The sequence below is a fragment of the Psychrobacter celer genome (genome assembly GCF_016107555.1).
Classification (GTDB): Bacteria; Pseudomonadota; Gammaproteobacteria; order Pseudomonadales; family Moraxellaceae; genus Psychrobacter; species Psychrobacter celer.
Genome location: NZ_JABASU010000002.1, coordinates 57,672 through 229,082, shown reverse-complemented (window position 1 = coordinate 229,082; position 171,411 = coordinate 57,672). Strand labels below are relative to the sequence as shown.

139 protein-coding genes, 7 pseudogenes and 2 riboswitches (1 of these 148 cut by a window edge) are annotated in these 171,411 nt (G+C 45.7%); of the genes and pseudogenes, 65 read left to right on the top strand and 81 right to left on the bottom strand.

Going from position 1 to position 171,411, the window contains the following annotated elements; all coding sequences use genetic code 11:
- Positions 1 to 36: 36 nt before the first annotated feature.
- From mcrC to JFC05_RS02455, 4 genes are read right to left on the bottom strand one after another with little or no spacing between them, the layout of a single operon-like run.
- Positions 37 to 1,173 carry a 5-methylcytosine-specific restriction endonuclease system specificity protein McrC gene (gene mcrC / locus JFC05_RS02470; RefSeq protein WP_198335624.1) on the bottom strand — a complete coding sequence of 379 codons (1,137 nt, stop codon included), beginning with the start codon at positions 1,171 to 1,173 and terminating at the stop codon, positions 37 to 39.
- A gap of 4 nt (positions 1,174 to 1,177) precedes the next feature.
- Positions 1,178 to 2,545 (bottom strand): AAA family ATPase, encoded by a 1,368-nt coding sequence (locus JFC05_RS12835; protein ID WP_198335623.1) that lies wholly within the window; start codon positions 2,543 to 2,545, stop codon positions 1,178 to 1,180.
- A gap of 21 nt (positions 2,546 to 2,566) precedes the next feature.
- Positions 2,567 to 3,550 (bottom strand): WG repeat-containing protein, encoded by a 984-nt coding sequence (locus tag JFC05_RS02460; RefSeq protein ID WP_198335622.1) that lies wholly within the window; start codon positions 3,548 to 3,550, stop codon positions 2,567 to 2,569.
- Between the two features lie 32 nt (positions 3,551 to 3,582).
- Positions 3,583 to 4,005 carry a hypothetical protein gene (locus tag JFC05_RS02455; RefSeq protein ID WP_198335621.1) on the bottom strand — a complete coding sequence of 141 codons (423 nt, stop codon included), beginning with the start codon at positions 4,003 to 4,005 and terminating at the stop codon, positions 3,583 to 3,585.
- Between the two features lie 408 nt (positions 4,006 to 4,413).
- Between JFC05_RS02455 and JFC05_RS02450 the strand changes: the two genes are divergently transcribed.
- Together JFC05_RS02450 and JFC05_RS02445 are read left to right on the top strand one after the other, a co-directional pair.
- A complete protein-coding gene (locus JFC05_RS02450; protein ID WP_198335620.1) occupies positions 4,414 to 5,007 on the top strand; it encodes a hypothetical protein in 594 nt (197 codons plus the stop codon).
- A gap of 68 nt (positions 5,008 to 5,075) precedes the next feature.
- Positions 5,076 to 5,342, top strand: coding sequence for a hypothetical protein (locus JFC05_RS02445; RefSeq protein ID WP_198335619.1), 267 nt, complete (start codon positions 5,076 to 5,078; stop codon positions 5,340 to 5,342).
- A 200-nt stretch (positions 5,343 to 5,542) separates the two neighbouring features.
- Here the strand turns inward: JFC05_RS02445 and JFC05_RS02440 are convergent, their stop codons facing one another.
- From JFC05_RS02440 to JFC05_RS02415, 6 genes are all read right to left on the bottom strand, one after another.
- Complete coding sequence (locus JFC05_RS02440) at positions 5,543 to 8,728, bottom strand: type I restriction endonuclease subunit R (protein WP_198335618.1); 3,186 nt, start codon at positions 8,726 to 8,728, stop codon at positions 5,543 to 5,545.
- A gap of 186 nt (positions 8,729 to 8,914) precedes the next feature.
- The gene (locus tag JFC05_RS02435) at positions 8,915 to 9,466 is read right to left on the bottom strand and encodes a HEPN family nuclease (protein ID WP_198335617.1); all 552 of its coding nucleotides are present in this window, start codon (positions 9,464 to 9,466) and stop codon (positions 8,915 to 8,917) included.
- A gap of 53 nt (positions 9,467 to 9,519) precedes the next feature.
- On the bottom strand, positions 9,520 to 10,893 hold the full coding sequence (locus tag JFC05_RS02430; protein ID WP_198335616.1) for a restriction endonuclease subunit S: 1,374 nt from the start codon (positions 10,891 to 10,893) through the stop codon (positions 9,520 to 9,522).
- Positions 10,883 to 12,469, bottom strand: a complete 1,587-nt coding sequence (locus tag JFC05_RS02425; RefSeq protein WP_198335615.1) for a class I SAM-dependent DNA methyltransferase — start codon at positions 12,467 to 12,469, stop codon at positions 10,883 to 10,885. The genes JFC05_RS02430 and JFC05_RS02425 overlap by 11 nt, the downstream gene beginning before the upstream one ends.
- Positions 12,470 to 12,663: 194 nt before the next feature.
- Complete coding sequence (locus JFC05_RS02420) at positions 12,664 to 13,089, bottom strand: LexA family protein (protein WP_198335614.1); 426 nt, start codon at positions 13,087 to 13,089, stop codon at positions 12,664 to 12,666.
- 16 nt (positions 13,090 to 13,105) lie between these two features.
- Entirely contained in the window at positions 13,106 to 14,416 is a 1,311-nt protein-coding gene (locus JFC05_RS02415; protein WP_198335613.1) for a Y-family DNA polymerase, read from the bottom strand.
- Between the two features lie 427 nt (positions 14,417 to 14,843).
- Between JFC05_RS02415 and JFC05_RS02410 the strand changes: the two genes are divergently transcribed.
- Together JFC05_RS02410 and JFC05_RS02405 are read left to right on the top strand one after the other, a co-directional pair.
- A complete protein-coding gene (locus JFC05_RS02410; RefSeq protein WP_198335612.1) occupies positions 14,844 to 15,527 on the top strand; it encodes a hypothetical protein in 684 nt (227 codons plus the stop codon).
- Between the two features lie 231 nt (positions 15,528 to 15,758).
- A pseudogene (locus JFC05_RS02405) lies at positions 15,759 to 16,474 on the top strand (IS5 family transposase).
- Between the two features lie 18 nt (positions 16,475 to 16,492).
- Here JFC05_RS02405 and JFC05_RS02400 read toward each other — a convergent pair.
- From JFC05_RS02400 to JFC05_RS02385, 4 genes are all read right to left on the bottom strand, one after another.
- The gene (locus JFC05_RS02400) at positions 16,493 to 17,731 is read right to left on the bottom strand and encodes a PDDEXK-like family protein (protein ID WP_198335611.1); all 1,239 of its coding nucleotides are present in this window, start codon (positions 17,729 to 17,731) and stop codon (positions 16,493 to 16,495) included.
- A gap of 42 nt (positions 17,732 to 17,773) precedes the next feature.
- A complete protein-coding gene (locus JFC05_RS02395; protein WP_198335610.1) occupies positions 17,774 to 18,211 on the bottom strand; it encodes a DUF1810 domain-containing protein in 438 nt (145 codons plus the stop codon).
- Positions 18,212 to 18,275: 64 nt separating this feature from the next.
- Entirely contained in the window at positions 18,276 to 19,370 is a 1,095-nt protein-coding gene (locus JFC05_RS02390; RefSeq protein ID WP_198335609.1) for a helix-turn-helix transcriptional regulator, read from the bottom strand.
- A 54-nt stretch (positions 19,371 to 19,424) separates the two neighbouring features.
- Positions 19,425 to 20,282, bottom strand: coding sequence for a PP2C family protein-serine/threonine phosphatase (locus JFC05_RS02385; protein WP_198335608.1), 858 nt, complete (start codon positions 20,280 to 20,282; stop codon positions 19,425 to 19,427).
- A gap of 182 nt (positions 20,283 to 20,464) precedes the next feature.
- Between JFC05_RS02385 and JFC05_RS02380 the strand changes: the two genes are divergently transcribed.
- From JFC05_RS02380 to JFC05_RS02345, 8 genes and pseudogenes are all read left to right on the top strand, one after another.
- Positions 20,465 to 21,115, top strand: a complete 651-nt coding sequence (locus JFC05_RS02380) for a hypothetical protein (RefSeq protein WP_198335607.1) — start codon at positions 20,465 to 20,467, stop codon at positions 21,113 to 21,115.
- Between the two features lie 141 nt (positions 21,116 to 21,256).
- Positions 21,257 to 22,327: a WG repeat-containing protein gene (locus JFC05_RS02375; RefSeq protein ID WP_198335606.1), complete on the top strand. Its 1,071-nt coding sequence runs from the start codon at positions 21,257 to 21,259 to the stop codon at positions 22,325 to 22,327.
- A 216-nt stretch (positions 22,328 to 22,543) separates the two neighbouring features.
- Positions 22,544 to 23,497 carry a WG repeat-containing protein gene (locus JFC05_RS02370; protein WP_198335605.1) on the top strand — a complete coding sequence of 318 codons (954 nt, stop codon included), beginning with the start codon at positions 22,544 to 22,546 and terminating at the stop codon, positions 23,495 to 23,497.
- Positions 23,498 to 23,588: 91 nt separating this feature from the next.
- A complete protein-coding gene (locus JFC05_RS02365) occupies positions 23,589 to 24,365 on the top strand; it encodes a hypothetical protein (RefSeq protein ID WP_198335604.1) in 777 nt (258 codons plus the stop codon).
- A gap of 33 nt (positions 24,366 to 24,398) precedes the next feature.
- Positions 24,399 to 25,124, top strand: coding sequence for a hypothetical protein (locus tag JFC05_RS02360; RefSeq protein WP_198335603.1), 726 nt, complete (start codon positions 24,399 to 24,401; stop codon positions 25,122 to 25,124).
- A 41-nt stretch (positions 25,125 to 25,165) separates the two neighbouring features.
- Positions 25,166 to 26,431, top strand: a complete 1,266-nt coding sequence (locus tag JFC05_RS02355) for a CAP domain-containing protein (RefSeq protein ID WP_198335602.1) — start codon at positions 25,166 to 25,168, stop codon at positions 26,429 to 26,431.
- 69 nt (positions 26,432 to 26,500) lie between these two features.
- A pseudogene (locus JFC05_RS02350) lies at positions 26,501 to 26,854 on the top strand (IS66 family transposase); the annotation flags it as partial.
- Positions 26,855 to 26,871: 17 nt separating this feature from the next.
- The gene (locus tag JFC05_RS02345; protein ID WP_198335601.1) at positions 26,872 to 27,045 is read left to right on the top strand and encodes a hypothetical protein; all 174 of its coding nucleotides are present in this window, start codon (positions 26,872 to 26,874) and stop codon (positions 27,043 to 27,045) included.
- A 33-nt stretch (positions 27,046 to 27,078) separates the two neighbouring features.
- On the opposite strand, the gene JFC05_RS02340 is transcribed toward JFC05_RS02345, so the two are convergent.
- The gene (locus JFC05_RS02340; protein WP_198335600.1) at positions 27,079 to 27,765 is read right to left on the bottom strand and encodes a HEPN domain-containing protein; all 687 of its coding nucleotides are present in this window, start codon (positions 27,763 to 27,765) and stop codon (positions 27,079 to 27,081) included.
- 215 nt (positions 27,766 to 27,980) lie between these two features.
- Between JFC05_RS02340 and JFC05_RS02335 the strand changes: the two genes are divergently transcribed.
- From JFC05_RS02335 to JFC05_RS02305, 7 genes are all read left to right on the top strand, one after another.
- Positions 27,981 to 28,556 carry a hypothetical protein gene (locus tag JFC05_RS02335; protein ID WP_198335599.1) on the top strand — a complete coding sequence of 192 codons (576 nt, stop codon included), beginning with the start codon at positions 27,981 to 27,983 and terminating at the stop codon, positions 28,554 to 28,556.
- 362 nt (positions 28,557 to 28,918) lie between these two features.
- Complete coding sequence (locus JFC05_RS02330) at positions 28,919 to 32,020, top strand: ATP-binding protein (protein WP_198335598.1); 3,102 nt, start codon at positions 28,919 to 28,921, stop codon at positions 32,018 to 32,020.
- Positions 32,021 to 32,050: 30 nt separating this feature from the next.
- A complete protein-coding gene (locus JFC05_RS02325) occupies positions 32,051 to 32,263 on the top strand; it encodes a hypothetical protein (RefSeq protein WP_198335597.1) in 213 nt (70 codons plus the stop codon).
- 2 nt (positions 32,264 to 32,265) lie between these two features.
- Positions 32,266 to 32,943, top strand: coding sequence for a hypothetical protein (locus JFC05_RS02320; RefSeq protein WP_198335596.1), 678 nt, complete (start codon positions 32,266 to 32,268; stop codon positions 32,941 to 32,943).
- A 114-nt stretch (positions 32,944 to 33,057) separates the two neighbouring features.
- Entirely contained in the window at positions 33,058 to 33,927 is an 870-nt protein-coding gene (locus JFC05_RS02315; protein ID WP_198335595.1) for a hypothetical protein, read from the top strand.
- Positions 33,928 to 33,982: 55 nt separating this feature from the next.
- Entirely contained in the window at positions 33,983 to 34,810 is an 828-nt protein-coding gene (locus JFC05_RS02310; protein ID WP_198335594.1) for a hypothetical protein, read from the top strand.
- 63 nt (positions 34,811 to 34,873) lie between these two features.
- Positions 34,874 to 37,573, top strand: a complete 2,700-nt coding sequence (locus JFC05_RS02305; RefSeq protein ID WP_198335593.1) for an acetate and sugar kinases/Hsc70/actin family protein — start codon at positions 34,874 to 34,876, stop codon at positions 37,571 to 37,573.
- Between the two features lie 269 nt (positions 37,574 to 37,842).
- On the opposite strand, the gene JFC05_RS02300 is transcribed toward JFC05_RS02305, so the two are convergent.
- On the bottom strand, positions 37,843 to 40,974 hold the full coding sequence (locus JFC05_RS02300) for a site-specific integrase (protein WP_198335592.1): 3,132 nt from the start codon (positions 40,972 to 40,974) through the stop codon (positions 37,843 to 37,845).
- The gene (locus JFC05_RS02295; RefSeq protein ID WP_198335591.1) at positions 40,971 to 41,348 is read right to left on the bottom strand and encodes a hypothetical protein; all 378 of its coding nucleotides are present in this window, start codon (positions 41,346 to 41,348) and stop codon (positions 40,971 to 40,973) included. The genes JFC05_RS02300 and JFC05_RS02295 overlap by 4 nt, the downstream gene beginning before the upstream one ends.
- 40 nt (positions 41,349 to 41,388) lie before the next feature.
- On the opposite strand from JFC05_RS02295, the pseudogene JFC05_RS02290 reads away from it, so the two are divergent.
- Together JFC05_RS02290 and JFC05_RS02285 are read left to right on the top strand one after the other, a co-directional pair.
- Positions 41,389 to 41,614: pseudogene (locus tag JFC05_RS02290) on the top strand (transposase); the annotation flags it as partial.
- Between the two features lie 221 nt (positions 41,615 to 41,835).
- A pseudogene (locus JFC05_RS02285) lies at positions 41,836 to 42,114 on the top strand (integrase core domain-containing protein); the annotation flags it as partial.
- A 195-nt stretch (positions 42,115 to 42,309) separates the two neighbouring features.
- On the opposite strand, the gene JFC05_RS02280 reads toward JFC05_RS02285, so the two are convergent.
- Positions 42,310 to 42,624 carry a putative quinol monooxygenase gene (locus JFC05_RS02280; RefSeq protein ID WP_198335588.1) on the bottom strand — a complete coding sequence of 105 codons (315 nt, stop codon included), beginning with the start codon at positions 42,622 to 42,624 and terminating at the stop codon, positions 42,310 to 42,312.
- Between the two features lie 143 nt (positions 42,625 to 42,767).
- Positions 42,768 to 42,890, bottom strand: a pseudogene (locus JFC05_RS02275) (metal-sensing transcriptional repressor); the annotation flags it as partial.
- 250 nt (positions 42,891 to 43,140) lie between these two features.
- Between JFC05_RS02275 and JFC05_RS02270 the strand changes: the two are divergent.
- From JFC05_RS02270 to JFC05_RS02260, 3 genes are all read left to right on the top strand, one after another.
- Complete coding sequence (locus JFC05_RS02270) at positions 43,141 to 44,952, top strand: monovalent cation:proton antiporter-2 (CPA2) family protein (protein WP_198335587.1); 1,812 nt, start codon at positions 43,141 to 43,143, stop codon at positions 44,950 to 44,952.
- Between the two features lie 203 nt (positions 44,953 to 45,155).
- Positions 45,156 to 46,151, top strand: a complete 996-nt coding sequence (locus tag JFC05_RS02265; protein ID WP_198335586.1) for a zinc-dependent alcohol dehydrogenase family protein — start codon at positions 45,156 to 45,158, stop codon at positions 46,149 to 46,151.
- Complete coding sequence (locus JFC05_RS02260) at positions 46,141 to 47,157, top strand: zinc-dependent alcohol dehydrogenase family protein (protein WP_198335585.1); 1,017 nt, start codon at positions 46,141 to 46,143, stop codon at positions 47,155 to 47,157. The genes JFC05_RS02265 and JFC05_RS02260 overlap by 11 nt, the downstream gene beginning before the upstream one ends.
- 98 nt (positions 47,158 to 47,255) lie before the next feature.
- Here JFC05_RS02260 and JFC05_RS02255 read toward each other — a convergent pair whose 3' ends face one another.
- Positions 47,256 to 48,155: a LysR family transcriptional regulator gene (locus JFC05_RS02255; RefSeq protein WP_102094240.1), complete on the bottom strand. Its 900-nt coding sequence runs from the start codon at positions 48,153 to 48,155 to the stop codon at positions 47,256 to 47,258.
- Positions 48,156 to 48,289: 134 nt separating this feature from the next.
- Between JFC05_RS02255 and JFC05_RS02250 the strand changes: the two genes are divergently transcribed.
- From JFC05_RS02250 to JFC05_RS12830, 3 genes and pseudogenes are all read left to right on the top strand, one after another.
- Positions 48,290 to 49,030, top strand: a complete 741-nt coding sequence (locus JFC05_RS02250) for an SDR family oxidoreductase (RefSeq protein WP_198335584.1) — start codon at positions 48,290 to 48,292, stop codon at positions 49,028 to 49,030.
- Positions 49,031 to 49,103: 73 nt separating this feature from the next.
- Positions 49,104 to 50,102 (top strand): zinc-binding alcohol dehydrogenase family protein, encoded by a 999-nt coding sequence (locus JFC05_RS02245; RefSeq protein WP_198335583.1) that lies wholly within the window; start codon positions 49,104 to 49,106, stop codon positions 50,100 to 50,102.
- A pseudogene (locus JFC05_RS12830) lies at positions 50,103 to 50,264 on the top strand (IS1595 family transposase); the annotation flags it as partial.
- Between the two features lie 94 nt (positions 50,265 to 50,358).
- Here JFC05_RS12830 and JFC05_RS02235 read toward each other — a convergent pair.
- From JFC05_RS02235 to JFC05_RS02210, 6 genes are all read right to left on the bottom strand, one after another.
- A complete protein-coding gene (locus JFC05_RS02235; RefSeq protein WP_198335582.1) occupies positions 50,359 to 51,387 on the bottom strand; it encodes an ornithine cyclodeaminase family protein in 1,029 nt (342 codons plus the stop codon).
- 149 nt (positions 51,388 to 51,536) lie between these two features.
- Positions 51,537 to 52,823 (bottom strand): L-pipecolate oxidase, encoded by a 1,287-nt coding sequence (gene amaA, locus JFC05_RS02230; protein WP_198335581.1) that lies wholly within the window; start codon positions 52,821 to 52,823, stop codon positions 51,537 to 51,539.
- A 12-nt stretch (positions 52,824 to 52,835) separates the two neighbouring features.
- On the bottom strand, positions 52,836 to 54,296 hold the full coding sequence (gene nhaC / locus JFC05_RS02225) for a Na+/H+ antiporter NhaC (protein WP_198335580.1): 1,461 nt from the start codon (positions 54,294 to 54,296) through the stop codon (positions 52,836 to 52,838).
- A 151-nt stretch (positions 54,297 to 54,447) separates the two neighbouring features.
- On the bottom strand, positions 54,448 to 55,938 hold the full coding sequence (gene amaB / locus JFC05_RS02220; RefSeq protein WP_198335579.1) for an L-piperidine-6-carboxylate dehydrogenase: 1,491 nt from the start codon (positions 55,936 to 55,938) through the stop codon (positions 54,448 to 54,450).
- A 142-nt stretch (positions 55,939 to 56,080) separates the two neighbouring features.
- Positions 56,081 to 57,517 carry a 2-oxoadipate dioxygenase/decarboxylase HglS gene (hglS, locus tag JFC05_RS02215; RefSeq protein WP_227697375.1) on the bottom strand — a complete coding sequence of 479 codons (1,437 nt, stop codon included), beginning with the start codon at positions 57,515 to 57,517 and terminating at the stop codon, positions 56,081 to 56,083.
- Positions 57,518 to 57,862: 345 nt separating this feature from the next.
- Positions 57,863 to 58,810 (bottom strand): LysR substrate-binding domain-containing protein, encoded by a 948-nt coding sequence (locus tag JFC05_RS02210; RefSeq protein WP_198335577.1) that lies wholly within the window; start codon positions 58,808 to 58,810, stop codon positions 57,863 to 57,865.
- A gap of 253 nt (positions 58,811 to 59,063) precedes the next feature.
- Between JFC05_RS02210 and JFC05_RS02205 the strand changes: the two genes are divergently transcribed.
- The gene (locus JFC05_RS02205) at positions 59,064 to 60,287 is read left to right on the top strand and encodes an SIP domain-containing protein (RefSeq protein WP_198335576.1); all 1,224 of its coding nucleotides are present in this window, start codon (positions 59,064 to 59,066) and stop codon (positions 60,285 to 60,287) included.
- Positions 60,288 to 60,327: 40 nt separating this feature from the next.
- Here JFC05_RS02205 and JFC05_RS02200 read toward each other — a convergent pair whose 3' ends face one another.
- From JFC05_RS02200 to JFC05_RS02165, 9 genes are all read right to left on the bottom strand, one after another.
- Positions 60,328 to 60,978: a glutathione S-transferase gene (locus tag JFC05_RS02200; RefSeq protein ID WP_244658162.1), complete on the bottom strand. Its 651-nt coding sequence runs from the start codon at positions 60,976 to 60,978 to the stop codon at positions 60,328 to 60,330.
- 291 nt (positions 60,979 to 61,269) lie between these two features.
- Positions 61,270 to 62,589 (bottom strand): short-chain fatty acid transporter, encoded by a 1,320-nt coding sequence (locus JFC05_RS02195; RefSeq protein WP_192992867.1) that lies wholly within the window; start codon positions 62,587 to 62,589, stop codon positions 61,270 to 61,272.
- Between the two features lie 97 nt (positions 62,590 to 62,686).
- Positions 62,687 to 63,802 carry a CaiB/BaiF CoA transferase family protein gene (locus JFC05_RS02190; RefSeq protein ID WP_198335630.1) on the bottom strand — a complete coding sequence of 372 codons (1,116 nt, stop codon included), beginning with the start codon at positions 63,800 to 63,802 and terminating at the stop codon, positions 62,687 to 62,689.
- 129 nt (positions 63,803 to 63,931) lie between these two features.
- A complete protein-coding gene (locus JFC05_RS12735; protein WP_227697372.1) occupies positions 63,932 to 64,075 on the bottom strand; it encodes a hypothetical protein in 144 nt (47 codons plus the stop codon).
- Positions 64,075 to 64,263 carry a 3-hydroxyacyl-CoA dehydrogenase NAD-binding domain-containing protein gene (locus JFC05_RS12920; protein WP_420850546.1) on the bottom strand — a complete coding sequence of 63 codons (189 nt, stop codon included), beginning with the start codon at positions 64,261 to 64,263 and terminating at the stop codon, positions 64,075 to 64,077. The genes JFC05_RS12735 and JFC05_RS12920 overlap by 1 nt, the downstream gene beginning before the upstream one ends.
- Before the next feature lie 122 nt (positions 64,264 to 64,385).
- A complete protein-coding gene (locus JFC05_RS02180) occupies positions 64,386 to 65,021 on the bottom strand; it encodes a hypothetical protein (protein ID WP_198335575.1) in 636 nt (211 codons plus the stop codon).
- 340 nt (positions 65,022 to 65,361) lie between these two features.
- Positions 65,362 to 65,946, bottom strand: a complete 585-nt coding sequence (locus JFC05_RS02175; protein WP_192992865.1) for an alpha/beta hydrolase — start codon at positions 65,944 to 65,946, stop codon at positions 65,362 to 65,364.
- A gap of 65 nt (positions 65,947 to 66,011) precedes the next feature.
- Positions 66,012 to 66,926: a hypothetical protein gene (locus JFC05_RS02170; RefSeq protein ID WP_198335574.1), complete on the bottom strand. Its 915-nt coding sequence runs from the start codon at positions 66,924 to 66,926 to the stop codon at positions 66,012 to 66,014.
- A 719-nt stretch (positions 66,927 to 67,645) separates the two neighbouring features.
- Positions 67,646 to 68,350 (bottom strand): hypothetical protein, encoded by a 705-nt coding sequence (locus JFC05_RS02165; RefSeq protein ID WP_198335573.1) that lies wholly within the window; start codon positions 68,348 to 68,350, stop codon positions 67,646 to 67,648.
- A gap of 353 nt (positions 68,351 to 68,703) precedes the next feature.
- Between JFC05_RS02165 and JFC05_RS02160 the strand changes: the two genes are divergently transcribed.
- From JFC05_RS02160 to JFC05_RS02145, 4 genes are all read left to right on the top strand, one after another.
- Positions 68,704 to 69,903, top strand: a complete 1,200-nt coding sequence (locus JFC05_RS02160) for a sugar transporter (RefSeq protein WP_192992862.1) — start codon at positions 68,704 to 68,706, stop codon at positions 69,901 to 69,903.
- Between the two features lie 330 nt (positions 69,904 to 70,233).
- Entirely contained in the window at positions 70,234 to 70,899 is a 666-nt protein-coding gene (locus JFC05_RS02155) for a YbfB/YjiJ family MFS transporter (protein ID WP_198335572.1), read from the top strand.
- Positions 70,900 to 71,051: 152 nt separating this feature from the next.
- The gene (locus JFC05_RS02150) at positions 71,052 to 71,639 is read left to right on the top strand and encodes an MFS transporter (protein ID WP_198335571.1); all 588 of its coding nucleotides are present in this window, start codon (positions 71,052 to 71,054) and stop codon (positions 71,637 to 71,639) included.
- Positions 71,640 to 71,793: 154 nt separating this feature from the next.
- On the top strand, positions 71,794 to 72,378 hold the full coding sequence (locus JFC05_RS02145) for a TetR/AcrR family transcriptional regulator (RefSeq protein ID WP_198335570.1): 585 nt from the start codon (positions 71,794 to 71,796) through the stop codon (positions 72,376 to 72,378).
- 87 nt (positions 72,379 to 72,465) lie between these two features.
- Here the strand turns inward: JFC05_RS02145 and JFC05_RS02140 are convergent, their stop codons facing one another.
- Positions 72,466 to 73,320: an HpcH/HpaI aldolase/citrate lyase family protein gene (locus tag JFC05_RS02140; RefSeq protein ID WP_198335569.1), complete on the bottom strand. Its 855-nt coding sequence runs from the start codon at positions 73,318 to 73,320 to the stop codon at positions 72,466 to 72,468.
- Between the two features lie 125 nt (positions 73,321 to 73,445).
- Between JFC05_RS02140 and JFC05_RS02135 the strand changes: the two genes are divergently transcribed.
- Positions 73,446 to 74,642: an amino acid aminotransferase gene (locus JFC05_RS02135; protein WP_198335568.1), complete on the top strand. Its 1,197-nt coding sequence runs from the start codon at positions 73,446 to 73,448 to the stop codon at positions 74,640 to 74,642.
- Positions 74,643 to 74,834: 192 nt separating this feature from the next.
- On the opposite strand, the gene JFC05_RS02130 is transcribed toward JFC05_RS02135, so the two are convergent.
- The 4 genes from JFC05_RS02130 to JFC05_RS02115 form a co-directional block, all read right to left on the bottom strand.
- Complete coding sequence (locus tag JFC05_RS02130) at positions 74,835 to 75,599, bottom strand: SDR family oxidoreductase (protein ID WP_244658161.1); 765 nt, start codon at positions 75,597 to 75,599, stop codon at positions 74,835 to 74,837.
- A gap of 162 nt (positions 75,600 to 75,761) precedes the next feature.
- Positions 75,762 to 76,544: an SDR family NAD(P)-dependent oxidoreductase gene (locus JFC05_RS02125; RefSeq protein WP_198335566.1), complete on the bottom strand. Its 783-nt coding sequence runs from the start codon at positions 76,542 to 76,544 to the stop codon at positions 75,762 to 75,764.
- 3 nt (positions 76,545 to 76,547) lie between these two features.
- Complete coding sequence (locus JFC05_RS02120) at positions 76,548 to 77,555, bottom strand: NADP-dependent oxidoreductase (protein WP_198335565.1); 1,008 nt, start codon at positions 77,553 to 77,555, stop codon at positions 76,548 to 76,550.
- 22 nt (positions 77,556 to 77,577) lie between these two features.
- Positions 77,578 to 79,383, bottom strand: coding sequence for an acyl-CoA dehydrogenase (locus JFC05_RS02115; RefSeq protein WP_198335564.1), 1,806 nt, complete (start codon positions 79,381 to 79,383; stop codon positions 77,578 to 77,580).
- A gap of 182 nt (positions 79,384 to 79,565) precedes the next feature.
- On the opposite strand from JFC05_RS02115, the gene JFC05_RS02110 reads away from it, so the two are divergent.
- The gene (locus JFC05_RS02110; RefSeq protein WP_198335563.1) at positions 79,566 to 80,612 is read left to right on the top strand and encodes a GlxA family transcriptional regulator; all 1,047 of its coding nucleotides are present in this window, start codon (positions 79,566 to 79,568) and stop codon (positions 80,610 to 80,612) included.
- Between the two features lie 26 nt (positions 80,613 to 80,638).
- Here the strand turns inward: JFC05_RS02110 and JFC05_RS02105 are convergent, their stop codons facing one another.
- Positions 80,639 to 81,868 carry an LD-carboxypeptidase gene (locus tag JFC05_RS02105; protein ID WP_198335562.1) on the bottom strand — a complete coding sequence of 410 codons (1,230 nt, stop codon included), beginning with the start codon at positions 81,866 to 81,868 and terminating at the stop codon, positions 80,639 to 80,641.
- A 354-nt stretch (positions 81,869 to 82,222) separates the two neighbouring features.
- Here JFC05_RS02105 and JFC05_RS02100 point away from each other — a divergent pair, with 354 nt between their 5' ends.
- The gene (locus JFC05_RS02100) at positions 82,223 to 82,687 is read left to right on the top strand and encodes a YkvA family protein (protein WP_105245183.1); all 465 of its coding nucleotides are present in this window, start codon (positions 82,223 to 82,225) and stop codon (positions 82,685 to 82,687) included.
- A gap of 294 nt (positions 82,688 to 82,981) precedes the next feature.
- Here the strand turns inward: JFC05_RS02100 and JFC05_RS02095 are convergent, their stop codons facing one another.
- Complete coding sequence (locus tag JFC05_RS02095) at positions 82,982 to 83,287, bottom strand: hypothetical protein (protein WP_075101153.1); 306 nt, start codon at positions 83,285 to 83,287, stop codon at positions 82,982 to 82,984.
- 156 nt (positions 83,288 to 83,443) lie between these two features.
- Positions 83,444 to 83,995: a hypothetical protein gene (locus JFC05_RS02090; RefSeq protein WP_198335561.1), complete on the bottom strand. Its 552-nt coding sequence runs from the start codon at positions 83,993 to 83,995 to the stop codon at positions 83,444 to 83,446.
- Between the two features lie 477 nt (positions 83,996 to 84,472).
- On the opposite strand from JFC05_RS02090, the gene dnaQ reads away from it, so the two are divergent.
- The 3 genes from dnaQ (at position 84,473) to nudC (ending at position 89,023) form a co-directional block, all read left to right on the top strand.
- Positions 84,473 to 86,062, top strand: coding sequence for a DNA polymerase III subunit epsilon (gene dnaQ / locus JFC05_RS02085; RefSeq protein WP_198335560.1), 1,590 nt, complete (start codon positions 84,473 to 84,475; stop codon positions 86,060 to 86,062).
- 162 nt (positions 86,063 to 86,224) lie between these two features.
- Positions 86,225 to 87,907, top strand: coding sequence for a hypothetical protein (locus JFC05_RS02080; protein WP_198335559.1), 1,683 nt, complete (start codon positions 86,225 to 86,227; stop codon positions 87,905 to 87,907).
- A 165-nt stretch (positions 87,908 to 88,072) separates the two neighbouring features.
- On the top strand, positions 88,073 to 89,023 hold the full coding sequence (gene nudC, locus JFC05_RS02075; protein ID WP_198335558.1) for an NAD(+) diphosphatase: 951 nt from the start codon (positions 88,073 to 88,075) through the stop codon (positions 89,021 to 89,023).
- 47 nt (positions 89,024 to 89,070) lie between these two features.
- On the opposite strand, the gene JFC05_RS02070 is transcribed toward nudC, so the two are convergent.
- Positions 89,071 to 89,289 (bottom strand): hypothetical protein, encoded by a 219-nt coding sequence (locus JFC05_RS02070; RefSeq protein ID WP_198335557.1) that lies wholly within the window; start codon positions 89,287 to 89,289, stop codon positions 89,071 to 89,073.
- 102 nt (positions 89,290 to 89,391) lie between these two features.
- Between JFC05_RS02070 and JFC05_RS02065 the strand changes: the two genes are divergently transcribed.
- The 5 genes from JFC05_RS02065 to JFC05_RS02045 all read left to right on the top strand — a co-directional run bounded on the left by JFC05_RS02065 (position 89,392) and on the right by JFC05_RS02045 (position 93,624).
- The gene (locus JFC05_RS02065; RefSeq protein ID WP_192993887.1) at positions 89,392 to 90,234 is read left to right on the top strand and encodes an RnfABCDGE type electron transport complex subunit B; all 843 of its coding nucleotides are present in this window, start codon (positions 89,392 to 89,394) and stop codon (positions 90,232 to 90,234) included.
- Between the two features lie 52 nt (positions 90,235 to 90,286).
- On the top strand, positions 90,287 to 90,982 hold the full coding sequence (nth, locus tag JFC05_RS02060; RefSeq protein ID WP_192993885.1) for an endonuclease III: 696 nt from the start codon (positions 90,287 to 90,289) through the stop codon (positions 90,980 to 90,982).
- A 476-nt stretch (positions 90,983 to 91,458) separates the two neighbouring features.
- Positions 91,459 to 92,625, top strand: coding sequence for a methionine adenosyltransferase (gene metK, locus JFC05_RS02055; RefSeq protein ID WP_198335556.1), 1,167 nt, complete (start codon positions 91,459 to 91,461; stop codon positions 92,623 to 92,625).
- A gap of 144 nt (positions 92,626 to 92,769) precedes the next feature.
- The gene (locus JFC05_RS02050; RefSeq protein WP_075101243.1) at positions 92,770 to 93,066 is read left to right on the top strand and encodes a DUF3144 domain-containing protein; all 297 of its coding nucleotides are present in this window, start codon (positions 92,770 to 92,772) and stop codon (positions 93,064 to 93,066) included.
- A 204-nt stretch (positions 93,067 to 93,270) separates the two neighbouring features.
- Positions 93,271 to 93,624, top strand: coding sequence for a hypothetical protein (locus JFC05_RS02045; protein ID WP_227697371.1), 354 nt, complete (start codon positions 93,271 to 93,273; stop codon positions 93,622 to 93,624).
- A gap of 177 nt (positions 93,625 to 93,801) precedes the next feature.
- Here JFC05_RS02045 and JFC05_RS02040 read toward each other — a convergent pair whose 3' ends face one another.
- From JFC05_RS02040 to JFC05_RS01985, 12 genes are all read right to left on the bottom strand, one after another.
- Positions 93,802 to 95,454, bottom strand: a complete 1,653-nt coding sequence (locus tag JFC05_RS02040; RefSeq protein ID WP_198335555.1) for a BCCT family transporter — start codon at positions 95,452 to 95,454, stop codon at positions 93,802 to 93,804.
- Between the two features lie 383 nt (positions 95,455 to 95,837).
- On the bottom strand, positions 95,838 to 97,466 hold the full coding sequence (locus tag JFC05_RS02035) for a BCCT family transporter (protein WP_198335554.1): 1,629 nt from the start codon (positions 97,464 to 97,466) through the stop codon (positions 95,838 to 95,840).
- A gap of 197 nt (positions 97,467 to 97,663) precedes the next feature.
- Positions 97,664 to 99,313, bottom strand: coding sequence for a BCCT family transporter (locus JFC05_RS02030; RefSeq protein ID WP_198335553.1), 1,650 nt, complete (start codon positions 99,311 to 99,313; stop codon positions 97,664 to 97,666).
- 131 nt (positions 99,314 to 99,444) lie between these two features.
- Positions 99,445 to 100,713, bottom strand: coding sequence for a PQQ-dependent sugar dehydrogenase (locus JFC05_RS02025; RefSeq protein ID WP_198335552.1), 1,269 nt, complete (start codon positions 100,711 to 100,713; stop codon positions 99,445 to 99,447).
- A gap of 202 nt (positions 100,714 to 100,915) precedes the next feature.
- Positions 100,916 to 103,513, bottom strand: coding sequence for an ATP-dependent chaperone ClpB (gene clpB / locus JFC05_RS02020; RefSeq protein ID WP_198335551.1), 2,598 nt, complete (start codon positions 103,511 to 103,513; stop codon positions 100,916 to 100,918).
- Between the two features lie 314 nt (positions 103,514 to 103,827).
- Positions 103,828 to 104,397 (bottom strand): L,D-transpeptidase family protein, encoded by a 570-nt coding sequence (locus JFC05_RS02015; protein ID WP_198335550.1) that lies wholly within the window; start codon positions 104,395 to 104,397, stop codon positions 103,828 to 103,830.
- Positions 104,398 to 104,493: 96 nt separating this feature from the next.
- On the bottom strand, positions 104,494 to 105,270 hold the full coding sequence (locus JFC05_RS02010) for an SDR family NAD(P)-dependent oxidoreductase (protein ID WP_198335549.1): 777 nt from the start codon (positions 105,268 to 105,270) through the stop codon (positions 104,494 to 104,496).
- Between the two features lie 179 nt (positions 105,271 to 105,449).
- A complete protein-coding gene (locus JFC05_RS02005) occupies positions 105,450 to 107,147 on the bottom strand; it encodes an AMP-binding protein (protein WP_198335548.1) in 1,698 nt (565 codons plus the stop codon).
- Between the two features lie 355 nt (positions 107,148 to 107,502).
- Positions 107,503 to 108,663, bottom strand: a complete 1,161-nt coding sequence (locus JFC05_RS02000; protein ID WP_198335547.1) for a DNA topoisomerase IB — start codon at positions 108,661 to 108,663, stop codon at positions 107,503 to 107,505.
- A gap of 192 nt (positions 108,664 to 108,855) precedes the next feature.
- On the bottom strand, positions 108,856 to 109,140 hold the full coding sequence (gene ppnP / locus JFC05_RS01995) for a pyrimidine/purine nucleoside phosphorylase (protein ID WP_192993871.1): 285 nt from the start codon (positions 109,138 to 109,140) through the stop codon (positions 108,856 to 108,858).
- Between the two features lie 43 nt (positions 109,141 to 109,183).
- Positions 109,184 to 110,279 (bottom strand): peptide chain release factor 2 gene (gene prfB / locus JFC05_RS01990; RefSeq protein ID WP_198335546.1). Its coding sequence is split into 2 segments (ribosomal slippage): positions 109,184 to 110,206 and positions 110,208 to 110,279, totalling 1,095 coding nucleotides; the frame shifts between segments, so codons are not numbered across the junction.
- Positions 110,280 to 110,384: 105 nt separating this feature from the next.
- Positions 110,385 to 111,092, bottom strand: coding sequence for an HAD family hydrolase (locus JFC05_RS01985; RefSeq protein ID WP_075101135.1), 708 nt, complete (start codon positions 111,090 to 111,092; stop codon positions 110,385 to 110,387).
- Between the two features lie 164 nt (positions 111,093 to 111,256).
- Between JFC05_RS01985 and JFC05_RS01980 the strand changes: the two genes are divergently transcribed.
- Positions 111,257 to 111,703, top strand: coding sequence for a hypothetical protein (locus JFC05_RS01980; protein WP_198335545.1), 447 nt, complete (start codon positions 111,257 to 111,259; stop codon positions 111,701 to 111,703).
- Positions 111,704 to 111,801: 98 nt separating this feature from the next.
- On the opposite strand, the gene JFC05_RS01975 is transcribed toward JFC05_RS01980, so the two are convergent.
- Entirely contained in the window at positions 111,802 to 112,338 is a 537-nt protein-coding gene (locus tag JFC05_RS01975; protein ID WP_198335544.1) for a gamma carbonic anhydrase family protein, read from the bottom strand.
- Positions 112,339 to 112,786: 448 nt separating this feature from the next.
- On the opposite strand from JFC05_RS01975, the gene carA reads away from it, so the two are divergent.
- The 7 genes from carA (at position 112,787) to JFC05_RS01940 (ending at position 123,574) form a co-directional block, all read left to right on the top strand.
- Positions 112,787 to 114,019, top strand: coding sequence for a glutamine-hydrolyzing carbamoyl-phosphate synthase small subunit (gene carA, locus JFC05_RS01970; RefSeq protein WP_198335543.1), 1,233 nt, complete (start codon positions 112,787 to 112,789; stop codon positions 114,017 to 114,019).
- 167 nt (positions 114,020 to 114,186) lie between these two features.
- A complete protein-coding gene (gene carB / locus JFC05_RS01965) occupies positions 114,187 to 117,450 on the top strand; it encodes a carbamoyl-phosphate synthase large subunit (RefSeq protein ID WP_198335542.1) in 3,264 nt (1,087 codons plus the stop codon).
- Between the two features lie 409 nt (positions 117,451 to 117,859).
- Complete coding sequence (greA, locus tag JFC05_RS01960) at positions 117,860 to 118,339, top strand: transcription elongation factor GreA (RefSeq protein WP_105245143.1); 480 nt, start codon at positions 117,860 to 117,862, stop codon at positions 118,337 to 118,339.
- Between the two features lie 411 nt (positions 118,340 to 118,750).
- Positions 118,751 to 119,617 carry a hypothetical protein gene (locus JFC05_RS01955; protein ID WP_227697370.1) on the top strand — a complete coding sequence of 289 codons (867 nt, stop codon included), beginning with the start codon at positions 118,751 to 118,753 and terminating at the stop codon, positions 119,615 to 119,617.
- Between the two features lie 206 nt (positions 119,618 to 119,823).
- Positions 119,824 to 121,092: a putative DNA modification/repair radical SAM protein gene (locus JFC05_RS01950; RefSeq protein ID WP_198335541.1), complete on the top strand. Its 1,269-nt coding sequence runs from the start codon at positions 119,824 to 119,826 to the stop codon at positions 121,090 to 121,092.
- 12 nt (positions 121,093 to 121,104) lie between these two features.
- Positions 121,105 to 121,977: a TIGR03915 family putative DNA repair protein gene (locus tag JFC05_RS01945; protein WP_198335540.1), complete on the top strand. Its 873-nt coding sequence runs from the start codon at positions 121,105 to 121,107 to the stop codon at positions 121,975 to 121,977.
- Positions 121,978 to 122,017: 40 nt separating this feature from the next.
- Positions 122,018 to 123,574, top strand: coding sequence for a glycosyltransferase (locus tag JFC05_RS01940; protein ID WP_227697369.1), 1,557 nt, complete (start codon positions 122,018 to 122,020; stop codon positions 123,572 to 123,574).
- A 13-nt stretch (positions 123,575 to 123,587) separates the two neighbouring features.
- Here JFC05_RS01940 and JFC05_RS01935 read toward each other — a convergent pair whose 3' ends face one another.
- On the bottom strand, positions 123,588 to 124,379 hold the full coding sequence (locus JFC05_RS01935) for a cupin domain-containing protein (RefSeq protein ID WP_227697368.1): 792 nt from the start codon (positions 124,377 to 124,379) through the stop codon (positions 123,588 to 123,590).
- A pseudogene (locus JFC05_RS01930) lies at positions 124,354 to 124,671 on the bottom strand (gamma-glutamyl-gamma-aminobutyrate hydrolase family protein); the annotation flags it as partial. The gene JFC05_RS01935 and the pseudogene JFC05_RS01930, both read right to left, overlap by 26 nt.
- A 59-nt stretch (positions 124,672 to 124,730) precedes the next feature.
- Here JFC05_RS01930 and JFC05_RS01925 point away from each other — a divergent pair.
- Positions 124,731 to 125,375: an aldehyde dehydrogenase family protein gene (locus JFC05_RS01925; protein ID WP_338104507.1), complete on the top strand. Its 645-nt coding sequence runs from the start codon at positions 124,731 to 124,733 to the stop codon at positions 125,373 to 125,375.
- Between the two features lie 128 nt (positions 125,376 to 125,503).
- Here JFC05_RS01925 and JFC05_RS01920 read toward each other — a convergent pair whose 3' ends face one another.
- The 3 genes from JFC05_RS01920 to JFC05_RS01910 form a co-directional block, all read right to left on the bottom strand.
- Positions 125,504 to 126,946 (bottom strand): APC family permease, encoded by a 1,443-nt coding sequence (locus JFC05_RS01920; protein ID WP_198335539.1) that lies wholly within the window; start codon positions 126,944 to 126,946, stop codon positions 125,504 to 125,506.
- A 344-nt stretch (positions 126,947 to 127,290) separates the two neighbouring features.
- The gene (gene gabT, locus JFC05_RS01915) at positions 127,291 to 128,553 is read right to left on the bottom strand and encodes a 4-aminobutyrate--2-oxoglutarate transaminase (protein WP_192992973.1); all 1,263 of its coding nucleotides are present in this window, start codon (positions 128,551 to 128,553) and stop codon (positions 127,291 to 127,293) included.
- A gap of 179 nt (positions 128,554 to 128,732) precedes the next feature.
- Positions 128,733 to 130,208 (bottom strand): NAD-dependent succinate-semialdehyde dehydrogenase, encoded by a 1,476-nt coding sequence (locus tag JFC05_RS01910; protein WP_198335538.1) that lies wholly within the window; start codon positions 130,206 to 130,208, stop codon positions 128,733 to 128,735.
- 284 nt (positions 130,209 to 130,492) lie between these two features.
- Here JFC05_RS01910 and JFC05_RS01905 point away from each other — a divergent pair, with 284 nt between their 5' ends.
- Positions 130,493 to 131,263, top strand: a complete 771-nt coding sequence (locus JFC05_RS01905) for an IclR family transcriptional regulator (protein WP_198335537.1) — start codon at positions 130,493 to 130,495, stop codon at positions 131,261 to 131,263.
- 61 nt (positions 131,264 to 131,324) lie between these two features.
- Here JFC05_RS01905 and JFC05_RS01900 read toward each other — a convergent pair whose 3' ends face one another.
- Positions 131,325 to 132,524, bottom strand: a complete 1,200-nt coding sequence (locus tag JFC05_RS01900; protein WP_420850545.1) for a CaiB/BaiF CoA transferase family protein — start codon at positions 132,522 to 132,524, stop codon at positions 131,325 to 131,327.
- Between the two features lie 180 nt (positions 132,525 to 132,704).
- A complete protein-coding gene (locus tag JFC05_RS01895) occupies positions 132,705 to 133,889 on the bottom strand; it encodes an acyl-CoA dehydrogenase (RefSeq protein WP_075101114.1) in 1,185 nt (394 codons plus the stop codon).
- 188 nt (positions 133,890 to 134,077) lie between these two features.
- On the opposite strand from JFC05_RS01895, the gene JFC05_RS01890 reads away from it, so the two are divergent.
- The 3 genes from JFC05_RS01890 (at position 134,078) to JFC05_RS01880 (ending at position 137,861) form a co-directional block, all read left to right on the top strand.
- Entirely contained in the window at positions 134,078 to 134,905 is an 828-nt protein-coding gene (locus tag JFC05_RS01890; protein ID WP_198335535.1) for an IclR family transcriptional regulator, read from the top strand.
- 254 nt (positions 134,906 to 135,159) lie between these two features.
- On the top strand, positions 135,160 to 136,962 hold the full coding sequence (locus JFC05_RS01885) for an FMN-binding glutamate synthase family protein (RefSeq protein ID WP_198335534.1): 1,803 nt from the start codon (positions 135,160 to 135,162) through the stop codon (positions 136,960 to 136,962).
- A gap of 56 nt (positions 136,963 to 137,018) precedes the next feature.
- The gene (locus tag JFC05_RS01880; RefSeq protein ID WP_198335533.1) at positions 137,019 to 137,861 is read left to right on the top strand and encodes a phosphodiester glycosidase family protein; all 843 of its coding nucleotides are present in this window, start codon (positions 137,019 to 137,021) and stop codon (positions 137,859 to 137,861) included.
- Between the two features lie 95 nt (positions 137,862 to 137,956).
- Here the strand turns inward: JFC05_RS01880 and JFC05_RS01875 are convergent, their stop codons facing one another.
- From JFC05_RS01875 to JFC05_RS01850, 6 genes are all read right to left on the bottom strand, one after another.
- Positions 137,957 to 139,714, bottom strand: a complete 1,758-nt coding sequence (locus JFC05_RS01875; RefSeq protein WP_198335532.1) for an FAD-dependent oxidoreductase — start codon at positions 139,712 to 139,714, stop codon at positions 137,957 to 137,959.
- Between the two features lie 179 nt (positions 139,715 to 139,893).
- A complete protein-coding gene (locus JFC05_RS01870; protein WP_198335531.1) occupies positions 139,894 to 141,111 on the bottom strand; it encodes a globin domain-containing protein in 1,218 nt (405 codons plus the stop codon).
- Between the two features lie 344 nt (positions 141,112 to 141,455).
- Positions 141,456 to 142,679: a vWA domain-containing protein gene (locus JFC05_RS01865; protein WP_198335530.1), complete on the bottom strand. Its 1,224-nt coding sequence runs from the start codon at positions 142,677 to 142,679 to the stop codon at positions 141,456 to 141,458.
- Positions 142,680 to 142,771: 92 nt separating this feature from the next.
- Positions 142,772 to 143,626: an AAA family ATPase gene (locus JFC05_RS01860; RefSeq protein ID WP_198335628.1), complete on the bottom strand. Its 855-nt coding sequence runs from the start codon at positions 143,624 to 143,626 to the stop codon at positions 142,772 to 142,774.
- Between the two features lie 287 nt (positions 143,627 to 143,913).
- Positions 143,914 to 144,564: a hypothetical protein gene (locus JFC05_RS01855; RefSeq protein WP_226940863.1), complete on the bottom strand. Its 651-nt coding sequence runs from the start codon at positions 144,562 to 144,564 to the stop codon at positions 143,914 to 143,916.
- A 243-nt stretch (positions 144,565 to 144,807) separates the two neighbouring features.
- Positions 144,808 to 145,128, bottom strand: coding sequence for a YcgL domain-containing protein (locus tag JFC05_RS01850; RefSeq protein ID WP_192992981.1), 321 nt, complete (start codon positions 145,126 to 145,128; stop codon positions 144,808 to 144,810).
- 248 nt (positions 145,129 to 145,376) lie between these two features.
- Positions 145,377 to 145,555, top strand: a riboswitch (glycine riboswitch).
- A 50-nt stretch (positions 145,556 to 145,605) separates the two neighbouring features.
- Positions 145,606 to 145,763, top strand: a riboswitch (glycine riboswitch).
- Between the two features lie 178 nt (positions 145,764 to 145,941).
- Here JFC05_RS01850 and gcvT point away from each other — a divergent pair.
- The 5 genes from gcvT (at position 145,942) to JFC05_RS01825 (ending at position 152,585) form a co-directional block, all read left to right on the top strand.
- Positions 145,942 to 147,126, top strand: coding sequence for a glycine cleavage system aminomethyltransferase GcvT (gcvT, locus tag JFC05_RS01845; RefSeq protein WP_198335529.1), 1,185 nt, complete (start codon positions 145,942 to 145,944; stop codon positions 147,124 to 147,126).
- 67 nt (positions 147,127 to 147,193) lie between these two features.
- Entirely contained in the window at positions 147,194 to 147,574 is a 381-nt protein-coding gene (gene gcvH, locus JFC05_RS01840; protein ID WP_075101105.1) for a glycine cleavage system protein GcvH, read from the top strand.
- A 439-nt stretch (positions 147,575 to 148,013) separates the two neighbouring features.
- Positions 148,014 to 148,769: a nitroreductase family protein gene (locus JFC05_RS01835; protein ID WP_198335528.1), complete on the top strand. Its 756-nt coding sequence runs from the start codon at positions 148,014 to 148,016 to the stop codon at positions 148,767 to 148,769.
- A 70-nt stretch (positions 148,770 to 148,839) separates the two neighbouring features.
- On the top strand, positions 148,840 to 151,737 hold the full coding sequence (gene gcvP / locus JFC05_RS01830; RefSeq protein ID WP_198335527.1) for an aminomethyl-transferring glycine dehydrogenase: 2,898 nt from the start codon (positions 148,840 to 148,842) through the stop codon (positions 151,735 to 151,737).
- A gap of 173 nt (positions 151,738 to 151,910) precedes the next feature.
- Entirely contained in the window at positions 151,911 to 152,585 is a 675-nt protein-coding gene (locus JFC05_RS01825) for an esterase/lipase family protein (protein WP_198335526.1), read from the top strand.
- A 55-nt stretch (positions 152,586 to 152,640) separates the two neighbouring features.
- On the opposite strand, the gene JFC05_RS01820 is transcribed toward JFC05_RS01825, so the two are convergent.
- From JFC05_RS01820 to JFC05_RS01805, 4 genes are all read right to left on the bottom strand, one after another.
- Positions 152,641 to 153,954 carry a ribonuclease D gene (locus JFC05_RS01820; RefSeq protein WP_198335525.1) on the bottom strand — a complete coding sequence of 438 codons (1,314 nt, stop codon included), beginning with the start codon at positions 153,952 to 153,954 and terminating at the stop codon, positions 152,641 to 152,643.
- 148 nt (positions 153,955 to 154,102) lie between these two features.
- Positions 154,103 to 154,696 (bottom strand): recombination mediator RecR, encoded by a 594-nt coding sequence (gene recR / locus JFC05_RS01815; protein ID WP_075101236.1) that lies wholly within the window; start codon positions 154,694 to 154,696, stop codon positions 154,103 to 154,105.
- Positions 154,697 to 154,878: 182 nt separating this feature from the next.
- Entirely contained in the window at positions 154,879 to 155,208 is a 330-nt protein-coding gene (locus tag JFC05_RS01810; RefSeq protein WP_075101100.1) for a YbaB/EbfC family nucleoid-associated protein, read from the bottom strand.
- 94 nt (positions 155,209 to 155,302) lie between these two features.
- Positions 155,303 to 156,592 carry an O-succinylhomoserine sulfhydrylase gene (locus JFC05_RS01805; RefSeq protein WP_198335524.1) on the bottom strand — a complete coding sequence of 430 codons (1,290 nt, stop codon included), beginning with the start codon at positions 156,590 to 156,592 and terminating at the stop codon, positions 155,303 to 155,305.
- 530 nt (positions 156,593 to 157,122) lie between these two features.
- Here JFC05_RS01805 and JFC05_RS01800 point away from each other — a divergent pair.
- From JFC05_RS01800 to dusA, 3 genes are all read left to right on the top strand, one after another.
- The gene (locus JFC05_RS01800) at positions 157,123 to 158,742 is read left to right on the top strand and encodes a phospholipase D family protein (RefSeq protein WP_198335523.1); all 1,620 of its coding nucleotides are present in this window, start codon (positions 157,123 to 157,125) and stop codon (positions 158,740 to 158,742) included.
- Between the two features lie 516 nt (positions 158,743 to 159,258).
- Positions 159,259 to 160,512: an MFS transporter gene (locus tag JFC05_RS01795; RefSeq protein WP_227697367.1), complete on the top strand. Its 1,254-nt coding sequence runs from the start codon at positions 159,259 to 159,261 to the stop codon at positions 160,510 to 160,512.
- Between the two features lie 183 nt (positions 160,513 to 160,695).
- Positions 160,696 to 161,667: a tRNA dihydrouridine(20/20a) synthase DusA gene (gene dusA / locus JFC05_RS01790; RefSeq protein ID WP_198335521.1), complete on the top strand. Its 972-nt coding sequence runs from the start codon at positions 160,696 to 160,698 to the stop codon at positions 161,665 to 161,667.
- An 89-nt stretch (positions 161,668 to 161,756) separates the two neighbouring features.
- Here dusA and JFC05_RS01785 read toward each other — a convergent pair whose 3' ends face one another.
- The 4 genes from JFC05_RS01785 to JFC05_RS01770 form a co-directional block, all read right to left on the bottom strand.
- Positions 161,757 to 162,551 carry a CPBP family intramembrane glutamic endopeptidase gene (locus JFC05_RS01785; RefSeq protein ID WP_198335520.1) on the bottom strand — a complete coding sequence of 265 codons (795 nt, stop codon included), beginning with the start codon at positions 162,549 to 162,551 and terminating at the stop codon, positions 161,757 to 161,759.
- 217 nt (positions 162,552 to 162,768) lie between these two features.
- On the bottom strand, positions 162,769 to 163,674 hold the full coding sequence (locus JFC05_RS01780) for an alpha/beta fold hydrolase (RefSeq protein ID WP_198335519.1): 906 nt from the start codon (positions 163,672 to 163,674) through the stop codon (positions 162,769 to 162,771).
- A 181-nt stretch (positions 163,675 to 163,855) separates the two neighbouring features.
- A complete protein-coding gene (sppA, locus tag JFC05_RS01775; protein ID WP_105245118.1) occupies positions 163,856 to 164,911 on the bottom strand; it encodes a signal peptide peptidase SppA in 1,056 nt (351 codons plus the stop codon).
- A gap of 241 nt (positions 164,912 to 165,152) precedes the next feature.
- Positions 165,153 to 168,143 carry a ComEC/Rec2 family competence protein gene (locus tag JFC05_RS01770; RefSeq protein WP_244658159.1) on the bottom strand — a complete coding sequence of 997 codons (2,991 nt, stop codon included), beginning with the start codon at positions 168,141 to 168,143 and terminating at the stop codon, positions 165,153 to 165,155.
- 236 nt (positions 168,144 to 168,379) lie between these two features.
- On the opposite strand from JFC05_RS01770, the gene JFC05_RS01765 reads away from it, so the two are divergent.
- Positions 168,380 to 168,961, top strand: a complete 582-nt coding sequence (locus JFC05_RS01765; protein WP_241900650.1) for a DUF2062 domain-containing protein — start codon at positions 168,380 to 168,382, stop codon at positions 168,959 to 168,961.
- A 73-nt stretch (positions 168,962 to 169,034) separates the two neighbouring features.
- On the opposite strand, the gene JFC05_RS01760 is transcribed toward JFC05_RS01765, so the two are convergent.
- The 3 genes from JFC05_RS01760 to JFC05_RS01750 form a co-directional block, all read right to left on the bottom strand.
- Complete coding sequence (locus tag JFC05_RS01760; RefSeq protein ID WP_227697365.1) at positions 169,035 to 169,355, bottom strand: hypothetical protein; 321 nt, start codon at positions 169,353 to 169,355, stop codon at positions 169,035 to 169,037.
- A gap of 108 nt (positions 169,356 to 169,463) precedes the next feature.
- The gene (lolD, locus tag JFC05_RS01755) at positions 169,464 to 170,144 is read right to left on the bottom strand and encodes a lipoprotein-releasing ABC transporter ATP-binding protein LolD (RefSeq protein WP_105245115.1); all 681 of its coding nucleotides are present in this window, start codon (positions 170,142 to 170,144) and stop codon (positions 169,464 to 169,466) included.
- Between the two features lie 64 nt (positions 170,145 to 170,208).
- Positions 170,209 to 171,411, bottom strand: partial view of a lipoprotein-releasing ABC transporter permease subunit gene (locus JFC05_RS01750; RefSeq protein ID WP_198335518.1) — the 3' portion only. Its footprint extends 33 nt past the window's final position; the window shows 1,203 of its 1,236 coding nt (coding positions 34-1,236); its start codon lies beyond the right edge, outside the window; the stop codon is at positions 170,209 to 170,211.

The following is a 171,411-nucleotide window of genomic DNA, read 5'->3' as shown; positions in this document are numbered from 1 at the left end:
TATCTTTCTCTTTATTTTAAAAGCATTGTATCTTATTTATAAAAGACTGACTATATCAGCGCTTTTAATGATTTTCAACAACTGCTCTCGAATATCTATAGCAGGTGCTGCCAGATTTATAGTAGAAAATTGAATTTTATGGTTATCAATGACAACATACTCATTCACATCTTCCCCTATCGAAGGATGAATAAATAGACCACAAGCATTCTCATTAAGAGGATCATTACTGTCCTCTTGAGATCTTAGGTAGGAATACATCTGATACAGGTATCCGCTTCTTAATGTTTCATCTCGATACCATCCATCTGTTGTTATAGAGTTGAACTTAGTATCGATAACGATGCGATGTGCTGAGTCAATATTATCAATGATGATGTCCGTCTTCATATTAGGAAGGATATTATCCATACCTAAGCTTTTATCACTTATTTTCCACTTAAACACTTTTCCCGAGCTTACTCTATAACATTGATTTGACAGAACCGTAGCATAAAATCCAGCTACCCCTTTTTCAAAGAGTTTGCGCAGCCATGGTAGATTGTCTCTCTGTGCTGAAGACAACTGCCTTGTACCTTTAGATTCTGTTGGTAAGGCCAGATTAAACGCCAGATGTGCAGCCGTTACCATTGGCTTATCTTCAGCATCATGTCTCCCAAACCTATCCACTGATACCTCACTACGACTGGGGCGTGTTTGACTGACACCCATTTGTCTTAGACGTATATCTAGCGATCGACACCAATGAGCTAGATCTTTACGTTTAACGACTTTAGAGATAGCCTCAAGAGCCGCTCGGACATATCTATTACGCGGCGTATCAATGGTTAACTCATCAAAACGGCAAGCGATCTTGCCCCGCTCAAGCAACCTACCTCTTTCAGTACCTATAAGGTCTATTCTGCCACGTACACGACTGAGCACAGCATCACGAGACTGATAGCTATAACTTAGATTACGTTGAATGCGATGTTCGACCCGTCGACAAAGCATTTCGGCGATTAAGTCTGGAATATCATCAGGGTTCTCTTCGACTTCAATATTCGCAGCATCAAGCTCTCTATAGATATCGGACGCATAGAGCATAAGAAGCCAAAGATTACGAACAGGTATCTTGCCTATATAGTTAACGTCATCAGAGGACTCTATAGCTAGATCTTCTTTAACTGGCATATACTTACAAGCCTTCAGTCAAGCGCTTTTGGGCTTTTCGAGATTTCTCAAGATCATCGAACCAATACTCATCCAGCAAAGGACCTATCTCTGTTTCTACCACTTCAACGAACCACTCTTTAGCATCTGTGATATTCATACCAACGGCTGGCGTGACATAACTATGACCTATTTGAAATTGAGCGCCAAGACTAGGATCTTTAGTAATCTCATCATTCAAAGCACTAATACGCTGATCAATGTTATCTAAGAATTCTGAGTCAATACCATTCTTATCTCTTACCCAATCACGCCAGGCTTTCCCAAGTGTAGGTTCAAGATCGATAAAGGCAAAACGGCGACGCAAGGCCAGATCAACCAATGCAAGCGAGCGGTCAGCAATATTCATTGTGCCGATAATATATAAATTACTAGGTATATAAACACGTTCACCAGTAGACTTTCTATAAGATAGTTCTAACGCTTCATCTGGCGATCTTTTATCGGCCTCAAGTAACGTGAGCATCTCACCAAATACTTGAGCCGGATTGCCTCGGTTGATCTCTTCGATGACGATGACATATTTTGACTCAGGATCATCTATGGCAGTTTTAATCATTTCCATAAAAAGACCATCCACCAATGTCAGCTTACCTTCACCTGATGGACGCCAACCTCGAATAAAATCTTCATAAGATAGGTTTGGATGAAATTGTACGGCTCTTATCTTACTGTCGTCACGTTGGCCAATTAGCGCAAAGGCCAGTCTTTTTGCAATCCAAGTCTTACCAGTGCCGGGAGGGCCCTGTAGAATGATGTTTTTCTTAGCTTGAAGACGCTTAAGTACCATCTCAATCTTAGATCGAGGTAAAAAACATCCGTCTTTGATAATACTGTCTACATTATAAGGATCTCTATTCTTTTCAGTAGTCAAAACATCATGAGATGTCTGAACATCAAGTCCTTGTACTGATCTTTCATCCAATAATCGATATGAATCTCTACTTAACTGCTCTAGTTGATTTTTTTTCCTCATCACCCCTAAACAATGTACAACAGTTCCCTCTATATCTTTCCTACCAGGCCATCTTTTGTCGAGATCGTTCTCAAATCTGTCTAAAAACTCTTGTTTTGTAAACTCAGATGAGCTTTTATCGCAGCATAGCTGATAAACTTGACAAGCTATCATCTCTTGCCAAGTATTGTATTTTTCAGTGCATTTTATACGGGTAACGGATGTTTCTTGTACGTCGCTAAGATTTACTTTATCAGTAAGATTAATATCCTCTTCAACCTGCCAAGTGCTTTTTTGAATCAACTGACCTATATCGTTTAGTGTAGTACGAGTCATCCAAGAGGGCTGCATAGCGACTGATTGAACATAATTCTTCATAGCGTATTCCTTAATATACTTTTACCAACTTTGGAATTCATATTTTTTGATAACAGCATCCCAATTAGCATAGAACGTTTCACTAATGACATTACCTTGATTGTCAAGCGTATATCTTGTAATACTGCTTTCGTGTGGTTTACTAGCATCAGTGTATTGATACATATTTATTTTACCTTCTTTGTAGTAGCAATCATCGTAGTATGCGTCGCTCCAAGTTTGAATATTGGGCGCATCGTACTTAGGTTCCACGATAAAATTACCAGATTTATCGATAACACCCCATTTACCAGTCTCATAGTCACCCACTCGAACGGCTGCTAAACCCTCTGAAAAATTACAAGCACGATCCCATTTTGCTTTAATTGAGATATTGCCATTGGTATCAACAAAACCATATTGACTGCCATTATTCCAGTGATTACTTTCAGTATACTGAGCCAGTCCATCTGAATAAGAGTGAAGAAAGTTAAATTTAAAAGGAACAATAGTTTTTCCTGATTGATCAATAGCTCCATATTTCTCTTTCAAGCTTACGACTGCCAACCCGTCTTGAAATGCTTCTGCTGACTGATACTGATAGGGAATGATAAGTTCTCGTTGCTTATTCATATATCCATACTTACCATTACGATAAACAGCCACTAGCCCTTCACTAAAGCTCTTATAGTCAGTATCCATACCTGTATCATTAGCTTCATGCTCAACAGGAATAACCAATCGACCCTTGTTATCAATAAAGCCCTGAAGATTTTTATAGCTTAGATTGCCTTCTTCATCGTAGCCCTTTTTTATTTTTCCAACATAAGCTAAACCATCAGAAAACTCTCCACAAGCCTCAAACAGACCAGTAGGAACCACCACTTCACCCAAACTATTTTTGTAGCCACAATCCCAGCTGTCTGTTGACTCTTCATAAAAACGCTGCAAATCTGCATTTGCAACTGAGCAGTACATCAAACTTAATAGACTAGCACTCACTGTTTTTAAAAAACTTTTATTCATTGATATTCCTACGTTTTTTATTGTTAAGGCTATTATTTTGTCCATCCATTTTTATCTTCTATATATAGCAATACTGCCAACCCCCCTTCATAGTGGTCAGGAATATACCCTCTATTATCAGTATAGTACTCTGCACCTTCTATAAAACGATTTGATCTATCTGCAGACCAACCAAAACCCATAGAAAGCCCTCTATTTCGTCCTTGATCATCATAAGTCCAGCCTCTTTTGGCGTAGTACTTAATGTCATGGTCACCCTCATAACGATAAGAGTCAGGAATATCTTTCCATTGTTTAGATAAGGCTATAAATCCGTTGCAATAACTATCACCCCTACATTCGGGTACATTCGGTGCAGTGTTTGGATTATTATAAATATTCATCATCTCAGGCAGTCCTGCGTAACTACAAGTACTGCTGATTGCCAAAATTAATGTCAGACATATTTTTTTCATATAACACCCCTTAATGGATAGTTGTTTGGTATTACTATCGTCTAAATCTATTTCTATTGCAATGACTCGAGAGTCCTGTGCGACATTAAATGACGCATCAGTAGCATTTAACTAAAAAATTCTTAAATTGACAAATAAAATGTAATTTCAAAGAGCAGATAAAAAGAGGTTTTCAGCTGGAATAGCTCAGTCTTTTGCACAGATGGGTATCAACATGAATGAATATGAAAGAAAATGCAGCGAGCTGTATAACCTATCAAAGTCTCTTAAATAGTAAAATTATATCGGACACGACGTATAATGTCGTAAAGAAGATCTACATACTATACATTAGAAAATTATTTTGGTAATCTCAATAAAAGGTAAAAAACAAACGTATGTGTACACTATTTAATTGAGGAGATAGTAATGATTATTAGAATGGAAGGTTACGGTACATTTATTTACGCTGGTACAGTAGCAAAGAATACTTATGAGTATTTCGAAGATGAAGACATTGACTTACAGGAATATGCTGAATATTTAGACGATCCTGAATCAAGTAATTTAAAAATACCTAAAGAGCACGATTTTGTTGATGGTGGTTGTCTGTATGATGTGGATAATTTGTGGTGTATATCTGGCGCAGAATTAACTAGTGATTGTATTTTGAGTGTAGATTTAGAGAATGGAGATGATGATTGGGAATGTTCCCTTGATTTAGGTACCTTAGAAAAACTCGGAATTAAGACAAAATGTATTAGTTCATCTACTAGGGTGATAATGGATTTACCTTCAGATACTGCTATATTTATGGCTAAGGAAATCACTAAAGGGCTACAGTTCGAGGAAAATCAGATTATATCTAGTAGTGATTTTGACCCAACAAAGTTAGAAATTTATTATCATGAGTATATAGATACGCACATAATCAAACATATAAAGTACGATGGAAGAGAGTATTTTGGTAGTAACTCTGAATGGGATGCAAAAGATAAAGAATTTAAATGGCTCTTGTGGTGATTAACAATTAGAGAGATTTCACACAGTGGCTTTCATTAAAAACTCATAAAATTAGGTTATAGATAAATATGTTAACTAAGAAAACCACTACTCGTGGAGATAACTATAATGAACTACTCAGTTTGGCTAAGTCTAAAAATCTGACACTTAGACGTGCTAATAAATCAGGTGAAATTCCTATGAGGTTCGAGGTTGTTCGTAGAGGCGCTTCAAAAAATGAGCAACCTTTTATTGATAATTTAACACCTGAGCAAGTCAATAATAATAGTCCATTAAGTGAGGGCTTCACCTTAAAACAGTTCATTAGTCAATTTAAAACAGTATGTCCCAGCTGAACTACTTAAAAAGGCTCATTAATCTACTTATAGTGGATTAATGAGTAGTAATCAGTTTAGGTGCCTTTAGCCACATCAGCAATCAAAGAGCCTTTCCCAAACTTTGTGTAACTGCTTATAATCCATAGCAAAGGAGGATAAGCATGACCCTTGATGATAACGGGTGGTATATTCAATATTGCAGCTGACTCCATTATGTACTAACCACAAGTCCTACCCTTCTTAAACTGCTCAGCCTGATCGAATATCTCTGTATATACCTCATCACGGTCAATAGGCGGATAACCCCACTCATCAAGCAGCACAATAAGATCAAACTCTAGCTCAGCTTTGATGTCATTACGCTTATTCCAATCGGTATACTGCGTTTTATCATCAACCAGGTCTTTCACCGCTTTAGACAGCTTAATAAGATTATCTTCTGGGTAGTTGAAGTCGTATTTATTTGCCAGTGTGAGCAAGATGTCGTAAAAGGCTTTTTGCTCAAAGTCGATACCCATATCCTGATATGAGTTCACCTCATCACGCATCTGATAAATGATATCGATAATTTGGTCAGTAAAGTCTTTCATCACTGTAGAGTGCATGGTGTTACTTTCATCACGCTCATTGTACTTTTGCACGATAGCGTTCATCTTCTTGCTAAAGTCGATACTCTTAACCTTGTTGGTCTTTTTAAACTCGCCAATGGCTTTTTTAAGCAGTTGCTGTAACAGCTCCATCTTTGTATTGGGCTGTTTAATCTTATTAATCTTATCTAGATAGTCATCGTCAAAGATACTAATCTCGTGCCCATGCTCAGCGCCCATCTTAAAGATCTCTTCTACGCCATCGCTTTGCAGAGCATCTTTGACCAGTTCACGTACCTTTTCATTCATTTGCTCAACATCAGGTGTATTGCCTGAGGTGATTTTGAATATGATGGTGCGGACTGCTAAGTAATAATGAATCTTGTCCTTGTGCGCTTGGGTCAAGTCACTACTGCCGACGCAGATGTCGTAAGCAGACTTGAGACGCTTTACCACATCCATAAAGAAGTGCTTAGACTTTTCAGTCGTCAATACAAAGTTTGCCGACTCATTAAGGCAGTCTAGCTGCTCAATAGGCTTACCCGAGAAATAACCTGAGTTATCAAAGTTATGGAACATGGCATCAAGCAGACTGAGCTGGTCTTTAACGATAACCACAGACTGAGCAATCTCTTCTAGGTTCTGCTCGTTGCCTGCTGTGTACTGCGCCAGCGCTAGGTTCATGTGCTTTTTAATGCCGATATAGTCCACTACCAGCCCGCGCTCTTTACCCTCAAACTTACGGTTGACCCGTGAGATGGTTTGAATCAGGTTGTGCTTTTGCAGTGGCTTATCAATATAGATGGTATCTAAGAAAGGAACGTCAAAGCCTGTGAGCCACATATCAACCACGATAGCTATCTTAAAGTTGGATTTGCCATTTTTAAATTGACGATCCAGCTCTTTACGATACTCTTTAGTGCCAAGTCTATCCCAAAGCTCTTGAGAGTCATCTTTGTTACGAGTCATAATCATCTTGACTCGCTCCATGGGCTTAATGGTCTTTTTCTCGTTCTCAGTCAGGGTGCTGCCCTCTTCACAGGCCATCACTTCCGCCCACTGAGGTCGCAAGTCGATAATGTCCTGATACAGTTTAAAGGCATTCTCACGCGAGCTACAGACAAACATGGCTTTACCTTTTTGAGTCGTGCCCTCGCTCACTCGCGTCTCGTAATGTTCAACAAAGTCTTCGGCAATGGCGCGAATACGGTCCGGGTCGCCCAACACCGTGGACATAGTCGCCATGGTTTGCTTGCTTTTTTCTATCTGATATTCGTTAGCCCCTGTTTCTTCGGCTTGTTTATAGTATTTTTCTACCTCTTCTAGCTGGCGAGAGTCTAGCAATACCTTAGCCGCACGCCCTTCATAGACGATAGGTACGGTAATCTCATCATGCACAGATTCCGTCATGGTGTAGCTGTCAACAATGGGCCCAAACACATCGAGCGTGGCATCGACTGGTGTCCCTGTAAAGCCAACGTAGGTCGCATTGGGCAGAGAATCATGCAGGTATTTAGCAAAACCGTAAGTCTTCTTCACACCGTCTTCGGTCACGGTAATCTTTTGCTCAAGGTTGAGCTGGCTGCGGTGTGCTTCATCAGATAAGACAATGACGTTGGTACGCTCTGTGAGCAGTTCTGTGTCTTCGGTGAATTTGTGAATGGTAGTCAAATAAACGCCGCCACTCTTGATGCCTGACAGGCGCTCTCTTAGCTCTGCTCGGCTCTCAACACTAATGATGTTCTCATCGCCAATATAAGTCTTGGCATTGGTAAATTGACCGGATAACTGATCGTCTAGGTCAGTACGGTCGGTAATCAGAATGATCGTTGGACTGCCCAAGTCAACATCACGCATCAGCAAGCGAGTCAAAAACAGCATGGTAAAGCTCTTACCACAGCCTGTTGCCCCAAAGTACGTACCGCCTTTACCGTCACCAGCGACAAGCTTGCCAGCCGAGTCAAACTGCTTGATGTGCTTTTTAACGTTATGAAATAGCTTGGTTGCCGCATAGTACTGCGGATAGCGGCAAATGATTTTCTCTTTTTTGGTCGAGGTATCAGGGATATAGATAAAGTTACGCAGGACATCAAACAGGCGCTGTTGATTAAACAGTCCGCTTATCATGGTCTTAAGCGCACTGATGCCGTCTGTTTCTAATGCCTCCTCACCAGTGACTTTACGCCAAGAGTAGAAGAATTCATACGGGGCAAACTGTGAGCCCATTTTGGTATTTGCGCCATCGCTAATTACGCAGATGGCATTGTATTTGAGTAGCTCTGGTATATCACGAGTATAGCGAGTCGTGAGTTGCACATAGGCATCGTATAGCGGAGCTTCCTCACGTATGGCACTCTTAAATTCAAACACCACCAGTGGCAAGCCGTTGATGTATAAGATGGCATCAGGAATACGTAACTCATAGCCTTGAATATTTAGCTGAGTGACGACTCGAATCGTGTTGTTACTTAGGTCATCATAATCAATCAACTGGATAAACAGGTCTTTTTTGGTATGGTCTTCACGCTTGAGTAAAAAGCCATTAGAGACATCTTTCATAATGGCTTTGTTGCTGTCGTATAGGTCGGAGGCTGGCAGGGTCTTAATGCGATGAATGATTAAGCCAATCTCATAATCAGTAATGTGTTGATCTTGATAGCGGCTGGCAAGAAATTCACGTAAGTCAGACTCGATTAATACCTCTTCTACGTCACGCCCAAGCTGAGTATCGACCACCTCACCTGGCGTGTGCGGGTAGCCTTCAATGGCGAGTAATTCAACAATAGCTTGCTCAAGTTTGGCTTCGGTGAATTTCATTGTAACCCTTACTTTAAATACACTAAAGATATGATAATTAAATAATAAGTTTTAAACTCAATGTGATAGTCATAAGAATTATATTGATAGATATCATCTCACTCTTATTCAAAAGTGAACTTACTAATACCTAGACAAAAGAAAAAGTTAATAACAATAGGGAGTTTATTAAAAAAACTAACATTATTAATTATTTTTCCCAGTTTTTATATCTTGCTTCATACTCTCCACATGTTTAAAAAATATTTTTCTAATCTCTGTAAGAAGTGTTCCTATTTTTTCTAAGCTGATAGTAATAGTGCAAGTTTGATTATTGTAGTCATCTTTAAATACCACTTCGTTGGTTGGGGTGAACTCTACTTTAGCATGAGAAACTGAATTTCTAATATGACGAACATAATTTATATTAGGGTTACCTTGCTCATCTTTATCTCTTTTGTAGGTTGACTCTGCATTAAGAGTAATCGATTGAATAAAATCATTTAAATTCTTAAAATCATTAGTATATTTCTCCTCAATTAACTCTTTAGGAATAACTAGCATTGTATACAGGGCTATTAAGAGTGTGCCTTGATTATCAATGCCTATATTGGGTAGAGTTTTCTGTAAAAACTTGTCGTCGAAATCAGAGTTTTTATAATAAGCACTATCAAGAAAATTTAGCCTTTTAAGCTCAAATAAAAATCCTATCGTCATATAGCTTTGAATGAGTAGGTTATCTTCTTGAGAATAGTTCATTTATATGTATACCCTTAGCTAGACTTTAAATACCATTTTAATTAAAAAAATCTCTAAATACCTTCCGCCACCAGCTTCTCAGCATCAGCAATACGTAGCTCGCCTGACATAAGCTTGGGGAGTAGCGTGTCACGGAGTTTGGCTAGACTGTCTGAATTTAGCTGTATCGAATGCATTTTTTTATGCATCGGAGTAATTAAAGCATCAAAGTAGTCTAAGATGTCTACACTTGGAATGACCGTAGTGTGATTTTTTAAAATGTCTGTTTTTAGGTTTGTAAACACACTGCCGTTTCCTTGCATTAGTAGCTCTTTTCTAATGACGAGGAAAAGCTGATATAAGTAGAAGTCAGTCAATGTTTCTTTTTTTGGAAAATGTAGCCAGCCGTCATGTATACAAGCATCAATGTCTAAAAACTTAGGCAGCCCTGGAGTAGCACTATTAGACAAAATCAAAGCCCCTCTCTTTAGCAAGGTTGTCTTTTTTAGACCCTCGGGCTTTATAAACTGTTTAGTAGATACTATAAATCTAGAGTTACTAGCTGTTGCATCGCTGATTTTTACCCAATGTAAACCCTCAGGAGCTAAATAGTCTTGTATAGGTCTAGGAGACCCACCTCTTTTCACATCTACATACTCGCCTAAATCTCCAGCACGCCATGCCCTAGGAATCCAGCCCAATTCTTCAGTAAATTCAAACTCACTCGGGAATAAGCTGTTAATCTCAGAGTGGGTCTTGGCTTTACCACTGTCTAACTGCGCCTGACGCAGTTCTACGCGCTGTTTTAGAGGTTCAGGGATAGCTTTACCTTTCAGCAATGCATTATCAATCACCGGATCAAAGTCAACAAACCAGCTTTTAAACAAAGCTTGTGCCATAGCCTCTACGGTTTCGTTCATTTGACGGTTAAATTCGATTTTATTGTCTAAAGAGCCAAGGATATGAGCAATGGCTTTTTGTTCTGCGATTGGGGGAGTTGGAATTTGAAATGCTTTAATATTTGGTATTCGAATATTACTAACAGTAGTTCCTGTACCTTCATTCCAACTAATTTGATACTGCAAATAAGGGCTTTGCAATGTGTATAGCAAATACTTTGAGTCTATTATTTCCTCTTTTACTCTTATAAGTACCATTCTTTGCCCAAGACAACACTTTAGCCCTTCAGGTATTTGACAGACCTCACCCATTGGAGCTTCACGAGTTAATACTAAATCTCCTGCTTGAGGTACTGCTCGTTTGACTCTTTTCTCATAACCATCTTGGTCAGTATAGCTAGGAGACGATACATCCAATCTGCCATTTTTAATATTATTACTTCTCAGGACAACTATTCCTTCATCTGTCCATTTAGGTGTAGAGTGTGGGCAGTCAACAATCAACTCTGTCACTTCATCAAGACGCAACTCTTTCCATTTACTCACCATAACCCAACACCTCCAAGTTATGACGAATAGTGGCATCTAACTTCTCAGATTCAGCCATTTGCTGATACAAAGTTTGGCTTAGCTCACTCATTTTGGTTTCAAATGGAATACCATCATCTTCAATAGCAGCCATACCCACATAACGCCCCGGGGTTAACACATAATCATTGGCTTTAATCTCATCTAGTGTGGCTGATTTATAAAAGCCTGCTTCATCTTGATACGCCTCATAGCCACCAGCGTGCTGCTCACCACGCCATGCATGATAGGTATCGGTTATCTTCTTCACATCTTCGTCAGATAAACCTTTATGCGTACGGTCGAGCATATAGCCTAGATTGCGCGCATCAATAAATAGCGTCTCACCAGAGCGATTGCGTAAGCCACGCTCTTTGCTATCGGCAGACTCCGCCTTTTTATCTTTACTGATAAACCATAAGCACACTGGAATCTGTGTGGTATAAAACAGCTGACCCGGCAGAGCGACCATACAATCCACCAAATCATTTTCTAAGATTTGTTGACGGATTTCACCCTCACCACTGGTACTACTAGACATCGAGCCATTGGCCAATACGAAGCCTGCTGTACCGTGCTCAGACAGCTTAGATATCATGTGCAATATCCAAGCGTAGTTGGCATTGCCGGTTGGCGGTGTGGGATACCCTGCCCAGCGTGGGTCATCGACCAGCTCATCATCAGCGCGCCACTGCGACTGATTAAAGGGCGGGTTGGCCATGATAAAGTCTGCTTTGAGCTGTGGGTGCTGGTCTTTGAAGAAAGTATCGGCCGCCACTTCGCCCAAGTTACTAGAGATACCACGAATGGCTAAGTTCATCTTCGCCAGCTTATAGGTCGTCGTGGTGTACTCTTGACCATAGATAGACACATCCTTGGTGTCGCCTTGATGGTTCTCAATAAACTTAATCGACTGCACAAACATACCGCCCGAGCCGCAGCACGGATCGTATATCTTGCCCTTATACGGCTCAATCATCTCAGTAATCAAGTTCACCACCGACTTAGGCGTGTAGAACTCACCGCCGCCCTTGCCTTCACTATCAGCAAACTTACCTAAGAAATACTCATAGACACGGCCGACCACATCTTTATGCTCATTATCAATGGTGTCAATGTTATTAATGACATCAATCAATGCCGCTAATTTGCTCGGTGTTAAGCCAAGACGTGAAAAGTAATTGTCAGGCAATGCGCCTTTTAATGATTTGTTGGTCTTCTCAATGGTGCTAAGCGCCGTATCAATCTTCAGCGCAATGTCTTCTTGCTTGGCGTTTTGTTGAATAAAATTCCAACGTGATTCTTCTGGCAAATAAAACACGTTCTCTTTGGTATACGCCTGCACCAAATCAACATACTTCTCTTGGCCGGCGTCTATCAGCGCTTGCTTACGCTGCTCAAAGGTATCACTGATGAACTTTAAGAAGATAAGGCTGAGCACGATGTGCTTATACTCTGAGGACTCTACGCTACCGCGCAGCTTATTGGCCGCATCCCATAGCGCCTCTTCAAAGCGCACTTCTTTTTTATCACTCTTTTTGGTGGTTGTTTTTGCCATATTTTAGGGTCTCTATATTTTGATACGTAATTATGCAACGAACGAATAAATAATTAGCTGTACAAGAGATGAATTTACTTAGTGGTAACAATTCTAGCGAGATTATGCGTTTAAGCAAGCTTATCTACCAACTAATTTTCGGGGTACTGCGTTGTTTGGGATGGGTTATGAAAACTTTCTTATACCTATTACCCTCACCTCTTAAACCGCCTAACACTACTCACCACCACCCCAAACAGCTCAAGTGATCCTTTCACCACGATATCTGCATAGTTCTCATTATGAGCTCGCAAGATAATATGCTCACCGAGTATCAGCTGCTTGGCGGTAAAGCCGTCATCGACTAGTGCAATCACGATATCTTTATTTTTAGCGCTTAATGAGCGATCCACAATCAAGATATCATTAGGATAGATACCCATATCGATCATGCTGTCGCCTTCGACTTCTACCAAGTAGGTTGTCGTTGGACTGTGAATAAGCAGTGTGTTTAGATCAATGCGGTTTTGCACATAGTCCGTCGCTGGGCTTGGAAAGCCTGCTTTAACTCTATCGCTATAAAGCGAGAGCAATACCGTCTCACCTTCATCGGTGAGCCTTCCTAGTATCTTAACTGTCATTGAGTCCACCTCTGGTTTAATTTACTTTGGGTAATTGGTTAATATTTGTGGTATAGCAAGGCGATAGCATATCCCGGCTCATCTGCCATTTTTGCTTATTCTTAATTCCTTCGCTTGCGATAAACACAGCAGACTGCTGATTACTGTTTTGACCATATCTTTTATTAAGCTGATCCATAATGGCAATAACCTCTGCGCTCTTTGAGGTACTTTGTTGGTTGGTTTGATTGTCGCTACTATCGTCTGCAAACAAGTCAGGCTGTACCTCATCATGCGGGCAGATATCAAAGAGCATGACGCCAGCTTTGGCGTAGCGAACATCTTTTTTAAAGATCTGAGTCAGTATCTGCCGAGCAGCGGCTACCATCACTCTAGTATCAGCGGTCGGGGTTATAAACTGACATTGTCCGGATATGGAGGTATAACTCTCTGTCTGACTAAACGGGCTATTCTTAGCAAAGACGCTTAAGTAATGACAGACGCTGTCTTGTTTACGTAGTTTGCTTGCCGCTTTTGCCGCATGACTACAGACTGCTTGACTCAGCTCATCAGGGCAACTAATGCGAGTGGAGAAAGAGCGAGAAGAGATAATCTGCTTCTTAGCCTCTACCGCCTCAATACCAAGACAGCTTTGACCGTTAAGCTCTAAGCAGGTGCGCTCGAGTACCACCCCAAAGTGTTGTCTTATTTTCGCAGGCTCACAGACGGCGAGCTGATAAACCGTATGAATACCCATCTTATTGAGTCTGACCTTGTAACGACGACCCACGCCCCATACCTCACCGACATCGGTGATCTGCATGATACGTCTGATCCATCGAAGATTATCTAGCACGCAGACGCCTTTAGTAGCGGGGTGCTTTTTAGCAGCATAATTGGCAAGCTTCGCCATGGTCTTAGTACTGCCTATACCCACACAAACTGGAATGCCGGTGTACTGCTCAACGATGCTTTTGAGCTTACGTCCATAGCTATCAAGATCAGTCATCGCAGTAGGATAGTCGGCTAAGTATAAAAAGGCTTCATCTATAGAATAGACTTCAACGGTAGGACACAGTTTCTCGAGGGTGCTCATGACTCTGTGAGACATATCAGCATATAAAGTGTAGTTTGAACTAAAGACGGTAACGTCGTTCTTCTCGCAGAACTCTTTAACCTGAAAGTACGGCACACCCATCTTGATACCGAGCTGTTTTGCCTCGCTTGATCGAGAAACGACGCAGCCGTCATTGTTAGACAGTACGACCACTGCCTTATCTCTTAGATCAGGACGAAAGAGCTTCTCACAGTTGGCATAGAAGCTATTGCAATCAACAAGCGCATACATGGCTGTCTCAGTAGGTGGATGGCATAAAAAAAAGCATAACCAATCACTAGTATTTACGTGATCAGAGATGCCTTTGATTGTAGAGATAGCGTGCTTGAAAATTCAAGAGCGAATAAAGGGTAGACGACGATGGTTGTCGTGAGGGTTTGGGTGACACTATGAATTTATAAATTTCTAACTATTGATTATACTCAACATTGAATAAGATCTATATTCACAAACATCGTACTCTTTTTTATTAATTGACAATGTCTGTTTGATCATGGTCGTAGAAATAAAATTTTGTAAAGATACAGTTATCTACTGTTCATAAGTTGACCTAATTATTATTCATTAAAAGATCCAAAAAACTGACAACTGTTTAACAATTTATAGTATCCTTTAATCAATATCAATCCAGAGCTCAACATATTTAACAGGTATTTTTATGAGTATCCATTCTTCACTGCTAGTTACTTCTCTTTTTAGTGCAACTTTTATTTTGGTCGGTTGCGCTCAAACTAATGCGGTCACGCAATCTGTCAGTAATGCTGCTACTGAAACTGTTGGTGGCTTTAAAACTGCTTTTGAAGATTACGCTAAATCTAACAAATCAAAAAAAAGAAAAGAGCTAGCAAACGCCTATCACATGTTTGGTTGGATGGAAGACGGCTGTATTGGAGATAGCTCTGCTGACTATCAGAAAATTGGCCTTCTAAATCAACAGATGGTTGATAATATTAAAGCAGTGCGAGATCTGCCAGTCGCGGATGCTGTTACAGGTAACACCTATGAGTTTTATGTTACACCTAGGTCACAATGGCATCCTGGCTTTGATCGTCTTCTTGACAGTGTCAACATAGACACAAATTACGAATATACTGAGTATCACTTTAAGTTTAGAGACAATGTTTTCTACCGTGGTCAACCTTTGGCAGAATATCATTATAAATTCAGACCTGAGTCTGAAGGTGGTCAGGAAGTTCTAAAGTTTGCAGGAAATGCTGATATAGATAGTATTTGGCCTAACTTCAAAGGTCGTCAAGTTGAAGATTGGATGGATGGTAGCCTATATGAATCTAAGGCTGAATACAACAGACAGAACAAGACAATCACTTGTTATTTTGATTAGGGCCTGTTGAACATCGGGAATAAAATGATGGCAAAAAAATAATGAAGCAGTAATCTTTAAGTTCTCACACAAAAAAGATTACCACTTATGAGTTAAAAAATGCTACTGAGTTTGGGCAATCTTTATTAAGAGTTCAGTACTTTCAAGGATACGAATGGATTCACTTAAAGCTATATTTCAAAGATACTAGGTTGCGTTGACATATAGAGAATAATTGATAATCAGAGTGTTATGACTAGATTAACCCTAAGTGATGCCCAGTGGGCAAAGATAGCACCGTATTGTGCAGGTAAAGAGACCGATGTTGGTAGAACAGCCATAAATAATCGACTATTTATCGAAGCTGTTCTATGGATTGTCCGTACAGGTAGACCGTGGCGAGACTTACCCCCTGAATTTGGTAACTGGAACAGTGTTTATAAGCGCTACCGTCGATGGGTAAAAAGCGATAGATTCAGCAAGCTATTTGATGCTCTGAATGACTCAGATTTAGAGTATGCCATGATTGATGGCACTATTGTTAAGGTACATCGTCATGGACAAGGCGCAAAAGGGGGGCTTGTCATCAGGCAATTGGCAAATCAAGAGGCGGTATGACCACTAAAATCATGGCAATGGTTGATGCATTAGGCAACCTTGTTGATTTTACTTTATTGAAAGGACAACAGCATGACATGGCTGGCGTTAACCCTTTAATTAAAGACAAAGAGTTTGGTGCATTGCTTGCTGAACTTAGAAAAGCGTGGTAGCAAAGCGGTCATACCCCTTAAACGCTCTCGTTTAAAGCAACGAGATTTCGATAAAGAAATGTACGAGTGGCGTCATTTAATCGAGAACTTCTTCTGTAAGCTGAAAGATTTCAAAAAAATTGCCATGCGTGCTGAAAAAAGGATGAGCCGTTTGCTGCTAATATCTATTTAGCAGCGACGATTATTCATTTACGGTAATTGTCAACACACCCTAGCTTAATCACTAAAACAACCGTTTTCATTTAACATTCGAAAGACTTTATCCATTTCTTCCAAGATTTTATCTGCCATTGTGCCTTCATTTATCATTAACCATGCCTCACTCGAACCTTTCCAATCTTGGGGATCAAAATAGTAGTAAGCGGGCCATTGAGCAGAAGAGCTCACTTTTTTATCAGTCAGCATCGTATTCAGTACCGTTTTCATAGTTTCTGTACGCGGACACGCTTTCGCGGCTTCTACAGAAGTGAACTTAATTCCTAGAATTGGACGATCAAACCCTGCATTATCAAACTCGAAGCAAACCCATGCATTGTCATAGCCAGGAATTATGAATCTAATCTGTTCGTATCTTCTACCCTCGCCGATATAACTAATATCTAATTCGTAATCAGTTTTTTTATATTTTGCTAACAAATCTATTTTTAACTTAGCTATCAGCTCTTTCTTCATTCGATCTAAAGTGTTAGATACCTTGATACTGGCATCAATAGTAGCTGCATTCTGTTTAATGATATCTAAAATTGCGTTGTCTTCATTCATATCTTCTATCCCCATAAACTGTTTCTGAACAAACTTAGTTAGCTGTGCTATAAACTCACTGACACTATGATTCTGGCATTCTACTTGACACGCTTTGAGCCAACCAATCAGACCGCTAAATCTAAGATGACTATATTGATTGCTGGTTATCCAACCTTCTAAGGTTTTAGTATCAACGCTATCTTCACTTGGTACGTCATTATCTTCGTTTAGATAAACAAGATGCCAAGGCTTGTGTTTCCTATTTTCAAGTTCAATAGCATAATCTTTCATTTGGTCAAGCTGATCTGCTGCATAAGGTTTGTTTTCAATACAAATACCATAGCTGTGATCACCTACCTGACATCTTAAGTAAATATCCATACGACGCTGGGTATTACTTTTTCCCGTTACTTCTTCAAGAAAAACCTCTGTTTTCTCAAGATTATTAAGGAAAATCTGCCAGTTATCGTCTTCATATATAACAGGCAGACAATACTCAACGAATAACCTTAAAAAGCTTTCTTGCTGAGCATGACTTTCTTGAGGGTCAAGCAGAGCTGCCAAAATACGACTCAGCCCTAATTCATCGGTATTGATATAATCAAAAGTACTGAAGTCTGGAGACAATTGACGGCTATAGAGTGCTTGCGCAGTCTCTAAAGCATTAATTTTTTGGCTCACATCGTTTATCAAACTTTGCACGGTACTCATACTCATATTTCCTTTTAAAACCTCGTTCGGTTATGTTTAGCGCTATTGCGGGTCATTGATTTGCCTTAGCATATTAATAGTGCTTATATCGTAACTGCCAGCGAAGAATTGGTATAAAAGCTGCTCAAATACACACTTGTTACCAGCGGCAAAGGCAAATAACGTTAGCGAAGATTGCAGCTTCAGATTGTCCGGTGAACCAAAAATATCTAAAGCGCTTTTATTAGGGTGTAACAGCAGTAATTCAGCGCACTCTATTAACCGTGCCCCAAGTACCTCATGCTGCAAATACGCTTTCGCTTGCTCTAGACTCTCTATTGCAAATCGTCGAGACGTTTTACTGTGCCCTAACCCTTTCACTTGTGGAAAGATAAACCACATCCAATGTGTACGCTTCTGCCCGTCGGTTAACTCTTTAATAACCGATGGATAAACAGTATTTTGAGCTTGGATAAAATTTTTGAACAAAGAATCATTCATAGTGCTACTCCTATGTATCCTTTCAGAAGTTTAAACCTCTAAATTACTTTGAATTTATGAATAACTAAGCCTGATTTTTATAAAGCTCTAACGCACTGTTTAAACGTTCAAGAATAACTTTCTTCAGCCCCAATGGTTCAATGACAACGGACAATTGCGACATACTAACCAACCAATCTTGCAGACGAGTAGTATTAGCAACCGTAGCGCTGACTTGACGCCAAGTGTCATCGATAATAGTAATTTGCTGATCTATCGATAATGGGCGTTCATAAAGATGCTGACAGGCATATTTCTGTACTTTTAAAACCAAATTGATTTCAATATTTTTACCAAACTCTAGCTTGCCCAGCTTCTGTAAGCTCTCTAATGTAAAAATGTCACGCCCTACCCAGTCAGGTATTGGCTTATCTATGACTACTGCCTCGATAATACGATTGACCGCAAAGTTGCGATGCTCCTCTAGCAGTTTATTATCATCGATATGATCATCTGCTGGATTAAAGCCTGTGAGATAGATCATATTGTCAATAAAGATCATTCCTTTAGGATACACCACTCTTTGAGTTGGTTTTTCTTCCCATTTATTTTGATAGCTTATTCGTAATTGACGATTCTGTAGCAGAGCCTGATGAATAATTCCAATCACCTCACTATCAAGCTTTGGCGCTTGCACAATACTAGGCAAGGTGATGAGATGATCTTTCCATTGTCCTAGCGGACTTTGATGGAATTTGTCTTTATCTTGACGACGTAGTTGAGTAAGCTTATCTGTAATCCCTTGTTTAAAAGAAAATGGTAGATAGTTTGCAGTATATTTATCCAGCATCTCCCAAAAAAACACGGTTTGCTCGTTAATAGCATCGATGCTAAAGCTCGGTTCAATATAAAACCGTGCTGTCTTGCCACTGATATTCTTGCCCCATGCTGGCACTCGGTTTAAGGCGTCACTATAGAAGATATCGTTAAAGATTTGATTTAAGCCAATCAGATCGTTCTCTAGGTTTTTACGCTCATTTGTATAATTATCAGCATTATCACCGTAGTTTTGCATAAGCTCTGTCAGTGACATAGCATCCGCTTCACTCCGAGGCAAGCATTGATATAAAGCAAATAGACGTGCTGACTTTGTGTAGTTGGCGATAGGATGTGTAGGCATAGTAGCTTCTCTATTAGACTGATGAAGTGACAAACTCATTATTAAAATACAGGCTCAATCAAAACGAACCAAAATCGCGGTGCCATTATCATAAGCATTACCCTCAGAGTTATAGACCTGATCTTTAAGCGTGCTCAACCAAGCTTGTAAATCGGTTTCAGCACTGACAAGTTGCCAATGACGACTCGGCACCAAATCATGAATACCATCCGTACAAACCAAGAGACAGTCGCCGCTATTAATATTAACCATACAAGAGCTGCCTTCTGGCGCTTCACTGCTTAGATAACTGTCATCAGCCGTCAATGCAAAGCACTCTGTAATGCTATATAGACTACCCGCCATACCTTCTCGGTTATAGTCAGCCAACTCTGCTTGGCGACCTTGCTCTTGTGCTTTCTGGTCAATGAGTTCGTTCAATAGATTATGGTCGCGAGTCAGGCACTGCCACTGTGATGCACCTTTCGATAACTGATAAACACGACTGTCTCCCACATGCGTTATCGTTGCCTTTATGGTTCCATCACCAATTAACTCTCCAATAACCATCGCGAGGGTTGCTGCCGCGCCATGACGCCTAGATGAATGCTTGGTTTGATTAATCAGCTGATGAATATTATCTGAAGTAATACTCTTCTGATCGTTCCATAACCGTCTGATTGCCTTTACCACTGCTTTTGAGCAGTGCTGCGAGTGATTAGAGCTTGCCACGCCATCAGACACTGCTAGACAGAATGGCGCCGCAACTGGTGTCACTGCCATCACACCTAGATCTTCCTGATACCAATTATCTAAAAAGAAAAAAGCGTCTTGCTGCAGGTTGTTACTAGCATTCCCTAGAAAGGTAATTGCACAGGCTTGGGCGATAGATGAAGTTTCTGTTGAAGGAAAATAATTTGAAGAAGCAATCATGATGGTAGGCCTATATGTTTGTCATAGAGGCTAGTATATCTGACTACCTGTAAACCTATTTTCTAGGTTACATTTACTGTGATTTTCGTTCAAATGAATTTTATTTTTAGATTGAACTAATGTTTGTATAAATAATAGATTGTTGCTAATATGCAACCCTTTTATTTTATCGGATATATGTTATGTATCAGAACAAATTTCTCCTGTTGAGTACCAGCTTAATAGCATTGGCAAATCTATCAGGCTGTACTGAAGTAGGTACATTAACGAAGGATTTTAGTACATCTATTGGTCAAGGTGTCTCTACCATAGTCAAAGATATTAACGCCAGCATAAATACACCTACTTCATTAAAGTCTCAAAATCAGAATGCTGCTTCAATTCCTCCGACAGATATGGTTTTTTTAATGGGTTGGATGGAAGATGGTTGTCAAGGTAGCATCGCACCATATAACAAAATTTCAGATCGTTATTATGCTTTTAAAGATACGGTTATTGATATGGATAACTCACGTGCCAAGCCTTATTCACAATGGTCACCAGAATATCGTGATCAGATTCAAAATGTTATAAAAAGTACAGATGGATCCTATGTAACTTTCTCACTGCCATTGAAGAATGCCTATTATAGAAAACAACCTTTAAAAGCTATAGAAATTGGCTACCGTGAGGAAACTGAAGGCGCTCATGCGAAATTAGTTTTTACTCAATCTGCGAACGTTACCGCAGTTGTCTCAAACTTTAAAACTCGCAAAGTCGAAGGTATGGGAGGTATGTACAATAGTGGAGCTACCTATAACGCTGAAGAAAAAAGTCTAAACTGTGAACTTTAGGCCAGTACTCATTAAAACATATAACGAGAAATTCTAATTTCTGACGCATCTTCATTAAAAATTTGTTTATTAAAACATATATTCCTACATCATTATTGTGTTTTGAACAAACAATATTAGAAAGTAAAAAGGACCACTAGGATGTTACGAAAAAAGGTGATTACCTTAACAGTTATAACAAGTCTCTTATTTATTGGTTGTAGTAAAAGCGAGTCTGTTCCAAGTACTAGAAATGCTAACGAAGATATCAGTATCAAATCAACCAACGTAGAAAATGCGTCAAATATAGAGCCAAATATAGAAGTAGCATCAGGAACGGAAGAGACATCAACCACAGACCCTGTTTCTAAACTGGTTCAATACGTAGTCCCCAATGGTGAGTACTCAGAACAATGCGGGTTCAAAAACAACGAAGGTAAAATCGTTGTAAAAGCAGAATATGATTTCTGCGGTACGTTCCATGAGGGCATGGCCTATCTACTCAAAAAGAATCTAAAGTCTGACTCTGACGGAGGCTATTACCTTGGATACACTAATAGCTCAGGTGAGCTTGTGATTCCAGTGAATATTGAAGCAGATTATGGGTGGATGTTAGATGCTAGAAACTTTAGCGAAGGCTTGGTCGCTATTTTAAATAAAGACCAATGGGGATATATGGATAAAGAAGGCAAAACTGTAATCCCCTTTGACTTTGACAGCGCTAGTGACTTTGCTAATGGCATTGCCACAGTATCCAAAGACTATAAATATGGTGCGATTGATCGTTCTGGTAAAGCGGTACTTGAGTTTAAATACAGCCACCTTGGTGATTTTAAAGAAGGCCTAGCATCCTTTAATCCAATGAATTCAGATAAGCAAGGTTTCATCAATACGAAAGGTAAAGAAGTCGTTGCCCCAATTTGGGATCAAACAATGTATTTCTCTGAAGGACGAGCTGCTGTTGCTAAAGGCGACTATGAAAATGCCAAGTGGGGATTTGTTGATACCTTAGGCAAAGTCATCATTGAACCTCAATATGATGGCGTCTTTGTAGATCCAGGTGGGGACTCTCCCGATGTCATCGGTGGCTACTTTGAGAATGGTACTATAGATGTTTATCAAGAGGGCGAAAATGGACAGATAACGGCTATTACTATTGATAAAAATGGCACAGAGCTGAAACGTAAAGACTATGCCAGCACCTTAGATGTACTAGATTCAATGTATAACTAGACTACAAGAAAACCTCTAAAGTATTTAATTGTTTAGAGCTCTATTCTCATTAAATAGGAATAGTCCTCTAAACCTTTTCTGATTTAAGCCCTTATTTGCTAAGGCTTTACCAGAAACTACCGTTCGTCGGATCGATATTTAGATGCCAAATTAGTCGATATAATTCCAAATACAAATCGAGACCAACAGAAACTTTAATTACAAGGAATGCAACTCATGACTTTATCCCCTACCCGTTTGCTACCTCTAGCCGCTGTACTAACCTTTGCTATATGTATCCTTCCTGCCCAGGCTTACGTAGATAACTGTAAGCCGCCTAAGACAAATTATGCTGAAACTGCTTGTACCGCAGATAGCAAATACTTTATCGGGTACAACTCTGATTATAGTGTTAGAACCTTATTAGATGAGCAAGGCAGAGCGCTAGTAAGCTCAAAAGGCTATGACGATGTAGACTACTACGGTATTAGCAATGGCGTCTTTGCAGTAATGAAAAATAACAAAGTCGGCTATATGAATACCCGAGGTAAGCTTGTGGTACCAGCTATCTACGATACTATGCGAGACCCTAATGATAAATACGATGAGTCATGGTCTGAGCCCGTATCTGACGGTCGTATATTAGTCTCTAAAAACGGCAAACTGGGTCTTATCGATACATCAAACAAAATTGTCATGCCCTTCACGAATAAATATTCTTCTATAGAGTCATTTAGTGAAGGTATGGCACCAGTAATGTCAAGGTCTTATAAATGGGGCTTTATTGATAAAGATGGTAAGGAAGTTATTAGGCCTCAGTATGACGGTATAAATGGTAATTTTGGCGGCGTCTACGGTTTTTCTCAAGGCTTAGTTGGCATGAAAAAAGGTAAGAAATGGGGCTATATTACTAAAACTGGTAAAGTCGCTGTACCTTTCGTATACGATGAAATACGTCCGTTTAGTGAAGGTCTCGCCGGGGTATTAAAAGATGGTAAATGGGGGTTTATTAATGGTGCAAATAAAACTGTGATTCCTTTTAAATACTCTGATAGTAATGTCGAACGATATAGTTCTAACTTTATGGGGGCCACTTATTTTATTTTTAATGAGGGTACAGCCCAAGTTGCGACCATCAATCAGAAACAAATATGCATCAATAAATCGGATAAAAAGATAGCCTGTCAATAGATTGATACTGCTTTAGCAGCTCAAACCACTTCTATCAATCTGTGTCTTTAGTATCACTATTTAATATCTTTTTAATTTTAAGGAACTTTTTATGCAGGCCAATCATATTTTATCTATATTCGCAATAAGTAGCTTAATGGCTATATCGGGATGTTCTCAAACCCCTTCGATGGAGGAAAAGACAGACATCACTACTCCTGAAGAATCAGCTCCTACAGCAGTAGTCGCTATTGACTCAACGGCTATTACTGAACCTGTAGCAGAGACTGAAGAAGTAGAAACTGTCGAAGTTATTGACGAAAACCCTCCTAGATTTGCTAACGTTACTGACTATTTAGCATTGAAATCTAATACAGATTGGAGTTGGGATTTGCTAGCAGATACTCCTGACATTAAGGAATGGTATAGCAAAACGCCTACCAAGAACGAATATTCACCCGAGGATCCTAGTTATTCTATTAGAGGAGGTCTTGACGATTATGGTGGCATGGTAGTTTATGGTACCAAAAAGCAGCCAGAGATAATAACTATTGGTTCAGGTCAAGCGGTTATGGAAGATGAGACTGGAAGCGCTGTATATAAACTCGAAGACATATTTAGAGCCAGCGAGCTTACCCGAGTGAAATCGAACTGCGACACAGGCGAAAACGAGCTATTTTCACAACAATTTTATAAATGGCAAAAGCCAGGGTATCAACCGCTTTATATCTACTCAATCATAGATCATGCCAATGCAGGTACCTCAAGTGATGTTGGTATTGCCAAAAGCTTGGATAAGTTCTTTGAGTCTGATTATAGTAGCGCCCTTATGGACTTAAGAGCTTTAGATGCTGACTATAACGATATTATTTGCACCTTTGATCTTTAATATCTTTTTAATTTTAAACTAACGGAATGAATTATGAAATCGAAAAATACGTTATCTGTGATGGTTATTAGCAGCTTTATAGCATTATCTGGCTGTGCTGAAAGCAAAACGATAGGTAGTACCGTGGGGAAAGGAGCCTTAAGTCTTGTTGATAGTTTTGCGACAGGTGTACAAAAAGGTATCGATGAATCTTTCTTAGGTAATAAAAATAAAGCAGTAAGCTCTGCCAACAATGCCAAAACGTCTACCACCATCGCCCCAAAAGCATCAAACACTATTACAAGTAAGGATATGGTTTATTTATTCGGCGGAATGGAAGACGCTTGCTCAGGTGAAAACCCAGCTTACAACGGTGTAAGGAAAAACTTGTCTGAGTTTACCGCAAGCTTTCATGGTAAAAAAGGGTATGATAATTTTGTCAAACCTAGATCTGAATGGTTACCAGAATATCGTGACATGATCAAAGAGATTACATATAGAGATTTTTACGATAATGAACTGTCCGGTGATTTCGGTGAGTACAAAGTGATATTCGAGGACGGTGTAAAATATCGTGGTCAGCCTTTAGAGCAGTATACTTACAAATATAGAAGGGAGTCGCACGGCGGCGTTGAAAGCCTTAAATTCTCATCTAGCGCCAATGTAATGACCATCTGGCCAAATTTCAAAACCCGTACTGTGGATAACTGGGGAGACATGATAAACATGGGCGCAGTCTATACACCACAAACGATGACTGTCGCCTGCTACTTTGAATGAATTGTAATTTGAAAAACACTGTTTCTATTGAGGATAGTATAATGAAAAAAGTTTTAGCAAGCAAAGGTGTAAGCAGTGTTGCATTCCTAAGTTTATTCCTTGCGGCTTGTGGCGGAGGCGGTGGTTCTGATGGTGATTCTGATAAAAACAAGACAACGCCGCCGCTAGTAGTAGAAACACCAACTGACCCAGCGCCGTCCGATCCAATACCAACTGATCCCTTACCTACGGATGCAGTTGACCCAGAACCTACTGACTCAATTGATCCAGTTGAAACGGATTATACGCAGGTGACTATTAGCTCTTTAGGCAACCAAGAGCAGTTGGGTGCTAGTTTATTAGCCTCTAATATGATTAGCCTTAACCGTCAATCGTGTGGTCTTGGAGGTGTTTCTCATGATGAAGAATTAGCAGCCATCTCTCGCAAACATGCGATGTATTTACAATACTTGTATTCAAATGGCAAAGTAAATTACAACCCACATTACGAGCACAAACTGGTAGGATTTGAATCAATATCAGGTGACGCTAACCCTTACTTTACAGGCGGTACACTTACTGAGCGCATCAAAACCGCTGGTTACACAGCGCCAGGTCTTGTAATCGCTGAAAATATCACTCAAAAAGAGTCGTTTAACTCCAATGGCATGGTTAACACGCCAAATCGAGAAGCTAAGGACTTTATCAAAGCTTTGTTTGCTGCACCTTATCATTTGCAATCGCTTGTTAACCCAAGTTTTGATAAGACAGGCACAAGTGTTATTACTTACACACCATTTGGCAAAAGCGAAACTTTATCTAATGGATTTGTGTTGGTTAATAGTTCGTCTGGAACAACAACCAATACAAACTACCCTGAAAACGGGTTAATAACATATCCTTGTGAAGGTGTTATAGACACCTCTACAGCGTTATGGAATGAATCCCCAAGTCCGGTAGCGGGTACAGGTCGAAACTTGCGTACAGATCCTATTGGGCACCCAGTTTATATATTTGCACCAAAAGCAGATAAAATCAAAGTTAGTAATATTAAGTTTTATGACACCGTTCGCAAGACTGATGTGCCTATTGATTTGATTGACAATGAAAATGATCCTCAAAAAGGCACGGTATACGATCTTCCAGAGAACAAAGTGTTCATTCTACCAATTACCGATAGCTTGAATAGTTGTGGCGTTACCTCTTCTAAAACAAACTGTGGCCTTTATGCTAATACTAAGTACACAGTAAGCTTTGATTTGTTGGTTGATGATAAGACTTTGCAGAAGAAGTCATTCAGCTTCACAACAGGCGATACAAATTACTAAGACTTAACCGCCCCGAATTGTCGGCGGCTCAACTTTCTGAGAGTATATGACAAGACCGGGGCGGTTCAGCACCAATGGTTACAAGAAAAAAGACAGTTAACCACTAAGAATGCCAGTATTACTAAGGCGATTGATTATTGCCTAAAACGTTGGCAAGCGCTGACTTGTTATTTGGATGATGGGAGGTTGCCGATTGATAATAATTGGGCGGAGAATCAGATGCGCCCATGGGCACTTGGGCGTAAAAACTGGTTGTTTGCCGATTCGCTACGAAGTGGGCAGCGTGCTGCAAATATTATGTCAATCATTCAATCAGCTCGCTTAAACGGCTTGGATGTGTCTGCCTATTTGACAGACGTGCTAAGACGCCTGCCTACTCAAGAGGATCTAGATGAGTTGTTACCTCATCTCTGGATGCCATAGCAATAGGGGATTGTCGGATGCTTACCAACCAGCCACACAAAATCACTGAGCAAATAGAAGGCGTACCTGTCTCTTCACTTCTAGAACCTCTACAGCCTGTCTGTCAGCTATTGATTGATCATAATTTAGCACTAATGCAAGAGCATTTATTGCAGGATGCTATGGTAGAGTGGAGAGAGCTTAAGTTGTAGGGTTATGTTTAGCGCAAATGATGAACGCTTGGGCTATTCAAAAGATGCTTCATCGACAGGTGGATAAAACGGCTTGCCCCAATCCTGCTCAGGATGATTCATCATAATGTCCGTTATCAAAGGCAAGAAATCGCCTAAAATATTGACAGCATCTTTAACCTGCTTACGATTGACCGAGCTTGCATAAGTGGCGCCGCCATGCACGATTTGGTTGCGTATGGTATAGAGGCGATCAAATACAATAGTCAGCAAGCGATCGGTATTATTTTTATTACTTAAATACTTCAACGCTTGTTTTTTATCTTTATCAAAATCCTCTTCCCAAGCCTTTTGACTAAAGCTGCCGTTTTGATATTGCCAAAATGGCGTGAAGGCATACTGATTATTCAATAGCGTACGAATAGATTGCGGATACCGGTTCCAAATTAAGTCGTAAAGTCTTTCATGTGTATCGTATTTGCCGATTTTCCTAATGAAATCCTTAAAGGAGGATTTATCAGATATGCCGCGGCTTTGACTGAGTGGTAACTCATCAGCGTACAGAGCGTTAAAGCCGATCCATAGGGTGACAAACGCCAAATCACTTTCTTCACTTTGTGCCAACTCATTGGCTTTAGCCAGCCAGCTTATCGCTCTATAGGTACGAAGTGAAAAACCATCATCTACCTTGTCTTTATTATCTACATGCTTTTGTTTAAGATCGTTGATAGTGACATCCATAAGTCATCCTTAGTATTAAAGTCAAACATAGTTAAACTAACTTCTCATTTCACTTAAGTGTATCAGAGATATCGTCCCATATATAAAAAACAGATAATGGTTAGGTCATACTACGTCACTATAAGACGCTTTAAGCCTACGTTGTATTTCTTATCCTAATTTATTCTGCTAGCCTTGTGTTTTCATTACAGCTTTTACTAACAAGGTTAAATAGCGTGAATAACAACTCCTCCGATATCATCAAGCGTCAGTTGCTGATCATTCAGCTATTACTAGAAGGCAATTACGTCTCCACCCGGCAAATACAAGAGCATTTAGCCACACATAGTATAAAGACGAAGCTGAGATCTATTCAAAGAGATCTTCTGACACTCGAAGATATTCTACCGATCGAATGTCGTAAAGACGATAAGCCCTATAGTTGGCGCTGGCAAAAGCTGAGCAATACTAGACATAACCAATTAAGCCTTTCACAAGCTATTGCTTTAAGACTTGTTGAGACTGAGCTTAAAGGAGTGATACCGACTGACTTATATGACAGACTTGAGCCTTTATTTATTAAATCACATTTCGTCACTGGCTTGTCACAGATAGAGAATATAGATAAGCTGACTTCAACCAATATGCTAGATCTAGAAAAAGATACTAACCTAGAAAACAAGAAAAGCTTACGTGCATCTCCAAAATCTTCTATCATCCCTGTCTCGCCTCTTATAAATCTTATTATGAACTTACGTGTGAAACTTGAACAACGTAAGAATATAAAAAAAATAGTTCAGAACTTAAAGTGAGTAACTCTGAAGAATTGGATGATTTACTTGAAGATGAGGAGAAACAGCTTATAGAACGCCTTACTGCAAACTTGCAAGAGAATAACTTAAACTCCGTGGCTAAATTACTAACAGAGTAGCAAGTTTTTAAAGCTATTTAAATCTCTTTTAATAAGGTATTGATAATTAAATAAATAATAAAAACTATAGGTAGTTAATGTCGACACTATACTCTAAGTGCAATGTTAAATTTAAAAAACCACCCCAAATTGCTCTGTATCTTTAAGACTGAGTCAACTATAGTATGTTCTATAGATATCACATAACAACTAAAGACCTTTTAAAATACGCAAGCTGCTCCTAATATCTTATCAAGGAATATGATGAATAATACGATAAATGCAAAAGCTGAAGCCTTACCCCTATCTATAAAAGAGCTGTTTGATATTCCCATCATAGATGGTAAGCCTTTAGACTTTGCAAAGATGCCTTTTAATCACTTAAAAAAAGCGAATAATATAAACTATCGCTTTTATAGAATCTCAGAGATTGCCGAGAGTGGTGCTTTCCAATACCGCGCAGCTATGGCAAATGTCATCTCCTGCTTAAGTGCTAGTAATACCTCTTTAATCTATATGCTATCTGGTAAACCATCTGGCATTGATCTTTACATTGGTGTTGCTGATAGCAATAGCATCGTACAAGATAGTCGATTGCTAAAAGATGCCTTCAAAGGTAACTTTTTAGGAGCTAAATTAAACCTCGTCAAAAGTGATGATCAAGAGCTACTTTCAATATTCGAGAATAGCCAACACTTAGGACTTGTGACTGGTGTACCCGCCTTTAATGAGCATGAACAGAACTCGGACGGGGAAGACTTTCAAGGTATTGAGCGATTAGTAAACAGCTTGAGCGACTCTACTTGGCAGATGGTTATTGTCGCTCATTCTGGTGATGAACAAACCATACGTATGACTCTATCTCAGATTTATGAGCTATCCACTCAACTATCAGCCCATACCAAGCATTCTATTCAACAATCTGAAGGATCAGGGTGGAATAAAAGCAATACGATAGGTACATCAGAAAGTACCACTTCAGGTACCTCAGACAGTCAAGCTAAAGGTAAAAATAAAGGCGTCAGTCAAAGTAAAGGCTCTAGTGATGGAGAAAGTGGTAGCAGCTGGAGTAAAAGTAATAATAAAGGACAGTCTACTTCAGATGGCACTTCAACAACCAATACATACGGCAAGTCATCATCTAAGACAAAAGGCGGCAGTGAATCTATTGCTAGTGGTGACTCTGGAAGCACAGGTGTAGCACTGACTCGAGAACGTGTAGATAAGCGTATTGAGCAAATCCAAGGGCATTTAAATGACACGCAAATCGATCGCTTTCGTCAAGGCTTGAGTAAGGGCATGTTTCGCACGGCCATATATTTAGCCGCAGATGACAGCTCAACCTATAAGCGACTATCGCGTAGCGTATTATCCATATTTCAAGGTAACCAACCGGCCTTTACTCCCCTAACGGTGACAAAATTATCGGATAAAACGATATCTTTGACGGATGTACTACAAATTAGACAAATCAATGCTACTAGCTTTATTAAAGATCAGCTAAACACAGCGATTGTGCATAGTATCCCTCAACAAAATGCGCAACACCTCTACGCAGCGACTTGGCTCAATACTAAAGAGTTATCGTTACTAGCAGGTATGCCTACTCTTGAACTGCCTGGTCTCAAAATCCGTAAAAGTGTGTCTTTTGCCGTAAACACTAGCAATGAGAACAAAGGTAGAACCATAAAACTAGGTAACATCATCCAAAATGGGCGTACCTTGGATCATAAGCCTGTTGATATTGCCTTAAAGACGTTAAACAAACATGTCTTCATCACTGGCGTTACTGGTGCGGGTAAAACGACTACTTGTATGAAGCTACTACTTGAGTCTCAATTGCCTTTTATGGTAATTGAGCCGGCCAAAACTGAATACCGCGCTTTGTACACACAAGATCAAGATATTGAATACTATAGCCTAGCCCGTGAAGACCTATCCACATTTAGACTCAATCCTTTTGAACTTTTATCTGAGCGTCAAAACCTCATGGGCCATATCAGCATGCTCAAATCCACCATGACAGCTGTGTTTCCTATGGAAGCGTCCATGCCTTTTATCGTAGAGAATGCCATCATCGCCGCTTATCAAGAAAAAGGCTGGGATGTCGCGACCAACAGCAACTATCTGGTAGATGATCCTTGGACCACTAATGAGAATATTTACCCTACCTTTAGTGATGTCATTGATAAGCTTGAAATGGTTATTAAAACCGCTGGTATGGGTAAGGAGTTTGAAGAGAAGTACCTTGGGTCGCTAGTGTCACGCTTAACGTCTTTGACCACTGGGATCAAAGGCACCATGATAGATACACCACGCTCTATCAATTTTGATAAATTACTAGATAAAAAAGTCGTCATTGAGCTAGAAGAGCTCAAAGATGAAGAAGACAAAGCATTTTTTATGGGACTGATCCTAGGCAGACTGGCTGAATGCGTCAAGCAGCGTCATCGTCGGCAGCCAGACTTCCAGCATATGACTTTAGTAGAAGAAGCACATCGTCTTTTAACCCGTCCTGAGCCTGGCGCTGATGGCTCTAAGAAGCTTGGGGTAGAGATGTTTGCTAATATGCTTGCAGAAGTACGTAAATATGGCGAGAGCTTAATCATCGCCGACCAAATACCTAATAAATTAGTCAGTGACGTCATAAAAAACACCAATGTAAAAATCATTCATCAGCTATTTGCTGCTGATGATCGCAATATCATCGGTGATGCTATGGGTCTAAATGACGAACAAAAAGACTTTCTACCTATGCTCCAGCCTGGAGAGACTATTATATATTGTGGCGGTTGGCATGCTCCTGTTAGAGCACAAATCGAGCAGATGACCAATACCAACGCTGCTGAAATAGATGAAGAGCAACTCAGACTAAAAGGCAAGATACAGCTGTGGTCGCAGCGCCTAGTACTCTACCCGCTCCTGAGTAAACACTCACAGCTTCATAATTCAACTCAACTTTCACGGTTTATTAATCAAGGTCGCAAAACAGTCAATATGCTCATTGGTTTTAGCCGCTCTCTACCTGAAGGTATCAAAAAAACTGATGATCTAAAGACTATGAATAAGCGTATCGCCACTCAACTTTCTGCTAGTATAGAAAAGATGATGGCAAATTTCGATATAACCAGTGAGGTATTGGCCGATATGCTCATGGATCTCATGCTAGATAGTTGTGCCTTGGACATTACTGAAAGCACACAAGAACTTCTGAAACACAGCTTACCGCTTATCACAAAATCTCTATCAGAAAATGAAGCCAAATTCTTAGCTTTAGTATGCTCAGATAAGTTAGAAAATATGAAAACCAAGCAACTCTTTGAAAAGAATGAAGGTCAGAACCTAAATACCTTAAATACGATTTAATGAAATATTCATCGAGAATAAGGAACAGATATGGGATTTTTCAGTTCAATAGGTAATATACCCACAAGTGCTTTTAGCTCTGCTATATCTGAAATAGAAGTAGTAAAAGATAAAACGGAAGACAGCCTTGAAGAAAAAGAACTAACAACAAAAATTGCTTTAGCAAGAAAAGAGATTGAAGAGTTCTCTTTAGAGCCTGATGATGATTTTTTTAATGACACAATTAATGACAATAAGGATTAGTTATGGTTTTTTTTAGTTCAATAGGCAGTGCGATTAGCAGTGGTTTTAGCGCAGCGGTTTCAGTAGTATCTACTACATTGAGTAGTATTGGTAAATTTGCTGTAGAGATTGCGCCAAAGATCGCAGGACAACTGGGAACAGTAGGGCTCGTCATTCAAGCCATCGCCACAATCGTCGGGCTCTTTAACGCGGATGAAAAAGTAGAAGAGATGGGTGATAGAGCGATGCAAGCATCAGAATCAGGGATTCGTCCTGAGAATTTTGATAGCTTCGATGAATATATGGACTCTATCCGCGACTTCGATCTTGACCCTGAGAAGTCAAAGTCTTACTCCTCTGAAGCCAAAAAAATAGCAGGTATTGGTATCGCTTGTAAAGGCATCGAAGACAAGTTTCAGTTACAGTCTGGCGCTATGGGTGCCATGACTGTCTTAGTAGCGAGCAATCCAGATTACTTTAATAGCGAACGCGTCTCTAACTGGCTACAGACTGGCGTCGATATCGCCAACGTCGTAGGCTACTTCGACAAAAAACTCAGTGCAGGTGAGAATGTCGATATTATTGATGATATGGTCAAAGCTGAGCAAAATATCAGCGATAACTCTGATCAAGAGACTTATACAGAGATTTTGAATACTAAGGACGAGCTATATCAAAGTATTGAGAAAGACAATAATTAGTGGCTTTGCTAGTCTTATTTAAAAGTCTATAGTTATCGATTTAGATGTCGGTGTTAAATGTTTAGCATCGATATCTAGATAATTTACTAATGTAGTATCTAAAGGAAAAGTTGCATGCATCAAGACAATACAGATCAAATAAAAAGTCGATACGCTCTAATACTATTGGACTCAGCTATTTTATTTGAGTATTTAGATGATAGCTGGCAGGTTTGTCCAATCAATGGTGAAAAATCCAACTCACTTCGCCATGATACCGCTGCTGCCAGTATCGCCGAAGAGTTAGATATACATGTTAATGCTACAGCGAGGCTACGAGATATAGAGCTGACTGTTATTTATGATAAGAACGCTAGCTCGCAAATTCCTCATTTATCAGCATCTCTGTTTAAACTACAATCAGAAAATTGGCAATTGCTTGCTTGGCAGTTCATTAACCGATCGCTGATCAATTCAGGTTCGATAAGCCATCAAGATAATACCAAATACGATATAGAGTATTTATCGCAAGATATATTACCCTTTATAGATAGTATGGCTTTTGGTCAAGCTCAGTATAATAAGGTACCAGTAGAATATAACGAAAAAGATATAGAAAATCCAGACGCTGTAGCGATTAAGCATGAAAAGCTAGATGCCGCTGTCGCATCCAATCGAGAGCTACAAGATGAGGTCATACGCTTACAGCATCAGACCAACGCTTTGCAAGGTATAAGTATGCAAAAGATCCTCACCTTTATGCCAGCTATATATCAAAATTTTTGGCATATCGTGAAGCCTTCTGATATTGGTTTATTAATAGGCAGTTATGATATTCCAGCCATACCGTCGCCGTTCCCAGAGCCAACGATAGATACTATACATATCATGAAAAAACAATTCCTAGCGTTACCTAAGCAAGATCAGCGCCAAATCATCGAATTCTGCCAGCAGCTTACGTATCCGCTAACTATACGTCAAGAGTTTAAAAATTTAGTCGTTTAAGCGGTCACCAAAGCTCAAGCTACTCAGACTATCGAACATCAATGGAATAAGTACCATGGCAAAAAAACACGTTGAACCTAGCGATTCCTCTAGTAATGATGCTAGCAACCATTCAAGTAGTCACCCAAATAATAATGACTCAATGAACGCATCTTCATTAAACACCTTTCCCCAAACAGACAATCAAGAGAGCAATGATTTGTTAAGAGCCATCTTAGGTACAATGCAAAGTATTGATAAAAACGTTAAGAAATTAAAGAAAATAAAAAATAAATCAAGCATCAAGCCATCTGTAGGACATAAAAGTCATGATAACGACCCTCTCAAAGAGGATCTGACAGCTACTTCCGAGCAGAACACGACTGATTTTCAAGGCTCTGATCGACAAGACCGTAAGCAATACACTGCTGAATATCAGCTTGGTGGGAGCTTGAGGGCTTACGTGGAATTACTATCTTTGATCGAAGAAGATAATGAATTATGTCAACTCGTGCTATTTAGAACAGAAGATACGTCGTCTGAAGATGCGCAAACACAAGCAGATAACGAGCAAGCGATCAAATTAGTTACTATGATAGCTAGCCTTGCTCAGTGGGATAAAGTCACAGCTATTTGGGATCTGCTAGCCGAACGTTGCAAGGCACGTCAAAGACCCGCAAATGTTGATGAGCTATATATACTAACTTCAGCCATAAATATTCATAACCTCACTTGGCGAGACAAAAAAGCCAAATTACAGTCTGTCGACTGCCCTACTCCTTTCAATTATAAATCCCATCATAGAGGCAATATTAAAGGCGAAACAATAACCGAAGAATGGTTACCTGCGCTTGTTAATCCTGGCGCTACATCGACTCTCAATGCTATCGTTTATACCGAATAACTCGTTTTTACGCTTAAGTCGCTACTAAACATATCTGTATTCAACACCAAACAAGGAACTGCCATGTCTGTAGGAAGCAAAGAAATAGTAACCGATAGTACATCAAATACGCCGACAGACTGTAATCAAGCCAATCAGTTATTTGCTGAACTATACGATACGATATATATGCAGCCGATATTAGAAATTGTAGATAGGTTGAAGTCAGAGAGTTTCTGGTGGCTTGGTGATAGCCAAGAAGTATTACTACATGTTGATTCAGGTAATTTATGGTGCGTGGATAATAAGACTGGCACTACTCTATACTCTACAACTAGCGAAGAAGTTCAAAAGCTTTCTACTTATAATAAATATGATATAACGGATTGGAAGCTGCCAACTGAAACTGCCTTAAACTCCTTCGCACAATTAGCGGGTAACCCGCTTCAAACATATGAAAAGTATGAGATAAAGAATCAAAACAATTGGTTAGCAACTGAAGATAGTCGTATAATCCATGTCTATCTGGGTGAAGGATATGCTTATGAAGGTTCTGGAGCTATCATACTGCTGAATGAAGAGTTCAAAAATAAACTTATTGAATTAGTTCGACTATTAGCAAAGCAAAATATAAAAATAATTAACGCTTTAGACCCTAATGATAGTGATGTTATTGAGTTAAGCAAACTACATAAGTTAAACTTGAAAGAGCTCTATCGTAATCTAGATTATGATCGTTGCCGTTTGCCCAAGCTTGAAGATAGACGCTTTACCGATCCCAATTTAGGGCTATGGGAAGTGGTAGGTACGACGAGTGAAGTGTTGAAAGCTACTAATATACGCGAACGAGACCCTGCGTTAGATATCAACTCTGGCAACATCGCTATCGACTTTGGCACCAGTAGCACCGTTATTGCTTTTGAAGATCAAAATGGTCGCGCTAAGCTATTGCGTATAGGCACTGATGACTACTATGCCGAGATTCAGCCTGAACATTATGAAAATCCTACTGTCTTAGAGTTCCTCGACTTCCCCGCTTTTATAAAGGCTTGGCAAAGCCTAGCCCAGCAGCCATTGGTACAATGGGACTGGGTGCGCTGCTCACATGAAGCTCTGCATACCTTCCGTAATAATGGTACTAATCCAAAGATAATTGGCAGCATGCTAACCAAGATAAAGCAGTGGGCATTGCGCGAGTCTAAGGACTTTCATGTTCGGCTTATTGACCAAGTCAATGGCTTCGAGCATGAGCTACAGCACCTGACAATGCGTAATCCTGTAAAAGGTCAGATGCTAACTGTGAATGACAGCGACCCTTTTGATCCTGTAGAGCTCTATGCGTGGTACTTAGGACTAAATATTAACTGGCGCAATCGTGGTATATTTTTAAAGTATTATATGACCTTCCCTGTTGCCTATCCCAAAGCAGTCAAAGACAAAATGTTAGCTTCTTTTAGACGTGGACTGCTCAGAAGCCTACCCGCCAGCTTGTTTGAGCATTCAGATATGATCGATAAGTTTGAGGTAGTAGAACGTGGCTCTGAGCCCATTGCCTATGCCATTTCTGCGTTATCGAAATACGATATACGTCCGGAAGATGATGATTCTATAGCATATGCCGTATTTGACTTCGGCGGTGGCACTACAGACTTCGATTATGGCTATTATCGCTATGCTAATGACGAAGAAGATGCCCAAGGCTACGAAGAAGTGTTTGAGCACTATGAGGCTGCTGGAGATAACTTCTTAGGCGGTGAAAACTTACTTGAGAATATGGCGTATCAGGTGTTTAAACATAATATAGACAGCTGTCGCACACACAAAATCATGTTTACTAAACCTTTAGACGCTGATGGTTTTGCCGGGTCTGAGATGTTTATTGATAAAACGCACGCTGCTCATACTAACACTCTTATTTTGACCAATTTACTACGGCCTTTTTGGGAAAAAAACGACAAGCAGTCTAGCGGCGTTTTCACTGCCGAGCTGATAAACCGTGATGGTGACAAACAGAAAGTTGAGCTCTCTATTCCTTACGATGATCTCACCAACTATCTAGAAGAGCGTATATTGATGGGGATCAGAAGTTTTTTAATCGCTATGTGCAAGGCTTTTGCGCCGAATATGCCATCTGAAGTAAATATATTATTGGCCGGAAACTCCAGTCGCTCTGATATTGTCGCAGACTTTTTATACCTTGATACAGAGCAGCCTACCGATATCCAGCAGTCGCGACGCATGGCTATCGAAGCTTTGATAAGTGAAGTATTTGTTGATTATGAATATCAACCTTCACTTACAACACATGCACCCTTAGAAGTTGATGATGAGGATGAATCAAGCCCTACTGCCAAAACAGGCGTCGCTCTTGGTCTATTGAGGCTATGTCCAGGTACGAGTGTCAAGTTTGTATCAAAAAGCATGCAGCTAGATGAAGCACCTTTTGCCCATTACGTAGGCCGATCCAAACGCGGCAAGTTTTTTGTAGCAATTGAGCGCAGTGCCGAATATGACGAATGGTATGAGCTTGGTGTTCCAAGAGAACGCGTATTTAATATATATCATACACAGTCCAATTTAGCTTTTGGTAATGAGATGCCAATTGGCCATAACGAACTTTATAAGATCAGAATCGATTTTGCTGGAGATTGTGCTGATCAAAAGGTTTTTGCTAAAGCGATAGCGCCCGATACTATCGAAGTTTGTACTGCCAGAAGCATAGAGGCTATACATGCAGGTAATGCATTTAATCACCAAGAGCTTTTATTAACGATCAGTTCTTAAATAAACAGGTATTATTAACGGTCTATATTCGCTTTAATACATTGAAATTATGGGTATGAATTACGCAGCCTAATGTTAGTGTTTAGGCTGCAACCTAATCTTCCTAACCTATCAATAGAATCAAAATATGATTTACGAACTTCAAAACCACCATGGATTTACAAGTATTTTGATTGTTCGGTTTATCTTCAACGATAACGAGAACTTTCATGTCAAGGCATATACAATTAGCTATGCCGTAAAATCCGTACAACTAAACTTACGAGGTATCAATCACTCAAACCATCAACAATAAGCAAAAAATGCAACACATAACTCATCAAAGCCGAAGACAGCTTTGCCTTGCCCTTTTGCTTAAGTGGGCTAATGACCATTAGTGCATAACCGTTATAGGTGCCTGTGCTTGTAACCTCGCCTTCAAAACTAGGGACTTTTTTTCTAAATTCTTCTATACGCTTGAGCTGAGTAGCTTTATTAACAACAGGACGATACGCTTTTTTATTCTTCTCATTAGTATAAGGCTCAGAATCCATACAGCTGATATTTACCCGCCAATGCTTACTGGGTAGAATTTGACACATGGTTTTTAGATAGCTGTAAAACAGCTTTTTTTGCTTAAAGGTAAAACGAATGTCACTCTTTGATGTATTGGTTTTCTCATAAAATATCTCAAGCGCCTGCTTTATTTCGCCTCTGCTTGTTTTAGATGTATAAAGCGCCTCAAGGTTATCAAAGCATTGATACACCAGCGCTTGCTCTTCATGATGATGCAGGGGCGTTGGTGCGATTACAATATGATCGGAGCGTTGTTTACGTCTTTTAGAGATGAGCTTATGATTAAGCGTTCCATCATCATTTTTTACCAAGCTCAATGCGCGCTCATAAATCATCAACGCATCATCATACCTAAAGTTCAAACTGCTAGCTTCCCCTAGCGTTTGCCCATCCTCTATGTCGTATAACAGCTTTTCTATCACCTCACGGCTATAGCTAAAAAATACGGCTGAAGGCTGTTTTTTGATAGTGTTGCTATTATGGCTAGTTGGATAAGGCGCTTTTACCTTATGAGTAAATGCTAATTTTTTACACTCAATTTTACGATTCACGTATGGTCTGATTTGATTGAGATGGACCTTATCATCTCTACTCTCTAAAGCAAGTGGATTATGCTGCTTTAGGTCCATACGACTGCTACCAATCAACTTGTTAACCACACTTAAAGGTAGAGTCAATTTAGCCTGCTGTAATTGGTGGCTTGCAACAAGATCAGCAACATGTATATAAGAGCTAAAAGTAGTATTGAGATCAGCATGACCTGCAAACTCCATCAGTGCATCCCAGTGATTGGCCGAGACACGACGCTTTTTACCTAAAAAATGTGTTTTAACCTTCTCGATTTGTGTTTCATCATAATCTGTAAACTGCTGAGCAAACGTAGGATTACATCTGAGTATAAGTGCCATATTAGATATCGCATTATGACGAAAGCTCTGCAGAGTTAGATCATGATAAGCCGTATGTTCTAATATGCGTTTAAGTGGCTGCTCAATACTATAACGAGACAACGGGGTGGACTGATACTCTAAAGTAAATAAATAGCGAGACGACTGACTCTCTTTTAGATGAAAGAGGCTTTTAAAGTCTTCTAGCTCTTCTGGTAAAAGCAGTACTGATAAATGAATTCGCCGGGTACCGTCATCTGACTTCAAATCACGATGTGCGTTAGAGCGCACAATAACGTTATACTCCTTAAATCCTTGATTGTCGTACTCGATGTCTTTAACCTGTAATCCTAAAATCTCGCTGATGCGCATGCCAGTACGGTATAGCAATATTATGATGATACGAAGGACTTGTTTGTAGTATTCACTCAGCGTCTCTTGCTCAGCAATACAGTTAAGAATCACGTGGTAAAGTGGATTAGGTATAAGGTAACTGGATACAATTTGCGGATCGCCGCCGCCTCTGATATCAATATTAGGCGCTTGGTAATGTTTCTTTAAAGAGTAATGCAGTGAGCAAATGACTGTCTTGGTAAACCCTAATTTATTTGGGTTCTTCTCGACAATGATTTCGTTGTATAGATAGTGGTAGTCATGTTTAGATAAGTGTGAAAAATCAGCGGTACGAGTTCCTGCGATAAAGCTATTACCAATCTCAGATAAATACCGCTTCAAGGTATTGGTTTTATTACCACTAGTGAGTAAGTCTATCATCCATCTCACCAGTCGTTCTTGATTGGGATATAGGTTTTGGATCAATAGACTTTCTAATTGTGACTCAGCTTGCCTTTTATCATTATTGAGTTTGCTGCGTATTTCTTTCACCGCATCGGACCTAAATCTTTCACCCTTTACACCAACAAGTGGAGCCTTAGTGCTATTACTAGATTCAATCACTAATTTACTGACGTGTTCATCTGACAGCACTGCATTGGGTGTTTTAATACTCTGAAAATATCTCAGCCACTGCGCTATTGGTAGCGAGGTTTGCTTTTGCTGACCTGTTAATACTTGTACCAGTTGAATATCTAGATGCACGTCTGGCATAGTTTGCCAATAGATGGCAATATGCCGTAAGTAGTTAGACTTCTGGATAGATCTAACCGAGAAGTCCTCTCCAATATACTCTCCTAGCCTTCTTATCACTTGATGGTATTTAGGAAACTCGTTTTGCGCTTGATACTGGCGCTGTAGTTTGAGGAGCCATAAACGGCTGATGTCATCTACGCTAATAAGGCGTGTGAGATATACCTCATCTAAATCGTTTTCTGTCAGCACTACCTCATTGCCATACTCAGGTGATAATAGTCTAACCGGCATGATAAGCAGGTCATCAGCCATCTGGTAAATAGGCTTTTTTTGTTCTAAATGGTCGTAAACCTCTTTGAGTATCTTTTCATCGTTATAGCCTGCAAAACTAATAAGTGAGAATAAAAACCAGCTGACGCTATCAAGCAACGAAAAGGTGTTCCTTTGCTGCCATCTATCAAAGGCTTGTGCAACAATGCTCTGAGCTTCGGCTAAATATAGAAACGTCTCAAAATCATTGATGTTTTTTGGGCGCTGAGGACGTACAGCAATGATCGGTTTTGGCAGTAACGGCAGGTGTCTTTTTTTACGCGTATCATTTATTCTATCGAAGAAGCGCTTGCGCTCGAATAATGCAAAGGGGATTAAATGTGCTGAAACGCTCTTTTCAATCTCGTCATAAAGCGCTTCATATAAATCATATATCTGCTCGTCTGTTATCAGCTCTGATGACTGATGTTCTTCAATAAAATCATCCCAAGCGTTTTGACAAAGCTCTTTTGTATGTTGCAGTGCTTGTTTGCGTCGATCTTGCGCTTGTTCTGAGCGTCTTAAGTGTCCATATTGACTATCCGGCTGTATCCTTGTCATAGGTTTACCTGCTCTAATTCTAGCTCTACTGCCAATTGCTGGTAAGATTTTTTAGCGTCTATTATATGCCCTATAGACAGTGTTGAGCTTTTTCGCCACGCTTCTTGACCCATCATTTCATGACCAAAAATCGCCAGTATGACTGCTTCATCTACTCTCTGCTCATGTAAAAACCGTTGTCCCACATGGCGGGGCCAATATGGCTTAAAACGGAAATTGTCACCTAACTCTTGAATAGTGATAGCTGGTCTGAGCGCGTGGAATTTACCTTTCTTATCTATAAAGTTGAGTAGCGGCTTTTGGTAATCAAAGATCTTATTCACTTCGATACCGATGTTAGTATTGTAACTATCCCCTAAAATAGCACAGCTCAAACGTAGAATCTCTTATAAAATACCCATAAGGAGTTTTGATATGAGCAAACGAATGACTGAGACGCAAATAGTATCCATATTAAAAGAAGCAGAAGCTGGGATATCTGCTAAAGAGCTGTGCCGTAAATACGGGATTGCTAGCTCGACTTTCTATAAATGGCGATCCAAGTATGGAGGCATGGAAGCGTCTGACGTCAAACGCTTAAAAGAGCTTGAAGAAGAAAACCGTAGGCTTAAACAGATGTATGCTGATTTAAGCCTCAAAGCGCAGATGCAGGAAGAGATCATAAAAAAGCTATAGCGCCTGCCCTCGAGCGCAAAGTCTGGGCGCAAGAGTTACAGGCGCAGTATGGTGTTAGTATTGCATTGAGCTGTCAGGTGGTCTGTATGAGCCGAACTGCTTACTACTATAAGCCTAAGCTATCTGATGATAGTGAGATTATTGATGTCTTAAACAAGCTTACTGACAAGCACAATCGTTGGGGTTTCTAGGATGACGGACTCTGGCGTGATTGCCTCTGTTGGTACAACAGGCGACTCTTATGACAACGCATTGGCTGAAATGGTCAATGGGCTTTATAAGTCTGAGGTGATTCATTATTTAAAGCAAAACTGGACTGGTGTGAACGATGTTGAACTGGCAACCCTTGAGTGGGTAGATTGGTTCAATAAAACCCGTTTGCATAGCACGATTGGATAGGTGTCACCTTTTGAGTTTGAAAAGCGGTATTACGATAATTCAACCCTGTCAGGCATCGCTGCCTGACTCAAGTAAACCAGACTCCGACATAGTCGGGGCGGTTCATTCGTTTATTTACCCTGTTTTGGATATTGACCCATGTAAATGATGAGATTAAGCCATTAAATAAAGTAGCCCAACTTGAATAAAAAGCCTCTGACAAACCTCACAGGGTTGAAGTGCTGCCTTTCATTCAAAATTTCAGGCAGCACCCTCATACATTTAAGCGTCGGTATTACCTGGTAGTTTACTAGCCAAAACATCTACTTTTTCAATAGACGGTGGCTCTGAAAATAGCTCATCGGCCTTATCCATCAAAGCAGCTGCAACCTTGCCAGATAAATGTGCTTGGCGACCCGCCTCATCAGGAAATGCATCAAAAATACCAAACGTTGTAGGTCCAAGACGTAGGCCAAACCACGCAACTGTCGCAGGTTCTTCCATTACAATAGGTAAACCGCCTTTAAGGAAAGCTTCCACTTCGTCTTCTTTACCCGGTTTAGCTTCAAGACGGACATATAAAGCTGTTTTAAGCATGACTAAAACTCCATAATTATTAGAATGAAAACTGATTCTGACATTTCTAATGTATGCATGTCAGACAGTTTTGTCGTATAAAAGTTAAAAAAAATTTCCCATAGCTGAGCCAAAATCTGGGTTTTTATTTCGACATAATGCTATTGTTGCAGAATTGCACCACATTCCACATTGTCTTCTAACGCTTTTTCAATTGCTTGCGTCTGACCTTTGATCTTTTTGACACGTAGCAGAATCTTTTTTTTGTCTTCAACCTGATTAGGCATCAGACCTCCTTATTCGCTAGCATTAATACTATAGTACCCCATAGTATAAAAAAGCAATATTTCTTATAAACCTTAAAATTTTAGGTAGTGTTTCAAATGCAGTGATAAAATCATCCCATTGATTGCTTGAAATTCGAGTATAGTAAATACTTAACTGTTTCAACTAACTACAAACCTGTTGCACTTGTGTTTTGAATCTACTTTCTATATTTGAAGTGTCAACAAACTCTATACAAAATCCGAGAAATATATGAGTGCAGAAGCCACATCTATCAACCTTTTATCCCCTGTCATACTGCTCACAGCGGCAGTGATTTCAGTCCCCTTAATCAAGCGTCTAGGATTAAGCTCGGTATTGGGATATTTAATTGCAGGATTAATTATTGGTCCATTTGGACTAGCGTTTTTCTACGATTCTGCGTCTATTCTGCATGTTGCTGAGCTTGGTATTGTGATGTATCTGTTTGTGATTGGACTAGAAATGCGTCCATCGTATTTATGGAGTTTAAGAAAAGAAATTTTTGGATTAGGCACATTACAGATTAGTGCCTGTTCATTAGGGTTAATGGCGGTAGGCTTGGCCTATGGCTATTCTTGGCAAGTGAGTTTTGTATGTGCTGCAGGCTTTGTACTCACCTCGACTGCAATTGTGATGCAACTTTTGGGAGATCGTGGAGACATTGCTCAACCACGAGGACAAAAAATTGTCTCGATCCTGCTGTTTGAAGATTTATTGATTGTCCCTTTATTGGCAATTGTCGCTTTTATCGCACCGAATCAAGTTGTTGAAAGTACTTCTGCGCGTTTGCAGAGCATTGGGATTGGTTTAATATCAATTGCAGGTTTAATCGCTGCAGGCTATTGGTTGCTTAACCCTTTATTTCGTTTATTAGCCGCAGCCAAAGCCCGTGAAGTCATGACTGCAGCAGCACTTTTAGTGGTACTCGGCGCAGCATTACTGATGCAAGTTAGTGGCTTATCGATGGCAATGGGGGCATTCCTTGCAGGGGTATTACTCTCCGAATCCACTTTTCGCCATGAGATTGAAGCAGATATTGAACCGTTTCGTGGCATATTGCTCGGATTATTTTTTCTGGGCGTCGGCATGTCATTAGACCTTAACGTCATAAAAAATAACTGGGCGTTAATTTTAAGTGCTGTACTTGTGCTGATGTTTGTCAAAGCATCCATCATTTATCTGACTGCACGCCTGGCCGAAAGTTCACACTCTGAAGCACTCGATCGCGCATTACTAATGGCTCAAGGGGGGGAGTTTGCTTTTGTACTCTTTGCTGCCGCCTTGAGTGCTCAAATCATTAGTGCTGAGGAAAGCTCAAACCTGACTGCGATTGTAATCTTGTCGATGATTTTGACCCCGATTGTTGGCATTCTATTTAAACGTTTTACCCAAACTACAGAACAAACTTCTTTAGAGAATATCCGTGTTGCTGAAGGACTTTCTGGAAAAGTCCTGATGATTGGTTTCGGTCGTTTTGGACAAGTCTCCAGTCAATTATTGCTTGCTCGAGGCATTGATGTGTCCATCATTGATAATGATATCGACATGATTCAAAACGCTGAAAGATTTGGATTTAAAATTTATTATGGCGATGGTTCTCGTTTAGATATTTTACATGCCTCTGGAGCAGATACGGCTGAAGCCATTGTTGTTTGCGTAGACCACAAAGAAACGACGAATAAGATCGTAGAGTTGGTGCAACATGAATTTCCTATGGCCAAGTTACTGGTTCGCTCTTATGACCGTGAGCATGCGCTGCATTTAGTAAAACAAAATGTGGATTACATGATTCGCGAAACCTTCGAGTCGGCAATGCTATTTGGCGGTGCAATTTTAGAAGAACTGGGTGTTGACCAGAGTGATGTTGAAGACATTAGCCAAGAAATCCGAGAACTAGACAAAGAACGTTTTGGAACTGAAACAGCAGCAGATGATGTCTATGCTGGTATCGGCTTGCAATATACAGGACCGCGTCCGACTGCACCTTTAATTAAACCAAAGCACACAGGGCAAATTCTGAATGAAGATGACACTCAGCAATAATTTCACGTATTAAACCCAAATAAAAAAGAGGTCTGTGTAGATCTCTTTTTTGGTAAGCATCTGCTGAACCCCACTTCTTTAGTGAGCGGATGATATTTATTATTCATTATTTAGGAATTATTAAATCCTATAAATATCATTTATTGGATTAATTTACTTTGGTATTGTGCATATCATCCTCCAGTTAAGAATAAGGAACAACTATGAATAAGATGATGAATGCGCTTATCCTAGAAAATTTTGGTGATCATAAATTTAAACGTGTAGAACTCCCTATACCTCAACCAGAGGCTGGGCAAGTTCTAGTACGTATTCATGCCAGTGGTGTAAACCCTATTGATTATAAAATTCGTCTTGGTGAAGCAACATATGCTACGCCAGAGCTTCCTGCCGTGTTGGGAACGGATATGGCTGGGGTGGTAACTGCTGTGGGTGAAGGTGTCACCCACTTCAACGTCGGAGATGAAGTTTACGGTCTGATTGGTGGCGTTCGTGGTCTTCAAGGATCTTTAGCAGAATATGTTGTAGCAGATGCTGATCTGATCGCATTAAAGCCACGGAATATTTCTATGCGCGAGGCAGCAGTACTACCATTGACGTTCCTCACCGCTTGGGAAGGTTTAGTGGATAATGCGAAGGTCCAACCAGGGCAAACTGTACTGGTTCAAGGTGGTGCTGGTGGCGTTGGTTATATGGTGGTTCAGCTTGCAAAAGCACTTGATGCAAATGTTTGGGCGACTGCTCGTACCGCTGATCAATCACTGATTTCAGAACTCGGTGCAACACCTCTCGATTACACAACAGCATCTTCCGATGACATTATTGCTGCAAGCCCTGAGGGTCAAGGTTTTAACATTGTTTATGACACTGTGGGTGGTCCAGTACTCGAAGCTTCACTTTCCATGACGACTCACTATGGCCACATCACCAGCTGTGCTGCATTTGGCAATCATAATTTAGCGAATTCATCTCTACGGTGTGCCACAGTGTCTGGCGTATTCGTCCTAATGCCGACGTTAACAGGCAATCGCCGTTCTCATCATGGTGATATCCTTAAGACCGCGACTCGTCTCGTTGAGGAAGGTAAACTGCGTGCTATTGTTGATCCTCGTCATTTTACTCTAGACCAAGCGATTGAGGCTCATGATGCTGTTCAAAATCGCTCTGCCAATATTAAGGTAGTTATCGATGTCATTTAACGCACTTCAGGCCAAGACTTGGCGCTTCAATTGTATTGGAGATACAGATGTTCTGACATTAGAAACACTTCCTGTTGCTTTACCAGCCGCAGGAGAAGTTCTAATACAGATGAAAACAATCGGACTCAACCGGGCTGATGTAATGTTTCGGCGTGGTACTTATATTCAAAAGGCAGTATTCCCCTCTCGTCTGGGATATGAGGGAGCAGGCATAGTTCTTGCGGTAGGTGAAGGTGTACGCCAATTTTCTCCAGGAGATGCCGTATCAATTCTTCCGACTGACAATCTAGCCAAATATGGGACATATGCGGACAAGCTTCTGATTCCAGAAAATTTTTTAGTTCACAAACCCGATAGTTTAAGCTGGGAAGAAGCTTCTTCAATCTGGATGCAGTATTTGACGGCTTGGGGTGGTGTAATCCATGCTGGTGGATTATCGAAAGGAAAAACGATCTTGATCACAGCAGCTTCAAGTAGCGTAGGACTAGCTGCGATACAGATAGCTGAAGCAGCGGGTGCTAAGGTCATTGCAAGTACACAGACGATAGAGAAAAAGCAACGTTTACTGGATCTCGGTGTTAAAGATGTTATAGCCAGTGAAGATGAACCAGATTTGTATGAGGCGCTTGTTTTACGTTTAGGTGGAGAACATCTTGATGTCGCCTTTGATGCTGTAGGAGGGCCACATATTGAACAGATTGCAAAAGCGATGTCTGTGGGAGGAACTATGGTTATGCATGGTGCACTTAGCCCGGAGAACACACCATTTCCCCTTAAAATTGCATTACGCAAGAGCTTAACCATGCGAGGTTTTTTGTTCCTTGAGGTTCTCCATGACCCTGTTCTAAGGGAGCAAGCCAGACGATTTATTCTGAGCAGTATAGGTGCAGGTTATCTTCGTCCAGTGATCGACCGTTGCTTTAACTTTGAGGACATGCATGACGCTCAGCGCTATCTTGAATCAAATCAGCAAATAGGAAAAATTGTAGTTACTCTAGATACATGATGGTCTTATCTGATTTCTACTTTCTAGAAAAAAGGTTAGGCGTGTCCCTAATTCAAGCGTTTATGACTAAATGGGGACACGGCCTAGTTCCATCTGATTCAGGTTTCTATACGGCCCAGCACTTCCACTAAATAATCAAACAATGCTCGGATTCGCAAAGGTGTCGGGCCCCGCTGTGGACGATATAAATACAGGCGCCAAACGGGAGAGGCTTCCTCATGAAGTATATGAATGAGCTTACCACTCCTAAGCCACGGCAAAACTAGAAATCCAGGCATGTGTCCGAATCCAACTCCAGCGAGAATAGCTTGAAATTCAGCTTCTAGATCATCTGTAATAAAACGAGGCTTTGATGGCGTAAAGCTTCGACTTTCGGTGAATGTCCATGGCCAGTAACGCCCTGTTTTATGATCGAATAGTGCGGTTAGAGGGTATTTATCAAGGTCAATAATTTTTTTGGGCATTCCAACCTTATCAATTAACTCTGGCGTACCCACAGAATAAAATTTCACTTTAGCCAATTCCCTTGCCACATATCGATTGTCCGGCAAAAATCCAAATCTGATCCCGATATCTATCCGCTCATCGATCACATCCGAGTGTGAATCTGTTAGCACACAATCCACGACAATATCTGGATAACGTGTGGCAAATTCTGCTAGTGCAGGTACTACCACTTTACGCCCTAACACAGACGACACAGTAAGACGGACAGTCCCACGCATTTCATCTCGTTTTTCCTTGGTGTCTTTTACAAGCAAAGCATCGATCGATTCCACCGCAAGACGTGCTTGCTTTGCCAGACGCTCACCATCAGCGGTAATTTTAATTTGTCGAGTACTCCTGTAAAACAGAATCTCTCCGCGCTGCTCTTCTAGCTCTTTTATTGCCCGTGTCACTACCTGTGGGGAAATACCCAGCTGAGTTGCTGCCTCTTTAAAATTTCGAGACTCTGCTGCGACACAAAAGATACGCATCATTTCCAATTTGTTCTGCATGTCCAATCCTGTGTTATACTAATTATTCCGCAAATAGGAATTCTGAAAGATAATATTATTCATTTATTATACCTAACAAGGCTGTAATACTTAACACTCCAATATGATTGACAAATAGGTTGAAGGTTACTTGTATGAATAATATAGAAAATAAAGTTGTTGTTATCACTGGTGCAAGTAGTGGTTTAGGTGAAGCTACTGCTCGCTTACTTGCTAAAAAAGGTGCAAAGGTTGTCATTGGTGCTAGACGTACTGAAAAATTAGAGGCTATTGTTCACGACATTCGTGCTGAAGGTGGTCAAGCTGAATTTATTGGTGTGGATGTAACCAAACCACATGAAGTGCAAGCACTTATTGAAAAGGCATTAAGCGCATTTGGTCAAATCGATGTCTTGGTAAACAATGCTGGATTAATGTCTATTGCACCATTAAGTGAGCTAAAAGTTGATGAATGGGATCGTATGATCGACATTAATATTAAAGGTGTTCTTTATGGAATAGCAGCTACCCTACCTGTTTTCCAAAAACAAAACTTTGGACACTTTATTAATCTCTCATCTGTTGCAGGGGTAAAAGTATTTAGTCCAGGAGGTACGGTTTATAGCGGTACTAAGTTTGCTGTAAGAGCCATCTCTGAAGGCCTTCGTCATGAAGTTGGGGAAACAATTAGAACGACTACTATTGAGCCTGGTGCAATTGAGTCAGAACTAAAATTCGGTTCTTCTCATAAAGAAAGTTCAGAGTTTGTTACTGATTTCTACAAACAAGCCATACCAGCTGACTCAGTCGCTCGAGCAATTGCTTATGCAATTGAACAGCCTGCGGATGTAGATATTAATGAAATTGTTTTGCGCCCAACGAGCCAAGAGTTTTAATGATTGAATAACATAAAATGGGAGCACTTCGCTCCCATTTTTACTCTATTTTTTTAAAGTTGAGGACAAATCTATGAAAGCCGTATCGTATGTTATCCATAACCATGATGATTTTAAAAATTCATTGGTAGATATTGAAAAAGCAAAGCCTACGCTTAAGGAGCGTGATGTACTGGTAAAAGTTCAGACAATCTCTGTGAATCCAGTTGATACCAAAGTGAGAAAAAATTCGTCTGAAGCAAACAATCGTATTTTAGGTTGGGATGCCGTTGGGGAAATTATTGAAGTTGGCTCAAAAGTTACCTCGTTTAAAGTAGGAGACGCTGTTTGGTATGCTGGCGATTTAACCCGAGATGGTAGTAATGCTGAGTATCAAGCAGTCGATGAACGAATTATCAGTCTTAAACCAACTACAGTATCTAATGCAGAAGCAGCAGCATTGCCATTAACTGCAATAACGGCATGGGAAATGCTGTTTGATCGGCTTCAAATTTCAGAAACAGAAGTTGGTAGTATTTTAATTATTGGTGGTGCAGGTGGTGTAGGATCAATCGCTATCCAACTCCTAAAAGCAAAAACAAATCTGACCGTTATAGCAACAGCTTCACGTGAAGAAACGAAATCTTGGGTGGAATCACTTGGTGCCGACCATGTCATTGATCATAGCAAAGATTTAAATGCACAAATCGAGACACTAGGCATTGCAAAACCAAAATACGTCTTCTCTACCAATCATACAGACACCTATATCGAGCAAATAGTTTCTCTGATTGCACCACAAGGCAAGCTTGGATTGATCGATGATCCCCAAACATTTGATATTATGCCGTTTAAGACTAAATCTATTTCTATCCATTGGGAGTTGATGTTCACCCGTTCAATGTATAAAACCGATGATATTGAAAAGCAGGGTGAATTGCTGCAACAGGTTGCCCAATTAGTTGACCAGCAAAAAATTAGAAGTACCCTCAACCAAAATCTAGGCAAAATTAACGCTGCAAACTTGGAGAAGGCGCATAAGTTGCTTGAATCAGGCAAGTCAAAAGGCAAAATTGTACTAGAAAACTTCTAAAATAAGGGAGCCCAAGCTAAACGGCATCTACGCAAGTTTAACGGGGTTCCAAAAGAGCATTTTCACCTCTATTTAAAGGAATGTGAGTGGCGTTTTAATCACAGTGACCCAAAGTCGCAATTACTACAATTAAAACAATGGGTTAAACAGGGTTTGAACTAGTTATCTAGGACAGCCCCTATTTTAAGCTACGGACATGACATAAGGTGGGTCAGTGTTACGTTGGATTGACTCTATAAGGATAAATACTCAGCCCTTATAGCGCGACACATTGACCCAAGTTTTTTGCTTTGGCTTTTTTTGCTACCTGTAAAGCGACGGCTGCATCAAAGCTGGCTGCGCCCACTGATTTAAACAGCGTCATACCTTTATCCTCCTTCACATCGAGGCTGATTTTTTTATTGATCAAGTCCCCTAATGTGCCAGTGAGCCTATCCCATGTCCAAGCACTATCACTGTCCTCATGCGCTTGTATCAAGTCCCCTGCTTCATGTAAGCCGCCTTCAGCATCGTCAATGATCACGGAGTCGCAGGCCTCTATCACTGAGTTACTGACTTCCTTCATCGTGGCCTGATAAGCGCCCACCGCATTGATGTGAGCATTTGCCTTTATCTGCGCCGCCTCAAACAGTCCTGCCGTCGAGCGTGTGGCCAGATTGATAATATCTGCGTCTCTGATTGCCTCTTCAATATGCTCACAAACCTGAACATCAACTTGCCATTGTGGATACTCTTGTATAAACCTGTCTCGAAACTGATGCGCCGTCTGCGCCGTTCTATTCCATAGTTTTACGTGCGTGATATCTGGACGTACTGTGAGAATAGCATTTAGCTGCTCATATGCCATCCCACCTGTACCGACCACTGCTACCACTCGACTGTGTGGATTCGCCAGATACTTAGTCGCTATCCCCGACAGCGCGGCGGTACGCACTTGGGTGATATATATTCCGTCCAAAAAAGCCAGCATATCGCCTGTCTCATTATTTGAGACAGTGATGGCGGCCATGGTGGTTGGTTTATCGCGCTGAGGATTGTCGGGACAGATGGTGACCAGCTTGACGACTGCATACTCGTTTTCACCATCAAAAACCACTGACGGCATCGACAAATGCGAGCCTGAGGTGTGTGCATCACTCTCCTGAAAAGTAGGAATGACTAGGCGCTCAGGTGTTTTAGTCCAGCTCGGATGCTCGCCTTGTCTCTTCAGCAGCTCCTCGATAGCACTGATGGCCATTGGCATGGTTAGCTGTTTTTTTACGGTATGAATGTCTAAAATCTGCATAATTATCCTTAATCTGTTTTGTTATTTCATTATGAACAATCCTTAAATGTGACATTAAAAAACCTAATAAGCAACCCGCCATTTTTAGAGCTTTTATCACGGTTTATCATTTTAACTAAGTCAATAACCTCACTATGCAAATAACCAAACTATCTAATGATCTTGAGACATTGACCAGCGTGATACAGTGTGAGGCCAAGCTCTGTAAACCCAGACTTGATACCGCCAAAAGCAAGCTTTGCTTCCTCTAAAGTCTTGAAAGGTAGCGGAATGCTGTCTCTTTTGCCGGTCACGATATAGTCTGCAAAGCATTTACCCATAAGCGTGCCAGTGGTAATGCCTCGACCATTATAAGCCGTCGCCGTCAGCAAGCCTTCGTCTGGCTCCATCACGCGAAAGATATGATCTTGGGTAAAGCCAAAGCTACCGCACCATTCATACTGCCAGTCAAACGCGGGCAAATCTGGATAGTAGCTTTTTTGCACCGCATTGGCCCATGACTGATAAAAGGATTTTGGTTTCATCTGCGTCCCACCAACCGTGCCCAATAATAAGCGATTGTCATTATCACGGCGAAAGCTAGATAGCGCCAGACGTGTGTCCCAGGCACCTGTTTTGTAGGGCAATATGCGCTCTGCCGCTGCACCACTCAGCGGTTCGGATGCAATCTGATAGTAATAAACCAGATAAAAAGTCTTGGCGATATCTGTCCATTCGCCTTCGGTATAAGCGTTGGTTGCGATAATCACACGCTCAGATTTGACACATGCTTTGGCCGTTCTGGCGTACCAATGACCGCCTACTTTTTCTAGTGCTTCAACAGCAGAGTGCTCATAGATCGTCACGTCAAGATTTGCAGCGACTTTGGCAAGTCCTCGGACATAAGCCAGTGGATTGATAGTACCCGCACGGTAGTCTAATAAGGCTTTATTGATACTGGTGGTACCGCAGTACTCGTGGCACTTACTGCCTGTCAATACCTCCACATTAGCGCCGCGGCGACTGAGCTGCTCGTATCTTATATCGACATCGATCTCACCTTTGGCATTGTGCGCCATATGAATATTGCCTGCTTGGGTCGCTTGCGCGTCGATATCATAGCGTTTGATTAAGTCAAACACCAAACGCGGCGCTTGACCAAGCGCTTCGGTCAAGCGCTCACCATCTGCCTCGCCTAGGCTAATGCCCAAATCATCAGGGCGCGCCCACGTACCAGCATTGACCAGACCCACGCTTTTCCCTGAGCCGCCACTACCGACACTTTGACTCTCAAGTAAGACAACCTTGACGCCCTTTTCAGCCAGATGAATTGCTGCAGACAGTCCAGTATAGCCGCCGCCAATGATGCACACCGCCGCTTGTGTATCGCTACTCATTTGACTATATGCGTCAATATTAGGCGCCGTCATGTTCCACAAACATTGCTCTTGCAACATATCAGACTCCCTTTAGCATACTTCACTTAGTGAAGTATTGGTATCGAGCTTTGCTATTGCAGGCTTTTCACGCGGTATGAACTTATCAAGGAACGCCCAAAGCAGGCCAAATAAAGGCGACAACCAGCAGGCAAAGGCAAAAGGCGCATAGGTCAAGGTGGCGATACCGAGTGTCGCTGCCACAAAGCTACCACCCATGTTCCATGGGATAAGGGGCGACAAAAGTGTCCCCGCGTCTTCGATAGAGCGCGTCAACGTCGTACGTTTATAGCCCCTCTCTTTATATTTGTCTTGCAACAAACGGCCTGGCAAAACACAAGTGGTATAAACATCACCGATGAGTGTCCCGACACTGAGCACACTGCCGTACGTGGTAAACACCAGACCCAGACGCGATTTCACAAAGTTATTAATCTTTGCCATGATGGCCCTAAGCGTGCCGTAGTGCTCAAGCGCACCGATAAAACCCAAGGCAAAAATGGTCAAACTGATGACCCACGTCATCGACATGACACCACCTTTTGACAGCAGCTGATCCACTACCTCAAAGCCCGTCTCACTGACAAATCCGTTTTGTAACACATCAAACACCTCACTCACCGCCACGCCCTGCATAAACACAGCAATCACAGAGCCTACCAGCACCCCGCTTAACACCGTCGGTATCGCTGGCATTTTCATCACAGCGGCGACAATGACCACCACTGCCGGTAGCAAAGTGACGATGCTTAAATTGTAATTGGCCGCTAGGTTGTCTTGTAGCGCGCGGATAGACGACAGGTCAATACTGTCATCACCATACCCCATGCCTATCCACGCATAGATAGCCAAAGCGGTAATCATGGCGGGAACGGTCGTCGGCAACATACCCTTGATGTGATCCCAAAGATCGACGCCAGCAGCAGCAGGCGTTAAGTTAGTGGTGTCTGATAGCGGCGACATTTTGTCACCAAAAAAAGCCCCCGAGACGATCGCACCGCCCGTTAGGTATGCTGGGATACCAAGCCCCAAACCGATACCCATCATCGCAAGACCCACGGTACCCACAGTCCCCCACGAGGTGCCCGTAGCGACAGAGATAATGGCGCAAATGATACAAACAGAAAATAAAAACGAGGAAGGGGAAAAGATACTAAAGCCGTAATACAAAATGGTCGGCACGGTGCCGGCGATAATCCATGCACCAATGAGCATGCCCACACCCATCAAGATAATCATCGCAGGTAAACCAATTTTGATGACCTTTAAAAAACGCTCTTCCATACCTTGCCAATGACGGCCACGCAGCTTCATAAATAAGCCGGTGATTAATATGCCGCAAGCAAGAGGAATGTGAGGGGTAAAATCTTTAAATACAAAGAACTGTATCATCAGAATGATAGCAGTCAGTAACAGAGGGGCAATATCCAGTAAAAAGCTAGAAGATGGGCCATAGCCATCTACATCGGGGTCGTGCGATTTATCATCGATCATGATAGTTCTACCTTCCTTAGTAGTCGTCGATGGGAGTGGCAACCAATCCTTGATTGCTTATTATTTTTGGCCTGCCAAGCCTCTATAAATGAGGATTGGCAGTTTGTAGATAAATAAATCAAATCAACAAAAATTTGTACTCACCTTTTTATCAACCAAAGCTAATGCCTTGCGCTAGTGGCAACTCTTTTGAGTAGTTGATGGTATTGGTCTGGCGGCGCATATAGACTTTCCACGCATCAGAGCCAGATTCACGGCCACCGCCGGTTTCTTTTTCACCGCCAAACGCCCCGCCGATCTCAGCGCCACTGGTACCGATATTGACATTGGCAATACCGCAATCACTACCGCGGTCACTGAGGAAAGTCTCCGCCTCACGCAAATCATTGGTAAAGACGCATGACGATAGACCTTGTGGCACATCGTTTTGCATCTCGATCGCTTCATCAAAGTCTTGGTAAGTCATAACATACAGAATCGGCGCAAACGTTTCACTTTTGGCGACATCGTTTTGCTCGTCAAACTCGACAATGGCAGGTGTCACGTAATAGGCGTTAGGATATTTGTCTGCAAGGACGCGCTCGCCGCCCGTGACAGTGCCGCCAGCTTCTCGCGCCTTTTCCAACGCTGCTTGCATATTATTAAAGCTGTCTTCATCGATCAGCGGACCGACCAGATTGCCCTCTAGTGGATGACCGATGCTGACGGTTTCATAAGCAGACTTGATGCGCGGTAAGATATCGTCTTTGATAGATTCGTGGACAAATAGGCGGCGTAGCGTTGTACAACGCTGCCCTGCCGTGCCAACGGCTGAGAATAAAATACCACGTAACGCAAGGTCTAAATCAGCACTTGGCGCCAAAATCATGGCGTTATTACCACCAAGCTCAAGTAAGCATTTACCAAAACGGTTGGCAACTTTTGGCCCGACTTCTCGGCCCATACGCGTACTACCGGTGGCGCTCACTAAAGCCACATCTTTGTGCTCTACCAAGGCATTACCGACATCTGTCTTGCCGAGTAAGACTTGTGATAGATGCTCTGGCGCATCGCCAAATTTGGTCAAGGCTTTTTCAAACAGTGCCTGACAGGCCAAAGCGACAAGCGGGGTTTTTTCTGAGGGCTTCCAAATCACCGGATTTCCGCAGACGATGGCCAGCGCGGTATTCCACGACCACACAGCAACGGGAAAGTTAAAGGCGGAGATGACACCAATCACCCCGAGCGGATGCCATGTCTCACGCATGTGATGGCCTGGGCGCTCTGACGCAATCGTCAAACCATAAAGCTGACGCGACACCCCAACGGCAAAGTCGCAAATATCAATCATTTCTTGCACTTCGCCTAGGCCTTCTTCTTTAATCTTGCCGGCTTCAAATGACACCAGCATGCCTAAGTCTTCTTTATGCTCGCGCAGCACTTCACCGAGCAGGCGCACCAGCTCGCCACGTCTTGGCGCAGGCACCACGCGCCACTCTTTGAAAGCTTTTGTGGCATTGGCAATCTTGGTATCGACCTCATCAACGCTGTCCAAGGTTATGCTGCCGATCACCGAGCCATCAATCGGGCTGGTTACCTCAAAGTCACCATTTTGATATTGCGCTTCTTTGACACCCATCGCGGCCATATACTGCTTAATCATATTCCATCCCTTTTATTAATTTATGCTTCCTTGAGAGACTTATTAACTTAACTTGCGTCTAGGCAAGTTGCAAAATAATTAATTTCTTACTGTCATTCCTTTTTGGAATGCTCATTAACAGTTCCAATTATCTATCACGGTTTTAGATAACGCGTTTTAAAACCTTACTATTTAGTTGTCCCAAACACGCTTTGAGACTCTCTGCTTGTAGCGTTTGATAAAGCTCAAGCTCATCGTAGACTTGAGCGCCCAAAGCATTCTCAAACGCTTCTTTATTAGAATTAATGCCACCACCGCTTTGCTTGCCGCTGTGTTCGTCGGTTTTATTGTCTTTTTCATTGTCGTTTGTGCTGTCGTCATGCAGATTGGACTGAAAAATTCCCGCCGCACTGACAGGTAAAAAATCCTCATAAACAATAGGTTCTAGGCGAATCATTCCTTGCTCAAGCAAATCAGTAATCACTTGCTTTGATAAAGGGTCATTTACGTTTTCTACGTCTATAGAATCTAGCGTTGGCTCGTTATCTGTATCGCTATCGACCGCTTGATAGTAAAAATACGCCAACCCCTCGTCATGTAATGCTCGATAATCATCAGGGAACGCTGCAAATGCACTTTCTAAAACTTGATAATACTCTGAGGCGTTATTGGCATTTGGCGTCACTCCTAACTGGCGGCGAGCTTGGCTAAGCAATTGGTCATACAGCGCTCGGCCTTTGGGCGTTAAAGCCACGCCGCGCTGCTCAATCTCGCCAAAGCGCGCAGTATGATGCCCCGTTTGATAGCCGCCGTTAGGATTTTTAAAGCTAACCGCTTCTTCTAATGCCTTAAAACTGGTCTGACGCAATAAAATAGGACATCGCCGTCTCGGTGGCCCTTCTATAATGGCTTTTGGCGGGATACCTTTTGCCTGCATACCTGCTTGTACCGCATCGATATCTAAGGTTCGAGGGGTCAAATGATTGATATGCGGACCTTTAAAACCGACGACGTCAGCAATAAGTCCATGCTGGCTTAATAGCTGCTGATAAAGCGCTTTTGACACGGGCGTTTTGTCATGCCAGCGAAAGGTTTCTAACGCTTCTTTGACAAATTGCTTAGCGTCTATCGCCGTCAGCCCGCCCTCCTCCTCAAAGCGCTCAATCAAGCTAATAACATCATCTGTAAATATTTTGCGTTTATCTAGCGACGCCATCGCCTCTTGCTGTAAGGCCTCATCATCAATCAGATCAAGACGCAACAGAGAAGTAAAAACGCGAAACGGACTGTTATTTAATGACTGCGTGTCAAGCGCTCGAAAAGCCGTAGAATGCACAGGCACGCCAGCGGGCGCCAAATCATAATAGCCAACAGGATGCATACCCATCACCGCAAACAGCCTACACATCATGCTTAGCTCGTCCGCGGTGCCCAGTCTAATCGCGCCATGGCGCTCCATACCTAACCTATCAATCTCTCCGGTGTGCTCAAGCTGTTGCCTGATATCAGGCTGTTTATTTAATACGTCAGTATTTACTTCAGTCACCAAATCGATGAGGTCACCATATAACGGCACTTCTTTTTGGTACATCTCTGACATGGCGATAGAAAAATTGTGGCGAATAGCATCGCTATTGATAAAGGTAGGGTTCACAAGTATGTATCCTTTTTCTCAGGTGTTTTTGCTGCTCCATGGCTGTCTCTTATCTTCCTTGACTAGATAGATAATAATTTGAGCAAACCCGCCTATCATCAGCAAACGAAGAATAGTTATGGCGTCATTCCTTTTTGTCATTGGCATAAAAAACCGGCCATAAGTCGGCCGGTGGTCAGGCAGGTAGCAAGCTGGTAGCAGCACCTGCTTAGCCCATCGATTATTAAACCTCATCAACAAAGCATTGACAATGAGCAGCTGACACCCAAAAGCATGCATTGATTTTTTAGCTTACCGTACACACTCTATGTCTTGCTTAGGGTCGTTTGAGTGTTGCAGGTAAGTTGAGATCCACTCTACAATAACTTTGACTTTGTGCGAATTACCCAAAGACAATGGATAAGCTATATAGTAAGCACCCCGGCCCTTTGCTGCATAACTCCACGCACGTACCAAGGACCCTGACTGCAGCTCTGGCGCCACTAGGCGCAGTGGCACCAAGGCGATACCATAGCCGAGTAATGCCGCCGATATACTCGTATGAAAAGTGTCAAAACGTGGGCCGACAAAGGTGCCCTCGATACGAATACCCTGCTGTCTAAAATACTCATACCAAGCGCTGGGGCGAGAGCTGAGCTGTAGCAAGGTGCACTGAGCGATGTTGCTCGTACAAGGCGCTTTGCCAGCCAAATAATCCGGATGACAAACCGCTACATTATACTCATCAAACAGCTTGATAGACTCCATCCCTCCCCAAATCCCGTCACCATACAAAAACGCCACATCGACATTTTGATCTTCAGAAAAAAACGGCCCCGCCAGCTCTTTAATATTTAGATTAATCAACGGATGAGCCCTGCCAAAGCCATTGAGCGCAGGCATCAGCCAACGCGAGCAAAAGGTCGGATGCGAGACGATTTTCAGCACTTCTGAATTATCGCTGTTTGACATCAGGCTGGTAGTCGCCGCCTCGATATGTTTGAGAATCTCTAACACTTCTAAATAGTAAGTCTTGCCAGCGGGCGTCAAGGAGATGCGGTGCGGCGTCCGATAAAACAGCGACAGGTTCAGCATCTCCTCTAATTGCGCGACTTGCTTACTGATAGCGCTTTGCGTCATGTGCATCTCTTGCGCGGCGTTGGTAAAGCTCAAATGCCGAGCTGCCGTCTCAAAACACTGCAAAGCGGTCGTCGATGGGTATTTTCTAAAAGCCAAAGGGGTCTTAACATCAGTGCTCATAACTTATGGGTTCTCATTCGACATATCAGTAAAAGAGGTTTCTAAAATAAACATAGCCATGTATCTGATTTATTTAGATTTGACTATAACCACATTATCCCAGTTATAAGAGACGATATAAATCGTTTTACCTGCCAGTCTGTCTACTTTTTAGAAATTTAATAAATTTCAACTCGTAAATGATAACAAAAACAATTATCATTACCTTTAATATAAATAATTTTTTGAATATCTGTTGTTTGTGAGTATAGCTATGACCCTCGCCTCCTCTTTTGTAACCACCCCCGACTTAGACGATCAAGCCCAGCTCTATACCGATCTAAACGACCCTGAGATAGCGGGCATCATCGCTCACATCAATGAAGAACACATCGATGAGCTGCTTGAGTTTTTGCGGGCATTTAGCCCATTATCGGCAGCTGAACTTGAGCATACAGAGGTGCAATTAACTGCGATTTATGCAGAAGGTATCTGCCTGCAAGCCAAATCCTTGGCGACGCGGCCTATCGACTCCAAAGGCAGCCACCGGCAACCACAGTCTTTCTTTATTGGTTTTGCCGCCCCCCTCACGCAAGTCAATGAGCTACAAGAGCAGTATATTTTGCTTCGGCAGCGAGCAGATAAAAAACTGGGCAAAAAAACCATCAAGCTGACTCGGCAGGTCTTTGTCGTAGAGCGCAGCTATAAAGTCAGTGAAAACATGCTGCGTCTTGAGCTTAGTATGGACTCACAAGGCTATCGTCATGACAGCTCTAGCCCAGATACCGTGCCTACAAACGAGGCAGGCTACGCGTATTTGTTCGATTTGGCGCATAACGCGATGACAGCCAGCAGCAGCCAGTCTAGCAAAAACACCGCGCCGCCCGCCCGAGCGCAGGTCTACTACACCTTAAGAAAGGCATGGCGGAGCGCTGATGGCGTGCGAGCATGGGTCGATGTTTTTTTGCATGGCGATACCTCAGGCGGCAATTGGGCCATGGCACTGCAGGCAGGTGATACTGTGGTTACCAAACGAGAATTTCCTGAAAAAGTGGCGCATTTACACACAGGACAGACACTACTGATCGTCGATGAGACCTCCATGCCCACAGCAGCACGTTTATTAGAGCTATGGGACAACCCAATGCCGCCGCTGATCATTTGTGTCACCCAAGATGCCGCTGACCAAGAGTATTTTGATGACATCACACTGAGCATCGATGCCAAAGACAGCAGCAAAAACAGTGCCCAATATCATATCGACCGTCATTTTACCGTACTGCCTATGATAATGGATCCTGCCTCGGTAGGGCAAAACATCGCGCCGCAGATCGACAGACAACTGGCGGACTATTTAGCCAAGCAGCCATTGCAAATCGACAAAGTATGGGGCGCGCTAGAGGCAAAAACCGCAAAGGCGCTCCGCCCTTTATTACAAAAAAGACTGGAGCTTGAGCGTAGCGATGTGGTGGTCAAGGTATATTGGCGACATGACTAAATCTCAGACTAGGACTGGGCTTGGACAAAGCTAAGATGAGCTAGGATGGAAAAATCACCACCTCGTCTCCTTCTTGCCATGGCTGATACTTCGTCATCACTTGCAAAAACAGCGGATGCGCCAGCCAACGCTTCAGCCAGCGCTGCAGGTGTGGATACGGCAAGTGGTAAAATACTTCGCGATTCACATGGGCGAACTGACGGACAAAGGGCATGATACCAATATCAGCAACGCTGATGCCATCTCCGAGTAGATAAGTGCTATTGGTCAGCTGCGTCTCCAATATCTGCAAAAACGCCTCGCCGCGCTGGCGATACTCTTCTTGGCTCATCTCAGGATGACGATCCGCATACTTATAGCGATCCAGCCAATGCTTAAACTCATTATCATTTTTATCGATTAGGGCATTGGCCTGAGACAAAGTCTGAGCATCAAGCAAGCGGTTTGGATCATGCTGGCCTAGCGCCCACATCATGATATCAAAGCTCTCTTCAATCACAGTACCATCAGCAAGCTGTAGCACAGGCACCGTGCCTTTTGGGCTAATCGCTAGCATCTGCGGCGGCTTGTCTTTTAGGACAATCTCGCGCAGCACCACTTGCTGCTCTGCAAACACAAGGCCAAGCCTAGCACGCATGGCATAAGGACAGCGGCGAAAAGAATATAAGAGCGGCAAGGAAGGTCTCATCATATTTCTCACAATAAAATCAAAATCACTGGGCATGTCATCATTTAGATCGCAAGGCTTAGCCGTTTTTTTCAAGCGACTATACGTGCTAATCGATGACACGCCCTAGACTAACATAAAAAAGACCTCACCCCTAAAGCAGGCAAGGTCTGGCTTTATTTATACAAACAACGTTTATGCAGAAAACGTCTATACAAATGACATGGTGGATTCTCAATAAAACAGATACATTATATGTCAACGTGAAACTGTATCGTTTTTATACGGAACTCACTATATTTATAAAAGCAGCATTTATAAAAACAATAGACCCAGCCCAATCACCACACCACTGACTATCAGCACGATGACACAAAAACCCATGATGTCTTTGGCTTTGAGTCCTGCAATGGCTAAAGCCGGCAGTGCCCAAAACGGCTGAATCATATTGGTCCACGCATCGCCCCATGCCACCGCCATCGCCACTCGTGACGGATCACTGCCCAGCATGTCGGCCGCCTCTAACATAATGGGCGCTTGCACTGCCCATTGCCCGCCCCCTGATGGGACAAAAAAGTTGACCAGTCCTGCACTTAAAAAAGCAAAAAGTGGTAGCGTCTGCGCCGTTGACACACTGACAAAGGCCTCTGACATCACCCCTGCCAGCCCAGAGGCGGTCATCATCCCCATGATACCGGCATAAAACGGGAACTGAACGATGATACCGCCTGCACCTTTGACCGCCTCCTGAATAGAAATCAAGTAGTTTCGAGGCGTTCCGTGAAATATGATGCCGAGAAATAAGAACATAAAGTTCACCAAATCTAGCGTTAGGGCAAACCCATTTTGGACAAAATAATAAACAATAAAAGCAATGCCTAACACACCGATCACCATCGATAAAACCCAGCTATTCTCCAAACGATCAGCTGGTGTCATCTCTGATTTAGCTGGTAGCGTCTCACTGACAGGATCCACCAGCAGCTTTGGATCGACTGTGATGGTGTCCCCTTTTTTTGGCATCATCATGCGGTTTAGTAGAGGCACGATAATCACCAATGCCGCGACGATAATTAAATTGTAGCCCGCAAAGATGGTGGCACTCGTTGGAATAACACCAATGGTATCAACAAACGGATGCCCTTCTGTGGCAATAGACAACGGAATCGATCCTGAAAACCCAGCGTGCCAGATGATAAAGCCTGAGTAAGCGCTGGCAATCAATAAACGATAATCGACATCATGAACCCGTTTGGCCAGCTCTTTGGCAAATAGCGCGCCAATCACCAAACCAAAACCCCAGTTGATCCAGCTTGCTGCTAAAGACACGAGGGTGACCAATATAATCGCACTACTGGGTGAATGCGCAAAACCGGCAATGTAACCCAAGCCTTTTTTAAATATCGGACTACTTGCCAGCACAAATCCTGTGACCAGCACCAGCACCATCTGCATCGAAAAGGCGAGCAGCGCCCAAAACCCATCGCCCCAATACGTGACCATCTCTATAGGAGATGACTCAGTGAGCCCTAAGCCCATCACAAAAATTACTAAGGTTAATATCAGCACAAACAAGAATGGATCAGGTAAGTATTTTTCCATCAAGCTATTGGAAAAACGGGTAATTGCTTTCATAGGTAAACTCCTTTTTATTTAAAGACGTCCTTGGTCACTGTTATTTTTATCTAGCCTATCGTCTATCTTCCCCAACCGCTACACATTGCATACAGTCTTACTCGACCAGCTGCCACCCAGGCGTCGAGTAGTACTTGTCTTGATGGGCAAATAACGGATGCGCTTTGGCTTCTTGTAAGCTAAGCACTGGGGTAACGCAAACATCAATGGGTGCGAAATGCCGCTGCCAATGGGCGAGTGTCTGACTGGCAAAGGCATCACTCACAGCCTTCGCTGCTGCTTGGCTCTCAGGGGAGTTTGGCATAACGTCAAGCTGCCAATGGCTGGCTTTTAGTGCTGGCAGTGCCAACGCCTCGCACAGCCCTTGCCAAAATTTCAGCTCCAATGAGCCAACCGCCATATAGCGATTATCAAGGGTTCTGTACAATCGATAGCAAGGCAATAGCCCGCCCAAAAAATCAAAATGCGGCGCAGGCATGTTTCCTGAAAAGCTTTTGACCAGCGCGCCCGTTTCCTTGGGCATGACCAGATGCTGGTATAAGCTGTGGGTCATACTGACCGCGATATGACGACCCTTGCCGGTACGCTGCGCGGCAAATACTGCAGCGAGCAGCACAATGACAGCAGTATCACTGCCACCTGCCAAGTCTGCAAATTGTACATTGGGCATGGCCTGCTCACCACTTGCGGTTTTTAATTGGTCAAGAACACCACTCATCGCCATAAAGTTGATATCGTGGCCAGCTTTATGCGCCCAATCATGACTGGCTCGTGGGTGATTGATCGCACTCGCATCTATCGCAGCGCTCTCATTGGACTCTTTAGCCGTCACGCCGTAGCCAGTGATTGATACCATCACAAGCTTTGGATTAAGCGTATGCAGCGTTTTGGCATCCAATCCCATGCCTGCTAACACACCAGGGCGAAAGCTATCGAGCATGACATCGGCATCTTTGATATGCGCTTTGATAGCCGCAATGCCTTTGGGGTGCCGAAAGTCATGTCTTTCGGTAGTTTTGCCATGGTTTAATGCGGCAAACAGCTCACCGAAGGCTCTAGCAGGGTCGCCATTTTTGGGTTCGATCTTGATGATCGTTGCACCCAAATCGGCCAGCAGGCGCGTGGCAAATGGCCCTGGCAGGTTACGCGTCAAATCAACCACTCGCAGCCCTTGTAAGCAGTCTGCCATGGAGTTTATGATTGAATCAGTCATCAAGTCATTCGTTACATTAGTCATCAGAGAACACCTCACCTTTAGCCGCCATATCGAGCACTATTTACGCTGGCTGAAACCGCTCGCCGTATTGCTCAGCAAGCTCACGACTGCGCGTGATAAACGCCTCTAGCCCCATGGCATTGATAAATTGGAGCGTGCCACCGTGATGCGGCGCAAAACCCCAACGATAGCACCGATATTGGCATCCGCGACAGAGCGCACGATATTTTCTTGATAGCATTTAGCCGACTCATTGGCTTGAATAAACATCAAGCGATCGAATTAGCTCTTGTTGTGATGGTTGCTGTGCGCGTGGTGGATATAAATTCAGCCCGATAAACTGCTTGGGGTGCGTACTGGCCTGAGCCAATCCAGTGATCGGTATCGAGCAGTACCACCTCGATGCCCGCTTTGGCGGTGACATAAGCAATGCCCGCGCCCATCATGCCCGCACCCAAAATACCAACTTTTTTGGTGATCGTGCGCTCAAAGCCATCAGGACGTGATTGACCTTTTTTGATACTGTTTAGCTGCGTCCAAAGGGGTATTGATCGACATTTAAAGATTATTGAGTAAATTCTTACACACTGCTAGAGGTCGGCAGTCCATAGGCTACTTTTTCGATGACCTCATCTTGCTGCAGCACCATCAGCTCATAGCCCTGAATCACCCCGTTGTAAGGCAAATAACCATCAAACTGCTGATAATGCTCACGAATACTCTGCTTGATCGCCGCCTTGCGCTCGCGCTCATCTAATGTCGCAAACCCACTTGGTAAATGCACCTCAGTTGCCAACGCCGACCCCCATCGAGACAGCCAATTGGCCCCGTCAATAAATGCAAAATCGACCTGCGCTCGCAGGCGGTAGTGAGGAGAAGAGTCAGAGCGTTGCGCCACTTGAGCTTTAATCTGGGCGATATCTTCTGCATATGCCTGATAAGGCAGCTCAAGTATCTCAAACAACGTGGCCAAAAACGCATCAGCACTAAAGTATCTGTCCATATAACTGCCATCAAGCCCAAGATGACGATGACACAAGACATGGCGCAAGCGCTCACAAGCAGGTATGGTATGGCCTAACGGATAGCCCATGGCTCTAATGATATCTGGCGCACGCATCTCTAAGGTTTTGATTTGATTAACAATATACTGAGAAAGCGGGTGCTGCGGGCGATAGTGACGAGTGTATTTAGAAAGATGAGATGAGTGGCTCATGATGGTGGACACCTTAGATTCCTATAACTCCGACGAAAAATAATAAAATCAGGCACAAATGAGGATGTCGGAGTACAGGCTCATGCGCTTTACCAGAGTTGTTTTATATCGTGCTGGAAGTTGCAAGGGTTGCACACCATCATTCAACTGACATCATCGTCGTCAGTAGCGATTGGCAATACAAAACTGTTAAACCCACGATAAATCGTTTTATGATGATAGCACATCAGATAAGCGTAAATAAATACGGAACCGTGTGTCTGTTTGTGAATAATTATTTTACCCTCAAATAACTGCTTTTTTTAGATGAAGTCCATCCTTTAACCTTCACCCCCACTCTTTAGTCCTCTCCATAGTAGGTTGCATCATCCATCCAAACGATGGGATCTTCGCATAGGTGAACCAAATGATACCAGATATCACTACTGCGGGCGATACGGTGATGACCGCCGTCGAAGTAATCGACTTCCCAGCTCTCAGGCAGATTGACCAAGGTTCGTCTGGCCACCGCCACATCCAAGCTTTCATCGTCGACCTCTACCATGACCCGCATCATCTCGGTGTTTGATGTCGGAAAAGACAGCTTCCTATCAGAGATGTTTGGAATACGATCGGCCAACACCTCACTCGGATAGATACAAGGCGCAATCAATAACGCTCGCAAGTTGTATTGATGAGCGAAATGATTGGCAAACCAGCCACCCAGTGAATGCCCTGCCAATACCACGCGCGGATACTGTGTTATTTTTTCACGAATCAAGGCATCATAAATCTCAAATACTTCTGCAAAGTTGTCTCGGTAATTGACCGTTTGGCAATACTTTGGCTCACGGGTGATACAGGTATATTTGCTGGTCTCATTGCTTGAGTCGAGACCATGAAAAAACAACAAAAACGTGTCATTGTTTTCGATAGGAAACATCATAGCGTTCTCCTTTTTTAATAATTATTTAATTTTTTCAACAGCTTGGTTTATAGATTTAAATTAGATTAAACTGATTTTTGGCTAGCGACTTGCGCTTGGTATAAAGCCAAAATCTCCTCACAAGCCTGTATTGAGATATTTTTTGCAAAACCCTCATTAAACCAAAAGTCATAAACAGCTTGGATAATACCTTTTACCGCTTGCGCATCCTTCGGCTTCTGTTTTTTTAGCTTAAGAGCAATGTCTTGCGCCTGTATATCCGACTCGCTATAAGGCGCACTCCAGCCCACGCAGTAACGATACAGCACATCGTTAATCGCTAAGACAAATATGGCATTGGCCACCCCAAAGGCGTCAATCAGCCGCTCAAACAGCGCACAGCGTTCCTCATAAACACTGGCCTCTATCGGCATTTCGGACTTTTCAAACAGACAATCAGCACTGACTATGTGCGAGGGCTTACTAAAATCCTCCCACAGTAGTGGATAAGACCCACCAATACCGCCTTTCTCCACCACGTTAAAGCGCCAAATGGTGTAATGCGTCTTAGCCCCCTTAAAGGGGAGGTGTATCAGCCACTGCATCAGCGCATCACTGTCATAAATGATATGACTGCTACCGATACGCACGCCTTGCATGGGCAGTACATCGGTATATACACTCGCCATGTCATCACTATAAAGCTTTACTTTATTTAGATTTTCCTCACTGATATCACCGAGCTTGGCCCCTGCCTCTATTATATTTCGATAGGGCATAAATGGCGCTACCCAACTGAGCGTCTCATCGCTATTATTCACAAAGTAAATGTCATCTACATAATTGTCTACCGACACACTTTCGAGATAAAACAAGGGTTTTTTTTGTACTCGCCCTTGCTCATCACTGACCAATGCCGTTAACCCAGACAGTTTTGAGTGACCTGCCCACTGCATATTGTCTACGCGTTTTTGCTCAAATTCATACGTTAACTTTGTCATTGTCATATCCTTATTATCTTAGTTTTGTATTGCTTGTTGCATAGTTTGTCGAATTGCTCGTTTTATTGTTTGACAGCACCTGGCGATATCCTTGTTTTCGGCAAGCCGAGTCTGGTCGCCATTTTATTAAATGACGTCGCTTATCTATCAGTTAGTATTTATAAAGGGAAGTAGATTAATCGCTTTGGTAAAGCAGTTGTTTTATGAAGCGGGTTTTTTGACGCAGTTCGCTATTATCGTATCGTCAACATGTTTGTCAGACTCACGAGCGTTTTTTTAGTTTTATGTGTGTTAATAACTAAGTTTTTTGGATTTTTGCAGGCAAAGGAAGATAAGATAAAACGAAAATAGCATCATTAAAGACAACTCAGTTAAAAAGTGAGGCATTGCGCCCCGAGGGTTCACTGTTTGTCCAGTTGTTGTTTATAGTCAGTTCTAAATAAAATCGATACGCTCATATGGATGGGCAACTGGTATAATTTTTCCTTGCTTGCTGTGTCTACGCTGACAGATGCTGCGCAAAATTCATACCAGCTGCATTGTATCGTTTTTAAAGTGAACCAACCATATCCGGTTATGGTTTTAGAATTATTGCTGCCTGACTCAATAACTATAATATAAATATTGATAAAAATACAGTGTATTTATATCATCTGCGACAACGACTGTCGCGTATTCACACTTACGGTGAGTCATGAGTCACACTCATAAGACAAGACCTACTCAGCGGCATCTATCAGAGTATTTAGCGTGTCTGCCATGTCGTCATCGAGCAGATGATCTTCTATATAATTGAGCAACTGATGGATGGTGTTTAGATCCATCGCTCTGATGCCTAAGCTGGCCAGCGCCTCGTTAATAGATGCTAAAGAGGTTGCTGTATCGTCTAAATCGCCTGCAGACTCACCATGGACCAGCCAGTATATTTTTTCTAGCACGGTGTTTTTTTCGGTCAAGGTAGAATAACCGTCGCCTTGGATAAATAGATTAAAGTGGTACGGTATTTCGATATCATTGATAAAAAACGTACGCATACAGTCTATGGTATAGGCTTGATTATCTGAGCTATCATTTGAGTTTGAGCCTTCAGTACTGCCTTCGGCTTGCTCGTACTCCAGCTGCTCTGTTACCAAGCTGCCTAATATCTGATAACCGCCTGCTTTTACCTTGTGATTATAGATAATCGCTGCATCCGCTATGGCATCAAAGATGACCGCAGCGATGTCCAACGTATTATCATCGATATCATAAAATTGCTTTAGTGCGGGCAAAAACTCGCTTAGCTGATCTTCAGGTACGTGCGTGAGAAACTGCTGCTCGTATATTTTTATCATGTCTTCAGGAGCGTAGGTGTTTACGTTGTCGGTCTCGTTTCTGCCAGTGGGTTGTAACGGCAAAAAGTGATAAGGGTTTTCTTTGGTCATGCAGGACGGCCTTGTTGTATGAATTGATGGTTTTATAGCGGCTATTATCTCTTATTTAGAGGTTTTTAGATATACGGTCTAGATGAGCGCGACCGACGCGATATCGCCCGTTCGATATCAAATTAACAATCCTTAGCAAAAAAGCCCTTTAACTAATGCCGCGGGCTTGGTATCTTGCCTCGCCATTCTTATATTGCCAAAGGTGTTTACCACCCAGCATTTTTACCCCTTTATTGGCTAATCTTCTTATCGTATTAGAGCGTGTCCTTATTGTTCTTACTTAATTATTGTTGCTTAATTATTCTTACTCATCGAGCGAGGACGCGCCCTAGCATTTTCTTGTATTGGATCTTATGAAACACAACATTGAGGCGAGCTTAGATGCTCGCCGGACTCAGTATTTTCAAGTGTTTTTGATGGGCATCAGTGCCTTTATCATGAATACCACAGAATTCGTCCCCGTCGCCCTACTCAGTGACATTGCCCAAGATTTTTCTATCACCACTGCCGAGACTGGCTGGATGCTGACGCTGTATGCGTGGATCGTTGCGGTCATGTCATTGCCGCTGATGCTACTGACCAGTCGCTTTGAGCGCAAAAGCTTACTGCTAGGGTTATTTGCAGTATTTATTGCCAGTCATGTACTGTCCGTATTTGCTTGGAGCTTTGATGTGCTGCTGATCAGCCGCGTAGGTATCGCGCTATCACATGCGATATTTTGGTCCATCACCGCGGCGATTGCCATACGAGTAGCACCAGAAGGCAAAAAAGCACTAGCACTAAGCGTGCTTGCAACGGGTACCTCATTGGCGATGGTGCTAGGGGTGCCGTTGGGTCGTTTGGTTGGTCAATGGTTTGGCTGGCGCGCGACGTTTGGCGGGATTGGGATGATTGCTTTTGTGGTGTTTGTTCTACAAGCCAAGCTATTACCGACCCTGCCCAGTATGTTTCAAGGCTCTTTTAGAAAAATACCAGAACTACTAAAAAACCCACTATTGGTCTGCCTGTACTTGCTTATCCTACTGGTCTTTACCGCTCACTATAGCGCCTACTCTTATATTGAGCCGTTTATGCGGCAGGTCGGCTCAGTGAGCGAAAACTCAGCGACGGTCATTTTATTGTTATTCGGTGTCGCAGGTATTGCCGGCAGTGTCATATTTAGCCGTTGGGGTGATCGATTTAACACGCGGATTATGCTGGTCTCGACCATACTGATGCTTTTATCTATGCTAGTACTGCTGTACGTGGTGACCTCGATCTGGGCGCTCAGTCTAATTGCCTTGTTATGGGGCGCGGCGCTGATGCTACTGATCATCTCCATGCAGGCCAAAGTCATCATGGTCGATGTCAATGCCCAAGACATGCTGATGTCGATGTTTTCGGGTATTATCAACTTAGGAATCGGTACGGGTGCGCTCTTTGGTGGATACGCGGTGACGCATCTGTCGCTATCAAGCGTGGGCTATGTCGGGGCGGCCATTGCTAGTGCGGCGCTGCTACTGCTGCTATTTATGATCAAACGCTTTCCTGAGCTGAGTAAAAGACTCGGCTAGTTAAAGCCAGATGATTCGAACCCAAATACAATGCCAGCCTACTAAACGGTCTGGCGTTTTTTACGCCAATCATCACCATAGCTTAGTAATTTTCATAAACAGCAGCAATTCTCATAAGCAGCAATTTTCATAAACTTTTATAACTTCTATTGAACGAGTGTTCAGGCAAAGCTATACTCATTGCTATCGGACTTTTTTTACTGCATTACCCACACAAGGATAAGTGTAAAATGGGCAATATTTTACGCCAGACGGCGGTATTATTTGGTTTGTGTATCATGCGTATGGGACACATAAGCGCCAGTTTCTTCGGTCTTTCGGAGAAACAACATGCGTGAGGACAGCTTGCCATCAGAGCTGCGCAATCGCACGCCGCCGCTTAGCTTAGGCAGGTTACATTATGCTTGGGTTGTCGCCGCTATAGGCTCTATAGCGATGTTTTGCGGGCTGGGTTTGGGGCGATTTGCTTTTGGTATGCTGCTACCCTCTATGTCAGCGTCTTTGGCATTGAGCTACACCCAAAGCGGTATATTAGGTTTTGCCAATCTGATCGGTTATCTTGTTGCTGTGCTTTTAAGTCCGCTTATTCTACCTAGGTTTGGCACTCGCTTAACCAGTACGGCCAGTCTTTTTGTCATCGCAGCCTCTATGCTTGGTATGGCTTTTACCATCAGTTTTCCTATGCTTTGCGCTTTTTATGTGCTCACTGGCATTGGCAGCGGCGGCGTGGTCTTACCGATGATGAGCGTCATGTCACACTGGTTTTTTCCGTCGCATCGCGGGCTGGCATTGGGGCTGGTGATGGCAGGCCCTGGGTTTGGTATTATCCTATCGGGCTTTGTCGTCCCAAAACTATTGCCCTTTTTTAGCTTACTGTCTTGGCAGACGGGTTGGCTGATTTTTGCGCTAATCAATATTGTGGTGGCATGCCTTACTTTTGCGTTGATTCGCAATCATCCAGACGATGTCACGCGCAGCCCTTTCGGGCGTGTATAGTTAACTCACTTTAAAACCGATACAGTGCAGCTGGAATGAATTTTGCGCAGCATCTGTCAGCGTAGACACCGCAAGCAAGGAAAATTTATACCAGTTGCCCGTTCATATGAGCGCATCGATTTTATTTCGAACTGACTATACCCACTTCGCCCATGAAAAACAAAAAAAAGCTGGAACGCAGTAACCTCAAGCTACTCGCGCATTTGGGCGTTATCTTTGCTATCTATGGCGCGACTTATATGGTTTATGTGACCTTTATTGTGACCAGCATGGTCGGCTCTTATCAGCTCAGTGAGGCAGCTGCAGGCGGTATTTGGGCATGGATTGGTCTACTGAGCGTCTTTTCTGGCATGCTTTTTGGCTGGATCTCTGATCACATCGGCCGTCGCCTTGGGCTCGCGCTGGCATTTTTCTTTCTTGCCATCGCTTATCTGTTAGTCGGTTTGACGGATTGGCATTTGGGGTTATATTTGTCGATTATCTTGTTTGGTTTTGTGGTCTGGAGCGTACCTGTCATTATGGCCGCCTGCGCTGGTGATTATTTTGGTGCCGCGGCAGCAGCCAGTGCGCTTGCGGCGCTGACATTTGCCTTTTCGAGTGGTCAAGCGCTTGGACCTGTGGCAGCAGGTTATCTTGCAGAGCTGACGGGCGACTTTCGCATCAGTTATATGGTCTCTGGTATTGCCGCCTTTGTCGCCATTGGACTGGCTTTATTATTACAGCCGCAAAAACCGCTTTAATTTGTGCCAAAGTTTGACCGCTTTATAAGGCAAATGGCTTTATAATAATGGCGTTTGTTAAACAAGAATGACCAATAATATAGAGTCAATTCGGTATAAAAACGATACAGTGATACGCTGATGTACTTAATCAGAGATTTTTAAGGGGAGCCGCATGAGTGCACAAGCCAATTTCAATCGTGATGAGGTGATCGAAAAAGCCAAAAACCTCTACTGGGAAAAAGGCTATCACGCCACCTCGATGCGAAACCTACAAGATGTCGTCGATATGCGCCCTGGCAGCATCTATGCCGCGTTTGGTAATAAAGACAGCTTGTTTACAGAAGCCTTAAACCGCTATGCTGAGCAAGGTGCGGCCAATCTTGCCAACTGTATTGCCCAAGAAAAAACCGTGCTCGCAGGCCTACAGCGTTTTATTCGAAGCGTCACCATCTGCAGCAAAGACGGCGCGCCCAGCGGTATTTGCATGGTGGTCAAAACCATCGGCGAGCTGACACAAAATGATAGTCCAGAATTGCTCACCCACGCGACTAGTATCTTAAAGCAGGTAGAGGCCTCTTTTGTCAACACCTTTGAGCAAGCGATCGACCATGGTGAGATCAGCTGTGATCAAGACCCTGCCGAACTGGCACGCTATTTCCAAATCCAGCTCATCGGCTTGCGTACCTATGCACAGGTCAGCCCTGATACAGAGGCCATTGAGCGGTATATTGATACTATGTTTAGGCATTTTTTATGACATGTTTTTGACAGATTTTTGCCATGGCGTTGAACATAACTTTTAACATCACTTAAACGCAAGGCCCATGTGATATCGTCATTTTATTTAACAGCTATTTTTTAATAACTGCTGACAGCGCTCAATCACCGGCGCATCGACCATCTCGCCCGCGACCTTGAATACCGCCTGCCCGTGGCGCTCGTACTCTGTCACCACTCGCCGAGCGAACTCTATCTCGGCAGCGGTCGGCATCAGCGCGTGTTGTACCACGGCCACTTGTTTGGGATGGATACAGAGCATCCCTGCCATCCCCATCTGCGACCATAACTGCACGCGCGCGGCCAATCCTTTGGCATCCTGAAAATCAGGATACACGGTATCGATGGGCGGCGCTAACTGATGGATTTTAGAGCTAAGGATAAGCTGATAGCGAATCTGATTGGCGATAATATCTGCCGCCGGCGTTCCTACCTGTACGTTCAAATCATTACATAAATCCAAAAATCCATAGCTAAAAGCACGCAGCCCCGACGCTTTTGCCATCGTATCGACTTGATACAGACCACGCGCATTTTCTATCAGTGCAATGACAGATAGGCGAGTTAAATGATGGACGTATTCAATATCTGTGGCCTGTGCTGCCTTGGGCAGTATGACGCCAGCGAGATTGGGCATCTGCTCACAGGCTTTTATGTCTTTGGCAAACTCATCACTGCCTGCTTGACTGATACGCACCCACACGGGCCGATAGTCGGCATGGGCATAATATTCTTGTAACGCCTTGCGTGCTGACGCTTTATTCTCTAGAGCCACGGTATCTTCTAAGTCGATAATGACAGCATCTGCGCCACTAGCAAAGGCTTTGGCCACTCTGTCCATGCGCGTTGCCGGTACAAATAGCCATGTTTTGGCATAGTTGGTGTTTTCGGTATGTGCAGTATCGTCTGTACGTGATGTCATTCCAACCCTCATTAATGTATATTGATACGTATTTTGTCATTATTCCTTCATTCTAACATTGAGTTCAGCGACAATGTAGTTTATGCTTTTGAGACCTTATTTTATCTTATTTGTAGAGAATCAAAATGTTTGAACGCGTCGACTATTATGCGGGTGACCCTATTTTGGGTCTAGTAGATAAATTTGTTGCTGATAGCAATCCAAACAAAGTCAATTTGGGCATCGGCATCTATTATGATGAAGATAGCAAATTGCCAGTACTTGAGTGTGTAAAAACCGCCGAGCAACGAATCGCTGACCCCATCTCGCCCAGGCCTTATCTGCCGATGGCAGGATTGCCAGGGCATCGCCTCGCCTGTCAAAATCTACTGTTTGGTCAGGACGCCGCGGTGCTACAAGAAAAACGCGTCGCTACCATTGCCACATTGGGCGGCTCTGGCGCGCTAAAGGTCGGCGCTGAATTTATCCATGAATGGTTTCCTGCCTCCAAGTGCTATGTGAGCGATCCGACGTGGAGCAACCATATTGCCATCTTTGAAGGCTCGGATGTCGAGGTGGGCACCTATCCTTACTACGATACTGCCACCAGCAGCATTAAGTTTGATGAGATGCTAGCTTTCATTGCAAAGTTAAATAAGCACGATGTGGTGCTACTACATCCTTGCTGCCACAACCCAACTGGTATGGACTTGACCCATGCCCAGTGGGATGAGCTATTGGAAATCATGAAACAGCATGAGCTAATTGCATTTATGGATATCGCTTATCAAGGCTTTGGGCAAGATATGGACCACGATGCTTATGCTATTCGCAAAGCTGTGGCGCTGGGTTTACCTGTATTTGTGAGCAACTCATTTTCCAAAAACTTGTCGCTATATGGTGAGCGCGTGGGCGGCTTATCTGTGGTATGCCCTACAGCAGAAGAGGCCGAGCGCGTCTTTGGTCAGCTCAATTACGCCGTACGCCGTATCTACACCAGCCCGCCATCACACGGTGGCCGCGTGGTCGATATCGTCATGAACGACGAAGCGTTGCACCAGCAGTGGGTCGGCGAGGTTTACGGCATGCGTGACCGCATCAAAGCCATGCGCCTTAAGCTAAAATCCGTACTAGAAGCCAACGTGCCAGCGCGCAATTTTGACTACATCACCAAGCAAAACGGCATGTTTAGCTTCACAGGATTGACCCCCAAGCAAATCGAGCGCTTACAAATAGAGTTTGGGGTTTATATCGTCTCAAACTCACGTATGTGTATGGCAGGCCTAAACGTCAACAACGTCGACTATGTCGCCAATGCCATGGCAGAAGTGCTAAAAGACTGATCGAGCTGATCGAAGTGCTAAGCCATTTATAAACCGTATAAAAAACAAAAACCGCCTAGAGACTCACCTCTGGGCGGTTTTTTACTTTGCGTACAAGCTGTGCTGTTATGGCCAAGCACTCATTACTATTTAAGACAAAGCTAAGCAAATGACTAATTATTTTCAACTGGCTATCAGTGACTCAGCAAATAATTAGGCAAGCATACCGCCATCGACGACCACGGTCGCACCCGTGGTATAGCTCGACGCGTCAGACACTAAGTACAACACCGTGCCCGCCATCTCGTCCGGATCGGCCACGCGTCCTAGTGGAATGGCATGTAGCGCCATTTTTAAAACTTTATCATTGGTAGTTAGTGCCGAGGCAAACTTGGTATCGGTCAGACCTGGCAGCAGCGCATTGACGCGAATGTTTAATGGGCCGCATTCTTTGGCAAAGGCTTTAGTCATGCTAATCACCGCCGCCTTGGTGATTGAGTAGATACCTTGCTTATCACCGGCGACCAAGCCATTGACCGAAGCGGTGTTTAAAATCACCCCGCCGCCCTGCTCGCGCATCATCTTACCCGCCGCCGTCGACATAAAGAAATAACCACGAATGTTAACTTCTACCGTCTTATCAAAAGCGGCTAAATCGGTATCTAAAATATGACCATAATAAGGGTTTGCCGCGGCATTATTCACTAAGATATCAATACGGCCAAATTCACTCTTGATATGCTCAAAAATTGCCTCAATCTGCGCCATATCACCAACATGACAAGCAAAAGCGCTGGCATTATGACCGTCAGCTTTGATGCTATCAGCGACCGCTTGGCACGCATCAATCTTACGGCTAGAGACAATCACATGCGCGCCGCTAGATGCCAATAGACGAGCGATAGACTCTCCAATACCGCGGCTTGCGCCAGTCACTAACGCAATCTTACCCGTTAAATCAAATAAATCTTTCATCATTACTCCTTATATTTTGAACTAGCTATTCAGTTTTTTATCAGAAATACTTAATAAGTTATGATCAAAAAACTGCAAATTTATTACAAGGCAGCCGAGCATAGATAGTACAAATAGTACATCGAGCGAGGCTAACACCGTAATGATTTGGCAGTTATTTGACTATTAAGCCAACATACCACCATCAAGGGTAAAAGCATGACCATTCATAAAGCTGCTTTCATCACTCGCCAGCCAAGCAATCGCGCCAGATACCTCGTCAACTTCGCCTAAACGGCGCATTGGGCTGGCTTTGATGGTTGCTTGTTGGGCGCGCTCATCCATATTTGCCATGGTATTACGCACCATCGGCGTATCGATAAAGCTTGGGCAAACAGCGTTAAAACGAATATTGACGCGCGCATACTCGTGAGCGGCAGACTTGGTCAATCCCATCACCCCATGCTTGGCAGCGCTATAGGCGGATAATAGCGGCGCAGAACGCAAACCTGCGATAGATGCCACATTAATCACATGGCCACCGCCATTGGTCGCCATACAAGCAACAGCAGCGCGCATACAATGCCAGACGCCTTTTAGATTAACGGCAATATTACGGTCAAATTCCTCGTCACTCAACTCATGCATTGGTACTGGCTTATGGTCAATACCAGCATTATTTATCACCACATCAAGGCCGCCCAATGTTTCCATCGCAAAGGCAAATAACGCGCGTACTTCATCACCACTGGTAACATCGACCTTTTTAAACACAATGCTATTGCCCGCGTCTTGCCCTTGCTGAGCAACGCCTGCGCCCATGTCTTCCGCCAAATCACCAATCACCACTTTGGCACCGCGACTTGCCAGCAGTAGCGCGCTAGCTGCACCGATGCCAGACGCGCCGCCGGTGATTAAAATACGTTTACCTGTTACATCTGATGCAATTCCGTTTGTATTCAGTGTCATGAGTTATTCCTCTACTTTAAGTACCAGTTTGCCGAAGTTTTCACCGTTAAAGAGCATCATAAGCGTATCAGGGAATGTTTCAATCCCCTTAACGATATGATCTTTTACTTTGATGTCGCCTGACTGAATCCAGCCTGCAATCTCTTTCATCGCGATTGGATATTCTTTGATATTATCAAACACCACAATGCCTTCCATACGGGCGCGGTTGACCAGTAGTGATAAATAATTTGATGGGCCTTTGACGGCTTCCGTGTTGTTGTATTGACTGATCGCACCGCAGATGACGATACGCGCATGTAGGTTTATTTGAGTAAGTACGTCGTTTAAAATGTCACCGCCAACGTTATCAAAATAGACATCGACGCCATTTGGACAAGTTTGCTTCAAGGCTTTTTTGACGTTTTCGTTTTTATAATCGATCGTTGCATCAAACCCAAGCTCATCAACTAAGAATTTGCATTTCTCGCTACCGCCTGCAATACCAACGACGCGGCAGCCTTTGATTTTAGCAATCTGACCGACCAAACTACCAACGGCACCCGCAGCACCTGATACCACAACGGTCTCGCCTGCTTTTGGTTGACCTGTTTTGAGCAAACCAAAATACCCTGTCATACCCGGCATCCCAAGTACGCCTAAATAGTAAGGTAGCGGTGCAAGATTTGGATCAACTTTATGCAATCCTGTGCCATCACTGACCGCATATGACTGCACGCCATCGTGACCTGCGACATAATCCCCAACGGCAAATTTCTCATTTTTACTTTCAATCACCTCGCCCACCGTACCGGCACGCATGACGTCCCCAATCTGGACAGGTTTGATATATGATTTGACATCATTTAACCAGCCACGCATCGCGGGATCGATAGAGATATAATCAATTTTAATCAGTAATTGACCATCGGTGATAGTCGGTATTTCTGTCTCAGTATAATCCCAAGTTTCAGCATTTGGTGCGCCAACTGGTCTTGTTTTTAGTCGCCATTGTTTATTTATGGTTGTCATTGCTCTTTCCTTAGAGTCGTCCTTAGAACCAGTCCGCTTGCATGTCAGTGCAAACAGCGTTGTCATTGTTTAAAATGGCTATATCACGGTTAATCAACGGCAACTCCCAATCGATAAAGTATTTGGCCGCTTGTATTTTGCCGTGGTAGAAATTCTGCTGCTCAACATCTTGCGTCGTACTTAGTAGTTGCTCAGCTTTGCTCGCTTGGCGAATCCAAATCCAGCTCACCACAATAGTCGCAAATACATTCATCAATGCTTGTGCATTACCAGTTAAAGTGATGGCTTTTTCTGTTTGTAGGATTTTGCTTAAATGCACGAGCACTTCATGTAAATGACCCATATAAGGCATGAGCTTACCGGCAAGTTTGGCGGTTTCTGGTGTACGAATACTTTCTAAGTCTTGAGTGATTTCACGTTTTAAGATTTGGATACCAAGTCCGCCTTTTTGCCATAACTTACGGAATGACAAATCTAACGCCTGCACACCATTTGTGCCTTCATGAATGGGATTGAGACGATTATCTCGCCAAAACTGCTCGGCTTGATATTCACGCGTATAACCTGCACCGCCCAATACTTGAATACCTAGATCATTGGCTTTGGGACCATACTCTGACGGCCATGCTTTGAGCACTGGTGTGAGTAAATCTAGTAATTCTGATAGCTCAGCTTGCTTGGTGGCGTCTTCACAGGTATTGATACGGTCAATGAGATTGGAGCCATATAGACAGAGTGAAATACCGCCCTCGCTATAGGCTTTTTGCGCAAGGAGCATACGTTTGACGTCACCGTGATTAATAATTGCCGTTGCTGCATCTTCAGGTTTATCATTCGGTGCAATTCTGCCCTGCACTCTGTCTTTGGCATAATCGAGTGAATATTGATAACCGCGATAGCCAATCATCGCCGCGCCAAAACCAACTGCAATACGCGCTTCGTTCATCATTTTGAACATATAGCGCAGGCCAAAATGCTCATCCCCAATCAGATAGCCGTGACACTCGCCTGCATCACCAAAGCTCAATGCTGTAGAAGTCGCGCCGCGATAGCCAAGCTTATGAATCAGTCCAGTCAAATGCACGTCATTACGCTCGCCTACCGATAAATCATCATTGAGTCGATACTTGGGCACGGCAAATAGCGAGATACCTTTGACGCCACCAGGACCGCCCGGCACTTTTGCTAAAACCAGATGCACGATGTTGTCAGACAATTCGTGATCGCCCGCTGAGATATAAATCTTGCTGCCTTTGATACGATAGCTGCCGTCGTTTTGCTTCACGGCAGTGGTTTTGATATCGGCAAGCGACGAGCCAGCATGCGGCTCGGTCAATGCCATGGTGCCAGTGAATTCACCGGTTAGCATACGCGGCATAAAGGCATCTTTGATCTCGTCACTGGCGAAATGAGAAATGACATTAATCGCCGCCGTGGTCAAAAATGGATAAGCCGTAGTCGATGGATTGGCTGCCATAAAATAGCCTGCTACCGCCGTCATGACGGTTTCGGGCAGTTGCATGCCACCATCGTCAAAGCGATAACGTCCGGCGATAAAGCCCGACTCACGAAAGGCATCAAAGGCGACTTTGACATCGTCTATCATGCTGACTTTTTTGCCATCAAACTGTGGCTCGTTCTTGTCGGCCACATGATTATGCGGTAAAAACAAATCAGTGGCGATTTTATTGGCGGTACCCAATACCGCGTCAAAGGTTTCGCGGCTGTGTTCTGCAAACTTCGGATGCTTGGTTAAGTCTTCAGTGCCCAATACATCATATAACTGAAACGGTAATTCAAAGTCGTTGATAAGCGTATCTGCTGCCATAGTGTTCTCGCTGGCTCATTAAATTTGTTGATGACTTGATAGTAATCTAATTTAACGCCTTGCTGTATTGTCATTTATGACATAATCATGGTCAAATACGACAAAACTCATGTGTTAAATTAGAAAAACCCCGTCAAAAAACGTCATTTTTAATAAGTATTTTGAAAGGAAATTACGTAGCCATGCCCTACTTCAAACCCTTTAAAGTCATCATTGTCGGTTTTGATGGTGTGCTTGGCAGCGCTTTGACAGGCGCATTAGATTTATTTTCATTTACCGGAGTGAGTTGGCAACGATTTTTGGATGAGACGGTAGAACCAAAGTTTAATGTGCAGATTGCCAGTCTTGGCGGCGCAGATATCAGATGTAGCAATCGCTTAATCATGCGCGCGCATGGCGATATTCAGGAAGTGACAGAGTGCGACTTATTGTTAATTCCAACGATTGGCGACTCTATCGATAAAGTGCTGAGTCAGAACGCTGAGCTGATTGAACATATCAAGCGACTGGCAAATACCAAAGCCGATATCGCTAGTAACTGTAGCGGCGCGTTCTTTTTAGCAAAAGCAGGCTTGCTCGATGGCAAAGTCGCGACAACCCATTGGGGTTATGCGAGTAAGTTTAAGGCAGATTTTCCACTGGTTGATTTGCAAGAAAATCAGTTTGTTACTCACTCAAAAAGCAGATCAAAAAATGAGTCAGAAAGTGATTCAGCACATCAATCAGGCAATATATTTTGTGCAGCAGGTGGTAGCGCTTTTTATGACTTAGGGTTGTTATTAATCGAGCGTTATTGCGGGCGCGAGATTTCGACCCAAGTAGCCAAAACCCAGATTATTGATAGTAAACGCGGTAATCAAAACAGCTATACCAATGTGACTTTGCATAAGCCGCATGCTGACCAACTGGTTCAGCAAGTACAAGAATTTATCGAGGAAAATTTTAGGCAAGCGATACAGGTGAGCCATTTGGCCGCCATGGTCAATATCACCCCGCGCACCTTAAACAGACGTTTTCAAGCTGCCGTCGCCATGCGTCCAATTGAATATATTCAAGCAGTGCGTATTGAGCAGGCAAAGCGCTTACTGGAATTGGGCGATGTGACGATAAAATCGCTGGCGGAGCAAGTCGGCTATGATGACATCTCATCATTTACGCGGCTGTTTAAACGCGCCACCGAGCTGACCCCGAAAGAATATCAGGATAAATTTTCACGACTGGCGATTTAGACTTTTATTTATTATATTTTTAACCACTAAACATTTTGCCATAACCCTTCGACATAAATGGCATCAGCTTTAATCGTTGGGTAATCACTAAACGTCAATTGATAGCCACCAACTGTATTTGGACTAATCTGACACATCGCTCCAAGTGGAAAGCTGTGCTTTTGTCCAATATGACCAAAGCGCATGCCACTATAAATCGGTAATCCTGTCAGCTGATGCAATTGACGAATCACAGTAGCGACATCATAGCGCTTGTCATAACTGTCCTCACCACTACCCGATAACGCGCCAAACACAATCGCCTGCTGACCTTTAAACACTCCTGCCAAATACAAATCATAGAGCATGCGCTCGATACGGTAAGCTTGCTCGCCGACGTCTTCTAAAAATACGATACCGCCAGCAATACGTGGCAAATACTCACTACCTGCCAGCGCCGATACCACGCTTAGATTGCCACCCCACATAGTGCCGGTCAGCGTTTTTGGCTCAGAATTTGTCAGAATACTGGGTAAATTTACACTGGTTAACGACGCATCTGCTATATTAATCGTCAAATTAGGATTGCTTAATGCTTCTACAAACTGTCGGCAGCTAACCTCATCAGGCTTGGTTTTGCCAAACTCGCTATAGAGCATCGGTGCCGCAAGCGAGCTCATACCGCCTTTTGCCAACAGCGCACACTGGATGGCGGTCACATCGCTAAACCCTGACAGTATCGTGCCGCGCTCCTTCATAATACGCCCAAGCGTCGGCCAGTCCACCATCGGCAATAGGCGCATAGCACCGTAGCCACCGCGTACCCCAAGCAATAATTGGGGGGCGGCAATGGCACCAGTCGCGATGTTTTGTAAGTCACTGGCGCGCTGCGAGTCCGTACCCGCAAAACGCAAATACTGCCGCTCGGTAATCGCCGGATTATCTACCTGAAAACCCGCGCAGGCCAAGCGCTCTAAAGCCCGCGCATTACGCTGCTGGCTACCTCCGACGTTGGAGCTGGCAAACAGCCGCGTCTCAATACTTGGTGTGATGCAAAGACGCTTTGCCGGCAAGCTCTCAGCCATTGTCTTTTCAGCAGCACGCTCCTCTACAGCCGTTGGCAGATCATCTTTGGTCAGCGGCAGGTGGCTCTCTGGCGGGTTCGCCTGTATAGATGAGTGCGCCACGGCGCGCGTGACGAGCAGCCCCGCCCCTGCATAGAGGCTAGCTTGACGCAGGAACTGGCGACGATTGAGGGCGAAGGGTATCTTGGTCATAATGCTACCTTTATTGTCATCGATGACGACTGTATTCAGCAATACTTTATTTCGTAATAGTTTATTAAACCGCTATTTTCTTATAACGCAGCTCAAAACTGTCGTTAAGTTACAATCACTAGGTTACAGCCATCAGGTTCTGTCTAGCATCAGATTTTGGCTAGCGTCAGGGTTTTAGGCCACTTGACGTGGCATCTTCAGCTGCGCACACAGTCAACAAAATGATACAGAACCACTCATCGTCTTATTTGGATGACGTCACGACTCTTGCTATAGTAAAGGGTACGACAATAATAGATCAAAATACCATTAGCCAAAAACATTTACCCTAACATTCATATAAGGACTCTTAGTATGGCCGATAAAGAAAAAGACAATAAAAGCCTGATGGATAGTATAAAGCTCATCGTAGGCAAAGAAGACAAACTAAACGACCAACTCAAAAAAGACCAAGGCCTTGAAGGCTATGCCAAAGACTTATTGCTGCTGATGAGCTTAGTAAAAGACTACTATCAGGGCAATTATCGCAACATTCCTTATAAGACCATCTCAGCGGCGGTGGTTGGCTTGCTTTATGTCCTCAACCCCATCGATATCATTCCTGACTTTATCCCCTTTATCGGTCATATCGATGACGCCTTGGTACTCAAGTTTTGTCTTAAAATGATAGACAAGGATTTAACGAAATACAAAAAATGGAAGGATGAACAAACGGCTACCGAAGACAAATCTGTCGACACAGACAAGGACTCAAAACCAACCTTTAAAAAGTCAGACACCAAAAAGTCAGACAAAGAGCAATCCAGCAAAGATAAGTAAATCACAACTACCAGTCATCATGGCTGATAGCTAGCTGAACAAAACAGGGTCTCCATGTAAGCGTCATTGACCCTGTTTTATTAAGACGTATCTTCATTTGAAACATGCTGATAAAAATATGATAAGTCGCAGCCAAATAAGCAAAATAGCGCAGATAATATTGAGGTCAGCTATTTGAGTTTGACACCGTTTGCCAGACTTAGCCGTTTTTAGCCCATTTAGAAGGTTATCGATTGAGGACACGCTCTAGTCTTATCGGTGCCGCTTATGACAAACAGTACTACGACCGACCTATCAATCAGGCACCCCATAATTGGCATTTTCTGGATTTAGGCCAAATGAATACACAAAGGTCGCCACCAAGCTATTGACGATGATAAAAGGCAAATCAATGGCGATATGACCGAGCAAGTAGCGACCAATCAGCCAAGAAACCACCAACATCACGATAAAAAAACTGCCAAGATAGGCTAAAATGGTTGGGTGCTTGAGGTTATAAGGCTGCTCAGATTTGGGCTTTTTATCAAGTATATAGGTTCTGACCGCCCAACCAGCGGCATAAGAAAACCCGCCCAACACCACATAACTAAAAAAATTCATACGACCTGACTCAACTGACTATTCATAATAAAGACACATGATAATACAGCGACATGACGAGCACACTATTGAGAGGTTTGTAAGCGCCTCTACTAACCGTCGTCGCGCGCTTTTATCTGCCCAAAAGACCTCGTTAGAGACTCTTCAAAGATCGGCTTATCGGCTCTCATTGACATTATCGATGATAATATTGGCATGCGGATTGGCCAAAATATCGGTATTGACCTCATCACATGCCACCTGATAGATGGTATTGGCGCCGCGGTAAATATAGGACAGATACTCACTATCTAGCAGCGGATCGATATTGGCATAAGCGGGTTTGGCATGTGCCAAGACCAGTACTCTATCAGGGCGCCCGATGACCGCATCGACATTATCAGGATCGATCGAAAAGAACTGCGGGACTTCACTGTTTTCGATGGCTTCTAATGGCTCAGGCGTGTCCCAGACGCGGCCACTGCTTGCTGGCTCTTTCATTTGCATGACCCACGCGCCCGCTTGTTGACTGATTTTTATTTGGGCAGGCTCATCATGACTGACGGTATAACACCCCTCAAACACCGACAAATCTGCTGGCACTACCGACGCCGTCTCATCTAGCGTGTCGTTGTCATTACATGCGGTCAAAAACATAGCGCTGCTTACGACGGTGGCAACCAGCAGCGGGGTGAGTTTTTTACAACAACTAGCTGAGCGTAATAACATGAGGGCGTATCCTGCATTTATGCGTGAGAGGCACGGATTAAATAAAGGGCGACAATACGTCTTATACCGTTATCCGGCGGTAACGCGGCTTATTTTAACAGAAAACCAAAAAGATAACCTGACCATCTAGGGCGTGTCCTCATTTTAAAAATGGTGATAAAAATGAGATAAATCGCCATTAAACAAGGAAAATAGCGCAGATAATATCGAGATATTAGTCAGCTATTTGACACCGTTTGGCCAGATTTAGCCATTTTTAGCCCATTTAGATGGCTATCGACTGAATTGAAGACACGCCCTAATTTTCAGCAAAGATTTTGTGCCCCAGCGCCGCCCATAATTACCCATAGTAAGCTGATATTTGCTATACTCAGACCCAAAATACGCAGCGCAGTTTTGTACTAAAACGACCAAAACGCGCGCTACGTTCGCTTTTTTTATTCTTGCCGTTATCATTTATCAGGTTGCTCAGCTTTTATGTCAGACAGTCCGCATTCGATGCCTCATACCCCCACCGACCACGCGGCAGATCCGCTCGCGGCCAAAGCAAACACGACGGTTGCCTATACCGATGGCGCGTGTAAGGGCAATCCGGGTGCTGGCGGTTGGGGCGCGCACCTGATATTTAGTGATGGCCGCACCCAAGACCTATATGGCGGCGAAGCACAAACCACCAACAATCGCATGGAGCTGATGGGCGCGATACAAGCCTTAACGCACAGCCCGCCAGCGCATACCCTTGAGATTTGGACAGACTCAAGCTATGTCAAAAACGGCATCACTGATTGGATCGCTGGCTGGAAAAAAAGAGGCTGGAAGACGGCGAGCAAAAAACCAGTCGCCAACCAAGATCTCTGGCAGCAGCTAGATGCGCTCTGTCAACAGCGCGATGTCGATTGGCACTGGGTCAAAGGACATGCTGGACATGCTGGCAACGAAAAAGCCGACGAGCTGGCCAATCTGGGGGTGATCTCCAGCAGCGAGGTACAAGCGACAACTGAATTGCCTAAAAAAAAAGACCCCTTGACGGCTGAGGCAAGCCAGCGCCGCCATGACGATTGGCTAACCTTTGACCCCTTAGGGTTTGATATGATCGATGACGATACAGATGAGACGCCAGCGGACAGCTCGCAAAGCCAAGATACCCGTAGCCTTGCTGACCATCCAATTATCTCTAGCCACACTCAGCGACCAACAGAGCAAGCAACCATGACTGACGCCCACCCAAACACGCACACGCCAAATACTGACACCGCCTCAGTCAGCCAAGCTGACACACAAATGGCTAGCGCAGAGGAGATGCCCAAGTTTGATGGCGACACCAGTCGTGCTAACCCTCACTTTAGGCCACTATTACCAAAGCCCATCCATCGCCATGACTCTGATCGTCAGCTTATCATGGATACTGAGACCACAGGTCTTGATCCTCTAAAGGGCGACCGTATCATCGAAGTGGGTATCGTCGAGCTGGTCGGCCGTAAGTTTACGGGCGAAAAGCTCCACGTCTATATCAATCCACAGCGCGGGATGGACGAAGAAGTGATTCGTATTCACGGTATCTCTGAGGCGTTTTTGGCAGACAAGCCGACCTTTGACCAAGTCGCACAAGCACTGTATGATTTTATGGATGGCGCTGAGGTCATCGCGCATAACGCCACCTTTGATATCAACTTCTTGAGCATGGAGTTTGCCAAAGTTGGCTTGCACGACTTCGCCGAGCGCATACAGGTCACTGATTCTTTGGCGATGGCCAAGCAGCAATACCCAGGACAAAAAAACACGCTAGATGCGTTGGTACGCCGCTTAGACGTCGGTAAACAAGATCGTACTTTTCACGGGGCATTACTAGATTCGGAGATCTTGGCCGAGGTCTATCTGGCAATGACCGGTGGACAGGTCGCTCTCGCCATCGAAGAAGACACACAAACCGACGGCGGACAGACCGGTCATGCCCATTTTTCGGAGCTGGCAGATCTATTACTACAGTCGCCTATGGATGAGAGCGCAAGCCAACACTGGTATGCGTCACTGGCAGAAGACTTCCCTGCCCTCAAAAACAATATGTAGCGGTCACTAAAACCACTTTCTAATCCGACATTTGTATAATATAGTCTTGATTATTATGTTAAGCGTTAAAACATTACTAATAAACGCTTTTTCATTCAAACGCTTTGTTACTTCGTATTTGAACAATCGTTACTCTTATCAGTACGTTATGGAAACACACTTATGGACCAGTCTGCGCAAATGAAGTTAACCGCCCCAACGCTTAGTGTTACTGACTTTAACTTACCTTCACTGCATTTGTTGCATGATGAGATTGTCGTGACGCTTAAAGATACCGAGACCCATCTTAGCGAGTTTAATGATGACAATACTCAAGCGCCTTTATTGCTAGACTCCATCATCGTCCTAAAGCAGCTGTCTCGTATTTTCAAACTCATCTCTTTGGTTGGTGCTGAGGCGCTAAACACCGCCATCGTCAATGGTTTACAGCGCCTATACGACAACGGCGACAATAACGATGTCAATTTGATCATGGACTTGTCAGAGGCCATCATGACACTAGATCGCTATGTCGAGTTTGTCTTATTGACAGAGTCGGTAGAGCCGACGCTATTGTTACCTGTGATCAATAAACTAAACGCGCATGGCCAGCACGCTCCTATCACCGCTGACTACTTTTCAGCCTTTGGTAGCAGTAGCGTCATCATTGCCAGTCCAGAAAAAAACTTCCAACCACTGCATGAGCTTGGCTTAAACAACGAGCTATTGACAGATGCTTATCGTAGCGGTCTTGGCGTTGCCTTATTAAACCAAGATGGCACTGTCAGCGCAGATGCGCAGCAAAAGCTCAATGCCATGGGCGCGGCCTGCGCGTTGATTGCCTCCAAGACCAGCAGTTTGTTTTGGCAAGCGGCCGCTGCGGCTACTGCCGACATCGCGGCCATTCTACCGCTCACGTTAAGCCAAAAGCACACACTGATTTATCTAGAGCAGCAATTCCAAAGCTATCTGCCTGTGATGGATACACGTTTTGCTGATTTGGTCAGCTTTGCTTGTCAGCGCGATAACAAAGCGGCACAGCATCTACGCGAGCAATATGCGCAAAACCGGCTAGAAGAGCCGCAACTTGAGCAAATGAGACGGTTTTTATTTGGTCCCAACCGCGCCCTTACTGATACGCTAAACACTATGATTCAGACGCAGATCAATACCATTAAAGAAGAGGTCGATAGCTACGCGCGCGGCGACTCTGTCAATAGCGCTGAGATGCAAACAGCCAAAATCATAGAAGACTTAGCGGCCTTAGGCTCAGCACTTCGGCTGCTTGGATTGTCAAATGCTGCCGACAGCTTGCGCACCGCAGCCGAGGAGATCGGCCGTTGGCAAGCGCCCTCGCCTGAGGACTTCGATCGTCTATTGCTGGCGCTCATGCATGCTGAAAATGCCACCATCGCCATGGCTGCAATGCACACACCAGGGGCGATTTACTTACCGCTAAACAACCCTCACATCTCTTTGCATCAGCTAAATACAGCCAATGATACCTTGATACAAGAAAGCCGTACGGCCATCGCCAATGCAGAGCAAGCTATCAATGATTATCTGGCCGAGCCTGAGCGCGATATGCTAAATATCCAAAACATCCCTGAGATGATGCGCCAAGTGGCCGGTGCTGTGCGCTTCTTACAGCTGCCGACCCCTGCTAGCATGCTCAGTCAATTGGCCAACTATATCGAGCAGCGTATCGAGAGTGGCAGACGCATCGAAGACGGTACGCTGGCATGTATTGCAGATGTCATCATGGCAGTCGATCACCATTTAGATGGGTTTGAACATAACCGTCCTGTGAGTAAACAAGCGCTTGATGTCGGACAACAAAGCCTAAGTCAGCTGCTAGCAGCCTAACCTAGTCAAGACAAGCTGGCTGCTACTCATTACCTACTGCCTATATGCTGTGCTTTTCCGCTTTATGGTTAGGTAAAATAGACCGTTATTTCTGTCTTATAAGTCTGTATCTCATCAGGTACAGACTTGTTTTTATTTGCTTTCGCTATCGTTTGGAACCCTGATATGACCTGCGCTTTTATCTTTAGTGATGATACGGTATTGTGCCGTCAAACGCCTGAGGGGTGGTGGCCCTGGCACGTTGACTATCTGGCGTCTGGTGCTGCGGCCACCGATGATGCAGCAGTGCCCGCCTATCAGCTCGGATGTGTCACACTGCTTGAGAGCCTAGCGCCCAGTCATTGGCAGGCTGATGACAACCGTCATAACGCCAACGCCAATAACACTACGCTTGATAAGCCAACTCATGCGTTTACTGCGCGCGCCACCTGTGCCATGACCTATGAGTATGCCACGGCGCATCATATCGCCTTACCTCTCATCGCTGAAAGTAGTGGTAATGCCTTTATCCCGTATCGCCAGCTGCTCACCCAGCTACCCATGGCCTTGAGCGACCAACTCAGCCAAGCCATACAGCTGCTGCGCTGGCAAGCTGACACGCAGTTTTGTAGCCGCTGCGCCTCGCCAGTCGTTCATGCGCGACTGGGTGAGCGAGCGATGGTCTGCCCGACTTGCAAGCTGCGCCAATACCCGCGTGTCCAGCCGTGCATCATCACTGCCATTACCCGCCCCAACCCGCAAACAGGTGCAATGCAAATTTTACTGGCGCATCATCATCGCTACGGTCAACAAAAACAGCCGCTGCAGTACGGCCTGATCGCAGGGTTTGTTGAAGTGGGAGAAAGCCTTGAGCACGCCGTGGTGCGCGAGGTGTATGAAGAAGTCAATATTCATCTGACAGATATCCGTTATGTCAGTAGTCAGCCGTGGCCATATCCGTCAAACTTGATGCTCGGATTTCGTGCTACGTATGCAGGTGGCGAGCTGATGATTCAAGAAGATGAGCTGTCACATGCAGACTTCTTTGATCTCTCAAGCCTGCCCAAGATACCTGCGAAAGGCAGTATTGCTTATGAGCTGATTGAGCAGATCCTCCGTGAGCAAGGCATGGCTTAGCCATCATAGGTGGTTGAGTCCATCATTTAGCCCAATGTATCAATTTGCTAATGACGCATGACTACCAGCGTCTTTGACCATGATTTGACCATGACCAGTGCGCTATAACCTTGCCCGCCCATCTCAGCAAGACTGTTTGGCAAAGATGATGCGCTGATGAGGATGCGCCAATATTGTGATTTTGTTATCATCCATTTAAAATGACCGCCTGAACGCAGCGATGGTCGTTTATCACCCATCAATAGCCATACTTTCATCACGCTCATGAAGACAGGCAAACGAAACGCTCGTAAACCAGCCAGCAGCGTTATGAGAGATCAACTATATACCAACACCCTTTTTGTACTGGTGTTAAGGTTTTTAATAACATGCAAAGTAACGCCCCTATCCGTCTGATCAATCTGCCCATATTGTTTGATGACCTACAGATTGACACGCTGCCTGCTGATGTCTCGTCGCAGATTGCAGCGGTGGATGCCTGCCTGCCACAGACGCAGTGCGGCCTGTGCGAGCATCCCGACGGCTGCTTGCCATACGCGGCCGCCATCGTTGTAGATGGCGAGCCATACAATAAATGCGTGCCTGGCGGCCAGCCCGTGACGGATGCGATCGCAAAAATTGTCGATACAGAGCGTTATCAGCAAGGCCAAACCCCCGCCGCTGCTCCTTCACAGTGGCCGATAGATGCCAGCTCCGAGCGCCCGACTGAAGTGCGGGCTGTCATCCGCGAAGAGGACTGTATAGGCTGCACCAAATGTATCCCTGCCTGCCCCGTCGATGCCATCGTCGGTACTGGTAAACACATGCATACCATCTTTACCGACTTGTGCACGGGCTGTGAGCTTTGCCTAGCACCCTGCCCCGTTGACTGTATCGATCTGGTCACTATCGAGCGTACGCTTAGTGACGCTGAGCGGCAAGCTGAGCAAGAAGATTTGCGCCAGCGTTATCATACGCATTTAGGCCGCGTCGCGGAGCAGCTAAGCGATAGCAGCAACACCAAGCCGGTAGTCAGTATGGTCGAGGCCAAACTCAATAACGCCACCAGCCAAGCTGTTGATATCAGCGAAGCTCAAGCAAAAAACACCATAGCTGCGGCCAAATTACGCACCAAAATCAAAAAATTAGAAAAGCAGCTTGCAGTGCGCGCCAATGACAAAAAACAAGCCGAGCTTGAGACACTACAAGCCGAGCTGGCACAATTATGCTAATGAGTGATTCGATGATTCACGCCCAACAACATATCAAATAAAGTCAAACACCATGAGTAAAACGGTCAAACACAAAACGGCTGAGACCCCGCCCTCCAGACGTATGCCAAACCGCGACGTGCGGCCTTTTTTTGAAAAGCTGGCCGAGACGATTAAGGAGCCCGTCACCGAGCTCAATTACGACAGTAATTTTGAGCTACTCATTGCCGTGATTTTGTCCGCACAAGCAACGGATGTGAGTGTCAATATCGCCACCCAGCAACTATATCCTGTGGCCAATACGCCTGAGGCCATACTCGCGCTTGGCGAAGAAGGGCTAAAGTCTTATATCAAAAACATCGGCTTGTATAACTCAAAAGCCAAAAACGTCATTAAGACCTGCCAAGATCTGATTGAAAAGTTTGATAGCACTGTCCCTGATAACCGCAAAGACTTAGAGTCTCTGGCAGGGGTCGGCCGTAAAACCGCCAATGTGGTGCTCAACACTGCCTTTGGTCAGCCGACGATGGCGGTCGATACTCACATCTTTCGAGTGGGTAACCGCACAGGGCTGGCCACGGGCAAAACCGTCTTAATTGTCGAAAAAAAGCTCATTGAGCGTATTCCAGAAGATTTTATCGTCGATGCTCATCATTATCTGATCTTGCACGGGCGCTATACTTGCCAAGCACGCACACCAAAATGCGGTGCTTGCCCGGTTTATGATGAGTGCATGTTTAAAGACAAAGCCAAATTTGTAGAGCTATAACCCCTTGGCATGAAACAGAGGGTCATACCGATAGCCCTGACTTTGTCGTTTGATTGCCCCAAACCTTTTATTGAGCATTTCTTATGTGACAGCAAACGTCGCTCACTAGAGTTTTGCGACGTTTCAAGGTAGAATACCCTTATTTTTGAACTAACAGATGACAACGACGGTGACCGTCGGTAGTAGAGGATACAGGCGTGACTGCAAAAGCGTTGAGATGATAAGCGTGGCACGTTTATACGCCTGTGTTTTTAGGTGGTTTAGCGCCATTTATGCTATCCATAATGACTGCTCGATGGTTAACGCTATGCGGCGGCAAACTGATTTTAATAAATATTACGACCGATACTGATTGTCAATTATTTAGCAACACCCATTATCCGCCAACTGAGTAATCACGCGGCCAATATGAATGAAAGCCACGCTAAACCGTGCCGCTTTTCCTACCTTTATCGATTCAATTAAGCGATCTAATTATGCGCGAATACAACTTATTTACCTCAGAATCTGTGAGCGAAGGCCACCCAGATAAAATGGCTGATCAAATCTCAGATGCCATTCTTGATGCCATTTTACAGCAAGACCTAGACGCCCGTGTGGCATGTGAGACCTTGGTCAAGACAGGGGCGGTGATATTGGCCGGCGAGGTCACCACCACCGCAAACATCGATGTGGAGCGCATCGTTCGTGATACGGTCAATGGTATTGGTTATCATCATTCAGATCTAGGGTTTGATGGCGAGACCTGCGCTGTCATCAATATGCTGGGTAAACAGTCGCCTGAGATCGCGCAGGGTGTCGATCGCAGCAGCCCTGAAGAGCAAGGTGCCGGCGACCAAGGATTGATGTTTGGTTATGCCAGTAACGAGACCGACGTCTTGATGCCAGCACCGATTGAGTTTGCTCATCGCCTGATGGAGCGTCAATCCGAGCTACGACGCGCAGGCGAGCTGCCTTGGTTGCGTCCAGACGCCAAAGCACAAGTCACGCTAAAATACGACGGCAATCTTCCGGTGGCGATCGATGCGGTGGTATTGTCCACGCAGCACGACCCAAGCATCTCGCAAGCAGATCTGCAAGAAGCCGTTATGGAATCTATCATCAAGCAAGTGCTACCAGCCGACCTACTACACGCGGGCACACGCTATCATATCAACCCCACAGGTAAGTTTGTGATTGGTGGGCCTGTCGGTGATGCAGGGCTGACAGGGCGTAAAATCATCGTGGATACTTACGGTGGTATGGCACGTCATGGCGGTGGTGCCTTTAGTGGCAAAGATCCATCAAAAGTCGACCGCAGCGCGGCCTACGCGGTACGTTATGTCGCCAAAAACATCGTGGCCGCAGGGTTGGCCGATCGCTGTGAAGTACAAGTCAGCTATGCCATCGGTGTCGCCGAACCTACCTCTATCTCCGTCAACACTTTTGGCACCAGTAAGATCAGCAACGAAGAGATCATTCGTCTGATTCGCACACACTTTGACTTACGTCCTTATGGCATTACTCGTATGCTCAACTTGTTGCAGCCGATGTATCAGCAAACCGCCACCTTTGGTCACTTTGGCCGTCCAGGCTCAGAAACTGCCTTTACGTGGGAAAAAACCGATAAAGCTGAGATATTAAAAGCAGACGCAGGCTTGTAATCGCCCGACTGAGTCGCATTGATATATTGATATTATCCATTTAAAACCACCGATACTTATTAGGAGTCGCTTATGTCTCAAGATACCAATCCAGACAACGCTCAAGACAACACTGTTGATGCAAGCCTTGAGATTACCCCTGAAATGCAGGCGTTTTATCAGCGTGCTGATGCCATCATCGGGGTTGCCAACAGCCAGCTAGGCCCCAATGCTCATTCCGGCCAAGTCGGTGCTTCTTTACTATATGCCGCCGCCCGCTATAGCGCGTCAGTTGCTTCTATTGGCTTTGTGAAGGGTGAGGATTTTGCCAAAGAAAAAGATGATATCGTCGAGTTTTATGTCAAGCAGTATCGTCAAATGCTCAGCGACAACCTCACTGACTATGCCCAAAACTTCGATAAATATGTGCAGCTAAATAAAGATGACCAACCAGCGGAATAATCATCACTTGGTTTTGTCATAATCATAAATACCAGACCCAAACTGAATCATCAGTTTGGGTTTTTTATTGCCTAGATATTTTTATGGGTCTATCGGCTAGATGGTTGATGGTAAATACGCTACTATAAACGGTAGACAACAAGCGGTAGACAACACTACCACGTAACACAATCGGACGTTATTGCATTTATATAAGGAGATATAATGATGCCCCCCTTCATGAGCAACGCTTGGACTTTTATAACAAAGCGGCCATTTATCAAACATATGCTCGGCCTGCCCTTACTACTGGCCTTAGCAAGCTGTAGCTCTTTGCCTGATATAACAATGCCTGAGAGCACGCCAGCCCAGCCTACCCGCTCTCACCAACTACCTGATGGTGTGTTTTCGCAGTGCCCACCCTTTGACCCTGAACAAACCATGTGCACCGCGCAGTACGATCCTGTTTGTGTGAAGAGTAAAACTGGCAACTTGATAAGCTACCGTACCGCTGGCAACGCCTGCTCTGCCTGTAGCACCCCTGAGGCGATAGGCTATGTCAAAGGCGAGTGTTTATAAACGACGGTTTTATGATGACGTTATGACGATGTTGTCAAAATACCGATAGGCACCGTGCCACTCACTTCACTGTTGGCTGTTAATAACGGCAGCCATAAAAATACCCAGCTTGTGATAAGCTGGGTATTTTGTAAATCGATAAGATATACTTAAAAGGCAAATAGTCGCGCACGAAGATCAGTCTTCTCGCTTTAGCTCAATCGGACCTTTTAAAAAATCCTCATCAGGCAGCTCATTTGCTGAGTTGTGCTCGGCTGACTCTTCGGTAAGAAACCACTGCTGTTGACGATAGAGAATCAGATGGTCTCGGCTTAATCCACGTAATAGCGAATACATCATGACCAAAATCACCACAGCAAAAGGTAAGCCTGACACGATAGACACGGCTTGTAACGCGACCAACCCCCCTGCCGCGAGCAGTACCGCAGCGATCACCCCTTCTGTACCTGCCCAAAACAAACGCTGAACTTTTGGGGGATCAGTATCACCGCCTGAGGTCAGCATATCTATCACAAAACTGGCCGAATCAGAGGAAGTAACAAACCACAATACAATCATCATGACAATCAGTAAATTAAACATCGACGTCAGTGGATAAGACTCCATCAACTTAAATATCGCACTACCAGTATCGGCCCTGACCGCCTCCACAAGACCTGGACTGACCAAATCAGGACTGGCCGCCGCTAGTAGCTCCATATGAACAGCAGAACCCCCAAAAGCGGTAAACCACAACAATAATATGGCCACTGGAATCAATAACACCCCTAAGGTGAACTCACGAATGGTACGGCCACGAGAGATACGCGCGACAAACACACCCACAAATGGCGACCAGCTTATCCACCATGCCCAATAAAAAATCGTCCAAGAAGCCTGCCAGTTTTCTTGTCCTTCATAGGACTCTGTCCAAAACCCCAATGGAATCACTTGATGTACATAGTTACCGATGTTTTCTACAAAGCTATTAAAAATAAACTGCGTGGGCCCTAAGATAATCACAAAGCTCAGTAAGATAATGGTCAAAAAGATATTGATATCGCTTAGACGCTTGATGCCTTTATCCAAGCCTAAAAACAGCGACATCCCTGCCAAAACAGTGATGATGGCAATCAAGACAATCTGGACACTGGTGTTATTCGGAATACCAAACAAGCTCTCAAGACCAGAGTTAATCTGCAGCACCCCAAGCCCTAAGGTCGTCACTACCCCAAACATCGTACCAAATACCGCTAAGGTATCGACTGTGTGACCCCAGCCGCCATAGATTCTTTTGCCCAATATAGGATATAGAGTCGAGCGGATAGCCAGCGGCAAGCCGCGGCGATAGTGAAAGTAAGCCAAAGCCAGAGCCACCATGCCATAAAGCGCCCAAACATGAATACCGTAGTGTAAAAATGAGATATTCATCGCAAGCTTAGCTGAAGCGACTGTCTCCCCTTCGCCCAGCGGCGGCGCCATATAATGATATAGCGGCTCAGCAGTGCCCCAGTACAGCAGCCCGATACCGATACCTGCTGAAAACAGCATACCTATCCACGAGAGCAGTTTGTATTCAGGCTCCTCATTTTGATGCCCCAAACGAATATCACCATATCGACTGAGTATCATATAGACACTCATCAACAAGGTGGTATTAATCACGACAATAAAAAACCAACCAAAACGCAAAGACACAAAAGCTTTTGCTTGATTAAACACCATTTCTGCTTGCTGATTAAACAGTGCGCCAAAAATAATAAACAGTGTAATTAAAATGACTGAGGTCAAAAAAACAGGTTTGCTTACTCGCGGAAAAGGGCCGACTCGGCCAACTTTCACATGATCCATAGATCTTTCCAAAATTAAAAGAGCGCCACCATATCAAGACATTGATGAATTATCAAATCTAACGCTGCTATGATGCCCTTGTATATAAATAAAATATGATGCCGTGCTATGGGGTTTTTGCCCCTATTTTGCTAACCAAACTAAAAACAAAACCCCAGCTTCCAAAGAGACTGGGGTCTTAACGCGTATCAAAATATGTTTAGTCCATGTATAGTTGATTTACTTTAAAACCGATACAGTGCAGCTGGTATGAATTTTACGCCGCATCTGTCAGCATAGACACAGCAAGCAAGGAAAATTTGTACCAGTTGCACGTTCATATGAACGTAGCGATTTTATTTCGAACTGATTATAGATAACTAGCGGCCAAATTGCGGACAGGCCTAGTTACCCTTAACGATGTCTGGCGGACCTTCTAGTAGCTCTTCATCCGCAAACTCATTGGCGGTATTGTGCTCAATCGACTCATCAGTGATAAAGCGCTGTTCGGCACGATACAGTATCAGCTCATCACGGTTGAACCCACGTATCATGGCATACAACATGACAAATACCACGATAGCAAAGGGAAACCCTGCGACGATAGCCGCCGCTTGCAAGGCGCCAAGCCCGCCCGCTGCCAACAAAATAGCCGCTACCAGACCTTGCGTAATGGCCCAAAACAAACGCTGAATCTTAGGCGGATTGGTATCGCCGCCAGCAGTCAGCATGTCAATGACAAAGCTGGCCGAATCTGATGAGGTCACAAACCACAATACAATCATCAGAACGATCAACATCGTCGTGGCTTTGGTAAATGGATAAAACTCCATCAGCTTAAAGATGGCGCTACCATAATCGTTTTGTACCACCTCGATAAACCCAGGGTTACCGATCAGCTCCATGTCTACTGCGACACCGCCAAAGGTCGTGAACCAGAAAAATAAAATAATCATCGGAATAAATAACACGCCGAGCAAAAACTCACGAATGGTACGACCACGAGAGATACGCGCGATAAACACCCCGACAAATGGTGACCAGCTGATCCACCATGCCCAGTAAAATATTGTCCATGAAGACTGCCAATCACCTTTACTATAGGCCTCACTCCAAAAGCTGAGCTGGACGATGTTTTGTATATAGTTGCCGGTGTTTTCGACCAAGCTGTCCATGATGTACTGTGTGGGTCCCATGATAAAAGCAAACCCTAACAACACAAAGGTCAAAACAATATTGGTATCACTTAGGCGTTTGATACCCTTATCCAAGCCCATTAGCAATGAGCCGCAGGCAAGTATGGTGATAAAGGCAATTAAGATCACCTGTATGGTGACAGAATTAGGTAAACCAAATAACCCCTCAAGTCCAGAGTTAATCTGCAATACGCCAAAACCCAAGGTAGTAACCACGCCAAACATGGTACCAAAGACCGCTAGTGTATCGACCGTATGTCCCCACTTGCCATAGATCTTTTGGCCCAATATCGGGTAGAGACTAGAGCGAATCGATAAAGGCAAGCCACGGCGAAAATGAAAGTAAGCCAATGACAACGCCACGATGGCATAAATAGCCCAAGCGTGTATCCCATAATGCAAAAATGAGATATTCATCGCTTGTTTGGCAGCCTCTACTGTCTCAGCCTCACCCAGTGGCGGCGACATAAAGTGATAGACGGGCTCTGCGGTGCCCCAGTACATGATGCCGATACCGATACCCGCTGAAAACAGCATACCTATCCAAGATGGCAGGCTATATTGCGGGGTTTCGGTTTGATGACCTAAGCGGATATCACCGTATTTGCTAAAGATTAAATACAAACACAGCCCCACGGCCACGTTCATTAAAATAATAAACATCCAACCAAAGCGGTTGGTGATAAAGCTTTGTGCACTAGTAAATATCGTATCTGCTAGCTCATGAAACAAAGCGCCGAATATAATAAACCCCACAATCAATATTGCAGACGCAATAAACACCGGTTTATTTACTCGCGGAAAAGGCCCTAAGCGACCTATTTTGAGTTCACTCATCTTAGTTATCCAATATGTTAGGGTGAGTTACCTTAACAATATGTTACCCATTTATCAAACCTAGCCCTCAATTGTTAAGTTTTGATACAAAAAAAATAGCCCTGAATTCTCAGAGCTATTGTGGCATGACTGTTTAATAGGTGACTTAACACAGTGAATTAGCACTGTTTTTTGCGGCGCTAGCCTGTACATAAACACTAGTCACCTTTGACAATCTTTGGCGGCCCCTTTAGTAACTCTTCATCGACAAACTCATCAGCGGTATTGCGATCGATAGACTCATCCGTAATATACTGCTGCTGCGCGCGGTACAAAATCAAGCGATCACGGCTCAAACCGCGCCATAACGAATACATCATCACAAAGATGACCAATGCAAATGGCAGACCTGCAACGATGGCAGCGGCTTGTAATGCGTCCAATCCACCTGCAGCCAACAAAATCGCCGCGATTAAACCTTCCATCGTCGCCCAAAACAAACGCTGAATCTTGGGTGGATTGGTATCGCCGCCAGCAGTCAGCATGTCTATGACAAAACTGGCCGAGTCAGAGGAAGTCACAAACCACAGGACAATCATGATGACGAGCAACAACGTAATTGGCTTGGTCAGTGGATAGTACTCAATCAGTCTAAAAATCGCACTGCCGAAGTCTGCATTTACCGCGTCGACCAATCCTGGACTCACCAAAGCGGGATCAAGGGCGGCGAGCAGCTCCATATGGATGGCCACCCCGCCAAAGGTGGTAAACCAAAAAAACAAAATCGTCATGGGAATGAGCAGCACGCCAAGGGTAAACTCACGAATGGTACGACCACGGCTAATACGTGCGATAAACACCCCAACGAACGGCGACCAGCTAACCCACCATGCCCAATAAAAAATCGTCCAGCTACTTTGCCAATCGGTATTGCTATACGCCTCGCCCCAAAAGCTCAGTGGCACCATAGCGGCCAAATAGTTTCCGACGTTTTCAAAAAAGCTATCAAAGATAAATAGTGTCGGGCCCAAAACCACCATAAAAGCCAGTAGCAAGCCTGTCAGACCCATATTGATATCACTTAAGCGCTTGATACCTTTATCAAGGCCCAACATCAGCGAACCACAAGCCAGCAGCGTGATAAAGGCAATAATGGCAAACTGCAAACCGACACTGTTAGGAAAACCAAATAGGTTTTCGAGGCCTGAGTTGATCTGCATCACCCCCAACCCCAGCGAAGTGACTACCCCAAACATCGTGCCAAATACCGCTAAAACATCGACAGTATGGCCCCAGCGTCCATAGATTTTTTGCCCCAATATCGGATACAGAGTCGAGCGTATAGACAGCGGCAACCCCCGTCTAAAGTGGAAGTACGCTAAAGATAGCGCCACGATGGTATAAATCGCCCATGCATGCAGCCCCCAATGCAAAAACGAGAAGTTCATCGCTTGCTTGGCAGCCTCCACGGTCTCAGCCTCACCCAGCGGTGGTGCCATAAAATGATATAACGGCTCGGCGGTGCCCCAATAAACCAGCCCAATACCGATACCTGCTGAAAACAGCATACCTATCCAAGAGACCAAGCTATATTGCGGACGCTCCGTCTGTTTACCCAAACGTATATCACCATAACGACTTGCGATCAGATATAGGCAAAATACCAGCGCCACGTTCATCAATAGAATAAAGAACCAACCGAAGTTGGTGGTGATAAAGCTTTGTAAAAACCCAAATAGTGCGCCTGCCGCTTCTGTAAAGAGCACCCCAAATATAATAAAGCCAACAATCAAAATACTTGATGTGATAAAGACTGGCTTATTGACCCTTGGGAAAGGACCCATTCTTTCAACTTTTACGTCATTCATCCGTTAATATCTCACCTCCTAAAGAAGCTTACCTTAACAAACCAACCTTTATTTATCAATTAATTACACAATTTCACTCAATAAAGATACCGCTAAAACACAGCTGGTACTATATTTTTATTTTGGTTTTATTAAAGAGGTTGCCGACTGACCAACTGTAACAGTTTGGCATCCTTGCCGTCTTCGAGCAGCCACACTCGCCCATCGACGGTCAACACACTACGCATCCGCTCCCCCATATCGTACCGATAACGCTCACCTGCTTTCTTACTGCCATTGTTGCTGTCAAGGCGCACCACCATCAGCGCTTGTGAAGACAAACCACTGATAAGCGCACACCCTTGCCATGCAGGAAAGTCGTTATGACGGCCAGATGCGTAAATGCTCATTGAGGACGGTGAGATAACAGGCGTCCAAGTGATATGAGGCGCAGCAAAATCAGGCCGCGTATCATGATCAGGAATATCAGTCCCATTATAATTGCGGCCGTTTGAGACGACCGGCCAGCCGTAGTTACGGCCTTTTTTGATCAAATTAAACTCATCACCGCCGCGCGGCCCCATCTCATGCGCCCAAAGTCTGCCTGCATCGTCAAATACCATACCAAGGACATTGCGATGACCTATCGACCAAAACTGCTTGGCAACCTCGTGCTTATCTTCGGTAAATGGGTTGTCCTTTGGCACAGAGCCATCTGGATGTAGCCGTATGATTTTTCCCAAGTTGCCACTCATGTCCTGCGCGGGGGCTTTTTGTTGGCGATCGCCCGAGCTGATATATAGATACTGACCATCAGGGGAGAAGAGCAAACGATGGCTATAGTGACCTTGACCGCGTACCTTTGGGGCTTGCTCCCAGATAGGCATCAGCGCTTGTAAGCTTGGCGTCTCAGTATCCAGCCCCATTAGTCCCGCTTTGATGACTTTTGCCCCATACTTGCCGCTATCGCCGCCTGTACCTGCCTCAGCATAACTGAGATATATCTGCTTAGAGGTAGAAAAATCAGGCGCTAGGATGACGTCACCCAGACCGCCCTGTCCGCCATAGGCTACTGCCGGTATACCCGCCACGGCTGTCTTGCTACCCGTGGCAGTATCAACGACAAACAGCTCGCCGGTCTTTTGAGTCACCAAGAGCTTGGGGGACTCATTATCCGCCGTTGGTAGCGCCGTCATTGCCCAAGGCTCATCAAAGATGGCGAGCGCTTTTGTATCAAAGATAGGTTTTTCGGTATTGGCCGCCAAATCGCGCGCTGTGGCTTGGCCTTCTTTGTATTCTGTCAGATCGGCGTCGGTATTGACGGCTGCAGGATTGGAGCATGCAGAGGCACTAAACAGCAATGACGCTACCACGAGCGATAGTAGCAACGGCATTTTTATTCTTTTTTTAATAATAGTCATCCTGATTTACCTCCCTAATCTTGCCGTCTTTTTATGTGCTTTATCATTATTTATACCACAATCAAGGTGTGTAAACAGTAAATAATGTTGACACAAAAAAACCCCTTACCTGACCATATAAAAATAGGCAGATAAGGGGTTTGGATTTTTCATTAGCTAGCAGAGACCGCTAAACTAACTCAATGAAAAACAAGCGCTTGATTTAGCTCATTCTGAGCTTATCAAATGTCAGCTGATCATCTGCGTCGACATCAACTTTGATGATATCACCTGCGACAAAGTCACCAGCCAATAGCTTTAATGACAATGGGTTTTCGATCTCTTGCTGGATCGCACGTTTTAGTGGACGCGCGCCATACACAGGATCGTAACCAACAGCGACTAGTTTGTGCATCGCATCGGGTGACAGCTCGATATCCATCTCACGCTCTTGGAGACGCTGACGTAGACGCTGCAACTGAATGTCAGCAATACCAGCCATCTGCGACATACCAAGCGGATGGAATACCACAATCTCATCGATACGGTTGATAAACTCTGGGCGGAAATGCTGTCCGACCGAATCCATCACCTCAGACTTGATGTCTTCATAGCTCTCGCCGACCATCTCTTGGATTTTGTGTGAGCCTAAGTTACTGGTCATCACAATCACCGTGTTTTTGAAGTCGACCACGCGGCCTTGTGAGTCGGTCAAACGTCCATCGTCTAACACTTGTAGCAAGATATTAAACACATCAGGATGCGCTTTTTCGACCTCATCAAACAATATCACGCTATAAGGCTTACGGCGTACCGCTTCGGTCAAGGTGCCGCCTTCTTCATAACCGACATAGCCTGGAGGCGCGCCCACTAAGCGGCTGACGCTGTGTTTCTCCATATACTCACTCATGTCGATACGGATGATGGCATCCTCACTATCAAACAAGAAGTTGGCCAGTGATTTGGTCAGCTCAGTTTTACCAACCCCCGTAGGCCCTAAGAATAAGAACGAACCCGATGGGCGGTTGGGATCAGACAACCCAGCTCGGCTACGGCGCACAGCGTTGGCGACTGCTTCGACTGCTTCATCTTGACCGATGACGCGCTCATGCAGCTTGTCTTCCATCGCCAGCATCTTGTCACGCTCGCCTTGCAGCATTTTGCTGACAGGAATTCCCGTCGCGGCTGCCACCACCTCTGCGATCTCGTTGTCCGTGACTTTATTACGCAGCAGTTTGGCACCGCCATTATCACCTGCTAGCTCTTTTTGCTCGGCCAAATCAGACTCTGTGATACGGCGCTCAAGCTGTGGAATCGTCTCGTACTGCAGCTTACTCATGGTTTCATAGTCGCCTTCGCGGCTGGCTTTGTCATAAGCGATACGCGCTTTGTCCAGCTCGTCTTTTAGCTGCTGAGAGCCTTTTACCAGCGCTTTTTCCGCTTGCCAAATCTCATTGAGATCGGCGTACTCTTTTTCTAGCTCCTCGATTTGGCTATCAAGCACTTTACGCTCTGCTTGTGCGCCGGCATCTTCTTCGTTTTTGAGTACTTCGCGCTGCATTTTTAGCTGAATCAAACGGCTATCGAGCTTACCGAGTGCTTCAGGCTTACTGTCCATCTCCATACGTAGGCGACTGGCTGCTTCATCGATTAAATCAATCGCTTTATCAGGCAATTTGCGATCGGTAATATAACGATGGCTCATGCGCGCTGCGGCAATAATCGCGCTGTCTTGAATATCGACACCGTGATGCAGCTCATAACGCTCTTTTAGACCACGCAGAATGGCAATGGTGTCTTCAACCGTTGGCTCATCGACCAATACTTTTTGGAAACGGCGCTCAAGGGCGGCATCTTTTTCGATAAATTGACGATACTCGTCCAAGGTCGTTGCACCGACGCAGTGCAGCTCACCGCGCGCCAGTGCAGGCTTTAGCATATTGCCTGCATCCATCGCGCCCTCTGACTTACCCGCGCCGACCATGGTATGCAGCTCATCGATAAATAAAATGACATTGCCCTCTTGCTTGGCAAGGTCGCTAAGCACGCCTTTGAGACGCTCTTCGAACTCACCGCGGAACTTAGCACCAGCAATCAATGCACCTAAATCTAATGACAGAACTTCTTTATTACGAAGCCCTTCTGGAACATCCTTTTGGATGATTTTTTGTGCTAGGCCTTCGACGATGGCTGTCTTACCGACACCCGGTTCACCGATGAGCACGGGGTTGTTTTTGGTGCGGCGCGAGAGCACCTGAATGGTACGGCGAATCTCTTCGTCACGGCCAATGACCGGATCAAGCTTACCCATCTCGGCTTGTTCGGTTAGGTTAATGGTGTATTTATTGAGCGCATCACGCTGATCTTCGGCATTTTGATTGTCCACCGTTTCGTCTCCACGTAATTTTTCGATCACAGCCTTTAACTGACTGGCTGTCACGCCTGCACTTTCAAAGATTTTTTTGGTCTCGCCTTGTTCAGCAAGTGCCAATAGCACCCATTCAGTGGCAATAAATTCATCACCTACCTTCTGCGCTTGGCGATCGGCTAGGTTTAAAATCTTCACTGAGTTTGGATTTAGGTTGACATCACCTGTCGGCTCGCTAATTGTCGCTTGATTATCGAGCGCTTTGGCCACGCCATTTTTTAGCGCCGGAATGGATGCGCCGGCCTGCTGACAGATCGCGATGTTTGACTCATCTTGTAGCAGTACAGCAAGCAGATGCACAGGGTCTATGCCTGTGTGATCATGTCCTAACGCTAAGCTTTGCGCTTCTTGTATTGCAGATTGCAACTTTTGGGTAAATTTCTCAAATCTCATATTGTTATCCTTTGATAATTTATCATGGCAACAGGCTTTTATAAGTATTAGGTTAGCCCGTTTGCCTTTGGTTGCTATCTATATAAGGTATAGTGACAGTCATTTCAAGCGAAAAACAATAAAAAACCTTACTATTAGCAATGATATAAAGACTAGTTTATTAATAAGTATTTATCAGTGCTATTTCAAGAATTTTCACAGAAAAATCAGTACCTAAATAAGAGTTTATTGCTAATAAAAAAGCGCTTGCCCTATCCAGAACAAACGCTTTTTTATTAGTATAATGAGCTGATGAGACGATAAAAAAAGCTAAGCTATTCTACAATTTCAATCGGCATTCCTGCTTTGTATACGCTCATAATCTCATCCATCTCATCATTAGTCACCGCAATACATCCATCCGTCCAATCACGCTGCTGCATAATAGCCGCCAGATGACCAAGGCCGTTTTTTTGTCCATGAATCATAATATCACCACCCGCACTGACCCCGCGTTTTTTGGCTTGGGCTTTATCAGCGGCGTTAGGATAACTGACGTGGATGGAGCGATAGTAGTTAGAGTTTTCGTTTTTATAATCAAGAATATAACTCCCTGTCGGTGTGCGCTCGTCGCCTTCTTGGCGCTTATGTCCCACTGGGCTATCCCCTAAAGCAATGTGATAAGTTTTGATTACTCGATCGCCACTTAATAGCTTTAATACCCGCTCGGACTTATCGACATAGACTTTATCGATAGTGACATCTGTATGGATAGCTTGATTGTGCTTGCTGCTATTTTTGGCCAAGGCCAGCGCGCTCACACTTATCATACTAACGACTATCAGCGTCAGAGTAGCCAAAGAGAAGGGTTTGGTTTTGCGAGATGACAGGCGAGAAAGTGACATAGAAATTGCTTCTTATTAAGTGAGCTTAGTCACAAGATAACAGATCTCTATGCCAAGGTTTGTACAGAAGTTATGAATAGAAAAAGAGCTAAGCGATCAGACCATACGAATCGCGCCATCTAAGCGTATCACTTCGCCGTTTAGGTAGGCGTTATCAATGATATGCGTGACCAATTTGGCAAACTCGTTTGGAGCACCCAAACGCTTAGGATACGGCACACCTGCTTCTAACTGTTCGCGCGCCTTTTCGGGAATGGTGTCCATCATCGGTGTGGCAAACACACCAGGCGCGATGGTCATGACTCTGATGCCGTGGCGCGACAGCTCGCGTGCAAGCGGCAAGGTCAGCCCGACCACCCCAGCTTTTGATGATGAATAGCTGGCTTGCCCAACTTGTCCATCAAAGGCGGCGATAGAGGCGGTATTGATGATAATACCGTTGTCTGCGTTTGATGCGTAAGCGCCAGCTGCCACACGCTTAGCAATGCTAGCCGCTACCAAACGTGCGACGTTAAAAGACCCCACGAGATTGATATGAACCCCGCGGCTAAACGCCTCTAGATCGGCAGGTTGGTTTTCACGATCGAGTAGCTTTTGTACCACCGCAATGCCCGCACAGTTGATAGAGCCTTGCAGACCGCCAAAGGCTCGTTCGGCGATGTCTACTGCTGCTTGCACATCCTCGCCACTGGTGATATCACAGCGTACAAAACGGCTATTTGCGCCTAGCTCATCAGTCAGTGCTTGTCCTGCCGATTCATTTAAATCGGCGATGACCACCTTGCCGCCTTGAGCGACGATCGCCCGTACCACGGCTTCGCCAAGGCCTGATGCACCGCCCGTTACCAAAAAGCTGTGTTTTTCAATTTGCATAATCCTTCCTTTTATTTGTCAGGTATTCTTTGCATGTAGTCTTTATAGTGTACGGAAAAATATTTGAGACAATGCATGATGCATTGCTCATCTTAAGCTAACATGGCCAATAAGGCAGCGACTGACGTACAGTCGCCCATAATATGGCCGCGTCTTGATATCGTCGCGTTTTTCTTGGCTTATGCCGCAGACAAACTGCGCAGCAAAAAGCGCTGAATCTTGCCACTTGGGGTCTTGGGCAATGCTGCCACAAACTCAACGTCACGCGGATAGGCGTGTGTCGATAGACGCTTGCGTACCAGGGCTTGTATTTCTTTGGCCAGCTCATCTGAGCCTTCGATGCCGTCCTTTAGCACCACATACGACTTGATGGTATGACCGCGCACTTCATCAGGTACGCCGACGGCCGCCGACTCTGCCACCGCATCATGCTCCAGTACGGTGTTTTCGACATCAGTCGGCCCCACACGGTAGCCTGCGGTGATGATGATGTCATCATCACGCCCTGAGAACCAATAGCTACCGTCACTATGACGTTCGACCACATCGCCTGTTAGGTAGTAATCACCGACAAAGGCGTCTTTTTCATTCCAGCTATAACCACGGAAATAAAACGCGGGCGACTGACTGACCACCACCGCCAGCTGGCCTTGCTCACCATCAGGCAAGACATTCATGTCATCATCCAACACGACGAGGGTATGCCCTGGAAGCGCCATACCCATTGAGCCGACAGGACACTCATGGGTCAAAGCATGGTGCTCGCAGCACGTCATTCCCGTCTCAGTTTGTCCATATTGGTCACAGACTTTGCAGTTTAGATAAGTCTCCACCCAGTTGACGACCTCGGTATTTAGGGTCTCGCCTGCCGAGTTGGCGCAGCGTAGGGATAGCGCGGCATCGCTATCATCATGCGCCCGCTCAAACACGCCGCTGGATTTCATCATACGAAAGGCAGTGGGCGAGGAGGCCAAATTGGTAATCTTATGACGCGCCATAAAGTCGCGCGTGTTTTCTGCATCAAATCCTGACTCATTAAAATGGGTGGTGATGCCCATCAGCAACGGCCCTGTAATGGCATAATACAACCCATAGGCCCAGCCAGGATCGGCCATATTCCAGTAATTATCATCGGCGCGCAAATCGATGGCATAACGCATATATAGATAAAAAGCCGAGAGCGCGCTGAGAGGAACGCTGACGCCCTTAGATTTACCGACGGTCCCAGAAGTAAACATCTGCAAAAATGGCGCATCTGTATCCAAGAGCACAGGCGCCGCCGTAGATGACTGCGCTGCTACCACCTCCTCATAACGATCGTCACCCCAGCCATGGTCCTGCTGGCTATCATTGCCGCCCACCAAGACCATTTTGGTTTGTTCAGCCAAATCCTCAAACTTGCCGCGGTTCTCAAGGTTGGTAAATACCACTTTGGTATTGGCCTTATCCATACGGTATTTGATCGACTCATAGCCAAAAGCGGTAAATAACGGCTGATACACGGCACCAATACGCCATGTCGCCAATACAATAGTCAGCAGCTCAGGTGTGCGCGGCAGCATGGTCGCCACTTGATCGCCAGCTTGCACACCATATGACTGGAGCAGGTTGGCAACGTGACCACTGGCCTTATCAAGCTCAGCGAAGCTTAGGCGCGTGACGTTGCCTGCTGTGTCTTCGTGTACGAGTGCGAGATGCTCACCCCGCCCATCACGCACATGGCGCCCGCAGCAGGCCATGTAAGCATTTCGCTGGTCGTCCAGATGCTCGCCATATATTTCGGTCAATAAGTTATTGATATTAAAGTTTTGATAATAATCGCGGTAGTGTGGGCGCGTATCGGTGTGAGTTGTCGTGGGGGTCGATGAGGTAGTCATAAGCCAATCCTTTAGCACTTGCAGGTCATTGATGACAAGTGACAACAGCGGCGCATGACATCATGGATCAAAATGCTCGTGAATCAAAACACCACTGTCTCACTTGTAAAACCGCCCTATCCTATGGGCGGTTTTTATTGTCTATACGCTATTAGTAACGCATTTTACTTATTATTTCAATACATAACGTATCATTTTTATATTATTTTTTTCTGCTGGTATTATTCTTTCTACGTAGTTTTTATCTATTTAGTTTCTATATAGTCATGACCGTTCAGCGCAATTGCATATGACTTATCATCTCATCGCCATGGCAGGCTTATGCGACATAACGTCTCATTGCTAAGCCCACAAGTTATTGCCAAGTACACAGGCAGCTTAATAGCGCTTTTTCTTCACAGCTTTGGTGCTTTTTGCTACGGCCACGTCGGGCGTGTTTGTATGTTTCAAAAAACTGACCTGCCAAAAACCGTTCGATAAGCATCGGATGAATATAAGAAGCACGGCATACCGCTGGCGTATTGCCAAGCTCTTCGGCCACGCTCTTCACCATATCGGTAACCAGCTGCTGACGCGCCTTGCTAGCAGGGGCGCTGGCTAAGATTGTCCGGCCTGCCGAGGTCTGCAACTCATCATACAGATAGCTCGCTGCCAGTACACTGGCCATCCAAGTACGAAAGTCCTTTGCACTGTACAATCTGCCCGATGCAAGACCCATCAAGTCCTCGCTGCTCGGCTGTTTGTGCGCCTCTGTAGCCGCACACAGATGACGGCGCAAGTAGTCATTGACATCGCTGCTATCCACAACTTGCTTGTCACCATTTTCATCTAAATATTTAAAAATCTGATACCCTGGCAGCTCACTACAGGCTTGCACAATTTCAATCAAGCGCTCGTCTTGCAGCTCGATATGGTGCTCTTTGGCACTTTTGCCGACAAAGTCAAACGCCAGACCGTTATCCGTCTCGCTCACGTGCTTACTGCGCAGCGTACTCAGCCCATAGCTTTTATTCATCTTTGCATAGCGACTATTACCGATACGAATGAGGGTAGTTTCCAATAACTTGACCACGGCGGCTAATACATTGGCGCGTGATAACGGCGCAGCTTCTAGATCTTTTTCGACTTGCTCGCGCAGCGTGGGCAACGCAGTCGCAAACCCTATCATCGCGGCAAACTTGGCGTGATCGCGCACGCGGTTCCACTCCGGATGATACAGGTACTGCTTGCGCGCTTTGTCATCGCGGCCTGTCGATTGCAGATGGCCTTTTTCGTCTTGGCATATCCACACCTCTGACCACATCGGCGGTATCACCAGCGCATCAAAGCGCTGACGCAGCGCTTTGTCTTTTACCGTCTTGCCTGCCGCATCACGATAGGTAAAGCCGCGACCCCAACGCCGACGGGTAAACCCAGGCTCATCGTCGCTGACATAACGCAGGTTTGCCAAGCGTGCTAAATGTTCATAATCATGGCGTACATCTTGCGGGGTTGTTTGCTGGTCTAACTTCGCCATAAAAAATACTCGATTGATAAAATAGACGCTTTAGCATAATTAATGGCGGTTTTTTTTGCTGTTTGTTTGCCACAAGCAAAGTGTAATACTGTGTAAATAGCCGTCCAATTACCATAAAAAAAACGCCAAGCATTTAATACTTGGCGTTTTTTATGGCTAGTGTCAATATGACGACGACAAATCTAAAAAGCTTTATTTACCATAAGTACATAAATAAGCGGTCTCAACCTCTACTTTTACGCCAAACTTCTGATTGGCTTCAACGGTAAATGACTCGCCAGCATCAAAGGTCTGCCATTCGCTACTTTCTGGCAGTTTAACGGTCAACGCGCCGCTCACCACACTCATGGTCTCAAATTCGCTGGTGCCAAATTCATACTCCCCAATTTCCATCACGCCGACAGTCGCTGGCAGAGTGGCTGTCTGAAAGGCGATCGACGTGACTTTATCGTCAAAATAACTATTTACGCTTGGCATAAATTTTCCTTAAGTAATGGTGTTTAAAATGTGTTGATAAACCTTACAGTCCTGCTTTAAGGCTGGCTTCGATGAATTGATCGAGATCACCATCGAGTACCGCGCTGGTATTAAACGTCTCAACGCCAGTACGCAAGTCCTTGATACGTGAGTCATCGAGCACATACGAGCGAATTTGACTACCCCAGCCGACGTCAGACTTATTGTCTTCGACCGCTTGCTGTTTTTCCATACGTTTTTGCATCTCAAGCTCATAAAGCTTGGCGCGCAGCATTTTCATGGCAGTGGCTTTGTTGCCATGCTGGCTACGCTCGTTTTGGCACGTGACCACCACGCCAGTTGGCTCGTGGGTAATACGCACCGCAGAATCAGTGGTGTTGACGTGCTGACCACCCGCGCCCGATGAGCGGTAGGTATCGATACGCAGATCGGCCGGATTAATATCAATCTCGACGTTGTCGTCAATCTCAGGCGAAACAAAAACAGCGGCAAATGACGTATGACGGCCATTGTTGCTATCAAATGGTGACTTACGCACTAGGCGATGCACACCAATCTCGGTACGCAGCCAGCCAAACGCATAGTCGCCTTTGATCTCGATCGTCGCTGATTTAATCCCAGCGACACTACCAGACGACACTTCGATGACATCGACCTTAAAGCCATGTGACTCCGCCCAACGCGTGTACATCCGTAGCAGCATCTCGGCCCAGTCTTGTGCTTCGGTACCGCCACTACCCGACTGAATGTCTAAGTAGCAGTTGTTTGGGTCCATCTCGCCGCTAAACATACGGCGAAACTCCAAGTCCGCCACACGCGTCTCGGCACTATCTAGCTCGCTTTGCACGTCCGCTAGCAGTGACTCGTCCTCTGCCTCGACCGCCAGCTCGAGCATGGCAGAGGCATCTGCCAAGGTAGTCTCAAGCGATATCACCACGTCGATGACACCATCAAGCTGACTTTTTTCTTTATTAATCTTGGTCGCGCGCTCAGGATCGTTCCATAGCTCGGGATTTTCTAATTCCAAATTGATTTCTTCTAGGCGCTCTTGCTTACCATCGAAGTCAAAGATACCTCCGAAGATCCTGTCCTCGCTCAGATAAGTCTTTGATTTTTTCTTGATACGGATTGATTTCCATAAATAGTCCTGTTTTTTTGCTAAAAAATAAAGGTCGCACTCGGGCGCTATTTTAAATGAGATTTCGGTTACATAATGGATTAATTGTACGCTGACTGGTAGCGGCTCATTGACCAGCCTCAATCGACCAATCTTCGACCGCCCAACGATGCGCCAGCGCATGAGCATGCAGCGCGTCATCAGGAGACACGCAGACTGCGACGTCCGCCCATTCTAGCAGCGGGATGTCATTTTTAGAATCTGAATACGCGTAAGTTTTTTCAAAGCGAACGCCAGCGAGCTGCTGCTTATTTAGCCACTTATCGAGATGATAAATCTTACCTTCTTTAAAGTTTGGCTTGTCGGTTAGCTTGCCGGTATAGCGGGCGTCCTTTATCTCAAGCGGCGTCGATAATACATTGCCAGCCTCAACCCCAAAACGCTTTGCGATGGCAGACACCACAAAATCATTGGTCGCGGAGATTATCACCACATCATGCCCTTTTTCCACATGCTGACAGAGCACCTCCATCGCTTTTGGGCGGATGTGCGGCTCGATCTCAGACTTGATATAGTCTTCGCGTAACGCGTGTAGCCTCTCCATCGGTAAGCTACTCAAAAACTGGGCGACAAACTCATTGTACTCAGTGGCATCGAGCGTGCCTTCGATATAGTCCTGATAAAACTTTTGATTGGCCGTACGATATTCGGCCTCATCGACCAGATTGTGCTTGACGATATACTCGCCCCAAAGATAGTCGCTATCGACATCGAGCAAAGTATGATCCAAATCAAAAAGCGCCAGTTCTTTTGCTATCGGTTGTGCTGCCTGCATAATAAAGCCTTATGGTGAGTGATAAAACGATGATTGGTAAAGAAGGGTTAAAAGTTGGGTGATAGTTAGTGGCACCCCATCTTCCATGACTCGGTAATATTTCGTGAATACGACTGTTTAGCAAACAAAATTATGCTAACTTTATAATAAAAACAGAGAAGCTTATGAAAACGCCCAATCCCCAGTCCACCACCGCTCGTCGACCGAGACGCCCTGCCCGCTCTATCAAAGAAATTAGGCGGCGGCAACGAGGAGAGGATTATCAGTCTCCGATGGCACGTATCTTATACGCGCTCTTGACAGCTTTGCTTTATGGCGCTGGCGGGTTGTTTATCGATCTTGCTATCGTCGTGATTCGCTCTTTATTCAATCTAGGCACGGGCGATATTTTTTGGTTGTTTACGCCCATCCTGCTGGTTTTGGGTGCCATTATTGGGTTTTTTGTCGGCAAAAACGCCGGTGCCGAGAGCGTCAATGCCTTACACAATCAACAAGCTGGCAATAACGCTTATCTCAACGACTACTCTATACGCCATGATATCTTTCGAGGTCTGATGATCGGTATTGCTATCTTTGCGGCTATTTGGCTGGTCATGATGCTCATGACGTAAATACGCGCAACCACAATGTCAGCGACGATAATACGAACAACGGACAAAATGAGAAACGACAAAATGAGCCACTCATATCCGCCGTTCATTACTTCTTATCATTCAGGCATGGCTATTTCTTTGAGGCCAGTTTTAAACTTCTGACAGCGCTCACTATAGTGCATGGCCGATAGTTTTAACATCGCTGCTTGCTCATCCGTTAGGGTTTTCACCACTTTGGCCGGTGCGCCCATGACCAGTGAGTTGTCTGGGATTTCCTTACCTTCTGTGACTAAGGCTTTGGCACCGATGATGCAGTTTTTACCGATTTTGGCATGATTCAGCACCACCGCACCGATTCCGACTAAACTATTATCGCCAATCTCGCAGCCGTGCAACATTGCCAAATGCCCAATCGTCACATAGTTACCTATTTTGACTTCGATACCTGCATCGGTATGGATGACGCTGTTTTCTTGTACATTACTATAGTCACCGATATGAATGCGCTCGTTGTCACCGCGAATCACCGCACCAAACCAGACGCTGGCTTGATGCCCCAAATACACATCACCAATCACTTGTGCGCTATCAGCCACCCAGCCATGAAAGGGGCTAGCAAATTCAGGGGTTTTGTCTATATACTGGTAAATCATAATGGTTCCTTGTCCTACTAAAAAACGCTTCGGTTAATTGGTCGATGTTGCGGTTCATGATGTTACGACTCATTGTGGCAAAGACAACTGTAGAAATCCAGCGCTATTCATCGTAGCCGCTCGCCCATCTGGCCAACTTAATTCTGACAACTTGGCACAGCGCTTGTACTGTGTTAAAAATCAGCTGGCTATCTGCGTCTACATTGTATATAATGCGCAAAATCTGTGCCTAAGCGAGCGGACATGATGCAAGTTACCTATTCACTACCTAGTGAGTTTTGTAGTTTCCATCGATAATGTCTTCTCGCTTTTTTGTGGGCAACTTTTGTGTGCAGCCTATATTTTTCTTGAGGTTTATTATTTCCAAGACCTTAAAAACAAAGGCTTTACACCGACAGCCAACCACAAGCATCGTCACAGAACTCACAAATAATAGCGGAGGCAAACCTTGAATTCATCGGCAGAAATACAAGCAATTTTGGCACTAGCAGACGGTACGATCTTTCGCGGTGTCAGTATCGGTAGCCTTGGTCATCGTGTCGGTGAGGTGGTGTTTAATACAGCCATGACAGGGTATCAAGAAATCCTAACTGACCCAAGCTACGCGCGCCAGTTGGTCACCCTTACCTATCCGCACATTGGTAACACCGGCACCAACAGTGAAGACAGCGAATCTGGCAACACCCATAAAGTATGGGCAGAAGGTCTGATTATCCGTGATGCCACTATGGCAACCTCAAGCTTTCGTAATACCGAATCATTAACCGATTACCTCACGCGCAATGATACGGTCGCGATTGCCGATATCGACACCCGTAAGCTGACGCGCATCCTACGTGATCAAGGGGCGCAGCATGGCTGCATCATGACTCCAGCCGAAGGCAACACCATCACCCCTGATGACGAGCAAAAAGCGATTGAATTGGCACAAGAGTTTGCCGGCATCAAAGGCATGGACTTGGCAAAAGAATGCTGCACTAAAGAAAACTTCGAATGGACAGCGGGGACGTGGGATTTGTCCGACACACTGCTAAACCGTGATGCACCCGGTAGCCATGATAGCGGTACAGGCGGCTTTTTTAAGCAGCTTGGCACTCACATCGACTCTAAATACAACGTCGTCGCTTATGACTTCGGTAGTAAAACCAACATCCTGCGTATGCTGGTCGACCGCGGCTGTCATGTGACGGTGGTACCAGCGCAAACGCCGATTGCAGACGTACTGGCGATGAACCCAGACGGTATCTTTTTATCCAATGGCCCCGGCGACCCTGCCGCCTGTGACTATGCTATCGACGCGGTACGTCACATCATCACCGAGACAGATATTCCGACCTTTGGTATCTGCCTAGGCCATCAGCTGATTGGTCTGGCCAGCGGCGCTAGCACCATCAAGATGAAAACTGGTCATCATGGCGCCAACCATCCTGTACAAGATTTGGCCACAGGGACGGTGATGATTACCAGTCAAAACCATGGTTTTGCTGTCGATGAAGACACGCTACCTGACAACGTCAAATCGACTCACCGTTCACTGTTTGATGGTACCAACCAAGGTATTGAGCTGATCGACAAGCCAGTATTTAGCTTCCAAGGTCACCCAGAGGCCAGCCCTGGCCCGCATGATGCTGCGCCGCTGTTTGATAAGTTCGCTGAGATGATGGCAGCTGCTAAATCTTAAGCGGCCAAAGATTAAAGAATGGATATTGACCCATAAATAATAAATATAACGCTTGAAGCACCGAGGGTGGTTCAAGCTACACCATATCAAACACGATAAGCTGAACTGACAATATCGTTATATTATAGATTACTCAAAATATCATCCAAACGAAGGTAGCCCTAACTATGCCAAAACGTACCGACATAAAAAGCATTCTTATCATTGGCGCAGGCCCTATCGTCATCGGCCAAGCATGTGAGTTTGACTACTCAGGCGCGCAGGCGTGTAAAGCGCTACGCGAGGAAGGCTACCGCGTCATCTTGGTCAATTCAAACCCTGCGACCATCATGACCGACCCTGTGATGGCCGATGCCACCTATATCGAGCCAATTACTTGGCAAACAGTCGAGCAAATCATCGCCAAAGAGCGCCCTGATGCTATTTTGCCGACGATGGGCGGCCAAACGGCGCTGAACTGCGCGCTGGATTTGGACAAGCACGGCATCCTTACCAAATATAACTGCGAGCTGATTGGCGCGACCAAAGACGCGATTGAGATGGCAGAGGATCGTGAGCTGTTTGACCAAGCCATGAAGCGTATCGGCCTTGAGTGCCCACGCGCCGAAACCGCTGAAACCATGGAAGAAGCCTTTGCTACCCAAGAAAAAATGGGCTACCCATGTATCATTCGTCCGTCATTCACCATGGGCGGCTCAGGCGGCGGTATCGCCTACAACCGCGATGAATTTATCGAAATCTGCGAGCGCGGTTTTGATTTATCACCCAACCATCAGCTGCTTATCGATGAATCACTCATCGGCTGGAAAGAGTATGAGATGGAAGTGGTGCGTGACAAAAACGACAACTGCATCATTATTTGTGCGATTGAGAACTTTGACCCCATGGGCGTACACACGGGCGACTCTATCACTGTCGCGCCTGCGCAGACTTTGACCGATAAAGAATACCAAATCATGCGTAATGCCTCGCTTGCGGTACTGCGTGAGATTGGCGTCGAAACTGGCGGCTCAAACGTGCAGTTCGGTATTAACCCAGACACGGGCCGTATGGTCGTCATCGAGATGAACCCTCGCGTATCACGCTCGTCTGCCCTTGCCTCAAAAGCCACGGGTTTTCCGATTGCCAAAATCGCTGCAAAGTTAGCCGTTGGTTATACCCTAGACGAATTGCAAAATGACATCACAGGCGGCAAAACGCCAGCTAGCTTTGAGCCGGCGCTTGACTATGTCGTCACCAAAATCCCGCGTTTTAACTTTGAAAAATTCCCACAATCGGACAATATCCTCTCGACGCAAATGAAGTCAGTCGGTGAAGTCATGGCAATCGGCCGTAACTTCCAAGAGTCCATGCAAAAAGCCCTGCGCGGCATGGAAACAGGCTCAGACGGCTTTGATGAGCAAATCGATTTGACAAAAGTGCCGGCTGACAAAGCGCGTTCTGAGATTATCAACCGTCTAACCATCCCAACGCCTGAGCGCATTTATTATCTGGCTGATGCCTTTCGCGTCGGTATGAGTGTCGATGACGTCTTTAATTACACCAAAATTGACCCATGGTTTTTGGTACAGATCGAAGACATCGTCAAAACTGAAGCACAGGTTAAAACCTTAGGCTTTGGCGGCTTGAACGCTGAAAACATGCGTAGCTTTAAGCGTAAAGGCTTATCAGACCTGCGTTTGGCCAAGCTGCTCGGCATATCACAAAAGCAATTACGCAAAAAACGCTGGGATTTAGCCATTTATCCAGTCTACAAGCGCGTCGATACCTGTGCGGCAGAATTTGCCACCAGCACCGCCTACATGTACTCAACTTATGACAGCGAATGCGAGGCCAACCCAACCGATAAGAAAAAAATCATGGTGATCGGCGGTGGCCCTAACCGTATCGGTCAAGGGATTGAGTTTGACTATTGCTGTGTCCATGCTGCCCTCGCCATGCGCGAAGACGGCTATGAAACCATCATGGTCAACTGTAACCCAGAAACCGTCTCGACCGATTATGACACCTCAGACCGCCTCTACTTTGAGCCAATCACGCTAGAAGACGTGCTAGAGATCGTCCGTATCGAAAACCCAGACGGCGTCATCGTGCAGTTTGGCGGACAGACACCATTGAAACTGGCGCGCGCGTTAGAATCTGCTGGCGTAAAAATCATCGGTACCAGCCCTGATGCCATCGACCGCGCTGAAGACCGTGAGCGCTTCCAGCACATGATTCAGCAGCTAAACCTCGTGCAGCCATCAAACGCGCTAGCGACCAGCCTAGAAGACGGCTTGGTGAAAGCCAAAGACGTCGGCTATCCGTTAGTCGTTCGCCCATCATACGTCTTGGGTGGCCGCGCAATGGAAATCGTCTATAACGAAGACGAGCTAAAACACTACTTGCGTACCGCTGTACAAGCATCAAACGAAGCGCCCGTCCTATTAGACCGCTTTTTAGATGATGCCATCGAAGTCGATGTCGACTGTGTTTGTGACGGCACTGATGTGGTGATCGGTGGTATCATGCAGCATATCGAACAAGCAGGCGTCCACTCTGGCGACTCGGCATGTTCATTACCGCCTTACTCATTATCGGATGAGCTTTGCGATACCATGCGTGCGCAGACGGTAGCGATGGCAAAAGAGCTTGGCGTGGTCGGCCTAATGAACGTCCAATTCGCGGTAAAAGGTAACACCGTTTACATTCTAGAAGTGAACCCACGTGCCGCTCGTACCGTGCCGTTTGTCTCTAAGTGCATTGGCACCTCATTGGCGCAAGTGGCAGCGCGCTGTATGGCTGGCACGTCATTAAAAGATCAAGACTTTACTACCGAGATTGTTCCTTCGTTTTACGCAGTAAAAGAAGCGGTCTTCCCGTTTGCCAAGTTCCCGGGGGTCGATCCTATCTTGAGCCCTGAGATGAAATCGACTGGTGAGGTCATGGGCGTTGGTAAAACCTTTGGCGAAGCGTTTTATAAGGCCATTATCGGTAGTAACGAGCGCCTGCCAGGCCTGCCTGTTGAAGGCGAAACCAAAACGGCCTTTATCTCGGTTCGTGATAGCGACAAGGCACAAATCGCCCCTATCGCGCGTCAGCTTGCTGATTTTGGCTTTAATATCGTCTCAACGACGGGCACGCAAAAGGTGCTCAGCGAAGCCGGTATTGCCAGCACTCAGATCAACAAAGTCACCGAAGGTCGTCCGCATATCGTTGATGCCTTGAAAAACGGCAAAATCGACCTTATTATAAATACGACCGAGGGTAAGCAGGCGCAAGAGGATTCATTCTCTATCCGCCGCAGCGCGCTACAGAATAAAGTGTTTTATGTCACGACCTTAGGTGCAGCGGATGCTGTCTGTAAATCTTATGCCATCGACTTGCCATTTGATGTCTATAAGCTACAAGATTTGCACGAGCAAGCAAAGGTGGTTGACGCGGCCCAATAATTTCAGTAGATTAAGCATTATCGTCAAGCAAATAAAACGCAGCGACAAAACGTGTCAAGCGTTTTGATACGACAATAATGCTTGAGAAGACGTTTACCAAGATAGACCCAAAAAGCATAGTGGCTAAACTGCGACTATGCTTTTTATTATGTAAGATCACACGCGCATCTACCCGTTGGTAAATGCGTCGACCCATGATCTGTTTAACCTTTTCGTACCATGTATAAAGATCAGCAGAGCCAGTCAGACATGAGCAAGGACTACCCGTCGTAGCCTGCGCTGCGTTTGCCACCGCTCCTCGTATCTTTATGCTTGATACAATATAACTCTTTATATATCAAACCCATTGCAACAACACAGACACCATCTCATCTGAGGTGGTGTGGTGTTATTGGTTTAAGGAAAAAACATGCAACGTTACCCCATGACTCCCCAAGGACACGCGGCGCTAGAAGCCGAACTAAAACAGCTAAAAAGTGTCGATCGCCCTCGTATCACCGCCGCCATCGCCGAAGCCCGCGAGCACGGTGATCTAAAAGAGAACGCTGAATACCATGCGGCACGCGAGCAGCAAGGGTTTTGTGAAGCGCGTATTCGCGACATCGAAGCCAAGCTCGGCGCCGCACAGGTCATTGACCCGACGACCCTGCCAAACGATGGTCGAGTGGTATTCGGTGTGAGCGTAGTCATCGAAAACATGGATACCGAAGAAGAAAAACAATACAAAATCGTCGGTGACGATGAAGCGGATTTTAAAGCAGGCAAAATCTCTGTCAACTCACCCATCGCTCGCGGTCTGATTGGCAAGTTTGAAGGTGATGAAGTACGTATCGAAACGCCAAAAGGTATGGTGGAGTACGAAATTATGAAAGTCATCTATGACCAATAGCGCCCATTTTTATCTGCTTAGGGCGTGTTGAAAATTCAACCATAGCACTGACAGAGACTATTTGTGAATGTTCAACACGCCCTAATAAGTAGCAGGTATTATAGAAGCCTTTTTTATAGCAGTTACACAATGCCACTTTTATACTCAATTTGTTTTGCCGCATAATCATGACAAGTTTGCGTGCAAATCTCAAGTAAAGTGGCTCATTGATGCACTATTATTCAAAATAATGACGGCTTGATAGTTAAATAGCGCAGTTAAAGCGTGATTATAATTGACTGTTATCAGTACTCGATACCCCCGTTATTTGGCATGTATTACCGTGTCATTTAGCGGGGGTTTTGTTTAGGCCGTTACCTTTTGCCGCTTTATGATTGGTGATATTGACTGTTATTTTTTAAGGAGTCTTTTATGAGCTTGACATCGATACCTGTGGTTACTACCCACAAAACCATCCCCCAAAAAGCATCTGCAGCGATGGCGGTTTCTCTTTTTTTTACCGGCGCATTGCTTGCGGCCAACTTAGTACATGCTGCGCCTGAAGTGACCATCAACGCATCTGGTGGCAGTAGCACGACCGTCGTTGAGCAGTACGCTGATGGCAAAACAGCCACTATTACGGCAACGCCCAACGGTATTACGATGAAAGACGGTATGCCCTATGCGGTCACGCAAGTGACCACAGTGCCACGTTATACGGTGCACCAAAGTGGCAACGATACGGTCGTGACCCAAGGCCGCACCACGGTCACTAGCGTACCTGTCACCGAGCAGCTGACCCAAAAAACCAGCCGCGTCGATGTCATCACCGCTCCTACGACCACCGTCGTGACAAACCCGCCAGCAACGACGCAAATCGTATCCACCTCTGTAGATACCTTGCAATTGACGCCAACTTTTAGCACGCCTGGCATTGTCAATGCACAAACCAAGGTCATGAAGATATTAAAAAACAGCGACGGCCGCGAAATAGCCGTACCTGCCAACCATATCGCCCCTGGCGATGTGATTGAATATCACACCACTTATCTCAATACCACCGCACAACCTGTCACTGACATCAATGCCATGGTATCGCTGCCAAATGGCGTGCAATTGCTGTCCTTAAATAGCTCGCTACCCACGCAGGCCACCACTGGCGGCGACAGCTATCAGACCATCCAGCAAGTTGGCAATACCGTGGTCACCAAAGAAAACTATTCTGGTCTTAAGTGGAATTTGGCTGACCTAAGCCCAAATGCTGCTCAGACCGTTGTCATACGAGCAAAGGTTCAGTAAAGACTATATTTTAGAGTATGGTTATTTAATCACTCTGAAAATGATAAACGGTCTTGCCGGTTCGTTTTATAGTCAGCAAGACCTTTTTATGACGTATCTTGCGACACTATCTGACGTGTAGTTTTTCATATTATCCTATAAATACAACGACTTAAGCCTGATTTTGCTAAAATACATACCTATAAATGATTTGGTAGATCACGCTTATGGCAGCCATCAATTACGAACGATTGCAAGGCAAGCTCAATATTTTGGCAGACGCGGCAAAATACGACGTGTCTTGTTCCTCCTCCGCTGGCACGCGCAAAAATCAAGGCGGTGGCCTCGGTGATGCCTCAAAGACAGGCATTTGCCACAGCTATACCGAAGACGGTCGCTGCGTCAGCTTGCTCAAAATTCTGCTGACCAATCACTGTATATACGACTGTGCTTATTGTACGTCACGTAAAAGCAATAACACCCCGCGCGCCGCCTTTACAGTGGAAGAAGTGGTGGATTTGACCATGCAGTTTTATCGCCGTAACTATATCGAGGGGCTGTTTCTCAGCTCAGGCATCTTTAAAAATGGCGACTACACAATGGAGAGACTGGTCGAGGTCGCCAAGATACTGCGTACTCGTGAGCGCTTTAACGGTTATATTCATCTAAAAACCATTCCTGGCGCGTCAAAAGAGCTATTGTTAGAAGCGGGGCTTTATGCAGACCGCTTGAGCGTCAATATCGAGATTCCTACCAAATCAGGGCTGGCGTTGCTCGCTCCAGAAAAATCTCACGACGAGCTAAAAGCGCCGATGCAGACGGTAAAAGAAGAAATCGTCACGATTCGTGAGAGCCGTAAAACCCATAAAAAAGCCCCCAAATTTACCCCAGCGGGTCAAACCAGTCAAATGATAGTTGGGGCTAGTAACGAGACAGACTTACAAGTGATTCAGCTATCGAGTCATTTTTATCAAACTTATGATCTCAAACGCGTCTACTATTCAGGGTACGTGCCGATGCTCTCTGACAATCGCCTGCCAGCGATAGGCACGCCGGTGCCCATGGTGCGCGAAAACCGTCTTTATCAAGCGGATTGGCTAATGCGTTTTTATGGTTTTGGCGCGCATGAAATCGTGGAGCCTGAGTCGCCATTTCTCGATTTAGACTGTGATCCAAAGCTCGCTTGGGCTATCCGTCATCGCGAGCATTTCCCTGTCAATATCCAAACGGCAAGCTACGAGATGATTGTACGCATCCCAGGTATCGGTACCAAAACCGCCAAAAAGATTGTGACAGCGCGTAAGTTTAATCAGTTGACCCTTTATCATCTCAAAAAAATGGGCGCGGCGGTCAATCGTGCCAAATACTTCATTGCCACCACTGGTAAAAACGAGCATCTCGCCCATCTGACTCGTGAGAACTTCCGCCAATATGTGCTGGCGCAAACACAGACCAAATATAAGGATCAGCGTAGTGGGCAATTAGCACTATTTTAAAAAGGAGCATATATGCTAGAGCTGGCCCCAAACACCGCGCACCCTGTTGGTCAATTGACACCCAGTATTGTGCTTTATGAGCCAAGTTTTGAAGGGTGGTTAAGTGCTGTCTTCTATGTTTATATTAATAAATTACATGACGATGAAGCACTACAATTAATTGCCCAAGACTGTTATGTACCCTCATTGATTGCTCAAGCAACCAGCGTTGTGCCTAATGAAGAACATGCTGAGCGCGTGCTAGTCAAGCTAAACCAGCTGCTCGGCCGCTCAGGTATGCGCAACTTGCTGTGGGGGTTTTTATCAGAAAAAGAGCACATCGGCACAACGTTATTTTGGGTGGTCAAATACGCCATCGATTATCCCAATCGCCATATCATGCAGGATGTCGGCAATTTGCATGTGCTCGAGCTGGTGCAAACGGTCAAATCTGTCGGCCGTGAAAAACACCGCATGGAAGCCTTTGTGCGCTTTGAGCACACCACCGATGATATTTACTTCGCCCGCGTGGAGCCGGACTTTAATGTGTTGCCACTCATAGGTGAGCATTTTCGGCAGCGCTATCAAGACCAGCATTGGGCGATTTATGATATAACGCGCGGCTACGGCATTTATTATGACAAAAGCAACAGTACAGCCACGCGCCCTGCCGCCTTGCATACCATCACTGATCTAGATGATGCCGTCCTGCGCCGCCCTGCCAGCATTCATAGCGCAGATGAGCGGCGCTATCAGCAGTTTTGGCAAGGCTACTTTACCAACGTCAATATAACTGAGCGCAAAAACCCACGCCTGCATCGGCAATACTTACCGCAGCGCTACTGGAAATACTTGAGCGAAAAACAAATACTACCCAATGCCGAGCATATCCAAAAGCGGCGCTAATGTTTTTTCGTTCCCATCCTTTATCTTCGTGGTTGAGTTTTTGCCACTTTTAACTGACAATAGCAACTTAATATTTGATTTGGTGACCCTCGCTGCTATGAAAGTGATGCGCTTATTATCGTCTTTAAAGCATGATGAATCCGAGCGCGGTATTTTTCATCTTGGCCGCGCCTTGGTCAAAAACGGTCACACCTCTATTATCGTCTCAAGCGCCGATGAAGAAAACGATCTGGTCAAACGCCTCAAGCGTGATGGCAACCATTATCATCAGCTGCACATGAATAAAAAATCGTGGCTGTCGTTGCTGCGCGTCAACGCCCTACGCCATCTGATCGAAAAATACGACCCCGATGTGATACATTTGCACTCGCGTACGCCTGCATGGATACTACATCTGGCCTTACGCCGCGCGCGCCTAAAGCGCATGCCCAAGCTGGTGTCGACCATGTACGGCTTTTATCCGATCAATAAATACTCCCAAGCGCTGCTCGATGTCGACGTCATGATTACTGTCTCCGATAGTGTCACCAACTACCTAAAAAAAGGCCTGCGCCGAGAAGACGCAGGACCCAAGGTCATCAAACGTATTTACCGCGGCGTCGACACCCGCCGTTACCCTTATCGGCACAATCCATCTGTCTATTGGCTACGGCACACCTTTGCCGAGTATCCTGAGCTTGAGCACAAAAAATGGCTGGTATTTCCCACCGTCATTGGTAATGAATATGGTCAAGAGTGGCTGATTGATATTTTGGGCAATTTGCAGGAGCAATTTCCCAATATTCATGTCATCATCATGGACGATGATTATAGAGATGGTGACGTGGTACACGAGGACTTTCGGCAGCGTACCAATACACTTGGGCTGGCCGAGCGCATCACCTACGTGGGTAGCAAGCGCAATGACATGCGCGAGTGGCTATCAGCGGCCAATATCGTCATGGCGCTCGCCAATGAGCCTGAATCCATTGGTATCAACGCCCTACAAGCGATTCACCTAGGCACCCCCGTTATTGGCTGGGATCAAGCGGCATTCAGTGAGATATTACAGCCGTTATATCCGCAAGGGCTGGTCAAAGAGTACAATGCCAAGGCACTTTGTAAAGCGGTTCGCAATCAGCTAGAGAGTGTCACGCGCCCTGAGATGACCACCAAATTTACCATGCGTGAGATGATTGAGGCGACTCTTGAGGTTTATCAATCACTGTATGACACATCACTGGCTGAGGAGCAAGCGGCACAGGACGCCGCAGCGGTCAAACGAATCAATAAAAGCCTTAAGCGAGTAGCAAAATCCATTCCTGAGTCTACTTATGTAAAAATCGACCCAATCGATAGCCATACAAAAATTAAGCTGAGTAAAGAAAAACCCAAGCCGAAACCAGAAACACCGTCACAGCCAGAGTTAGAGTCAGAGCCGACCACTTTAGATTCAGACGCTTTACGTTCAGACGCTTTACGTTCAGACGCTTTACGTTCAGACGCTTTACGTTCAGACGCTTTACGTTCAGACGCTTTACGTTCAGACGCTTTACGTTCAGACGCTTCAAGCGCTAAGGCAGCAGACGACACAGTATCAAACAACAACCCACCATGACAGCAGCTCTGACTTAGTAAGTCGTCGGAGTGTGCGCACTGACGATACGGGTGATACTGTCGCTTGGGTTAATAAAAGTATGCGGCTTCATCGTATCGATCACATAGCTGTCGCCTTGATTGAGCAGATAGGTGGTCTCTTCGACACGGATCAAAATCTTGCCTTCAATAACCGTGCCGATCTCCTCGCCCTCGTGGGCGATTTTTTCTTCTGTCGAACTATTAGGCTGATAAGTCTCAATCAAAAACCCCAAGTTTTTTGTGGTGCTGCAGTTATACACTTGTTTTAGCGACACCCGACTACCCGCCTCACTCAGCTCTAGCAAGTCTTTTGGTGTGACCACCACACGGGCTTTTGGCTCTTTCCACTCATCACTAAAAAACGTGGTCAGATCAGAGCCAAGCACAGTCAAAATCGCCTTTAGCGTATTGACCGCTGGGCTAACTTTGTTGCGCTCTATAGAGCTGATAGAGGTATTGGTCAGCCCTGCCAGCTTGGCCAGCTTGCGCTGTGAGTAGCCTTTGGCCAAGCGTAATTGGTTGATTTTTTTGCCGATATCTTCTTCAACAGACGCCTCTGTCTCGGCGGGCGCGGCGCTCGGCAGACTATCGTCTCCTGCGTCATCATCGCTGCAAACACTGTCCTCATCGGCCCTCTTATCATCGCCTTCGTTATCGATTCCTTTACTGGCATCGGCATCGTTATTCGCCTCATTATCGGTATCGGTACTGGCGTCACAGCTGGCATCAGGGGTGTTGGTATCTCTATGATCTTCTTCGTTATTCAGTGCGTTGTTTGCTGGCATAGTGAATAAATTCCGTGAATAGAAACTTGGACAAGTTGTCTTTTTCATAGTTTAACTCAGGATGCCACTGCACACCAATCATAAATGGATGCTCAGATAAGCTTATCGCCTCGACTAGGCCATCAGGTGCCAGCGCCTCTACCAACAAGCGCTCACCGACTTTATTGATGGCTTGTTTGTGCAAGGAGTTCACATGCCATTTTTTGCCAAACGCCGCCAGCCTACCTGCAGGCTCGATGATGACGTCATGGACGGGCTGATACTGCACTTCGAGCGGCTGACTGCTGTCTTCTAAGTGCGGCTCATAAAACCCTTCTACCTCGCGCCAATCAGGGTGAAGTGTGCCTTTAAATCGAGCAAGCCGTCAAAGGGGCAATCTCAGGGCGGTTTGGCAATACCGGACAAGCCTGTAATGCAGCCAAGCGCCTGATCATCATCGAGTCGGTCTATGACAAGTTCGTTGAGGGCTTTACCAATGCCGTCCGCGACATGACACTGGCAGACCCCCTTGATGAGCGCACCTTTATCGGCCCAATGTCCTCAAAAGCCGCCGCGACCAACTTACAAGCACAGCTAGACAGCGCCATCAAAGCCGGTGCCACGGTACTGCTCGAGGGCGGGATGATCAAAGACAAACCCGGCGCGTGGTTTGCGCCTGCCGTTCTGACTGATGTCGATGAGTCGATGGATGTCTACCGTGAGGAGTTATTTGGTCCTGTGGCCGTCGTCTATAAGGCGCGTGATATCGAGCATGCTATCCAGATCACTAACGACGTGCCATTTGGTCTTGGCGCTTCTATTCAGACGCAAGATGCTGACTTGGCTGCTGATATCGCCGACAAGCTAGACGTCGGCATGGTGACCATCAACGCCCCTTCTGGTAGCGAGGCAAATACGCCATTTGGCGGGGTCAAACGCTCAGGGTTTGGCCGCGAGCTTGGCACGCTGGGTATCACTGAGTTTTTAAACCATAAGCTGATTCGTGACAAGTCTTAATGCACCTTGGCCACGCCCAATGACAAAACAGCAGCCTAACATGAACTGTCAGGCTGCTGTTTTGGGCGATGAGAAGCCCGCGGTTTTAAGCTTTCTATCTATTTTCAGAGCGGCTCTCTTTACCGATCTTAGCGTTTAGGCGGGTTGTCCTTGAGCCACAGTTGGTTGACGATCTTTAATTGACGCAACTCTTCTGCCATGATCGACTCACTGATACCAGGGTATTTGATACGTGCATAGCTATATAACACAATGCCCAGCACCGTCCAGCCAAGGAATATCCACCACTCAACTGCGGTCAGTGCTGATGGCATGCCTGGCATATATAGCATCAACAGACCAATGCTCAGCGCAATCGTCACCATACCGACCAGCTTACCTGCCGGTATCTTAAATGGACGTACCATATCAGGCTCGCGGTAACGCAGCACCAAAAAGGAGATCGCCACACAGCTATAAGCGATGACAATCCCAAAACCGCCTGCATCGACGATCCATACCAGCATCTTGCGACCAAATAATGGCGCAAGCGTCGCAAGACCTCCGATTAATAAGATCGCATTGGCGGGTGTGTTATATTTAGGATGCAGCTTACCCAAAAACGCTGGCAACATATGTGCTTTTGACATGGCATAAAGTAGACGGCTGCCACCGATCAAAAAGGCATTCCAGCTGGATAAAATACCCAGTACACCGCCGATAACCAATAAGATACCAGCCCACTTACCCTGCCAAGCATTGGTCATCGCATCTGCGGTCGCAAGCGTTGAATTCTCTGCTTGTATCAGCGGTAAAGTGGTGCCCACACTCCACGCAATACCCACATACCACAACACCGCCACAATGATAGAGACAATCAAAAACTTGCCAATATTGGGACGCGTCAGGTCAATCTCTTCTGCTGCCTGCGGGATGACATCAAACCCGACAAACATAAAGGGCACCATCACGATGACGGCCATAATACCGCCGATACCAGCGATAAAGGCGGGGGCTTGTACAGAGTTTGTATTTTCAGGATTAAACAGTACCGCACCGATAAACAGTAGCGTACCGACAAATAAAATACCCAGTACCGCTGTTTTTTGGAACCATGCACTGACTTCCATACCACGAATATTTAGCCAAGTGACAATAATCGAACCCAGCATACCGACGCCTACCCAGGTGGCATAGACATCCCAGCCGGCGATGGTCCAAAGATAGCCTTGGTTGTAATTGGGAATAAAATACTCGACCACCGTTGGCAGGGCGACCGCTTCAAACGCCACCACCGAAAAATACCCAAATAAAATGCTCCATGAGCAGATAAAGGAGACATTTACCCCCAGCGCTCGATGCGTATAAGTATGCTCGCCGCCTGTAATCGGCATAGAAGCGGCCAGCTCAGCATACGTCACACCGATTAGTATCACGGCCAAACCGCCTATCAAAAACGCCAGCATTGCGCCCCACGTTCCTGCAGACAAAATCCAACCGCCAGCCAAGACTACCCAGCCCCAGCCAACCATAGCACCGAATGCTAAGGCAATAATATCTAGCGTCCCTAACGATTTTTTTAATTCAGACATAACCTGCTCCTTGTCTGTGTGTCATCCGTGTGAACCTTTGATGGTTACACTATCTTTTGTTTAGCGGGATAGTACCCTTCATAATTATCATATATCCCTTTTTGTCCATGCCGTCGTTTGTATCTTGCTTAATAGGCAAACGACAAAAACAGCAACGGCGTCTTGACTTGCAAGACGCCGTTAGAAAAAATGTACTCAAAGCGAGTGCCATCATGGGCAATCTTGCTGTATAAACCTAACCCTACCAACCAAGAACACCGCTTGATTGACAAGGGTACATCACACCATACAGGATTCAATCGTAAGCCAAGGTAGATGACCACCGATTGAGTTAAAAACATAAACTAAGCGGTTAAGATATTTTTGATGATATCTAGGCCTTCTTGGAGTACTTCATCTTCGACTGTCAGCGGCACCATCACACGGATGGCATTGCCGTACATACCGCAAGAGGCAAGCAGCAAGCCTTGCTCAAAGGCTTTGGCTTTTAGATCAGCAGTTGCTGCGGCATCCGGCTTGCCATCACTATCGATCAATTCAAATGCCAACATCGCGCCTTTGTAGCGGATATGACCGATAGTACTTAAATTTAAGCCTTTTAAGAAAGTTGCGATTTTATCGCCAATCTCCACACTACGCGCCAGTAGGTTTTCTTCTTCGATGACTTCCATCACGGCCAAAGCGGCCACACAGGCAAGCGGGTTGCCAGAGTATGTGCCGCCCAAACCGCCAACTTGCGGCGCATCCATGATATCAGCACGGCCGATGACCGCAGAGATAGGATAACCACCTGCCAAACTCTTGGCACTGGTCATAAGATCTGGCTCAACGCCCAATTGCTCACCAGCAAACAAGGTGCCTGTACGAGCAAAACCGCACTGCACTTCATCAAAGATAAGAACGATGCCATGCTCATCACAAATCTCGCGCAGCGCTTTGGCAAATGACGGCGTCACTTGGTGAAAACCGCCCTCGCCTTGTACCGGCTCGATGATCATCGCCGCCACTTCGCTAGGGTCGATGTCTGCTTGAAAAATCATCTCAAGGCTATGCAGGGCTTGGGCTTCGGTGACGTTCAGCTCTTCTGCTGGAAATAAAGCATGAAACACAGGGCCCGGCATCGGACCGAAGTTCTTTTTGTATGGCAATACTTTACCTGTCAAGCTCATGCACATGGAGGTGCGGCCATGCCAGCCACCGACAAAAGAGATGATACCTGGACGCCCAGTTTTGGCACGAGCAATCTTGACGCAGTTTTCGACCGCCTCTGCGCCAGTGGTCAAAAACAAGGCTTTTTTGTCACCGCTGATGGGCGCTTTTTCGCAGAGCTTTTCGGCCAGATCGACATAGCACTCGTAATTCATGATTTGCGCGGCGGTATGGGTAAACTTGTCTAGCTGCTCATGGACGCGCTGGGTGATTTTGGGGTGGCTGTGGCCGGTATTAAGTACAGAGATACCGCCGATAAAGTCGATATAGCGATTGCCTTCTACATCCCAAACTTCTGAGTTTTTGGCTTTTTCTGCAAACACAGGAAAGGCCACACCAAGTCCAGTTGGTAGAATAGCTTTACGGCGCTCGAGTAATGATTGATTGGTGATTGTCATAAGAAGGTCCTTTTTCTTTCTTTTTTGCGTAGGTGCCAGTTGCGTCATGGCGGTTTATGGGATCAGTACAAACAATAGATGGGACGCATCACTCTGACGAGCGTCTGAGTCCCTTGAGCTGCGACGATGCCGCATTAAAATGAAATGGTTAAATAAAAAGCAGCGTATGCTAGGTGCGATTAGGCACTGACATCAGAGCACCAGTACTTGGTCACTACATACTCTTCGATGCCGTATTTTGAGCCTTCGCGGCCAAAACCTGATTGCTTGACACCGCCAAATGGAGCAACTTCCGTGGAGATAAGGCCGGTATTATGACCGATGATGCCGTACTCCAGCCCTTCTGTGACACGCCATGAGCGCGCATAGCTGCCACTATAAAAATAAGCGGCCAAGCCGTAGATGGTGTCATTTGCTTGACGGATGACATCTGCTTCGTCGTCAAAGGTAAAGATGGTGGCGATGGGGCCAAAGATCTCTTCAGAGGCGATATCCATCTCAGCGCTGATATCAGTGATGACGGTTGGGTTGTAAGTTAGCTCTGAAGCACCGTTGGTGCTGCCGCCAGTGATAAGCGTCGCGCCTTTGTCTAAAGCGTCTTTTAGCAGCGCTTGCACTTTCTCCAAAGCTTTTTTGTTGATCAACGGGCCGATATCCACGCCTTCGTCCATACCGTTGCCGACGTTGAGCTCAGCGACTTTTTTGACAAACACATCAAGAAACTTGTCCTTGATGCTCTCTTGTACATAGACGCGATTGGCACAGACACAGGTTTGACCGGCGTTGCGATATTTAGAGGCGATTAAGCCATCAGCGGCGGCTTCTAAATCAGCATCATCAAAAACGATAAATGGGGCATTACCACCCAGTTCGAGCGACAGTTTTTTGATGGTTGGCGCGCACTGTGCCATCAAGGTACGGCCCACTTCCGTAGAGCCAGTAAACGACAGCTTATGAATGCGTGCATCACTGGTGAGAATATCGCCGATGGTGGAAGATTTGCCCGTCACCACTTGGATAACGCCTGCTGGGATACCTGCTTGCTCGGCCAATGCGCCAAGGGCTAGCGCCGAAAATGGCGTTTCGGTTGCAGGCTTGATGATCATGGTGCAGCCTGCTGCGAGCGCCGGTGCCGCTTTGCGGGTAATCATCGCCGCTGGAAAGTTCCAAGGGGTGATGGCGGCGCAGACGCCGACGGGCTGCTTTAGGATGACATGGCGCAATTTTGCTTGGTTGGCAGGAATGACATCGCCGTAGACGCGTTTGCCTTCTTCGGCAAACCAGCGGATAAAGCTGTTGGCATAACCCACCTCGCCGCGTGACTCAGTCAAGGGCTTGCCTTGCTCTGCGGTCATGATGATGGCCAAATCTTCTTTATTGGCATCGATCAGGTCAGCCCACTTTTGTAGTAGGGTGGCACGCTCTTGTGCAGTTTTGGCAGCCCAAGCGATTTGGGCGTCGTGAGAGGCGGCCACGGCATCGTTGACATCTTCAGTGGTCAAGCTTGGTACCGTACCGATAAGCTCGCCATTAAACGGATTGCTCACATCCAGCGTCTCTTCGCTGCTTGCGACATGCCAGCCGTCTTTAATCAAGCACTGCTGTTTGAGCAAATCTGGGTTGGAGAGTGGTAACGTATGTGGCTGTTGTGACATTGTGACGCTCCTTGTCAGTGATAGAGTGTAGATAACGCTGCAACTCTATCGCGGTACATAAATAATGGTCGATAAGAGGGTTTATATAATCTATATAAAAAGAGTCTATATAAATAATGATTGATAACTGATTTATTGTTCAATATACTGAACAATCATTCTATATATGAGACATCATTATAAGAACGATATCCAACCATTTGCAACCCCTATTATCATTTTCGTGATAATTTATGGCGTTATTTTTTTATCACCTTCATTTTACTGACTTTTATAGGTTACTTATGAGCACAGCCGCCGTCCCTGCCTTGGACAAAACCTTTCAAATACTAGATTTGATCACCGATAGCAGCCAACCACTGACGGCTGCTCATATTGCTAAGGCGCTGGATCTACCGCGCAGCTCCACTCACAATATCCTGCAAAGCTTGCTGGCCAAGCACGTCATTTATAAAGACAGCGACAACCGCTTTCATTTAGGCTCATATCTGATGTACTGGGCGGGCAAATACGAGCAGCAGCAAGGCGTTATTCAGTTATTCAAAGACCTTATCATGCAATACCCTATCTTGCTCCAGCATACCGTGACGTTGTCTAAGCTTGATTTGGGAGAAGTGGTATTTCTAGCTTGTCATGAAGCGCCTGCGCCACTTGGTTTTACTTTTCGCGCGGGTGTTCGCGTGCCTGCAGTGTTTTCGGCCACAGGCAAAGCCATGCTCTCTACCTTGTCGATGGACAGCATTCAATCCATCTATGCCAGCGGCTTTCCTAAACCTATCACGCCGCATGGCGTCGATAACTTTACTGATTTGTCGACCGAGCTGTCCGCCATCAAAGACAGCCGCATCTCACTTGATGATGGGCAACTGCGTGAGGGCATGTATTGTCTTGGCACCTATATCCGTAACGCCTCAGGCCATGCTATCGCTGGCATGGCGGTTAGTTTTTTGCAAGCAGAGTACGAGTCCAAGCGCGCTGACGTCAGTGCCGTGTTGATTGAGCTGGCCGAACAGATTGAGCAGCGTTTGGGCTTTAAAGCGAAGCATTCAGCATAGTAGCTACTTAGTTGCTTCCATAATTACTTGCTTCTATTCTTAATTAAGAGAAGGGGCTAGCTTAAACAATCCCATCGGCTTTTAGCTTGGCAATCATCTCGCTGTCATAGCCCAACTCTGCAAGCGTACTATCGGTATGTTCGCTCAGGCGCGGCGGCGGCGTACGATAACTGACCGGCGACGCCGACAGCTTGATCGGGCTACCAAGCGCGCGCACAGGACTGCCTTGCTCGCTAAAATCGACCACCATCTCGCGGGCCAGCGCTTGCGGCATGGCTAGAGCTTCGCTGATATTATGGATCGCCCCGCAAGGAATGCCTGCCTGCTCCAAAGCCGCCAACCAATATGCGCGCGGCTGCTGTGCAAACTTCTCGGCCAGCGCCTCACATAGCTCGTTACGGTGCGTCACACGGGCAGGGTTGGTCATATAGCGGCTATCTGTATGCCAATCCACACCGAGTAGCGCGCAGAGCTTGGCAAACTGACTGTCGTTACCACATGCCAAGATAAAGTGCGCATCGCCTGCCCCCGCAAACACCTGATAGGGGACGATATTGGGGTGCTGGTTGCCGAGCCTTGGTGGGATTTGGTTCGACGCCAAATGATTCATGCCGACGTTTGCCAGCATGGCTAAGGCGCTGTCTAACAGGGCCACATCGACATGCTGACCAAGACCAGTACGCTGACGCGCCAGTAGCGCCGCTTGGATACCAATGGTCAGCTGCAGTCCTGCAAACAGATCCACCACCGCCACCCCGACTTTGTGCGGCTCGCCATCACTTGGCCCTGTGATGCTCATCAGCCCTGATAGCCCTTGAATGATATAGTCATAACCCGGACGCTTGGCATCAGGCCCTGTCTGCCCAAATCCTGTCAAGGATGCATAAATCAAGCGCGGATTGCCCTGCTTGAGACTGTAATAATCTAAGCCGTACTTTTTTAGGCCGCCTACCTTAAAGTTTTCGACGACGATATCGCTGTCAGCAGCCAACTGCTTGATGATGGTTTGACCCGCAGCGGTGGTGATATCGACCGTTAGGGATTTTTTATTACGATTGATGGTGGCGTAGTAGGCTGATGTACCGTCGCTGAACTTAGGCGGTGCCCAGTGCCGTGTCTCATCACCGACATTGGGACGCTCGACCTTGATGACCTCAGCACCCAAATCCGCAAGTACCTGCGTACAAGAAGGACCTGCCAATACTCTTGATAAATCGAGCACTTTGATACCGTGTAATGCCCCTTTTGCCATCTCAGTCATAATCATCCCTTATCATTTGGTGTGCGCGTATACGATATTTTATATATATACAATTGTGATGCGTCATCTCATGACCTATCGCTCCAGATAAACAAATGGCGCATCGCAACTAAAAAATGTACGCCACTGCTCAGCAAGCACTAGGCCAAGCAGTAACATACATAAGATCAGCGTTGCTGATTAATAAAACGCTTGCAAGCCTGTTTGCGCACGCCCCAAGATTAAGGCATGGATATCGTGCGTGCCTTCGTAGGTGTTGACCGCCTCTAGGTTCATGACGTGGCGAATGATATGGAACTCATCAGAGATACCATTGCCGCCATGCATGTCACGTGCCACACGAGCGATGTCTAGCGCTTTACCGCAGTTATTGCGCTTGATCAGTGAAATCATCTCAGGGGCAGCGTTGTCTTCATCCATCAAACGGCCAACGCGCAGTGCCGCTTGCAAACCAAGGGCGATCTCTGTTTGCATATTGGCAAGTTTGAGCTGCACCAACTGCGTTGCGGCCAGTGGACGGCCAAACTGCTTACGATCTAGCGTGTACTGACGCGCCGCTTGCCAGCAAAACTCAGCTGCGCCCATCGAGCCCCACGCGATACCATAACGGGCTTTGTTTAAGCAGCCAAACGGCCCTTTGAGTCCGCGGATATCTGGGAAAGCATTGGCTTCAGGGACAAACACCTTATCCATGACAATCTCGCCTGTCACTGAAGCACGTAGTGAGAACTTGCCTTCGATTTTTGGTGCTGATAAGCCTTTCATGCCTTTGTCTAAGATAAAGCCACGAATGTCGCCTGCATCGTCTTTTGCCCAAACGACAAACACATCGGCGATGGGACTGTTGGTGATCCACATTTTATTGCCTGTCAGCTCATAGCCGCCCTCAACCGCACGCGCTCGCGTCGACATAGACGCAGGGTCTGAGCCTGAATCCGGCTCGGTCAAACCAAAGCAGCCGACATACTCGCCCGTTGCCAGTTTTGGTAGATACTTCTCTCTTTGCTCCTCTGTGCCATACGCATGGATAGGATGCATGACAAGGCTTGACTGTACGCTCATCGCCGAGCGGTAGCCTGAGTCCACCGCCTCTACTTCCTTGGCAATCAAACCATAAGCGACGCTCGACAGACCTGCACAGCCATAGCCTTCGATGGTGACACCCAGCAGCCCCATCTCGCCCATCTGACGCATGATGTTGCGGTCAAAATGCTCATTGCGGTTGGCGTCGATGATATTTGGCATCAGCTCTTTTTGAAAAAACTGACGCGCACTGTCTGTCACCATACGTTCTTCGTCAGTGAGCTGGTCACGCAATAAAAACGGATCTTGCCAATCAAAACTTGGACGCGTAGATGTTGCCATGTGGGTCTCCTTGATATCGATCGTCCTGATCGATGAGTAATAATAAATGGATGGTAATAACGCTGATAACCGGACTCAACCAATTATTGACTTTTCAATTCCGCTATGCGAAACTTAGTTTCATAATACAAACTATTTAAGCAAAATTTTGTGACGCTGTAAACCTTTATCAAAAAAATGAGGCAAAAATGTCTAATTCTTTAACAGCCGCCCCCTCTTTACTGACGCGTATGAGTAACGCTCTCACCCAAAGCAAAGACGACAATGACCGTCAATTTGTCACCGCGCTTGGCCGCGGGCTGATACTACTGGCCGCATTTGAGCAGCACGAGCAGCTGAGCCATCAGCAGCTTTGTCAGATGACTCATCTACCAAAAGCCACGGTGACTCGCCTGATCCATACGCTTCTCACCCTTGGGTTTTTGCGCACGACAGAGCACGGACAGTATGAGCTAGGCAGTAGTGCCGTGCGCCTGAGTGCAACGGCATGGAGTCGTCACGATATGGTGGCGACCGCCGAGCCGCTGCTACGGCAGTTTGCCAGTAGCAATGAAGTATCGGTGAATCTGGCCACCGAAGTCGAAGGAGAGATGCGCTATCACGCTTGCTGTCGTAGCCCTGCCCGCCTGTCTGTTAATCTGCAAGTCGGCTCTGCCGTGCCTGTGGCTCGTACGGCGATTGGACGCGCGTTTTATGCCGTCAGCACCAAAGCTCGGCAAGCTGTCATCAAAGACAACCTACACGCGCATTTGTCTGACACAGACTATCAGCACGCACAAACGGCGCTGGATGCCGCTGTGGCACATTATGATGCGCACGGCTATACATTGTCTGACGGAGAGTTTTCTACCGATATATTGGCGGTCGCGGTTGGGGTATTTGACGTCGCTACTGGGCGATACGCTTATTCACTAAATGCTAGCGTACCCAGAGCCAACTGGGATGCTGATGAGTATGCAAAGATGATCGTACCAAAACTACAAGCACTGGCGCTCAAGATCGGCCGCGGCGAGTGAGACGCAAAGGATTGGTTCATATGCGCACCCAAAAAAAGATACGCATTAAACTGCCAGTTAACTGCCAGTTATTAGCACTCTGTTACCCAATTAACACCCAGCAGTGATATCATAGGCGCATAATATAAGCGAGCAGTTTGAGCGCTTTATCTACATCTAATAGCGATGATAATAACAGAGTGGTTTTTTGTCGGCCATCTCTGTGAATTGTTATCGCTTTTTTTAATATCTATGTATTACTGTTGAGTGTCGTTATGCCCCAATCTCGTACCAATTTGAACCCAGAACCCAAGACCAGCTCACCTTATTTGATGGGCTTGCTGCTGCGCTATAGCACCTTTGGTGCTGCTATTTTGATTTTTTTGGCGGGGCTATTACTAGTCAACTGGTGGCTCATATTTTTTGGTGGTTTTGGCGTGGCACTTGGCATTTATGATTTGATTCAGTCCAAGCACTCTATCTTGAGCAACTACCCTGTGGCAGGTCACATTCGCTATGTGCTAGAGGATTTTCGTCCTGAGATTCGCCAGTATTTGTTAGAAGACGACAAAGAACAAGTGCCATTTTCGCGTCAGCAGCGCGCCCTTGTGTATCAACGCGCCAAAAACGTCAGCGATACCAATGCTTTTGGCACTTTGGACAATCTATATACGCAAGGCAAAGAGTGGTTTTTGCAATCAGCGGTCAGCCAACCTTTAGAAAACAAAGACTTCCGTATCATCGTGGGCGGCGAGCGCTGTCAGCAGCCACACGATATGTCGGTATTTAATATCTCGGCGATGAGTTTTGGTAGCTTGTCTGCCAACGCCACCATGGCACTTAACCAAGGTGCCAAGATGGGCGGGTTTACCCATGATACGGGAGAAGGTGCCATCAGCCCTTATCACCGTAAGTTTGGCGGCGACTTGATTTGGGAGATTGGCACGGGGTATTTTGGCTGCCGTGATGACCATGGCAACTTTGACCCACAGTCTTTTGCCGAAAAAGCCGTCGATCCCCAAGTAAAAATGATCGAAATTAAACTCTCACAAGGTGCCAAACCAGGTAAAGGCGGCGTCTTGCCAAGCGAAAAAATCACCGCAGAGATTGCCCAAACCCGCCAAGTACCCATGGGTCAAGACTGCGTATCGCCTTCATCACATAGCGCGTTTAGCACGCCGCGTGAGCTGGTCGCATTTTGGCAGCAGCTGCGTGAGCTATCAGGCGGCAAGCCAGTTGGCTTTAAGCTCTGCGTGGGTCAGCCTTGGCAGTTTATGGCGATTGTCAAAGCCATGATCGAAACCGACAACTATCCTGATTTTATTGTCATCGATGGTGCAGAAGGCGGGACAGGCGCCGCACCTGTTGAGTTTATGGACAACGTCGGTATGCCCATGGTCGAAGGGTTTTTGTTGGTGCATAATACCTTGGTCGGTGCAGGCATCCGTGACAAAATCAAGCTCGGTGTCAGTGGTAAGATTGTCTCAGGATTTGATATTGCCCGTATGATTGCCCTTGGTGCTGACTGGTGTAACTCTGCCCGTGGCTTTATGTTTGCGGTTGGCTGTATTCAGTCGCGCTCATGCCATACCAACACTTGCCCTGTCGGCGTGGCAACGCAAGACCCTTATCGTCAAAAAGCGCTGGATGTACCGAGCAAAGCTGAGCGCGTGGCAAGCTTCCATAAAAATACGCTAAAATCACTTGCTAGTATCGTTGGTGCGGTTGGTCTTCAGCATCCAAGCCAATTACAGCCGTATCATATCGCCCGCCGTTTAGACGATGGCCAGATTAAGCTGTTATCGAAGTTCTTTTACTTTGCCGACCAAGGCGCCCTGCTTGAGGAAAATGCTCGCGCCGACGTCTTTAACCAAATGTGGGTGATGGCAAATCCTGATAGCTTCCTTGCCAATAACGATGCGCTGATTGCTTATAACAAAGACTCGCGTGATAAAGGTAAAGAAACCAATGCCCCAACCACCCAGCACCCCGATGATTCGGTAGATCTCATCGATGGTGGTCTGTTAATTGGTAACGTCAATAATACTTTCCGCGAAATTCCGCCATTAGACGATTAAGGTTTATGGCGTTTTTTAGACCATCTAACGTTATCCTATAAAAAGATAAGTCATCGATGCCAAGTTCTATATTTAGGTTCCCTTACTCATTGTTGGCAGCAGCGCTGGTTGCATTAAGCATCAGCGCTTGCCAGCCAGCAGAAGATAATAACCATGACGCGATAAGTAGTGATGGCAAAAATTGGTCATGTCAGGCGCAAAACACGCCCTTTGCCTATAGCGTTTGCCGTGTTGATGCAAAGGCACTGACCGACACGCGTTATTCATTACAGCTATTTTGGCAACAGAGCGATAGCAATGCTGATAACAACCAGCCGCTACTGACTTTTGATGCTTTACTAGCGGCTCTGCCCTCTAACCAAACCCTCAAATTTTCCATGAATGCTGGCATGTATAATGAAAATTATGCGCCGATTGGCTATACGGTTATCAAAGGTAAAGAGCTGCGCGCATTAAATATCAAAGAAGGCGGCGGCAACTTTCATCTGTTGCCCAACGGCGTCATGTGGTGGGATAAATCTGGCAAAGTACAGATTACCGAAAGTAAAACGCTAGATGAACAGCTCAAAAGTGGTAAAGCACAACCTTGGTATGCGACTCAATCAGGACCTATGCTGGTTATTAATAACGAGATTCATCCGCAGTTTAACCGTGATAGCACCTCTATTAAACCGCGCAATGGTGCCGGTGTTTGTAGTGATGGCAGCGTGCAGTTTGTCAATAGTGAAGAGCCTGTGACCTTTTATCAGTTTGCCGAGCTTTTTAAGGATGACTTAAACTGTCCAAATGCTTTGTTTTTAGATGGCGGGATTGCTTCAGCATTATATGCGCCTAGTATTGATAAACATGATAAAAAAGAGATGGGCGTGATGATTGGGCTGGTTGATTTAAATCAATAGTATAATTCTCAACCTATCTTAATATTACCCTAAACCCTTTACCCACATCCCTTTTACCAGTTCGTGCTGTAACTCGTAAATCTTATAGCAGCTTATTACAATCTTTTGGTTACTGCACTTAGCGCCGATACTATTGGATCAAGATATTTATAACGTGCTTGGTGCATGAGTGTTGATGTTTCTATGCTCACAGTTTGTTCTCGCTCCATAACTGTGAATAATGCTTGCGCTGCTTGCTTACCAGACGTTGCTGCCTGCTCCATGGTGGGGATTTTCCAGCGTCCAGTAACCGAAACAATCTCGCCTGCCACCACGACATTATCCCACTGCGTAGTGGTTTCAATCAGCTCATCATCAGCATTGCGCACATAGATTTGCGCCAAATCCACCCAGCGCTTTCCGTTATCCTGCACGATACCCATCTCAGCGGTCTCAATATCAGTATACGGCTGCCAATTATCGGTATACAGCAAATTAACTGGATCAATCACGCCGCCTTGCGCGATAGCTTGACGCTGCTCTGCATCGGTAATACCCAGCTGGTATAGAATCTCTTCTTTGGCCTCTGCAGGTGTACATTCCATAAAACGCTTGCCAAATAGTGAGCCTTTATTAAACGGTGAGCTACAAGTTGCCGATAGATTATAATCAAAGCTATCAGGGAATTCGACGTCTTGCCAAAAGCCGCCACGATGCTGAATTTGAAAGACAATATTCCACGGCGCATCAAAGCATAAGTTATAAGACTTACCCAAGAACGGCTCAAAAACAGCGGGTATTTCGGCTAAAGGAAACTGGCTGCCAAAGGACCATTCATTGTTAAAAGGCTTCTTAACCTGTGGTAACAGTCCCATTTTCCATAATACTTCGTGCGGCAGCGCCATCACGGCAGCATCATAGTGCTCTTGCTGTAAACCGTCTGTGGTGCCATTATCACCGCTAATATCAACACTAATCTGTCCATCATCATGATGATGCATATTGAGTATACGCGCTTGAGTGACGATGGTTACCCCGCGCGCTTTTAGCTTCTCTACTAGCGCCTCGATTACCTCAGAAGTCGGACGATTAAAGCAATACGATTTAGACGTCTCACCTTCTGGCAACACGGGTGCTTCGGTCATCGGTAAAAACATCAGTACAAAACTGTCCATAATATCGACGGCTTTACTGTGCATTCTGGCACCAGTCAAGATGCCAAACCAATTGGTAATAAATTGCTTAGTATGGGCATCAAAATCATCAATACCGATGACCTCACCTGCTGTTTTAAATGCCATCGCGGCGCGCTCTTTGTCACTGGCATTGACATGATGAACAATGCGTTGTACCAGTTGCAGCATGTTCTTTTTATTTAAATCAAAGGTATCAACCATCGCCTCAATCGTCTGCAAATCTATCGCCGCACGTCTATCGATTGCGACGCGTTTACCTTTTTGTTCATCTTTTTGCTCACTATTATTAGTGTGATTATCGCTGTCTTCAGTGTTACCGTGACCACTTTGATAAAACTGATAGTCTTCAACCGCTGTCAACATATGCAATAAACCAGCACGATCAAAAATATTAAACAAAGAAAAATAGGTAGAGCTTAGCGCGCGAATGGAGTGCTCTTCAAAGCGTTGCTCATCAGCATTAAAGTAGCCAATCATTTTGCCACCACATGTGGCGCTTGATTCTACAATGGTAATATCAATGTTTGGGTCTTCGGACAACTCAAACGCCGCACTTAACCCTGAGATACCACCACCAGCGACGAGTACTTTTTTCTTAGCATGCCTATTTTCAGCGAGCGTTTTAACGGGCGGATTATTATTGTTAGAGGTCATTATTTGAGGATTTGAGTCAGCCATGGTGTTTCCTTGTTATTATGCGAATTTTTATAATGATTTTTTATTATTAATTTAGAGTCTATTAAATATTCCAGTTTCAAACCTGTTTAATCTCAAGTGCACTATAAAAGAATAAGGCAAAGTTATTTCATAACTTTGCCTTATGTGTTCATCTATTGTTGTATATCGTTTTAACTTTATTAGCCAGCTTTCAGCTCTAGACTCATTTTAGGACCAAACGGCTCATAATGCACATTATCAACGCCATGATCTAATGCGACTAACCCATCAATCATACTGTCCATAAACATCATCGAGCCACAAACATAGATATCAGCAGGCTTAGGCAGATTAGCTAACCATGCTTCATCAAGAATTTGCCCTTCGTCAAAATAGAAAATATGTTTTTCTACGTTTTCTGCTTTTTCTAACAGCTTATCAACTTGCTCATTAAAGGCATGATGCTGCTCATTTTGACAGGCGTATACCCAGATGATCGGCCGCTTTGGATTGGCCATAATCTGCGCCTCCAACATAGCCAGTACAGGCGTCACCCCTACGCCTGCGCTCATCAGCACCAGTGGTACCTCGTTTTGGGTCATCAGGTGTTGCTCCAGCACAAAATCGCCAGCAGGGGCAGATAACAAAATCGTATCACCGACGTTTATGTGGTCATGCAGATGGTTTGAGACCAAACCATGATGCGCGTTGCGATTGTCGCGTCTGACTGCAAACTTGATGCCCTCTTCGGTATTTGCTGAGTACAGAGAATAGTGACGCAAAGCGGTGTGATCGCTGTCTTTGGGGTCTGTTTTTACAGTGATGTATTGTCCAGCACTCAAACGCATTTTATGTAAATCAATCGCTTGATGGTTTGCCGTATCGCCGTCTTTATACTCATTGCTAGGCACCGCGATAAAGGCGGCAATATCCGTCGCCACCGCGGTCTTTTTTGTTACGGTAAATGGCGCAAAGCCTTGCCACAGCGCAGACTCATACATGTCTTGCTCTATTTGGATAAACACCGAAGCAATCTCATCATAAGCCTCTGTCCAAGCATGGATAATCTCATCCGTTGCCGCCTCACCCAGCACTTCTTTTATCGCGCCGATAAGATGCTTGCCAACGATAGGATAATGCTCAGGTAAAATCTGCAGGGCGCGATGCTTATGGCTGATTTGGGTGACTTGCGGCAGTAGCGTTGCCAGCTTGTCCAGATGCTTTGCTGCCGCCAGCACCGTCATCGCCAGCGCCGTCTGCTGACGCCCAAGCTTTTGATTGGTTTCATTAAAGATATCCAGCAGCTCAGGATGCTCAGCAAACATGTTTTTATAAAACACCGTGGTGATGGCGGTGCCGTGCTCTTCGAGTACAGGTACGGTGGCGGTGACGATTTCTAGGGTTTTTGGTGAAGCCATGATAACTCTCTTAGTGATTGCTATATAAAAAGGTTGCTACTGATAAATGAGTCATTTCATAAGTATTTATAAAGTGATTAAAGATTGCTTAACTTAAATAGTTAGTTGACACACTTCATAACATTCATTTTAAATGAATGTTAACACATTTCATTACGTATACCAATGCGCTATCGCTATTCAGCCGTTTTTTAAGCAAAAAAAAGCAGCCATGATGATATCAATGACTGCTTATGAAAAACCACTAGTTCCAGCTATACTAATGATTTATAAAGACAAATATCAGCATTAAAAGCCGCTCACCATCTTTAAAAACCCAAATATATAAACACCCTGCTATAAAATCAACGCGCCATATAATTGGTCATCTCTTCCACACCGTGCAGCGTCATGGGATACATTTTATTATCGAACAACTTTTTAATCTCAACGATGGTCTGAGTATATTGCCAATAGGCATGATTTTCAGGATTGAGCCAAGCAACTTTATCAAAATGTGCTAATACCCTTTTTAACCAGACAATACCTGCTTCGTTATTCATATACTCCACACTGCCGCCGACCGTCATCAGCTCATATGGCGACATCGACGCATCGCCGACAAAGATGACGCGATACTCACGGCCATAGGTATTGAGCAGCTCAAAAGTCGGCATCAGGGCACTGTGCCGACGGTTATTGTCCTTCCAAACGTAGTCATACAGACAGTTATGAAAATAAAAGAACTCTAAGGTCTTAAATTCGTTTTTTGCCGCCGAAAACAGTTTTTCTAGCGCCTCGACATGGATATCCATACTACCGCCGACATCGAACAGCATCAACACTTTAACACGATTGCGGCGCTCAGCTTGCATATGAATATCGAGCACGCCTTTTTTAGCCGTGCGCTTGATGGTCTCATGGATATCGAGCTCGTCGGCGCTGCCAGTACGGGCAAACTGGCGCAAGTTGCGTAGCGCCATCTGAATCTGGCGCGTGCCCAGATGATTGTCATCATCGAGGTTACGATATTTGCGCTGCTCCCAGACTTTGACCGCACTGCGTTTCCGCGACTCACCGCCGACGCGCACCCCTTCAGGATGATCACCATAAGCGCCAAACGGTGAGGTGCCGCCAGTACCGACCCATTTGCTTCCGCCCTGATGACGCTCTTTTTGCTCCTTTAGACGCTCCTCAAGCGCCTTCATCAACTCCTCAAGCGAGCCGTATTTTTTGAGCAAGCGCCGCTGCGCTTCGGTCAAATTTTTGGGATCTAGCTTGAGATCGAGCCACTCTTTTGGGATATCTGTCAGCTTGTTCATCAGCTCATCGATATCTAAGCTGTCGATACCTTCAAAATAATCGGCCATGGCGCGGTCAAATTTATCAAAATGACGCTCATCTTTGACCATACAGAGGCGAATCAGTCGGTACATATCCTCGCGACTGGCAAAGGTAGACAGCGCTGGGTTTTCAGGATGTGGCTGCATCATCAGCCCCTGCTCGAGCGCAGCGTTTAGATCGAGCAGCTCGCGCGTGCTGACTGGCACGCCGTAAGTCCGCAGGGTGTAGAATAATTTGATAAACATAAAATACGCATCACTTATTGGCTGATAAGGTTTGATTGGCATCATCATGCTGACAGCGATATGACACCAGACAACGCTGTCAGTCGATACGCCTAACGACGCATCATGTTGGCAAAACGCTGCAACAAGCTCACATCCGCTTCGTTTTTGAGTAGCGCGCCGTATAGCGGCGGGATCGATTTTTCACCGCGCAAGTTTTCTTCTAGCTCTTGTTGTGCCATATCATCGGCAAGCAATAACGTTAACCAATCGACCAATTCCGACGTTGATGGTGGTTTTTTAAGCCCTTGAATACCGCGCAGCTTATAAAAGATATCCAGCGCATCATTGACCAGTTTTTCTTGGATATTGGGGAAGTGCACCTCAATGATTTGACGCATGGTGTGCTCATCAGGAAAATCGATGTAGTGAAAAAAGCAGCGGCGCAAAAATGCGTCGGGCAGCTCTTTTTCGTTGTTTGAGGTGATAATCACCACTGGGCGCTGCTCGGCGGTGATGGTCTCGCCTGTCTCATAAACATAAAACGACATTTTATCAAGCTCATGCAGCAAGTCATTGGGGAACTCGATATCGGCTTTGTCGATCTCATCAATCAATAGGACGCTGCGCTCTTGACTGGTAAAAGCCTCCCAAAGCTTACCGGGTTTGATATAATTGCCAATCTCATACACCTTGTCGTCACCGAGTTGCGAGTCGCGCAAGCGTGAGACCGCATCATACTCATACAGCCCTTGCTCAGCTTTGGTGGTTGACTTGATATGCCAAGTAATCAGCGGCATCCCCAAACTCTGCGCCACCTCTTCGGCCAGCAGTGTTTTACCAGTGCCAGGCTCACCTTTGATCAGTAGCGGTTTTTGTAGTGTCATCGCTGCATTGACTGCCAGTTGTAAATCATCGGTGGCGATATAGCTTTGCGTGCCGGTAAAGGCATGGTTGGTCTTGTCCATCTTGGTCGTCATAGTAAAGTCTCAGTTATCTTTATCAATAAAGTATTTTATAAAATAGCATTCACAAATTAGAGTAGCATAGGCTGATGGATTGCCAAAATACTCATGCGTTCGTCATCCTTCCAATCAGCGCTTCTTACGCCCTAAATATGGCGCATAATGATTAGCCATAAAAAAAGACACACATGGTGTCTTTTTTATAGTCACTTTATAGTCATTAAGTTTATAGTTATCGAGCTTATAGTCATTGAGCAAATTAAACCATGCCGCTATTGACGCCCAGCTCCTCACCCTTTGTCTATCGTATCATTGGGATTGGCCTGTTTAGACAGTATGCCCTCATTTTTGGCACCGCGCTTTTTGAGATCCAGCGTTTCGTCAGTCTCAGCTACTGGTGCGTGATCATGAACCTTCGCATGCTCAGTTATATCAGTGTTTTCGGCCAGATAATTGCCTGTGGTCAGCTGCATGGTCGCCTGCGTATCTGCGGCGGTGCGGCTCCGCGCTTTGTCTAGGCTCGACTCAAAAGCACCGCGTATCAGCTGCCAGACAAACCCAACAAACAAGCCCACCACCAGCACCACCATAATGGGCAACATATTGGCAATGGCACTTGTGTAGTCTTTCATCATAATCGCATACACCACACTGATACTGGCAGGGGCAATCTCGCTAGGGTCATCGAGCGCGGTACCGGGCGCGAGCAATACGGCAAACAACACCATCCAGCTCATACCGCCGAGTGGACGCGGCAACATGCGCGCCACCAGCAGCCATAGTATCAGTACGATCACCGTTCCCCCAAGATAGGCATACATGGGCAGATCGGCGGGTGGGACATCTTTTACCAGCTGTCCCCACCAAATAGCAATCTCTCCTAAGATATCACTGATACTCTCAAGCGGTAAGCGATGCAATATGTTTTTTAACCAGTCCATGCGTGTTTTATTACCTGCGTTTATCACCAGTAGCGCCAGCAGCGTCTATTGGTAGTGGGTAAGTTTTGCCGTACTAGGGCGTGTCCTCAATATGACAAAATATATAATAGACATCTGCACTTAACAGAAGATCAGTTTATCACGACTTTCTAGGATGTGTCCTCAATCGACACGATAAAGACGAAGACACGCGTCTGAGTATTGCATGCCTTTAGCCTTAAGTGCCATTAGCTTTGAATGCCATCAGTCATAAATACTATCTTGTGCTTCGCGGGCGCGTAGCTCTGCTTGGCGGCGCATGACATCTTGCGGCGGCAATTGCACAAAGTACCCTTGTGCTTGGAGCTTTGCCAGCACCTCTTCTTTATCGACGCGAGCCAGCTTCGAGGTGGCGGCCAAATCCAGATGCATGACAAACTGACTACGCCCTAGCCCCGCACGAAACTCCTTGGGCAACACCCCCAGCCAGTCTTTAATCTCATCGGTATCATCTGGATAATCAGGACGCGCAATGTAGATGTACATATCATCATGTTTGGGAAACTTATAAATATCGCAATGCATAAAAACAACCTATCAGAATCTATCGCCATAGGTTAGCATATTTCGGGCAAACATCAGTAGTCGCTTTACGTTCTGCTATGGTAAACCGACTAAAAACTAACAACGCACTCAAGAGGACAAACACCAATATAACGCTGCCACCATGCCTTACTACTGACAATCGCTGGGACAAAAAAGACTTTTTGCCAAAATTATCGACTTTAATGGCGCAGATGGCTTGTAAAAGCGCGGTGAACCTTTCATAATAAAAACGTTTTTCAGGAGAGAGTCTGCAGGCGTACCTATCTGCTATCAGGTCATTGAAATAAAAGACCGGCAACGATACGTATCAGCCCATCGTGGTGATGTCCTATTGAGCATTATCCACAGACCACCGAAGGCGCATCCACCCTGCCAATCGCTCAGGTAAAAGGACTGAAAAACACATGTCATGATTGTTTTGCGGCGACACCTAACGCGTGGCCTACAAACATAAGGCATAACAAATCTGGAGAGCGGTAAGGACGGACGACGCCTTACCCACCGAAGGGGAGAAAATGCGACAGCATCGTGATGGCAAGAGTAAAGCAAAGGCTTTAGAGACCACGACGATGTGCCGTATTGAAAATCTCAGGTGACAGGACAGATAGGGCTTTTGCTTAAACCGACGTTTGGCGTCTGTTTGGCTGATTGCTCTATTTTTTGTACCACCCTTGGTTGCGATACTTGCACCCTGCAATATCGCTACTCACTATGATAATGCACCTCTGCCCTGCTACTTTGATAAGTTATGACTGATTATCAAATGCGGCTGATGTTCCATAAGGATTTGTTATGACCGATACTCACAATACCAGCACTCCAAGCACAAACACCGCAGCCCCCAAACGCACGCCCCTTTATCAGTCTCACGTCGATAGCGATGGCAAGCTGGTGGATTTTTCTGGTTGGGAGCTGCCCATCCATTATGGCTCACAAATCGAAGAGCACGAAGCGGTACGTACCGATGCCGGTATGTTTGACGTCTCGCATATGGTCGTCGTCGATATCAAAGGTGCAGATGCCAAAGCATGGCTACGAAAGCTACTGGCCAATGATGTCGCCAAACTAAAAACCGTCGGCAAAGCGCTGTATTCAGGCATGCTCAATGAGCAAGGCGGCATCATCGATGACCTAATCGTCTATCTAATGAATGAAGACGCCACCGAATATCGCATCGTCTCAAACGCGGCAACCCGTGATAAAAACATGGCACAGTTTCACAAAGTCGCAGCAGGTTTTGACATCAGCATCACCGAGCGCCCAGAGCTTGCCATGATTGCGGTACAAGGTCCAAAAGCGGTTGAAAAGCTAGCCAAAGCCAAGCCAAGCTGGTCAGAGACACTATCAGGTCTTAAGCCTTTTGTCGGTGCTGATTTGACCGATATCGAAGGCACAGATTGGTTTGTCGCTCGTACCGGTTATACAGGCGAGGATGGCGTCGAAGTCATCATGCATGGTGATGATGCGCCAGCGTTCTTTGACTTATTAAAAGATAATGGTATTAAGCCTGCTGGCCTCGGCGCTCGCGATACACTACGTATGGAAGCGGGCATGAACCTCTACGGTCACGACATGGACGAAGAAACCAGCCCGTATGAGTGCAACATGGGCTGGACGCTGGCGCTAAAAGACGAGCGTGAGTTTGTCGGTCGTGATGCCTTAGTCAGTAAGCGTCAACAAGCAAAAGACGACAACACCGCCATGAAACAAGTCGGCTTACTACTGACCACCCGCGGTGTCTTGCGTGAGGGCATGACCGTGACCATCAACCAAGGCACAGACAATGAGCAAACCGGTATCATCACCAGCGGTACCTTCTCCCCTAGCCTAAAAAACTCGATCGCAATTGCACGTGTGCCTGCCAGCTTATCAGACGAAGATAGCGTACAGGTCGACCTACGCGGCAAAGGCAAGTTCGTCGATGTGCGCGTCGTAAAACTCCCTTTTGTCCGTAACGGCAAACAGCAGTTTGACTGATATCCCTGATAAATTTTATCATTAACATCCATTATTTTATTCACCATCCTCACTTAGGAGAGACCCCATGAGCAACATTCCAGCAGAACTAAAATACATCGCCAGTCACGAGTGGCTGCGTTTAGAAGAAGACGGTACGATCACTGTTGGTATCACTGACCATGCTCAAGACCTACTCGGCGACGTGGTATTTGTCGAATTGCCAGACGTTGGCGATATCCTCGCCGTCGACGACGAAATCTCTGTGGTCGAGTCTGTAAAAGCAGCCTCTGACGTCTATGCGCCTATCTCAGGTGAAGTGGTTGCGATCAACGAAGCACTAGAAGATGATCCAGAAATCATCAACTCTGACCCGTACGGCGAAGGCTGGTTCTTTAAAATCAAACCAGACAACATCGCCGATTACGAAGCATTGATGACCGCTGAAGAGTACGAAAACGAGCTGTAATCTACTCAGTCTTTGTTTAAATTTATATAAGCAACACGGCGGATACTGGCGGCAGCTGGTATCTGTTTATCCTACTGTTAGGCCATTTTTAAGCCGCTTTGAAAAACACAGCGGCAAAAACACGACTGCTAGGGTGTATCCTCATTTTAAAAATGGCGATAAAAATGAGATAAATCGCCGTCAAACAAGGAAAATAGCGCAGATAATATCGAGATATTAGTCAGCTATTTGACACCGTTTGGCCGGGTTTAGCCATTTTTAGCCCATTTAGATGGCTATCGATTGAATTGAGGACAACGTCCTAAACAACCTGATTGGTAATAATCTGATTTATCACGACGACTTACTTGTTAGATGCGGACGCGATTCGCGATTATAGCCCCAGCCCCGCTTTGATGATGCGCAAGTGGGTCACTCAATCCTCAGCATGGACTCTCTTATGACCCCTGAAAATGACAAAAAAACTGGCACTACACTCGATCGCACAGCGACGCTACAGGCGTTTTGTGACGTCGTGGAGTCTCGTCGTTCGGTGCGCCGTTTCACTGACACACCGATACCAGATGCCGTACTGGCAGACTGTCTGCGTCTGGCCATGCTGGCGCCCAACTCAAGCAATCTGCAGCCGTGGGAGTTTTATGTCATCGATGATGCAGACACACGCAAACGTGCGATAAAAAACTGCATGAACCAAAACGCGGCAAAAACCTCAGCGCGTCTCATTGCAGTGGTGGCGCGTACTGACGTGTGGCAAGACCACGCCCAACAGATATTGCGTGAATACCCTGATAAACCTGTCCCAAAAAAGGTAAAAGACTACTACAACAAAGTCGTCACTTTAGACTTTTTGCGCGGCCCTGCCAACATCGTCTCTGCAGCCAAATGGGGTGCAACTCAGGTCGCAAGACGCCTCAAAGGACCGATTAAGTCGCCTTACTATACCTTTGAAGACACCAAAAACTGGGCCACCAACAATACCGCGCTTGCCGCCCAAAACCTGATGCTGGCACTACGTGCACATGGCTTTGACAGCTGTCCGATGGGCGGCTTTGATGAGCCTGCGATGAAGCGACTATTAGGTTTAAGCGACAACCACCATATCGTCATGATGATTGGCGCAGGCGAGCGCGCTGACAATGGTATTTACAACACCCAGTTTCGCTTTGATCAAGCTCAATTTGTTCATTACGTCTAAACCCGTCATTAGTTATTAATATCCGTTATTTTAGCCATCTCCTTTACCACTCCCTTAACCAAGGAATGTCATGACTATCTCTCAAAACCCAACGTTTGATACCTTCCAAGGATTATTTAACGAAGCTGAATTTGTCTATCGTCATTTAGGCTCAAACGATGCCAAACAAGCTGACTTGCTCAGCGCCGTTGGTTATCAAGATATGGCAAGCTTTATCAACGATACCGTGCCTGAGCCTGTGCGCTTGCACAAAGCGCTTGATCTACCAGTCGCGATGAGTGAGCATGCTGCACTTGCCAAGCTACGCACCATGGCAGACGACATCACGGTAAACAAAAGCTACATTGGTCAAGGCTACTCGCCAGTACGTATGCCTGCAGTCATTCAGCGTAACGTGCTAGAAAACCCAGGCTGGTACACCGCTTATACGCCTTATCAAGCAGAAATCGCTCAAGGTCGCCTAGAAGCATTGCTTAACTTCCAGCAAGTATGTATCGACTTGACAGGGTTGGAGATGGCAGGCGCGTCACTACTTGATGAAGCAACGGCTGCGGCAGAAGCGATGGCGATGTCAAAGCGCGTGAGCAAAAGCAAATCAAACCAGTTTTTTGTGGATGAGCGCATCTATCCGCAGACCCTAGATGTCATCAATACTCGTGCCAAGTACTTCGGTTGGGAAGTCGTCGTCGGTGATTTTGAAACCGCCAAATCAGGCGACTACTTTGGCGCGATTTTCCAATACGTCGGTGTTGAGGGCGATGTAAAAGACTTAACCGACGTCATCGCCGCGGTCAAGAAAAACAAAACCTACGTCAGCGTCGTCAGCGACATCATGAGCTTGGTGTTGTTAAAGTCACCAGCCGATATGGGCGCAGATGTGGCACTTGGTAGCACCCAGCGCTTTGGTATTCCAATGGGCTTTGGTGGTCCACACGCCGCCTATTTTGCTTTCTCTGACAAAGCCAAGCGCTCAGCACCTGGCCGTATCATTGGTGTGTCAAAAGATTCGCAAGGCAATACCGCGCTACGTATGGCACTGCAGACACGTGAGCAGCATATCCGCCGCGAAAAAGCCAACTCAAACATCTGTACCTCACAAGTATTGCTCGCCAACCTTGCAGGTATGTACGCGGTTTATCATGGTCCAGGCGGCGTCAAACGTATCGCCACTCGCATCCATGCATTTGCAACTGCCTTTGCTGATGTGATCAAATCCGCTGCTGACAGCAAGCTAACCGTGGTGCATGAGCAGTTCTTTGACACCGTGGTCATCGATTGCGGTTCAGAAAATCTGGCCACCCAAATCTTTAAAAACGCAGAAAACATCGGCTACAACTTATGGCGTCTAGGTACGACCAAGCTGAGCGTGGCCTTTAGTGAAACCAGCGACGCGCAAGACTTTAAGGCGCTAACGCAGTTGTTTGTCAGTAAAGCGCATGACTTGCCAGCAGAAGCTCGCGTGTCACTCGATAGCGCGCACTTGCGTACCGATGACATCCTGACCCATCCGGTGTTTAACTCACACCACACCGAGCATGAAATGCTGCGCTACCTAAAGTCGCTAGAAGACAAAGATTTGGCGATGAACCGCAGTATGATTTCACTTGGTAGCTGTACCATGAAGCTAAACGCCACCAGTGAGATGCTACCGATTACTTGGCCTGAATTTGCCAACGTGCACCCCTTTGCGCCGCGCAGCCAAGTCACCGGCTATATCGCCATGATCGATAGCTTACAAGATCAGCTAAAAGCCATCACCGGCTTTGACGATGTATCGATGCAACCAAACTCAGGCGCTTCTGGTGAATACGCAGGCCTACTTGCCATTCGCCGCTATCATGAATCATTGGGCGAAACAGAGCGTGATGTGTGCCTGATCCCGCAGTCGGCGCACGGCACCAACCCTGCAACGGCCATGATGATGGGCATGAAAGTCGTCGTCGTCAAAACTGACGAAAACGGTAACGTAGACATCGAGGACTTGACGGCAAAATGTGAAGAGCATAGCGCAAGCCTAGGTGCGTTGATGATTACTTATCCATCGACGCACGGGGTGTTTGAAGAAGGCATTCGTCATATCTGTGACTTGATTCATAAGCATGGCGGTCAGGTCTATATGGATGGCGCTAACATGAACGCACAGGTCGGCATGATGCAGCCTGCTGATGTCGGTGCTGACGTACTACATATGAACTTGCATAAAACCTTCTGTATCCCGCATGGCGGCGGCGGTCCTGGCATGGGCCCTATCGGCATGAAGGCGCACTTGGCCCCCTTTATGGCCAACCATACGCTAAGCCCTGTACACAACGCGCAAAAAGACTGCTCAGCGGTATCGGCAGCGCCTTATGGCTCAGCGAGTATCTTACCCATCTCTTGGATGTATATCACCATGATGGGCCGCGATGGTCTGCTAAAAGCCACGGAGCTTGCGCTCTTAAATGCCAACTATGTCGCCACTCAGCTACAAGACCACTACCCTGTTCTTTATACGGGCAAAAACGGCCGCGTTGCGCACGAGTGTATCATCGATATTCGCCCATTGAAGGAAGAAACTGGCATCACTGAGAGCGATATCGCCAAGCGCTTGATGGATTATGGTTTCCATTCACCAACCATGAGTTTCCCAGTTGCGGGTACGTTGATGATTGAGCCAACTGAGTCTGAGTCTGTCGAGGAATTGGACCGCTTCATCAGTGCACTTAAATCTATCAAAGCTGAGGCTATGAAGGCCAAAGCTGGCGAAGATGGTTGGACATTAGAAGACAATCCATTGGTCAATGCGCCGCACACCGCGGCGATGATTACCAGTGAAGAATGGTCGCATCCATATAGCCGTGATACCGCTGCATTCCCACTGCCGTACATCCGCGCTCATAAGTTTTGGCCAAGTGTGGCACGTGTCGATGATGCCTATGGTGATAAGAACCTTATGTGCTCTTGCCCAAGCATCGAAAACTATATGTAGTGTTAAAATACAGTTTTAAAAACGAATAAATAATGGCTATAACAATAAACCTCCAAGTCAGTAGCTGATTTGGAGGTTTTTATTTGGTTTGAGATATTTAGAGCTATACTATTCATATCATCAAGTTGTTAACCGTACGTTTTTAATGGATATTATTTTTAATGGAAGTCAGCATGCACCAAAAAAACCGCGTCATTCTCATCCATGGTCTGCATCAAACCGCTTGGATCATGCGGCCATTGGCCAAACGCTTGCAAGCCGCAGGATTTGACACCCATCAATTTGGCTATCGTAGTCTGCGTGATGGCATCAAAACCAATAGCGCACGGCTCAATCGCTGGCTAGAAGAAAACCACCATCCTGACCAGCCAATCGATTTGGTCGGTCACAGTCTGGGCGGTTTGATTATTCGTGATTTCGTCACTCAGTATCCCAAGTGGCAAATTGGACGCTGCGTGACACTTGGCACGCCGCATGTGGGTAGTGTTTGTGCTGACTATATTTGGCGCTTGACCCCAGCGGTAGTAGGACGCTCGTACGTCGATGCGCTAGATGGCACGGTCGCGCCCTTACCGGAGCATATTACCTTAGGCGTGATTGCGGGTAATCGTCCTTATGGCTTAGGGCAGTTGTTTTTACAGTATCATAATCGCAAACTGCGTCAGACAGACAACATGCCATCAGCAGAACATCTACTACACGATGGCACAGTATATATAGAAGAAACTAAAATAGCGGCCGCAACTGACCACATAGTCCTACCAGTCTCGCACACAGGAATGCTGGTCGACAAAGCGGTCGCCGAGCAGACCCAATATTTTTTACGACATGGACAGTTTAAACGCTAAAAATGCTCGACATTAAAAACACTAAGCCCAACCAAACCTCATGGATGAGACTGTCTTAAGCTTTTATACCCATCCCTTGCTGTAGCTCGGTTTTATGCCCTTTAATCACCGGTATCAAGGTTTGTATCACCCATTTATGACGCCAGCCTTGCAGCCCTTCTGGCAGCTCGGTTAGGTCTTTATCAAAGGCAATGATTTCATAGAGCTGCGCCAGCCATTTTTTGCGCATCAAGACATTGGCAGGCACACCGATTTTTTCTGCGTGCGCCTCGATCGCTTGCTGCACCGCTTTTGATAGGACTTTGTTTTTGGAGCGATATGGTGGTAGCAAACAGGCAGGATGCTCAGCAGGATGCAGGTTTTTGGCATCCTTAATCACTTTGAGCAACTCCTCACCATAGAGGCGTAGCATGCTGCGGTGCATGGTGGTTTTGTGCGCAAGCTCGCGCATGCTGCTGGGTTTTTCGGTGACAATTTCACGTACCGCTTGTTTTTTTATGACAAAGGTACGTGGCTGATTGGTCGCCCGTGCCAGCTCCTCACGCCATGTCGCCACTGCTTGCAGTATCGCCATCTGCTCAGAGGTATAACGATAATCCGCCATCGTAAGATACATCTCATCATCGGCCATGTGCTGCGTGTCATAGAGATCACGGGCATATAGCTGACAATCCTCCCACACATAGTCAAAGAGACCTTGCTTTTTTAGCTCGTATTCAAGACTTAAATAAAGCGCAGGCAAAAACCGCACGTCATCAATCGCATACTGCTCTTGCTCATCTGATAGCGGACGCTGTAGCCAGTCAGACTGGCTTTGTTCTTTATCGATATGCATGTCTAACTGGTCATCAAGCGCTTGCTGATAACCCATTTGTAGTTGACCCGTCAAATAAGACAGCGCAATTTGCGTATCAAAGATATTGGTGAGAGGCGGACAGCCAGACAACAGATAAAAAATACCCAAATCTTCGCCGCAAGCATGCCAAATCGCTACATCTACCTCTGTCAAGGCTTGCCAAAAATCGTCCAATTGTAGTCGCGGTGCGTCTAATAGATAGATATGATCGCCTGTGTTGAGCTGCACCAAAGCCAAACGCGGATAGTAGGTATCACGCTTGATAAACTCGGTATCTAACGCCACGCGCCCGCACGTCGCCAACGCCTCTATCACGTCAGCCAAACCCTCTTGCTCACGTACCCATGTCACATCGGCGTCTTCAGCGATATCTAATAAAGCATCGATGTCAGGCTCAGGCGGCAGGTCTACTGACCCTGCACCGGTATTGACTGGCGTCGCCGGCTCGTCAGCGGTGGCCGCAGGCTCTGAATGATTGGATGGAGTAACAGCGGTTGAGATATGGTTGGACACGGGCAGATACCTGCAGAAATAGAAGAAAATAAAACGCTAAACCGCGCCTTAATAAAAGTAAATATCAAAACCATTATAACAATATCACAAAATAAAATGGACAAGACTTGGCTTTTATAGAGAATTTATGAAATTGATATAGAAAATACTATAAAAACGAGCGATTTTGCATGGCTTGTCCAAGGGTCATACTATCTAGGTACTCAAGCTCGCCGCCCATCGGTACGCCTTGTGCCAAACGGGTAATTTTACTGACATGACGATTGACCGCTTCACTGATAAAGTGCGCGGTAGTCTGGCCTTCGACCGTGGTACCTGTCGCCAGTATCAGCTCCGCCACTGGCTCCTGTTTGACTCGCCACACCAGCTGATCGATGTTTAAATCATCAGCACTGATGCCGTCTAGTGGTGACAGATGACCACCTAAGACGAAATAACGACCACGGTAACCTGCCGTTTGCTCTATCGCCATCACATCGGCGGCGGTTTCGACCACACATAACAGCCCATCATCACGCCTCGGATCTTGGCATAATGGACAAATCGCCTCATCACTGAAGCTATGGCAGCGCTGGCACTCAACGATATCTCGCATTGCCTCATCCAGCGCTTGCGCGAGCGCCATGCCTTGCGGGCGTTTTTTGGTCAGCAAATGGAGCGCCATACGCTGGGCGCTTTTTTGTCCCACGCCTGGCAAGATACGCAGCTGTTTGACCAGCTGATCAAATTTGGCTGTCAGCAAAGTGTCTTCCTTTTTTAACTTCATGTATAAATCGTAGCTATAAAAATGGGGTCGTATCGTGTCGATAACAACCCCATTTTTATGTTCAGCGTGCTGTTTTTGGCGGCTAAAGGCTTTATATTTCACATGTTTTTTTAAAACCATGCCAGATACTTGCTTTGCTTAGCCTGCCCTTGAGCTGTTTAAAACAAGCCTTGCATACCTGGTGGCAGACCCATGCCTGAGGTCGCGCTCGCCATGGTTTGCTCATATAGCTCGTCGGCTTGACGTACTGCATCATTGATCGCAGCAGCGATGAGGTCTTCGATCATATCTGGCTCGTCTTCTAATAAGCTAGGATCGATGGTCAAACGCTTGACCACGTGACGACCAGTCATGGTGACTTTGACCAGACCACTGCCCGCTTCTGCTTGTACTTCTTTGTTAGCCAGCTCTTTTTTGGCGTTTTCAACGTTTGCTTCGACTTTCTTTTGCATCGTTTGTGCTTGTTGCATCAATGCTTGAATATTCATAATCGCCTCTTGGTATTTTATGGAAATACGTAACGTAATGCGTCGGTTTTCATCACGTCACGTTTATGCGTTGACGGTGATTATACCGTTATCTTTACAAACTGTCTAAGCCGCGCGCCAAATCTTTGATGATATCTGCCACGTCCTCCAACCCAACCGACAAACGAATGAGACTGTCTTTGACACCCGCTTCTGCACGCGCCTCAGCGCTCAGGCGAAAATGGGTGGTGGTGGCAGGATGAGTGATGGTGGTTTTGGCATCGCCCAGATTATTGGTGATAGAGAGCATTTGGGTGGCGTCTATTACATGCCAAGCAGCTGCTTTTGCATCCCTGACACCACCATCAGAGAGGGCTTGCGGCTTCACCTCAAACCCCATGATAGCGCCGTAGCCACCTTGCATATGATGTTGCTGCGTGGCAAGCGCGTGGGCGGGATGATCGCTTAAGCCTGAAAAATGCACGGTACTGACATTGGGATGATGAGCCAAAAACTCTGCCACTTGATTGGCGTTTTGGCAGTGCGCCTGCATACGCAGCTTTAGTGTCTCAAGCCCTTTGGTAAAGACCCACGCGTTAAACGGGCTCATACTGATACCGCCTGAGCGCACCACGGTAAAGGCATCTTGCATCAGCTTATCACTACCGACCAGCGCGCCGCCCAACACGCGGCCCTGACCGTCTAGATATTTGGTCGCCGAGTGAATCACCACATCCGCGCCCAAATCTAATGGCCGCTGCAGCGCCGGGGTCGCAAAGCAATTATCAACGACAAGTAATATACCATTGGCTTTACACAGCTCGCTTAGATAGCCAATATCACAAATTTGCGCGAGTGGATTACTTGGGCTTTCGCAATATATCACTTTGGTGTTTGGCTGCACCGCTTTTGCCCACGCGTCATTATCGAAGCAATCGACATAGCTGACCTCGACCCCAAACTTTGTCATGTAATTATTAAACAGCCCAATCGATGAGCCAAATAGCTGATTGGCCGCCAGCAGATGGTCGCCTGCTTTTAGGTAGGCCAAACACATGGTCAAAATCGCGCCCATGCCTGAAGCGGTAGCTACCGCGCGCTCGCCATTCTCAAGCGCAGCCAAACGCCGCTCAAAAGTACGCACGCTAGGATTGGTATGACGTGAGTACACGTTACCTGTTTTGCTACCGTTAAAGTGCGCAGCAGCATCGGCGGCCGACGCATAAACATAAGAGCTGGTGGTAAAAATAGCCTCTGAATGCTCGCCTTCATCGGTGCGATGGTGCCCAGCTCGTACCGCGATGGTTTGCATACCATAATCAAGGCCTAAATCGAGCGCATCGCTGCGCCAGTTTGGATCCAGTGTATTTAAGTTTTTATCATTCTGCGTGTGCGACTGACTCATATATCTTCCATTGCCTTGGTGAGTACTGTGGCGTGTCCTCCACTCAGTCGATTATCACCTACACGGGCTGATGAGGGCACGCCTTAAATTGATAAGGGGTGATTGGTAAAATGACGGCATATCTTTGTCGATCTTACCCATCCGCCTTATCATAGCATGTCAACTTATTCCACACATCTGGTTTCAAAGGCCAGCTAAATCGTATTTTTGCATACTCAGCCCAGCGGCACGCGAGCGCGTACCAGACCCATTATTACTTTGGGAGAGACGCTGCAATACGCTGAGCCATTTAACAAAAATAACGTATTTATAATAGGCAGATATAGCAACAACTGCTAAGCTTAGCGTCGATTTCGAGTTAGTCTCAGATTTTACCTGACGCAGTACTATTATCGATTTGCTAATCAATGCTATTATTTCAAAACCTCTATTTTTTGTGGTCATAGACAGCGTAACGATAAGGTCGCTGTCCGACCACACCCAGCAAACGAATTAATCCGTAAATACAGGCTCATTAAGGTAAATCCGTCATGTCGATGTTTAGTATAGATCCAGCCAACTTCTCACTGAGCCTAACCCTCGGACTGACATTGGGACTGAGTGCCTGTCAGAGCCTACCCAAGCAGCCGCACCTGCCCGAGAGTCAAGCGCTGTCTGCACGCATCCATGCACTGTATCAAGCAAAAAACAGCAAACCCTCTGAGCAAACAGATTTGGTCGCCGCCATCAGCGAACAAAACGATATCCACCCAGACTTATCAGGCTATCACCCGATTGTCACTGGAGCCAATGCCTTTGCCTCTCGCAGCATCTTGACGGGTATGGCCACCCGCAACATCGATGCCCAGTATTATATCTGGCACAATGACCAAGCCGGCCAGCTAATGCTCAAAGACTTATGGGAAGCGGCTGAGCGCGGGGTAATCGTGCGCTTGCTACTCGATGATTTTAATAATAATGCTGAACTTGATCAGCATTTATTGCGCTTTGCCAGTCATCCAAATATCGCGGTACGCATCATCAACCCCTTGATGCACCGTAAGTTTCAAACCCTAAACTACGTCACAGGCCTGCCTAGAATCAATCGGCGCATGCACAATAAGAGTATGACCTTTGACAAGCAGATTACCATCATCGGTGGACGTAATATCGGCAATGAATACCTAAGTAACGATCAAAATAGCCAGTTTGCTGATCTGGACGTCTTGCTCATCGGCAAAGTCGTGGCCGATATTGATAATAGTTTTGCCAGCTATTGGTCGTCGCCGCTGTCGTTTGACATCGAGACGCTCGCGACCCTTGGCGATGGCGCAGCCACTGATTTTTTGGCAGCGCTAGACAAGATTGGTCAAGATGAAAAACACCATGCCAATAGCAGCTTGACCGTCTATAAAGCAGCGATTGAAGAGTCGACCATAGATGAGGACTTAGTGAGCAAGCGGGTGCCGTTTCGTTGGACAGACATGCAGTTTTTGAGTGATGATGTCGGCAAGCTGAGCAAGGCCGTCCCTGCCGATACCAATTTGGTGCATCAACTGCGTACCCTGCTTGGCAGCCCGGCCAAAAAACTGACCATCATCTCATCTTATTTTGTCCCGACCAAAGACGGCGTCAACACCTTAGTACAGCTGGCCAATGCTGGTGTCGATATCAAAATCTTGACCAACTCTTTTGACGCAACGGATGTCACCGCTGTGCACTCAGGCTACAGCCAGTGGCGGCCAGCGCTGCTGCGCTCAGGCGTAAAAATCTATGAGCTCAAATCCACCGCTGGTGAAGAAAAGCGTGAAAACAAGCTATGGAAAGCCCGCAGCCAATCCTCAACCAGTCTCCATGCCAAAACCTTTGCCGTTGATGACTATCAAGTGTTTATCGGCTCATATAACGTCGACCCACGCTCTGCCAATATCAATACCGAGATGGGCGTGATCATCAACGACGACGAGCTGGCAAGACAGCTGCATGGCGCGCTCAGTGATGACTTGCTCAATCAAGCTTATGAGGTAAAGCTGCTAGAGAACGGTCGCCTGCAGTGGCACACCATGGAAAACGGCGAAAAGGTAGTGTACGACTCAGAGCCGCGAGTCGACATGAGCGACCATGTCTGGCTGACCATCATGTCTTGGTTGCCGATTGATTGGTTATTATAGTACTCAGGCAGGGCTTTTATTCACTCGATAATTAGGGCGTGTTGAACATTCGCAAATAGGCACTGCTGATCGCTAAAATTGTTCCAGACAAGGCACAAAGCGACGATAATGCAGATGCCTTAGCGAGATTTGTAACGCAGTATGGGGCAATTTTAGCATCAGCCCGCAGGGACAGGACTCTTTTTTGCCGCTTCATCGTTAAAAATAAGCGCTTAGAATGACTAAATTTATTATTTTTAACATCGAATCGCCTAAAAAATAGTCGCTGTCAGTGCCATGGTCGAATGTTCAACACGCCCTATTTCAATGGGCTAAAAATAGCGAAACGCTTAAGCGAAACACTCTGAATATTACTGTCTTGACGCTTCCCTTTTTTATCAGGAGGTGTCAGTTTTTATCATGCGGATTATCTAGAGGATAATCGGCTTAACGACCACATTAGCTTGTGGTGTGGATGCGTGATTTACTATGCCTAATCGTTCTCAATATGCCCTGATGTCTACGAAAGATAGAAACATGGTATTGTTTATTTGCTTTAGTAGCGCCGTCGCGTTTTTTGATTTTTTGATTTATTTATATATCTCAGATATCGTGGCATCGGCGCTGTTCCCCGTCAATAGCAATCCCAATGTTGCTCGGCTACAAGGGTTAGGACTGTTTGCCGTCGGTTATCTTGCTCGTCCATTCGGCGGTGTTTTGCTGGGGCGCTATGGAGATATCAAAGGGCGTAAGTTTACTTTACTCGTCAGTATGCTCGTCAGTGCCATCAGTTTGCTAGTCATGGCTTGTTTGCCGACCTATGCACAGTGGGGACTGATATCGCCTGCTTTGTTTATCCTGCTGCGGCTCATACAAGGAATGGCATTTGGCCTGTATGTGCCCTTGGCTTGGGTATTTGTGGCCGAGCACGTGCCCCGTCAGTATTTGTCGGTTGCTTGTAGTTATGTCACGGCCAGTTTTTTTGTGGGTGTGTTGTTTTCAAATGCGTTTTTTATGTGGTTGTCGAACGTTATGACCATTGAGCAATTGGTCGACTATGGCTGGCGACTGCCGTTTTTTGTGGCAGCCATACTGAGCTTTTTGCCGCTACTGGCTTGGCGCTTGGTCAGTGAAACGCCGTTTTTTACGGCCATGCTAGCATCAAAACCACCAAACTATGTCGCCAAACCCTTGACGCTGCTGTCTAAGCACTGCAAACACTCTATCTTTATTGGGATGATTTTGACCTTAATCATCTCCAGCATCACCACCGTCGTTGTCATTTTGCTGCCCGACTTGATCAAGCTGCGCTTTAACCTAGATGCGGATTTGTTTGGGTTTTCACACAGTCTGGGCATTGTGTTTATGATTTTTGGCTGTGTTTTTTATGGGATTTTATCGAACTACCAAAACTTTGGTAAAATTCTTGCCGCAGGCTCTGCGCTACTTATCACCATGATTCTTGCTTTCTTTTATCATTTAGAGGCTGGTGGTGATTATATCTTGATCATGTACGCCCTCTTAGGCTTTTGCTCAGGTATTATTGGCATGATGCCGGCTATTTTGGTACAGCTGTTTCCGACCAATGTGCGCCTAACTGGTATGGCACTTTGTTATAATGTCACGTACGGCATCGTCGGTATCTCGATTCCTTTTGGACTCGGCTATGCCACGACTCTAGTGATTTTCTCTCCGGCTCTCTACATTGCATTTATCGGTTTTATCGGTATCATCATGGGTCTTTATTTTTACAACTTGCCCGAGTTTAAAAAGATTGAGCATGTGATCTAGTGGCGACCTAACGGGTCGCAGCCTCGGTCGTGTCTTAGCTTTATAGATGATGGATGATACATACGGTGTCATGGTAGCTGCATGACGCTTTTTTTATGCGCTTAAGACCCCATAAACCAAACCACGCTTATACATTTAGCCACTACTACACATTTAACGACTCTTTATTAAGGCCCCACCCCTATGGTTGATATGAGCAATAAACGACTCTCTGTTGCCCCTATGATTGATTGGACAACGACAGATTATCGTTACTTTGCGCGGTTGTTTAATCCGCATGTTTATCTTTATACTGAGATGATCAGCACGGGTGCACTCATCCATGGCAATCGCGATCGGCATCTGCGCTTTGATGCGCTTGAGCATCCATTGGTGTTGCAACTGGGCGGCGCCGACAATAGCGAGATGACGAAGTGTGCTGAGTTTGCCCAGCAGTATGGCTATGATGAGGTCAATATCAATGTGGGCTGCCCATCTGACCGTGTGCAGCACAATAAAATAGGCGCTTGTCTGATGGCGGAGCCTGAGACGGTTGCTGACTTGGTCAAGCATATGCAGGCTGCGGTCGATATTCCTGTGACCGTCAAGCACCGTATCGGCATTGATGATTTTGACAGTTATGAGTTTATGGTGGACTTTGTCGAGACAGTAGCAGCGGCTGGTTGTACACGCTTTATTGTCCATGCGCGTACCGCTTGGCTACAAGGCTTGAGCCCCAAACAAAACCGTGAAATACCGCCCCTGCGCTATGACGATGTGTACCGCCTCAAACAAGACTTCCCTACGCTCGATATCGAGATCAATGGTGGTATCGACACCGTCGCCGATATCGAGGCGCATTTACAGCACGTCGATGGGGTGATGATTGGGCGGGCGTTTTATCACAACCCTTACCTGCTGGCAGAGGCCAATTGTCTGTGGGGTGCGCCTACGCCCAAGCGCTCAGAGATTTTGGCGCAGCTCCTCCCCTATCTAGAAACACAAATCGCTAAAGGCGAAGCGCTGCCTACGATGACGCGGCACTATCTGGGTTTGTTTCAAGGACTGATGGGCGCGCGTAAATGGCGACAAGCCTTAAGCGGCAAACCACAGCTAACGCTCGACGATGTCAAGCAGGCAGCTGATGAGGTGTTGGCGCTCAATCCTGATGTATAGCCGTACTGATTAAGACCACATGGATTGACACCACATGAACTTAAGTAATGTGGTGTTTCGCGCAGTAATTAGCAATTAATAATTACTACTTAAGCCACTTGCGCCAGATACTGCCACATAGCAGCGCCATTATTGATGATATGTAGTAGTATCGGCAGCAGCAGCGAGCCTGACTTAAAACGCGCATAACAAAATATCAATGCCAGTACCACAATGGTACTGATCTCATAGACGCCGTACTGCACATGAATGACCGCAAATATCAAACTGGTCACGACGCTTGCAACAACTGCCCCGCGCGGCGATAAATGTGATAAATTATCTGTATCTATAAACTGCTCAGCGATTGCCGACCACAGGAGCCCACGAAATATCAGCTCCTCATAAACAGGCGCGACGATCACCATTGCAAACACCAATAGCCACACCGAGCTGACAGACTGATACAGCGGATCGACAAACACCAGCGGCGTCTCACCCAACACATACGTCAAGGCCTGACTGCCAATCATAAACAGCAATAACACCCCAAGCATACCTATGCCGACTGCGAGTGAAAACGGCGTTAGTGCCAGATAGTGCCGTACGTTGCCGCCCCTGATATCAATCAGCAAACCGCTCATAGCGACTAACAAAACACAGCCTATGAGGATAGAGAGGCTGACGACCGTGCCATCATTACTGCCAAAATAAAAAATATCAGCCATGCTGGCGCTTTTACCAGTGGGCAATACCAACTTGCCAGCGATATAAACCCCTAATAGCTGACTGATAAAAAACGCCATCACCACCCCTACCGTCAGCACAAACGCGCCCAAACGCGAAAACAGCGGCGGTTGTTTTATGATAGAGGTTTGATGGGCGATGGTCGTGTTTTTTTGCATAAATCGTCACTTAAAGTAGCACACTGCCTAGCTATTTAGAGCCTATATGGTGAGTTCAGTATAAAAATGATACAGTGGGACTGGGATAAATTTTATGCAGCATCGAGCAGCGCAGGCACAGCTCGCAAGGAAAATTTATCCCAGTGCCACGTTGACCTATAATGTATCTGTTTTATTGAGAATCGACTATAGCCTGTATCTGTCGCGGTGTAGGTGGTTAGTTTTCGCCGCTAGGCTTTAGCTGCTGCTCAATCAATGATAGTACGTGTTGCGCGACTGACTCTGGGTACTCAAGTGGGAACATATGACCGCCTGCATGGGTCTGGTACGCAATGCCTAGCCGCGATTGAACCTGCTGCGGGAAGTGGCGCTTTAAAAACAAGCTATCCTCGCCGATAATCAACGTCACAGGTACCTTAGGGCCACGATTGGGCGTCAGCCAATACCAAGAAGGATTGGTACGAAACACCGCCACCTCACTGGCTTTGGGAATGGCCAGTGTCACCTTGCCATCGGCGCGCTCGTGCAATCCATGCTCGATATAGCCCTGAAAGCTGCGCTCATCAAAATTCTTAAAAAAACCTTTATGACGCATTTTTTCGTAGGCTGCCTCTCGGCTGTCCCAAACATCACGGCGACGTTTCGATATCCCAGAGGGCGACAATGCGTCCATTAAGCGGTTATTCATAAGCGGCAGTCTGTCTATTGTTTTGGCCATATGCCAAAGTAGACTGGTTTTGCCATAAATCCATGGCGGATCCATCAGCACCGCTTGGGCAAAGTGCTCAGGCGCGCGGTACAGTGCCTGCAAGGTACACATCGCGCCAAGCGAGTGACCCACTGCCACCACTTGAGTCACGCCATGCTTGTCACACGCGTTTTTTACGCTATCAATAACCTGCTGCGTCAGGCTGCGCCAATGATTATCCACCGGATAGCCAGGAGTATCGCCCAGTCTGGCAATATACTCAATGGTAAAAAACTCAGATAAATGCTCAAAAAACGGCTGATAGACCGCGCTTGGCATACCATTGGCATGGGCAAAATGCAGCACAGGCTTCTGGGTTATTTTTGAGATGGGCAGTGCGGCGCTAAAGGTCTGCAATTCGACTTCATCATTCATAACAAGCTCTCATCAGATCCTGATCAAATGTGACAATATGGTTTATATGGTGGTTTATATGATTTATATGGTTTACGTTATTTGTCATTGGTATGGCAGATAATGAATGTGACATACCAATGAGGCTGAGCATACGCCCAGCCTCAACCATCATACACAATCGTATGAAAACATACAGTACTTAGCGCATCTGCGCGTTACCCTCTGATTGTGGCAACACATCAAGGCCGATGCTCGAACCCACGCCAGCGCCCAACTTAACAGCAAAGCGGTCCATAAAGAGCTGGAACGGATCGGTTGGGCTATAGTTGACGACATTGTCTAGCTCTAGCTGCTTCTCTAAGCTGGCGATGCTGCCTTTCTTATCTGCCAAACCCAGCTCTATGGACTGTTCACCTGTCCAAAAAAGGCCTGAAAATAGCTTGTTTTGTTCAGGGTTTTTTAGACGGTCACCGCGGCCTTCTTTTACAGCGTTGATAAAGTGCTTATGAGTGTTGGCCAGTACTTTTTCGACATGATTTTCTTCATAGTCGGTCAGTGGGCGTGACAAGCTTAAAATATCTTTGTACTCGCCTGCGGTGATGGTACGGTCTTCGACACCAAACTTATCCATCAAGCCTTCGATATTATAGCTTGGCATAATCACCCCGATAGAGCCGACGAGGCTTGACGGATTGACATAAATCTCATCAGCAGCAGACGCGATATAGTAAGCGCCTGAGGCACCGACATCACCGATAACGGCATAGAGTTTCTTGTCTGGATATTCTTGACGCAAGTCCATCATCGTCTGCCAAATCTCATCAGACTGTACGGGCGAGCCGCCAGGCGAGTTGATGTCTAAGGCGACCGCTTTGGCATTGCTGTTTTCAAAGGCGCGGGTCAGGGCTTCATTGACGTCATACGCGTTGGCCACATCGCCACTGCTAATGACCCCTTGTAGCTCGACCACAGCCAGATGCGGCTTACTGGTATCGACACCTTCGAGCCCCGTTGGCGCTTTGCTGCTGCAACCACGGCCCAAGGTCAAAAATATCAGTAAAATATAGCCAAAGGTTAATAGCTTAAAGAAAATCCCCCAACGACGGGCGCGGCGCTGCTCAACCACACTGGCCAACAAGGTATTTTCTAGTAGTCGCCATTCTTGCCCGCTTGGTTGGCTTGGCTGCTGTATTGGCGTTGGCTGATTTGGGGTATTATCAGGACGTTTGTTAGGGTCTGGTGGCCAATTGGGCATATAACTTCCTAAGTCAGAAACAATCTAAAACGATAAAAAAACAGCATATAAGCACACATGGGCCGCGATACTTTGCCCATGATGCCTTTATCCATTGATATCAGCTGTGAATAGTGCTGCTAAGTATGGTGCTATTTTTAGCATGGTTCAATAGCATAACGGTAAAATATAGTATAACGGTGAAATATCACCATATTGTAACACTGATCGGCCAAACCTTGTTTTTATGGCAGCATCTTTATTAGGGTGACGCCATACTTGTATCTCTTGTCTCTAAGGGCAGTGCGGCTGGCAATATTTTATCATCATGCGTGATAACTACCCCGACACGCTGGCGCTCTAGTACATCAGCGGTGACAGACGACGTGCTGTGACCGAGCCACCTACTCTGTGCCGACGTTGCGCGCTCATCTGTACACATCAGCGACCATAACTGCCAGACTCGTGCATGGCTATCGGCATTTAAGATGATGCGTTCAGGTGGTGTATGGCGCTGCGGCGATGATGAGTCAGACGGCTGAGTCGCTAAGCGATCAAGAAGTGCTTGCACGCTAGCAGCAGAAGATTTGAGCGGTGCAGCCGCGTTATACCTAAGCACTTGTATCGGCATACGGCTACTCTTTATACCGCTAAGATCGATCGCTATCGTACAGTCCCACACGCTAGCGTCCTCTATCTGACGCCAACCTGTCATCGCGGTGATGGACAACTTGTTATTGGCCGATTGCCATGTTTTGCCCTCCTCACAGCGCTGCGCACTGATAGAAGACTTTGCCGCGGCGGGATGAGTGACTTGATAAGCGGCTTGCAAGGCTGGCCATCTATCGATGCGCCCTGCTTGCCAGTACTGATAAGTCGGTAAATGCTGCGATAGCTGCAGCACTGTCAGAGGCAACAACTCAGAGGTAGAAGCCTGCAAGGACTTTGGCGGATCATCATTGATTTGTCTTTGACTCAAAGCGGCGCTGCTACTTTGTACAACGACACCGTGCAAGCGCTTTATTGATAAGCTACCCAGCTGCTGCGCCACAGTGGCAGACAATGCCTCTGCGGTAAGCCTACTTGGCATGGTCGGTGCCTCACTTGGTCTGTGTTCTGCCAAAAATAACCAACTGACTTCATCTTCACCACTCTCCCCACTGTCATCCGTCATGGGGTATTGCAGCACACTGGCGCTTATATACTGATCGCCAGTCGGCAATAAGTAAAGCGTCGGTACAGTCATCAATGATTGCTGATTGGCATAAACCGTCATCATGAGCAGCACCAAAGGCGGCAGTGCTAACCCGCGACTGATGAGCCCTCGTGGCAACAGCCAAGGCAATATCACCAATACCATCATTAGCACGATAGCCATGTTGATGGGTGTGTACAACCACGCGGCAGACAATGCAGGCAATGTCGTCAACCAATCGATTAGCTGATGCAAGCTCAGGATAATGGCGGTGACAAACGACCATAGACCATCTGCCAGCGTCGGCGATAGCAGATAAATCAAGCCTGCCAATAAATTCAGCGGTACAATGACCCAGCCGAATAAACCGATGGCAAACATATTGATGATAAGACCCCATAATGAGGCCTTGCCAAAGAGTAGCAATGTGATGGGCAATAAAGCAATAAACAACCAAAACTGTAACTTAAAGACACGTTTGGCTACGCCCCATCCCTGCCGCAGCCATAGCCTGCCGCCAGCCTCATTCTGATACGACGATGGTGTGTTTGTCTGCGTGCTGGCCAATGTATGAGGGTGATGTGATCTGTCTTCATACTTAAGTAATAGCGCCACTGCGACAAATGATAACCAATAGCCTGCCTGCCATAATACATAAGGATCGCACCACGCCATAAGAACAGCCAGCGCTAGCAATACCCGCATGGTACTAACAGGCAATAAGCTCAGGCGTATCAGCCCTATAGCAAATAGCATCCAGGCGGTACGAGCAGCAGGCACATCAAACCCAGTAAATAGCGCATAAACAAAAGCCGCGCCAATCATCACCCACCAGCGCACTTGCCAGCGTGGTACGTAACGATACAAGGCGGGATATAACTGATTGACTATCATCACCGCTGCACCTGCCAACACAATGGCCAAAAACAAAACGTGGGTGCCTGATATTGCCAGTAAATGCGAGATGCCCGCCAGCTGGTATAGCTCTTTGGTATCGCGACTGATAAGGCTCCTATCTCCTGTCAGCAAGCTGAGCGTAACCGCCTTTGCTTGTTGCTCATCGCCAGTAAGCATATGCCAGCCTTGATAAAAATGCTGGCGCAGCTGCCAGCGTCCGCGATCGATATACGTACGCACGCGCGACAGATGAGAAAGAGAAGAAGGTGCCACGAGCAGATCTGTATCAGCAGTACTGACAGGCTGCGTCGCTGTCACCAGTACACGCGCCACTCCATCGATATGGCGACCGCGCAACCAGCGATAGCTGTCAAAGCCAGAGGGGCTACTGGTTGCCTGCTTGGCCGTCGCCAATGGAGACAGCGCCAAGCTCATCCACCGCGTCTCCCCTGGTTTTAGCTGAGAGAGATTGGCAAACTGCTTGGCCGTCTCTGGCCGACGCGAAGATTGAGGATAAGCACTAAGCAATATGCGATGCCTATCAGTGTGCAGCGTATCAAGATTGATTGAATTGCTTTTAATACTTAGGCTATTTTTATTGGTATGTGATTGTACATCTGCTAAGTGGCTAGCGGTGAGATTATCCAAATCTTGCGGTGTCAGCTCAGAGACCAAAGGCGAGAGGTGGGTGATGACTGCCACCTGCCGATAGCCAGTGTCTGCAGCTGCATCCAAAACACTATCGCTGATACCTTCGATTGTCACCAATGCTTGCACGCGTAGTGGCGCAGTGATTTTGCTCGACTCCGCTTGTTGGTGACTGACCAGTGCTTGTAACGTGCTAACCCCTATTAGCCCCGCTGCCAGTATCACGACCACTATATGACGGACAAAGAGCAAAAGGCGTTTGGTAATGGATAACTCAATAACAGGTGACTGTGAGGAGGTCTGAGAAGAAAATGGCGTTGATTGCGCGGCTGGAGTGGCAGGTGTATAAAGGCGAGAGAGCATAATAAGCGCAAGGCTCATCATCACTAGTATGAGGGCTAATACTGAAGGATTAATGGTATCAACCAGTGATGAGACGCTTGGCATGCTATCTGCAACGGCCAGCACTCCCATCATCACGACGATAATCAAACCACCTACCAACCAATACACCAGCACTCCTTGCTCGAGGATTTGATCATAAACCCATCACGACTGACACGTCATGCAATAGCATTTACACGACTATTACCCTATACTGATTGCCTATATTGCGCTAAGGATGATCTCGCATTGTTAGCCTTTATATTCTAATAAAACTTTTAGCCTGATTTTTATTATTAATACTACTTTATCTCAGTCCATCAATGCGCTTGAGCGGACTGTCGTTAACGATGAAAGGCGATCCTGTGCCCCAAAAACGTCTCAAAGACCTGCTCCCTACACCAGAAAAAATCCTAGAAAGCCGTACCTTAAAACTGTTTGCCCCGCAGTTGGCTGACGCACGTCTATGGCATTTTAACCGCCATAGCTTAAACAAGGCGGTCTATATCGGTGTACTCAGTGCATTTTTTCCTTTGCCAGGGCAAATGCTGCTGGCCTTACTCGGCTCGCTTATTTTTCGTGCCAACGTCCCTATGGCGCTTGGCCTGACTTGGATTACCAACCCTGTGACCAGCCTACCGATATTTTATGCAGGCTATTATATCGGTGCCAAAATCATCGATGTACCCATGATCAGCCTGCGATTGATCGGTCGGATGATTGCTGATTTTAGTTTATGGGCATTATCAGACGGTGCCAACCCCTTTATCACTTATAAAGGCACAGTATCACTGACCGCTTTTTGTCTTGGCCTGACGATATTGGCCGTGGTTAGTAGTCTTATTTGCGGTCTGGCGTTCAAGGCTATTTGGCGCTACAAAACCGTCGTTAGTTGGCAAAAGCGGCAACAAGACGCCTCAGACCAATCGCCTTATGACAAACCCTAATACGGCCTCTGTCATACCGTCCTTCTATTATTGCTAATACCGCTAATTTGCCGTCCCATGCCAGCCCTTCGCGCTATAGCTCGCCTTCACGCGCTTTGTGCGCATCGATGGCGTTTTTGACCTTGTCGGTCAGATTACTTTCCATGATAAAGACCTCAATCACTTTGTCATCATTGAGCAGTACATAGCGCTTGCCTGTGGCGCTGTCTTGTACCTTTAGGTCGTAGTCCACGCCTGCGATGGTGATCGCATCAAAGATTGGTGTGAGTATCTCTATTTGCGCTTGTCTATCTAAGGTGTCAAACAGCGCCGGATCGATATACGGCTGCAACGGCTCATTGCCTTCTTCGGCACTACCAAACGCAGCGATTGGGTCGTCATCTTTATTCATCATAGTCACCTTTTTAACTATAAGCAACGCTGTCAGTGATCAGCTTGTGATTGGAATTTTATATCAGCTCTTCTAGTCTATTATTGGCTTGGGTGTGCCTCTACTTGGGCGTTAGTAGGCTTCCCAATGACCGTTACGCAGTAGCAGTTGACGATCTGCCAGTGCCGCTAGGCTGCGATCATGAGTCACCATCAGTAGCGCCGTTTGCATGGTGCTTTGTAACTCTGATAACAACCCAAATATACTCTGGGCGTTGTCATAGTCCAAGTTACCCGTTGGCTCATCAGCTAAGATCAGTGAGGGCTTGGTGACCAGCGCACGCGCAATCGCCACTCGCTGACGCTCACCGCCTGATAGCTCACCTGGTCTGTGCGTCAAACGGTGCTCCAAACCGACACTCTTTAGTATCGCAATGGCTTGATCTCGAGCATCAGTCGTCGATACTTTTGGGCGCATCAGCAGCGGCATAGCGACGTTTTCGACCGCGGTAAACTCTGCCAACAAGTGATGAAACTGGTAAATAAATCCCAAGTACTCATTACGCATCGCCCCGCGCTCAGTCTCATTCATGCTATTGAGTAACTTGCCATGTAGCCAAACCTCACCACTGGTTGGTGTATCAAGACCGCCCAGTAAGTGAAGCAACGTGCTTTTTCCCGAGCCACTGGTGCCAACGATGGCGATACGCTCGCCTGCATTGACGGTCAAATCCAGACCTGTCAATACCTGCGTACTGACCGCCCCTTCATCATATATTTTATTGATGTTTTTTGCCTCTAAGATGGCAGACATGGTATTTCCTTTATTTTATTGCTATCGCTATTGATTTCATATCGTGCACAGTTGGGTAAGTTTATCACTCATAACGCAGCGTTTGCGCTGGTTGTATCTTAGCGGCACGGCGTGCTGGATAAATAGTGGCCAAAAAGCTCAGTACAAACGAGGCCGTAGTAATCAATAGCACATCCGTCAAACGCAGCTGCGATGGTAAGTAATTGATAAAGTAGGCATCAAACAGATTTAGCCCAAAGCTTTGATTGATAAAGCCCAAGATATCACTGACCGTCAAGGCAAATATAATACCCAATACCGTCCCAGCAATAGTACCGATAAAGCCGATCACCACACCCTGTACCATAAAGACCTGCGTAATCAGACGTGGTGACGCGCCAAAAGTCTTTAAAATCGCGATGTCGGCTTTTTTGTCAGTGACGAGCATCACAAGGCTTGAGACGATATTAAACGCGGCGACCAAGATGATCAAAAACAGCAGCAAACCGACCATGGCTTTTTCCATCTGGATGGCACCAAACAAATTGCCATGCGTCTGTGTCCAGTCACTGGGATAGAGCCTTTCAGGAGCGATGGCCGCCGCTTTTTCTGCTGCCATTGGGGCAGCAAAGATGTCATCGAGCTTCATGCGCACGCCCTGCGCGCCCTCTGGTAGACGCAGCAGTTTGGCGCCATCGCCCATGGGGATAAACGCCATCAGACTGTCAACCTCTGGACTGATGGTAAATATCCCCGTCAAGGTAAAGCGCTTAAACCGCGGAATCACGCCAGCAGGCGACGGAGAGGCTTCTGGCAATACCAGCGTGACTTTATCACCCAGCTGCAGCCCAAGCGATTGCACCATCTCCTCACCCAACACAATATTAAACTCGCCGCTTTGTAGGGTGTCAATACTGCCTTCGACCATATGCTCATTGATGATAGAGACGTTTTTTTCGTATTCAGGCTCGACACCTGTAACCATGATACCCGCGACTTGGCCGTTTGAAGTCAGCATCCCCTGTAGCTGGATAAATGGCGCAACTGCTGCGACCTCAGGATCTTCTTTGATCTGAGAAGCCAGATCCTGCCAGTCACTCATAATCTCTGATGACACCACCGTGGCTTGCGGCACCATGCCCAAAATACGGGTCTTGAGCTCACGATCAAAGCCATTCATCACCGAAAGCACCGTGATCAATACCGCAACGCCAAGCGTCAAACCAATCATGGATATCAGCGATATAAAGGAGATGAAGCGATTACTACGCTCTGCGCGGGTATAACG

Bases quoted from the DNA above. Each gene is read 5' to 3' on its own strand.
- mcrC (WP_198335624.1), bottom strand. From the start codon at position 1,173: ATGCCAGTTAAAGAAGATCTAGCTATAGAGTCCTCTGATGACGTTAAC.
- JFC05_RS12835 (WP_198335623.1), bottom strand. From the start codon at position 2,545: ATGAAGAATTATGTTCAATCAGTCGCTATGCAGCCCTCTTGGATGACT.
- JFC05_RS02460 (WP_198335622.1), bottom strand. From the start codon at position 3,550: ATGAATAAAAGTTTTTTAAAAACAGTGAGTGCTAGTCTATTAAGTTTG.
- JFC05_RS02455 (WP_198335621.1), bottom strand. From the start codon at position 4,005: ATGAAAAAAATATGTCTGACATTAATTTTGGCAATCAGCAGTACTTGT.
- JFC05_RS02450 (WP_198335620.1), top strand. From the start codon at position 4,414: ATGATTATTAGAATGGAAGGTTACGGTACATTTATTTACGCTGGTACA.
- JFC05_RS02445 (WP_198335619.1), top strand. From the start codon at position 5,076: ATGTTAACTAAGAAAACCACTACTCGTGGAGATAACTATAATGAACTA.
- JFC05_RS02440 (WP_198335618.1), bottom strand. From the start codon at position 8,728: ATGAAATTCACCGAAGCCAAACTTGAGCAAGCTATTGTTGAATTACTC.
- JFC05_RS02435 (WP_198335617.1), bottom strand. From the start codon at position 9,466: ATGAACTATTCTCAAGAAGATAACCTACTCATTCAAAGCTATATGACG.
- JFC05_RS02430 (WP_198335616.1), bottom strand. From the start codon at position 10,893: ATGGTGAGTAAATGGAAAGAGTTGCGTCTTGATGAAGTGACAGAGTTG.
- JFC05_RS02425 (WP_198335615.1), bottom strand. From the start codon at position 12,469: ATGGCAAAAACAACCACCAAAAAGAGTGATAAAAAAGAAGTGCGCTTT.
- JFC05_RS02420 (WP_198335614.1), bottom strand. From the start codon at position 13,089: ATGACAGTTAAGATACTAGGAAGGCTCACCGATGAAGGTGAGACGGTA.
- JFC05_RS02415 (WP_198335613.1), bottom strand. From the start codon at position 14,416: ATGTATGCGCTTGTTGATTGCAATAGCTTCTATGCCAACTGTGAGAAG.
- JFC05_RS02410 (WP_198335612.1), top strand. From the start codon at position 14,844: ATGAGTATCCATTCTTCACTGCTAGTTACTTCTCTTTTTAGTGCAACT.
- JFC05_RS02400 (WP_198335611.1), bottom strand. From the start codon at position 17,731: ATGAGTACCGTGCAAAGTTTGATAAACGATGTGAGCCAAAAAATTAAT.
- JFC05_RS02395 (WP_198335610.1), bottom strand. From the start codon at position 18,211: ATGAATGATTCTTTGTTCAAAAATTTTATCCAAGCTCAAAATACTGTT.
- JFC05_RS02390 (WP_198335609.1), bottom strand. From the start codon at position 19,370: ATGCCTACACATCCTATCGCCAACTACACAAAGTCAGCACGTCTATTT.
- JFC05_RS02385 (WP_198335608.1), bottom strand. From the start codon at position 20,282: ATGATTGCTTCTTCAAATTATTTTCCTTCAACAGAAACTTCATCTATC.
- JFC05_RS02380 (WP_198335607.1), top strand. From the start codon at position 20,465: ATGTATCAGAACAAATTTCTCCTGTTGAGTACCAGCTTAATAGCATTG.
- JFC05_RS02375 (WP_198335606.1), top strand. From the start codon at position 21,257: ATGTTACGAAAAAAGGTGATTACCTTAACAGTTATAACAAGTCTCTTA.
- JFC05_RS02370 (WP_198335605.1), top strand. From the start codon at position 22,544: ATGACTTTATCCCCTACCCGTTTGCTACCTCTAGCCGCTGTACTAACC.
- JFC05_RS02365 (WP_198335604.1), top strand. From the start codon at position 23,589: ATGCAGGCCAATCATATTTTATCTATATTCGCAATAAGTAGCTTAATG.
- JFC05_RS02360 (WP_198335603.1), top strand. From the start codon at position 24,399: ATGAAATCGAAAAATACGTTATCTGTGATGGTTATTAGCAGCTTTATA.
- JFC05_RS02355 (WP_198335602.1), top strand. From the start codon at position 25,166: ATGAAAAAAGTTTTAGCAAGCAAAGGTGTAAGCAGTGTTGCATTCCTA.
- JFC05_RS02345 (WP_198335601.1), top strand. From the start codon at position 26,872: ATGCTTACCAACCAGCCACACAAAATCACTGAGCAAATAGAAGGCGTA.
- JFC05_RS02340 (WP_198335600.1), bottom strand. From the start codon at position 27,765: ATGGATGTCACTATCAACGATCTTAAACAAAAGCATGTAGATAATAAA.
- JFC05_RS02330 (WP_198335598.1), top strand. From the start codon at position 28,919: ATGAATAATACGATAAATGCAAAAGCTGAAGCCTTACCCCTATCTATA.
- JFC05_RS02325 (WP_198335597.1), top strand. From the start codon at position 32,051: ATGGGATTTTTCAGTTCAATAGGTAATATACCCACAAGTGCTTTTAGC.
- JFC05_RS02320 (WP_198335596.1), top strand. From the start codon at position 32,266: ATGGTTTTTTTTAGTTCAATAGGCAGTGCGATTAGCAGTGGTTTTAGC.
- JFC05_RS02315 (WP_198335595.1), top strand. From the start codon at position 33,058: ATGCATCAAGACAATACAGATCAAATAAAAAGTCGATACGCTCTAATA.
- JFC05_RS02310 (WP_198335594.1), top strand. From the start codon at position 33,983: ATGGCAAAAAAACACGTTGAACCTAGCGATTCCTCTAGTAATGATGCT.
- JFC05_RS02305 (WP_198335593.1), top strand. From the start codon at position 34,874: ATGTCTGTAGGAAGCAAAGAAATAGTAACCGATAGTACATCAAATACG.
- JFC05_RS02300 (WP_198335592.1), bottom strand. From the start codon at position 40,974: ATGACAAGGATACAGCCGGATAGTCAATATGGACACTTAAGACGCTCA.
- JFC05_RS02280 (WP_198335588.1), bottom strand. From the start codon at position 42,624: ATGCTTAAAACAGCTTTATATGTCCGTCTTGAAGCTAAACCGGGTAAA.
- JFC05_RS02270 (WP_198335587.1), top strand. From the start codon at position 43,141: ATGAGTGCAGAAGCCACATCTATCAACCTTTTATCCCCTGTCATACTG.
- JFC05_RS02265 (WP_198335586.1), top strand. From the start codon at position 45,156: ATGAATAAGATGATGAATGCGCTTATCCTAGAAAATTTTGGTGATCAT.
- JFC05_RS02260 (WP_198335585.1), top strand. From the start codon at position 46,141: ATGTCATTTAACGCACTTCAGGCCAAGACTTGGCGCTTCAATTGTATT.
- JFC05_RS02255 (WP_102094240.1), bottom strand. From the start codon at position 48,155: ATGCAGAACAAATTGGAAATGATGCGTATCTTTTGTGTCGCAGCAGAG.
- JFC05_RS02250 (WP_198335584.1), top strand. From the start codon at position 48,290: ATGAATAATATAGAAAATAAAGTTGTTGTTATCACTGGTGCAAGTAGT.
- JFC05_RS02245 (WP_198335583.1), top strand. From the start codon at position 49,104: ATGAAAGCCGTATCGTATGTTATCCATAACCATGATGATTTTAAAAAT.
- JFC05_RS02235 (WP_198335582.1), bottom strand. From the start codon at position 51,387: ATGCAGATTTTAGACATTCATACCGTAAAAAAACAGCTAACCATGCCA.
- amaA (WP_198335581.1), bottom strand. From the start codon at position 52,823: ATGTTGCAAGAGCAATGTTTGTGGAACATGACGGCGCCTAATATTGAC.
- nhaC (WP_198335580.1), bottom strand. From the start codon at position 54,296: ATGATCGATGATAAATCGCACGACCCCGATGTAGATGGCTATGGCCCA.
- amaB (WP_198335579.1), bottom strand. From the start codon at position 55,938: ATGATTAAGCAGTATATGGCCGCGATGGGTGTCAAAGAAGCGCAATAT.
- hglS (WP_227697375.1), bottom strand. From the start codon at position 57,517: ATGTCAGAGATGTACCAAAAAGAAGTGCCGTTATATGGTGACCTCATC.
- JFC05_RS02210 (WP_198335577.1), bottom strand. From the start codon at position 58,810: ATGAGCACTGATGTTAAGACCCCTTTGGCTTTTAGAAAATACCCATCG.
- JFC05_RS02205 (WP_198335576.1), top strand. From the start codon at position 59,064: ATGACCCTCGCCTCCTCTTTTGTAACCACCCCCGACTTAGACGATCAA.
- JFC05_RS02200 (WP_244658162.1), bottom strand. From the start codon at position 60,978: ATGATGAGACCTTCCTTGCCGCTCTTATATTCTTTTCGCCGCTGTCCT.
- JFC05_RS02195 (WP_192992867.1), bottom strand. From the start codon at position 62,589: ATGAAAGCAATTACCCGTTTTTCCAATAGCTTGATGGAAAAATACTTA.
- JFC05_RS02190 (WP_198335630.1), bottom strand. From the start codon at position 63,802: ATGACTGATTCAATCATAAACTCCATGGCAGACTGCTTACAAGGGCTG.
- JFC05_RS12735 (WP_227697372.1), bottom strand. From the start codon at position 64,075: ATGTTTATTCAAGCCAATGAGTCGGCTAAATGCTATCAAGAAAATATC.
- JFC05_RS02180 (WP_198335575.1), bottom strand. From the start codon at position 65,021: ATGAGCCACTCATCTCATCTTTCTAAATACACTCGTCACTATCGCCCG.
- JFC05_RS02175 (WP_192992865.1), bottom strand. From the start codon at position 65,946: ATGATGTTTCCTATCGAAAACAATGACACGTTTTTGTTGTTTTTTCAT.
- JFC05_RS02170 (WP_198335574.1), bottom strand. From the start codon at position 66,926: ATGACAAAGTTAACGTATGAATTTGAGCAAAAACGCGTAGACAATATG.
- JFC05_RS02165 (WP_198335573.1), bottom strand. From the start codon at position 68,350: ATGACCAAAGAAAACCCTTATCACTTTTTGCCGTTACAACCCACTGGC.
- JFC05_RS02160 (WP_192992862.1), top strand. From the start codon at position 68,704: ATGAAACACAACATTGAGGCGAGCTTAGATGCTCGCCGGACTCAGTAT.
- JFC05_RS02155 (WP_198335572.1), top strand. From the start codon at position 70,234: ATGCGTGAGGACAGCTTGCCATCAGAGCTGCGCAATCGCACGCCGCCG.
- JFC05_RS02150 (WP_198335571.1), top strand. From the start codon at position 71,052: ATGAAAAACAAAAAAAAGCTGGAACGCAGTAACCTCAAGCTACTCGCG.
- JFC05_RS02145 (WP_198335570.1), top strand. From the start codon at position 71,794: ATGAGTGCACAAGCCAATTTCAATCGTGATGAGGTGATCGAAAAAGCC.
- JFC05_RS02140 (WP_198335569.1), bottom strand. From the start codon at position 73,320: ATGACATCACGTACAGACGATACTGCACATACCGAAAACACCAACTAT.
- JFC05_RS02135 (WP_198335568.1), top strand. From the start codon at position 73,446: ATGTTTGAACGCGTCGACTATTATGCGGGTGACCCTATTTTGGGTCTA.
- JFC05_RS02130 (WP_244658161.1), bottom strand. From the start codon at position 75,599: ATGATGAAAGATTTATTTGATTTAACGGGTAAGATTGCGTTAGTGACT.
- JFC05_RS02125 (WP_198335566.1), bottom strand. From the start codon at position 76,544: ATGACACTGAATACAAACGGAATTGCATCAGATGTAACAGGTAAACGT.
- JFC05_RS02120 (WP_198335565.1), bottom strand. From the start codon at position 77,555: ATGACAACCATAAATAAACAATGGCGACTAAAAACAAGACCAGTTGGC.
- JFC05_RS02115 (WP_198335564.1), bottom strand. From the start codon at position 79,383: ATGGCAGCAGATACGCTTATCAACGACTTTGAATTACCGTTTCAGTTA.
- JFC05_RS02110 (WP_198335563.1), top strand. From the start codon at position 79,566: ATGCCCTACTTCAAACCCTTTAAAGTCATCATTGTCGGTTTTGATGGT.
- JFC05_RS02105 (WP_198335562.1), bottom strand. From the start codon at position 81,868: ATGACCAAGATACCCTTCGCCCTCAATCGTCGCCAGTTCCTGCGTCAA.
- JFC05_RS02100 (WP_105245183.1), top strand. From the start codon at position 82,223: ATGGCCGATAAAGAAAAAGACAATAAAAGCCTGATGGATAGTATAAAG.
- JFC05_RS02095 (WP_075101153.1), bottom strand. From the start codon at position 83,287: ATGAATTTTTTTAGTTATGTGGTGTTGGGCGGGTTTTCTTATGCCGCT.
- JFC05_RS02090 (WP_198335561.1), bottom strand. From the start codon at position 83,995: ATGTTATTACGCTCAGCTAGTTGTTGTAAAAAACTCACCCCGCTGCTG.
- dnaQ (WP_198335560.1), top strand. From the start codon at position 84,473: ATGTCAGACAGTCCGCATTCGATGCCTCATACCCCCACCGACCACGCG.
- JFC05_RS02080 (WP_198335559.1), top strand. From the start codon at position 86,225: ATGGACCAGTCTGCGCAAATGAAGTTAACCGCCCCAACGCTTAGTGTT.
- nudC (WP_198335558.1), top strand. From the start codon at position 88,073: ATGACCTGCGCTTTTATCTTTAGTGATGATACGGTATTGTGCCGTCAA.
- JFC05_RS02070 (WP_198335557.1), bottom strand. From the start codon at position 89,289: ATGAGCGTGATGAAAGTATGGCTATTGATGGGTGATAAACGACCATCG.
- JFC05_RS02065 (WP_192993887.1), top strand. From the start codon at position 89,392: ATGCAAAGTAACGCCCCTATCCGTCTGATCAATCTGCCCATATTGTTT.
- nth (WP_192993885.1), top strand. From the start codon at position 90,287: ATGAGTAAAACGGTCAAACACAAAACGGCTGAGACCCCGCCCTCCAGA.
- metK (WP_198335556.1), top strand. From the start codon at position 91,459: ATGCGCGAATACAACTTATTTACCTCAGAATCTGTGAGCGAAGGCCAC.
- JFC05_RS02050 (WP_075101243.1), top strand. From the start codon at position 92,770: ATGCAGGCGTTTTATCAGCGTGCTGATGCCATCATCGGGGTTGCCAAC.
- JFC05_RS02045 (WP_227697371.1), top strand. From the start codon at position 93,271: ATGATGCCCCCCTTCATGAGCAACGCTTGGACTTTTATAACAAAGCGG.
- JFC05_RS02040 (WP_198335555.1), bottom strand. From the start codon at position 95,454: ATGGATCATGTGAAAGTTGGCCGAGTCGGCCCTTTTCCGCGAGTAAGC.
- JFC05_RS02035 (WP_198335554.1), bottom strand. From the start codon at position 97,466: ATGAGTGAACTCAAAATAGGTCGCTTAGGGCCTTTTCCGCGAGTAAAT.
- JFC05_RS02030 (WP_198335553.1), bottom strand. From the start codon at position 99,313: ATGAATGACGTAAAAGTTGAAAGAATGGGTCCTTTCCCAAGGGTCAAT.
- JFC05_RS02025 (WP_198335552.1), bottom strand. From the start codon at position 100,713: ATGACTATTATTAAAAAAAGAATAAAAATGCCGTTGCTACTATCGCTC.
- clpB (WP_198335551.1), bottom strand. From the start codon at position 103,513: ATGAGATTTGAGAAATTTACCCAAAAGTTGCAATCTGCAATACAAGAA.
- JFC05_RS02015 (WP_198335550.1), bottom strand. From the start codon at position 104,397: ATGTCACTTTCTCGCCTGTCATCTCGCAAAACCAAACCCTTCTCTTTG.
- JFC05_RS02010 (WP_198335549.1), bottom strand. From the start codon at position 105,270: ATGCAAATTGAAAAACACAGCTTTTTGGTAACGGGCGGTGCATCAGGC.
- JFC05_RS02005 (WP_198335548.1), bottom strand. From the start codon at position 107,147: ATGACTACCTCATCGACCCCCACGACAACTCACACCGATACGCGCCCA.
- JFC05_RS02000 (WP_198335547.1), bottom strand. From the start codon at position 108,663: ATGGCGAAGTTAGACCAGCAAACAACCCCGCAAGATGTACGCCATGAT.
- ppnP (WP_192993871.1), bottom strand. From the start codon at position 109,140: ATGCCAAGCGTAAATAGTTATTTTGACGATAAAGTCACGTCGATCGCC.
- JFC05_RS01985 (WP_075101135.1), bottom strand. From the start codon at position 111,092: ATGCAGGCAGCACAACCGATAGCAAAAGAACTGGCGCTTTTTGATTTG.
- JFC05_RS01980 (WP_198335545.1), top strand. From the start codon at position 111,257: ATGAAAACGCCCAATCCCCAGTCCACCACCGCTCGTCGACCGAGACGC.
- JFC05_RS01975 (WP_198335544.1), bottom strand. From the start codon at position 112,338: ATGATTTACCAGTATATAGACAAAACCCCTGAATTTGCTAGCCCCTTT.
- carB (WP_198335542.1), top strand. From the start codon at position 114,187: ATGCCAAAACGTACCGACATAAAAAGCATTCTTATCATTGGCGCAGGC.
- greA (WP_105245143.1), top strand. From the start codon at position 117,860: ATGCAACGTTACCCCATGACTCCCCAAGGACACGCGGCGCTAGAAGCC.
- JFC05_RS01955 (WP_227697370.1), top strand. From the start codon at position 118,751: ATGAGCTTGACATCGATACCTGTGGTTACTACCCACAAAACCATCCCC.
- JFC05_RS01950 (WP_198335541.1), top strand. From the start codon at position 119,824: ATGGCAGCCATCAATTACGAACGATTGCAAGGCAAGCTCAATATTTTG.
- JFC05_RS01945 (WP_198335540.1), top strand. From the start codon at position 121,105: ATGCTAGAGCTGGCCCCAAACACCGCGCACCCTGTTGGTCAATTGACA.
- JFC05_RS01935 (WP_227697368.1), bottom strand. From the start codon at position 124,379: ATGCCAGCAAACAACGCACTGAATAACGAAGAAGATCATAGAGATACC.
- JFC05_RS01920 (WP_198335539.1), bottom strand. From the start codon at position 126,946: ATGTCTGAATTAAAAAAATCGTTAGGGACGCTAGATATTATTGCCTTA.
- gabT (WP_192992973.1), bottom strand. From the start codon at position 128,553: ATGACAATCACCAATCAATCATTACTCGAGCGCCGTAAAGCTATTCTA.
- JFC05_RS01910 (WP_198335538.1), bottom strand. From the start codon at position 130,208: ATGTCACAACAGCCACATACGTTACCACTCTCCAACCCAGATTTGCTC.
- JFC05_RS01905 (WP_198335537.1), top strand. From the start codon at position 130,493: ATGAGCACAGCCGCCGTCCCTGCCTTGGACAAAACCTTTCAAATACTA.
- JFC05_RS01900 (WP_420850545.1), bottom strand. From the start codon at position 132,524: ATGACTGAGATGGCAAAAGGGGCATTACACGGTATCAAAGTGCTCGAT.
- JFC05_RS01895 (WP_075101114.1), bottom strand. From the start codon at position 133,889: ATGGCAACATCTACGCGTCCAAGTTTTGATTGGCAAGATCCGTTTTTA.
- JFC05_RS01890 (WP_198335535.1), top strand. From the start codon at position 134,078: ATGTCTAATTCTTTAACAGCCGCCCCCTCTTTACTGACGCGTATGAGT.
- JFC05_RS01885 (WP_198335534.1), top strand. From the start codon at position 135,160: ATGCCCCAATCTCGTACCAATTTGAACCCAGAACCCAAGACCAGCTCA.
- JFC05_RS01880 (WP_198335533.1), top strand. From the start codon at position 137,019: ATGCCAAGTTCTATATTTAGGTTCCCTTACTCATTGTTGGCAGCAGCG.
- JFC05_RS01875 (WP_198335532.1), bottom strand. From the start codon at position 139,714: ATGGCTGACTCAAATCCTCAAATAATGACCTCTAACAATAATAATCCG.
- JFC05_RS01870 (WP_198335531.1), bottom strand. From the start codon at position 141,111: ATGGCTTCACCAAAAACCCTAGAAATCGTCACCGCCACCGTACCTGTA.
- JFC05_RS01865 (WP_198335530.1), bottom strand. From the start codon at position 142,679: ATGTTTATCAAATTATTCTACACCCTGCGGACTTACGGCGTGCCAGTC.
- JFC05_RS01860 (WP_198335628.1), bottom strand. From the start codon at position 143,626: ATGGACAAGACCAACCATGCCTTTACCGGCACGCAAAGCTATATCGCC.
- JFC05_RS01855 (WP_226940863.1), bottom strand. From the start codon at position 144,564: ATGGACTGGTTAAAAAACATATTGCATCGCTTACCGCTTGAGAGTATC.
- JFC05_RS01850 (WP_192992981.1), bottom strand. From the start codon at position 145,128: ATGCATTGCGATATTTATAAGTTTCCCAAACATGATGATATGTACATC.
- gcvT (WP_198335529.1), top strand. From the start codon at position 145,942: ATGACCGATACTCACAATACCAGCACTCCAAGCACAAACACCGCAGCC.
- gcvH (WP_075101105.1), top strand. From the start codon at position 147,194: ATGAGCAACATTCCAGCAGAACTAAAATACATCGCCAGTCACGAGTGG.
- JFC05_RS01835 (WP_198335528.1), top strand. From the start codon at position 148,014: ATGACCCCTGAAAATGACAAAAAAACTGGCACTACACTCGATCGCACA.
- gcvP (WP_198335527.1), top strand. From the start codon at position 148,840: ATGACTATCTCTCAAAACCCAACGTTTGATACCTTCCAAGGATTATTT.
- JFC05_RS01825 (WP_198335526.1), top strand. From the start codon at position 151,911: ATGCACCAAAAAAACCGCGTCATTCTCATCCATGGTCTGCATCAAACC.
- JFC05_RS01810 (WP_075101100.1), bottom strand. From the start codon at position 155,208: ATGAATATTCAAGCATTGATGCAACAAGCACAAACGATGCAAAAGAAA.
- JFC05_RS01805 (WP_198335524.1), bottom strand. From the start codon at position 156,592: ATGAGTCAGTCGCACACGCAGAATGATAAAAACTTAAATACACTGGAT.
- JFC05_RS01800 (WP_198335523.1), top strand. From the start codon at position 157,123: ATGTCGATGTTTAGTATAGATCCAGCCAACTTCTCACTGAGCCTAACC.
- JFC05_RS01795 (WP_227697367.1), top strand. From the start codon at position 159,259: ATGGTATTGTTTATTTGCTTTAGTAGCGCCGTCGCGTTTTTTGATTTT.
- dusA (WP_198335521.1), top strand. From the start codon at position 160,696: ATGGTTGATATGAGCAATAAACGACTCTCTGTTGCCCCTATGATTGAT.
- JFC05_RS01785 (WP_198335520.1), bottom strand. From the start codon at position 162,551: ATGCAAAAAAACACGACCATCGCCCATCAAACCTCTATCATAAAACAA.
- JFC05_RS01780 (WP_198335519.1), bottom strand. From the start codon at position 163,674: ATGAATGATGAAGTCGAATTGCAGACCTTTAGCGCCGCACTGCCCATC.
- sppA (WP_105245118.1), bottom strand. From the start codon at position 164,911: ATGCCCAATTGGCCACCAGACCCTAACAAACGTCCTGATAATACCCCA.
- JFC05_RS01760 (WP_227697365.1), bottom strand. From the start codon at position 169,355: ATGATGAATAAAGATGACGACCCAATCGCTGCGTTTGGTAGTGCCGAA.
- lolD (WP_105245115.1), bottom strand. From the start codon at position 170,144: ATGTCTGCCATCTTAGAGGCAAAAAACATCAATAAAATATATGATGAA.